179 protein-coding genes, 4 tRNA genes and 1 riboswitch are annotated in these 208,324 nt (G+C 72.6%); of the genes, 124 read left to right on the top strand and 59 right to left on the bottom strand.

Going from position 1 to position 208,324, the window contains the following annotated elements; genetic code table 11:
* Positions 1-25: 25 nt before the first annotated feature.
* Both HGB44_RS13045 and cimA read left to right on the top strand, forming a co-directional pair.
* The gene (locus HGB44_RS13045; protein ID WP_168444011.1) at positions 26-595 is read left to right on the top strand and encodes a hypothetical protein; all 570 of its coding nucleotides are present in this window, start codon (positions 26-28) and stop codon (positions 593-595) included.
* A 509-nt stretch (positions 596-1,104) separates the two neighbouring features.
* Positions 1,105-2,715: a citramalate synthase gene (gene cimA / locus HGB44_RS13040; RefSeq protein ID WP_061078221.1), complete on the top strand. Its 1,611-nt coding sequence runs from the start codon at positions 1,105-1,107 to the stop codon at positions 2,713-2,715.
* Between the two features lie 282 nt (positions 2,716-2,997).
* Here the strand turns inward: cimA and HGB44_RS13035 are convergent, their stop codons facing one another.
* Positions 2,998-3,816 carry a DUF3152 domain-containing protein gene (locus HGB44_RS13035; protein ID WP_061078220.1) on the bottom strand — a complete coding sequence of 273 codons (819 nt, stop codon included), beginning with the start codon at positions 3,814-3,816 and terminating at the stop codon, positions 2,998-3,000.
* Between the two features lie 337 nt (positions 3,817-4,153).
* On the opposite strand from HGB44_RS13035, the gene HGB44_RS13030 reads away from it, so the two are divergent.
* The 8 genes from HGB44_RS13030 to HGB44_RS12995 all read left to right on the top strand — a co-directional run bounded on the left by HGB44_RS13030 (position 4,154) and on the right by HGB44_RS12995 (position 9,803).
* On the top strand, positions 4,154-4,954 hold the full coding sequence (locus HGB44_RS13030) for a fumarylacetoacetate hydrolase family protein (RefSeq protein ID WP_061078219.1): 801 nt from the start codon (positions 4,154-4,156) through the stop codon (positions 4,952-4,954).
* A 93-nt stretch (positions 4,955-5,047) separates the two neighbouring features.
* Positions 5,048-6,100 carry a GDSL-type esterase/lipase family protein gene (locus HGB44_RS13025; RefSeq protein ID WP_061078218.1) on the top strand — a complete coding sequence of 351 codons (1,053 nt, stop codon included), beginning with the start codon at positions 5,048-5,050 and terminating at the stop codon, positions 6,098-6,100.
* A 134-nt stretch (positions 6,101-6,234) separates the two neighbouring features.
* A complete protein-coding gene (gene gltX / locus HGB44_RS13020; RefSeq protein ID WP_082768162.1) occupies positions 6,235-7,680 on the top strand; it encodes a glutamate--tRNA ligase in 1,446 nt (481 codons plus the stop codon).
* Between the two features lie 135 nt (positions 7,681-7,815).
* Positions 7,816-7,887, top strand: a tRNA-Gln gene (locus tag HGB44_RS13015).
* Positions 7,888-7,938: 51 nt separating this feature from the next.
* Positions 7,939-8,011: transfer RNA gene (locus HGB44_RS13010), tRNA-Glu, on the top strand.
* A 110-nt stretch (positions 8,012-8,121) separates the two neighbouring features.
* Positions 8,122-8,197, top strand: a tRNA-Glu gene (locus HGB44_RS13005).
* 237 nt (positions 8,198-8,434) lie between these two features.
* A complete protein-coding gene (locus HGB44_RS13000) occupies positions 8,435-8,698 on the top strand; it encodes a hypothetical protein (RefSeq protein WP_061078216.1) in 264 nt (87 codons plus the stop codon).
* 187 nt (positions 8,699-8,885) lie between these two features.
* Complete coding sequence (locus HGB44_RS12995; protein ID WP_061078215.1) at positions 8,886-9,803, top strand: helix-turn-helix transcriptional regulator; 918 nt, start codon at positions 8,886-8,888, stop codon at positions 9,801-9,803.
* Positions 9,804-9,933: 130 nt separating this feature from the next.
* On the opposite strand, the gene HGB44_RS12990 is transcribed toward HGB44_RS12995, so the two are convergent.
* Positions 9,934-10,623, bottom strand: a complete 690-nt coding sequence (locus tag HGB44_RS12990) for an IclR family transcriptional regulator (protein WP_017566299.1) — start codon at positions 10,621-10,623, stop codon at positions 9,934-9,936.
* Positions 10,624-10,776: 153 nt separating this feature from the next.
* Here HGB44_RS12990 and leuC point away from each other — a divergent pair, with 153 nt between their 5' ends.
* The 3 genes from leuC (at position 10,777) to HGB44_RS12975 (ending at position 13,436) form a co-directional block, all read left to right on the top strand.
* Complete coding sequence (gene leuC / locus HGB44_RS12985) at positions 10,777-12,183, top strand: 3-isopropylmalate dehydratase large subunit (protein WP_061078214.1); 1,407 nt, start codon at positions 10,777-10,779, stop codon at positions 12,181-12,183.
* 25 nt (positions 12,184-12,208) lie between these two features.
* Entirely contained in the window at positions 12,209-12,805 is a 597-nt protein-coding gene (leuD, locus tag HGB44_RS12980) for a 3-isopropylmalate dehydratase small subunit (RefSeq protein WP_061078213.1), read from the top strand.
* A gap of 349 nt (positions 12,806-13,154) precedes the next feature.
* Positions 13,155-13,436: an HU family DNA-binding protein gene (locus HGB44_RS12975; protein ID WP_014910144.1), complete on the top strand. Its 282-nt coding sequence runs from the start codon at positions 13,155-13,157 to the stop codon at positions 13,434-13,436.
* A gap of 144 nt (positions 13,437-13,580) precedes the next feature.
* Here the strand turns inward: HGB44_RS12975 and cofC are convergent, their stop codons facing one another.
* On the bottom strand, positions 13,581-14,273 hold the full coding sequence (gene cofC / locus HGB44_RS12970) for a 2-phospho-L-lactate guanylyltransferase (protein ID WP_061078212.1): 693 nt from the start codon (positions 14,271-14,273) through the stop codon (positions 13,581-13,583).
* A gap of 318 nt (positions 14,274-14,591) precedes the next feature.
* Here cofC and HGB44_RS12965 point away from each other — a divergent pair, with 318 nt between their 5' ends.
* From HGB44_RS12965 to HGB44_RS12950, 4 genes are read left to right on the top strand one after another with little or no spacing between them, the layout of a single operon-like run.
* Positions 14,592-15,437, top strand: coding sequence for a lysophospholipid acyltransferase family protein (locus tag HGB44_RS12965; protein WP_061078211.1), 846 nt, complete (start codon positions 14,592-14,594; stop codon positions 15,435-15,437).
* Positions 15,438-15,445: 8 nt separating this feature from the next.
* Positions 15,446-16,501 carry an NAD(P)H-dependent glycerol-3-phosphate dehydrogenase gene (locus tag HGB44_RS12960; protein ID WP_061078291.1) on the top strand — a complete coding sequence of 352 codons (1,056 nt, stop codon included), beginning with the start codon at positions 15,446-15,448 and terminating at the stop codon, positions 16,499-16,501.
* Positions 16,502-16,512: 11 nt separating this feature from the next.
* The gene (locus HGB44_RS12955; protein ID WP_061078210.1) at positions 16,513-17,742 is read left to right on the top strand and encodes a trans-sulfuration enzyme family protein; all 1,230 of its coding nucleotides are present in this window, start codon (positions 16,513-16,515) and stop codon (positions 17,740-17,742) included.
* 59 nt (positions 17,743-17,801) lie between these two features.
* Positions 17,802-18,926: a D-alanine--D-alanine ligase family protein gene (locus HGB44_RS12950; protein WP_061078209.1), complete on the top strand. Its 1,125-nt coding sequence runs from the start codon at positions 17,802-17,804 to the stop codon at positions 18,924-18,926.
* A 216-nt stretch (positions 18,927-19,142) separates the two neighbouring features.
* On the opposite strand, the gene HGB44_RS12945 is transcribed toward HGB44_RS12950, so the two are convergent.
* From HGB44_RS12945 to HGB44_RS12915, 7 genes are all read right to left on the bottom strand, one after another.
* A complete protein-coding gene (locus HGB44_RS12945; protein WP_061078208.1) occupies positions 19,143-20,009 on the bottom strand; it encodes an EI24 domain-containing protein in 867 nt (288 codons plus the stop codon).
* A 60-nt stretch (positions 20,010-20,069) separates the two neighbouring features.
* Positions 20,070-20,879 carry an RNA ligase family protein gene (locus HGB44_RS12940; RefSeq protein WP_210751549.1) on the bottom strand — a complete coding sequence of 270 codons (810 nt, stop codon included), beginning with the start codon at positions 20,877-20,879 and terminating at the stop codon, positions 20,070-20,072.
* Positions 20,880-21,167: 288 nt separating this feature from the next.
* Positions 21,168-22,934 carry a thiol reductant ABC exporter subunit CydC gene (gene cydC, locus HGB44_RS12935; protein WP_061078207.1) on the bottom strand — a complete coding sequence of 589 codons (1,767 nt, stop codon included), beginning with the start codon at positions 22,932-22,934 and terminating at the stop codon, positions 21,168-21,170.
* A complete protein-coding gene (gene cydD / locus HGB44_RS12930; RefSeq protein ID WP_061078206.1) occupies positions 22,931-24,814 on the bottom strand; it encodes a thiol reductant ABC exporter subunit CydD in 1,884 nt (627 codons plus the stop codon). The genes cydC and cydD overlap by 4 nt, the downstream gene beginning before the upstream one ends.
* Positions 24,815-25,040: 226 nt before the next feature.
* Complete coding sequence (cydB, locus tag HGB44_RS12925; RefSeq protein WP_061078205.1) at positions 25,041-26,093, bottom strand: cytochrome d ubiquinol oxidase subunit II; 1,053 nt, start codon at positions 26,091-26,093, stop codon at positions 25,041-25,043.
* Positions 26,094-26,105: 12 nt separating this feature from the next.
* The gene (locus HGB44_RS12920; protein ID WP_061078204.1) at positions 26,106-27,551 is read right to left on the bottom strand and encodes a cytochrome ubiquinol oxidase subunit I; all 1,446 of its coding nucleotides are present in this window, start codon (positions 27,549-27,551) and stop codon (positions 26,106-26,108) included.
* Between the two features lie 438 nt (positions 27,552-27,989).
* Positions 27,990-28,721 (bottom strand): DUF305 domain-containing protein, encoded by a 732-nt coding sequence (locus HGB44_RS12915; protein WP_061078203.1) that lies wholly within the window; start codon positions 28,719-28,721, stop codon positions 27,990-27,992.
* An 89-nt stretch (positions 28,722-28,810) separates the two neighbouring features.
* Between HGB44_RS12915 and HGB44_RS12910 the strand changes: the two genes are divergently transcribed.
* A complete protein-coding gene (locus tag HGB44_RS12910) occupies positions 28,811-29,617 on the top strand; it encodes a DUF3105 domain-containing protein (protein ID WP_061078202.1) in 807 nt (268 codons plus the stop codon).
* 318 nt (positions 29,618-29,935) lie between these two features.
* On the opposite strand, the gene HGB44_RS12905 is transcribed toward HGB44_RS12910, so the two are convergent.
* Together HGB44_RS12905 and HGB44_RS12900 are read right to left on the bottom strand one after the other, a co-directional pair.
* Positions 29,936-30,403 carry a DUF3515 domain-containing protein gene (locus HGB44_RS12905; protein WP_061078201.1) on the bottom strand — a complete coding sequence of 156 codons (468 nt, stop codon included), beginning with the start codon at positions 30,401-30,403 and terminating at the stop codon, positions 29,936-29,938.
* A gap of 30 nt (positions 30,404-30,433) precedes the next feature.
* On the bottom strand, positions 30,434-30,667 hold the full coding sequence (locus HGB44_RS12900) for an Lrp/AsnC family transcriptional regulator (RefSeq protein WP_013151260.1): 234 nt from the start codon (positions 30,665-30,667) through the stop codon (positions 30,434-30,436).
* A gap of 131 nt (positions 30,668-30,798) precedes the next feature.
* Here HGB44_RS12900 and HGB44_RS12895 point away from each other — a divergent pair, with 131 nt between their 5' ends.
* Positions 30,799-31,791 carry a thiamine-phosphate kinase gene (locus tag HGB44_RS12895; protein ID WP_061078289.1) on the top strand — a complete coding sequence of 331 codons (993 nt, stop codon included), beginning with the start codon at positions 30,799-30,801 and terminating at the stop codon, positions 31,789-31,791.
* A gap of 259 nt (positions 31,792-32,050) precedes the next feature.
* The gene (locus HGB44_RS12890) at positions 32,051-32,704 is read left to right on the top strand and encodes a cellulose binding domain-containing protein (RefSeq protein WP_061078200.1); all 654 of its coding nucleotides are present in this window, start codon (positions 32,051-32,053) and stop codon (positions 32,702-32,704) included.
* A 167-nt stretch (positions 32,705-32,871) separates the two neighbouring features.
* Here the strand turns inward: HGB44_RS12890 and rpmB are convergent, their stop codons facing one another.
* Complete coding sequence (gene rpmB / locus HGB44_RS12885; RefSeq protein ID WP_013151263.1) at positions 32,872-33,057, bottom strand: 50S ribosomal protein L28; 186 nt, start codon at positions 33,055-33,057, stop codon at positions 32,872-32,874.
* A gap of 495 nt (positions 33,058-33,552) precedes the next feature.
* Between rpmB and recG the strand changes: the two genes are divergently transcribed.
* From recG to HGB44_RS12830, 11 genes are all read left to right on the top strand, one after another.
* Complete coding sequence (gene recG, locus HGB44_RS12880; protein ID WP_061078199.1) at positions 33,553-35,760, top strand: ATP-dependent DNA helicase RecG; 2,208 nt, start codon at positions 33,553-33,555, stop codon at positions 35,758-35,760.
* A 222-nt stretch (positions 35,761-35,982) separates the two neighbouring features.
* A complete protein-coding gene (rsmD, locus tag HGB44_RS12875) occupies positions 35,983-36,564 on the top strand; it encodes a 16S rRNA (guanine(966)-N(2))-methyltransferase RsmD (RefSeq protein WP_061078198.1) in 582 nt (193 codons plus the stop codon).
* A gap of 303 nt (positions 36,565-36,867) precedes the next feature.
* Positions 36,868-37,362, top strand: coding sequence for a pantetheine-phosphate adenylyltransferase (gene coaD, locus HGB44_RS12870; protein WP_061078197.1), 495 nt, complete (start codon positions 36,868-36,870; stop codon positions 37,360-37,362).
* Between the two features lie 226 nt (positions 37,363-37,588).
* Positions 37,589-38,134: a YceD family protein gene (locus HGB44_RS12865; protein ID WP_061078196.1), complete on the top strand. Its 546-nt coding sequence runs from the start codon at positions 37,589-37,591 to the stop codon at positions 38,132-38,134.
* Between the two features lie 137 nt (positions 38,135-38,271).
* The gene (gene rpmF / locus HGB44_RS12860; RefSeq protein ID WP_013151268.1) at positions 38,272-38,448 is read left to right on the top strand and encodes a 50S ribosomal protein L32; all 177 of its coding nucleotides are present in this window, start codon (positions 38,272-38,274) and stop codon (positions 38,446-38,448) included.
* 527 nt (positions 38,449-38,975) lie between these two features.
* The gene (rnc, locus tag HGB44_RS12855) at positions 38,976-39,734 is read left to right on the top strand and encodes a ribonuclease III (RefSeq protein WP_061078195.1); all 759 of its coding nucleotides are present in this window, start codon (positions 38,976-38,978) and stop codon (positions 39,732-39,734) included.
* Positions 39,735-39,741: 7 nt separating this feature from the next.
* Complete coding sequence (gene mutM / locus HGB44_RS12850; RefSeq protein WP_061078194.1) at positions 39,742-40,596, top strand: bifunctional DNA-formamidopyrimidine glycosylase/DNA-(apurinic or apyrimidinic site) lyase; 855 nt, start codon at positions 39,742-39,744, stop codon at positions 40,594-40,596.
* Between the two features lie 61 nt (positions 40,597-40,657).
* Positions 40,658-40,945, top strand: a complete 288-nt coding sequence (locus HGB44_RS12845) for an acylphosphatase (RefSeq protein ID WP_061078193.1) — start codon at positions 40,658-40,660, stop codon at positions 40,943-40,945.
* Between the two features lie 365 nt (positions 40,946-41,310).
* Positions 41,311-41,502, top strand: a complete 192-nt coding sequence (locus HGB44_RS12840) for a hypothetical protein (protein WP_061078192.1) — start codon at positions 41,311-41,313, stop codon at positions 41,500-41,502.
* Between the two features lie 367 nt (positions 41,503-41,869).
* A complete protein-coding gene (smc, locus tag HGB44_RS12835; RefSeq protein WP_061078191.1) occupies positions 41,870-45,415 on the top strand; it encodes a chromosome segregation protein SMC in 3,546 nt (1,181 codons plus the stop codon).
* Positions 45,416-45,496: 81 nt separating this feature from the next.
* Positions 45,497-45,958, top strand: coding sequence for a hypothetical protein (locus tag HGB44_RS12830; RefSeq protein ID WP_061078190.1), 462 nt, complete (start codon positions 45,497-45,499; stop codon positions 45,956-45,958).
* A 158-nt stretch (positions 45,959-46,116) separates the two neighbouring features.
* Here HGB44_RS12830 and HGB44_RS12825 read toward each other — a convergent pair whose 3' ends face one another.
* On the bottom strand, positions 46,117-48,768 hold the full coding sequence (locus tag HGB44_RS12825) for a S8 family serine peptidase (RefSeq protein ID WP_061078189.1): 2,652 nt from the start codon (positions 48,766-48,768) through the stop codon (positions 46,117-46,119).
* A 637-nt stretch (positions 48,769-49,405) separates the two neighbouring features.
* Between HGB44_RS12825 and HGB44_RS12820 the strand changes: the two genes are divergently transcribed.
* The 18 genes from HGB44_RS12820 (at position 49,406) to HGB44_RS12735 (ending at position 67,179) form a co-directional block, all read left to right on the top strand.
* Positions 49,406-50,407, top strand: coding sequence for an ABC transporter substrate-binding protein (locus HGB44_RS12820; protein WP_061078188.1), 1,002 nt, complete (start codon positions 49,406-49,408; stop codon positions 50,405-50,407).
* Between the two features lies 1 nt (position 50,408).
* Complete coding sequence (locus tag HGB44_RS12815; protein ID WP_061078187.1) at positions 50,409-51,443, top strand: FecCD family ABC transporter permease; 1,035 nt, start codon at positions 50,409-50,411, stop codon at positions 51,441-51,443.
* Positions 51,444-51,572: 129 nt separating this feature from the next.
* On the top strand, positions 51,573-52,757 hold the full coding sequence (gene ftsY / locus HGB44_RS12810) for a signal recognition particle-docking protein FtsY (RefSeq protein ID WP_061078186.1): 1,185 nt from the start codon (positions 51,573-51,575) through the stop codon (positions 52,755-52,757).
* A gap of 495 nt (positions 52,758-53,252) precedes the next feature.
* Positions 53,253-54,593 (top strand): ammonium transporter, encoded by a 1,341-nt coding sequence (locus HGB44_RS12805; protein WP_061078185.1) that lies wholly within the window; start codon positions 53,253-53,255, stop codon positions 54,591-54,593.
* 399 nt (positions 54,594-54,992) lie between these two features.
* On the top strand, positions 54,993-56,207 hold the full coding sequence (locus tag HGB44_RS12800; protein ID WP_061078184.1) for a LolA-like protein: 1,215 nt from the start codon (positions 54,993-54,995) through the stop codon (positions 56,205-56,207).
* A gap of 162 nt (positions 56,208-56,369) precedes the next feature.
* Positions 56,370-57,965, top strand: coding sequence for a signal recognition particle protein (gene ffh, locus HGB44_RS12795; protein WP_061078183.1), 1,596 nt, complete (start codon positions 56,370-56,372; stop codon positions 57,963-57,965).
* A gap of 404 nt (positions 57,966-58,369) precedes the next feature.
* A complete protein-coding gene (gene rpsP / locus HGB44_RS12790; protein ID WP_061078173.1) occupies positions 58,370-58,834 on the top strand; it encodes a 30S ribosomal protein S16 in 465 nt (154 codons plus the stop codon).
* 1 nt (position 58,835) lies between these two features.
* Entirely contained in the window at positions 58,836-59,078 is a 243-nt protein-coding gene (locus HGB44_RS12785) for an RNA-binding protein (protein ID WP_013151282.1), read from the top strand.
* A gap of 138 nt (positions 59,079-59,216) precedes the next feature.
* A complete protein-coding gene (rimM, locus tag HGB44_RS12780; RefSeq protein WP_061078172.1) occupies positions 59,217-59,729 on the top strand; it encodes a ribosome maturation factor RimM in 513 nt (170 codons plus the stop codon).
* 11 nt (positions 59,730-59,740) lie between these two features.
* Positions 59,741-60,505 (top strand): tRNA (guanosine(37)-N1)-methyltransferase TrmD, encoded by a 765-nt coding sequence (gene trmD, locus HGB44_RS12775; protein WP_061078171.1) that lies wholly within the window; start codon positions 59,741-59,743, stop codon positions 60,503-60,505.
* Between the two features lie 185 nt (positions 60,506-60,690).
* Complete coding sequence (gene rplS / locus HGB44_RS12770) at positions 60,691-61,035, top strand: 50S ribosomal protein L19 (RefSeq protein ID WP_061078170.1); 345 nt, start codon at positions 60,691-60,693, stop codon at positions 61,033-61,035.
* Between the two features lie 92 nt (positions 61,036-61,127).
* Entirely contained in the window at positions 61,128-62,000 is an 873-nt protein-coding gene (gene lepB, locus HGB44_RS12765) for a signal peptidase I (protein WP_061078169.1), read from the top strand.
* Between the two features lie 205 nt (positions 62,001-62,205).
* The gene (locus HGB44_RS12760) at positions 62,206-62,535 is read left to right on the top strand and encodes a DUF2469 domain-containing protein (protein ID WP_017566259.1); all 330 of its coding nucleotides are present in this window, start codon (positions 62,206-62,208) and stop codon (positions 62,533-62,535) included.
* A gap of 167 nt (positions 62,536-62,702) precedes the next feature.
* Positions 62,703-63,068, top strand: coding sequence for a YraN family protein (locus HGB44_RS12755; protein WP_061078168.1), 366 nt, complete (start codon positions 62,703-62,705; stop codon positions 63,066-63,068).
* Positions 63,068-64,591 (top strand): YifB family Mg chelatase-like AAA ATPase, encoded by a 1,524-nt coding sequence (locus HGB44_RS12750; protein WP_061078182.1) that lies wholly within the window; start codon positions 63,068-63,070, stop codon positions 64,589-64,591. The genes HGB44_RS12755 and HGB44_RS12750 overlap by 1 nt, the downstream gene beginning before the upstream one ends.
* A gap of 32 nt (positions 64,592-64,623) precedes the next feature.
* The gene (locus HGB44_RS12745; protein ID WP_061078167.1) at positions 64,624-65,790 is read left to right on the top strand and encodes a DNA-processing protein DprA; all 1,167 of its coding nucleotides are present in this window, start codon (positions 64,624-64,626) and stop codon (positions 65,788-65,790) included.
* A 160-nt stretch (positions 65,791-65,950) separates the two neighbouring features.
* On the top strand, positions 65,951-66,307 hold the full coding sequence (locus HGB44_RS12740) for a RidA family protein (protein ID WP_061078166.1): 357 nt from the start codon (positions 65,951-65,953) through the stop codon (positions 66,305-66,307).
* Positions 66,308-66,309: 2 nt separating this feature from the next.
* A complete protein-coding gene (locus HGB44_RS12735) occupies positions 66,310-67,179 on the top strand; it encodes a tyrosine recombinase XerC (RefSeq protein ID WP_061078165.1) in 870 nt (289 codons plus the stop codon).
* Here HGB44_RS12735 and HGB44_RS12730 read toward each other — a convergent pair.
* Entirely contained in the window at positions 67,152-67,907 is a 756-nt protein-coding gene (locus HGB44_RS12730; protein WP_082768159.1) for a M23 family metallopeptidase, read from the bottom strand. The genes HGB44_RS12735 and HGB44_RS12730 overlap by 28 nt on opposite strands.
* Before the next feature lie 291 nt (positions 67,908-68,198).
* Here HGB44_RS12730 and rpsB point away from each other — a divergent pair, with 291 nt between their 5' ends.
* The 6 genes from rpsB to HGB44_RS12700 all read left to right on the top strand — a co-directional run bounded on the left by rpsB (position 68,199) and on the right by HGB44_RS12700 (position 73,879).
* Positions 68,199-69,173, top strand: a complete 975-nt coding sequence (gene rpsB, locus HGB44_RS12725) for a 30S ribosomal protein S2 (protein WP_061078181.1) — start codon at positions 68,199-68,201, stop codon at positions 69,171-69,173.
* A 124-nt stretch (positions 69,174-69,297) separates the two neighbouring features.
* Positions 69,298-70,134 carry a translation elongation factor Ts gene (gene tsf / locus HGB44_RS12720; RefSeq protein WP_017566252.1) on the top strand — a complete coding sequence of 279 codons (837 nt, stop codon included), beginning with the start codon at positions 69,298-69,300 and terminating at the stop codon, positions 70,132-70,134.
* A 198-nt stretch (positions 70,135-70,332) separates the two neighbouring features.
* Positions 70,333-71,058: a UMP kinase gene (gene pyrH / locus HGB44_RS12715; RefSeq protein WP_036552624.1), complete on the top strand. Its 726-nt coding sequence runs from the start codon at positions 70,333-70,335 to the stop codon at positions 71,056-71,058.
* A 49-nt stretch (positions 71,059-71,107) separates the two neighbouring features.
* Positions 71,108-71,665, top strand: a complete 558-nt coding sequence (gene frr, locus HGB44_RS12710) for a ribosome recycling factor (RefSeq protein WP_061078164.1) — start codon at positions 71,108-71,110, stop codon at positions 71,663-71,665.
* A 3-nt stretch (positions 71,666-71,668) separates the two neighbouring features.
* Positions 71,669-72,604, top strand: coding sequence for a phosphatidate cytidylyltransferase (locus HGB44_RS12705; protein WP_061078163.1), 936 nt, complete (start codon positions 71,669-71,671; stop codon positions 72,602-72,604).
* Between the two features lie 93 nt (positions 72,605-72,697).
* The gene (locus HGB44_RS12700; protein WP_061078162.1) at positions 72,698-73,879 is read left to right on the top strand and encodes a pyridoxal phosphate-dependent aminotransferase; all 1,182 of its coding nucleotides are present in this window, start codon (positions 72,698-72,700) and stop codon (positions 73,877-73,879) included.
* Positions 73,880-73,981: 102 nt separating this feature from the next.
* Here the strand turns inward: HGB44_RS12700 and HGB44_RS12695 are convergent, their stop codons facing one another.
* From HGB44_RS12695 to HGB44_RS12670, 6 genes are all read right to left on the bottom strand, one after another.
* The gene (locus tag HGB44_RS12695; protein ID WP_061078161.1) at positions 73,982-75,409 is read right to left on the bottom strand and encodes an APC family permease; all 1,428 of its coding nucleotides are present in this window, start codon (positions 75,407-75,409) and stop codon (positions 73,982-73,984) included.
* Positions 75,410-75,555: 146 nt separating this feature from the next.
* A complete protein-coding gene (locus HGB44_RS12690; RefSeq protein WP_061078160.1) occupies positions 75,556-76,203 on the bottom strand; it encodes a GNAT family N-acetyltransferase in 648 nt (215 codons plus the stop codon).
* 192 nt (positions 76,204-76,395) lie between these two features.
* Entirely contained in the window at positions 76,396-78,951 is a 2,556-nt protein-coding gene (gene glgB, locus HGB44_RS12685; protein ID WP_233458682.1) for a 1,4-alpha-glucan branching protein GlgB, read from the bottom strand.
* Positions 78,952-79,044: 93 nt separating this feature from the next.
* On the bottom strand, positions 79,045-80,433 hold the full coding sequence (locus tag HGB44_RS12680; RefSeq protein ID WP_061078159.1) for a maltokinase N-terminal cap-like domain-containing protein: 1,389 nt from the start codon (positions 80,431-80,433) through the stop codon (positions 79,045-79,047).
* Position 80,434: 1 nt separating this feature from the next.
* Complete coding sequence (gene treS, locus HGB44_RS12675; RefSeq protein ID WP_061078158.1) at positions 80,435-82,483, bottom strand: maltose alpha-D-glucosyltransferase; 2,049 nt, start codon at positions 82,481-82,483, stop codon at positions 80,435-80,437.
* A gap of 110 nt (positions 82,484-82,593) precedes the next feature.
* Positions 82,594-84,564, bottom strand: a complete 1,971-nt coding sequence (locus HGB44_RS12670) for an alpha-1,4-glucan--maltose-1-phosphate maltosyltransferase (protein ID WP_061078157.1) — start codon at positions 84,562-84,564, stop codon at positions 82,594-82,596.
* Between the two features lie 740 nt (positions 84,565-85,304).
* Here HGB44_RS12670 and HGB44_RS12665 point away from each other — a divergent pair.
* The 11 genes from HGB44_RS12665 to HGB44_RS12615 all read left to right on the top strand — a co-directional run bounded on the left by HGB44_RS12665 (position 85,305) and on the right by HGB44_RS12615 (position 101,097).
* Positions 85,305-88,010: a transglycosylase domain-containing protein gene (locus HGB44_RS12665; protein ID WP_061078156.1), complete on the top strand. Its 2,706-nt coding sequence runs from the start codon at positions 85,305-85,307 to the stop codon at positions 88,008-88,010.
* Between the two features lie 62 nt (positions 88,011-88,072).
* Positions 88,073-88,180: riboswitch (TPP riboswitch) on the top strand.
* Between the two features lie 108 nt (positions 88,181-88,288).
* On the top strand, positions 88,289-88,909 hold the full coding sequence (locus HGB44_RS12660; protein WP_061078155.1) for an ECF transporter S component: 621 nt from the start codon (positions 88,289-88,291) through the stop codon (positions 88,907-88,909).
* Positions 88,910-88,911: 2 nt separating this feature from the next.
* Positions 88,912-90,543: an ABC transporter ATP-binding protein gene (locus tag HGB44_RS12655; protein WP_061078154.1), complete on the top strand. Its 1,632-nt coding sequence runs from the start codon at positions 88,912-88,914 to the stop codon at positions 90,541-90,543.
* A 145-nt stretch (positions 90,544-90,688) separates the two neighbouring features.
* Positions 90,689-91,432 carry an energy-coupling factor transporter transmembrane component T family protein gene (locus HGB44_RS12650; protein ID WP_061078179.1) on the top strand — a complete coding sequence of 248 codons (744 nt, stop codon included), beginning with the start codon at positions 90,689-90,691 and terminating at the stop codon, positions 91,430-91,432.
* 58 nt (positions 91,433-91,490) lie between these two features.
* The gene (locus HGB44_RS12645) at positions 91,491-92,279 is read left to right on the top strand and encodes an enoyl-CoA hydratase/isomerase family protein (RefSeq protein ID WP_061078178.1); all 789 of its coding nucleotides are present in this window, start codon (positions 91,491-91,493) and stop codon (positions 92,277-92,279) included.
* A 383-nt stretch (positions 92,280-92,662) separates the two neighbouring features.
* On the top strand, positions 92,663-94,891 hold the full coding sequence (locus HGB44_RS12640; protein ID WP_231972193.1) for a protein kinase domain-containing protein: 2,229 nt from the start codon (positions 92,663-92,665) through the stop codon (positions 94,889-94,891).
* A gap of 443 nt (positions 94,892-95,334) precedes the next feature.
* Positions 95,335-96,114 (top strand): electron transfer flavoprotein subunit beta/FixA family protein, encoded by a 780-nt coding sequence (locus HGB44_RS12635; protein ID WP_061078152.1) that lies wholly within the window; start codon positions 95,335-95,337, stop codon positions 96,112-96,114.
* Between the two features lie 34 nt (positions 96,115-96,148).
* Positions 96,149-97,093, top strand: coding sequence for an electron transfer flavoprotein subunit alpha/FixB family protein (locus HGB44_RS12630; RefSeq protein WP_061078151.1), 945 nt, complete (start codon positions 96,149-96,151; stop codon positions 97,091-97,093).
* 136 nt (positions 97,094-97,229) lie between these two features.
* Complete coding sequence (gene ligD, locus HGB44_RS12625) at positions 97,230-98,108, top strand: non-homologous end-joining DNA ligase (protein WP_061078150.1); 879 nt, start codon at positions 97,230-97,232, stop codon at positions 98,106-98,108.
* A gap of 112 nt (positions 98,109-98,220) precedes the next feature.
* Positions 98,221-99,486, top strand: a complete 1,266-nt coding sequence (locus HGB44_RS12620; protein WP_061078149.1) for a hemolysin family protein — start codon at positions 98,221-98,223, stop codon at positions 99,484-99,486.
* 126 nt (positions 99,487-99,612) lie between these two features.
* Entirely contained in the window at positions 99,613-101,097 is a 1,485-nt protein-coding gene (locus HGB44_RS12615) for an aldehyde dehydrogenase family protein (RefSeq protein ID WP_061078148.1), read from the top strand.
* Positions 101,098-101,268: 171 nt separating this feature from the next.
* Here the strand turns inward: HGB44_RS12615 and HGB44_RS12610 are convergent, their stop codons facing one another.
* Both HGB44_RS12610 and HGB44_RS12605 read right to left on the bottom strand, forming a co-directional pair.
* Complete coding sequence (locus HGB44_RS12610) at positions 101,269-102,027, bottom strand: class I SAM-dependent methyltransferase (RefSeq protein ID WP_061078147.1); 759 nt, start codon at positions 102,025-102,027, stop codon at positions 101,269-101,271.
* Positions 102,024-102,809 carry a class I SAM-dependent methyltransferase gene (locus HGB44_RS12605; protein WP_082768156.1) on the bottom strand — a complete coding sequence of 262 codons (786 nt, stop codon included), beginning with the start codon at positions 102,807-102,809 and terminating at the stop codon, positions 102,024-102,026. Before HGB44_RS12605 ends, HGB44_RS12610 begins: the two co-directional genes overlap by 4 nt.
* A 123-nt stretch (positions 102,810-102,932) precedes the next feature.
* On the opposite strand from HGB44_RS12605, the gene HGB44_RS12600 reads away from it, so the two are divergent.
* A complete protein-coding gene (locus tag HGB44_RS12600) occupies positions 102,933-104,993 on the top strand; it encodes a hypothetical protein (RefSeq protein ID WP_061078146.1) in 2,061 nt (686 codons plus the stop codon).
* Between the two features lie 104 nt (positions 104,994-105,097).
* Here HGB44_RS12600 and HGB44_RS12595 read toward each other — a convergent pair whose 3' ends face one another.
* The gene (locus tag HGB44_RS12595) at positions 105,098-106,429 is read right to left on the bottom strand and encodes an acyltransferase family protein (protein WP_061078145.1); all 1,332 of its coding nucleotides are present in this window, start codon (positions 106,427-106,429) and stop codon (positions 105,098-105,100) included.
* Positions 106,430-106,601: 172 nt separating this feature from the next.
* Between HGB44_RS12595 and HGB44_RS12590 the strand changes: the two genes are divergently transcribed.
* The 4 genes from HGB44_RS12590 to HGB44_RS12575 all read left to right on the top strand — a co-directional run bounded on the left by HGB44_RS12590 (position 106,602) and on the right by HGB44_RS12575 (position 110,899).
* The gene (locus tag HGB44_RS12590; RefSeq protein WP_061078144.1) at positions 106,602-107,525 is read left to right on the top strand and encodes a DUF3068 domain-containing protein; all 924 of its coding nucleotides are present in this window, start codon (positions 106,602-106,604) and stop codon (positions 107,523-107,525) included.
* Between the two features lie 72 nt (positions 107,526-107,597).
* Positions 107,598-108,557: a decaprenyl-phosphate phosphoribosyltransferase gene (locus HGB44_RS12585; protein WP_061078176.1), complete on the top strand. Its 960-nt coding sequence runs from the start codon at positions 107,598-107,600 to the stop codon at positions 108,555-108,557.
* Complete coding sequence (locus HGB44_RS12580) at positions 108,554-109,924, top strand: FAD-binding oxidoreductase (protein WP_061078143.1); 1,371 nt, start codon at positions 108,554-108,556, stop codon at positions 109,922-109,924. The genes HGB44_RS12585 and HGB44_RS12580 overlap by 4 nt, the downstream gene beginning before the upstream one ends.
* Positions 109,925-110,146: 222 nt before the next feature.
* Entirely contained in the window at positions 110,147-110,899 is a 753-nt protein-coding gene (locus tag HGB44_RS12575; protein WP_061078142.1) for an SDR family NAD(P)-dependent oxidoreductase, read from the top strand.
* Positions 110,900-110,963: 64 nt separating this feature from the next.
* Here HGB44_RS12575 and HGB44_RS12570 read toward each other — a convergent pair whose 3' ends face one another.
* The 7 genes from HGB44_RS12570 to HGB44_RS12540 all read right to left on the bottom strand — a co-directional run bounded on the left by HGB44_RS12570 (position 110,964) and on the right by HGB44_RS12540 (position 119,040).
* On the bottom strand, positions 110,964-112,322 hold the full coding sequence (locus tag HGB44_RS12570; protein ID WP_061078141.1) for an MFS transporter: 1,359 nt from the start codon (positions 112,320-112,322) through the stop codon (positions 110,964-110,966).
* On the bottom strand, positions 112,319-113,383 hold the full coding sequence (locus HGB44_RS12565; protein WP_061078140.1) for an oxygenase MpaB family protein: 1,065 nt from the start codon (positions 113,381-113,383) through the stop codon (positions 112,319-112,321). The genes HGB44_RS12570 and HGB44_RS12565 overlap by 4 nt, the downstream gene beginning before the upstream one ends.
* Before the next feature lie 140 nt (positions 113,384-113,523).
* Positions 113,524-114,522 carry an oxygenase MpaB family protein gene (locus HGB44_RS12560; RefSeq protein ID WP_061078139.1) on the bottom strand — a complete coding sequence of 333 codons (999 nt, stop codon included), beginning with the start codon at positions 114,520-114,522 and terminating at the stop codon, positions 113,524-113,526.
* 463 nt (positions 114,523-114,985) lie between these two features.
* Entirely contained in the window at positions 114,986-115,567 is a 582-nt protein-coding gene (locus HGB44_RS12555) for a GTP-binding protein (RefSeq protein WP_061078138.1), read from the bottom strand.
* Positions 115,548-115,991, bottom strand: a complete 444-nt coding sequence (locus tag HGB44_RS12550; protein WP_061078137.1) for a DUF742 domain-containing protein — start codon at positions 115,989-115,991, stop codon at positions 115,548-115,550. The genes HGB44_RS12555 and HGB44_RS12550 overlap by 20 nt, the downstream gene beginning before the upstream one ends.
* An 8-nt stretch (positions 115,992-115,999) precedes the next feature.
* A complete protein-coding gene (locus tag HGB44_RS12545) occupies positions 116,000-116,455 on the bottom strand; it encodes a roadblock/LC7 domain-containing protein (protein WP_017568380.1) in 456 nt (151 codons plus the stop codon).
* 2 nt (positions 116,456-116,457) lie between these two features.
* The gene (locus HGB44_RS12540; protein ID WP_061078136.1) at positions 116,458-119,040 is read right to left on the bottom strand and encodes a sensor histidine kinase; all 2,583 of its coding nucleotides are present in this window, start codon (positions 119,038-119,040) and stop codon (positions 116,458-116,460) included.
* 474 nt (positions 119,041-119,514) lie between these two features.
* Between HGB44_RS12540 and HGB44_RS12535 the strand changes: the two genes are divergently transcribed.
* Complete coding sequence (locus HGB44_RS12535; protein ID WP_061078135.1) at positions 119,515-120,606, top strand: hypothetical protein; 1,092 nt, start codon at positions 119,515-119,517, stop codon at positions 120,604-120,606.
* Between the two features lie 175 nt (positions 120,607-120,781).
* On the opposite strand, the gene HGB44_RS12530 is transcribed toward HGB44_RS12535, so the two are convergent.
* The 4 genes from HGB44_RS12530 to HGB44_RS12515 are packed head-to-tail and all read right to left on the bottom strand — an operon-like array spanning position 120,782 to position 124,829.
* Positions 120,782-121,177 (bottom strand): DUF3592 domain-containing protein, encoded by a 396-nt coding sequence (locus tag HGB44_RS12530; protein ID WP_061078134.1) that lies wholly within the window; start codon positions 121,175-121,177, stop codon positions 120,782-120,784.
* Positions 121,178-121,193: 16 nt separating this feature from the next.
* On the bottom strand, positions 121,194-121,859 hold the full coding sequence (locus tag HGB44_RS12525; RefSeq protein WP_061078133.1) for a TetR/AcrR family transcriptional regulator: 666 nt from the start codon (positions 121,857-121,859) through the stop codon (positions 121,194-121,196).
* Between the two features lie 50 nt (positions 121,860-121,909).
* Positions 121,910-124,018, bottom strand: coding sequence for a YhgE/Pip domain-containing protein (locus HGB44_RS12520; protein ID WP_061078132.1), 2,109 nt, complete (start codon positions 124,016-124,018; stop codon positions 121,910-121,912).
* Positions 124,005-124,829, bottom strand: coding sequence for an ATP-binding cassette domain-containing protein (locus HGB44_RS12515; RefSeq protein ID WP_061078131.1), 825 nt, complete (start codon positions 124,827-124,829; stop codon positions 124,005-124,007). Before HGB44_RS12515 ends, HGB44_RS12520 begins: the two co-directional genes overlap by 14 nt.
* A gap of 199 nt (positions 124,830-125,028) precedes the next feature.
* Here HGB44_RS12515 and HGB44_RS12510 point away from each other — a divergent pair, with 199 nt between their 5' ends.
* On the top strand, positions 125,029-125,805 hold the full coding sequence (locus HGB44_RS12510) for an endonuclease V (RefSeq protein ID WP_061078130.1): 777 nt from the start codon (positions 125,029-125,031) through the stop codon (positions 125,803-125,805).
* A 51-nt stretch (positions 125,806-125,856) separates the two neighbouring features.
* Here the strand turns inward: HGB44_RS12510 and HGB44_RS12505 are convergent, their stop codons facing one another.
* Complete coding sequence (locus HGB44_RS12505) at positions 125,857-127,296, bottom strand: GuaB1 family IMP dehydrogenase-related protein (protein ID WP_061078129.1); 1,440 nt, start codon at positions 127,294-127,296, stop codon at positions 125,857-125,859.
* Positions 127,297-127,521: 225 nt separating this feature from the next.
* Between HGB44_RS12505 and HGB44_RS12500 the strand changes: the two genes are divergently transcribed.
* On the top strand, positions 127,522-128,472 hold the full coding sequence (locus HGB44_RS12500; RefSeq protein WP_061078128.1) for a CDP-alcohol phosphatidyltransferase family protein: 951 nt from the start codon (positions 127,522-127,524) through the stop codon (positions 128,470-128,472).
* Between the two features lie 104 nt (positions 128,473-128,576).
* Here the strand turns inward: HGB44_RS12500 and HGB44_RS12495 are convergent, their stop codons facing one another.
* A complete protein-coding gene (locus HGB44_RS12495) occupies positions 128,577-129,704 on the bottom strand; it encodes an acyltransferase family protein (RefSeq protein WP_061078127.1) in 1,128 nt (375 codons plus the stop codon).
* A gap of 492 nt (positions 129,705-130,196) precedes the next feature.
* On the opposite strand from HGB44_RS12495, the gene HGB44_RS12490 reads away from it, so the two are divergent.
* Together HGB44_RS12490 and HGB44_RS12485 are read left to right on the top strand one after the other, a co-directional pair.
* On the top strand, positions 130,197-131,969 hold the full coding sequence (locus HGB44_RS12490) for an amidohydrolase (RefSeq protein ID WP_061078126.1): 1,773 nt from the start codon (positions 130,197-130,199) through the stop codon (positions 131,967-131,969).
* Positions 131,970-131,975: 6 nt separating this feature from the next.
* Positions 131,976-132,746 carry a M48 family metallopeptidase gene (locus tag HGB44_RS12485; protein WP_061078125.1) on the top strand — a complete coding sequence of 257 codons (771 nt, stop codon included), beginning with the start codon at positions 131,976-131,978 and terminating at the stop codon, positions 132,744-132,746.
* A 145-nt stretch (positions 132,747-132,891) separates the two neighbouring features.
* Here the strand turns inward: HGB44_RS12485 and HGB44_RS12480 are convergent, their stop codons facing one another.
* On the bottom strand, positions 132,892-135,249 hold the full coding sequence (locus HGB44_RS12480) for an elongation factor G-like protein EF-G2 (RefSeq protein ID WP_061078124.1): 2,358 nt from the start codon (positions 135,247-135,249) through the stop codon (positions 132,892-132,894).
* 193 nt (positions 135,250-135,442) lie between these two features.
* Here HGB44_RS12480 and HGB44_RS12475 point away from each other — a divergent pair, with 193 nt between their 5' ends.
* The 3 genes from HGB44_RS12475 to HGB44_RS12465 all read left to right on the top strand — a co-directional run bounded on the left by HGB44_RS12475 (position 135,443) and on the right by HGB44_RS12465 (position 139,110).
* Positions 135,443-136,900 (top strand): CPBP family intramembrane glutamic endopeptidase, encoded by a 1,458-nt coding sequence (locus HGB44_RS12475; RefSeq protein ID WP_061078123.1) that lies wholly within the window; start codon positions 135,443-135,445, stop codon positions 136,898-136,900.
* 17 nt (positions 136,901-136,917) lie between these two features.
* Complete coding sequence (locus HGB44_RS12470) at positions 136,918-137,709, top strand: alpha/beta hydrolase (RefSeq protein WP_061078122.1); 792 nt, start codon at positions 136,918-136,920, stop codon at positions 137,707-137,709.
* A gap of 69 nt (positions 137,710-137,778) precedes the next feature.
* Complete coding sequence (locus HGB44_RS12465) at positions 137,779-139,110, top strand: MFS transporter (protein WP_210751545.1); 1,332 nt, start codon at positions 137,779-137,781, stop codon at positions 139,108-139,110.
* Between the two features lie 162 nt (positions 139,111-139,272).
* Here the strand turns inward: HGB44_RS12465 and HGB44_RS12460 are convergent, their stop codons facing one another.
* The 3 genes from HGB44_RS12460 to HGB44_RS12450 form a co-directional block, all read right to left on the bottom strand.
* Positions 139,273-140,238: a coiled-coil domain-containing protein gene (locus HGB44_RS12460; RefSeq protein WP_061078121.1), complete on the bottom strand. Its 966-nt coding sequence runs from the start codon at positions 140,236-140,238 to the stop codon at positions 139,273-139,275.
* 241 nt (positions 140,239-140,479) lie between these two features.
* Positions 140,480-141,034 (bottom strand): peptide deformylase, encoded by a 555-nt coding sequence (gene def / locus HGB44_RS12455; protein WP_061078120.1) that lies wholly within the window; start codon positions 141,032-141,034, stop codon positions 140,480-140,482.
* A 148-nt stretch (positions 141,035-141,182) separates the two neighbouring features.
* The gene (locus HGB44_RS12450; protein WP_061078119.1) at positions 141,183-141,998 is read right to left on the bottom strand and encodes a nucleotidyltransferase domain-containing protein; all 816 of its coding nucleotides are present in this window, start codon (positions 141,996-141,998) and stop codon (positions 141,183-141,185) included.
* A 901-nt stretch (positions 141,999-142,899) separates the two neighbouring features.
* Between HGB44_RS12450 and HGB44_RS12445 the strand changes: the two genes are divergently transcribed.
* Positions 142,900-143,577: a sirohydrochlorin chelatase gene (locus HGB44_RS12445; RefSeq protein WP_061078118.1), complete on the top strand. Its 678-nt coding sequence runs from the start codon at positions 142,900-142,902 to the stop codon at positions 143,575-143,577.
* A gap of 366 nt (positions 143,578-143,943) precedes the next feature.
* Entirely contained in the window at positions 143,944-144,873 is a 930-nt protein-coding gene (locus HGB44_RS12440; RefSeq protein ID WP_061078117.1) for an aminoglycoside phosphotransferase family protein, read from the top strand.
* Positions 144,874-144,981: 108 nt separating this feature from the next.
* On the opposite strand, the gene HGB44_RS12435 is transcribed toward HGB44_RS12440, so the two are convergent.
* Together HGB44_RS12435 and HGB44_RS12430 are read right to left on the bottom strand one after the other, a co-directional pair.
* Entirely contained in the window at positions 144,982-145,677 is a 696-nt protein-coding gene (locus HGB44_RS12435; protein WP_013151355.1) for a response regulator, read from the bottom strand.
* A complete protein-coding gene (locus HGB44_RS12430; RefSeq protein WP_082768155.1) occupies positions 145,658-148,210 on the bottom strand; it encodes an ATP-binding protein in 2,553 nt (850 codons plus the stop codon). The genes HGB44_RS12435 and HGB44_RS12430 overlap by 20 nt, the downstream gene beginning before the upstream one ends.
* Positions 148,211-148,636: 426 nt before the next feature.
* Between HGB44_RS12430 and HGB44_RS12425 the strand changes: the two genes are divergently transcribed.
* Positions 148,637-149,365 carry a hypothetical protein gene (locus HGB44_RS12425; RefSeq protein WP_231972192.1) on the top strand — a complete coding sequence of 243 codons (729 nt, stop codon included), beginning with the start codon at positions 148,637-148,639 and terminating at the stop codon, positions 149,363-149,365.
* 75 nt (positions 149,366-149,440) lie between these two features.
* On the opposite strand, the gene HGB44_RS12420 is transcribed toward HGB44_RS12425, so the two are convergent.
* The gene (locus tag HGB44_RS12420; RefSeq protein ID WP_210751544.1) at positions 149,441-151,051 is read right to left on the bottom strand and encodes an FAD-binding oxidoreductase; all 1,611 of its coding nucleotides are present in this window, start codon (positions 151,049-151,051) and stop codon (positions 149,441-149,443) included.
* 17 nt (positions 151,052-151,068) lie between these two features.
* Here HGB44_RS12420 and HGB44_RS12415 point away from each other — a divergent pair, with 17 nt between their 5' ends.
* The 4 genes from HGB44_RS12415 to HGB44_RS12400 all read left to right on the top strand — a co-directional run bounded on the left by HGB44_RS12415 (position 151,069) and on the right by HGB44_RS12400 (position 155,163).
* Entirely contained in the window at positions 151,069-151,674 is a 606-nt protein-coding gene (locus HGB44_RS12415) for a TetR/AcrR family transcriptional regulator (protein WP_061078113.1), read from the top strand.
* The gene (locus tag HGB44_RS12410; RefSeq protein WP_061078112.1) at positions 151,671-153,206 is read left to right on the top strand and encodes a glycerol-3-phosphate dehydrogenase/oxidase; all 1,536 of its coding nucleotides are present in this window, start codon (positions 151,671-151,673) and stop codon (positions 153,204-153,206) included. The genes HGB44_RS12415 and HGB44_RS12410 overlap by 4 nt, the downstream gene beginning before the upstream one ends.
* Positions 153,207-153,420: 214 nt before the next feature.
* Positions 153,421-153,975 carry an ATP-binding protein gene (locus tag HGB44_RS12405; protein ID WP_061078111.1) on the top strand — a complete coding sequence of 185 codons (555 nt, stop codon included), beginning with the start codon at positions 153,421-153,423 and terminating at the stop codon, positions 153,973-153,975.
* A 300-nt stretch (positions 153,976-154,275) separates the two neighbouring features.
* Positions 154,276-155,163, top strand: a complete 888-nt coding sequence (locus HGB44_RS12400) for a bile acid:sodium symporter family protein (protein ID WP_061078110.1) — start codon at positions 154,276-154,278, stop codon at positions 155,161-155,163.
* 46 nt (positions 155,164-155,209) lie between these two features.
* Here HGB44_RS12400 and HGB44_RS12395 read toward each other — a convergent pair whose 3' ends face one another.
* A complete protein-coding gene (locus tag HGB44_RS12395; RefSeq protein ID WP_061078109.1) occupies positions 155,210-155,854 on the bottom strand; it encodes a LuxR C-terminal-related transcriptional regulator in 645 nt (214 codons plus the stop codon).
* Positions 155,842-157,059: a sensor histidine kinase gene (locus HGB44_RS12390; protein WP_061078108.1), complete on the bottom strand. Its 1,218-nt coding sequence runs from the start codon at positions 157,057-157,059 to the stop codon at positions 155,842-155,844. Before HGB44_RS12390 ends, HGB44_RS12395 begins: the two co-directional genes overlap by 13 nt.
* A 182-nt stretch (positions 157,060-157,241) precedes the next feature.
* Here HGB44_RS12390 and HGB44_RS32455 point away from each other — a divergent pair, with 182 nt between their 5' ends.
* The 4 genes from HGB44_RS32455 to HGB44_RS12370 all read left to right on the top strand — a co-directional run bounded on the left by HGB44_RS32455 (position 157,242) and on the right by HGB44_RS12370 (position 161,140).
* Positions 157,242-158,438 carry a sensor histidine kinase gene (locus HGB44_RS32455; protein WP_061078107.1) on the top strand — a complete coding sequence of 399 codons (1,197 nt, stop codon included), beginning with the start codon at positions 157,242-157,244 and terminating at the stop codon, positions 158,436-158,438.
* 424 nt (positions 158,439-158,862) lie between these two features.
* Positions 158,863-159,537, top strand: coding sequence for a response regulator (locus HGB44_RS12380; RefSeq protein WP_061078106.1), 675 nt, complete (start codon positions 158,863-158,865; stop codon positions 159,535-159,537).
* A gap of 122 nt (positions 159,538-159,659) precedes the next feature.
* The gene (locus HGB44_RS12375) at positions 159,660-160,385 is read left to right on the top strand and encodes an ABC transporter ATP-binding protein (RefSeq protein WP_061078105.1); all 726 of its coding nucleotides are present in this window, start codon (positions 159,660-159,662) and stop codon (positions 160,383-160,385) included.
* Positions 160,382-161,140, top strand: a complete 759-nt coding sequence (locus tag HGB44_RS12370; RefSeq protein ID WP_061078104.1) for an ABC transporter permease — start codon at positions 160,382-160,384, stop codon at positions 161,138-161,140. Before HGB44_RS12375 ends, HGB44_RS12370 begins: the two co-directional genes overlap by 4 nt.
* A 40-nt stretch (positions 161,141-161,180) precedes the next feature.
* On the opposite strand, the gene HGB44_RS12365 is transcribed toward HGB44_RS12370, so the two are convergent.
* Positions 161,181-161,699 (bottom strand): LURP-one-related/scramblase family protein, encoded by a 519-nt coding sequence (locus tag HGB44_RS12365; protein WP_061078103.1) that lies wholly within the window; start codon positions 161,697-161,699, stop codon positions 161,181-161,183.
* Between the two features lie 224 nt (positions 161,700-161,923).
* Between HGB44_RS12365 and HGB44_RS12360 the strand changes: the two genes are divergently transcribed.
* Entirely contained in the window at positions 161,924-162,625 is a 702-nt protein-coding gene (locus HGB44_RS12360) for an exonuclease domain-containing protein (protein ID WP_082768154.1), read from the top strand.
* 260 nt (positions 162,626-162,885) lie between these two features.
* Here the strand turns inward: HGB44_RS12360 and HGB44_RS12355 are convergent.
* Positions 162,886-162,957, bottom strand: a tRNA-Arg gene (locus HGB44_RS12355).
* Positions 162,958-163,087: 130 nt separating this feature from the next.
* Between HGB44_RS12355 and HGB44_RS12350 the strand changes: the two genes are divergently transcribed.
* The 26 genes from HGB44_RS12350 (at position 163,088) to HGB44_RS12225 (ending at position 188,646) form a co-directional block, all read left to right on the top strand.
* Positions 163,088-163,474 carry a response regulator gene (locus tag HGB44_RS12350; protein ID WP_061078102.1) on the top strand — a complete coding sequence of 129 codons (387 nt, stop codon included), beginning with the start codon at positions 163,088-163,090 and terminating at the stop codon, positions 163,472-163,474.
* Positions 163,471-164,556 carry a DALR anticodon-binding domain-containing protein gene (locus HGB44_RS12345; RefSeq protein WP_061078101.1) on the top strand — a complete coding sequence of 362 codons (1,086 nt, stop codon included), beginning with the start codon at positions 163,471-163,473 and terminating at the stop codon, positions 164,554-164,556. Before HGB44_RS12350 ends, HGB44_RS12345 begins: the two co-directional genes overlap by 4 nt.
* Before the next feature lie 119 nt (positions 164,557-164,675).
* Positions 164,676-166,061 (top strand): diaminopimelate decarboxylase, encoded by a 1,386-nt coding sequence (lysA, locus tag HGB44_RS12340; protein ID WP_061078100.1) that lies wholly within the window; start codon positions 164,676-164,678, stop codon positions 166,059-166,061.
* A 67-nt stretch (positions 166,062-166,128) separates the two neighbouring features.
* Positions 166,129-167,415 carry a homoserine dehydrogenase gene (locus HGB44_RS12335; protein ID WP_061078099.1) on the top strand — a complete coding sequence of 429 codons (1,287 nt, stop codon included), beginning with the start codon at positions 166,129-166,131 and terminating at the stop codon, positions 167,413-167,415.
* Positions 167,416-167,675: 260 nt separating this feature from the next.
* On the top strand, positions 167,676-168,734 hold the full coding sequence (gene thrC, locus HGB44_RS12330) for a threonine synthase (protein ID WP_210751558.1): 1,059 nt from the start codon (positions 167,676-167,678) through the stop codon (positions 168,732-168,734).
* A 94-nt stretch (positions 168,735-168,828) separates the two neighbouring features.
* On the top strand, positions 168,829-169,767 hold the full coding sequence (gene thrB / locus HGB44_RS12325; RefSeq protein ID WP_061078097.1) for a homoserine kinase: 939 nt from the start codon (positions 168,829-168,831) through the stop codon (positions 169,765-169,767).
* 440 nt (positions 169,768-170,207) lie between these two features.
* On the top strand, positions 170,208-172,202 hold the full coding sequence (rho, locus tag HGB44_RS12320; protein WP_061078096.1) for a transcription termination factor Rho: 1,995 nt from the start codon (positions 170,208-170,210) through the stop codon (positions 172,200-172,202).
* 260 nt (positions 172,203-172,462) lie between these two features.
* The gene (locus tag HGB44_RS12315) at positions 172,463-174,295 is read left to right on the top strand and encodes an L-lactate permease (protein WP_061078095.1); all 1,833 of its coding nucleotides are present in this window, start codon (positions 172,463-172,465) and stop codon (positions 174,293-174,295) included.
* Between the two features lie 197 nt (positions 174,296-174,492).
* On the top strand, positions 174,493-174,702 hold the full coding sequence (gene rpmE / locus HGB44_RS12310) for a 50S ribosomal protein L31 (protein WP_061078094.1): 210 nt from the start codon (positions 174,493-174,495) through the stop codon (positions 174,700-174,702).
* A 111-nt stretch (positions 174,703-174,813) separates the two neighbouring features.
* The gene (gene prfA / locus HGB44_RS12305; protein ID WP_061078093.1) at positions 174,814-175,884 is read left to right on the top strand and encodes a peptide chain release factor 1; all 1,071 of its coding nucleotides are present in this window, start codon (positions 174,814-174,816) and stop codon (positions 175,882-175,884) included.
* The gene (prmC, locus tag HGB44_RS12300) at positions 175,881-176,744 is read left to right on the top strand and encodes a peptide chain release factor N(5)-glutamine methyltransferase (protein ID WP_061078092.1); all 864 of its coding nucleotides are present in this window, start codon (positions 175,881-175,883) and stop codon (positions 176,742-176,744) included. The genes prfA and prmC overlap by 4 nt, the downstream gene beginning before the upstream one ends.
* 206 nt (positions 176,745-176,950) lie before the next feature.
* Positions 176,951-177,745 (top strand): L-threonylcarbamoyladenylate synthase, encoded by a 795-nt coding sequence (locus HGB44_RS12295; protein ID WP_061078091.1) that lies wholly within the window; start codon positions 176,951-176,953, stop codon positions 177,743-177,745.
* A 13-nt stretch (positions 177,746-177,758) separates the two neighbouring features.
* On the top strand, positions 177,759-178,922 hold the full coding sequence (locus HGB44_RS12290) for an MraY family glycosyltransferase (RefSeq protein ID WP_017567495.1): 1,164 nt from the start codon (positions 177,759-177,761) through the stop codon (positions 178,920-178,922).
* A 224-nt stretch (positions 178,923-179,146) separates the two neighbouring features.
* Positions 179,147-179,572, top strand: coding sequence for a hypothetical protein (locus tag HGB44_RS12285; RefSeq protein ID WP_061078090.1), 426 nt, complete (start codon positions 179,147-179,149; stop codon positions 179,570-179,572).
* A gap of 105 nt (positions 179,573-179,677) precedes the next feature.
* On the top strand, positions 179,678-179,908 hold the full coding sequence (locus tag HGB44_RS12280) for an AtpZ/AtpI family protein (RefSeq protein WP_061078089.1): 231 nt from the start codon (positions 179,678-179,680) through the stop codon (positions 179,906-179,908).
* A 105-nt stretch (positions 179,909-180,013) separates the two neighbouring features.
* Complete coding sequence (atpB, locus tag HGB44_RS12275; protein ID WP_061078088.1) at positions 180,014-180,844, top strand: F0F1 ATP synthase subunit A; 831 nt, start codon at positions 180,014-180,016, stop codon at positions 180,842-180,844.
* A 123-nt stretch (positions 180,845-180,967) separates the two neighbouring features.
* Positions 180,968-181,198, top strand: a complete 231-nt coding sequence (gene atpE, locus HGB44_RS12270; RefSeq protein ID WP_013151386.1) for an ATP synthase F0 subunit C — start codon at positions 180,968-180,970, stop codon at positions 181,196-181,198.
* A gap of 52 nt (positions 181,199-181,250) precedes the next feature.
* Positions 181,251-181,796 (top strand): F0F1 ATP synthase subunit B, encoded by a 546-nt coding sequence (gene atpF / locus HGB44_RS12265; protein ID WP_061078087.1) that lies wholly within the window; start codon positions 181,251-181,253, stop codon positions 181,794-181,796.
* Complete coding sequence (locus HGB44_RS12260; protein ID WP_061078086.1) at positions 181,796-182,620, top strand: F0F1 ATP synthase subunit delta; 825 nt, start codon at positions 181,796-181,798, stop codon at positions 182,618-182,620. The genes atpF and HGB44_RS12260 overlap by 1 nt, the downstream gene beginning before the upstream one ends.
* A 65-nt stretch (positions 182,621-182,685) precedes the next feature.
* Entirely contained in the window at positions 182,686-184,326 is a 1,641-nt protein-coding gene (gene atpA / locus HGB44_RS12255) for a F0F1 ATP synthase subunit alpha (RefSeq protein WP_061078085.1), read from the top strand.
* Positions 184,327-184,329: 3 nt separating this feature from the next.
* On the top strand, positions 184,330-185,250 hold the full coding sequence (locus HGB44_RS12250; protein WP_061078084.1) for a F0F1 ATP synthase subunit gamma: 921 nt from the start codon (positions 184,330-184,332) through the stop codon (positions 185,248-185,250).
* A 5-nt stretch (positions 185,251-185,255) separates the two neighbouring features.
* Positions 185,256-186,698, top strand: a complete 1,443-nt coding sequence (gene atpD / locus HGB44_RS12245; RefSeq protein WP_013151391.1) for a F0F1 ATP synthase subunit beta — start codon at positions 185,256-185,258, stop codon at positions 186,696-186,698.
* Positions 186,699-186,777: 79 nt separating this feature from the next.
* Entirely contained in the window at positions 186,778-187,167 is a 390-nt protein-coding gene (locus tag HGB44_RS12240) for a F0F1 ATP synthase subunit epsilon (RefSeq protein WP_061078083.1), read from the top strand.
* A gap of 30 nt (positions 187,168-187,197) precedes the next feature.
* Positions 187,198-187,680 (top strand): DUF2550 domain-containing protein, encoded by a 483-nt coding sequence (locus HGB44_RS12235; protein ID WP_210751543.1) that lies wholly within the window; start codon positions 187,198-187,200, stop codon positions 187,678-187,680.
* A gap of 46 nt (positions 187,681-187,726) precedes the next feature.
* Positions 187,727-188,038, top strand: a complete 312-nt coding sequence (locus tag HGB44_RS12230; protein ID WP_061078081.1) for an MTH1187 family thiamine-binding protein — start codon at positions 187,727-187,729, stop codon at positions 188,036-188,038.
* Positions 188,039-188,130: 92 nt separating this feature from the next.
* Entirely contained in the window at positions 188,131-188,646 is a 516-nt protein-coding gene (locus HGB44_RS12225) for a hypothetical protein (protein WP_061078080.1), read from the top strand.
* A 267-nt stretch (positions 188,647-188,913) separates the two neighbouring features.
* Here the strand turns inward: HGB44_RS12225 and HGB44_RS12220 are convergent, their stop codons facing one another.
* The 9 genes from HGB44_RS12220 to nucS form a co-directional block, all read right to left on the bottom strand.
* The gene (locus HGB44_RS12220; protein ID WP_061078077.1) at positions 188,914-189,363 is read right to left on the bottom strand and encodes a hypothetical protein; all 450 of its coding nucleotides are present in this window, start codon (positions 189,361-189,363) and stop codon (positions 188,914-188,916) included.
* A 247-nt stretch (positions 189,364-189,610) separates the two neighbouring features.
* On the bottom strand, positions 189,611-190,207 hold the full coding sequence (locus HGB44_RS12215; RefSeq protein WP_061078076.1) for a cob(I)yrinic acid a,c-diamide adenosyltransferase: 597 nt from the start codon (positions 190,205-190,207) through the stop codon (positions 189,611-189,613).
* A gap of 305 nt (positions 190,208-190,512) precedes the next feature.
* Complete coding sequence (locus HGB44_RS12210) at positions 190,513-192,117, bottom strand: M20/M25/M40 family metallo-hydrolase (RefSeq protein WP_061078075.1); 1,605 nt, start codon at positions 192,115-192,117, stop codon at positions 190,513-190,515.
* A 242-nt stretch (positions 192,118-192,359) separates the two neighbouring features.
* Positions 192,360-193,025 carry a DUF1707 SHOCT-like domain-containing protein gene (locus HGB44_RS12205; protein WP_061078074.1) on the bottom strand — a complete coding sequence of 222 codons (666 nt, stop codon included), beginning with the start codon at positions 193,023-193,025 and terminating at the stop codon, positions 192,360-192,362.
* Positions 193,026-193,110: 85 nt separating this feature from the next.
* Positions 193,111-193,743, bottom strand: coding sequence for a response regulator (locus HGB44_RS12200; RefSeq protein ID WP_061078073.1), 633 nt, complete (start codon positions 193,741-193,743; stop codon positions 193,111-193,113).
* On the bottom strand, positions 193,740-195,050 hold the full coding sequence (locus HGB44_RS12195; RefSeq protein ID WP_082768153.1) for a sensor histidine kinase: 1,311 nt from the start codon (positions 195,048-195,050) through the stop codon (positions 193,740-193,742). Before HGB44_RS12195 ends, HGB44_RS12200 begins: the two co-directional genes overlap by 4 nt.
* Positions 195,047-195,901, bottom strand: a complete 855-nt coding sequence (locus HGB44_RS12190) for an ABC transporter permease (RefSeq protein ID WP_061078071.1) — start codon at positions 195,899-195,901, stop codon at positions 195,047-195,049. Before HGB44_RS12190 ends, HGB44_RS12195 begins: the two co-directional genes overlap by 4 nt.
* On the bottom strand, positions 195,898-196,809 hold the full coding sequence (locus HGB44_RS12185; RefSeq protein WP_061078070.1) for an ABC transporter ATP-binding protein: 912 nt from the start codon (positions 196,807-196,809) through the stop codon (positions 195,898-195,900). Before HGB44_RS12185 ends, HGB44_RS12190 begins: the two co-directional genes overlap by 4 nt.
* A 200-nt stretch (positions 196,810-197,009) precedes the next feature.
* Complete coding sequence (nucS, locus tag HGB44_RS12180; protein WP_061078069.1) at positions 197,010-197,687, bottom strand: endonuclease NucS; 678 nt, start codon at positions 197,685-197,687, stop codon at positions 197,010-197,012.
* A gap of 207 nt (positions 197,688-197,894) precedes the next feature.
* Between nucS and HGB44_RS12175 the strand changes: the two genes are divergently transcribed.
* The 4 genes from HGB44_RS12175 to HGB44_RS12160 all read left to right on the top strand — a co-directional run bounded on the left by HGB44_RS12175 (position 197,895) and on the right by HGB44_RS12160 (position 201,083).
* Complete coding sequence (locus HGB44_RS12175) at positions 197,895-198,281, top strand: SCO5389 family protein (RefSeq protein WP_061078068.1); 387 nt, start codon at positions 197,895-197,897, stop codon at positions 198,279-198,281.
* A gap of 171 nt (positions 198,282-198,452) precedes the next feature.
* On the top strand, positions 198,453-199,664 hold the full coding sequence (locus HGB44_RS12170; protein ID WP_082768152.1) for a 3-hydroxyacyl-CoA dehydrogenase: 1,212 nt from the start codon (positions 198,453-198,455) through the stop codon (positions 199,662-199,664).
* Positions 199,665-199,977: 313 nt separating this feature from the next.
* Positions 199,978-200,310, top strand: coding sequence for an ATP/GTP-binding protein (locus HGB44_RS12165; RefSeq protein ID WP_190394687.1), 333 nt, complete (start codon positions 199,978-199,980; stop codon positions 200,308-200,310).
* A gap of 32 nt (positions 200,311-200,342) precedes the next feature.
* A complete protein-coding gene (locus tag HGB44_RS12160) occupies positions 200,343-201,083 on the top strand; it encodes an alpha/beta hydrolase (RefSeq protein ID WP_061078066.1) in 741 nt (246 codons plus the stop codon).
* Between the two features lie 233 nt (positions 201,084-201,316).
* On the opposite strand, the gene HGB44_RS12155 is transcribed toward HGB44_RS12160, so the two are convergent.
* Together HGB44_RS12155 and mce are read right to left on the bottom strand one after the other, a co-directional pair.
* Positions 201,317-202,612, bottom strand: coding sequence for a DivIVA domain-containing protein (locus HGB44_RS12155; protein WP_061078065.1), 1,296 nt, complete (start codon positions 202,610-202,612; stop codon positions 201,317-201,319).
* Between the two features lie 380 nt (positions 202,613-202,992).
* A complete protein-coding gene (gene mce, locus HGB44_RS12150; RefSeq protein ID WP_061078078.1) occupies positions 202,993-203,478 on the bottom strand; it encodes a methylmalonyl-CoA epimerase in 486 nt (161 codons plus the stop codon).
* 237 nt (positions 203,479-203,715) lie between these two features.
* Here mce and HGB44_RS12145 point away from each other — a divergent pair, with 237 nt between their 5' ends.
* From HGB44_RS12145 to HGB44_RS12135, 3 genes are all read left to right on the top strand, one after another.
* Positions 203,716-204,903: an acetyl-CoA C-acetyltransferase gene (locus tag HGB44_RS12145; RefSeq protein ID WP_061078064.1), complete on the top strand. Its 1,188-nt coding sequence runs from the start codon at positions 203,716-203,718 to the stop codon at positions 204,901-204,903.
* Positions 204,904-205,172: 269 nt separating this feature from the next.
* Positions 205,173-206,162, top strand: a complete 990-nt coding sequence (gene meaB / locus HGB44_RS12140; protein ID WP_061078063.1) for a methylmalonyl Co-A mutase-associated GTPase MeaB — start codon at positions 205,173-205,175, stop codon at positions 206,160-206,162.
* Between the two features lie 609 nt (positions 206,163-206,771).
* The gene (locus HGB44_RS12135; protein WP_168444012.1) at positions 206,772-208,094 is read left to right on the top strand and encodes an HNH endonuclease signature motif containing protein; all 1,323 of its coding nucleotides are present in this window, start codon (positions 206,772-206,774) and stop codon (positions 208,092-208,094) included.
* Positions 208,095-208,324 lie beyond the last annotated feature (230 nt).

Below are 208,324 nucleotides of genomic sequence, written 5' to 3'. Positions count from 1 at the left end.
CCCACCCCGTCCCCCAGGAGCCCCTGTGCCCGCGTCCGAAGCCGCCACCGCCAACGAGACCGCCGCCGAACCCTCCACCGAGGAGACCGGGCCGGTGCGCGCCCCGAACCCCTGGCCCGCGCGCTGCGCCCTGGTCGCCGCCGCCGGTCTGGTGGTCGGCGGCCTCACCTACGGAACGGTGGCGGTCGCCGCGGCGCTGGCACCCCCGGCACCCGCCGCTTCTCCGGAGCCGGCGGGCTCCGAAGCGCGGGAGAGCGGCGACTCCGAGCGGCGGACCGTGTCCCTGCTGCCCGACCCCGCCGAGGAGGCGGAGGCGTCACAGGAGACCGCGGCCGCGGAGGACCCCGGCGGCTCGGACACGGCGGCCGGTACCGGCCCCGGGACGGCCTCGGGCGGGACCGGGGCCTCGGGCGGGACCGGCGGCGCGGCTCCGGAGGGCGGCGCCGACCCGCGCGAGGAGATCCTGGAGGGCATCCTCAACAGCCCGCAGCCGCGCCCGCCGATGGAGCCGCTGGTGGACCAGGAGGACATCGACGCCGAACGCGAGGCCGTCGAGGACGCCGTGGTCCCCGAGGCGGTCGAGCCGGGTCCGTAGGACTACGCCGAGTTCCACGACACCCCCTGCGCCGACTGGCCGGCCGTCTTCCCCGGCTCGTACGGAGAGCTCCGGACGGGTCCGGGCCGGAGGCGGACGGTCACCCCTCCTTCCCCGGTGATGTCGAACACCTCACCGCGTCGGACCCGCTCGACCCGGGGCGGCGCGCTCCCGGGCGGTTCGCGCAGGGCGACAGTGCTGATGGGCGCACTCCGCGGGGTGCCGTCGCCTGTCACGGCTTTTCGGGAAGGCCTCGACGGGACGCCGGGTATGTCCGGTGTGAGAAACAGTCGTCTCGAATATTGGGACAATCCGCCGTTGAGCACCGAGAACTCCGCCACCGTGTGGCACACTGACCTCATGCCGTCTCAGGTGCTCATTATCGTGAGGCGCGCTGGCTGACCATCGGACGCCGCCAGCGCGCTGACCTCTCGTGTCCACGAGGGGTCTTTTTTGTTGGCGGGGCCCGGTCGGCCACACCACAGCATCCACCTTCGGGAGTTCCACCCATGAGGGACGACAGTTTCCACGTCTTCGACACCACGCTGCGCGACGGGGCCCAGCGCGAGGGGATCAACCTGCGGGTCTCCGACAAGCTGGCCATCGCCAAGCTGCTGGACGACTTCGGGGTGGAGTTCATCGAGGGAGGGTGGCCGGGGGCCAACCCCAAGGACACCGAGTTCTTCCAGCGGGCTTCACGAGAGCTGACGCTGGAGCACGCGCAACTCACCGCGTTCGGCGCGACCCGCCGTGCCGGTGTGCGGGCCGCCGACGACCCACAGGTGGCCGCACTGCGCGACAGCGGCGCACCGGTCGTCACCCTTGTCGCCAAGAGTGACGACCGGCACGTCGAGCGCGCGCTGCGCACGACCCTCGACGAGAACCTCGCCATGATCGCCGACACGGTGTCCCACCTGTGCGAACACGGCCAGCGCGTGTTCGTGGACTGCGAGCACTTCTTCGACGGATACCTCCACAACCCCGACCACGCGCTCGACGTGGTCCGCGCAGCCGCCGGGGCCGGGGCCGACGTCGTCGTCCTGTGCGACACCAACGGGGGCATGCTCCCCACCGACGTCACCCGCATCGTCACCGAGGTCCGCGAGGCCACCGGCGCACGCCTGGGCATCCACGCCCAGGACGACACCGGCTGCGCCGTCGCCAACACCCTCGCCGCCGTGGACGCGGGCGCCACCCACGTGCAGTGCACCGCCAACGGCTACGGCGAGCGGGTCGGCAACGCCAACCTCTTCTCCGTGGTCGGCGCGCTCACGCTCAAGCGCGGCCGCGAGGTCCTCCCCGAGGGCTGCCTGGCCGAGATGACCCGCGTGTCCACCGCCATCGCCGAGATCGTCAACCTCACCCCCGACACGCACCAGCCCTACGTGGGGGTGTCGGCCTTCGCCCACAAGGCCGGGCTGCACGCCTCCGCGATCAAGGTCGACCCCGACCTGTACCAGCACACGGACCCCGAGCTGGTCGGCAACACCATGCGCATGCTCGTCTCCGACATGGCCGGGCGCGCCTCCATCGAGCTCAAGGCCAGGGAGCTGGGCCTGGACCTGTCCGGAGACCGCGCCCTGTCGGGGCGGGTCGTGGAGCGGGTCAAGGGCCTGGAGCTGTCGGGCTACAGCTTCGAGGCCGCCGACGCCTCCCTGGACCTGCTGCTGCGCGAGGAGCTGGGGCAGCCGGTCCGCTACTTCGACACCGAGTCCTGGCGCGTCATCACCGAACGCCGTCCCCGGGCCGGCTCCAGCCCCCTGTCCAGCGACTACGAGAGCCTCACCGAGGCCACCGTCAAACTGCTGGTCAAGGGCGAACGCGTGATCGCCACCGCGGAGGGCAACGGTCCCGTCAACGCCCTGGACCGGGCGCTGCGCAGCGCCATGGAGAGCGTGTACACCGCACTGGCCGGGCTGGAGCTGACCGACTACAAGGTCCGCATCCTGGAGGGCAGCTCCGGCACCAACGCCATCACCCGCATCCTCATCACCTTCAGCGACGGGGTGGGGGAGTGGACCACGGTGGGCGTGGGACCCAACGTCGTCGACGCGTCCTGGGTCGCCCTCGAACAGGCGGTCACCTACGGGCTCCTGCGCCAGGGCTACCCGCAGGGCTGACCGGCGGCGCCCGGGAGCCGGAGCCCTCCGGGGAGCGGACGAGGGGGCGGGGCGGCAGCCGCCCCCTCGCACCGCCCCCGTGCCGCCTCGCCGTGTCCACCCGAAGCGTGTTCGCGCCGGTCGCCGCGTGTGCCCGTCCGCGGTGTGCGCGGGCCGCGCGCGGTCGCGGCCGCTCTTCACTGCGGCCCGCCATCGCTTTTCGTATCCGAATCGATACCCAGGGTCATGAGAATTGCGTGCGCGTTCGGGCGGAGAAGCACGCACGCCCCCGGGGCGGGCGCCTCAGTCCTCGGGGTCGTTCTCGGGGTGGACCCAGCCGTTGGGCTCGCACCCCTGGAGGCCCAGGGTCTGCTGCTGCATCACCGGAGCCGGTTCGCCCCCGCCGGGGCAGTCCACGTGGCCGTGGCCCAGGGTGTGGCCCACCTCGTGGTTGATCAGGTAGATCCGGTAGGTCTCCAGGTCGTCCTCGAAGTGCGGGACGCCCGACACCCAGCGGTTCTGGTTGATGATCGCCCGGTTCCCGTTCGCGCAGGACACGTACCCGTCGGTGTTCAGCGGGGCGCACAGCCGGTCCACGGTCTCCGGCGCCGCCAACAGCACGCGGACGTCGGCGTCGTCGCCGTCCACCCGCTGCATGGCGCGCTCGCCGTCGTCGCCCCAGCTGCGCGGGTCGCCCAGGATCTCCTCCACGGCGGCCGCGAAGTCCTCGGACTCCCCGGGCAGCCCCTTCTCGACCTCCACGGCGAAGGTGGTCACCGGGCCGTCGCCCATGACGTCGCTCTCGCCCTCCAACACGGAGAACTCGCCGTCGGCGCTCTCGACCTCCTCCTCCACGGAGCGGAGCAGCGGCGGCGCCTCTTCCTCCTCGGCCCGCTCACCGGGGCCGGCGGAGGACTCCGGCCCGGGGGCGGTCCCGTCCGCCGAGTCCCGGTCCTCCGCGGAGGTGCGCCGGTCGCCGCCCTCCTCGGGAACCCCGTCGCCGACCGGTCCGGACGCGGAGGTCTCGGCGGGGTCGCCGAGGTCGGGCCCGTACCCGGGCACGCTCACCATGAGCACGGTGGAGGACCCGGAGACCAGGCACAGACCCAGCGCCAGACCCATCGGGTACCGGCGGCGCTTGCGGTGCCGGGCACGGGGACGACCCCTGGGCGAAGCGGGCGTGGGCACGGGAATCAGCCTCTCGACGGCGGACGACGGACCCAGCATGCCAGAGTTCGCCCCAAGGAAAGGCCAAGGCAGTGTCCGGGAAGACCAGGTGTGGGAGGGCATGGAGTGTCCTGTGCCCTTTCGGGGCTGTCGTGGGCATTCGTACCGTCCGGGACGTGGTCGCGGTGTGGCCTTCGACTCCCCCCGGGCGGGTCCCGTCCGCTCCCGGCCGACCGCCGCGCCGATACCCTTCAAACGCAAGCGAGACAACAGGGCTGCTGGGAGGCATCAGGTGCGCATCGCGCGGTTCGCGTCCGGTGACGAGGTCGGGTTCGGCCTGGTAGAGAAGGATTCCGACACTGGGGAGGAGTTCGTCGCCCGGCTGAGCGGCCACCCCCTCATCGGCGACATCCAGCTGACCGGCGAGCGGGCCAAGCTCTCCGACGTCCGGCTGCTGTCACCGGTGCTGCCGACCAAGGTGGTCTGCATCGGCAAGAACTACGCGGACCACGTCGCGGAGATGAAGGACGTCACGGGGGAGTCCACCGACGAGCCCGTCGTCTTCCTCAAGCCCTCCACCGCCGTGACCGGGCCCCACGACCCGATCTTCCGCCCGGCCGTCTCCGAGCGGGTGGACTACGAGGGCGAGCTGGCCATCGTCATCTCCCGCCCCTGCCGCGAGGTGCCGCGCGAGCGCGCCAAGGACGTCATCTTCGGCTACACCGTCGCCAACGACGTCACCGCCCGCGACCTCCAGAAGAAGGACAAGCAGTGGACGCGGGCCAAGGGCTTCGACTCCTTCTGCCCCATCGGTCCCTGGATCACCACCGGGATGAGCATCGAGGAGGCGCAGGACCTGGCCGTCACCACCACCGTGGACGGCCAGACCCGTCAGGACGGGCACACGTCGCAGTTCATCCACGACATCCCGGGCATCATCGCCTACGTCACCTCCTTCATGACGCTGCTCCCCGGTGACGTGGTCCTCACCGGCACCCCGGCCGGGGTGGGCCCGGTCGAGGTCGGCCAGGAGGTCGCGGTGACGGTGGAGCGGCTGGGCACCATCACCAACCGCGTGGTGGCCCGGGACTGAGGGTTCTCCGTTCCGCGCGCGGCCCCCGCGCGCGGGCCGAGGGGGTCGGCGGCGCCCGCGCCGCCGACCCGCGCACGAGTGGAAGGCAGCCCGTTGACCATCCCCCGACACCGCCGCACCGGCCCACTCGCCCTCGCCGGCGCGCTCGTCCTCGTGCTCCTGGTCGCGGGGACCGCCTACTGGACGGCCGCGCGCACCGACGGCGGCGGGGGCGGCACCGGCACACCGACAGGGGGACCCGTGAGTGAACCGCGCCGCGTCATGCTGGCGGGCGACTCGATGACCCAGGGCGCCAACGGCGACCGGACCTGGCGCTACCACCTGTGGAACCACCTCTCCCCGCACGTGGAGGGGCTGGAGTTCGTCGGCCCCTACAGCGACCCCGCGTCCCGCGACATGATCCTGCCGGTCCCCACCAACGAGGACGAGGCGACGCCGAGCCCGGACGGCGATCCCGCCGAGGACTACCAGGAGGGCGGCGCGGAGCAGGGCGGCGCCGACGGGGGCGCCCCCGAGGCGGGCCCCTCCACTCCGGGTCCCGACGAACCGCTGCCGGAGGACGGTGTCGTCTGGCCCGGCGCGGACGGCGACCCGGACACCGCCGAGTACCGGGACCCCGACTTCGACCAGGACCACAACGCCCTGTGGGGCCGCACCCTCCGCGACGCCTCCTCCTCCATCCGGGAGGACGTCCGCGTCCACCGACCGGACGTGCTGTGCGTCATGCTCGGCGTGAACGACCTGCTGTGGCCGGTCACGATGGAGGAGATGGAGTACCGGCTGCGCGGCTACGTGGAGGCGGCGCGCGAGGCGAACCCGTACCTGCGCGTCGTGCTCGCCGAGACGCTGCCCATCGCCCTGGCCGAGTCCGACGAGGGTTTCGCCCTGCGCGTGTACGCCTACAACGTCCTGGTCCGCGAGGTCGCCGCCGACATGTCCACGGAGCGTTCGCCGGTGATCAGCCTGGACGTGGCGGGCAGGGAGGACTGGGACGCGGCCGCCGACACCTACGACGGCACCCACCCCAACGCGCGCGGGGAGGTCAAGATCGCCGCGGCCTTCGCCGACGCCCTCGCGGAGGGCCACGGGATCGGCCGGGCCTACCCGCGCCCGCTGCCCACGGCCTCCGCCGGGGGTGAGGCGTAGCGGGGACGCCGGCCACCGCCCTGGTCCGCCTCCCGGCGCCCGGCCGGGGGAGGGGTCCCGCGCGCGTGACGGGGATCAACGGGGGGACCAGCGGGTTTCCCCGGACCCCGGTCCGGCGCGGATACCCTGGGCGCGTGACTGAGACTTCGATTCGTACCCGCTTCGCCCCGTCCCCCACGGGCATGTTCCACGTCGGCGGCGCGCGCTCCGCGCTGTTCAACTGGGCGCTGGCACAGCAGCGGCCCGAGGGCCGCATGGTGCTGCGCGTCGAGGACACCGACGCCGCACGCAACCGTCCCGAGTGGACCGAGGGCATCATCCGCGCGCTGGCCTGGCTCGGCATCGGCGAGGACGACCCGCACTTCGAGGGCCCCTACTTCCAGTCGGAGTACGCGGACAAGCACCGCGAGACCGCGCAGGAGCTGTACAAGAACGGCCGCGCCTACTACTGCGACTGCACCCGCGAGCAGGTGCAGGAGCGGCGCGACAACCCCAACCTGGGCTACGACGGGTTCTGCCGGGACCGGAACCTGGCGCCCGGACCGGGCCGGGCCCTGCGCTTCCGCGTGCCCGAGGGCGGCCCCACCGTCGTGGAGGACCAGATCCGCGGCCGCGTGGAGTTCGAGCACTCCGCCGTCGAGGACTTCGTGATCGCCCGCGCCGACGGCTCGCCGCTGTTCGTGCTGGCCAACGTCGTCGACGACGTCGAGATGCGCATCACCCACGTCGTGCGCGGCGAGGAGCACCTGTCCAACACCCCCAAGCAGCAGCTGCTGTGGGAGGCGCTGGGACTGACCCCGCCGGTGTGGGCGCACCTGCCGGTCATCGTCAACGAGCAGCGCAAGAAGCTCTCCAAGCGCCGCGACAAGGTCGCCCTGGAGTCCTACCAGGAGGAGGGCTACCTGCCGGAGGCGATGGTCAACTACCTCATGCTGCTGGGCTGGGCGCCGGGCGACGACCGCGAGATCATGCCGTGGTCGCAGATGCAGCCGCTGTTCCGGGTGGAGGACGTCAACAGCTCCAGCGCCTTCTTCGACGAGAAGAAGCTGCGCGCCTTCAACGGCGAGTACATCCGCGCGCTCTCCGCCGACGAGTTCGCCGAGCGCTGCCAGCCGTGGCTGACCGGCGACGCGGCCCCGTGGGACCCGGCCGACTACGACCCGGCGGTCTTCGCCGCCGTCGCCCCGCTCGCGCAGAGCCGCGTGGCGGTGCTCAGCGAGATCGTGCCGAACGTGGACTTCCTCTTCCTCCCCGAGCCCGTGGAGGACGAGAAGAGCTGGGCCAAGGCCATGAAGCCGGGCGTGGGGCGGGAGATGCTCCAGGCCTCCCTGGCGCGCTTCGCCGACCCGGAGCTGCCGTGGGCCGCCGAGGACCTCAAGACCGCCACCGAGGAGGTCGGCGCATCGCTGGGCCTGAAGCTGGGCAAGGCGCAGGCCCCCGTGCGCGTCGCGGTCACCGGCCGCACCGTCGGACTGCCGCTGTTCGAGTCGCTGGAACTGCTCGGCCGCGAGCGCGTCCAGGAGCGGCTGGCCGCGGCCCTGACGAAGCTGGGCGCACAGGAGGACCCCGCCGGGTCCTGAGGCGGACGGGGGTGGTCGGAGCCACAGCCCGGCCGCCCCGATTCCGGTTCGCGACCACTCCGAATGTCCGCTAGAGTTGTCCACGTCGCCGAGGGGGACGGGGAAGCGAAAGCGGACCGGGTCCTCCCAGAGCACTGGGGTATGGTGTAATCGGCAGCACGACTGATTCTGGTTCAGTTAGTCTAGGTTCGAGTCCTGGTACCCCAGCGCAGGTCAGCGTTGAGGCGCTGACCGCGCGGGTCGCAGACCCGAAAGCGCGCCCCCGTCGTCTAGTGGCCTAGGACGCCGCCCTCTCAAGGCGGTAACGGCGGTTCGAATCCGCTCGGGGGTACACAGAGGGAGAGGCTCCCACCATGTGGGGGCTTTCTTTCTGGCCGGTGCATGCCACCGGTGTCCGGTTGGGGCGGGTATCGTAGTACAAGGTCCGTCCGAACCAGTCCGGCCCCCGTCGTCTAGTGGCCTAGGACGCCGCCCTCTCAAGGCGGTAACGGCGGTTCGAATCCGCTCGGGGGTACCACCAGCTGAGGCTCCATCCACGAGGATGGGGCCTTTCGTGTTTCCCGGTGGCCCCTGGAGGCGCTCCCGGACCGCGAGAGTCCTCCCCCGGGCCGCGGAGGGCGGATCCGCGGCGGTGCGGCGTCCCTGGGATACTGGGTGGGCGCAGTCTCCCGGCCGCCCAACCCCTGTCGGAGCGTATGAAGAGCGACCACCCCTCCCCAGCCGTCCGGACCGGACCGGCGCCTCCGGGCGCGCCGTGACCGGCCGTGAGCTCGGTCCGGGCAGCCACCAGGACAAGGAGCTCCGGGAGATCCTCAAGGACCTGTGCGAACAGGGGTGGGTGCTGAGGCAGGAGGGACACTGGGGACGCCTGTACTGCGACTGCGGCTGTACCCGCATCCAGGTCCCCGGGACGCCGCGCAACTCCGGCCGGGCCGCGCGCCGTATCCGGCAGGAGGCGCGGCGCTGTCCGATGCCACCGGACGACCCCAGGCGGGGCGCGGGCGGCTCCCGCGAGTGAGGCCGGTCCGGACGGAGACGGTTCCGGCGACCCCCGGCCGTGGTGGGGCCCGGCCGTTCCGGGTATCCTCGTGTTGACGTTTGCCAACGGATGGGCGGCACCCGGCGGGTTCCGGGGCGCGGCGGCCGTTGACCGTGGCCGGTAGCCCGGCACACACCGGAGGACGCTCCGGAGGAAGGCGAGGCCGATGGCCGAGTACGAGTTCGTCTTCGTCGTGGACGGGTTCGACCTGGACGACCACGACACCGTCCAGGCCCTCAGCGAGAGCTTCGACGCCCTCGTCTCCTCCTGGCACGGCTCCCTGCGCCTGTCCGTGGCCGCGCTCGGCCCGGACGCGGTCACGGCGGCCAGGTCGCTGGTGGAGCGCGTCCACGTGACGGTGCCCGGCGTGCGGATCGTCCGCCTCGACCGGGAGCTGGTCGGGGTCTCCGACATCGCCGAGATCACCGGTAGGAGCAGGCAGAACGTCGACCAGTGGGTCCGAGGGCAGCGGCACGACGGCGTCCCCTTCCCCGCGCCGGAGGCGGCCGTGGGCCGCTCCCTGGTGTGGCTGTGGTCGGAGGTCAACGCGTGGCTGCGCGGGATCGGCCTGGACGACGGCCAACTGCGGCCCACGCGGACGGAGATGAGCGAGATCGACTGGCTGCTCCAGACCTCGCGCAAGGTCGAGCTCGCCCTGGTCCGCCACGCCAACAGCCCCGACGCGCGCCGGGTGGCCAGGCTGCTGGCCGCGCACGCCCGCACCACGCGCGAGTTCATCCACTACCTGGTGAAGAACCCGCGGGTGCGCGACGCCCGCGGCCGCTACACGGTGCTGGTCTGCTCGCCCCGCGACGAGGCGGTGGACGTCTTCCGCAGGCTGGAGGCTTTCGAGCACCCGGTCGTGCTCGCCACGGTGACCAACCGCATCCACGCCCTGGTCATGGTCGACGGGGAGGGCGAGCGCGGTGACGCGACCGAGCTGGTGCCCGGGATGACCGTGCGCGACTGGCTGGGGATGATCGCCCTGTCGCCCGAGAGCGAGTTCACCGTGGCGTCGGAGGGCGCGTCCACCAAGACCGCGCCCATCACCGCGCGGTCGCCGATGGACCTCGTCGGAGCCTGAACCCGGTCCCCTGGGCGGCCAGCCGTGATCTTGTGCCTATGGCGCGTCTCGACCGTCCGACCCCGCTGCAAGTACAGGCTCGCCGCAGGTCAGGACTCCTTGCGTCGCACCCGCAACGTTTCCGGCCGGTTCAGGAGTGGGCGCCCTCGTAGCTGTGCAGGGACTCGCTGATCTTCTCCGCCGCCGACAGGACCGCCTGGGAGTGGATGCGGCCGGGGGAGCGCGTCAGGCGCTCTATGGGGCCCGACACCGACACGGCGGCGATCACGCGCCCGCCGGGGCCCGACACCGGCGCGGACACCGACGCCACGCCCTGCTCGCGCTCGGCGACGCTCTGGGCCCACCGGCGGCGGCGCACCTGGGCCAGGCTGGCCGCCGTGAACCGCGCCCCCAGCAGGGAGCGGCGGATCCGGTCGGAGTCCTCCCAGGCCAGCAGTACCTGGGCGGCCGAACCGGCGTTCATGGGCAGCTCGCTGCCGACCGGCACCGTGTCGCGCAGCCCGCTGCTGCGCTCGGAGGCGGCCACGCACACCCGCAGGTCCCCCTGGCGGCGGTAGAGCTGCGCGCTCTCCCCGGTCAGGTCGCGCAGCTGCACCAGGACGGGGGAGGCCACGGCCAGCAGCCGGTCCTCGCCGGTCGCTATCGACAGCTCACCCAGGCGCGGGCCCAGCACGAAGCGCCCCTGGCTGTCGCGGGTGACCATGCGGTGGCGCTCCAGCGCCACCGCCAGCCGGTGGGCCGTCGGCCGGGCCAGACCGGTGATCTGTACCAACTGGGCCAGGGACGCCGGTCCCGACTCCAGGGCGTCGAGGACGGACATGGTCTTGTCCAGGACACCGACGCCGCTGGATGAGCTAGAGTTGTCCATGGCTTGATATTGCCGTCTCGAAATATGGAATGCAAGTCAGGCCGCAGTCCGCGCAGGGCTCCACACGAGACGCGCCCGAGACGACAACGAGAGAGGCGATCGCCCATGGCACGCACGATGGCCGAGAAGGTCTGGGAGGAGCACGTCGTCCGACGTGCCGACGGCGAGCCGGACCTGCTCTACATCGACCTCCACCTCGTCCACGAGGTGACCAGCCCGCAGGCCTTCGAGGGCCTGCGCCTGGCGGGCCGGTCCGTGCGCCGTCCGGACCTGACCATCGCCACCGAGGACCACAACGTCCCCACCCAGGACCTGTTGGCCCCCATCGCCGACCCGGTCTCCCGCAAGCAGGTCGAGACGCTGCGCAAGAACTGCTCCGACTTCGGCGTGCGGCTGCACCCCATGGGCGACATCGAGCAGGGCGTGGTGCACGTGGTCGGCCCCCAGTTGGGCCTGACCCAGCCGGGCATGACCATCGTCTGCGGTGACAGCCACACCAGCACCCACGGCGCGTTCGGCGCCCTGGCGTTCGGCATCGGCACCAGCCAGGTCGAGCACGTCCTGGCCACCCAGACCCTGCCGATGGCCCCCTTCAAGACGATGGCCGTCACCGTGAACGGCACGCTGCGGCCGGGGGTGTCCGCCAAGGACGTCATCCTCGCGGTCATCGCCAGGATCGGCACCGGCGGCGGCCAGGGCTACGTCATCGAGTACCGGGGCGAGGCCATCGAGGCCCTGTCCATGGAAGCCCGCATGACCGTGTGCAACATGTCCATCGAGGCGGGCGCACGCGCCGGGATGATCGCCCCGGACCAGACCACGTTCGACTACATCCGGGGACGGGCGCACGCGCCGCGGGGCGAGGACTTCGACGCCGCGGTCGAGCACTGGAAGAGCCTGCGCACCGACGAGGGCGCGGTCTTCGACGCCGAGGTCGTGCTGGACGCCGACGAGCTCAGCCCGTTCGTCACCTGGGGCACCAACCCCGGCCAGGGCGTGCCGCTGGACGCCTCCGTGCCCGACCCCGCCTCGTTCGAGGACCCCTCCGCCCGCGCCGCCGCCGAGAAGGCCCTGGCCTACATGGACCTCGAGGCCGGAACGCCGATGCGCGAGGTGAGGGTGGACACCGTCTTCCTGGGCTCGTGCACCAACGGTCGCATCGAGGACCTGCGCACCGCCGCCGAGATCATCCGCGGCCGCAGGGTGGCCGAGGGCGTGCGCATGCTCGTCGTCCCCGGCTCCATGCGGGTCAAGGAGCAGGCCAACGAGGAGGGCCTGGGACGGGTCTTCGAGGAGGCCGGCGCCGAGTGGCGCGAGGCGGGCTGCTCGATGTGCCTGGGCATGAACCCCGACCAGCTCAAGCCCGGCGAGCGCAGCGCCTCCACCTCCAACCGCAACTTCGAGGGCCGCCAGGGCCGCGGCGGACGCACCCACCTGGTGTCGCCGCAGGTCGCCGCCGCCACCGCGGTGCGCGGCACCCTGTCCTCGCCCGCCGACCTGGCCGCCCTCTAGCGCGCCCCGTTAGGAGAGACCTCTCATGGAGAAGTTCGACGTCCACACCGGTCGGGCCGTGCCGCTGCGCGCGAGCAACGTCGACACCGACCAGATCATCCCGGCCGTCTACCTCAAGCGGGTCAGCCGGACCGGCTTCGAGGACGGCCTGTTCGCCGAGTGGCGCAAGTCCGACCCCGACTTCGTCCTCAACCGCCCCGAGTACCAGGGCGCGTCCGTGCTGGTGGCCGGGCCGGACTTCGGCACGGGCTCCTCGCGCGAGCACGCCGTGTGGGCGCTCCAGGACTACGGCTTCAAGACCGTGCTGTCCTCGCGCTTCGCCGACATCTTCCGCGGCAACTCGCTCAAGGGCGGCCTGCTGACGGTCCTGCTGGAGCAGGAGGTCATCGACCGCGTCTGGGCGGCCGTCGAGGCCGACCCCGCCACCGAGGTGACCGTGGACCTGGTCGAGCGCGAGGTGCGTGTCCCGGCGGCGGGTGTGCGGGAGTCCTTTGAGCTGGACGACTACACCCGCTGGCGCCTCCTGGAGGGTCTGGACGACATCGCGCTGACCCTGCGCCACACGGACGCGATCGGGGAGTTCGAGGGCACCCGCAAGCCCTGGCTGCCGGTGACGCTCTAGACACTGATCGGCTTCTGGGCCGGGGATTCGTGGCCTGTGTGACGCAGGACACCCCCGGTCCAGAAATATTTTACCTTTACGTACTGTGAGCGCCTGCTTACGGGTCTTCCGTCCTTAAGCTCAGCGTGTCTCATGCCCGGAATCCGGTTATACGTAGGCATTTGAGGCTCGCAGAAGGGGTCAAAAGGGACTGAAGTCGGAGGTGGCTCCGGTCCGGACCCAAGCCCCACAGAGGCTGCCGCGCAGGTGGGGATGGACCCGACACGCCCTGCCCGCAGGCGTTTGTATTTGTGTAAGGGCCTCTGCTTCCCCTAATTTCGTGCGAGCAAGGGGGAACCGGAGGAACCTTATGAACAAGCGTGACCTGATCGACGCGATCTCCGATCGACTCGGAGACAAGAAGACCGCGACCGAAGCGGTCAACGCTGTGCTTGAGACCATTCAGGCCACCGTGGCGTCGGGCGACAAGGTCGCCATCACCGGCTTCGGCGTTTTCGAGAAGTCCGAGCGCGCGGCCCGTACGGCCCGCAACCCCGCCACCGGAGCCACCATCAACGTCCCCGCGAGCTTCGTGCCGAAGTTCCGCGCTGGCGCTGACTTCAAGGCTCTGGTCAACGGCGACAAGAAGTAACCCGCCACCACACGGCGACGGGTCCGTCCGCCCGGGTTCCCTTCGAGGGGCCCGGGCGGAACGCGTTCCCGGGGGTTCTGAGGCCTCGTGGGGCTCCTGGGGCCTAGGAGCCCAGGGGAAGGCGTGGAAGGGCCTCAGGAGGGCTCAGGGCGCGTTCTGCGGGCACAGGCCGCCGCCCACGAGCTCCCACAGCCCGCGCGTCCTGGGACCCACGCCCAGCGCCACCGCGGCGCGCAGGTCCTCGAACGTGTCCACGTCGCGCCGCACCGACGCCGCGTCCGGCACCACCAGCTCCCTGGCGCCCCCGGACAGGTGGCGGGCCCGTGAGGGACCCTCGAAGGCCGGGGTGAACGGGTGCCCGGGCGAGGCGGCGAACAGCGTCGTGCCCACGCCGGGAGCGTCCGGCAGGAAGGAGCGCCCGTGCCCGGCCGCCGCCGTCAGGACCCGCTCCAGCTCCTCGGGGCGCAGCGCGGGCAGGTCGGCGGACAGGGCGCACACCCCGAGCGCGGGCAGGCGCCGCCGTGCGACGGCCGCCCCGTGCTCCAGCGCCGGGTTCAGTCCCGTACCGGGCTCGCCGCCCACCACCACCGCGCCCAGCCGGGCCAGTTCGGCGCCCGCGCGCGCGTCCTCGGTCACCGCGAACACCGCGGCCACCACGGGGCAGGTCCGTGCCGCGGCCACCGTGTCGCAGGCGATGGCCAGCGCCAGGTCCTCGCGGCGGCCCCCCGCGGCCAGAGCCAGTCGGGACTTGGCGCGGCCGAGGTGCTTCACCGGGACGACCAGGGACCAGCGGGCCCCGGGACGCGGTGCCCCGCTCCGTTCTCCACAGCCGGTCACGGTCCCCCCGGAACGTCGGTACGGCACGACAGTGACGAGGGTAGGCGTTCGGGGATGAGCCGTCGGCGCCGCCGCCCGGCGGAGCCGCACGGAAAAACCCGATCCGGGGCCGGGGGCCGGGGGGAGGGCCCGTCGGCACCGCCCCGCGGGGCCGCGCGAGAGCCCCGCCCCGGGCCTCGCGGTCCACCGCGGCCGCGCCGCGCCAGGCGTGTCCCGTGGCCCGCGGTCCGCGGACGGCGCCCCGCCGACCACGCCCTACACTGAATCGGTTGTGCTGTGCGGCCTCGACGGGCCTGGAGCGATGGAGTGAGGAGTCCCGTGGCCAAGCAACGAGAATCCCGGTGGGTGAAGGCGGTTGTCTCCCGGATCGTCCGGTTCGTCCTGTGGTTCGTGACCAAGCCGGACTGGAGGGGCACCGAGCACGTCCCGGACAGGGGCGGCGCGATCATCGCCCTCAACCACCTGTCCCTGGCGGACCCGCTGACGGTCGCCCACTTCCTCTACATCGGCGCCCGGCGCTGGCCGACCTTCACCATGAAGGAGGGGGTCATGCGCATCCCCGTGGTGAGCGCGGTGGCCAGGAGCACCGGCCAGATCCCCGTCAAGCGCGGCAGCACCGACGCCGTCAAGGCGCTCCACGAGGCCGAGCTGGCCCTCACCCGCGACGGCGCCTCGGTGATCTTCTACCCCGAGGGCACCTGCACCCGGGACCCGAACCTGTGGCCGATGACGGCCAAGACCGGGGTGGCGCGCCTGGCCCTCACCACGGGCGTGCCCGTGATCCCGGTGGCGCACTGGGGAGAACAGCACATCATGCCCTACGGCACCAAGAAGGTCAGGCTGTTCCCGCGCAAGCGCGTGGAGTTCCGGGCCGGACCGCCGGTGGACCTGTCCCGGTTCCGGGACCGGCCGCTGACCGGAACGGTCCTGCGGGAGGCCACCGAGGCGATCATGGCCGACATCACCGGCCTCCAGGCCCGGATCCGCGGCGAGGAGCCGCCCGCGGTCCCCTACGACCCCAGGAAGGCGCGGGCCGCGGCCGCCGGCGGCGAGGAGCGGCCCCCCGTGGACGGCGGCACGACCGCCGGGGCGGACAGCACGGCGCCGACCGAAGACGAGGCCGGGGCGAAGAGCGACAACGGCAAGGACAGCGCGGGGGCATGACGGAGCCGATGGGTAGCGACGACGTGAGGATCGCCGTTCTCGGCGCGGGCTCGTGGGGCACCGTGTTCGCGAACATCATCGCGGACGCGGCCGACCTGGCCGAGGAACGCCGTCCGGGCGGCCCCGCCGCCGAGGTGGTCCTGTGGGGGCGGCGGTCCTCGGTGGTCGACGCGATCAACGACACCTCCGAGAACCCCGACTACTTCCCCGGGATCCCCCTCAACCCGCGCCTGCGCGCCACCGCCGACGCCCCCAAGGCGCTGGCGGAGGCCGACGTGGTGGTGCTGGCGGTGCCCTCCCAGACGCTGCGGGCCAACCTCGTGGACTGGCGCCCCCACCTGCGCGGGGACGCGGTGGTCGTCAGCCTCATGAAGGGTGTGGAACTGGGCACCCGCATGCGGGTGAGCCAGATCATCGCCGAGGTCCTGGAGTGCTCCGAGGAGCGCATCGCGGTGGTGTCGGGCCCCAACCTGGCCCGCGAGATCGCCGAGCGCCAGCCCGCCACCGCCGTGGTCGCCTGCTCCCACGAGCCGACGGCCGTACGGCTCCAGAGCCTGTTCAGGTCGGCCTACTTCCGCCCCTACACCAGCACCGACCTGGTCGGGGTGGAGATCGGCGGCGCGATGAAGAACGTGATCGGCCTGGCCGTCGGCGTGGCCGAGGGCATGGGCTTCGGTGACAACACCAAGGCGTCCCTCATCACCCGCGGCCTGGCCGAGACCACGCGCCTGGCGGTGGCCCTGGGCGCGGACGAGCACACCCTGTCCGGCCTGGCCGGGATGGGCGACCTGGTCGCGACATGCTCGTCGCCGCTGTCGCGGAACCGGACTTTCGGTGAGAAACTGGGCGCTGGTAAGACCCTCGAACAGGTCGTCGCGGAGACCAGGCAGACGGCCGAGGGGGTCAAGTCCTCCGAGTCCGTCCTGGAACTCGGATGGGCCCACGGGGTCGACATGCCGATCACCGAGGCCGTCGTCAAGATGATGCACCACGACCTGAGCCCGGCCGAGGCGCTCGCCGCCTTCATGGCGCGCAGCGCCAAGCCCGAGCGCTACGGGGTCTGAGAGCGAGCACGATGTCACACACACCAGGGTCCGCGGCGGGCGCCGGGGCCGAGGGCGAGTACACGCGGGCGGTCTCCCTCCCGCAGGCGCCGGTTCCCGCCGAGCGCCCGATGCGCATGCCCGTCCACCGGGCCACCACCTACGCGTTCGACACCTCCCAGGAGTACGCGGACGTGCTGGCGGGCACCCGGCCGGGCTACTCCTACGCGCGCATCGACAGCCCCACCGTGGACGCGTTCGCCGACGCCGTCGCGGCCCTGGAGGGCGCCGGGGTACCGGGGCCGGTGCGCGGACAGGCCTTCTCCTCGGGCATGGGCGCGCTCAGCACGGTGTTCATGGCGCTGACCGAGGCGGGGTCGCACGTGGTGGCCTCGCGGTCCATCTACGGCAACACCCACTCGCTGCTGGACCGGCTGCTGCGCCGGTTCGGCGTGCGCACCGACTTCGTGGACATCACCGACCCGGACGCCGTGCGCGCCGCCGTGGGCCCCGACACCCGGATGGTGTTCACCGAGACGCTGTCCAACCCCACCATGACCGTCTCCGACCTGCCCGAGCTGGCGCGGATCTCCCACGAGGTCGGCGCCGTACTGGTGGTGGACTCCACCTTCGCCTCCCCGGCCGTGTGCCGCCCGCTGGAGCACGGCGCCGACGTGGTCGTGCACTCGGCCACCAAGTACATCGGAGGCCACAGCGACACCACCGGCGGCGTGGCCGTGGCCTCGCCCGACCTGATCGGGCGCATCCGTTCCGCGCGCGTGGACCTGGGTCCCTGCCTGGCCCCCGACGAGGCCTACCTGCTGCACCGGGGGCTGGAGACGCTGCCGCTGCGTGTGCAGCGCCAGTGCGAGAGCGCGGCGACCCTCGCCGCGGCGCTGGAGGGGCACCCCCTGGTGGAGCGGGTCGACCACCCCTCGCTGGCCTCCCACCCCCAGTCGGCGCTCGCCGACAGGCTCTTCGACCAGGGGCGCCACGGCGCGGTCGTGACCGTGCACCCGCGCGGCGGACGCGAGGCCGGGATGGCCTTCGCCGACCGGCTGCGCGTGGCCACCATCGCCGCCTCGCTGGGCGGAACGCACACGCTGGCCGGACACGTCGCCTCCACGTCGCACCGCAGCATGAGCGAGCGTGAACTGGCCGCGGCGGGCATCTCACCGGGAGCGGTGCGGTTCTCCGTCGGCCTGGAGGACCCCCGTGACCTCGTCGAGGACGCCCTGGCGGCCCTCGGCGGGGACAGCTGACACACCGCGGGGTCTCACCCGCTCCGGTTCCAACCAACGGCGAGATAGGGTCAGGCAGCATGTCGTCCGAACAGCGCAAGATTCGGGTGGCCGTCGTCTTCGGCGGGCGTAGCTCCGAACACGAGATCTCCTGCGTCACCGCGGGCAGCGTGCTGTCCGTCGTCGACCACGACCGCTACGAGATCGTGCCGGTCGGTATCACCCGCACGGGCAACTGGGTGCTGACCTCGGGCGACCCCGAGAGCCTGCGCATCGACGCGGGCACCAGCGCGCTGCCGTCGGTGTCCGAGGACGGCGTCGACCTGGCGCTGCCCTTCGACTCGGCGGGCCAGCTGATGGTCGTGGACCCGGTCAAGGGCCCCGAGCGCCTGGCCGGGGTGGACGTGGTGCTGCCGCTGCTGCACGGCCCCTTCGGCGAGGACGGCACCATCCAGGGGCTGTTCGAGATGATGGGCGTGCGCTACGCCGGGGCCGGGGTGTTCTCCAGCTCCGCCTCCATGGACAAGGTCTTCATGAAGGCCATGCTGCGCGGCAACGGCATTCCCACCAGCGACTTCGTGGCCATCACCGACCGCCAGTGGCGTACCGAGCGCAAGAGGGTGCTGGACGACGTGGCCGAGCTGGGCGCCACCGTGTTCGTCAAGCCCGCCCGCGCGGGCAGCAGCGTGGGCATCAGCAAGGTGGAGGACTCCTCCGACGCCGACGCGGTGGTCGCCGCGGTCGAGGCGGCTCGGGAGCACGACCCCAAGGTGCTGGTGGAGGCCCGGGTCGTGGGCCGCGAACTGGAGTGCGGGGTGCTGGAGTCCGAGGACGGCGGCACGCCCGACGTGTCCGTCCCGGCAGAGGTGCACGTCGCCGACGGCTTCGACTTCTACGACTTCGAGGCCAAGTACCTGTCCACGAGCAGCCTGACCATCCCGGCCGAGATCCCCGAGGAGGCCACGGCGCGTCTGCGCGCGCTGGCCGCCGACGTGTTCGAGGCGATGGGTTGCGAGGGCCTGGCCCGCGTGGACTTCTTCTACACCGAGGACGGCGGCATCCTCGTCAACGAGCTCAACACCATGCCGGGCTTCACCCCGGCGTCGGCCTTCCCGCAGATGTGGGCCGCCACCGGCGTGGACTACGCGGCACTGGTGGAGCGGATGATCTCCACGGCGCTGCGCCGCGCCCCCGGCCTGCGGTAGACGGACCCTCTCCAGGCGGGCGGCCGGGCGGTCGCCCGCCTTCGGCGCTCCCGGGGACACCGGTACACGGGGGTGGGCCCCGGGTGGACGGGCCCGCGGAAGCCCCTCCGCGAGCGTACGCTCACACGACCTGGCACCGGCCCCTCCACCGCCCGGTGGACGCCCCCGGCTCCGGCGGAGCCGGGAGAGCCCTGCGCCGGGAAGGTTCGGCTCCGGTCAGTCCTGACCGCGCCCGCCGGGGAGGGGCCCGCCGGGGGGCGTTCCGCCCGGAAGCGGTCCGCCCTGAGCGCCAGGTCCCGGCAGGGGACCCGCGGGGTCCGGCCGGTGCGGCGGGGTGGGGACCAGCTCGCGGGTGAGGATCACCGCGCCCGCGGTGGCGGCGGGGAAGACCACGACGGCCAGGAACGGGACCGCCAGGAGGAAGTACGTCGGCACCGCGTAGCCCAGCACCCGCGCCCGCCGCGTGCCCATGTACCGGCGCCGCTCGCGGATGGTCATCAGCCTCCGGCGGTCGAACGCGCTCGCCAGCAGCTCGACCGCCAGCAGCCACCCGCCCAGCACGGCGGCCAGCACCGGACCGGCCACCTGGCCCACCACCGGGATGAAACCGATCGCGAACACGAACACCGTCACCACGAGGGACACCGCCACGACCGCCAGCGACTGCCGGACGGCCCGCCACATCGACGTCATCAGCGACTCGTCGAGCTCGCCGGGGTCGTTGCCCAGCTCCTTCTCGACCAGCTCGGTGACCTTGTCGTAGATCGGCCCGCCCAGGGCCAGCGTGACCGTCGTGAACCCGACCACCATCAGCAGGAGCGATCCGGCCAGGACCGCCACGGACACGGCGCCGCGCAGCAGCCCCTGCCACAGGGGGTCCCAGCCGTCGGCGAAGGGCGTCGCCCAGTCGGCCAGGTCGGTCAGGTTCACCACCAGGAGCACGAACAGCGCCAGGAAAACCAGTGATGTGATCAGGGCGGGAAGGGCGCCGAGCAGGAACAGGCGCGGCTTGCGCAACAGCAGGGTGAAGCCGCGCAGGAGGGCGCCGACGCCACCGAGGAACTCACGAACAGGATTGGCCACGGGGGAACCCTAGAGGACCCCGGCCCCGCTGTCAGATCCGGGGCCCGGCGCCCCCTGCCGTCATCCCCCGCGCTGGGCCCGGCGCTTGAGCGTGCGCCGGTAGTCCTGGAAACGGGCCTTGGCGATCACCGAGCGGTCGGTGGTGCGCAGCACGATCCCCTCCGCCCGGCCGCCCGCGTCCCCGTCCAGCGCCACGCGGGTGCCCGGCAGGTGTTCGGCGACGAACTCCGAGGTCTCGGCGACGTCCTGGGGCAGCTTGTCGGCGGGGACGGTGGCGAGCCGGGGCGTGAGCTCGATCCCCTCGCGCTCGGCGAGCCGGGAGAGCGTCGCCTCGCGGAGGAAGTCCTGGCCCCCGCCCTCGCGCCAGGCGGAGACCTCGTGGCGCTGCCGGGACAGCACCTCGGCCGGGACGGCCGCCGAGTCGAACATCCGGTAACCGACGGCGCGGTTGCCGGTGTACTCGCGGCTGGCCGCGGTGACCTTGCCCCCGTACACCTCCAGGTAGTGGACGACGACCCCGGTCCCGGGAGGGGTGATCCGCTCGGCCAGAGCGCGCAGGGCGTCGACGATGCCCAAGGCGGGGTTCCCGATCAGGTCGCCCCTGGCGTAGAGCAGCTCCTCGCGGCTGCCCAGGACGTAGTCACCAGAAGGAAAGCAGACAATACGGGCATTCACCCCGTCCACCTTCTCGGTCAACACGACGTCGCCGGTGAAGGCGGTGGCCTCCTCCAACAGGCCCCCGTTCTTGGGGTCGAGGGCGTGGTAGGTGGGGATGCTGGGGTACTTGGTGGCGGAGTTGAGGACGGACAGGTCGAGCGCGCGCAGGTCGGGTTCGGTCATGATCGGCTCCAGGGGGTTCGTCCGGCTCATCCGGCTCGTTCGGTCCGCCTGCTTGGTCCGGTGTGTCAGGGCGGCACGGTGGGACGGTACCCCAGTACGGCCCGTCACGTCCCCCCGTTTTCGGCCGGCGCCGCGGCGCGGTACGCGCCCCCGCACCGAAACCCGCCCCGCCGTCCACCGAAGCGAACACCGTCGCCCGCCCCTGTGGACAGGCGGGCCGGGGCCGGACCGCCGCGTGACCCGGGCGTTTGGCCCTCGGCGAGGGCGCTGCCGGGAACACGGGCCGCCGCACGCGTTCGGGACGCGATCCGCACGCGGTCAGCCCGTGCTGACGTCGCGGTACCAGCCCTCCCGCCGGGACAGCTCCTCGTGCGTGCCCTGCTGGATCACCCGGCCGTCGCGCACCACGTAGATCCGGTCCACGCGGTCCAGGCCCGTCAGGTCGTGCGTGACCAGCAGGGTGGAGTACCCCTCGGTCGCGACCAGCAGGTCCTCCACCACCGCGTCGCGCGTGTCCGGGTCCAGATGGGCGGTCGGCTCGTCCAGCACCAGCACCCGGGGCGCCGCCAGCAGGGCGCGGGCCAGCGCCAGCCGCTGCACCATCCCGCCGCTCAGGCCCAGGCCGTGCGCGCCCACCCGCGTGTCCAGCCCCCGGGGCATCGCCGCCACGTCGTCGGCCAACCGCGCGCGCCGCAGCGCCTCCCACAGCTCGTCGTCCTCCGAGCCGGGTCGGGCCAGCCGCAGGTTCTCCCGCAGCGTGGAGGCGAACACGTGCGGGTCCTGCGGGACACCCGACACCACCCCGCGCACCTCGTCGGCCGGGTACGACGTGACGTCCTCCCCGCCGATCTCCACCAGGCCGCCGTCCGGGTCGCGGAACCGCAGCAGCACCGACGCCAGCGTGCTCTTGCCCGCGCCGCTGGGGCCGATCACCGCCACCGTCCACCCGGCGGGGATCTCCAGGTCCACCCCGTCCAGCGCCCACGGTTCCCCGGGTCCGTAGCGCACCCGCAGGTCCCGCACCCGGACCGTCGCGTCCCCGTGCGGGTCCAGGCCCGTGCGCGTGGGCGCGGCGACCGCGGGCGGGGTGTCCAGGACCCCGAACAGTCTCGCGCCGCTCGCCCGGATCGCCCCCAGCCTGGCCGCCACGGCGGGCAGCGGCGCCACGATCTCGAACGCCGCCAGCGTCACCAGCACCAGCACCGCCAGCGACACCGCGTCCAGCGTTCCGCCCTCCACGGCGGCCACGCCCAGGAACAGCACGCCCCACACGGTCAGCCCGGTGATCAGCGCGCTCGCCCCGGCGCCCAGCCCCAGGATCGCGGAGTCCCCGCGCGCCAGCCGGGTCAGCTCCTCGTCGGCCGCGTACACCCGTTCCACCTGTCGGTCCATGGCGCCGTAGGCGACCAGGTCGGACGCCCCGTGCAGGGTGTCCACCAGGGTCGTCGACAGCTCCCCGCGCGCCCTGGCCTGGCGCCTGCCCGGCTCCCGGCCCAGCGCGGCGGCGGCCAGCGGTACCGCCAGACCGGCCAGCAGCAGGCCCGCCGCCAGCAGCAGCCCTCCCGGCGCGTACAGCGCGGTCAGGACCAGGACCGTGACGCCGCCCGTCACCACCGAGACCAGCGGCGGAGTCAGTCCGCGCACCAGCAGGTCCAGGGTGGCCTCGGTGTCGTTGACCAGCCGGGACACCAGGTCCCCGGACCGGAAGCGGCCGAACGGCTCGGTCCTGGCGAGCCTCTCGTACACCCGCACCCGGACCTCGGCCAGCGTGCGGAACGCGGCGTCGTGGGTGACCAGCCGCTCCAGGTAGCGGGCCACCCCGCGGCCCACGCCCAGCGCGCGGGTGGCGACCACGGCCACGCCCAGCGCGGTGATGGGCGGGTGGTCGGCGGCGGTGGCCAGCATCCACGCGGCCACGCCCAGCAGGGCCACGGCCGCGCCGGTCGCGGCGGCGCCCAGCAGCACGCCGAGCGCGAAGCGGCCCACGCGCGGCCGGGCCAGGGCCGTCATCCGCAGCAGCGGGTCGCGGCGGCGTTCGCGTTCGGGCACGTGGAGCGTGTCGGGGGCGGCGGTGTCGGCGCTCATCGCGACGCACTCCCTTCCTGGGTCAGCAGCGGCAGTGACGCGGTCCGCAGGGTGTCTCCGAGGACGCCGTGCGCCCAGCCGGTGTCGTGGGCGACGATGACGGCGGTCCGGCCCTCCAGGAGCCGGGCGACGGCGGTGCGCACCGCCGCGGCGTTCTCCGGGTCCAGGTGGGCGGTGGGTTCGTCCAGCAGGACGAGCGGGGCGTCCCGGCACAGCGCCCGCGCCAGCGCGATCCGCTGCCGCTGTCCGGCCGACAGGCGGGCGCCGCGCTCGCCGAGCCGGGTGCCGTAGCCGTCGGGGAGGGCCCGGACGAACGCGTCGGCCTCTGCCAGCCGGGCCGCCTCGCGCACCCGCTCCATGGAGGCGTCGGGTGCGCCCAGCCGGATGTTGTCGGCCACGGACACGTCGAACAGGTAGGGGCTCTGGGGGACCCAGGCGGTGCCGAGGCGCCAGTCGTCGGCGTTGACCCCGTCCAGGGGCTGCCACCCTCCGCCGGGCGCGCGCACGCTGACACGCCCCCGCGTGGGTTCGACCAGCCGCAGCAGGAGCGACAGCAGGGTGGACTTGCCCGCCCCGCTGGGGCCGGTGAGCAGCAGGTGCTCCCCGGCCGACACCTCCAGGTCCAGCCCGGACAGTGCGGGCACGTCCCGCCCGGGGTAGAGCAGTTCCACGTCCTCGAAGCGGATGTCGCCTCCGGCGGCGGGCGCGGGTCGGCCGGTCGCCGGGGGAGGGGCGGGGGAGCCGCCGGCTCCCGTCGCGGCGGCCGTCGCCCTGACGGCGTCCGCGGCGCGGGCGGCCCCCGGGACGTCGGAGGCCTCCCCGGTCTCTCCCGCTTCCCGGGGTCCGTCGGCCGTGCCGTCCGCGGGGCCCGGTGCGGCGGCCCCGGTCCGCGCCGTTCCGCGCCCGCGTTCCAGCTCGGTGAACACCTGCTCCGCGGCGGACACGCCCTCCATGCTCGCGTGGAACCGGGCGCCCACCTCCCGCAGCGGCAGGTAGGCCTCCGGCGCCAGGATCAGCACCAGCAGCGCCGTCTGGTAGTCCATGTGGCCGCCCAGCAGGCGCAGGCCCACCTCGACCGCGACCAGCGCCACTGCCAGGGTGGACAGGAGTTCCAGCGCGAACGCCGACAGGAAGGCGACCCGCAGCGTTCCCATCGTCGCCCGCCGGTGGTCCTCGCCCACCCGGCGCAGGATCTCGGCCTGCGCCTTGGCCCGGCGGAACACGGCCAGGGTCGGCAGCCCCTCCACCACGTCCAGGAAGTGCCCGCCCAGGCGGCTCAGCAGCTTCCACTGCCGGTCGGTGCGCTGCTGGGTGTGCATTCCGATCAGTGCCATGAACACCGGGATCAGCGGCACCGTCACCAGGATGACGATCCCCGAGATCCAGTCCGCCCAGAACACCACCGCCAGCACGGCCAGCGGCACGATCGCGGCCAGGACCAGCTGGGGCAGGTAGCGGGCGAAGTAGTCGTCGAGCGCGTCCAGGCCCCGGGTGGCCAGGGTGACCAGCTCGCCCGCCTTGGGCGAGCCCTGCTCACCGTCCTCGCCGGGTTCAGCCGCCCACACCCTGCCCGACCCGGTCACGTGCGCCACCAGCTGGCGGCGCAGCTGCGACTTGGTGCGCGCGGCGCTGTGCAGCGCGGAGGTCTCGGCCAGGTAGGACAACAGGGCACGGACCACGGCGACGGCCGCGACCGCGCCGACCACCCAGCCCAGGGTGTCCAGCCCCTCGCCCCGCCAGGCGCCGGTGACGGCGCGGGCCAGCAGCCAGGCCTGGACCAGGATCAGGCCGGTGATGAGCGCTCCGCTGGCCACGGAGACGGCCAGGTGTGCGCGTACCGCGCTGGCGGTACGCACCAGGCGCGGGTCAAGGGGCTTCATAGGCGCGGGACCTCACGACGTCGTTCGGACCGGGTGCACGTCTGACCCGGAGTGGCTGGGGCCTTCACGGTGGCACGGTGCCGCACCGGTCGGCCGGGGCGGGCGCGACGGCCCCAGTATCCACCCGGCGCGCCTCGCTGACCGGCCGCCACCGCGGCCCTCCGCCACGGGGCGGCCGGGTGCCTCCCGGGGGCGGGTGTGCCCGCGGGGAGGCACCGCGGCACCGTCAGGCAGCGGGTTCGGGATCCTTGCCTCCGCGCTCGGCCTGGGTGACGGTCTCGCCGGTCACGGTCTCGCCGGTCACCCTCCTGCGGAACACCCAGTAGCTCCACCCCTGGTAGAGGAGGACGAGCGGCAGGAACACCACCGCCACCCACGACATCACGGTCAGCGTGTACTCGGCGGAGGAGGCGCCCGCGACGGTCAGGCTGAACGCGGGGTCGGTGGTGGAGGGCAGCACGTTCGGGAACAGCGCGGTGAACAGGGCGGCGAACGCGGCGAGGATGGTCACCGCGGTGAAGGCGAACGACCACCCCTCGCGGCGCCGCCAGGCAGCCGCGACCCCGCCCGCCAGCGCCGCGGCGGAGAGGGCGACCAGCGGCAGGGTCCGCGTCCCGTCGCCGTGGGCGAGCTGGGTCCACACCAGGAAGAGCGCGCCCAGCGGGACCGCGGCGCACGCGGACCACAGGGCGGCCCGGCGCGCGCGGATCCGCACCGGCCCGTCGGTCTTGAGGGTCAGGAAGATCGCCCCGTGCAGGGTGAACAGCGACAGCGTCGTCAGCCCGCCGAGCAGGGCGTAGGGGTTGAGCAGGTCGGCCACCGAGGAGGTGACCACCTGGTCGGGGCCCATGGCCACGCCCCGGAGGACGTTGGCGAAGACCACGCCCCACAGGAAGGCGGGCGCGGTGCTGCCCGCGAAGATCGCCCGGTCCCACCAGGCGCGCCACACGGAGCTGTCGCGCTTGCCCCGGTACTCGAACGCCACACCGCGCAGGATCAGCGCGACGAGGATGAGGAACACCGGTGCGTAGAACCCGCTGAGCAGGGAGGCGTACCAGGCGGGGAAGGCGGCGAAGGTCGCGCCGACCGCGGTGATCAGCCACACCTCGTTGGCGTCCCAGACCGGCCCGATCGCGTTGATGGCGACCCGGCGGTCGACGGAGTCGCGCCTGCCCATGAAGGGCATGAGCGTGCCCACCCCGAAGTCGAACCCCTCCAGGACGAAGTACCCGATCCACAGGACCGAGATGGCGATGAACCAGATGACGGCCAGTTCCATGGTCCTTGGCTCCTAGTAGCTGAAGTGCGGGATCTTGGACTCGTCCTCGTCGTCCTCCAGATCGGGGACGAGGTGGGAGGGCCCGGCCTTGATGTACTTCAGGAGCAGGCCGACCTCGACGACGAAGAGCCCCCCGTACACCGCGGTGAACCCGGCCAGGGTCGCCGCGACGGCCCCCAGGCTCACCCCGGGGGAGACGCTGGCAGCGGTGAGCAGCTCGCCGTGCACGGTCCAGGGCTGGCGGCCCATCTCGGTGAGCACCCAGCCGAAGATGTTGGCGGCCAGCGCCGCGGGCAGCGCGAGCATGGCCGCGTAGTAGAACCACTTGCTGGTCGGTGTGCGCTCCCTGCCCCAGGTGAGGAGGAGGCCGAGCGCGGCCACCGCCACCCCGAACATCCCCAGGCCCATCATCAGGCGGAAGGACCAGTACACGACGAACACGTTGGGGGTGTAGTCGCCGGGGCCGTAGTACTCGTCGTAGGCCTCCTCCAGGTTGTTCATCCCGTGCACCTCGCCGTCGAACTGACCGGTGGCGAGGAAGCTGAGCACGTTGGGGATGGTGATGTCGATGGGGTTGTAGCGTTCCTCGGTGTCGCCGACGGCCAGGGCGGAGAAGGCCGCGCCCTCCTCGGTCTCCCACAGGGCCTCGGCGGCGGCGAGCTTCATCGGCTCGTACTCGGCGGCGAGCTTGGCCTGGTGGTCGCCGGAGAAGACCACCAGGGCCCCGGCGACCAGGGTGAAGACCAGGCCGACCTTGAGCGTGCCGCGGAACAGGGCGAAGTCCTTCCGGGGCGGGACCACCCCGGGGACGCCGGTGTCGTCGTGGTGGCTGTTGCGCCAGAGCTTGTAGGCGCTGACCGCCACGACGAACAGCCCGGCGGTGATGAACGCGGCCGAGACGGTGTGCAGGTAGGTGGACCAGGCCTGGTCGTTGCTGAGCACGGCCCAGATGTCGGTGAGCTCGGCGCGCCCGTTCTCCTCGTTGACCGTGTAGCCGACGGGGTGCCGCATCCAGGCGTTGGCGGCGAGGATGAAGTACGCCGAGAGGTTGGTGCCGACGGCGACCGCCCAGATGCAGGCCAGGTGGACGCCCCGGGACAGCCGGTGCCAGCCGAAGATCCACAGTCCGATGAAGGTGGACTCCAGGAAGAAGGCGAGCAGGGCCTCCATGGCCAGCGGGGCGCCGAAGACGTCGCCGACGAAGCGGGAGTACTCGCTCCAGTTCATGCCGAACTGGAACTCCTGCACGATCCCGGTGACCACGCCCATGGCGAAGTTGATGAGGAAGAGCTTGCCGAAGAACTGGGTGGCCTGCAGGTACTCGTGTCTGCCGGTGCGGTACCAGAGGGTCTGGAGCACGGCCACGATGAACGACAGCCCGATGGTCAGGGGTACGAACAGGAAGTGGTAGATCGTGGTGACACCGAACTGCCACCTCGCGAGTTCAAGGGCTTCCATACCCGCCTCTCCAAGTACCGACCGCCGGTAGTACTACAGATCGTAGTTCTACAGGGTGTCGTAGTTCCAGCGGGTCCTGCGGAAAACGGTGTTCCGTGCGTCTCCCCGGTGGGTGCGCGGGCTCTCTGGGGTGCTCCGGCGGAGGCTGTGGACGGGCCTCCACCGCCGCCACCTGCGGGAAAGCCGCCGGGGTGGCGCGGCCGCGGCCGCGCGGGGAGCCGCCGTGTGCGTTCGGACACACACGCTTCGGGACACGAACCGCCGCGCGCGGGACAGGCCGCGGGAGTGCCGGTCCGCGGGAGTGTCCGGATCCGTGCGGGACCGGCTCCGGGCACGCGCCGTCCCGACGCGGACGGACCCGGACGCACACGGCCCCGGACACGGCGACGGCGGCCCACCCGGAGGTGAGCCGCCGTCCTCGTGTGCCCGAACGCGGGGTCAGTCGCCGGAGGCGCCGTCCTGGCGCTGGTCGATCATGCCCTCCATCAGGTCGATCTCCTTGAGCTGGGAGTCGGCCATCCCCTGCGCGAAGTTGGTGACCAGGTCCTCCTGGCCCAGCTCCACCTCCGCCTCGGCCATCTCGATGCCGCCCCGGTGGTGGGCGATCATCAGCTCCAGGAAGAGGAGTTCGGCCTCCACGCCCTCGGCGTCCTCCAGGGACACCATCTCCTCGGAGGAGGCCAGGCCCGGCATCGTGTCGGGGACCTCGCCGCCCTCGCCGCCGTGGTCGTGGCCCTCCATCCAGGCCATCGGCTCCTGCACGCCGCGCGCGTTGAGGTCCCAGGCCATCAGCCACCCCTGCATGATCCCGATCTGGGCCTGCTGGGTGCGGGTGATGTCGGTGGCCACCGTGCGCAGCTCGGGGTCCTCGGTCTTCTCCAGGATGATCATCGACATGTCCACGGCCTGGGCGTGGTGCGCGCTCATGTCGCGCAGGAACCCGGCGTCGGCACCGGTGTCCAGGGGGTGGGACGGGCGTCCCAGCAGGTAACCCCCGCCCAGGGCCAGTACGACGAGGATCACAGTGGTCCACATCGGTACCGAACGCCAGGACACCCGCGACGGGGTCTCCTCGTCCGGTGCCCCGTCCTCCCACGGGGGCCCGTCGTCGTCCGGGACATCGCCGACGTGGTCGGCGGTCCCGGCCGCGGGACCGTTTTTCTGTTCCATAGGAACCATCCTGGTCGAATCGCCCAACTCTGGTGCCAAAGTAGAGGATAGGTAAGTCCCTAATGTCACCATCCACCCCAGGAGACCCCGTGGCCAAGAAGAAGACGGCGGAGGAGCGTCGCCGCCGCGCCGCCGAGCTGAAGGCGCAACGCGTCAAAGAGGAGCGCCGCCGCAAAATCCTTACCACCACCGGTATCACGACCGCTGTGGTCCTGGTCGTGGGGTTGATCGGTTTCCTCGTCTTCATGGAGTTCCGCAGCCGCACGATCTCGGGGGTGGAGGAGTACGAGGTCGGCTCCTACGTCCACGTCGACACCGGGCAGCGCGTGAACTACGAGCAGACCCCGCCCGTGGGCGGCGACCACTGGAACGCCTGGCAGAACTGCGGTGTCTACACCGAGCCGGTGACCCACGAGTTCGCGGTGCACTCCCTGGAGCACGGCGCGGTGTGGATCAACTACCGGCCCGACCTGCCCGAGGACCAGGTGCAGACGCTGACCGACATGTACAGCTCCGGCGACTACCTGGTGATCAGCCCCTACGCGGGTGAGCTGGACGCGCCGATCGTCGCCTCCAGCTGGGGGCGCCAGATCAGCGCCGAGAGCGCCGACGACGAGAACCTCCAGCGCTTCGTGCGGCTGTACGAGCGCGGCACCGACGTTCCCGAGCCGGGTGCCGCCTGCTCGGGCGGCGTGGCGGAGAACGCCGAGGAGGTCGAGGCCATGCTCGGCAGCGGCGGCGGCGTGGACGCCGAGACCATGGAGGGCCCCGAAGGCGGTGACGCCGGAGCCGAGGAGGGCGCTGAGGAGGGCGCTGGGGACGAGGCCTCCGACGCTCCCTCCGACGCCGCCGAGGACGAGCCGGCAGCCGAGGAGTCGGCCGGGGCGGAGAACTGACGGGACTTTCCACCGTCACCGTGATCCCGTGATGGCCGAACGTGGGGCCGCCGGCGGCCGCTGGCGGCCCCACGCGTGTGTCGCCCACAGGCTGCGAAAGCCCCTGGCGGACGGGTTCCGCGCGGGCTTGGCGTGGTAAGGGGGGAGGCCGCGCCTTCGCCCGCTTCGGCGTGCCCGCCCGCCGGGCACCGGCGTCAGCGCACGCCCAACGCGCACCGCCGCCCGGGTCCGTCCGGCGAACGCCGCCGCCCGGGCCCGCTCACCTGCCGGGAACCGCCCGTGGGCGCGCGGTCAAGACCTCCCGGCGCGAGCTCCGGGTCACAGCTCCCCTTCGGGAAGCGCCGGGACGTGTTCGACGATCAGGTCGCTGACCGTCGACAGCGCGGCGGCGGGGGCGCCGTGGGCGGCCGGGACCGACAGTTCCACGTAGGCCTCGTGGCCGATCGCCGTGTACATGGTGGGAGCGTCCTCCGGCTGCGGCAACCACGGAACACCGTTGACCTCCTGCAGGTAGGAGGTGCTGGTCAGGGTCACCGGGCGCTCCACCCCGCAGCGCAGCCCGATGGGCGGGTCGCCCCAGGCCGCGGTGAGCTCCGAGTCGGGCCGCACCCGTGCCCGCTCCGCCCCCAGCAGGGTGTCGGGGAGCGCCGCGACGAGGTCGGCGCAGACCTCGGCGGCCGCCGCGTCCGCCTCTGGCGGCTGCATCCGTACGGTCTGCGCGCCGCAGCCCGTCGCCACCAGGGCCAGGGCCGCGACCACACCGGCGTACGCGTACCGACTCAGCACAGCAGACCCCGCTCCGGATGACGCGATGCGTCAGATGTTGACGATGGGACAGGTGAGAGTCCGGGCGATGCCGTCCAACCGCTGGATCCGGGCCACCACGAGGGTGCCCAGGGAATCGATGTCTTCGGCGCTGGCCTGGACGATGACATCGTAGGGCCCGGTCACGTCGTGGGCCTTCTCGACCCCCTCGATGCCCCGGATGCGTCCGGCCACCTCGGCCGCCTGACCGACCTCGGTCTGGATCAGGATGTATGCCTGCACCATGAGTACTCCTTCGTGTCGCCGGGCGAAGCGGCGAGTGGGTTCACGGCCGAGCCAGGGTGCGGCCGATGACGGACGGATGACAAGTGTGGGTCCGGACCACCGCGCCGGAGCGTCACCGTACCCTGATCCCTGTGCGGAACACCATTGGGGGTCTTGGTGAGTTCGCTCTGATCGCACGCGTGACGAGCCAATTCCCCACCACGGACGATGTAATCCTCGGACCAGGGGACGACGCCGCTGTCGTCGCGTCCCCCGACGGCCGGACGGTCGCCACCACCGACCTGCTGGTCGAGGGCCGCCACTTCCGGCGCGAGTGGTCCACCGCCCGTGACGTGGGGCACCGGGCCGTCGCGCAGAACTTCGCCGACGTCGCGGCCATGGGCGCCCGCCCCACCGGCCTGCTCATCGGCTTCGCCGCGCCCGCCGACCTGCCGGTGTCCTGGGCGGAGGAGTTCACCGCCGGAGTACGCGACGAGTGCGCGGTCGCGGGCGGCGCCGTCGTGGGCGGGGACATGGTCGGCTCGGACACCCTCACCATCGCGGTCACCGCGCTCGGCGACCTCCAGGGACGGGCGCCGGTCCGCCGCGACGGCGCCCGGCCCGGCGACGTGGTCGCCTACACCGGCCACCTGGGGCTGTCGGCCGCCGGGCTCGCCCTGCTGGAACAGGGGATCGACGGCCCGGCCGAGTGCCTGTCCGAGCACCGCAGGCCCAGCCCGCCCTATGCCCGAGGAGCGGAGGCGTCCCGCCTCGGGGCCACGGCCATGCTCGACGTCAGCGACGGCCTCGCCCAGGACCTCGGGCACGTCTGCCGGGCCAGCGGGGTGCGCGTCGACCTGGAGGGGGAGGCGCTGCGCCCCGAGCCCGCCCTCGTCGATGCGGTCCGCGCCCTGGGCGCCGGAGCCGACACGGCCGAGCGGGCCGCGCGCGACCTCATGGTCGCCGGGGGCGAGGACCACGCCCTCGCCGCCGTGTTCCCGCCGCACACCGCTCTGCCCGCTCACTGGTACAGGGTGGGAACCGTTGTGGGAACAACAGGTGAAACCGCGGAAGAAAACACAATTCCGGTCACGGTCGATGGGCGGGTTCCGCCTCGCGGAGGATGGGATCATTTCCGGCACTGAGGCGCCCGATGGGATTTGTCCTGTTTAACTCTCACGCTAGGCTTTGCGAACGCGGCCTTTCCGGGCGCAGCACCCGCCTCATGGGACGCAGCGGCCCCAGGAAGTCCCCGGGAACGACCGACCGAGGGTTGGTAGAAGAAGCCACGGCTTCGCGGGTGTCCACCGCACCGGACGGGGACGCACACGACGGAGGGCGACGAGGGAGGGACCGGAACCGGAGCTCTCGGTGGAGGGTGATGGAAACGTCGAGGAGCGGTTTATGGGGCGGCATGGCTGGCGGAACGGCAACCGCCGGGGTGTGCACCGCAGCGAGCCGAAGGACGTCGGCGCGCTGCGGCGGCTCGGCGGCCTCATCGAGAGCACGGTCCCCAAACACGTCGAACCCCCGCGCCTGCTCAACGTGCTCGTCGTCTCCGGCGTGATCCTCGGCCTGCTCCTGTTCGGGTACAGCACCACCCAGATCTACCTCCAGTTCGGCGGCACCCCGGGCGCGACAGAGGACCCCGGGGTCCAGGACGGGGCCCAGCCCACGCACGACGCCTCACCCGGTACCGACGCCGAGGAGCCCGCGGCCGAGGGCGAGCCGCAGACCCAGGCGGGGTCGGAGCCGACCACGGTCGTCTACCGCATCACGGAGTCCACCGCGGTCGGGTTCAGCGGCCACGTCACCGTCACCAACACCTCGCGGGCCAGCCTGGACGGCTGGGAGCTGGCCCTGGCCTTCGACTCCGCCGAGGTCACGCACGTCAACGGCGCGGACTGGGCGGAGATCGAGGACGGCATCCTGGCCCGCCAGCCCGCCGACCAGGACAGCCTGGAGCCCGGCGACTCGGTGGCGCTCACCTTCGAGGCGGTCGGCGTGCCGCAGAGCCCGATCCGCTGCTCCCTGAACGGCCACGTCTGCCAGCTGTGAGCCGGGGGCGCACGCCGACCCCGGGCCCGCAGGGGTTCCGGGCCGGTGACCGGGGCGGCCGCGGTCCCCGGCGGGACCCCGACGACTCGTCAGACCCCGGCAAAGGGTGAAGGCCCCCGACCGAGATGGTCGGAGGCCTCCATGGAAGGTCCTGAGGGTTGGGAACCCTAGCGGGTCACCTTGCCGGCCTTGATGCACGAGGTGCAGGCGTTCACGCGCTTGGGCGTGCCGCCCACACGGGTGCGGACGGTCTGGATGTTGGGGTTCCAGCGGCGGCGGGTGCGACGGTGCGAGTGGGAAACACTGTTACCGAACCCTGGTCCCTTGCCGCAGACGTCGCAGACGGAAGCCACGGTAACTCCATTCAAGCGCTCGGGATCGCGCACGTCGCCGCACGCGAAGATTCATCCGACCGGGAGAGGTCGGGCGGACTGGTTGACGGTGACGCCAACCGTGGAAGGTTACACGAAGGACGTGGCCCGACGCGCAGTGCGGGCCGACGACCGGTGTCCGTACGTGTGATGGTGGATCGCGCCGTGGTCGAGAACGACCCGGTTGACCACCGAGAGCATCGAATCAGCCACGCGGGCATGGCGAAAACGCGATGAACTTCCACGAGTATACCCCGATTGGGAGGGGCGGGAGCCGCGGGCGAGGCAGTGTCAACGGGAGACAGTGCCACCGGGCTGGCCGCCGGGGTCGACCACCGGGACCCTGGGAGCCCTCCGGGCCGGGGCCCGGCCCTCTCCCCCGCGTTCGCGGGCCGACCGAGGCGGTGGGAAGGCGCGCGAGCGTCGCACCGGAGGACTACCGTGGCGGTGACCGGCGATCCGAGACGGGAAGCACACGTGAGCACCTGGGACGAACCGCTGAGCAGGGGGCCCCTCAGGGGCAAGACGGCCAAGGCCCTCTCCGAGAAGCTCGACCTGCACACCCTCGGCGACCTGCTGCGCTACTACCCGCGCCGGTACGACCGGCGCGGCGACCTGACCGACCTCGCGGCACTGCGCGAGGGCGAGGAGGTCACCGTGCAGGCCCGCGTCCTGGACGCCAAGCGGCGCACCGTGCCCGCACGGCAGGGCCGCCGCCGCATGGACATGATGGAGGCCACCGTCACCGACGGCACCGGGCGCCTGCACCTGACCTTCTTCAACCGGGGCTCCTACCACCAGGGAGCCCTCGTCCCCGGGCGCCTGGCGATGTTCTCCGGCCGGGTCTCCACCTTCAAGGGCCGCCGCCAGCTCGACCACCCCCAGTACGAACTCCTCGACGAGGACGGCCACGAGGGCGAGCGGGCGCGGGCCTACGCCGAGGAGCTCATCCCCGTCTACCCGGCGGTCAAGGGCCTGGACTCCACCACCATCGCCCGCACCGTCGACATCGTCCTCGCCGACGTCGACAGCCTGCCCGACCCGCTGCCCCCCGAACTGCGCGAACGGCGCGGGCTCCTCGGCGTCGCCGACGCCCTGCGCCGGATCCACCGGCCCGCGGAGTGGTCCGACGTCGCCTCCGCCCGCCGCCGCCTGAAGTGGGACGAGGCCTTCGTCCTGCAGCTCGCGCTCGCCCAGCGGCGCCACCGCGCCGAGGACCTGCCGGCCAAGCCCCGGCCCGGCGCGGTCGACGGCCTCCTGGACGCCTTCGACGCCCAGCTGCCGTTCACGCTCACCGAGGGGCAGCGGGAGGTCGGCGAACGCCTCGCCGAGCGGCTCGACGCTTCCCACCCCATGCACTGCCTGCTCCAGGGCGACGTCGGCGCGGGCAAGACCCTGGTGGCGCTGCGGGCCATGCTCCGGGTCGTGGACTCCGGCGGCCAGGCCGTCATGCTCGCGCCCACCGAGGTCCTGGCCCAGCAGCACTACCGGTCCATCAGCGCCATGCTTGGCGCGCTGGGCCGCGCCGGCCAGATCGACGGTGCGGAGAACGCCACCCGGGTGGCGCTGCTCACCGGTTCCATGAACGCCGCCGCCCGCCGGGAGGCCCTGCTCGACGCGGCGTCCGGCGCCGCGGGGATCGTCGTGGGCACCCACGCCCTGCTCCAGGAGCACGTGTCCTTCGCCGACCTGGGGCTGGTGGTGGTCGACGAGCAGCACCGGTTCGGCGTGGAGCAGCGCGACGCCCTGCGGGAGAAGGCCGTGGACGGGCGCCCCCACGTGCTGGTCATGACGGCCACGCCCATCCCGCGCACCGTCGCGATGACCGTCTACGGCGACCTCGACGTGGTCGCCCTCACCCAGCTGCCCACCGGTCGCGCACCCGTGTCCACGCACGTGGTGCCCGCGCGTGAGAAGCCGCACTTCCTCGCCAGGGCCTGGGAGCGCATCCGTGAGGAGGCGGGCGGCGGACACCAGGCCTTCGTGGTCTGCCCGCGGATCGGCGACGACGCCAAGGAGGAGGCCGAGGAGGAGGTCGGCGCAGGGGACGGCGAGGAGGCCGCGGGCGCACGGCCTCCGCTGGCGGTGCTCGACGTGGCGGCGCGCCTGACGGAGGGGCCGCTCTCCGGACTGCGAGTGGAGGTCCTGCACGGCCGGATGGCGCCCGACGACAAGGACGCGGTGATGCGCCGCTTCTCGGCCGGGGACACCGACGCCGTCGTCTCCACCACCGTCATCGAGGTGGGCGTGGACGTGCCCAACGCCACGGTGATGGTCATCATGGACGCGGACCGCTTCGGCGTCTCGCAGCTGCACCAGCTGCGCGGCCGGGTCGGCCGAGGCCAGCTGCCGGGGCTGTGCCTGCTGGTCACCGACGCGGAGGAGGGCTCTCCGGCCCGTGAGCGGCTGGCCGCGGTGGCCGCGACCACCGACGGCTTCGAACTCTCCCGGGTGGACCTGGAGATGCGCCGCGAGGGCGACGTGCTGGGCGACTCGCAGTCCGGCGCCCGCTCCAGCCTGCGGATGCTCACCCTGCTCAAGGACGAGGAGCTCATCGGGGACGCGCGCGAGGAGGCCACGGCGTACGTGGCGGCCGATCCCGGGCTGACCGGGCACCCGCCGCTGGCCGAGGCGCTGGAGACGCTGCTGCCCGAGGAGCGGGCGGAGTACCTGGACAAGGCCTGAGCGCGCGGGGCGGCCGGGTCGGGCGCGAGCGGGAACGGCGACCGGACGCCCGGCGGTGGGGGCGGCCGTCCACGGGCCGCGGTGTTGTCCACAGGTCGAGGCGGGCTCTGGTGCGGCCTGCGCGCCGGGGCCTAACGTGGAAAGCGGGGGGTCCCCAGGCCGCCCGCCTCGTGCTGCCCGCGTACCGGGGCGCCCGCACACCCCGGCCGCTACCGTGGGGGCATGACCCGCATCATCGCCGGCACGGCCGGTGGACGGCGCATCTCCGTCCCCGAGGGCCGTAACACCCGCCCCACCAGTGACCGGGCCCGCGAGGCGCTGTTCTCCTCGGTCCAGTCCGACCTCGGCTCCCTCGAAGGCGTCCGGGTGATGGACCTGTACGCGGGCTCGGGGGCCATCGGCCTGGAGGCCCTGTCCCGGGGCGCCGCGCACGCGCTGCTGGTGGAGGCCGATCGCAGGGCGGCACAGGTGCTCAGGGGCAACATCCAGACGCTCGGACTCCCCGGTGCGCGTCTGGCCGCCGACCGCGTGGAGCGGGTGGTCGGCACGGACAACACCGGCGACCCCTACGACCTCGTGGTCGCCGACCCGCCCTACGCCGTCACCGACGCCGAGGTCACCGGGGTGCTGACCGACCTGGTCGGCCGCGGCTGGCTGGCCGAGGACGCCGTGGTCGTCGTCGAACGCTCCAAACGCGGGGCCGAACCCTCCTGGCCCGAGGGCCTGGAGCGCGACCGCAGCCGGGGGTACGGGGAGGCGGTTCTCTGGTACGCCCGCCCGTCGCCCGCCACCACCCCCACTTGACGCCCGCACCACACAGGTTCCACTCCGCGCGGACCTCGCGCCCACCCCGCACGCCCCGGGCCCCGCCCCGGCGCGCCTCCCGGACGAAGGCGGGAAGCGGGGTAGGAAAACGGTCAGGGGCGGTTTCCGGTTCGGGAGGGGGAAGCCCGCTTCGGCCGTCATGGCAGGCCGTGCGCCGAAAGCGCGCACACGTCCCGACCACGGACGAAGACGACCGCTAAACGGGTGTTGCCCGAATCCGGGCCGAGGCCAAGCCCTACGATCGCGGTACCCGAACGTAGCTGCTGAAAGGGGCGATCCACCGTGCGCCGTGTCGTCTGCCCGGGTTCCTTCGACCCGGTGACCTACGGTCATATCGACATCATCGGCCGGGCGGCCAAGCAGTACGACGAGGTCGTCGCCGCCGTGCTCAACAACGTCAACAAGCGCGGCCTGTTCACGGTCCCGGAGAAGCTCGACATGCTCCGGGAGGGCACCGCCGAGTTCGACAACGTCCGGGTCAGCGAGTTCGACGGCCTCCTCGTCGACTTCTGCCGGGAGAACGGCATCGAGACCATCGTCCGCAGCCTGCGCTCGGTCAGCGACTTCGACTACGAGCTCCAGATCGCCCAGATGAACTACCAGCTATCCGGGGTGGAGACCGTGTTCATGACGGCGAACCCGCAGTACTCCTTCCTGTCCTCCAGCCTCGTGCGCGAGATCGCCCAGCACCGCGGGGACGTCTCCAGCCTGGTCACCCCCCACGTCCAGGAGCGCCTGCGCGAGAAGTACGCGCGGAGGGACTCCGAGGGCCGCTGAGCGCCTGGCTCCGCCGCCTCTTTCTCCGTCGGGCCGGGGCTGATTTGGGCGGCGGGGTACATGCTGGGTACAATCTCGGTTTGACCATGGGTACCGCCGGTTCTCGGTGTGCCCCGACACCGCTCGCGCCCGTCGCACGCGACGCCTCCCGCGCGTTCGGTGCTGCGCCCGCAATCCTCGTGAAAGCCCGATTACCCTGTCTCGTCTAGACCCTCGTGACCCGTTCGTGGTCGACACCCGCCAGCTGGGCCGCCAGCCGGGGTCGATGCGGACCGTCAACCGCATCGTGACCGTCCCCGAGGCGTTCGCCACGGCGATGGCGGCCGTGCCCGAGGGCAGCGAGGTCGAGTTGGACCTGCGCCTGGAGGCGGTGATGGAGGGAGTCCTCGTCACCGGCACCATCCGCGGCCAGCTCACCGCGGAGTGCTCGCGCTGCCTGGACCCGATCTCGGACGGCGTCGAGGCCGGATTCCAGGAGCTGTACCGGTACTCCGCCGACGAGGGCGAGGTGGCGGGGACGGACGAGGACGCGGGCGACGAGGATGAGGACTACTATCTAGAGGGCGATCTCCTCGACCTCGGGCCCGTGGTCCGAGACGCCGTCGTGCTCGCGCTCCCGCTCACACCGTTGTGCGGTCCGGACTGCCCCGGCCTGTGCGCCGAGTGCGGTGCCAAACTCGCCGAGGCCGGGCCCGACCACGGCCACGGCGACAACATCGACCCGCGCTGGGAGGCGCTCCGCGAGATCGCGGACGAGCCCGGCGAACGATGAGCTCGTGAACCGATCGCGGACGGCCGCCCCCGGGCGCGCCCCCGCCGACCGGGGCACACCTTCCCCGCCACAGTGCGCGGGGTGACCGAGAGAAGCGACCTCCCGCGACCGCGCGGGGGTGACCCAGGAGGATTGAAGTGGCCGTCCCGAAGCGGAAGATGTCGCGGAGCAACACCCGGACCCGCCGTTCCCAGTGGAAGGCGTCGCGCCCGGTGCTGGTCAACTGCCCGCGCTGCCGCGACCCCAAGCAGCCCCACATCGCGTGCCCGACCTGCGGCACCTACAACAACCGCCAGGTCACCAACCCGGCCTAGGCGCGCAGTGGATCACACCGCTGGTCCTGCGCACCGCGGCCGAACGCGTCTGGCGGATGACGGGCTTCGGGTCCTCGTACCCGATTCCCCAGCCATCTCGGGGCGGACTCCGTACAAGGGTCCGCCCCGAAGTGCTGTCACCGTCCGTCCCCGGCCGGAGCGACCGTGCCCGCGCACGTGCTGAGTCACGTGCCCGTGTCCGTGCCGCCCCGTGTGCGCGGCCGGTGTCCGCACGGATTCCGCCCCTTGTCCTCGTGCTCCCCGAGCGCCGCCGCACGCGGGTTTGTAGAGTGATGCCGAGGAACAAAGCGTGATACACGACGAGCACCGGCGCGCGGGAGCGTCCGCGCGCCGCACAGCGGTCCGGGCTCTCCCGGGTTCCCGAGTTCGTGGTGGCTGCCGGGGGAGCGGAGCCTCCCGCGACGGTCACCTCGTTTTCGAGCACCCTGGCGGAGCCGCGGGGGCCGCACCCGACTCCAGCCGTCCGCGCGCCGCCGCCCGGCGCGTACGAACAGGGAAGTGAACGAGTGGCCAGCCAACTCCCCGTCTCCGAAGCCAAGGCGTTCCACCAGGCCATCGGGGTCGAAGTCGACCCGAAGATCCTGCTCAGGGCGCTGACCCACCGCTCCTACGCCTATGAGAAGGGCGGCCTGCCCACCAACGAGCGCCTGGAGTTCCTCGGGGACTCCGTGCTCGGCCTGGTGGTCACCGACACCCTCTTCCGCAAGCACCCCGACCTGCCCGAGGGCCAGCTCGCCAAGCTGCGCGCCGCCGTGGTCAACATGCGCGCCCTCGCCGACGTCGCCCGCGGGCTGGGCGTCGGCGCCTACATCCGGCTCGGCCGCGGTGAGGAGGGGACCGGGGGCCGCGACAAGTCCTCGATCCTCGCCGACACCCTGGAGGCCGTCATCGGCGCCGTCTACCTGGACCGCGGTCTGGACGTGGCCTCGGAGTTCGTGCACCGGCTCTTCGACCCGCTCATCGCCACCGCCTCCGGACTGGGCGCGGGCCTGGACTGGAAGACCTCCCTCCAGGAGCTGACCGCCGCCGAGATGCTCGGCGTCCCCGAGTACCACGTGGACGAGAGCGGCCCCGACCACCAGAAGACCTTCCGCGCGACGGTCCGCGTCGCGGGGGAGAGCTACGGCCTGGGTGAGGGCCGCAGCAAGAAGGAGGCCGAGCAGCAGGCCGCCGAGTCCGCGTGGAAGGCCATCAAGGCCCGCTCCGAGGCCGCCGCCGACACGGCGGGCGCGGCCGGTGCCGTCTCCGGCGACGGGCAGGGGTGAGTCGGCGGTGCCCGAACTCCCCGAGGTCGAGGTCGTCCGACGAGGCCTGGCCGAACACGCCCTGGGCCGCACCGTCGGCGCCGTCGAGGTCCTGCACCCCCGCGCGGTGCGGCGGTACCTGCCCGGCCCCGCCGACTTCGCCGCCCGCCTGTCGGGTCGCGTGCCCACCGCCGCGCGGCGCCGCGGCAAGTACCTGTGGCTCGTCCTGGACAGCGGCGAGATGCTCCTCACCCACCTGGGTATGAGCGGGCAGATGCTGGTCCAGCCCGAGGGCAAGCCCGACGAGAAGCACCTGCGGGTGCGCCTGCCCCTGTCGGACGGCACCGAGCTGCGCTTCGTCGACCAGCGCACCTTCGGCCACCTGATGGTGGACGTGCCCGGGGTGCGCGAGGACGTGCCCTCGTCGGTGGACCACATCGCCCTGGACCCGCTGGATCCGGACTTCGCGGCGGAGGACTTCGTGCGGGCGCTGCGGGCCCGGCGCACCGAGGTCAAGCGGGCGCTGCTGGACCAGTCGCTGATCAGCGGCGTGGGCAACATCTACGCCGACGAGGCGCTGTGGCGGTCCCGGCTGCACTGGGCGCGCTCCACGCGGGGGCTGTCCGACGCCGAGGCCGTGGAGCTGCTGGGCCACGTGGGCCAGGTGATGACCGAGGCCCTGGAGGTGGGCGGCACCACCTTCGACGGCCTGTACGTCAACGTCAACGGTGAGAGCGGCTACTTCGAGCGCGGGCTCAACGCCTACGGCCGCCGCGACCGCCCGTGCGGGCGGTGCGGCGCCCTGATCGTCCGCGAGGCGTTCATGAACCGCTCCTCCTACAGCTGCCCGACCTGTCAGAGGGCGCCGCGCGGCCGGAAGTGAAAAGGGCCTTTGGCGTGTCGGAAAGCAAAGTGTGTCTGCCAGGTAAGTAAGGAGTCCGTCCGTGGGGGACGAGGTCGAGGCCGTCCGGATGACCGCGTGGGTGCGCGGGCACGTGCAGGGCGTGGGTTTCCGCTGGTGGACACGGTCCAAGGCGCTGGAACTGGGCCTGGACGGGGCGGCCACGAACCTCCGGGACGGCCGCGTCGAGGTGGTCGCCGAGGGCCCCAGGGAGGCGTGCGAGCGCCTTCTTGGCCATCTCAGGGGCGGTGCAACACCCGGTCGTGTGGACTCCGTGGTCGAACGTTGGTCCTCGTCTGGGGGGACGTTCACCGGATTCGCCGAACGGTGAGTATGCTTGTGGGGTAACGCGATTCGAGCACACCGCACGACCGCGGCGGTCCCCAGGGACTCGCGGCAGGGTCTCGCGGGGTGTGAGGCGACCATCGCGCGGCGTGTGTCACCGGTCCGCGCGTTCCGGCTGGACCCGGGGTAGCCGTGTTCGGATCGTGCGCTGTCACCTGCCCGGAATACCTGTCCGGGTTGTGGCCGTTACGGACTGTCGTAATCCAATCTTGACCAGCGGCGCGCACAGTGAGACTCTGGAAGACACATCGCGCAGATCTTCCACCCGGGCCGGACCACCATCGGTCGGCTTTCCACGGGACATCACGTGCGCGGATTATCACTGGTCACTCAGTGTGGAGGACCCACATCATGGCGAAGGCTCTGTTTGGCCACGTCGGCGTCTCCGACCCTCGGATGGTCTCGGAGGTGCGGCGGCTCCAGAACCGGGTACGCGACCTTGAGGACGAGATCAGCCGTCTCCAGGCACGGAACGACCAGCTCAGCATGGCCGTCACCGATGCCGCCTCCGGCGCGACCGACCGCGAGCCGGCGCTCGCCTGACCTGACGCCGTCGACGTTTCGGGCACAGCCAGAGCTGTTCTCTCCGATGTGGTCGACCCACTGACGGGGACGCCGAACGCGCAAGCCAGGCGTCCCTGGCCGGGGCCGTCGACGGGCCGGGTCGCTGTCCTCAAGTCCGCTTCGCCGCAGTTTTTCCTTTCCCTTGCGGCCTTTTTACCGTTGTACCCGGCGGGCCCTGTCACAACCCTCCGTGTCCGCCGGACATCCCCCTCCTCCCCGCCGGGGCGCGGGCCCCTAGGCCGTCCGATCGGGGACACCAGCCCGAACCCCACCCTCCGGTCACCGCTTCGTGGCACCCTTAGGTGGTCGCGCTGTGTATCAACGGTGACCGTCGTGGGAGGTGTGGGTGTACCTGAAGAATCTGACGCTGCGCGGCTTCAAGTCGTTCGCGTCGGCCACCACTTTGCGTTTCGAGCCCGGGATCACCTGTGTGGTCGGTCCCAACGGCTCGGGCAAGTCCAACGTGGTGGACGCCCTGTCCTGGGTGATGGGGGAGCAGGGGGCCAAGTCCCTGCGCGGCGGCAAGATGGAGGACGTCATCTTCGCGGGCACCTCCACCCGCCAGGCGCTGGGCCGCGCCGAGGTCAGCCTCACCATCGACAACACCGACGGTGCGCTGCCCATCGACTACACCGAGGTCACCATCCGGCGGACCATGTTCCGCAACGGCGGCTCGGAGTACGCCATCAACGGCGACACCTGCCGCCTCCTGGACATCCAGGACCTGCTCAGCGACTCCGGCATCGGCCGTGAGATGCACGTCATCGTCGGCCAGGGGCAGCTGGACACCGTCCTGCACGCCGGTCCCGAGGAGCGCCGCGCCCTCATCGAGGAGGCCGCGGGCATCCTCAAGCACCGCAAGCGCAAAGAGAAGGCGATCCGCAAGCTCAACGCGATGCAGGGCAACCTGGACCGGGTCACCGACCTCACCGCGGAGCTGCGCCGCCAGCTCAAGCCCCTGGGCCGCCAGGCCGAGCTGGCCCGCAGGGCCGCCGTCATCCAGGCCGACCTGCGCGACGCCCGCCTGCGCCTGCTCGCCGACGACATCGTCACCCTCACCGGCCAGCTGGCCAAGGAGGAGGCGGACGAGAAGGAGGTCCTCGCCCGCCGCGGGGCCGCCGAGGCCGCCCTCGCCCAGACCCAGGAGCGCGAGACCGAGCTGGAGGCGCAGGCCGCCGAGGCCGCGCCCGCCCTGGCCCGCGCCCTGGAGACCTACCACGCGCTGTCGCGCCTGACCGAGCGCCTGGACGCCGTGCGCGGCCTGGCCAACGAGCGCCACCGCAACCTGGTCTCCGTCTCCGACGAGCCCGTCCACCGCCGCGACCCCGAGGAACTGGAGATGGAGGCCGAGGAGGCCGCCGCCCAGGAGGAGGAGCTGCTCACCCGTCTGGAGGAGGCCCGCGAGGCCCTGGAGGCCACCGTCACCGAGCGCTCCGCCGCCGAGGACGCCCTGCACCGGGAGGAGAAGCGGCTGGAGGCCGCCAACCGCGCCTCCGCCGAGCGCCGTGAGGGCCTCGTGCGGCTGTCCGCGCGGGTGGAGAGCCTGCGCGGCCGACTGGCCTCGAACGGGGACGAGATCACCCGGCTGGAGGAGTCCGCCCGCCAGGCCGCCGAACGCGCGGAGCGGGCCCAGGCCGAGTACGAGATGGCCGCCGAGGAGGCGGCCGGTCTCGACGAGGGCGACGCCGAGCTCGACGCCGCCCAGGAGGAGGCGGCCCGCCGCCTGTCCGAGGCCGACGCCGGGATCAACCGGCTGCGCGACGCCGAGCGCACCGCCGAGGGCGAGCGGGCCGCGCTCGCCGCGCGCAAGGAGGCCCTGGAGCTGGGGCTGGCGCACAAGGACGGCGCCGACACCCTCCTGGGCGCAGGCCTGCCGGGGATGCTCGGCAGCCTGGCCGCCCTCGTCCAGGTCGAGTCCGGACAGGAGACCGCCGTGGCCGCGGCCTTCGGCACGGCCGCCGGAGCGGTCGCGGTCAGCGACCCCGACACCGCCGTGGCCGCGCTCGACCTGCTCCGGTCCGAGGACGCGGGCCGCGCCGGGATCGTCATCGCCCAGGCCGTCCCCTCGGTGCCCCGGGGGGAGTGGCCCGCGCTGCCCTCCGGGGCCCGCTACGCCCTCGACGCCGTCGTGGCCCCCGAACACCTGACCGGAGCGGTCACCGCCCTGCTGGACCGCACCGCGCTGGCGGCCGACGCCCACGCGGCCCGCGACCTGGTCCGCAAGGTCCCCGGCGTGCGCGCAGTCACCCCCGAGGGGGACGTGTTCTCCGCCGCGCTGGTGCACGGCGGCTCGGCCGCCGCGCCGAGCCTGCTGGAGGTCCAGGCGGCCGTGGACGAGGCGGCCGGGAGGCTGGAGACGGCCACCGAGGCCGCCGGGCGGATCGCCGCCGAGCTGGAGGAGCGCAGGCACGAGCGCGCCGACCTGGCCGCCCGGGTCGAGGAGCTGACCGCGCGCCGCCGCCAGGGCGACCGCAGGCGCAACGAGTCCGCGCAGCGGCTGGGCAAGCTGGGCGGGCAGGCCCGTTCCGCCGAGGCCGAGTCCGAGCGGTACGCGGCCGCCGCCGCCAAGGCCGCCGCCGCGCGCGGCGAGGAGGCCGCCAAGCTGGAGCGGCTGGAGGAGGAGCTGGCCGAGGCCGAGGAGGTGGCCGCCTCCATCGAGGAGGACGCTCCCGACCCCGAGACCCGCGACGAGCTCGCCGCCCAGGCCTCGCGGGCCCGCGCCACCGAGATGGAGCGCCGCCTGTCGGTGCGCACCGCCGAGGAGCGCGCCCGCTCGATCGCGGGCCGCGCCGAGCAGCTGCGCGCCCAGGCCTTCGAGGAGCGCCGCGCCATGGAGCGCGCCGCCGAGCGCCGGCGCACCCGCGCCGCGCAGGCCACCATCGCCGAGGCCGCCGCCGAGGGCGCCCGCCTGGCCCTGGAGCGGATCGCGGTGTCCCTGGCCGCGGCCGAGGCCGAGCGCGCCGCCGCCGAGGCGGACAAGGAGGCGCGCGACGCCGAGCTGCGGACCGTGCGCGCCCGCGTGCGCGAGCTGTCCGTCGACCTGGAGAAGCTCACCAGCTCGGCGCACAGCGGCGAGGTGGCCCGGGCCGAGCGCCGTCTGCGCCTGGAGCAGCTGGAGGTCAGGGCGAGCGAGGAGATGGGCGTCGACGTGCCCACCCTCGTCGCCGAGTACGGGCCGAACGTGCCCGTGCCCCCTCCGGGCGACGCCGAGGAGGACGCGGTCCCGCTGCCGTACGTGCGCGAGGTGCAGGCCAAGCGGGCCAAGGCCGCCGAGCGCCAGCTCAACCAGCTGGGCAAGATCAACCCGCTCGCGCTGGAGGAGTTCGCGGCGCTGGAGGAGCGGCACGCCTTCCTCAACGCCCAGCTGGAGGACCTCAAGAAGACCCGCCGGGACCTGATGGACATCGTCCAGGAGGTCGACGCCCGGGTGCAGGAGGTGTTCTCCTCCGCCTACCTGGACGTGGAGCGGGAGTTCGCGGCGATCTTCGGGCGGCTCTTCCCCGGGGGCGAGGGGCGGCTGCTGCTCACCTCGCCCGAGGACATGCTGACCACCGGGGTGGAGGTGGAGGCCCGCCCGCCCGGCAAGAAGGTCAAGCGCCTGTCGCTGCTCTCCGGCGGCGAGCGCTCCCTGACCGCGGTGGCCTTCCTGGCCGCGATCTTCAAGGCCCGGCCGTCCCCGTTCTACGTGATGGACGAGGTCGAGGCGGCCCTGGACGACACCAACCTCCAGCGCCTGCTGGTGATCTTCGAGGAGCTGCGGGCCGCCTCGCAGCTGATCGTGATCACCCACCAGAAGCGCACCATGGAGGCGGCCGACGCGCTGTACGGCGTGACGATGCAGGGAGACGGCATCTCCCAGGTGATCAGCCAGAAGCTGGAGCGCCCCGCCTGACGGCCGGATCCGGCCACTCGCGGCCACTGCAGTGACCGGTAGCATCCCTCAGCCGGTTCGTGTGGGGATGACAGGAGTGGGATGTCCGGGGAACTCGCCTTCATGCTGGCCCTGTGCCTGGTGGTCCTTCTGGGCTTCGGAGTCCTCTTCATGGTGCGGACGCACGCTCCGGAGGACCCTCTCTGGCGCTGGGCCCTCCTCTGCGGGATCTGGGGTGGCTTCGCCGCGGTCCTCCTGCTCCTGGTGACCGACGCCTCCTGGTTCGCCTGGATGCTGGACGCCGGTCCGGAAGAGGAACAGGCGTGCCCGCCCGTGCTGGGACGCGGCCTCCCGTGGAACGATCCCGGTTTCGTTCCCGACCCGGGGGCCTGCGCCCAGGACGCCACCGCCAAGCTGGGATGGGCTCTGACGGCCGCGCTGGTCGCGCTGGTCTGCCTCGTGCTGCGCACCCGGGACACGGTCCTGGAGGCGGTCGGGCAGCAGTCGGACCCGCGGGAGGGAGCGTCCGAGCACCGCGAGGGCGGGGAACCGGCGGGCAACTGACCGTGTGGGGCGAACGCCTGCCCTGACACGTGAGGGGCCGCCCTCCCGGAGGGGAGGGCGGCCCCGGCCCCGCGCCCCCACCCGCGACCCGGGTCCGGCCCCAGCAGGCGGGCGCCCGAACACGGACCGAAGCGAAGCGGAGGTCCTCGGGGGTGCTGCTAACCGCGGTCGATGGTGATGACCGGGGAGGTCCAGGTCTCCCAGTGGTCGGGGTTGTCCGGGTCGCCGAGCGCCTTGAGCGCGCGGGCCTCCAGACGGTACTGGCCGTCCCTGACCGGGGTGATCCGGTCGTGGCGGTCCAGGACGGTGCCGTCCCACGCGTAGCTGAAGAACGACGTCCCGGTCGCACTGCGGTTCACGTGGTCCACCGACACCCCGACGTTGCGGTCCGGGTGCACGGGGCGCCCGGTGCGCTCGTCGACGACGGTCATCTCCAGCAGCGTGACGTGGTGGTCGAAGTGCGCGATGACGTACGGGACGTCCGGCAGGCCGTCGACCCACTCCAGGGTGTAGGTGGCGCCGTCGGGCTGGTTCTCGAACGTGCCGCCGCCCGCGCCCACGCACTCCAGGCCGGAGAACGCGCCGCACTCGGTGATCCGGGTCAGCCACGGCAGTTCGAGCACTTCACCGCTGCCGTCGGAGATCGGGGCCATCGCCTGGATCTCCTGGTAGTCGCCGTTGTAGGCGGCGTAGGGGACCCGGTAGGTCTCGCCGTCCGACTGGGCCACGGAGACGTAGCCGCCGTAGATCATCTGCTGGAAGTCCTGGGCGGGCGGGGTGAAGGTCACCTGCACCTCGGCCGTGCCGCCCGGCGCGACGGTCACCTCGTCCCGGTCGAAGACCACCTCGGCGGAGGCGTCGTTGTAACCGGGGGCGAAGGTGTCGCCGTGGGTGCCCAGGGCGCTCTCGTGGGCCAGGGCGTAGGTGGCCTCCTCGTCGCCGTCGTTGGTGATGGTGATCGTCTCGGTCACCTCGCCCTCGGTGGCGCCCAGGGACAGCTTGCCCGGGGTCACGGCGGTGGTGGCCAGCACGGCGCCGGGCACGTCCATCATGCCCGCGCCCTGGCGGTGGACGTTGTCGGTGTAACCCGCGTCGGGGTCGCCCCACCAGGCCTTGGGGTCGGCGCTGTTCTGGAGGACGTCGCGCACCTCGTGCGCGCCGAGGTCGGGGCGGGCCTCCAGGAGCAGCGCGACGCCGCCCGCCACGTGCGGCGAGGACATCGAGGTGCCGCTGATGGTGGCGTAGCCGCCCTTGGCCACGGGGTAGGTGGAGTTGATCAGGCCGCCGGGCGCGCCGATGTCGGGCTTCAGGGCCAGGTCGGGGGACAGGCCGAAGGAACTGAAGGAGCTGATCAGCCCGCCGGTCGGGTTGGGGATGGTGGTGGTCTCACCGGTCCAGGACAGGGTGACGGGCTCGTCGCCCTCCAGGAGCTCCAGCAGGTGGGCTCCGGAGGTGTCGGAGATCCCGACGGAGAAGGCCCCCTGGTCGACGATGCCGCCGCCCGCGAACATGCCGGGGACGTTGTTGTACATCACCACGCCGGTGGCGCCCGCGGCCACGGCCGCGTCGTACTTCTCGGCGAAGGCGCACGCGCCGCGCACCATCAGGGCGGTCCTGCCCTCGGGGTCGGCCTCCAGTTCGTCGCCCAGGGACGGGCAGCCCCGTCCGACGTGGACGAGTTCGTCGGTCTCACCCGAGGTGGGCGGCGGGGAGGCCTCGCCCATCTCCATGTAGGCCAGGGTCTCGCCGCTGGGGTTGGCGGTCGCCGACGCGGACCGGATGTGGGTGTTGTCGTAGGAGGCGACGCCGATCACGTCCTCTCCCAGGCCGGGGGCGCCCGCGGAGTACAGGCCGGTGTCGCCCTCGTTGCCGATGGAGGCGACCACGACCATGCCCTCGTCGACCAGGTTGTCGGAGGCGACCGCGGTGGGGTACTGCGGCCAGGAGTGCGACGAGCCGATGCTCATGTTGAGCACGTCCATGTCGTCGGCCAGGGCCTGTTCCATGGCGGCGATCATGATGTCGGAGGTGGTGGAGCCCTCGCAGCCGAACACCTTGTAGGCGCCGAAGTCCACGCCGGGCGCCACACCGGTGACCTCGCCCCGGGCGCCGACGATCCCGGCCACGTGGGTGCCGTGGCCGTGGCAGTCCTGGGGGTCGTCGTCGGGAGCGGGCACGGTGGTGGGGTCGCCCGCGTTGAAGTCGTCGCCGACGAAGTCGTACCCGGTGACCACGCGGTCGTTGGGGAAGCCGCCGCCGCCCAGGTCGGGGTGGGTGTAGTCGACGCCGGTGTCCATGACGGCCACGCGCAGGCCCTCGCCGGTCAGGCCGAGTTCGTTCTGTGCGGCGTCGGCCCCGGTCATCGGCAGCGCGGTGTCCAGGTCGGGGACGCTGGCGTCGCCCTCGGGGATCTCGTAGGTGACGACGGGGTAGATGGCGCTGACACCGGGGATCTCCCGGGCCGTGCCCACCTGTGCGTCGTCCATCTCGACGGAGAAGCCGTTCCAGAGATCGCCGAACGAGTGCCGTTCGGTGTACTCCAGGCCCGTGTCCTCGGCCTCGGCACGGAACTGCTCGTGTTCGCTCTCGACCTGTGCCGAGGAGGTGCCGGCGGTGGTCGGGGGGCTCTCCAGTTCGATGAACCACAGGCCGTTCGCCTGATGGGTCAGTTCGCCGTTCTCGGCGGAGGGGGCGGGGTGCAGGGGGGCGAGCTCGGAGGCTTCGTCGGCGCTGGCCGGTGTGGCCGCGACCAGGCCCGCGACGAGTGTCAACCCGGCGAGCGACGCCAGGCGGGTGCGGTGGGGTACCACCTTGTCAACACATCCCTTCTCGGTGCGCGCCTCAGGACACCGGGGGAGCGGGGGTAGCCCACTGGGTACGGTTGTGGTGCTCAGGGGGATACGCCGCTTAATGTCCGTCATCGGTTAATCGGCGCGCATAGCAACGAGATCATTGCCGTGCGCCATGAAAGTGTCAATGCTCACCAAGGCTCAATCTGGACACACGGGGGCGGGAACCAGCCTTCTGTTTTACAGATATCAACAAAACGGTCATTCTTCTCTTTTTGCGCGAAAGTAATAAAGGATGCGAAAGAGGATGGCCCGTTCCCGCCCGGCGCCCCTTCGTCCCGCCCTCCGCGAAGGAGCGCGGCCCCGCCGGAGAAAGCGCAGGCCAGAGTAGCCGTCGGGGTGCCCGCAGGGGTGCGCGGCGGGCCGAGTACGCTGGAGGTTCAGGGCCGCCTGCGGGCGGCCCGACCGGTGTCGACGGAGCGAAGTCCGGTAGCGCGGCCACAACCGGCCGTCCAACCCGGCGCTGTCCCGCAACTGTGAGGCCCCTCCGGGGGACGAGCCAGGTCGCCTCCCCGACACCGACGTCCCCGTCCTCGTGGGAAGGACAGGCCGCCTCCGTCGGGACCGCGCTCCTTCCCCCCGCCCGACAAGGAGCACCGTGCGGACCGCACGCCACCTTTCCCCCGTCCTTCTCGGAGCCGTGCTCGCCCTGACCGCCTGCGGTGCACAGGACGGCGGCGAACCCGAGGCCGCGCCCACCACCGAGGCCGCCTCCGTCCCCTGCGGCCCTCCGGAGCCCGACCCCGAGCGCCCCGCCGTGGGCGACGGCACCTTCCCCGTCACCGTCACCGACGCCACCGGAGAGGCCACCGTCGAGGAGGCGCCCGAGCGCATCGTCTCCCTGTCGGCCAGCCACACCGAGATGCTCTTCGCCATCGGCGCGGGCGACCGGGTCGAGGCCGCCGACGAGTACTCCGACTACCCGGAGGAGGCCCCCACCACCTCGCTGAGCGGCTTCGAGCCCAGCGTGGAGGCCATCACCGGGTACGACCCCGACCTGGTCCTGCTCGCCCGCAGCGCCGAGGCGACCGCCGACCAGCTGGAGGCCGTCGGCATCCCGTCGCTGGTCCTGGACGCCGCCCAGGACCTGGAGGACACCTACGCCCAGATCCGCATGCTCGGCGACGTCACCGGCCACACCGAGGAGGCCGACGCCGAGGCCACCCGGGTCGAGAACGAGTTCAACGCGATCGTCGAGGGCGTGTGCGAGGAGACCGGCGACGCCGGGCTGTCCTTCTACCAGGAGCTCGACGAGACCTCCTACTCCGCCACCTCCGACACCTTCGTCGGCCAGATCTACGCGTCCTTCGGCCTGGTCAACATCGCCGACGCGGCCGACGCGGACGGGGCCGCGGGCGGTTACCCGCAGCTGTCCCAGGAGTACGTCGTGGAGCAGAACCCGGACCTGGTCTTCCTGTCCTACGGGGACGAGTCGACGGTCGCCGACGTGGCCGGGCGCCCCGCCTTCGACACCGTCACCGCGGTGCGCAACGACGCCGTCTACCTGCTCGACGCCGACATCGCCTCCCGCTGGGGACCGCGCGTGGTCGAGTTCGCCGAGCTGGTCGGCCAGGCCGTCACCGAGAACGCGGCCGACTGACGTGCGGGGCGGTGTCGGCCTCCCGCTGGGGTGGGTCGCGGGCGGGCTGGTCGCGCTGCTCGCGGCGGCCCTGCTCGGCGTCTCCGCCGGAGCGGCCTCCCTCTCCGCGGCCGACATCGCCCGGCACCTGCTCAGCCTCCTCCCGTTCGGTACGCAGTCCCCCCTCACCGAACGGGAGGCGGCCGTCCTGGTGGAGCTGCGCCTGCCGCGCGTGGTGATGGGCGCGGTCGTCGGCGCTCTCCTGGCCACCGCGGGCGGCGCCTACCAGGGCGTGTTCCGCAACCCGCTGGCCGACCCCTACCTCCTTGGCGCCGCAGCCGGAGCCGGGCTCGGCGCGACGGTGGTCATCGTCTTCGGCTCGCAGTTCAGCGACTCCCCGCGCGCCCTGGTCCCGGTCGCCGCGTTCGCGGGCGCCCTGCTCGGCGTGGCCGCCGCCTACCTGCTCGGATCCACTGCGGGCGGGGGCGGCACCGCCGCGCTCGTCCTGGCGGGCGTGGCCGTCTCCTCGTTCCTGTCCGCCGCCCAGACCCTCGTCCAGCAGATGGGAGTGGACGAGCTCCAGCGCATCTTCGCCTGGCTGCTCGGCGGACTCGGCAGGGGCGGCTGGGACGACGTGCGGCTGGTCGCCCCGTACGCGGCCGTCGGACTGGTCGTCCTGCTGGCCAGCGGTTACCTGCTGGACATGCTCGCCCTGGGCGACGACAAGGCGGTCAGCCTGGGACTGAACCCGGCCGCCGTGCGCATCGTGGTGATCAGCGCCGCGTCCCTGGCCACCGCCGCCGCCGTGTCGGTGAGCGGCCTGATCGGCTTCGTGGGGATCGTCGTCCCGCACGTCGTGCGCCGCCTGGTGGGCTCCAACTACCGGGCGATCCTGCCGGTCACCGTTCTCCTCGGCGGCGCCTTCCTGGTCCTGGTGGACATCGTCGCCCGGACCCTCATCGCCCCCGCGGAACTGCCCATCGGCGTGGTCACCGCCTTCCTCGGCGCGCCCTTCTTCGTGCTCATCCTGCGCACCACGCGCCACCGCGGCACCTGAAACCCCGCTGTCAACGGCGGTTCCGGGAAGCCCGGGAAGGGGAGGACCCGCCGGTACCGCCTTCGTTCCCGGCGCGCCACCCGGCCGTGACGCGAACGCGTCGCACACTCTGGAACACTGGAAGGTGCTATGGACATCACCTTGCTCGTCGCCATCATCATCGCCGTCGTGCTCCTGGCCGCCGGTGGGTTCTTCCTGGTCACGACCCGGCGCTCGGTCGAACCGGGCAAGGACGGGACCGAACCCGAACCCACCGGCGGCGCCGCCGGGGCCACCGCAGTGGAGGACCGGGAGCGGGACCCGGGGACCGTCAGCACGCCCCCCGCCCAGGCGCCCCCACCCGTGGCGGAGACCGTCGAGCCCGCCCCGCCGGAGCTGGAGACCCCGCCGCCCTCGGCCGGGCGCATGGTCCGCCTGCGCGCGCGGCTGGCCCGCTCGCAGAACGCCTTCGGCAAGGGCCTGCTCAACCTCCTGTCCTCCGAGTCCCTGGACGAGGACGCCTGGGAGGAGATCGAGGACACCCTCATCACCGCCGACATCGGTGTGGCCTCCGCCGCGCAGATCGTGGAGAACCTGCGCACCCGCGTCAAGGTCCTCGGCACCCGCGGCACGGAGGAGGTGCGGGGGCTGCTGCGCGAGGAGCTCCTCGCGCAGATCACCACCGAGGCCGACCGCGCGGTGCGCACCGGGCCGCACGACGGACGCCCGGGCGTGGTCATGGTCGTCGGGGTCAACGGCACCGGCAAGACCACCACCACCGGCAAGCTGGCCCGCGTCCTGGTCGGCGACGGCCGCAGCGTCGTGCTCGGCGCCGCCGACACCTTCCGCGCCGCCGCCACCGAGCAGCTGGAGACCTGGGGGAGCCGCGTGGGCGCCCCGGTCGTGCGCAAGGAGGAGGGCGCCGACCCCGCCAGCGTGGCCTTCGACGCCGTGGCGCGGGGCGTCGAGGAGGGCGCCGACACCGTCATCATCGACACGGCCGGGCGCCTGCACACCAAGACCGGCCTCATGGACGAGCTGGGCAAGGTCAAGCGGGTCGTGGAGAAGAAGTCCCAGGTGGACGAGGTCCTGCTCGTCCTGGACGCGACCACCGGGCAGAACGGCCTGCGCCAGGCCCGGGTGTTCGGCGAGGTCGTCAACGTCACCGGTATCGCCCTGACCAAGCTCGACGGCACCGCCAAGGGCGGCATCATCGTGCAGGTCCAGCGCGAGCTGGGCGTGCCGGTCAAGCTCGTCGGGCTCGGCGAGGGCCCCGACGACCTGGCGCCCTTCGACCCCGAGGTGTTCGTGGACGCGATCCTGTCCGTGGAGTGACGGGGAGAGGGACCCGACGACGCACGGCCGGACACCCGCACGGGTGTCCGGCCGTGTCGTGTCCGGGGGCGGGCCCGCCGACGAGCGCCACCGGCCCCGCCCCCGTCCGGCCTTCCCGTGTCCGGAGGCGGGAACGCTGGTGTGATCCGCGACACGCGGCGGAAACCCCGGCGCAACACGGGAGCGACAGTCCTGACAGTGCCCGCGCGGACCCCGTGAGATGTCACTCCGCGTGCCCGGAATGCCGCGCTCCGGTGGTGTGACGTGGGTCCCTCCGTGCCGGTGCACGTGCGTTCGCGCGGACTGGGGCTTCGGTTCATGGCGCCTTAACACCACCGTCTGTCCTTTTACCCGCGCGCAACACACCGGGTCCTGGCGAGAAACACCCCGGTCCGAAAGTTGCCTGCGTGGTGTTCTGCATCGGGCCCGATGATGCGCTCGCTGACCGCCGCCCTCACAGACACAATCCCCCGTCCGTCCTATGGAGGCGACGCAATGATTGACTCCGGCAACACGGCGTGGCTGCTGATCAGCGCAGCCCTCGTGATGCTCATGACCCCGGGCCTGGCCTTCTTCTACGGAGGCATGTCCCGGGCCAAGAGCGTCCTCAACATGATGCTGATGAGCTTCGCGAGCATCGCGGTCGTGAGCGTGCTCTGGGTCGTCATCGGCCACTCGCTCACCTACTCCGACGGGCCCGGGGCGCTCGACACCTTCATCGGCGGCCTCGACTACGTCGGACTGTCCAACCTGATCGGTGAGATCGAGCCCGCGGCCGAGGACGGCACCGGCGGCTACCCGCTGCTGGTCGACGCCGGGTTCCAGATGATGTTCGCGGTCATCACCGTGGCCCTCATCAGCGGTGCCATCGCCGACCGCGCCAAGTTCGGCGCCTGGCTGCTGTTCGTCCCGGTCTGGGCGCTCCTGGTCTACTTCCCCGTCGCCCACTGGGTCTGGGGCGAGGGCTGGATCGAGCAGCTGGAGATCGGCGGCTACGCGGTCATCGACTTCGCGGGCGGCACCGCGGTGCACATCAACGCCGGCGCCGCGGCGCTGGCCCTGACCTTCGTCCTGGGCCGCCGCAAGGGCTTCGGCTCCGAGTCGATGCGCCCCCACAACCTGCCGTTCGTCCTGCTGGGCACCGCGCTGCTGTGGTTCGGCTGGTTCGGCTTCAACGCGGGCTCGGCCTACGCCGCCGACGGCACCGCCGCCCTGGCCCTGGTCAACACCCAGGTCGCCACCGCCGCCGCCACCGGCGCCTGGATGCTCGTCGAGCGCTTCCGCTACGGCAAGGTCAGCGCCCTGGGCTTCGCCTCCGGCGCCGTCGCGGGCCTGGTCGCCATCACCCCCGCCGCCGCCAACGTCACGCCGCTCGGCGCGATCGCCGTCGGCCTGCTCTCCGGTGCGGTCTGCGCCTACGCCATCAGCTGGAAGTTCAAGTTCAAGTACGACGACGCGCTCGACGTGGTGGGCATCCACATGGTCGGCGGCATCGTCGGATCCCTGGCCCTCGGCCTCGTCGCCGCGGCTGCGGCGGGCGGCTCCGACGGCCTGCTCTACGGCGGCGGCGTCGGCCTGCTCGCCGTCCAGACCATCGCCGTCATCGGCGTCATGCTCTACTCCTTCGCCGTCACCTGGGTCATCGCCAAGGTCATCCACCTCGTCATCGGGTTCCGCATCCCCGAGGAGGTCGAGACCAACGGGCTGGACCACGAGCTGCACGCCGAGTCCGCCTACGCCTTCGACGAACTCGACGAGCTGGAGGACGCGACACAAGCGGTCTCCCTGCCGACGCCTCCGGGCGGGGAGACGGCCTCGCCGAGGGCCAAGGCCTAGACCTCAGCGTCGAGGCCGCGGGCCTTGCGCCACTGATCCGGCGAGGCGTCCAGGGGCTGACGGAGAGAGATCTCCGTCAGCCCCGTTCGTGTGCTCAGCCACTTTCCATGTCGTATATGGGCATTTCTGGCGCCGTATTGGCTATGGCCTGTGTATCCGTTCGGTACCCTCTGAGCGGTACGGCGGTAGAGCCCGGGCGCGCGGCGCCCGACCGACGGCTCCGCCACGCGGGCGGCCCCGTTCCCGGCTCCCCCGAAAAGGGGCACGCGGCACAACCGGGAGCCGCGCATTCGCATCCCACACCAGGAACGGGTCGGGGACCGGCGCGTCCACCCCGCCGTCCACCCGGAAACCATGCTGATTCGTACAGTGCCCCACATGTCGGGGTCAGGAGGCAAGATGGCGCCGGTTAGTCACATCACGGGTCGCAGAGGCGGGCGTGCCGCGCTCGCCGCCGCGGGCGCGGTCGTCGCCCTCGGCTTGTCCGGCTGCTCCATCGACCTCAGCCACCTGCGCCCCGGGGGCGGCGGCGAGGAGGAGCCCAGTCCGACGGCCGCCGAGCCGGTCGCCGCGGCACCGCTGATGGAGGAGGCCCTGGCCGACCTGGCCGCCTACCCGGCGCTCACCGCCACCGGCCAGGTGGCCGAGAGCGTCGGCTCCGCCGACGTGCGCGACGCCTCGCTGACCGTCGCCGACAGCGGCACGGCCAGCGGCACCATCCGTGCCAACGGCATCGAGGCCGAGCTGCTGAGCGCGGACGGCAGGATGTTCCTGCGCGCCGCGGAGGACTTCTGGCTCGACCAGGGCGTCTTCAGCCCCGACTTCGACGACTTCGACGGGAACTGGGTGCGCGCCTCCTCGGCCCAGGCCGGTTTCAACCCGAGCGCCTCCCTGGCCCCGCCGGAGCTCTCCGCCATCCTGGGCGGCATCGAGCTGGAGTCGGAGGAGGCCGTCGAGGAGAACCTGGACGGCACGCTCACCTACCGGATCGACCTGGCGGGCGAGCGCAACCAGGTCTGGATCAACGCCGAGACCAGCCAGATCCAGCGCATCGCCATCGAGGAGCTCGTTCCCGGGGAGGCCGAGACCGGCCCCCAGGTCCGCCTGGACCTGGCAGAGGCCGAGACCGCCGCCGTCGAGGAGCTCTACGACGGCGTCACCGCCGCCACCGAGGAGGAGCTGACCTCCTCCCGGGACGCCCGCATCGAGGTCGGCTGGGAGGGCAGCCCCTCCATGACGTGTGAGGACGGCCCCAACTGCACCTGGACCGGGACCGTGCGCGACGCGGGCGGCGACGGCAGCGGCGAGGTGGCCGTGCGCATGGACGTCACGTTCAGCAACGCCGACATCGGCGAGCAGAACTGTGAGGACAGCGGCACCCTGGAGGCGGCCGGCACGCTGGAGCTCTCGTGCAGCGCCGACTACAACATCGTCAGCTCCGTCCAGCAGACCTACCCGATCGACGGTGAGGCCCAGCTGTCCACCCGCGGCCTGACCGGCGGCCAGCAGGAGGAGATGCTGACGGCCCTCGCCGAGCAGCGCGAGGCCACCCTGTCGGGCGGTGCCTCCCCCTCAGAGGAGGCGTCCGAGACGGCCGAGGACGAGGGTAACTAGAGGTACTCGTGGGGCACGGCCCCCGAGCGCACGGCGGTGGAGGGCGGGGGCGGCGTCCCCGCCCTCCGCCGTGTCCGGGTCCGCCCGCCGGGCGATACTGCAAGGTGATCCCAGGCCGGTAGGCTGGGAGACCAACTCCGAGACGAAGGACTGGCCAAACTCGTGTTCGAGACGCTTTCCGACCGGCTGACATCGGTCTTCTCCTCGCTGCGCGGTAAAGGGCGGCTGTCCGAGGAGGACATCAACGCGACCGCGCGGGAGATCCGTCTCGCGCTGCTGGAGGCGGACGTCGCGCTGCCGGTGGTCCGCGAGTTCATCGCGCGGATCAAGGAGCGCGCCCGGGGCGAGGAGGTCTCCAAGGCCCTCAACCCGGCCCAGCAGGTCATCAAGATCGTGAACGAGGAACTCGTCGGGATCCTCGGCGGCGAGACCCGGCAGATCCGCTTCGCCAAGAACCCGCCGACCGTGATCATGCTCGCGGGCCTCCAGGGCGCCGGTAAGACCACCCTGGCGGGCAAGCTCGCCCGGTGGCTGGCGGCCGACCGCAACACGCCGCTGCTGGTCGCCGCCGACCTCCAGCGCCCCAACGCCGTCACGCAGCTCCAGGTGGTCGGTGAGCGCGCCGGGACCCCCGTGTTCGCACCCGAGCCCGGCAACGGCGTCGGCGACCCCGTCCAGGTCGCCCGCGAGTCCGTCGAGCACGCCCGCCGCAACAACCACAACGTGGTGATCATCGACACCGCGGGCCGTCTCGGTGTGGACAGCGAGATGATGCAGCAGGCCGCGGACATCCGCGACGCGGTCAGCCCGGACGAGATCCTCTTCGTCGTCGACGCGATGATCGGCCAGGACGCGGTCAACACCGCGCAGGCCTTCCTCGACGGGGTCGGCTACGACGCGGTCGCGCTCACCAAGCTCGACGGCGACGCGCGCGGCGGTGCGGCCCTGTCCATCCGCCACATCACCGGCCGTCCCATCATGTTCGCGTCCACCGGCGAGAAGCTGGAGGACTTCGACCTCTTCCACCCGGACCGGATGGCCTCGCGCATCCTGGACATGGGTGACGTCCTCACGCTCATCGAACAGGCGCAGCGCACGTTCGACGAGGCCGAGGTCGAGAAGATGGCCTCGACCATGGCGTCGGACGAGGACTTCACGCTCGACGACTTCCTCCAGCAGATGCAGATGGTCCGCAAGCTCGGCCCGATCGGCAACCTGCTGGGCATGATGCCCGGCATGGGCCAGATGCGTGAGCAGATCGACAGCATCGACGACAAGGACCTGGACCGCATCCAGGCCGTCATCCAGTCGATGACCCCGGGCGAGCGCGCCAACCCGAAGATGATCAACGGGTCGCGTCGCCTGCGCATCGCCAACGGTTCGGGCACCCAGGTCAGCGACGTCAACGGCCTGGTCACCCGCTTCTTCGAGGCGCAGAAGATGATGCGCAAGATGAAGGGCGGCGGCATGCCGGGTATGCCCGGGATGCCGGGCATGGGCGGCGGTGCCAACCGCAAGAAGGCCAAGGCCCAGGCCAAGAAGGCCAAGAAGGGCAAGCAGCGCAGCGGCAACCCGATGAAGGCCCGCCAGCAGGAGGCCGAGCGCGCGGCCGAGCGCCAGCGCCGCCAGGACGAGGGCGGCCAGCAGCCGCCGCAGCTGCCCCCGGGCCTGGGCGGCGGCGGTCAGCCCACGCTCCCGCCCGGCTTCGGCGGCCCCAACATGCCCGACCTGTCGAACTTCAAGCTGCCCAAGAAGTAGGCGCGGCCGGTACCGGCCCGCGCGCCCGTCGGCCGGCGGGCGGAGCGCTACCATGCGTGTGGCGCAGCCGACCGCCCCGCACCGCGGACGGCCGGGCCGTCGGCCCGGCCGCGTGCCCGCCTCCTTCGGGGCGGGCAGTCGGCACCGCCCGGGAGACCGGGCGGGGCGGCCCGTCCACGTTCCGGGGACGGGCCGCCTCCGCGTTCTCCCCCCATCCGTGCGGCCGTGTTCCGGTGTCGTGTGCGGGGAACACGTCCGCGTCTGGCACAATGAGTAGTCGACTAACGGTGCCGGGCCAGCCCTCTAACTAGCCCGCCACCCACGTCTGTCCCGTCGGGTGCCGCAACCCCACGTGGTTTCGCCGCCGGGCGCCTTACACCGTTAATCGGGAGAAGACCACTCCAGTGGCTGTCAAACTGAAGCTCAAGCGTATGGGCAAGATCCGTACGCCCCAGTACCGCATCATCGTCGCCGACGCCCGCACCAAGCGGGACGGCAAGGCGATCGAGGAGATCGGCAAGTACCACCCCAAGGAGCACCCGAGCCTCATCGAGGTCGACTCCGAGCGGGCCCAGTACTGGCTGTCCGTGGGCGCCCAGCCCTCCGACGCGGTCAAGGTCCTCCTGCGCAAGACCGGTGACTGGCAGAAGTTCAAGGGCCTGCCCGCCCCGGCTCCGCTCCAGGTCGCCGAGGCCAAGGACCCCGAGGCCAAGGAAGCGGCCTTCCAGGCCGCGCTGAAGGAGCTCGTGCTCCCCGGCGCCGAGGGCAAGGGCAAGGGCCGCAAGTCCGAGAAGAAGGCGGAGAAGGCGGACAAGCCCGCCGAGACCGCTGAGACCACCGAGGCTGAGAAGTCCGAGGGCGAGGCCTGACGTGCTGGAAGAGGCGCTTGAGCACCTCGTGAAGGGGATCGTTGCGAACTCCGACGACGTCCAGGTGAGAGCCAAGCGGCTCCGCAAGGGCAAAGTCCTGGAGGTCCGGGTCCATCCCGACGACCTCGGCAAGGTGATCGGCCGCAACGGCCGCACCGCCAAGTCCCTGCGGACCGTCATCGGCGCCCTGGCCGGGGGCCGTTACGTCCGCGTGGACCTGCTGGACCTGCACGAAGTGCGCTGACGCGCCTCTCGGGGCGCCGACCGCTCGCGGTCGGCGCCCCGCAGCCGTGCCCGGGACCCCGGGGCCCGTGCCCACCGCACGCGCCCGGACCCGGGCACAGTTTTCTCACCCCCCGAGGGGGCGGAAGGAAGAATCCCCATGCGACTCGTTGTCGGCCGGATCGGCCGCGCGCACGGAGTCCGCGGCGACGTCGCCGTCGACGTGCGCACGGACGACCCCGCGGCCCGGTTCGCCGACGGCTCCGTGCTGGCCACCGACCCGGCCGGAACCGGTCCGCTCACCGTCGTCTCCACGCGCCGCCACAGCGGCCGCCTGCTCGTGCGCTTCGAGGGCGTGGCCGACCGCGACGCCGCGGAGGGGCTGCGCGGCACCGCCCTGCTCGTGGACTCCGAGGACATCCCGCCGCTGGACGACCCGGACGAGTTCCACGACCACGAACTCATCGGCCTGGCCGCGGTGACCACCGGGGCGGAGCCGGTCGGCACGGTGGCGGACGTGCTCCACCACGCGCAGGACCTCCTGGTGGTGACCACCCCGGACGGCGGAGAGGTGTTCGTGCCCTTCGTGGCGGCCCTGGTCCCCGAGGTCGACGTGGCCGGGGGCCGGATCGTCATCGACCCCCCGCCCGGCCTGCTCGACCTCGCCGACTGAAGGGGCGCGCCGTGCGCATCGACATCATCAGCATCTTCCCCGAGTACTTCGGCCCCCTGGACCTGTCCCTGATCGGCAGGGCCCGCGTGTCCGGGCTGCTCGACGTGCGCGTGCACGACCTGCGCTCCTGGACCCACGACCGCCACAACACCGTGGACGACACCCCCTACGGCGGCGGCCCCGGCATGGTGATGAAGCCCGAGCCGTGGGGCGAGGCACTGGACGAGGTCGTGGGGGAGGGTCCCGCGCGGCTGATCCTGCCCACTCCCAGCGGTCGGCCCTTCCGGCAGGCCGACGCCGAGCGCCTGGCCAAGGAGGAGCGCCTGGTCTTCGGCTGCGGCCGCTACGAGGGCATCGACTCGCGGGTCGCGGCGGACGCCGCGGAGCGGATGCCCGTCGAGGAGGTCAGCATCGGCGACTACGTGCTCAACGGAGGCGAGTCCGCGACGCTGGTGATGGTCGAGGCGATCACCCGGCTGCTGCCGGGTGTCCTCGGCAACACCGAGTCCGCGGTGCAGGACTCCTTCGCCTCCGGCGGCATGGAGAACCTCGTGGAGGGGGCGGTCTACACCAAGCCCGCCTCCTGGCGCGGCCGGGAGGTGCCGCCGGTGCTGCTGTCGGGCAACCACGGCGCCGTGGACCGCTGGCGCCGCGACCAGGCGCTGCGCAAGACCGCGCGCAACCGCCCCGACCTGGTGGAGGCCCTGCCCGAGGAGGCGCTGGACCGGCGGGACCGGGAGGTCCTGGCGGAGGAGACCGTTCGAGACGCCACCTGAGATGTGGCAAACTGGGTGGGTTCCCCCTCGGTGACCGGCGGCATCCGCATGCCGGCGGTACGACGTCGGCCTCTGTGACGGTCACCCGGGCGGTTCGACAGTACAGACCCATTCGGGCCCTCGCTCGCGTACCCCTCCCCCAGCGGGGAGCAGGACGCGGAGCGCTATCGATGAGGATTCGCGAGATGCACACCGCCATTCAGGAGCTGGAGAAGGCCCAGCTTCGTTCCGACGTCCCGGAGTTCCGCCCGGGTGACACCCTCAACGTCCACGTCCGCGTGACCGAGGGCACCCGTACCCGTGTCCAGGTCTTCAAGGGCGTCGTCATCCGCCGCCAGGGCTCGGGCAACCGCGAGACCTTCACCATCCGCAAGGTGAGCTACGGCGTGGGCGTGGAGCGTACCTTCCCGATCCACACCCCGGCCATCGAGAAGTACGAGGTCGCCGCCCGCGGCCGCGTGCGTCGCGCCAAGCTGTACTACCTGCGCGACCTGCGCGGCAAGGCCGCCCGCATCCGCGAGCGCCGCTAGTCCGTCACCGGGTGACCCAGGGTCTCTCCCCGGCGTTTTTCCGTGTCGAATCTCTCCGCTCCCGCCAGGGAGGCAGGATAGGCTTCGGCTCGATGAGCAAAGACGAGAAGGACCTCGGCTCGGACGGGGTCCAGGACGAGGAATCCGCCCAGCCCGGTCCGGAGGAGCACGGCTCCGCCACTGGCTCCCGAGCTCACGAGAGCTCGGGAGCCAGTGCTGTCTCCGGTACCGACGGCGAGGAGCCGGAGGAGGGGGCGGACGACGAGATGAGCAAGTCCCAGAGCACCGAGAAGAAGGGGTCGTTCTGGAAGGAACTCCCCATCCTGGTCGTGATCGCCGTGGTCCTGGCGTTCGTGATCAGGACCTGGCTGGTGCAGGCCTTCTACATCCCCTCCACCTCGATGGAGAACACGCTCCTCGTCGGGGACCGCGTACTCGTCAACAAGGTCGTCTACGAGCTCCGCGACATCGAGCGCGGCGAGGTGGTCGTCTTCGACGGCAACGGGTCCTGGGACGACCCGAACACCGTGTCGGTCCCCGAGCCCACCAACCCGGTCTCGGCCGCGTTCACGTGGGTGCAGCAGCAGCTGGGCGCGGCTCCCACGGGCAAGGAGTACATCAAGCGGGTCATCGGCCTGCCCGGTGACACCGTGGAGTGCTGCGACGAGCAGAACCGCGTCCTGGTCAACGGAGTCCCCCTCGACGAGACGTACCTCTACCCGGGCAGCGTGGCCACGCACACCGAGTTCGGCCCGATCGAGGTGCCCGAGGGGCATCTGTGGCTGATGGGGGACCACCGGGCGATCTCCTCCGACTCGCGGCTCAACCAGAACAACCCCGGCGGCGGCGCGGTCCCGATCGACCACGTGGTGGGCCGGGCCTTCGTCATCATCTGGCCGGTCGGGCAGATCGGCCCGCTGAGCGTTCCGGAGTCCTTCGAGGAACTCAACGCCGCGGACGGGTGACGTGCCGCGCGGGGCGGTCCGCCGAGAAAATCCGCACGGCGGAGTACACGGGGCCCTTCCGTGACGCATGATGGAGGCTGGACGGTATCGGCGTCCCCGACGCGCGGGGCCGCCCTCGACCGGGAACACCCCGGCCGTCGGCGGTGTCCGGGCGGAGGGGACCGGCACACCACGACCGGAGAGTGCGACGAAAGCGAGCGCGTGGATGAGTTCTGAGGACCTGGAGAAGTACGAGGCCGAGATGGAGCTCCAGCTCTATCGCGAGTACCGCGACGTCGTCGGTCTGTTCAGCTACGTGGTGGAGACCGAGCGGCGGTTCTACCTCACCAACCACGTCGACCTCCAGCCGCGTTCGACCGAGAACGGGGAGATGTACTTCGAGGTCGTGATGGAGGACGCCTGGGTCTGGGACATGTACCGCCCGGCCAGGTTCGTCCGCAACGTCCGCGTGGTGACGTTCAAGGACGTCAACGTCGAGGAGATCACCAAGGCCGACCTGGAGATGCCGCCCGCCGAGGGGGGCGCACAGGACTGACCCGGCGCCGGACGGCCGGATCCCGGGTGCGGTTCCCGGCCCCAGGGACCCGGCCGCCCGGGATCCCGCCTCCCCGTCCGGGCACGGCCGGGGTTTTCCACAGGAGGGAACCGGCCCTGGCGCCGTGAGCGGCGATCACCGACCGTGGTTACGGGAGGTGGTTGACCTTGGACCGGTGGGCCGAGTACCGAAGGATGCTGGGCGGCCGTGGCGAGGACCTCGCCGTGGCCTTCCTCCGACGCGCGGGGATGCGGGTGGTCGCCCGCAACTGGCGCATCCCCGACGGGGAGATCGACATCGTGGCCCGGGACGGTCCCGTCCTGGTCGTCGCCGAGGTCAAGACCCGTACCTCCGTCCGGCACGGGCATCCGGTGGAGGCCATCACCCCGGACAAGCGGCGCCGTCTGCGCCGCCTCGGACACGCCTGGGCGGTCCGGCACCGGGTGCCCGCCCACCCCCTGCGCGTGGACGGCGTCTGCGTCCTGATCAGGGGCGGGCGCGTGTTCGTCTCCCATGAGCGGGGGATGGCATGATGACGCTCGCCCGCACCCGCTGCATCGCCCTGCTCGGGGTCCGGGGGCACATCGTCGAGGTGGAGGTGCACCTGGGCGGCGGCGACTTCGGGGTGACCCTGGTGGGGCTTCCCGACGCCGCGCTCCGCGAGGCCAGGGACCGCATCCGCGCCGCCGTCGTCAACAGCGGCGAGGAGTGGCCCAGCGGCCAGATCGTCATCAGCCTGTCCCCGGCCAGCCTGCCCAAGTCGGGAAGCCTGTTCGACCTGGCCATCGCCGCCGCCGTCCTCGCCGCGGCGGGCTCGGTGCCGGTGGAGCGGCTGGAGGACAGCGTCCTCATCGCCGAACTGGGCCTGGACGGCCGGGCGCGGCCGGTGCTGGGGGTGCTCCCGGCGGTCGTGTCGGCCGCTGAGCAGGGTTATCGCAGGTTCGTCGTCGCACGGGGCAACGCCGCCGAGGCCCGGCTGGTGCCAGGGGTCGAGGTGACGGCGGTGGACAGCCTGATGGACCTGTGCCAGTGGCTGCGCGGGGAGCGCCTTCCCGAGGCGCACGCGGAGGAGGCCGTGCCCAGGCCCCGCGAGCCGCGCGGCCAGGGACCCGACCTGTCCGACGTCCTGGGGCAGCCGGTGGCCCGCCGCGCGGTGGAGATCGCCGCGGCCGGCGGCCACAACCTCATGATGCTGGGGCCTCCCGGCACCGGCAAGAGCCTGCTCGCCGAACGCCTGCCCACCGTGCTGCCCCCGCTCGGCCCCGCCGAGGCGTTGGAGGCCACCGCCATCCACTCGGTGGCGGGCATGCTGCCGCCCGGCGCGCCCCTGGTCACCGTGCCTCCCTTCGCGGCTCCGCACCATACCTCCACCCGGGCCTCGATCATCGGCGGCGGCAGCGGTTACCCCACGCCCGGCTGGGTGTCCAAGGCCCATCGCGGCGTGCTCTTCGTCGACGAGGCCCCGCAGTTCGGGCGCGGGGTGCTGGACTCCCTGCGCGAACCCCTGGAGCGCGGCGAGGTGGTCCTGGCCCGCGCCTCCTCGACGGTGACCTTCCCCGCGCGCTTCCAGCTGATACTGGCCGCCAACCCCTGCCCCTGCGCCAAACCCGGAGCCCTGTGCACCTGCCCCGCCGGCGAGCGGCGCCGCTACTTCTCCCGCCTGTCCGGGCCCCTGCTGGACCGGATCGACCTCAAGGTGGAGCTGCAACCGGTGTCGAGGGCCGAACTGCTCGCCGACCGCGCCTTCGCCGAGTCCTCCGAGGTGGTGGCCGCACGGGTGGAGAGGGCCCGAGCCCGTGCCGCCGAGCGGCTGGCGCGCACGCCCTGGACCACCAACGCGGCCATCCCCGGGGCGCGGCTGCGCAGGGAGTTCCCGGTGGAGCCCGCCGCGCTGCGGGTGCTGGGCAGAGCGATGGACCTCGGACAGATCAGCGCCCGGGGGGTGGACCGCGCACTGCGGGTCGCCTGGACCCTGGCCGACCTCGCCGACCGGGACCGCCCCGGCGAGGAGGAGGCGGCCTACGCCTTCGCGCTCTGGGCGGGGCACGCGTGGTGAGCACGGACGGGACGGAGAGGAGCGGTGGGACGGTGCGGGACGCGGAGGGTGAGGCGGACGCGCGGGCGCGGGCCTGTCTGACGGCGGTGGCCCCGCCGGGGGACCTGTGGTTGGGGGCGATGCTCGCCGAGCACGGGGCGGACCGGGTGTGGGCGCTGCTGGTGGCGGGGGCGCCCCCGCCACCGGTGCCCGCCAGCGCCGAGGAGGATAGCCCGGGGCCGGAGGCCGGGGCGCTCCTGGAGCGCAGGTGGGCGCGGTGGTGCGCCGCGGCCCGGGGGGTGGATCCCGACGGGCTGCTCGGCGACTCGGCGGCGGCCGGGATCCGCTTCGTGGCCCCGGCGGACCCCGAGTGGCCGGGGCGCCTCGACGAGCTGGGCCTGCCCGGAGGACGGCGCTCGCACGGACTGTGGGTACGCGGCGCGGGGGACCTGCGCCACCTGTGCCTGCGTTCGGTGGCCGTGGTGGGCGCGCGCTCGGCCACCCCCTACGGGGAGCACGTGGCGGCGGAGATGGCCTACGAGCTGGCCGAGCGCGCGGTCGTGGTGGTCTCCGGCGGCGCGTACGGGATCGACGGGGCCGCGCACCGGGCGGCCCAGACCCACGGCGGCACGGTCGTGGTGCTGGCCTGCGGACTGGACGTGGACTACCCGCGCGGGCACGCGGGCCTGTTCGCCGACGTCGCCCGCACCGGGGTGCTGGTGAGCGAGCGGCCGGTGGGCGCCACCCCGCGCGCACCGGACTTCCTCGTCCGCAACCGGCTGATCGCCGCACTCACCCCGGGCACGGTGGTGGTCGAGGCCGGGCGGCGCAGCGGGGCGCTCAACACCGCCTCGCACGCCGCCGAGCTCAACCGGGTGCTCATGGCGGTCCCCGGTCCGGTCACCTCGGCGATGTCGGTGGGCTGCCACCTGCTGCTCCGCGACTGGCACGCGGGCTGCGTCACCTGCGCGGACGACGTCGTTGCCCAGGTGAGCACGCTGGGGGAGCTGCCGCCGGAGGCCGGGCCGCTGCGGGTGACGGCCGAGCTCGACCAGGACAGCGCCCGGGTCCTTGCGGCGGTGCCCCGGTCCGGCGCCGGACCGGCGGTGATCGCGGGAGCCAGCGGGACCCGCCTGGAGAGGACCCTGCGCTCCCTGGGGATGCTCGCCGCGGCCGGGCTGGTGGAGCGCTGTCCGGCGGGCTGGCGGCTGCCGCAGTGAGCGGGCGCAGGCGGCCGGGCCGGTGACCGGCTCAGGGGGTTCGCCGCCGGGCCCCGCGCGGTACGTACGCCCCGCGGCGGGCCCCCGGCGCATCGGGTTCCGGGCCGGGAGGCCGCGGCGGCGACGGTAACGCACCCCGCCGGACGGGTACGGTGACGCCATGGCTAAACCCTACAGTGACGCCCTGGTGGCGGACGGGCCGCTGTTGTTCGTCTCCGGACAGACCCCCGAGGGGCCCGGGGGAGAGGTCGCCGGGGACGTCGGAGGGCAGACGCGCCAGGTCTTCCGCAACCTGGAGGCCATCCTGGCCCGCCACGGCGCGGACCTCGGCCACCTGGTCAAGCTCACCTACTACCTGCGCCACATCTCCGACCTGGAGGAGTTCCGCTCCGCCCTGGTCGAGTGCCTTCCCGAGGGGCGCCTGCCCGCCGCGTCCCTGGTGGAGGTGAGCGGCCTGGTCGACCCCACCCACCTCGTGGAGGTCGAGGGGGTCGCCTGCCTGCCCTCCGGGAGGTAGGCGTGCTGGAGCGCTTCGCCGCGCACCTGTCGGGCGAGCTGGGACGCTCACCCCACACCGTGCGCGGCTACCTGGCCGACCTGCGCTCCCTCCTGGCCCACCTGGAGGAGCGGGGGCGGGGCGTGGAGGACCTGGACGTGGACCTGGTGCGCGGGTGGCTGTCCCGGGCCCGTGACGCGGGCGCGAGCCGCGCCACCGTGGCCCGCCGGGTGGCCGCCGTGCGCGCGCTCACCCGGTTCCTGCACCGCGAGGGTGTGCTGGCGGCCGACCCCGGCCCGCGCCTGGCCAGCCCGGCGCAGCAGCGCTCCCTGCCCACGGTGCTCGACGAACGCCAGGCCGCCGCGGCGCTCGCGGGGGAGACCGACGAGACCCCGGCCGGTCTGCGCCGCCGCGCGGTGGTGGAGACGCTCTACGCCACCGGTGTGCGCGTCGCCGAACTGTGCGCCCTGGACCTGACCGACGTGGACCGCGAACGCGACACCGTGCGCGTCCTGGGCAAGGGGGCCAAGGAGCGCACGGTTCCCGTGGGCGGTCCGGCCCTGGACGCCCTCGACGCCTGGCTGTCCGGCGGCCGACCGGAGATGGCGGGCGCCACCAGCGGCGCCGCGCTGTTCCTGGGAGCCCGGGGTGGCCGTCTGGGCGTCCGCCAGGCCCGCGAGGACGTGCACGCCCACCTGCGTGCCGCCGGCGCGGACAGCGCGCCGCACGGCCTGCGGCACAGCGCGGCCACCCACCTGCTCAACGGTGGCGCCGACCTGCGCAGCGTGCAGGAGTTCCTGGGCCACGCCAGCCCGCGCAGTACGCAGATCTACACCCACGTGTCCGTGGAGCGCCTGCGCGACACCTACCGCCGCGCCCACCCCCGCGCCTGACCGCTCCGGAGCCGTCGGCGGGAGGGGCGCGGCGCGGTCCTCCCGTGTCGGTGTGAGGCGGTCCTCACACGCGGGCCGGTCGGGGGTCGGCGCGCGGACCCGTGTGGCGACGGCGGGCCGACCCCGTCCGGGAGAGGCGGGCGGGGTCCGTGCACGTCCTTCGGGGCGGGTGCCGGGTGCCGCTCCCACGCGCGGGGCGAGCGTGCGCGACTGTGCGTGCTCGCCCCGCGGCGGGCCGACCTCTCACGTTCGGGCGTGAGCGGCAGCAGGCGGAACTCGCCCAGGCCGAGCAGGGAGAGCGGGTCGAGGTGGTCGTCGCCGCGGAGCAGGCCCCAGTGCAGGCAGGGGCGGTCGCGGCAGTGCGGCGGCGCGGCGGCGAGCGTGCCCAGCAGGTCTCCCGCGGCGACCGGATCGCCCCGGGCCAGGTCGGACTCCACCGGCAGGTAGGTGGTGCGCAGGTCGCCGTGGACCACGCTCACCAGCGGCGTGCCCGCCACCTCGCCCGCGAAGTGCACCCGCCCGGTGCCGGCCGCGCGGACCTCCTGGCCGGGCTCCGCTGCCAGGTCCACGCCCAGGTGTCCTGGCAACCAGCGCAGCTCGGGCGGGTCGAAGCGGCGCAGCACCCCGACCGGAGGGTCCACCGGCCAGCGCCAGCCGGCCTCGGCGGGGTGGTGCGGGGACAGGAGGGAGAACGCCAGGGACAGGGTCAGGAGCAGCGAGGGGGCCATACCTCCAGGGTCCGGACACGGGGGGCGGACCGCCAGGGGGCGCCCGAACCTGTGGACAACCCGGCCGCGGAGGAACCGGAACGCGGCGCAGGTCCCGACGTATTCCCGATGGAGGATAGAATCATCTGTGGCCCGTCGGGCCGATCACAATACGCACGTCCACGAGCCTCCTCAGCGAGGGGCCGTACCCGCGGTCCGCGCCGCCTTCCACGGCGGTACGGCGGTACGTCCGGGGCGTCAGGAACAACCGTGAGCGGGGACCCTCCCCGCCACCTCAAGGAGGATCAGGTCATGGCCACAGTCGTGACGATTCGCCAGCTCCTGGAGAGCGGCGTCCACTTCGGGCACCAGACCCGCCGCTGGAACCCCAAGATGAAGCGCTTCATCTTCACTGAGCGCAACGGCATCTACATCATCGACCTCCAGAAGTCGCTGGCCTACATCGACCGCGCCTACGAGTTCGTCAAGCAGACGGTCGCCCACGGCGGCACCGTCCTGTTCGTCGGCACCAAGAAGCAGGCGCAGGAGGCCATCGACGAGCAGGCCCGCCGCGTCGGCATGCCCTACGTCAACCAGCGTTGGCTGGGCGGCATGCTCACCAACTTCTCCACCGTGCACAAGCGGCTCCAGCGCCTCAAGGAGCTGGAGGAGATCGACTTCGACGACGTCGCCGGCTCCACGCTCACCAAGAAGGAGCTCCTCAACCTCCGCCGTGAGAAGGAGAAGCTGGAGCGCACCCTCGGCGGTATCCGCGACATGTCCCGCGTGCCCAGCGCGGTCTGGATCGTGGACACCAAGAAGGAGCACATCGCGATCAGCGAGGCTCGCAAGCTGAACATCCCGGTCGTGGCCATCCTGGACACGAACTGCGACCCTGACGAGGTCGACTACCCGATCCCGGGTAACGACGACGCCATCCGCAGTGTCAGCCTGCTCACCCGCGTGGTCGCCGACGCCGTCGCCGACGGCCTCATGGCCCGCTCCGGCGCCTCCGAGGGCACCGGCGAGCGCAAGGCCGCCGAGGAGCCCCTGGCCGAGTGGGAGCGCGAGCTCCTGGAGGGCAAGGCCGACTCGGGCGAGGCCGCCGCCGAGGAGGCCCCCGCCGAGCAGGCTCCCGTCGAGGCCGCCGAGGCCGCCGCCGAGCAGGCTCCGGCCGAGACCGCCGCCGTCGCACCGGCCGACGAGGTCGCCGCCGAGGCCCCGGCCGAGGTCACCTCCGAGGACTCCCCGGTCGACGCGCCGGTGAAGGCCCCCGACGCCGAGTAGTCCCGTGCCCCAGCGCACCGCCGCCGCCCCGCCGCTCCCGGCGGGGCGGCCGCTCGGTGCCCGGGGCCGGATCCGCTCCACTTTCCGTACAGACTCTCCACTCCAAGGGAATCCGAGAACAGTCATGGCGAACTTCACCGCCGCGGACGTCAAGAAGCTGCGCGACATGACCGGCGCCGGCATGATGGCCTGCAAGAAGGCCCTGACCGAGGCCGACGGCGACTTCGACAAGGCCGTCGAGGCCCTGCGCGTCAAGGGTGCCAAGGACGTCGGCAAGCGCGCCGAGCGCACCGCCGCCCAGGGCATGGTCGTCCTCAAGCAGGAGTCCGAAGGCAAGGCCACCCTCGTCGAGCTCAACTGCGAGACCGACTTCGTCGCCAAGAACGACCAGTTCATCGCGCTCGTCAACCAGGTCGCCGACTTCGTCGCCGCCCAGGACAGCGACGACCTCGCCACCGTCGCCGCCGCCGAGATCGAGCCGGGCAAGACCCTCCAGGCCTTCATCGAGGCCAAGAGCGCGGTCATCGGCGAGAAGCTGGAGTTCCGCCGCTTCGCCAAGTTCGAGGGCGCCTACGTCGCCAGCTACCTCCACAAGTCCGACCCGGACCTGCCCCCCACCATGGGCGTCCTGGTCGAGCTGGACAAGGCTGACGAGGAGGTCGGCAAGGACCTCGCCCAGCAGATCGCCGCGCTGGCCCCGCAGTACATCGGCCGGGACGACGTCCCCGCCGAGGTCGTGGAGAACGAGCGCCGCATCGCCGAGCAGACCACCCGCGAGGAGGGCAAGCCCGAGCAGGCCATCCCCAAGATCGTGGAGGGCCGCCTCAACGGTTACTTCAAGGACGTGACGCTGCTCGGCCAGCCGTTCGTCAAGGAGAACAAGAAGACGGTCCAGAAGGTCGTCGACGAGGCGGGCGTGACCGTCAAGCGCTTCGTCCGCTTCAAGGTCGGCCAGGCCTGAGGGTCTTGAGATGATGGAGGTGCCGGGGAGACTGCTCCCCGGCACCTTCGGTGGATATGGGCGGGTGGCGGGGCGCGTGAGTCCGGTCGGCCGCTGCGAGGAACACTCGGGGGACCCTGTGCCGCTCGGGGACGACAAGGGAGGCCACAGGCTGTGAACGAAGCGACGAGCACCGAACCGGCGGGTACCGGACCCGCGATGCACGGTTCCGGCTGGAAGCGCGTGATGCTCAAACTCTCGGGAGAGGCGTTCGCGGGCGGCGGCGGCCTGGGCATCGACCCCGAGGTCGTCCAGTACGTGGCCGAGTCCATCGCCGAGGCGGTCTCCGAGGGCATCCAGGTCGCGGTGGTCGTCGGCGGCGGCAACATGTTCCGCGGCGCCCAGCTCACCGAGGGCGGCATCGAGCGCGGCCGCGCCGACTACATGGGCATGCTCGGCACCGTCATCAACTGCCTCGCCCTCCAGGACTTCCTGGAGCGGCTCGGTGTGGACACCCGCGTGCAGACCGCGATCCACATGAGCCAGGTCGCCGAGGCCTACATCCCGCGCCGCGCCGTCCGCCACCTGGAGAAGGGCCGCGTGGTCATCTTCGGTGCCGGTCTGGGCGCACCGTTCTTCTCGACCGACACCACCGCCGCCCAGCGCGCGCTGGAGATCGGCGCGCAGGCGGTCCTCAAGGGCACCCAGGTCGACGGGGTCTACGACTCCGACCCCCAGCGCAACCCCGACGCGGTCAAGTTCGACAAGCTCAACTACAACGAGGTCCTCACCCGCGGCCTCAAGGTCATGGACGCCACCGCGGTCAGCCTGTGCATGGACAACGGGCTGCCCATCGTCGTCTTCGACCTGATGAGCCAGGGCAACATCCTGCGCGCGGTACGCGGTGAGAAGATCGGCACCATCGTCGGGCCGACCCCGGTCTGAGACAGAGCCTCCGCGACCACAGCAAGTCACGACACCAGGGAGCGCCCACATGATCGAAGAGACCCTCCTCGAAGCCGAGGAGAAGATGGAGAAGGCCGTGACCGTGGCGAAGGAGGACTTCGCCACGATCCGCACCGGCCGCCCCACCCCGGCGACCTTCAACAAGATCACCGTCGACTACTACGGTGCCCGGACGCCGATCAACCAGCTGGCCTCCTTCTCGGTTCCCGAGCCGCGCATGGTGGTCATCTCGCCGTTCGACGTCAACTCGCGCACCGAGATCATCAACGCCATCCGCAACAGCGACCTGGGCGTGAACCCCTCCGACGACGGCCAGGTCATCCGCGTGGTGTTCCCCGACCTGTCCGAGGAGCGCCGCAAGGAGTACGTCAAGGTCGCGCGGACCAAGGCCGAGGACAGCAAGGTCTCGATCCGCAACGTCCGCCGCCGTGCCAAGGACACCTTCGAGAAGGCCGTCAAGTCCGGCGACGTCGGCGAGGACGAGGCGCACCGCGCCCAGGCCGAGCTGGACGAGCTGTCTTCGAAGTACGTCGCGTCCGTCGACGAGCTGCTGAAGCACAAGGAATCGGAACTGCTCGAGGTTTAGCCGGTGACCCTTCCTTCCTCCAGCGACTCGGGAGGCGATGACCGCTCGCCCGAGCACAGACCCGGCGGCGGGCCGCAGGACGGTCCCGATCCGGACGGGCAGCGCTTCGTGCTGCACAAACCGGGGGGTGAACCGGTCCGGACGGGCCGCAACCTCCCGGTGGCCATCGCCAGCGGGTGCGCCCTGGGCGCCCTCGTGTTCTTCTCGATCTTCCCCTGGCCCCAGCTGTTCACGATCATCACCTCCCTGGGGGTGCTGATCGGCCTGCGCGAGGTCAACCGGGCGTTCGCGGGCAAGGGCATGGGCCTGGCACTGGCACCGCTCGCCGTCGGCGGCGTGGCCATGCAGGTCGCCGCCTACTTCGGGGGAACCGACTGGCTGGTGGGCATGACCGCGCTGACCGCCATCATCGCCCTGGTGTGGCGGCTGCGCGGAGGTACGGAAGGGTTCGTGGCCGACGTCGCGGCGAACCTGTTCACCCTGGTGTACCTGCCGTTCCTGCTGGGCACGTGGCTGCTGCTCATCTCGCACCCCGAGGACGGCCAGTACCGCCTGGTCACGTTCATCGTGGTGACGATCTCCAGCGACATCGGCGGGTACTTCGCCGGGATCCTGCTGGGCCGGCACAAGATGGCGCCGGTGATCAGCCCCAACAAGACCTGGGAGGGCTTCGGCGGTTCGGTCGTGGGCTGCGCTGTCGCGGGCGCGCTGTGCGTGACGCTCATGCTGGACGGCCCGTGGTGGGTCGGCGTGGTCCTCGGACTGGCGGTCGTGCTGGCCGCCACCGTCGGGGACCTCATCGAGTCGCTGTTCAAGCGCGACCTCGGCGTCAAGGACATGGGCGGGTTCATGCCCGGACACGGCGGCCTGATGGACCGCCTGGACTCGCTGCTGATCGCCGGTCCCGTGACGTGGATGGTGCTGAGCCTGCTGCTTTAGGCGGTCGGCGGACGGGGCGGGTTCCCACGGGACCCGCCCCGTCGGCGTCCCCGCGCCTGGCCCGCCGACCGGGAGGGTGGATACGCTCGACGGGTGGAAGAACCGCTGATCGAACGAATGCGCGTGTACGGCGAGACGGTCTTCGCCGAGATGACGCGGCTGGCCGTGGAGACCGGGTCGGTCAACCTGGGGCAGGGGTTCCCCGACACCGACGGCCCCCACTCCCTGCTGGAGGCCGCCTCCGGACACATCCTGGAGGGGGTGAACCAGTACCCGCCCGGGCCGGGCCGCCCCGAACTGCGGCGGGCGGTGAGCCGGTACCGGGCCCGCCACTACGGCATCGAGCTGGACCCGGACACCGAGGTCTACGTCACCGTCGGCGCCACCGCCGGGATCGCGGCCGCGATGCTCGCCCTGGTGGAGCGCGGCGACGAGGTGGTCGTCTTCGAGCCGATGTACGACTCCTACGCCGCCATGATCACGCTGGCGGGCGGGGTGCGCAGGCCGGTGACGCTGCGGCCGGACCCCGTGACCGGCCGGTTCACCTTCGACCCCGCGGAGCTGCGCGCGGCCGTGGGCCCCCGTACCCGGATGGTCCTGGTGAACACGCCGCACAACCCCACGGGGACCGTGTTCACCGCCGAGGAGCTGGAGGCGGTCGCGCAGGTGTGCCGCGAGCACGACCTGATCGCGTTCACCGACGAGGTGTACGAGTTCCTCACCTTCGACGGGCGGCCGCACGTGCCGCTGGCCACCCTGCCGGGCATGCGCGAGCGGACGCTGTCGGTGTCCTCGGTCGGCAAGATGTTCGCCGTGACCGGGTGGAAGACCGGCTGGGTGATGGGGCCCGAGCCGCTGGTCAGCGCGGTGCGCACGGTCAACCAGTTCCTCACCTTCTCCGCGAACGGCGCGCTCCAGCTGGCCACGGCCGACGCCATCGACCACGAGGAGGAGTGGGTCGCCGCCCAGCGCACCGCCCTCCAGGGCAAGCGCGACCGGTTGGTGGAGGGGCTGACCGGCGCCGGCTTCGACGTGGACGCGTGCGAGGGCACCTACTTCGTCATGGCCGACATCCGCCCGCTCGGGTACGCCGACGGGGTGGAGGTGGCCCGCGCGCTGCCCCGGGAGGCGGGGGTGGCCGCGGTGCCCGCGCAGGTGTTCTACGACCGGCAGGAGGAGGGCGCGCACCTGCTCCGGTTCGCGTTCTGCAAGAGGGACGAGGTGCTGGACGAGGCGGTCGCCCGCCTCGTCGGCTGGCACGCGCGCGGGCGGTAGGGAAGGCTGGTTGGGCGCCGGCCGGCGTGTACCGGGTCGGCCCGCGCGAGAGGTAGGGACCCGCCGCCGTGCGCCCCCGCGGGAGCGCACGGCGGCGGGGCGTCAGGTCCGCGGACTCCGGCGGGAGCGCGCGTCCATCGCCTCGACCAGGCGCCGCTCCGCGTCGGGGCCCGCGGCGGTCCGGGGCAGGCGCCACATCAGGGCGGCCCCGGCCACCCACCACACGAGCACCATCAGCCACTCGTTGGGCCAGCTCAGCGCCGCGGGCATGCCGGGCAGGTAGAGCAGGAGCAGCCCCAGGCCCAGCACGAGGGCCACCACGCCGACGGGGACGCCCGCCGGAACGGTGAAGGGCCGTTCCATCCCGGGTTCGCGGCGGCGCAGCACGAGGAAGCTGACCACGACCGTGACGAAGCCGACCACGATGTTCAGGCCGCCCGCGTTGACCAGCCAACCCAGCATCGGCTCTCCGAAGAACGGGGACACCAGCGAGAGCGCGCCGACGAACAGGACGGCGTTGGACGGGGTGCGAAAGCGCGGGTGCAGGCGGCCGAACCAGGCCGGGAGCATCCGGGAGGCGGCCATGGCGTAGATGAGGCGGCTGCCGCCGATGAGGAAGGCGTTCCAGCTGGTGAGCAGGCCCGCGACACCGCCGAGGACGAGCAGGTTGCCCATGGCCGCGCTGTCCCACATGGCGGCGACGGAGTCGGCGGAGGCCAGTTCGGAGGCCGCCAGCTCGTTCGGACCCAGGCCCGATCCGGCCGTCAGCACGACCATCACGTACCAGGCGGTCGCGCAGAACACCGACAGGACCAGCAGGGTGCCGACCATGCGGTACGGGAGCCTGATCTCGGAGGCCGACTGCGGGATGACGTCGAAGCCGACGAAGAGGAACGGGACCGCCACCAGGACCACGAACACGCCCGAGACGCCGCCGGTGAACAGCGGCCGCATGTTCTCCACGGATCCGCCGGCGAACGCGCCGGTGACCATGGCGGCCCCGGCTGCCAGCAGGAACAGCACCGCGATGGTCTGGAAGACGCTCGCGGGCTTGATGCCGACGTAGTTGAGCACGGTCATCAGCACGGCCGCGGCCACGCCGACGGCAACCAGGCTGGCGTGGACGTCGTACCCGGCGACGGTCCACAGGCGGCCGACCGCCATGTCGGGGAAGAGGTAGACGAGGGTCTGGGGGACGGCGACGGCCTCGAAGGCGGCGACGGAGACGTAGCCCAAGGCCATGGCCCAGGAGGCGGTGAAGGCCCCCTTGGGGCCGATGGCGCGCATGGCGTAGTGGTGCTCTCCGCCCGCGTGCGGCATCGCGGCGACGAGCTCGGCGTAGGCGAGGCCGACGAAGGCCATGATGACGCCGCCGACCACGAAGGCCAGGGCGGCGCCCACGCTGCCCGCCGCGCTGACGAAGTCGCCGACCAGCACGATCCAGCCGAAGCCGATCATCGCGCCGAAGCCGAGGGCGAGGACGTCACCCCTTCCCAACACCCGGACGAAGCTCTGGTTGTTGTCGGACACGGGGGCCTCCCAACGGTCGTGCCTGTGGTGCAGGACACACAAGCACGTGGCGGCGGTGAGCGGAAGAGCCCGTCGTGGACGTGTTCGCTTCCGTCCCGCCCCGCGGTGGAGCGGCGCCCGGTGGTCCGATCCCGCCGCCTACCGGTTCACGGGCTCCACACCATGGTCCGCTGGTGCACGCGCTTTCCCCTGAAGCGCACGCCCGGCACCACCGGCGCCGGACCGTGGGGCTCGAACCCGGCCCGTGCGAAGAAGCGCACGGCGCCGGTGTTCTCCACGAGGGTCTGCAGGTGGCAGCCGCGGGATCCCCGCGAGCGCAACCGGTCCTGCCACTCGCGCACCAGGGCGGCGCCCACGCCGGTGCCGCGTGCCCGGGACTCGACGTTGACGTGCAGGTGGGCGGGCCAGCGCGGGTCCGAGAGTTCGCCCGCGGTGGGTCTGCGCCGGAGGGCGGACACCCCCGTGTCCAGCAGGGCCCGGGCGAAGAAGGCCGCCGGTCCGCGTCGCAGCGTGAGCCGGTGCTCCCGGATCGCGCGGTCCATGAGCTCGCTCTCCCCGGGCATCGCGGAGGGGTCGGGGCAGCCGGTCAGGTAGCCCGCCATCCGTCCGTCGACGAGGGCGACGAGGAGCGAGTCGGGCACGTGGTCCATGTAGGGGTCCAGGTAGATCGCGGCCTCGGAGGGCAGGTGCCCCCAGAGCGTCCCGGACGGCGACCCCTCGCCCGCACGGGCGAACAGCGCCCGCAGCTCGGCGCGGTCGTCCTCGCGGAAGGTCCGGATCTCGGTACTGGCCACGGCGTCGCCCCTCAACTGTGTATCAAATACAGTATGTACGATACACAGTTCGGCGCCCGGGCTGGCAAGGGCCCGGGCGCCGCACCGGCGACCTCGCTCGGAATGTGCCTTCGAACCGGCCTCAGCTCGCGGGGGGCGCTTCGGGTGCCCGAACACGGACCGAAGCGAAGCGGAGGTCCGAAGAAGACACTGCTAGGCCTCGGGCTCGAACCAGACCGCGCCGAGCGGGGGCAGGACGACCTCCGCCGAGAACGGCTGCCCGTCCCAGGGCACGGGCTCGGCCTCCACACGGGCGGGCACCGGGTGGTCCGAGCCGCCGAAGCGCGCCTCGTCGGTGTTGAGCAGCGCGGTCCACCGGCCTCCGGAGGGCAGGCCCATCCGCCGTTCCGTGCGGGGCACCGGCGAGAAGTTCACCGCGCAGGCGAGCACCGAGCCGTCGTCGCCGTGGCGCAGGTACGACAGCGTGTTCCCCCCGCGGTCACCGCCGTCCAGCCAGGTGAAGCCCGCCGGTTCGGTGTCCTGCGACCACAGCGCGGCACGCGGCCGGTAGGCCTCGTTGAGCGCCCGCACCAGGCGCTGCACTCCCGCGTGGTGCTCGAACTGGAGCAGCCACCACGGCACGCCCTCCTGGTGCGACCACTCGTCGCCCTGGGCGATCTCCCCGCCCATGAACAGCAGCTGCTTGCCCGGGTGGGACCACATGAACGCCAGGAGCGCGCGCAGGGTCGCCGACCGCTGCCACTCGTCGCCGGGCGGCTTGTTGAACAGCGACTGCTTGCCGTGCACCACCTCGTCGTGCGACAGCGGCAGCACGTAGTTCTCGCTGTAGGCGTAGACCATCGAGAACGTGACGTCGTCGTGGTGGTACTGGCGGTGGATCGGCTCCTTCTTGACGTACTCCAGGGTGTCGTGCATCCACCCCATGTTCCACTTGAACCCGAAGCCGAGCCCGCCGTGGTCGACCGGCGTGGTCACGCCCGTGTAGGCGGTGGACTCCTCGGCGATCATCGCCACGTGCGGGTTGCGCCGGTAGACGGTGGTGTTGAGCTCCTTGAGGAAGTCGATCGCCTCCAGGTTCTCCCTGCCGCCGAACGCGTTCGGCTCCCAGGCCCCGGAGTCGCGCGAGTAGTCCAGGTAGATCATCGAGGCCACCGCGTCCACCCGCAGGCCGTCGACGTGGAACTCCTCCAACCAGTACAGGGCGTTGGCCACGAGGAAGTTGCGCACCTCGGTCCGCCCGTAGTTGAAGATCAGCGTCCCCCAGTCCGGGTGCTCGCCCCGGCGCGGGTCGGGGTGCTCGTACAGCGCGCTCCCGTCGAAGCGGGCCAGCGCCCACTCGTCCTTCGGGAAGTGCGCGGGCACCCAGTCCAGCAGCACGCCGACCCCCGCGCGGTGCAGGGAGTCCACCAGGTGGCGGAACTCGTCCGGCGTCCCGAAGCGGGGCGTGGGCGCGTAGTACGAGGTCACCTGGTAGCCCCAGGAGCCGTCGTAGGGGTGCCCCGCCACGGGCAGGAACTCCACGTGCGTGAACCCCATGTCGGTCACGTACGCGACGAGCTCCTCGGCCAGCTCGGCGTAGCCCAGCCCGGGCCGCCAGGAGCCCAGGTGCACCTCGTACACGCTCATCGGCGCCCGGTGCTGCTCCACTCCCTTGCGCTCGGTCATCCACTCCTGGTCGGACCACACGTGCGCGGAGGAGGTGACCACGGAGGCGGTCGCGGGCGGCATCTGCGTGCACCGCGCCATCGGGTCGGCCTTGTCGCGCCAGTGCCCGTCGGCGCCCAGGACCTGGAACTTGTACAGGCCGCCCTCGCCGACCCCGGGCAGGAACAGCTCCCACACGCCGCTGGAGCCCAGGCTCCGCATCGGGTGCCCGACGCCGTTCCAGTGGTTGAAGTCGCCGATCATGCGCACGCCGCGCGCGTCCGGCGCCCACACCGCGAACCGGGTTCCGGCCACCTCGCCCATGGCGGTGTCCTCGACCCGCACGTGCGCCCCGAGAGCGTTCCACAGCTCCTCGTGGCGGCCCTCGCCGATCAGGTGCAGGTCCAGCTCGCCCAGGGTCGGCGCGAACCGGTACGGGTCGGCGGCCACGTGTTCGGCGCCGTCCTCGTAGCGGGCGCTGATCCGGTAGTCGGGCACGGAGCCGAGCCTGCTCCGGGACACCTTCGCGGAGAACACGCCCCGGTGCAGGTGGTCCAGGCGCAGCCGCGAGCCGTCGGCCAGGACGGCGTGCACCTCCACCGCGCCCGGCCGCAGGGCCCGCACGACGGTGCCCCGGCCCTCGGCGTGCACGCCCAGCAGCGCGTGCGGGTCGTGGTGGTGGCCGTCCACCAATCGGTCCAGGGCGGCGACCAGCTCGGGGTCGGGGCCCTTGCGCCGGGAGGCGGCCGGGGTCCGCTTCGGGGCCCCGCCGTTCTCCGCGGCCTTCTCCTTCGCCGCGGGTCCGCCGCCAGCGGAGGCCTTCGCTCTGGCGGCGCCCTTGGCCTCGGCCCCGCCGTTCGCGGAGGCCGGGGCCCGCTTGGCGGCCTGGGCCTTCTTTCCCGCCTTCGCGGCCGGGGCCTTCTTCCCCGCCTTGACCGCCGCGGGCCCGTCAGCGGCGGGTTCCATCGCGGCCGCCGTCTCGGCGACCGACACCTCCTCCACGACCGGGATGCTCTCCACGGCCTTCTTCTTCGGGCTCTTCCCGTTCGACGCAGTCTTGGCTGCGCTGGCACGCGGGCGTTGTTCGCTGCGGGGCGAGGTCAATACGGACTCCGTGGTAGTCGTGCGGACGGATCGGGGGGTGCGTGGTGGTCGAAGGGGCGGCCGTCCCCGCTCGGGAGGCGGCCGCCGACGTGCTCAGCCGGGCACGGGAGGCGCGGCGGCGGTGGCGATGGACTCCAGCGGGACCCGCAGCCAGTTCGGCCGGTTCCGGGCCTCGTACAGCACCTCGTACACGGCCTTGTCGAACTCGAAGGCCCGCAGGACCACCAGGTGCTTCTCCGGGTCGGCCCCGCCGCCGTCGGCGTAGCCCCGGCAGAACGCCTCCCGGTTGTGCCGGGCCCAGGAGCGGGCCGCCCACTCCAGCCCGGGGTCGCCCGGGTGCCCGATCAGCAGGTGTCCGGCCGCGTAGTCGAAGGAGCGCAGCATCCCCGCCACGTCCCGCAGCGGGCTGGACAGGCGCTGGCGGTCGCGCACCGGCACGGTGGGCTCGCCCTCGAAGTCCAGCAGCACCCACCCGGACCCGGTCCGGATCGCCTGCCCCAGGTGGTAGTCGCCGTGGATGCGCTGTATCGGCAGCGGCTCGTCCACCTCGGAGAAGTCGGCGTAGGCCTCCATCACCCGGGGCGCGTGCTCGGCCAGCTCCGGCACCTCGGCGCTGGCCATCGCCAGGCGTTCCACCATGGCGTCGGCCATCTCGGCCGCGCCCGTCGGGGTGAGCACGTCCGTGGGCAGGGCCCTGGCCAGCGACCGGTGCACCTCGGCGGTGGTGCGGCCCAGACGGGCCGCCTCCCCGGTGAACGCGGACTCGCGCCCGCCCCCCGTCCCCTCCAGCAGGGCGCGCACGTTGGCGGTGGCGAGCACCCACCCGTCCGTGGCCTGAGGGATGAAGGTCTGGAGCATGGCCAGCGTCGTGGGCGTGGAGTGCCCGGCCAGGTCGGCCTCGATCCACCCGCACGGCCGGGCCACGTACGGGGTCCCCGACAGGGCCATGTTCAGCTCCAGGTCCGGGTTGGGCCCGGGCCAGAGTCTGCGGAAGGTCTTGAGGATGTAGTCCTCGCCGAAGACCAGCGACGTGTTGGACTGCTCGCCGGTGAGTATCCGCCCGGCCGACCCGGTGCGGATGCCCTCGCCCGGAAGGCTGCGGAAGCGCACCTTGCCGGAGGGCTCGGCCCCGGTGGGGGCGGCGAACCGCTCCAGGAGCATCCGGGTCAGCTCCTCGTCGTGGGCGGCGTCGTAGACCACCCTGGGTCTGCCGCCCGCCACCTGGCACACGCCGATGGCCACGCGTGCCAGGTCCGGCGGCAGGGAGCGCGGCGGCCGCGAGCCCAGCAGCACCTGGTAGCGGGAGCTGCGGCCCCGCTGCCCGGCCTGGAGGACCAGGACGTTCAGGTCCGGCCCCTCGGGGCCGGACGTCACCAGCGTGTGCCTGCTCTCGACCCGGATCTGGCGGATGGGGATCCCCTTGCCGGAGAACCAGCGCTGTCTCGGTAGCCAGACGGCCAGGAGTTCTTCGAGTTGGGACATGTCAGAGCGGCCCGTTTCCCTTCTCGCCCCCACCCCGGTCCGTGCGCTCCGCGGCCGGACCGGGAGGGCCCGCTGCGCGCACCGCGCTCCCCTGGGAGGGGGCGGAGGCGCCGTCGCCGAACGCGGGGGAGACCCCGGCCGGGATGCTGGACGTCGTGCTCACTGGGTGGTTCGGCGCGTGCGGTCGGGTCGCGGCCGCCGACACCGGGGAGGTCTCGAAGGTGGCGTGCACCCGGGCCCCGGCCTCGGGCAGTCCGTAGGACGGCATGCCGTCCCGGCTCCCGCGCGCGGACCCCTGCTCGGCAGTCGCGGGCAGCTGGAACCAGTAGAAGCCGTGCCCGGGCAGGGTGAGCAGGTAGGGCAGCTCCCCGATCTCGGGGAAGCGCACACCGCCCACGCACTCCACCGGGGCGACACCGGCGTAGCGCCCCAGGTCCAGTTCCACGGGCTGCGGGTACCGCGACAGGTTGTTGACGCAGAGCATGCGGTCGTCGCCGTGCTCGCGGATGAAGGCCAACACGCTCGGGTTGGTGGCGTTGAGCTCGGTGAAGGCTCCGGTGCCGAACACGGGGTGGCGCTTGCGGATCTGGATCATTCGCCGCGTCCAGTGCAGCAGTGAGCCGGGGTTGTCGCGCTGGGACTCCACGTTGAGCGCCTGGTAGCCGTAGACCGGGTCCATGATCAGCGGCAGGTACAGGCGGGCCGGGTCGCCCTTGGAGAACCCGGCGTTGCGGTCCGAGCTCCACTGCATGGGCGTGCGCACGGCGTCGCGGTCGCCCAGCCAGATGTTGTCGCCCATGCCGATCTCGTCGCCGTAGTACAGGACGGGCGAGCCCGGCAGGGACAGCAGCAGGGCCGTGAACAGCTCGATCTGGTTGCGGTCGTTGTCCAGCAGGGGCGCGAGCCGCCTGCGGATCCCCACGTTGGCGCGCATGCGGGGTTCCTTGGCGTACTCGGAGTACATGTAGTCGCGCTCCTCGTCGGTGACCATCTCCAGGGTCAGCTCGTCGTGGTTGCGCAGGAAGATCGCCCACTGGCAGTTGCGGGGGATCGGCGGTGTCTGGGCGAGGATCTCCGAGATCGGGAAGCGCTGCTCCTGCCGGACCGCCATGAACATGCGCGGCATCAGCGGGAAGTGGAAGTTCATGTGGCACTCGTCGCCGCCGGACTCGAAGTCGCCGAAGTAGTCGACGACGTCGGACGGCCACTGGTTGGCCTCGCTCAGCAGCACGCGGTCGGGGTAGAGCCGGTCCACCTCGGCGCGCACGCGCTTGAGGAACTCGTGCGTCTCCTTGAGGTTCTCGCAGTTGGTGCCCTCGCGCTCGTACAGGTAGGGCACGGCGTCCAGGCGGAACCCGTCGATGCCCAGGTCCAGCCAGTAGCGCAGGACCTCCAGGATCGCCTCCTGGACGGCCGGGTTCTCGAAGTTGAGGTCGGGCTGGTGGGAGAAGAACCGGTGCCAGTAGTACTGGCCGCGGACCTCGTCGTAGGTCCAGTTGGACGTCTCGGTGTCGACGAAGATGATGCGGGCATCGTCGTAGCGGTCGTCGGTGTCCGACCACACGTAGAAGTCCCCGTAGGGCCCGTCCGGGTCCTCGCGGGAGGCCTTGAACCACGGGTGCTGGTCGCTGGTGTGGTTCATGACGAGGTCGGTGATGACCCGGATGCCGCGCCGGTGCGCCTCGTCCAGGAGCTCCACGAAGTCGGCGGTGCGGCCGAACTCCGGGAGGATCTTGAAGTAGTCCGAGATGTCGTAGCCGCCGTCGCGCAGGGGCGACTCGTACATCGGCAGCAGCCACACGCAGTCGATGCCCAGCCACTGGAGGTAGTCCAGCTTCTGCACCAGCCCGGCGAGGTCGCCGGTGCCGTCGCCGTTGGAGTCGAAGAAGCCCCGGGCGAGCACCTCGTAGAAGACGGCGTGTTTGTACCAGTGGGGATCACTGGTGCCGCCGGAGGACATCAGCGGGCCGGTGGCGGCCCCGGTGGCCGGGGCGAGCGGACCGTGTTCGGCGTGACCGTGTCCGCCGGGGCCGGGCTCGTCTTTGCTCATCTACTGCTCCCCACCAAGAATGTTCGACGTCGGTTCAACAGGCGTTCCGGACACGGAGGGGCGCCGGCGGAGGCGTTCCGCCGGGGCCCCGTGCACCGGTTCCGGGGCCGCTATCTGCCGCTGACGGTGAACACGTGCGCGGGACCGGCCGCGGGGTCGAGCCGGACGTAGTTGTCCGCGCCCCAGGTGTAGGAACGGCCGGTCAGCTCGTCGGTCACCCTGAGCTCCTCCTCCCTTGTGAGGCCGATGGACGGCAGATCCAGGTGCACCGTCGCCTCGCGTGCGTGGTGCGGGTCGAGATTGACGACGGCGATCACGGTGTCGTCGGGGTCCTTGGGTCCGGTACCGGGCCGGTGCTTGGAGAAGCAGACGATCTCGGGCCGGTCCACGTGGTGGAAGCGCAGGTTGCGCAGCTCCCGCAGGGCCGGGTGCTCCCGGCGCAGCCGGTTGAGCAGCGTGAGCAGCCCGGTGAGGGTCTCGCCGGAGGCCTCGGCCGCGGCCCAGTCGCGGGGGCGGTACTGGTACTTCTCCGAGTCGAGGTACTCCTCGCTGCCCGGCCCGGCGGGGGTGTTCTCGCACAGCTCGAAGCCGGAGTAGACGCCCCAGGTGGGGGATAGCAGGGCCGCCAGCACCGCGCGGACGGCGAACGCGGGCCGACCGCCGTGCTGGAGGTAGGCGTGCAGGATGTCCGGGGTGTTGGCGAAGAGGTTGGGGCGCAGGTAGTGGGCGCTCTCCCGGCTCAGCTCGGTGAGGTAGTCGGTCAGCTCGTCCTTGCCGTTGCGCCAGGTGAAGTAGGTGTAGGACTGGTGGAAGCCGACCTTGGCCAGGGTGCGCATCATGGCGGGGCGGGTGAAGGCCTCGGCGAGGAACAGCACGTCGGGGTGCCTGCGGGCGACGTCGGCGAGCAGCTTCTGCCAGAACGCGACCGGTTTGGTGTGCGGGTTGTCGACGCGGAAGATCCGCACGCCGTGCCCGATCCAGTGCTCGACCACCCGCAGGATCTCCGCGTACAGGCCCTCGAAGTCGCGGTCGAAGTTGAGCGGGTAGATGTCCTGGTACTTCTTGGGCGGGTTCTCGGCGTGGGCGATGGAGCCGTCGGCCCGGGCGGTGAACCACTCGGGGTGCTCGGTGACCCAGGGGTGGTCGGGGGAGCACTGGAGGGCCAGGTCCAGCGCGATCTCCATGCCGTGCTCGCGGGCCTCGGCGACGAAGGCGTCGAAGTCGGCGAGGGTGCCCAGGTCGGGGTGGACCGCGTCGTGGCCGCCGTCGGCCGACCCGATGGCCCACACCGACCCGGGGTCGCCGGGCCCGGCGGTCAGGGTGTTGTTGGCGCCCTTGCGGTGGGTGGTGCCGATGGGGTGGATCGGCGGGAGGTAGACCACGTCGAAGCCCATGTCGGCGACGGCGGGCAGGCGCTTGGCCGCGGTGGCGAGGGTGCCCGAGCGCTCCTGGCCGGGCACGGTGTCGACCTGGGCGCCCTCCGAACGCGGGAAGAACTCGTACCAGGAGCCGAACAGCGCGCGCTCGCGGTGGACGACGACGCTGGTGCGCTTGGACCGGGTGACCAGCTCACGCAGGGGCGCGCGCTCCATCTCGGCCAGGACCTCGGGGGTGAGCGCCGCCTCGAAGCGCTCCGTCGGGGTCATCGAGGTGTCGCGCAGCGCCTTGGCTGCGGCGTTCAGGAAGGGGCGGCGCGGGACCCGTCGCCCGGCGCGGGCGAGCAGGCGGGCGCCCTCCTCCAGGACGAGGTCGGTGTCCTGGCCCAGCGGGAGCTTGACGCCCGCGACGTGGTGCCAGGTGGCGAAGGGGTCGGTCCACGACTCGACGGCGAACGACCACGTCCCCTCCGCGGGGAGGCTGACGCAGGCCTCGTACCGGTCGGTGCCGGGCGCGTGCTCGCGCATGGGGACGAGTTGTTCTCGGCTTCCCTTGGGGGAGTAGACGACGACGCCCGCGGCGAGGGAGTCGTGGCCTTCGCGGATCACCGTCGCTCCCACGGTGAAGCGTTCGCCCGGAACGGCTTTCACCGGTCCGAGGTCGTTCTCTGGAGAGATATCGAGGATGGGCAGGCGTCCGATCACTGGCTACACCGTAATTGTCGTGGTTCGGCGTTGCGGAACCGTGCTGTTTTTCGGCAGGCGGAAATAACCGGGAGTTAATCCAGGGCAAGGCGGAGTTCATGAAGTGTCCGGAACAGAAACTGTCCGGATTAAGACTTCGGTGCCCTCCGCTGTCTATCGTCTGCCCTCTTGTGGTGTTTGGCGGAGTGCCAGGGCCGAATAATTTATGTGATCCTCGTCACACTGGCTGTGTGTGCTAAGAGCTGGTATTTGCCGGGTTTCTGCTGAGTAAACCTCTCAAAGCGGTCATAAGGCCACACCAGATGCAGGTGTCTCTGTGGTTGTTTTCCGATGTATTCTGCGGAAATGACGGAAAACTGATCGGTCATGTTGGGCGGTGTGCCGCGCTGGGTAGGGATGATCGAATGCACTCGCGAGTTGTCTGGCCGTATTCCGGACATCCGCGTGTGACCGAATAGTCTTCTAAGGATCTTTTGTTCCGGATTCGGGCGCTCGCGATCGGCGCTGTCTTCTCCGCGGTCCCGTCCTACCCATCCCGTGCCGGGTGTGTGACGTGCCTGTTTCGTGGTGATTGACGAATTATGTTCGTTCTGCGGTGCTTTGCTTGGCATTGGGGAAGTTTTTCGGCGACGCACCCGTTCACCCGGTCTGCCCTTTGCGTCCGCCCTGAGACCGTGGTCGATGGAGTTGCCCGCCCGCGCGTCCCGCGGGCGGGGCGGCACACGGACGTAGGGGGCGACGTGACGGAGTCCAACCAGCGTCCGCCGCGCGGGCGGCGGCACGAGGCCTCGCGCCGGGGCTGGCGCGGCGCCCTGTCGCGTGCGGGGGCCGCGCTACCGGCCGCCGCGGGCCCGGGAGCCCGGAGGCGGGCCGAGGCCCTGCGCAGGAAGCTGTCGGAGCCGACCCCTGCGGGAGACCGCAGGGAGACGATCCAGCGCCTGGCGGGTACCAGCGCGGTCGCCGGGCTGCTCACGGCGGCGCTGGTCATGCCCTGGGCGGGCGCTCTCGGACTGGTGGCCAAGGACTCCGCCGCTGCCTTCATGGCCCTGCCCAGCGACCTGGCCGTGCCGCGCCCGTCCGAGCGCGTGCTGCTGACCGGCGTCGACGGCGAGCCGATCGCCGAGGTCGCCGAGCGCGAGCGCGACGTGGTGCCGCTGGACGAGATCAGCCCCTGGGTGCCCGCCGCCCTCATGGCGATCGAGGACGACCGCTTCTACGAGCACGCCGGGCTGGACCTGCGCGGCACGCTGCGCGCCGCGGTCCGCACCGCCCTGGGCAACACCCAGGGCGGGTCCACCATCACCCAGCAGTACGTGAAGAACCTCCTCATGGAACAGGCCGACACCGAGGAGGAGCTGGCGAGCGCCAACGCGCGCACCCTGACCCGCAAGGTGCTGGAGCTGCGCTACGCCATCGAGCTGGAGGAGAAGCTCACCAAGGACGAGATCATGGAGGGCTACCTCAACCTCGCCTACTTCGGCCAGAACGCGTACGGCATCGAGGTCGCCGCAGAGCGCTACTTCTCCGTCCCGGCCTCCGAGCTCAACCCCGCGCAGGCCGCCACGATCGTGGCGCTGGTGCGCGCGCCCTCGTACTACGACCCGCTCACCAACCCCGAGGCCGCCACCGAGCGCCGCAACCTGGTGCTGGACCGGATGGTCGCCACCGGATACCTGGAGAGCGCGGAGGCGGAGGAGTACAAGGGGCGGGGCCTGGAGGTGGACGAGACCGCGCGCGGGGGCAGCTGCTTCAGCAGCGAGCAGCCGTTCTTCTGCGACTACGTCATGCGGTGGCTGAGCGGATCCGACGTGCTCGCCGACACCCAGGAGGAGCGCGACCGGATGCTGGAGCGGGGCGGCATGACCGTGCGCACCACCCTGGACCTGGACATGCAGGAGTCCGCCGAGCAGGCGATCGAGCGCTACGTCCCCGCGGACGACTCCAACAAGTTCGCCGCCGAGGTCCTCGTGGAGCCCGGTACCGGCCGGGTCCGGGCGATGGCCCAGAACATGCGCTACGGCTTCGGCGACGAGCCGGGCACCACCTCGATCAACCTGTCCGTGGACCACGACGACGGCGGGTCGCTGGGCTACCAGGCGGGGTCGACGTTCAAGCCGTTCACCCTGGCCGCCGCCCTGGACTCCGGGCTCAAGTACGACACCAGCTTCTCCTCGCCCAAGTCCACGACGGTGAGCGGCCTGGAGAACTGCGAGGGCGGGAGGATGGCGCCCTGGCCCGTGGGCAACGCCGGGGAGAGCGACGGGGGCAGGCACAACATGATCAGCGGGACGAAGGGTTCGGTGAACACCTACTTCGCCCAGCTCCAGGAGCGCGTCGGCCTGTGCGAGACGGCGGAGATGGCCCGGAGCCTGGGCGTCCACCGCGCGGACGGCGAGGACCTGGAGGTGTGGAGCTCCTTCACCCTGGGCGACCAGGAGGTCTCCCCGCTGACCATGGCCAGCGCCTACGCCGTCTTCGCCTCCCGGGGCACCTACTGCGAACCGGTCCCCGTGACCTCGATCCTCGTCGAGGGCGAGGACGGCGAGGAGATCGAGGTGGGCACCGAGTGCGAGGAGGGCGTGCTGGACACCGAGGTCGCCGACGGCGTCAACCACCTGCTCCAGCAGACCTTCGAGGGCGGCACCGCCAACGGCCTGGAGATCGGGCGCCCGGTGGCGGGCAAGACCGGCACCACCGACAGCGCGGCCTACGCGTGGTTCGCGGGCTACACCCCGAACCTGGCCGGGACCGTGGTGGTCGGCGACATCCGGGGCGGGGAACAGCACACGCTCCAGGGCGTGACCATCGGCGACCGCTACTACGGCATCGTCTACGGAGCCACGCTGCCCGGCCCGATCTGGCAGGCCACCATGCGCGAGGCCGTGGCGGACCTCCCGGAGGAGGAGTTCGCCCCCTCGCCGAAGGTCTACGGCAAGGCCTCGGACAAGCCGTCGGGAGGCGGTGGCGACGATGACACCGGTGGCGGTGGCGGTGATGGTGACACTGGCGGCGGTGGCACCGGTGACGGCGGCGTCGCGGCCGGTGGCGGTGGTGGAGCGACTGGCGGTGATGGCGGTGCAGGGGGTGATGGCGGCGCGGCCGGTGGCGGCACCGGCGACGGTGGTGAAGGCGCTACCGGCGGCGGTGGGGGCTCGACCGGCGGCACCGGCGGTGGCGACAGCGGTGAGGGTTCGACCGGTGGTGGCGGTGGCGGCGGCGCCGGAGGCGGTGAGGGTTCGACCGGAGGCGGCACCGGCGGTGGTGGCGGTGGCGGCGGTGGTGAAGGCGGCGGCACCGGTGGCGGTGGAGGCGGCGGAGGTACCGGCGGTGACGGGGGCGGAGGTACCGGCGGTGACGAGTCCCCGGGCGGGGACAGCGGTGCGCCCTGGAACGGCACACCCCCGCAACCGCAGGTGCCCGAGGGCGGTGCCAGCCCCGGGGGCTGAGACCCCGACGTGCGCTGACGCGACCCGGGAACACCCCGGCGTTCCCCCTTGTTCATAATGGACGAAACCGACAGGGGAGCGCGCGAGCGCTGAGAGTGCGGCACCAGGCCGCAGACCCTTACACACCTGATCTGGGTCATGCCAGCGAAGGAAGTCGTAGGAACCGTCACCGGTGACGTGTCTCCCGCGCACCGGGGACGTCCCGGCGCACGCGGAACGCGTCCCGGAGCCGCTCTCGGCCGCCCGGCCCCTCGCATCCCCCGGCGAAGGGACACCGCATGAAGAGGAACACCACCACCCCCCAGGGCACCGGCTTCCGGCGCGACGTCCTCGGCCGGCTGGGGAGCTGGCGCACCGTCGACATCGTCGTGGCCGCCGTCATCGGCGTCGCGGTCGGCGTCATCTTCTGGCTGTGGTACCCCTTCTGGGAGGCCACGACCCCGCTGTTCGTGGCCTTCCCGCCCGCGCAGGCCGTCCTCTACGGCGTGTGGCTGCTCCCCGGCGTCCTCGGTGGACTGGTCATCCGAAGGCCCGGCGCGGCCCTGCTCACCTCCATCGCCGCGGCCTCGGTCTCGGCCCTCCTGGGCACCGGGTGGGGGATCCTCGTGGTCCTCGACGGAGCCCTCCAGGGCATCCTGCCCGAGCTGGTCTTCCTCGCCTTCGGCTACCGCCGCTGGGGCATGGGAGTGGCCGTGCTCGCGGCGGCGGTCGCGGGGATCTCCCCCGCCGTCCGCGACAACATCACCTACTACGCGACCTGGCCGCTGTCCCATCAGGTCACCTTCGGCGTCATCGTGGTGGTCAGCGCCGCCCTCATCGCGGGCGTGGGCGGCCGTCTGCTCACCACCGCCCTGGCCCGCTCCGGGGCGCTGGCCCCCTTCCCGTCCGCGAGGGGCTGACCGTGGCCTTCGCTAACGGGCGACGGACGGCTGCCGGGGGCCCCGGCGCGCGCGTGGAGCTCTCCGGCTGGGGCTGGCGGCACTCGGGCCGCGAGTCCCACGCGCTGCGCGGCGTGGACCTGGTGATCGAGCCGGGCGAGCGCGTGCTGCTGCTGGGCGCCTCCGGCGCGGGCAAGTCCACCCTGCTGCACTCCCTGGCCGGTCTGACCGGGGAGGACGGCGCCATCAGCGGCGACCGCGAGGGCACTCTGCTCCTGGACGGCGAGCCCGCCGACCGGAGCCGGGGCGCGGTCGGCCTGGTCAGCCAGGACCCCGAGACACAGCTGGTGATGGCGCGCGCGGGCGACGACGTCGCCTTCGGCCCGGAGAACCTGGGCGTGGCCCCCGAGCTCATCTGGCCCCGGGTCCACGAGGCGCTGGAGGCCGTCGGCTTCCCGTACGGACCGCGCCACCCCACCGGCGCGCTGTCGGGCGGCGAGAAGCAGCGCCTGGTGATCGCCGGGGCCCTGGCGATGCGCCCCCGCCTGCTGCTGCTGGACGAGCCCACCGCCAACCTCGACCCGGCCGGGGCCGCGCTGGTGCGCGGCGTGCTGGCCCGTCTGCTCGCCGAGACCGAGGCGACCCTGGTACTGGTCGAGCACCGGGTGGCCGACGTCGTGGACCTGGTGGACCGGGTCGTGGTCGTGGCGCCCGGCGGAGGTGTCGTCGCCGACGGGCCCCAGGGGGCCGTGTTCGCCGAGCACGGGCGCTCGCTGGCCGCACAGGGCGTGTGGGTGCCCGGGCACGAGCCCGCGCCCGTCCTGGCGCCCGCGCCGGGCGGGGAGGCCCTGCTGGAGGCCGTGGGCGTCGCGGCGCGCACCCCGCTCCAGCTCGGCGTGCGCGCCGCGCCCCGGCGCACGGTGCTCGAGGGGGTGGACGCCGCCGTCCGCGCCGGGACCGCGACCGCCCTGACCGGCCCCAACGGCGCGGGCAAGTCCACGCTGCTGACCATGCTCGCCGGACTGTCCAAGCCCCACCGGGGGGCGGTGCTGCCGCGCGGGCCGCTGGCCGGGGCCGACCCGCGCCCGCTGGTGCGCTGGCCCGCCCGCAGGCTGGCCCGGCACGTGGGCACGGTCTTCCAGCACGCCGAGGACCAGTTCGTCACCGCCACGGTCCGCGACGAGCTGCGCTTCGCCCCGCTGCGCGCCGGAACGGGCGAGGCCGAGACGGAGGCCTGGGTGGGCGAGCTGATGGAGCGGCTGCGCCTGTCCGCGCTGGCCGACGTGCACCCCTACACGCTCTCGGGCGGGGAGAAGCGGCGGCTGTCGGTGGCCACGGCGCTCAGCTCCGGCCCCGCGCACGCGCCCGACGCGCTCGTCCTCGACGAGCCCACCTTCGGCCAGGACACCCGTACCTGGACCGAACTCGTGGAACTGCTCGCCACCCTGCGGTCAGCGGGCCGCGCGGTGGTCATGGCCACCCACGACGACCTGCTGCTGCGCCACCTGGCCGACGCGCGGGTGCGCGTGGCCGGGGGCCGCGCCGTGTACGGGGCCGCCGCACCGGACGCGGGCGCCGGGGCGGATCCGCCCGATCCGTTCGACCCGCCCGGGACCGCGGGGCATGCGGCGGCGGGAGGGGGGAGCCGTGGCTGACCGGAGGTTCCCGGACACACCCGTGGACGGCGGCTCCGCCGTCGCCTCCACCCCACCGGAACCGGACACGGGCGGCGCGGGGGACACGACGCGCACGGCCCGGGCCGGGGACGGGACCCGCGCGCCGGGCGGGGACGCGCTCACCCTGGAGGCGCCCGCGGACGGCGGGGCGCGCTTCTGGCTGGTCGGGCTCAACCCGGCGGCCAAACTGCTCGCCGCCCTGCTGCTGGGCGTCGGCCTGATCCCGGCCGTGGACGCCGTCACCGGCGGCGTGGTGCTGGCGGGCGTCCTGCTGCTCCTGCCGTTCAGCGGGATCGACCGGCGCACCCTGTTCGTCCTGGGCGGGCCCTTCCTGCTCATGGGGCTCTCCAGCGGACTGGTCAACTACCTGTACGGGGAGCACGGCGCGGAGGGCGCGCTGGGCGCCGCGGTGCGCCTGCTGGCCATCGCCCTGCCCGGTCTGCTCGCGGCCGTGAGCAGCGACCCCACGGAGACCGCCGACGGCCTGGTGCAGCGGCTGCGGGTGCCCGAACGTCCCGCCATGGGTGTGCTGGCGGCGCTGCGGCTCGTCCCGCTGCTCGCCGACCAGTGGCGCACGATCACACTGGCGCGGAGGGCGCGCGGGCTGGAGGCCGGACGCAACCCCGTCCGGGCGGTCGCGCTGTTCTTCGGCCGCCTGTTCGCCCTGCTGGTGCGCTCCATCCGCACCGGGACGCTGCTGGCCGCCGCGATGGACGCGCGCGCCTTCGGGACCGGGCCGCGCACCCGCGCCCGGGAGAGCCGCTGGCGGACCGCGGACACGCTGCTGATGGCGGGGGCCGCCCTGCTCCTGGCGGCGGCCTACGCCCTGTCCTCGCGGCTGGGCACCCTGGTGCTGCTGTTCTCCTGAACCGGGTGGTAAGCAGTTCGAAGACAGTGACGACCAAGTGAGTGAGGGGCAGCAGACCGTGGGCGAGTTCGTGCGAGTGGAGACCGATCCGGACCACCCGGCCGTGGCCGTGATCCGGCTGGACAGGCCGAAGGTGAACGCGCTCAACGCCGCGCTCACCGCGGAGATCGCCGAGGCCGCGACCCGGGTCTCCAAGGACCCGGCCGTGCGTGCCGTGGTCGTCTACGGCGGCGAGCGGGTGTTCGTCGCGGGCGCCGACATCAAGGAGATGGCCGACCGCACCGCCGCCCAGATGCTGGGCTACGCGCGCGACCTCCAGGGCGCCCTGAACCTGGTGGCCCGCATCCCCAAGCCGGTCGTGGCGGCGGTCACCGGGTACGCGCTCGGCGGCGGCCTGGAGCTGGCCCTGGCGGCGGACTTCCGCGTCGCGGGGGCCGGGGCCAGGCTGGGCGTGCCCGAGATCCAGCTCGGAGTCATCCCCGGCGCGGGCGGGACCCAGCGCCTGCCCCGCCTGATCGGCGCACCCCGGGCCAAGGAGCTGATCTTCAGCGGCCGCCACGTGAAGGCGGACGAGGCCCGGGAGATCGGCCTGGTGGACCAGGTCGTCCCGGACGAGGAGGTCTACCGGGCCGCCGTGGCGCTGGTCGCGCGGTACGCCGAGGGCCCGGCCGTCGCGCTGGCCGCGGCCAAGGAGGCGGTGGACCGCGGTCTGGAGACGGACCTGGACACCGGTCTGGAGATCGAGCGCCTGCACTTCGCGGGGCTCTTCGCGACCGAGGACCAGAAGGACGGTATGCGCAGCTTCGTCGAGCAGGGACCCGGCAAGGCCGTTTTCCAGGGGCGCTGAAGGGCGCTGGCCGGAGCTGACCCGGCTCCGAAACAGCAGGTCGGGGCGGCGGCACACGGTACTGTGCCGTCCGCCCCGTCGCCGTTCCGGCGGATTCGAGAACTTTTCGCCCCGCTCGTTGGATCGAACGGTGTCACGGGGGGTTCGGCCGAACGTCCGCATCCGGCCAGTCGGGACGGGAGGGAGGGAACCGCCCACGCCAGTTTTCCGTCATACTCGTGAGGGTCGCCCCCGGACGGACGCGCCGCCTGAACCCCGGACGCCCGGCGGTGCGGAAGCGACCACACGGGCCCGAGACGGGACGAACAAGCCAATGGTGACCCATCCCCCGGCCGATAAGCTGGACGCGGTGGTATGTGGTCTTTTGAGGGGATGAGTTCTCGATGGCAATGTCGGCAGGTTTCCCCATGGGTGAGGAGCTGCCGGAGCGCATCGGCCACTACGTCATCCGCCGCCGCATCGGGCAGGGCGGCATGGGCGTGGTGTACCAGGCCGAGGACCCCCGGACCGAGCAGTTCGTCGCGGTGAAGGTCCTCAAGCCGGAGGTCGCGGGCGACCACATCGCCCGGGCCCGCCTGGCCCGCGAGGTCGAGACCATGCGCCGCGTGCAGAGCCCCAACGTGGCCGAGGTCATCGAAGCCGACACCCAGGCCGAGCTGCCGTGGGTGGTCACCGAGCACATCCCCGGCCCGACCCTGGACGCCACGGTCACCAACCACGGCCCGCTGCGCGGCCGCGCTCTCACCCGCTTCGTCACCGGCATGGCCCGCGCGATCCGGGACATCCACGCGGTGGACGTGATCCACCGCGACCTCAAGCCCGGCAACGTGATCATCTCCAACGGCGAGCCGATCGTCATCGACTTCGGCATCGCGCACGCGGTGGACGGCGCCAAGCTGACCCAGACCGGCACGTTCGTCGGCACGCCCAGCTACCTGTCCCCGGAGGTCATCGAGGGCACCGACCTGGGCCCGGCCACCGACATCCACGCCTGGGGCGGCACCGTCGCCTTCGCCTCCACCGGTCGCCCGCCCTACGGCGCGGGCACCTTCGAGGTCATCTTCTTCCGCATCCTCAACGGCGAGATCGACATGGACGGGATGCACGAGGCGCTGCGGCCGCTGGTCAACCGCGCCGTCTCCCGCGACATGCGCAGCCGTCCCACGGCGGAGGAACTGCTGGAGGAGGCCAGCCGCCTCAACCTCGACCTGCCCTGGACCGAGGACACGGGAGGCCGTCCCAGCGGGCTCACCGGCAGTCACACCGTGTACCACCCGACCACGGCCGGGGGCACGCGGGACGAACCCGACAGCGGCGGCCCGGGCGGCGCCGCGGCGGCGGGCGCGGCCGGTGCCGTGCTCGGCGGAGCGGCGGGCTACCTGGCCGGTCGCGCGGGCCGGGGCGACGAGGGCTGGGGCCCCTCGCACACCAGCAGCGGCCCCGTCTCCAGCGCCTGGTCCCCGTCCGGGGACCCCGTGCGCCCGGCCTCCGCCGCGCACTCCGGCGGTCTGGCCGACGACCCGGAGTCCACCGACGACCTGTCGGGCGCCCGGCGCGGCTGGGACGACGAGGACGACGGGCTCCCGGGCACCGAGCGCATCGCCCCGCGCGACGCCGACGACCCGGACGACCCGCAGGGGACGATGCGGATCAGCCCGGTCCGCGACGAGCCGGACGACATGCTGGGCACGCGGCGCATCCAGCCCGACGAGTTCTCCCGAGAGGACCCGCAGGGCACCATGATGATGGACCCGGTGGACCGGGACGGGTACGGCCGGCGCCCCGTCGACGAGCGCGAGGGCGAGGGCTACCAGGCGCCGCACACGCAGTTCTTCAACACCCCGCTGCACAAGGGCGACTTCGCCGACATCCTCACCCCGGTGGACGACGGCCGGGGCAGCAACCAGACGCAGGAGTTCGACGGGGACGAGTACGAGGACCGGCGCGGCGGCCTGCTGGGCCGGTTCCGGCGCGGCGGCGGCGACCGGGTGAGCGACTACTTCCCGAACGACTCCGACGAGGAGGGCGAGGAGTACGAGGAGCGGTCGTGGCGGATGCACCCGCTGACGATCCTGCCCATGCTGGTCTCCGTGGCCGGTGTGTCCCTGCTCTTCCCCTGGTTCGGCCTGATCCTGGGCGTCGTGCTCATCGCGGCGCTGGGCGCCCTGGACGTGGTCAAGGCCGAGCACGCCCGCCGCCTCCAGACGCGCGGCCCGCGCAACTCCGACAACATGGTGGTGGCGCTCAGCTTCCCGTGGGCCTTCGGGCGCATGGCGCTGCGCACGCTCGGCTTCGGCCTGATCTACCTGCTGGCGGGCATCCTGGTCGGCATGATCTACGCGCGGATCGCGGACGTGCCGGGGCAGGGCGCCAACTACACCGGCGCCTTCGCGATCTTCGTGATGATCCTGCTCAGCTACGTCATGCCGAGCGGCCGCGAGGCGCGGCACCAGGCGGTGTGGCTGGTGCGCCGGGTCCACTACCGCAACCTGTACGTCTACGTCGGCGTGTGCATCGGCCTCGTGCTGCTGACCATGCTCATCCTGTCGTTCGGTCTGTCCGCGGCTCCGGACTGGGTGCCGCTGGGCGGCCCCTCGGACTGGTTCAGCTGAGGGGAGCAGACCCCCGTCCGGCTCACCGGGCACCGCGAAGGCCCCGGGCTCCGGCCCGGGGCCTTCGGCGTCCCCGGGGCGGGGGAGACTCTGCCCTGTTACCGGTGGTGTGACCGGTTCCGGCGGGATCCGCGGCGACTAGGGTGGGGAGCGGGAGGCGGGCACCCGCGGCCGGTGTCCGGCGCCGGTGGACCGCCCGGGGCGGACCGGCGGCACGGCGGTGGTTAGGGTTGCCTCAGTCACACCGGGGGCCAGGGGTTGGCCTCCAAGCTACTAGCCAGTAACATCTGGGCTATGAGCACATCGCGGGACCTGTCTGGACATGAAGACGGCCCCGCCGTCGGATGACCGAACGGCATTCGGCATTGTTGGCAGTAGGGGGCGCGCCAGCGTCCGGCCGCCGCACGGCGGATCATGGAGTGCAGGGAGGTCGGCCACCGGCCATGAATATTGTCGTTTTGGTCAAGCAGGTCCCGGACACGGCGACCGAACGGAAGCTCAACGCCGATGACAAGACGCTGGACCGCGCCGCGTCCGACGGCGTCATCAACGAGCTCGACGAGTACGCGATCGAAGAGGCGCTCCAGCTCAAGGAGAAGCACGGCGGCGAGGTCACCATCCTGACGATGGGACCGGACCAGGCCACGGACTCCATCCGCAAGGCCCTGTCGATGGGCGCGGACAAGGCCGTCTTCGTCAACGACGACGCGCTCCACGGCTCGGACTCGCTCCAGACCGCCTACGCCCTCGCGCAGGCCCTGGGCACCATCGAGTTCGACGTGGTCGTCCTGGGCTCGGAGTCCACCGACGCGCGCACCGGTGTCGTCGGGGCCGCGCTCGCCGAGTACCTCGGCCTGCCGCAGCTCACGTTCGCCCGCAAGGTCGACATCGACGGCAGCACCATCAGGATCCAGCGCCAGACCGACTACGGCTACGACCTCGTCGAGGCCCAGCTCCCGGCGGTCGTCTCCGTGGTCGAGAAGATCAACGAGCCGCGCTACCCGTCCTTCAAGCTCATCATGCAGGCGAAGAAGAAGCCGGTCGACAAGAAGTCCGCCGCCGACGCGGGCATCGACACGGCCAGGGTGGGTCTGGCCAACGCCACCACCGAGACCGTCGACTTCGACGCCGCGCCGCCGCGCGCCGCGGGCACGGTGGTCAAGGACGAGGGCGACGGCGCCGCGAAGATCGCCGAGTTCCTCGTCGAGAAGAAGTTCGTCTAGGTCAGACGAGAGACTCAGGGAAGGTTCAAGGGATATGGCTGAGGTCCTCGTCCTCGTCGACCACGTCGACGGACAGGTCAAGAAGGTCACCACCGAGCTGCTGACCGCCGCCCGCCGCATCGGCGAGCCCGCGGCCGTGTGGATCGGTGACGGAGCCGAGTCGGGCAGGGGCACCCTGGCCGAGTACGGCGCCGAGAAGGTCTACGTGGCTTCGGCCGAGCTGAACGACCACGTCGTGGCTCCCAAGGCCGAGCTGCTCGCCAAGCTCGCCCAGGACAAGGGCGCCGCCGCGATCCTGGTCTCGGCCACCGCCGAGAACAAGGAGATCGCGGGCCGCACCGCGGTCAAGCTGGGCTCCGGCGTGCTCACCGACGTCGTGGACGTCAACGCCGAGGTCGTCGCCGAGCACAGCATCTTCGGCGGTGCCACCATCACCCACGCCCGCGTGCGCACCGGCGTGCCGGTCGTCGCGGTCCGCCCGAACTCCGTCCCGGCCGAGGCCGCCTCCGGCGCCGCCGCCGAGGAGCAGGTGTCGGTGGAGGTCTCCGACGCCGCGAAGACGGCCAAGGTCGTCGAGCGCGTCAACGAGGAGCAGGGCGAGCGCCCCGAGCTCACCGAGGCCGCCATCGTGGTCTCCGGCGGACGCGGCGTGGGCTCCGACGACTTCTCGGTCGTGGAGAACCTGGCCGACTCGCTGGGCGCGGCCGTGGGCGCCTCCCGCGCCGCCGTCGACTCCGGCTGGTACCCGAACCAGTTCCAGGTCGGCCAGACCGGTAAGACGGTCAGCCCGAACCTGTACGTGGCCCTGGGCATCTCCGGCGCGATCCAGCACCGCGCGGGCATGCAGACCGCCAAGAACATCGTGGCGGTCAACAAGGACCCCGAGGCCCCGATCTTCGAGCTGGCCGACTTCGGCGTCGTGGGGGACCTGCACGCGGTCACCCCGCAGCTGACCGAGGAGATCAACAAGCGCAAGTAGTCGAGAGGCGCAGGCGCGCCGACCCCGAACGCCCGGCCAGGGGCCTCCCCGGCCGGGCGTTCGCGTCGTCTGGGGGGCCGTTTCCGGGCCCGCCGCCCGGGTAGGCGGGCCGCACGGCGGCGAACGGGGGAAGGCCATGGCGACGGAGACCGCGGGGGTGCGCGCGGGACGGCGCGTGGTGCGGGTGCGCAGGCCCGGCAAGCCGCTGTTCGGCGAGGACGGGGCGACCAAGGAGGACCTGGCGCGGTACCACGCCCGGGTCGCCCCCCTGATGCTGCCGCACCTGCGCGACCGGCCGGTGGCCCTGGCGCGCTTCCCCGACGGGATCGACGCGCAGGGGTTCTTCGTCAAGCACCCGTCGGTTCCGGACTGGGTGGGGACCGTGGAGACCAGCGGCGGACGGATGATGCTGTGCCAGGACGCGGCGGCGCTGGTCTGGTGCGCCGACCAGGCGGCGATCACCGTGCACGCCTGGCAGTCCCGGCAGCCGAACCTGGGTCTGCCCGACCGGATGGTGATCGACCTCGACCCCGCCGGCGAGGGCCCCGAGGCCTTCGCCGCCTGCCGCGCCGCGGCGCGGGACGTACGGGAGGTGCTCGACGACCTGGGCCTGGCCGCCTACGTGATGACCAGCGGGTCCCGGGGGCTGCACGTGCGCTCGCCGCTGCGGCCCGAGGCGGACGACCAGGAGGTCCGCGTGCTGGCGGAGGCGGTCGCGGACCGGGTGGCGGCCCGGCGGCCGGGCGAGCTGACCACCGAGGTGCGCAGGGCCGCGCGCGGGGACCGGTTGTTCGTGGACTACCTGCGCAACGGCCGCGAACAGCTCGCGGTGGTGCCGTACTCGGTGCGGGCCAGGCCGGGTGCGCCGGTCGCGGCCCCCCTGACCTGGGAGGAGCTGGAGAAGGTGGAGACGGCCCGGGATTTCACGATCTCCCTGGAGCGCGAGGAGTGCCCGTTCGCGGGGATGGGCAGGCACGCCCGCTCCCCGCGCAGGGCCCTGGAGCGCCTGGGCTGAGACGAAAGAGGCGGGTCAGGGCTGCGGGGAGCCGCTGAGCGGTGTGTGGCCTGCGGGTTTCGGGGAAGGAATCCCAGCTCCGGAGACCGACAGTCGACCGCGGGGGAGTCCCATGGAGGGCTACGGGGCCCAGATCGGCCTCGTGCTGGTTCTGGTCGTGGTGAACGCCGTGTTCGCGGGCAGCGAGATCGCCCTGATCACGCTGCGGGAGGGACAGATCAGGCGGCTGGAGGAACGCGGTCCGGGCGGCCGCGCGGTGGCCCGGCTCGCCCGCGACCCCAACCGCTTCCTGGCCACCATCCAGATCGGCATCACCCTCGCGGGCTTCCTCGCCTCCGCCGCCGCGGCCGTCTCGCTGGCCCGACCCCTGGTCGGGCCGCTGGGCTTCCTGGGCTCCTACGCGGCCCCGGTGTCGGTCGTGCTGGTCACCGTCGTGCTCGCCTTCGTCACCCTGGTCCTGGGCGAACTCGCCCCCAAGCGCGTCGCCATGCAGCGCGCCGAGCCCTGGGCGCTGCTCGTGGCCCGCCCGCTCAACGCGCTGGCGCTGCTCTCCCGCCCCGCGGTGTGGCTGCTCAGCGTCTCCACCGACCTGGTGGTCCGGCTCAGCGGGGTGGACCCGAAGGGCACGCGGGACGAGGCCACCGAGGAGGAGCTGCGCGACATGATCGCGGCCCAGGGCCAGATGACCCCCGAGCAGCGCACCATCCTCTCCGGGGCCTTCGACATCACCGGGCGGACGCTGCGCCAGGTCCTGGTCCCGCGCCCCGACGTGGACACCGTCCCCGCCGACCTGCCCGCGCGCGAGGCCGCCCTGCTCCTGGCCGAGCACGGCCACTCGCGCGCCCCGGTGGTCTCCCGGGGCGACATGGACGACATCGTCGGCGTGGTGCACTGGTCCGACCTCCTGCGGGGCGAGGGCACGGCCGAGGACCTGGCCCGCGAGCCGCTGCTGCTCCCCGGCTCGCTCACGGTGTCCGCGGCTCTGCACCGGCTCACCGTCGAACGCCAGCAGCTGGCCGTCGTGATCGGCGAGAGCGGCGAGGTCAGCGGCATCGTCAGCCTGGAGGACCTGCTGGAGGAGGTCGTCGGCGAGATCTACGACGAGACCGACACCGACGAGCGCACCCCCGCCCGGCTGGACGACGGCGCCCTGCGCCTGCCCGGCGCCTATCCGGTCCACGAGCTGGAGGACCTCGGGGTCGTCCTCACCGCCCGGCCTCAGGGCAGCTACGTGACCGTGGCCGGGATGGTCCTGGTCCTGCTCGGCCACATCCCGGAGGAGCCCGGGGAAAGTGTGGACCTGGGCGGCTGGACGGCCACGGTCACCGGGGCCGACGGCCGCGTCGTCAGCGAACTCCTGCTCACCCCCGCCCGCTGAGGGCGACGGGCGACAAGGGCGGTCGCGGAGTCGCTGAACAGTTGGCCAAGAGGCGGCAAGTCCCGTTGCCCGCGCTCCGGGCAGGGGTGACCGTGGCATCAGTGACGCCGAGACAGGGGAGGGCCGATGCACGCGGACCGCAGGCCGGACGCCTACACGGGGCTGGACCGGATGCCCATCGGGGACCAGTGGCGGCACGGATCGTCCGGGAGCGTCGTCCAGGACGTGGACCCCTACGACGACACGGTCCTGACCGAGTTCCGCCTGGCCGACGAGGGCGACGTGGATCTGGCCTACCGCGAGGCGCAGCGGGCGTGGCCGGGCTGGGCCGCGACCCCCGCCGCCGAGCGCGCCGAGGTCTTCGTGCGGGCCCTGCGCGTCCTGGACGCGCGTCGCGAGGAGATCGTCGACTGGCTGGTCCACGAGGCCGGAGCGGTCCGCGAGCGCGCCGAGTTCGAGTGGCGGCTGGTGCGCAGCGGCATGGTCGAGGTGACCTCCTACCCCACGCGGGTCCTGGGCAGGATCCTGCCCGGCATCACCCCGGGCAAGGAGAACCGCGTCTACCGCGAACCCCTCGGCGTGGTCACGGTGATCAGCCCGTGGAACTTCCCGTTCCAGCTCTCCCACCGCTCCGTCGCGCCCGCCGTCGCCCTCGGCAACACCGTGGTGCTCAAGCCCGCCGAGAACACCCCGGTCACGGGCGGGCTGCTGCTCGCCCGGATCTACGAGGAGGCCGGGCTGCCGCCCGGGGTGATCAACGTGGTCGTCGGCAGGGGCGGCGAGATCGGCGACGCCCTGGCCACCCACGAGCTGGCCCGGATGATCTCGTTCACCGGCTCCACCGAGGTCGGCCGCCACATCGCCCGGCAGATCCCGCTCAAGAGGCGCGCGCTCGAACTCGGCGGGAACGGGCCGCTGGTGGTGCTGGAGGACGCCGATCTCGACCTGGCCGCGGACGCCGCCGTGTTCGGCTCCTACTACCACCAGGGCCAGATCTGCATGGCCACGAACCGGGTCGTGGCCGACGCCGCCGTCCACGACGAGCTGGTCGAGCGGATGCTCGTGCGAGCCCGGGCGCTGCGGGTGGGCGACCCCGCCGACCCCGCCACCCAGATCGGCCCCGTCATCGACGACGAGCAGCGCGACGGCGTGCGGGACGTGGTGGCTCGCTCCGTCGAGCAGGGCGCGCGGCTCCTGCTGTCCGGCGACCCGACCGGTCCGGCGGGCAGGGTCCTGCCGCCCCACCTGCTGCTGGCCGGCAACGACATGCCGAGCGCGTCCGAGGAGGTGTTCGGCCCGGTGGCCACGGTCGTCCGCGCCGAGGGCGAGGAGGACGCGCTGCGCATCGCCAACGACACCGAGTACGGGCTGTCCAGCGCGGTGTACACCCGCGACGCCGAGCGGGGGGTGCGCTTCGCCCGCCGACTGGGGGCGGGCATGACGCACGTCAACGACTCCACGCTCAACGACGAGGCCAACACCGCCTTCGGCGGGGAGAACCACTCCGGGCTCGGCCGGTTCGGCGGTGAGTGGGCGATGGAGGAGTTCACCGCCGACCACTGGGTCAGTGTCCAGCACACGCGCCGCAGGCTGCCGTTCGACCTGGAGTGAGCAGTGCGGCGGCCGGTCCTGTGCCAGAAAGGGTCCGCTGCGGTGCGCCCGCCTGCGATGATCTTGCTCCTAGCGCCAGTGTCGACGGCCCACAGTGCCTCTGGGAGCAAGATCACCGCGGGTCAGATCAGAATCCCATCTGCCCCGCCAGTGACACCTCGGGCTTGTTGGTCAGCGCCTGCGCAGGACCAGCAGCAGGTTCCAGGTGACGACCTCGCGCAGCAGCGGCACCCGCACGACCGGCTTGGCCCATCCGGGCAGGTAGCGGGGGCGCACGTCCACCACGTCCACGTCGGTGCGCCCGCGCGTCCAGCGCAGCATCTCCCCGGCGTGCGCGGCGTACATGGTGCGGCCGAAGTCGTTCTTGGGCCGCCGACCGTGGCGCCGCGCGAACCGCTCCGCCGCGTACGCGCCGCCCAGGTAGTGCCACGGCGAGGTCTCGTGCCCGCCCCACGGGGACAGCCACAGCGTGTACGACAGGTACACCAGCCCTCCCGGCCGGGTCACCCGCACCATCTCGTCGGCCATCCGGGTCCGGTCCGGCACGTGCTCCAGCACGTTGGAGGAGAAGCACACGTCCACCGACCCGCTGCGCAGCGGCAGGTCCAGGGCACTGCCCTGGACGCCGTACGCGTCGGCGTCGCGCCCGTGCAGCGTCATCTCGTGGGCGTCGGCGTCCACGCACAGGCAGCGGGCCCCGGCCGACCTCAGCTCGTCGGCGAAGTAGCCCGGGCCGCCGCCCACGTCCACCACGAGCCTGCCGTCCAGGGGAGTGTAGGAGCGCAGCTGGGCGACGGTGTCGCGGGCGAGCGTGCCGTAGAAGGACGCCGGGTCGGTCTGCTCCCCGCGGAAGGCGGTGAACAGCCGCACCGACCGGCCCAGGGTGGCGCGGAAGGGGACGGTGCCCCCGCCGGTGGCGTTCGCGGTCACGTGCTCTCCTCCAGCACCACGAAGTGGCGCAGGTGGCGCCAGTGGTCGCCGCCCCAGTACTCGTCGGAGGCGGCGATCCGGCCGCCCGGGACCAGTTCGGCGATCCGCTCGGTGCGCAGGGTGTGCATCCGCATCGGCGCCGGGTAGCGCAGCAGCACCCGCTGGGCGAGGGCCACCAGCGGCCACGGCGCGTACCGGAACACCAGCCCCTTGAAGGTGCGCCGCTCGGACTCGGGCACGCCCAGCACCATGACACCGCCGGGGCGCAGCACCCGCGCGAACTCGCGCACGTAGCCCTCGGCCAGGGCGGGCGGCAGGTGCTGGAGGACCAGGTCGGTGTAGACCAGGTCGAAGGAGGCGTCCCCGAACACCGACAGGTCCGGGCGCTCGTTCAGCACGAACCCGATCCGTCCCCCGGAGCGGTCCAGACGGCGGGCCTCCTCCAGCATCGGCGCGGAGATGTCCACTCCCACGACCTCGGGGAAGTGCGCGGCCAGGGCGTTGGACAGCCGTCCCGCGCCGCACCCGAAGTCCAGCACCCGGCCTCCCCCGGGGCGGATGCCCAGCTCCTCCAGGCGGGCGACGGACGGGTCGATGTCGGCCCGTCCGGAGGCGAGGAACTCGTCGTCGTCCCAGCCGCCTCCCCTCTTGCCGGGGTCCACGCACACCGCCCACAGGGGTTCGGCGGAACCCAGCCGCGTCCAGTCGCGGCGGACCTGTTCGAGCCCCACCCGCATCACCTCCACGGTGTTCGCGACCCCGCCGGAACACGGCATCTGCATCGTGTTCCTGTTCCGGGTATCCAGACCGGGATGGCCTGCGACAAGGGTCGAGGGAAAAAGTGGAACGTGTTGTATTCTGGCACCCCTTCTCCGGATCGGCCAACTACGGCGGGAGAGATGCCGATGCCGCCTGTTCCCCCCACGGCGAGTGGGCACGACGGTCCGGGCGCCGAAGCCGCGCGGCCCGGCCCGGTCGGGGCGCCCAGGGTACGCCGCCCCGCCGGGGAGCCCGGCGGGAGGAACCCCGAGCCGGGCGGGGCGGCCCGCGCCGCGTGGGCCGCCGCGCGCCGCCTGGCCCGCGACCGGCTGGTCCTGGTGGGGCTGTTGGTGGTATTGGGCGCCGTGGGACTGCGGGCCTACGTGCTGGGCGAGTCCTACTTCGTGGAGGACGACTACCTCTTCTTCGCCAACGCCCACGCCAGTGACCTGGGGCCGGACTACCTGCTCACCCTGCACAAGGGCCACCTGATGCCGGGGGCGCTGTTCCTGGTCTACCTCCAGACCGCGCTGTGGCCCTACGAGTGGTGGGTCAGCGCGGGCACCATGCTCGCCCTCCAGGCCGCCGCGCTGGTGGGGTTCCTGCGCCTGGTGTGGGAGCTGTTCGGCCGCCGCTGGGCGCTGCTGGTCCCGCTGACCGTGTACGCGCTGGCCCCGCTGACCGTGCCCGTGCTGGGCTGGTGGTCGGCGGCGCTCAACGCGGTCCCCCTCCAGCTGGCCCTGGTGCTCGCCGTGCTGTGGACCGTGCGCTACCTGCGCACGGACGACCACCGCCTGGCCTGGCGGGCGGGCGGCGCCGTCGTGTTCGGCATGCTGTTCACGGTCAAGGCGATGTTCCTGCCGCTGGTGCTGTTCGCCGTGGCCGTCGCCCACCTCTACCCCGGCGGCCCGGTCGCCGGGGCCCGGCGCGCGTGGGCCCTGCACCGGCCGTTCTGGACGGCGATGGGCGCGCTGTTCGCCGCCTACGCGGTGTTCTACCTGGCGCGGATGCGCGCGTCGGGGGGCGGCGAGGGCGCGGGTGTGCCCCAGGGCGAGCCCGCCCTGACCATGCTGCGCGGACTGCTCACCGAGGTGTTCCCGGTCGGTGCCCTGGGCGGTCCCCTGGAGTGGGGCCCGGTCACCCCGACCGGCGGCCTGGTCGACGTACCGGGTGTGACCGTGCTGGCCGCCTGGGCGGTCTTCGCCGTGATCGTGCTGGTCAGCTTGCGGATGCGGCGCGGGGCGTGGCGGGCCTGGGTGCTGCTGTCGGCCTACCTGGTGGTCGTGGACGTCATCCCGACGATCATCGCGCGCGGCCGGTTCCAGGACGTGGCCGCCGCCGACCCCCGGTACGTGGCGGACGCGGCGCCGGTGTTCGCCCTGTGCCTGGCCCTGGCCTACCTCCCCACCAGGGAGGAGCGGGCGCGCGCCCTGGTCGGCGGAGCCTCGGCGGCCCCTGCGGGCAGGGAGCCCTACCGCGTGCGGCCCCGGCGGGCCGCCCGGGCCGCGGCCGCGCTGGCGACGGCGGTGTACGCGGTGGCGGCGGGCTACTCCATCCACGCCTACGCCCAGACCCTGAGCGGCGACCGCCTCCAGTGGTACCTGGACACGGTGCGCACGGCGCTGGAGGACGTCCCGGAGGAGGGCGGCCTGTACGCGCGTCCGGTCCCCGAGGACGTGGTCCTGGAGTGGAACGGCCAGCGCCGCCTGAGCTCGTGGGTGCTACCGCCGCTGGCGTCGGACGACGTGGCCGCGCGGATGGCCGTTCCCGAGGAGGCCGCCACCGCGTACGTGTTCAACGACGCCGGGTTCCTGGTCCCGGCGCGGCCCTCCGACGACAGCGACATGTTCGCCCCCGGCCCGGCGGACGAGTGCCTGGAGCCGTGGGAGGGGCTGGTGTCCTGGCCGGTGGAGGCGCACGGCGGCGTCGCCCAGATCGTCACGCTCGGCTACACGGCCGAGGAGGACGTCGGCGTGGTGGTGGCGCTGGGCGACGACTGGATCGAGGTCGAACTGCCCGCCGCGGAGGAGAACGGCACCCGGTACGTGCCCGTGGGCGCTCCCGGCGAGCAGCTGTCGGTGTTCGTGCCCGAGGATCCGGAGGACCGGGGCGGGCTGTGCCTGAACTGGGTGTCGGTGGGCGGCATGGCGCCGACGGTGGAGGGCAACCCGTGGGCGCCCGAGGAGGACGAGCGCGCGGAGGGATAGTGGGCTGGCCGGAAGAGTTGCGGATGTGATGCGTGGGGCCTGACCTGGGATGATCCTGTGTTTATAGCGAGGTTGGGCGGCCGAGACCCGCTATGAGTACGAGATCACCGCGGGTGGGGCGGGCTCTGCCGCCCGCGGGCGAGGCGGTGGGACCACCGGCGGCTGGGCTCCTCCACCCACCGGTGGCTCGCCGCGGCCAGCAGCACGGTCCCGATCGTCACCGGCACCGCGTCCAGCCAGAACGATCCGGTGAAGATCTCCTGGCCGGTGAAGTCGCGCCACAGGTAGAGCACCATGAACTGCCACAGGAACACGCCGTAGGAGATCCGTCCCAGGAACTGGCACACCCGGTGCCGCAGCAGCGAGTCCAGCCACCGGCCGCCGCGCCAGGCCCGCGCCTCCCGCAGCGGCAGCGGCGCCCCGACCGGGCGCGGCGCCAGCGCGCACGGGGCGATCAGGAAGAACGCGAACCCGATCCCGGCCAGCGAGTCCACGGCCGAGGTCCAGATGTCGCCGGAGCCGATGAAGCGGCCGCCGGAGGCCTCGGTGGCCTTCAGCGCGAAGAACCCGCCCGCGACCAGCCAGCACACCCCGGGGGAGGAGCCGACGGTCCGGCACAGGCGGCGGACCGGGCCGTCCGTGCCGGGTTCGCGCCAGGCCCACTCCGAGAGCACGGCCAGCGCCATGCCGGCGGCGAACAGGCCCGCGGTCCGGGGCAGCCAGGCGTGCATGTACTCGCGGGGTTCGGGATAGAACTGCGGGACCAGCGCGGCCAGGCCCAGCAGCGCCATGACCCCCAGACCCACGAGCAGCCGCCGCCCCCGGGCGTCCACGCTCCGGCCGCCGCGCGCCCACAGGGCCAGGAGCAGCCCGAACAGCGGGAGCAGCAGGTAGAAGCTGACCTCCACCGACAGGCTCCACATCTGGCCGAGGCCGTAGGGGCCGGTGCCCACCCACGGCGGGTCGGTGTTGAAGGGAAAGGTGAGGGTGAGGACCTCCCACCAGTACCGCGGCGAGCCGAGCTCGTCCCGGGAGTAGACCAGCAGCGCCGTCACGGCCACCAGCCAGTAGGCGGGCAGGACGCGCACGGCGCGGCGCCACAGGTAGGGGCGGGCGCGCGGCCCGCGCACCCCGTCCAGGGCCGCGCGGGCCCAGGGCCGGTACAGCAGCACGCCCGAGAGCGCGAAGAACAGCGGCACGGCCACGTCGAAGGCGGACAGCAGACCGCCCAGCACCCCCGGCGCGAGGGAGTCGCCGGTCTCGGTGGCCACGTGGAACACCAGGATCATCAGGGCGGCCACCGCGCGGACGCCGTCGAGGGCCTCGTGGCGTCCGTCGACCTGCGGCAGCAGCAGCGAGGGGTCGGGGGTGCGCGCGCTGGCGAGGTGGGCACCGGCGGCGGGGTCCCCGGGCGCGGAGGAGGAGGTGGGCGCCATGGGCCTTCCAGGGCTGGGTAGAGGGCGGAACGAGTTTCACTAGAACGCGTTATAAAAATTTCGACACGCCCTGGTGACGTCGTTCGCTACTGGGCAGTACTCTACCCGGAACTGAACCTAGTTCCACTAGACCCAGTTCCAGATCTGGACTCTCATACGCCCAGGAGGGCACATGCGCCGTACCGTTGCGGTCGTTCTCGTCGCGTTTGGGGTCTTCTTCCTCGCCTTTGCCCCCATGATGCGCACGTGGCTGTCGAGCTCCCTGATGAAGACCCCCCTGGACTACTACAGCGAAACAGTCCTCGAAGCAGACGGGGCCACCTACTTCAACATCGAGGACGTCGAGCTCGTCGAGAACGCCACCCTGGAGGCGCGTTCGACCATCCGGGCCGACGTGGCCTCCAGCACCGACGAGACGGTGGTGTGGGACCAGTTCACCTGGGTCAGGGACGCCGAGACCGACTTCGGCATCACCTCCAGCAGCCGCCGCGCCGGGCACGACCGCGTCACCGGGGAGACGGTCGACTGCTGCGACGCCATGGTCAACGACGAGTCCGTCGCCCAGAGCGGCCAGGCCTGGAAGTTCCCCTTCTTCACCGAGCAGCGCGACTACGACTTCTTCGAGACCACCGCGCGGGAGGTCGTCCCCATGGAGTTCCAGGGGACCGAGGAGGTCGGAGGGGTCGAGACCTACAAGTTCGTCCAGGAGGTCGAGGGCGAGGTCATCGGCGAGCGCACCCTGCCCCGCTCGGTGGCCGGGATGGAGGGCGAGGGCGACGTCACCGGCGACGAGGTCTTCTCCATCACCCGCACCTACTGGATCGAGCCCGTCACAGGCTCCCCCCTCAAGATCAGCGAGGACCAGAACCGCGTCGTCGTCGTGGACGGCGAGGAGGTCCTGACGCTGTTCGACGCCGAACTCGTCTCCAACGACGAGTCCGTGCAGAACGCGGTCGCCAACTCCGAGCAGGGGCGCACCGTGCTCCCCCTCCTCCAGACCACCCTGCCCATCGCCTGCCTCGTCGTCGGTGTCGGATTCATCGGCGTCGCGGTCGTCCTGTTCGCCACGGGCCGCCGTCGTGACCACCACAGCTGACCCCCGCACCCGTCCCTCGCCGACGCGTCCGACCCGGCGCGCCGGCGTACGGCCTCCCGCCCCCCGGCCGTGGTGACGGAGAGGACGCGGGCCACGGGACCGGCGGGGGCCGGGGCGCCGCGCGGAGACGGGGGGACGGTCGGCGCGCTCGTCCGCGCGTGCCGCCCCCGGCAGTGGCTCAAGAACCTCCTGGTCCTGGCCGCGCCCGCCGCGGCCGGGGCCCTGACGCAGCCCGGGGCGCTGCTGACCAGCGCCGCGGTGTTCGCCCTGTTCTGCGCGGCCGCCAGCGGCACCTACCTGCTCAACGACGTCCACGACGCGCACCGCGACCGCGCGCACCCGCGCAAGCGCCACCGCCCGGTGGCCTCCGGCGCGCTCCCCGTTCCGGTGGCCGTCGCGGCCGGGATCGCGCTCAGCGCCGCCGCGCCGCTGGCCTCCCTGGCACTGGGCGTCCCCGTGCTGTCCGCCCTGGTCGCCGGGTACGTGCTGCTCACACTCGTCTACACCCGCTACCTGCGGGACCTGGTGGTGTGCGACCTGGTCGCGGTCGCCGCCTGCCACGTGCTGCGCGCGGTGGCGGGCGGGGTGGCCGTCGGCGTGCCGCTGACCTCGTGGTTCGTGATCGTGGTGTCGCTGGCCGCGCTGCTGGTGGTGGTCGGCAAGCGCGAGGCCGAACTGCGCGCGGCCGGCGCCGCGACCGCCGCGACCGGTGACGGCCCCGGGGAACCGGCGGCCGCCGTCCGGCCCGCCCTGCGCGGCTACAGCACCGCCTACCTCTCCCAGACCCGCACCATGGCCTCGGGCGCCATGATCGTCACCTACTGCCTGTGGGCTCTGGAACCGGGCGACGGGGCCAGGACGCTCTTCCACGCGCTGAGTATCGTGCCGTTCATCATGTTCGTCCTGCGCTACAACCTGCTCGTGGACCGGGGCGTGGGGGAGGAGCCCGAGGAGATCGCCCTGCGCGACCGGCCCCTCCAGCTCATCCTCTGCGGACTCGCGGTCCTGGTCGCAGCGGGGATCCACCTGTGAACCAGCCGACGCCGGGCCGGCCGGTCCTCCTGCGGGGGTGGGGGCGCACCGCGCCCACGGCCGCCCGCGTCGTGCGCCCCCGCACACCCGCTCAGGTCGCCGAGGCGCTTGCCCTGGCGGGGGAGCGCGGGGCGCTGCCGCGCGGGCTCGGGCGCTCCTACGGCGACGCCGCCCAGGACGCCGGGGGACTGGTGCTGGACTGCACCGGGCTCGCCGGGCCCGTGCGCGTGGACGCCGAACACGGCGAGGTCACCGCCCCCGCGGGCACCAGCGTGGACGTCCTGATCGCCCACCTGCTGCCCCGCGGCCTCTTCCTCCCCGTCACCCCCGGGACCCGCCGCGTCACCCTGGGCGGGGCGGTCGCCGCCGACGTCCACGGCAAGAACCACCACGCCGACTCCTCCCTGGGCGCGCACCTGCGCGCCCTCACCCTGGTCACCCCGGACGGGCGCACGCGCCGCCTGGGGCCGGAACCCGGCGGCGACCCCGACCTGTTCTGGGCGACCGTCGGCGGCATGGGCCTGACCGGGGTGGTCACCGAGGCCACCCTGGGCGTGCTCCCGGTCCGGACCGCGTACATGCGGGTGGACACCGACCGGACGCGGGACCTGGAGGCCACCCTGGAGCTGATGGCGCGTCCAGGCCACCGGTACTCAGTGGCCTGGCTGGACCTGTTCGCCCGCGGGAGCGACCTGGGCCGGGGCGTGGTCACCCGCGCCCACCACGCCGAGCCCGGCGACCTCCCGAGGCCGCTCCGTCGCGACCCGCTGCGGTACCGGAGCACGAGCCTGCCGGTGCCGCCCCTGACCCCGCCGACGGCGACCCTGAACCGGTGGACCGTCGGCGCGTTCAACGCCCTCGAACACGGCCGGGCGCCCAGGAGGCGGCGCGGCCGGGTCCGGCCGGTGGGCGGCTACTTCCACCCGCTGGACGCCCTCGACGGGTGGAACCGGCTGTACGGGAGGCACGGGGCCGTGCAGTACCAGTTCGTGGTGCCCTTCGGCGCGGAGGACACCCTGGCGTGGGTCGCCGGTGAGCTGTCGCGCACGCGCGCGCCGTCGTTCCTGGCGGTCCTCAAGAGGATGGGGCGGCCGACGCCCGGACCGCTGTCCTTCCCCCGGCCGGGGTGGTCGCTGGCCGTGGACCTGCCAGCCGGACTGCCCGGGCTCGGCCCCCTGCTGCACCGCTTCGACGAGCGCGTGGTCGACGCGGGGGGCCGCCTGTACCTGGCCAAGGACAGCCGGGCCAGCCCCGGGGCCGTGCACGCCATGTACCCCGGCCTGCCCGCGTGGCGCCGGGTGCGCGAGCGGGCCGACCCGGACGGGGTCCTGGTCTCGGACCTGGCCCGCCGACTGCGGCTGCTGTGACAGCGGGGCCGTTCGGTGGCACGATGACGGCCGTCCCAGGACCTCTTCCCCGAACGAGCCCCAACGCGAGAGGGGTGGTCCGGGCGCCCGCGCAAGGCAGGCGCTGCGCGTAGCGTCGGTCGAGGGCGGTAGCCCGCCTCGGCGCGGAGCTCCCCGGCGGGCGGGCCGAAGCGAAGCGGAGGCCCAGAAGAAACACGAACTTCCGGAAAGGCGGGGACAGCCGTGCGCGACTCGGTGGGAGCGGTGCGGAGCGTGCTGCTGCTCGGCGGCCGCAGCGAGATCGGCCTGGCCATCGTCGAGCGGCTGGTCCGCGAGGGAGCCCGCGAGGTGGTCCTGGCCGCCCGGGGCGGGGTGTCCTCCCCTCCGGACGCGCTCACCGCGCTCGGGGCGCGGGTGCGCTCGGTGGACTTCGACGCCGGTCTGCCCGACACCCACACCGGCACCGTGGCGGCCGCGGTGGCGCTGGTGGGCGACCTCGACGTGGTGGTGGACGCGTTCGGGGTGCTGGGCGAGCAGTCCGAGTACGAGGCCGACCCGGCCGCCGCAGCCCGCGCCGCCGCCGTCAACTACAGCGGGCACGTGTCCGCCGACCTGGCCGTGGCCGCCCGCCTGCGCGAGCAGGGGCACGGGACGCTCGTGGTGCTCTCCTCCGTGGCGGGGGTGCGGGTACGGAGGTTCAACTTCGTGTACGGGTCGGCCAAGGCGGGTCTGGACGGCTTCGCGCAGGGACTGGCCGACTCCCTGCACGGGTCCGGCGCGCGGGTGCTGGTGGTGCGGCCGGGCTACGTGCCGACGCGGATGTCGGCGCACGTGGCACCCGCGCCCTTCCCGGCCACCCCGGGCCGGGTCGCGGACGCGGTGTCGGCAGGGCTGCGCTCGGGGGCCACCACGGTGTGGGCACCGCGCGTGCTCCAACCCCTCTTCGCGGGGATGCGGCTGCTCCCGCGCCCGTTGTGGCGCCGCCTGGGCCGCTGAGGCCGGACACCGGGAGCGGACCAGTGGCGGAGGGGGCCGGGTGCCGCGCCAGCGGCGCCTCCGGTCAGCGCGCACCCGCCTCCTCGGCGGTCAGCCGGTAGAACGCCAGCGGCACCAGGCAGCACAGCATCACCGCGGCGGGCACCAACGTGCTGCCGACCAGCATGCCGCGCAGCGCCTCGTCGCTCTGCCGGACCACATCCCCTGCCCCGGACTCCACGTAGCCGCTCACCGCCAGGGCCAACGACAGCAGCCCGGTTCCCACCGACTGCGCCATGGCCTCCCCGGCGGTCCACACGCCCGAGAGCACGCCGCCCTGCCGCCGCCCGGACGCGTCGGTGGTGGCCAGGCAGTCGGCCAGCATCGACCACGGCAGCAGCGTCGTCCCGGACAGGCCCACACCCACCAGTACGGAGGACAGCACGGCGCCGGGGAAGCCCCAGAGCGGGATGAGCAGCAGGCCCAGGCCGCCCAGGGCGAACACCGCCGCCGCGTACCCGGCGGCGCGGCGCTTGTCCACGCGCAGGGACAGCCGCCGCCACAGCGGGGCCGAAGCGATCAGCGGCACCAGCACGCACACCATGAGGACGCTCGTGTAGCCCGGGTTCCCCATGACGTTGGCCGTCACATACGGCACGCCCGCGACCATGGTGCCGCTCGCCGTGGCCATCAGGAGGTTGGCGGGGAAGAGCACCCGGAAGTGCCGGTGGGCGAAGGCCACCCGCAACTGGGCCGCCAGACCCTCCGTGCGGTGCGCGAACACCGGGCGCGGCGCCCGGCGCGTCCCCACCACCGCGCCCAGCATCGACACCAGCACCACGCAGCCCATGAGCAGGCCCATCAGCCGGTACCCGGTCACGGGGTCCGCGGGGGCCGACTGGAGGACCGGGGCCAGGGCGCCGCCCAGCATCAGGGCGAGCCCCACGAACGCGGTCCGCCACGTGTTGAACGTGGACCGCTCGTGGTAGTCGGAGGTGATCTCCCCGGGCATGGCCGTGTGCGGCACCTGGAACACCGACGAGGCCAGCGCGGCGGCCACGAACACGGCCGCCACGTACACCGCGGCGGAGCCCCCCTCCAGCGGCGGCCCGGCGAACATCGCGGCGAACAGCACCGGCAGGGTCAGCGCCCCGGCCAGCATCCACGGGCGTCGCGGGCCCCAGGGTGAACGCGTCCTATCCGACCAGATTCCGATATACGGACTGACCAGAAGATCGACCACCTTGGGCAGGAGCACCACCGCCCCGGCCAGGGCGGGGCTCACCGCGAGCGTGTCGGTCAGGTAGATCAGGAGCAGCAGCCCGGGCACCGTGTTGAAGATGCCCGTGGCCACCGCGCCGCTGCCGTACCAGGCGTGCACGGAACGGGGCAGCGGAGCGCCGGGCCCGCTGACCGTGCCCCGGGCGGTGGGCGCGGCGGTCACGCGCGTCCGTCCGCGGAGGTCTCGGCCGGAGCCGTCGGAGCCTCCCGTGACTCCGGAGCCGCGGCGGCCTCCACGGCTTCCGAGGCCGCGGCGGACCGCGCCGCCTCCGGGGCCCGACCGGCCTCGGAAGCACCGGTCTTCCCACCGCCGTCACCGTCGCCGTACAGCTCCTCGTGACCCACCGGGTCCACGTCGTGCGCCACGGGGCAGCCCGCCGGGAAGGTGCCGATCCGGTTGACGTCGTATCCCTGCGGGTAGCTGCGGATGTTCGGGTTGCCCTCCGCCCACAGCGGCTCCTCGCGCGGCTTCATCCGGCGCACCACCAGGGCCCGCAGCCTCAGCGCCAGGTCCGCCGCCCGGCGCCAGGCCCTGCTGGGCGGCTCGTAGCGGAAGGTCTCGATGAGCGACTCGTCCAGGATCGCCATGGAGAACTTCCGGGCCAGCCCGGACACGCGCCGCGGGTAGAAGGACACCATCAGGTCGAGGGTGGCGTCGGAGACGGCCCGGCCGCCCTCGGTGTAGGCGAAGTGCTCGCGTTCGTAGGAGTCGAGGAGGTCCCGGAACTGCTCGTAGGTCTCGGGGATGTCCTTGATCCCCATGTACCGGCCGAGCCTGCGGTAGTAGTGCGTGATCGCGGAGATCTCGTGCCCGCTCAGCCTGCGCCAGCCGTAGCCGCGGTCGTTGATCCAGCGCACCGGCATGACCACGAACGTGCTGAGCACGTACCGGTAGTCGTCGTTGCTGATGTCGTAGGAGCGGTGCATCTGGTTCATCCGGCGCAGCGCGTCGCGGCCCTGACCCGGCTCGAACCCGTACCGCATCATGTTGTTGAGGATCAGCGCGGTGTCGTCGTAGCGCTTCTGGGTGCTGCCGGTGAACTCGTTGGTCCGGCCCAGGAGTTCGCCGATGCTGGGCACGGCGTAGGTGCGGTACAGGGCGATGCCCAGCGCCCGGCCCATGTCCCAGGGGAACTCCTGGGAGTTGAGGATCTGCATGATCCGTACGCAGTCGGCCTCGTGGTCCAGGTGGTGGATCTCGTCTCTGAGGTCGAAACGCTTCATCTGCGGTTCCTTCGGGGAGAGGGGATCGTTCGGACGGGGGACGGAGGACGGGGCGCGGAGGGCGCGCGTGAGGCGGGGACGCAGGGGAGTGCGGGGCCTGTGAGGCGGGGCGCGGGGAACGTACAGGGGTTCCGGGGGCGCTACCTCCCCGCGTCATCCTCGGAGAGCGGTGCGGACGCCTCGCCGGGGGCCTCCCCGGAGGCCGGTGCGACCGCCTGGTCCGGCGCGGGCACGCGGGCCCCCGTGGCGGGGACCTCGCGGGTCGCCATGCCGTGCGGGACCGGGCAGCCCTGGGGGAAGGTGCCGATCCGGGACGGGTCGTAGCCCCGGGGGTAGCTGCGGATGTTGGGGCTCATCCTGGCCCAGCGCGGCTCCCGGCGCGGCGGCATCAGGCGCACCACCCGGGCGCGCAGCCTCAGCGCGCCCTCGCTCAGCCGCCGCCAGGCGGCCGAGGGCTCGGGGTAGCCGAAGGCGCGGATGAGCCGTTCGTCGAGCAGGGCCCTGGTGAAGGGGCGCACCAGCGGCCGCTGCCAGGCCGGGTAGAAGTCCACCATCAGCCCCAGGGTGGCGTCGGAGACGGCCCGGCCGCCCTCGGTGTAGGCGAAGTGCTCGCGTTCGTAGGAGTCGAAGAGTTCGAGGAACCCGGCGTAGGTCTCGGGGACGTCCTTGATCCCCATGTGCCTGCCGAGCTTGCGGTAGTAGTTGGTGCTGGCGGCGATCTCGTGGTCGCTCAGCCTGCGCCAGCCGTAGCCGTGGTCGTTGATCCAGCGCACCGGCATGACCACGAAGGTGCTCAGGACGTACCGGTAGTCGTCGTTGCTGATGTCGTAGGAGCGGTGCATCTGGTTCATCCGGCGCAGCGCGTCGCGGCCGCGGCCCGGACCGAATCCGTGCTCCAGGATGTCGTTGAGGATCAGCGCGGTGTCGTCGTAGCGGTGCTGCGTGCGCTCGGTGAACTCGCGCGTGTGCGCCAGCAGTTCGCCGACGCTGGGCACGGCGTAGGTGCGGTACAGGGCCAGGCCCAGGGCCTGTTCGATGTCCCACGGGAACTCGTGGCTGCTGAGGATGCGCACGATCTGCTCGCAGTCGTCCTCGGCGTCCAGGGCATGGATCCGGTCGCGCCACTCGAACCGCTTCATGGGTAACTCCAGTCACCTTCGTGCGGGCCCGCTCAGACGGGGCCGTGGTCTGCGGGGTGTGGCGCGCCTCGCGGCGCTCCACGGGGCGCACTTTACCTGGAAGCTCCTTGTGTACAGCGGTTCCGGGGTACCGAACGTGTCCGCAACCTGGCAGAGCGTCCGAAACCCTCGGGTCCCTCCCCGACGGGCGACACGAAGGGCGGGGGACAGGCCCCCGCCCCTTCCGTGGAGCAGCCCTGGGCCTGTTCCTGAACCGGCCTCGGCTTGTGTGCGGGGGCCACGGGGTTCTGGAGGCGGCGGAGGTGAGGCTGAGGGCAGGACTGCGCCGTAGGCGCCGGTCGGGGGTGGTGGCCCGCCTCGTCGCGCAGTGCCTCCGGGGGCGGTGGCGGGCGACGGGCGGGCCGAAGCGAAGGGGAGGTCACGGAGAAGACCGCCCCGACCGCCCCGACCGCCCGGGGGCCGTCTAGGCGGCCATCCGCTCGGCCACCCGGTTCACCAGCGTCACCAGCACCCTCTTGGCCGACTCGCGCTCACGCGCGTCGCACAGCACGACCGGGATCGCGGGGTCCAGGCTCAGCGCGTCGCGGACCTCCTCGGGCTCGTACCGGTGGGCGCCCTCGAAGCAGTTCACCGCCACCACGAACGGCACGCCGCGCCGTTCGAAGAAGTCCACCGCCGCGAAGCACGTCTCCAGGCGGCGGGTGTCGGCGATGACCACCGCTCCCAGCGCACCCTCGGACAGCTCCTCCCACATGAACCAGAACCGCTCCTGGCCGGGGGTGCCGAACAGGTACAGCACCAGGTGCTCGTTGATGGTGATGCGGCCGAAGTCCAGTGCCACGGTCGTGGTCGTCTTGGCCTCCACTCCCGACAGGTCGTCGATCCCGTAGCTGGCCTCGGTCATCACCTCCTCGGTACTCAGCGGCGCGATCTCGCTGACCGATCCGACCATCGTGGTCTTACCGGCCCCGAAGCCCCCCGCCACGAGGATCTTGAGCGCCGCCGGAAAGGGCGCCTGGGTGTCGTCAGAGTCGCTGGATGCCATCGAGAACCGCCTGGAGTACGTCCCGGCTCACCGGGCTCTTCGCTGTGTAGGGGGCGCGGGCCAACGCGAGGCCGCGGTTGAGCAGGTCGCTGAGCAGGACCTTGACGACGGCCACCGGGATGTCCAGGTGCGCGGACACCTCGGCGACCGACTGGGGCCGTCGGCACAGCTCCAGGATGCGTATCTGCTCCGGCTCCAGCGCCATCTCGTCGACCTCGACCCGCTTGGCCGCGATCACGACGCTGATCATGTCCAGCTGCACGGTGTCGGCGTGGTCGCGACCCTGCGCGATCACGTACGGCCGTACCAGCGGCCCGGCGTCCTGCTGTCCGGCCGCCGCGCCCTCGTCGTACCCGCCGACCGCGTCCCTCTGGGGCAGGCCGTGCGGATCCTCCTCGGGCGGCAACTCGTTGTGCGCTTGCATGGCGTCCCCTATCGCGTGGCTTCCCCGGAACCGCCCTCGCGTCTGGGCGCGGCGTCCAGATAACGGCCGACCTGCTCGACCAGCACGTTCATCTCGTAGGCGATGAGGCCGACGTCGGCGCTCTCCTCGGCCAGCACCGCCAGGCACGCCCCCCGTCCGGCCCCGGTGACGAACAGGTACGCGCTCTCCATCTCCACGACGGTCTGGAGCACCTCGCCCCCGCCGAAGTGGCGGCCGGTGCCCCGGGCCAGGCTCTGGAACGCGGACGCCACCGCGGACAGGTGCTCGGCGTCCTCCTTGACCAGCTCGCGGGAGCGGCCGATCAGCAGCCCGTCGGCGGAGAGCACGATCGCGTGGCGGGAGCCCACCGCGCGGTCGAGCAGCTCGTCCAGCAGCCAGTCGATGTCCTTCTTGCCCGCGCCGCTTCCACTGTCACGCTGGGCGCTTTCGGGAGTACTCGTCACGGTTACGCGTCCTTGTCGGTGTCGTTGGTCTGCTGCTTGCCTTCGCGCCGTCCGCGGTCCGTACCCTTCTGGAACGCGGACATGTTCCGGCGCAGGCGCGCCAGACGCTCCTGGCCGTCCGGGGTCGCGTTCGCGGAGAACGCGCCGCCCGTCGCGGGACCGCTCCGGGTGTCGGCCACGGGGTCGGCGGCCAGCTGCGGAGCCAGGTTCTCCTGGGGGCGCCGCTTGGGCAGCGGCGGCCGTCCCCCGCCCGCCTCGACCATGGCGGGCGGCTCGGCCTCGGAGGGGGCGTCGGGGTCGGGGACCGCGCTGACGGCCGGGGTCCGGGTGGGCAGCGGCGTCCGGGTGGGCAGCGGGGGGTGGTCGCCGCCCGCGTCGAGGAGGTCCGTGCCGCCCTCCGGCGCGTTCCCGGCCACCGGGGCGTCATCCCCCTCGCCCCCGGCGGAGTCAGCGGAGTCCTCGTCCTCCCGGGCGGGAACCTCCTCCTTCGGAGCGGACACCGAGGTCAGCACGGGCTTGACGCGCCTGCCGGACGACAGTTCGCCGCCTGGCGTGCGGTCGAGGATCTCGCGCACGTCCCACGTGCGCTCGCCGCTCTCGTCGGAGGGCAGCGGGGAGCGGTCGCCGGAGATCAGCTCGTGCGGCAGCAGGACGATGGCCTGCACGCCCCCGTACGGCGACGGGCGCAGGTGCACGCGGATGCCGTGGCGGTGGGCCAGGTGCGAGACCACGAACAGGCCGAGGCGCATCTTCTCGTTGAGGCGCATCACGTCGAACTCGGGCGGGTCGGCCAGCAGCGCGTTCGCCGAGGCGAACTCGCTCTCGGTCATGCCCAGGCCCCGGTCCTCGATCTCGACCGTCACGCCGTTGGGCACGTCCTCGCTGCTCAGGCGCACGTGCGTGTGCGGCGGCGAGAACATCGCGGCGTTGTCGACCAGCTCGGCTACCAGGTGGATGACGTCGGCCACGGCCGGGCCGTTGAGGTGCACGCGGGCGATCCGCTCCCGCTTGACGCGGGTGTAGTCGCCCGACTCGGAGATGGCGCCGCGCAGCACGTCGATCAGCGGCATGGGGCGGTGCCAGGTGCGGCCCGGCGCCTCGCCGCCCAGGATGAGCAGGTTCTCGGCGTTGCGGCGGGAACGGGTGGCCAGGTGGTCGAGCTTGAACAGCTGGGCCAGCTGCTCGGGGTCCTCCTGCTCGCGCTCCATCCGGTCCAGCAGCCGCAGCTGGCGGTGGACCAGCGTCTGGCTGCGGTGCGCGATGTTGAGGAACACGCGGTTGACGCCCTGGCGCAGCTCGGCCTGCTGCACCGCCTCGTCGATGGCGGCGCGCTGGGCGGTGTTGAACGCCCTGGCGACGTCGCCGAGCTCGTCGTCGCTGGCGACCAGTTGGGGGACGGTCGTGCAGGTGTCCACCTGTTCACCCGCGTGCAGGCGGCGCATGAGGTCGGGCAGGCGGTGCTCGGCCATGTCGTTGGAGTCGTCGCGCAGGCGCAGCAGGCGCTCGGTGAGCAGGGTGGAGGAGCGTCGGGCCAGCAGGAACGCGAACCCGATGACGGCGGCGACGCCGAGGCTGCCCGCCACGGCGACGACCAGGGCCTGGTTGGTCTCGGAGCGGGTGACGTCCGCGGCGTACAGGGCCTCGTCGGCGCCGATCGCGGTGAGCTCGGACAGGACGTGGTCGTAGGCCTCGTCCCACGCGGCGTAGTCCACCGGCATGGACAGGTCCTGGACCTCGCTGGGCACCAGGGTCACCGGGTCGGTGACCGTCTCGGTGGTCGCCTGGCGGTCGATGATCTCGTCCTGCATGCGCTGGAGGTCGGCGTACTCCTGGCTCGCCAGCAGGTTCTCCAGCCGGGCCTCCTGCCCCTCGCCCTCCAGGTAGTGGCCGTTGGCCGCGAGCATGCTCTCGTAGGAGCCGACCAGCTCCGTGAACCGGCGCTGGTCCTCCAGGGTCAGCTCGTCGGTGGCGAAGGCGCGGGCGACCTGGGCGTCGGACTGCGCGAACAGGTCGACCGCGCGGAACATGTAGGTCGCGGTGAAGCTCGGGCTGACCGCGTCGTTGCCGTCGCCGCCCGCGCGGGTCTGGCTGTCGAAGCTGTCGGCGCCGTGCAGGATCAGCTCGTTGTAGTAGTCCAGGACGTCGGCGCGGGAGGCCTCGCCCGCGTCGACCGCCGAGCGGATCGCGTCGATCTCGCCGTACTGCATGTGCAGCATCTCGATGTGGTGGCCGCTCTCGCCGGGGGCGATGTCGGCGAAGCCGATGAGCTCGCCCACGACCGCGCCCAGGGAGCCGTCGGTGCTCTCGCGGGCCTCGGTCAGCTGGCCCTCGATCTCCGCGTTCCCCGGGTTCTCGATGTGGGCGATCGTGTGCGACCGCTCCTGCATCACGTCCACGAGGCCGATCGCCGCAGGGGCGACCAGCTCGCCGGTGGCGTTGGCGCGGAGGCGCTTGATGACCGCGTCTCCGGCGAGGACCACGGTGAGGGCCAGCCAGAGCACCACCAGGGCGGTGGTGGGGATCATGACCATTGCGCGGATGCGGGAGGTGATGCTCCGACCGCGTCGCTTGGGTACTGCCTGCACGGTTCTCCTGTCGATCCGCGTCCGGGGTCTTCTGGGGGTGGGGCCGCGGCCGCCGGGGGAGACGGCGCGTCCCGGCCCGCCTGTGCGCGGTCTCGTGTCCCGCGGGCTGCGTCCGTGGGGGTCTCGACACGGGACGTACCGCAGGGTAACCACAAACGCGGCGTTTCGGCGTGGGGGATCGTATCTCGCCGTTGAAACGCTGAAATATCGGGTGGTGGGGGCAGTCTGCCATGGGAGGCGAGAATGTCCACTTCTCGGGTGACTGGTAGGGGTGTTTCCTCCTGTGAAGCATTGTGACAATAGGGCAAAGGTCACATATGGCGGAGAGTATGGCAAGTCCTGCTCCGGGTGACCGGCATCTCCCTCCCCGGAGCCGGTCGCCGTCGCGCGATGTCCGCGTTCGGCACGCGCGTCGGCGCCGCGCGTACTAGCGTTGCGTGCCGGATGGAGAGCACTGCGTGACGGGGGATGTGCATGGGCCAGCCGCTGGACGGGAGACCGGTCGCCGTGGAGGCCGCGGTCGCGGGGGTCCCGCTGCTGGTGGTCTGCGCGGCGGCACTCTACCTGGGCCTACAGTACCGCCGCTACGGCCGTCCGCACGGCTGGCCGGGCCTGTGCACCGCGGCCGCCCTGGCCACCGCCGCCGGTCTGGCGGCGTACGCGGTCTGGCCGCTGCCCGCCTCCGTCGACGGCCTGTGCGTGGATCCCTCCGGCGACGGCTGGTCCGGCCCGGGGACCCTCCCCGCGTCAGGGGCCGAGGCGGGGCCCCTCGCCCTGTTCCTGGCGGTCGGCCTGCTGGCCCGGCACCGCTTCCGCCGCGGCGCCGCGGTCACCGTGCTGACGGGGGCGGCCCTGGCGGCTGCCGTGGTCGCCGTCCGCGCCACCGGCCTCCTGGGCCTGTACCCGTGCGCCTACGCCGGGGCTCCGTCCGGGCTCGTGGCATGGGGCGCGGCCGCGACCCTGCTCGGCTGGCTGCTCGCCCGGTGGGCGCTCCCGCCCGGGTACGCCCGGGGCTGGCCCGCGGCCGTCGCGGACCGCGCCGTGCCCGGGCCGGTGCGCAGGCTCACCGGCGCCCTGCTCGACCTGGGCCTGTGGTGGTTCGGCGCGGCGGCCCTCGCCGTCCTCGCGCACGCGCTCGGCGTCGCGGGACCGGGAACCGGGACGCGTACGGCCGCCCTGTCGTGCCTGGTCGCGGTCCTGCTCGCGATCCCCGCGCTGGCGCGCCGCGATCGCGCCACCCCGGGGGCCGCCTCGGTGCGGTTGGCGCTGCGCGAACGCGGGCACCCGGCTCCGGCGGCCCGCTGGCGGGTCCTGACGCGCATCTGCCTGCTCCAGGGGCCCGTCGCCGTCCTCCTCGCCCTGGGCCTGCCCTGGTACGCGCTCGCCGTGGCCGCGGTGCACGTCAGCAGCGTTCTGGTCCGGCCCGACGGCGCGGGCGTGGCCGACCTGCTGTGCGGCGTGCGCGTGTGCACCCGCGCCACCCTGGACGGCGCCCTGCCCTCACGCCTGGTCCGCTACTCCGCCCCGCCCGGGGAGCCCGCGGCCGCGGGCCGGAGCGGTGGGTGAGGAGCGAAGCCGGGTCCCGAAGCACCTGTGGCCCGGTGGACCGACCGGAAACGTTGCCCGTGTGACCAGAGGGCCCCTGAACTGGATGATCTTGTACTTGTAGCGAGGCTCGACGGCCGAGGCGCGCTACAAGTACAAGATCACGGTGCGTGGGGCGGGTTTCCGGTCGACGCGGTCAGCGCCAGGCCAGGTAGCCCAGCAGCAGCCCCGTGAGCACCAGGACCGCGCCCAGACCGCCGAACAGCACCCGCACGTAGTGCGACAGCCAGGGCGCGGACACGATCCGGGCCCGCTCGGGCGTGTCGGGATCGTAGGCGACGGTCACGATCTCCCCGGCGCGGGAGGCCGTCCACCCGGTGTTCTCGTGCTCGGCGTGCACCTCGTGCCCGTCCTCGGTGCGGAACTGCACGATCATCCGGGAGGCCGTGGAGGTCTCGTGGTAGCCGATCACGCGTCCCTTGGCGCGCATCCCGTGGCGGCGCAGCCGCAGTTCCAGACGTGTGTCACGCGTCACCGCCCAGAGCATGACCACCCCGGCCAGGAGCGGGATCAGGGGATAGAGGGTGGCCATGGCGCAGTACGTCCTCTCAGGTGTCCGGGGTGCTCGCCCGGTCGGGGGAGACAGCGGGGCCGACCAGGCCGCCGACCATGCGGGCCAGCGCCGTGTGGACCTCCTCGACGGGGCGCTCGGGCTGGAGCGTGCGCCAGTCCAGGGCCACCGTCACCACCATGCCGAACAGGGCGGACCCCGCGAGGCCGGTGTCCAGGTCCGGTCGCAGCGCCCCCTCCGCGGCCAGGTCGTCCAGCAGGCCGGTGATGACCCCGATCGCCTCGGTGCGGATCTGGAGGACCGTGGCGTACCAGGCCCGGTTGGTCCGCCAGGCCTCCGCCATGAGCAGGCGGGCCAGGGACTCGTGCTCGCCGATGAACACCACTCCGGCGCGCAGCACGGCGGCGAGCGCCTCGCGGGGGGCGGTGGCGGCCCCGGGAGGGGGCGCCGCGTCCTTGAGCGTGTCGGCCAGCCGGGTCACGCCCCACTCCATCAGGGCCGCGTACAGCTCGCCCTTGCCGCCGAAGTTGTAGTAGACGGTGCCCTTGGCCACCCCGGCGCGCTCGGCGATCTCGTCCACGGTCGTGGCGCCGTACCCCTGCTCGGAGATCAGCGTGACCGCGGCCTCGAACAGGCGCCGCCGGGTGGCCTCGCGGCGGCCGCTCACGGGGTGGTCGGGCGTGCTCGCACTCATCCGGTCCATTCTCGCCCATACTCGTACAGGTCGCGCCATGTCCGCAGCCCCGGCGCACGTCACAGCTTCAGCGTCGGATGGAGCGCGCCCATCGTCCACACGCGCTTGCGTTCCACGGTCCACCACGTGAGCAGGAGCGGAACCACCAGCCACAGCGCCATCACCCCGAACGCGGCCCGGACCAGGTCCGGATCTCCGCCGCCGATCATGTGGCGCAGCGCGGTCACGCCCCAGTGCAGCGGCAGGAACGGCCCCACGGCCTGGAAGAAGGCCGGGCTGGTCTCGATCGGGTAGGTTCCGCCCGCCGAGGTCAGCTGGAGCACCAACAGCGCGAGCGCCACCACCCGGCCCGCCGCACCGAAGGCCACGTTGAGGTACTGCACCGTCGCGGCGAACGCGGCGGCGGTCAGCACGAGGAACGCGATCAGCAGCGGCCAGTTCCCCGCCTCCAGCCCCAGCAGCAGGTGCAGGGCGACCATCATGACCAGTACCTGGCCGACGCCGAGCACGAGCGGGGTGATCCGCCCGGCGAGCGCCACCCGCCAGGAGGGGGCTGAGGAGGCCAGGGCCCGCGAGGACAGCGCGGGCAGCACCATGAACACCACCATCGCGCCCACCCACAGTGACAACGGCACGAAGAACGGCGTGAACCCGGTCCCGTAGTCGGGCGCCTCGTTGGAGACGGCGCTGTCCAGCCGCACCGGACGGCTCATCGTCGAGGAAGCGTCGTCGCGTCCCTGCTCGGAGTAGGTGGGGACCTGCTCCGTGCCCTCGTCGAGCCCCTCGGCGAGCTCGTCGGAGCCCGAGGCCAGCTCCTCCAGGCCCGAGTGCAGCTCGTCGGCGCCGCCGCTGAGCTCGCCCAACCCCTCGTCGAGGTCCCCGGCGCCGTCGGCGGACTCCGCCAGCCCGTCGCGCAGCTGCGCGGACCCCTCGGCCAGCTCGGCCAGGCCCTCGTCGAGTTCGTCGGCCCGGTCCCGTGCGTCCTCCGCCCTCTCCACCATGGCGGGCAGGTCCTCCGAGAGCGCGGCGGCCTCCGCGCTCAGCGCTGCGGCGTCCTCGGCGGTCCCGGTGATCGCGTCGCGGTTGTCCTGGACGAACCCGGCCGCCGACCGGGCGGTGCCGACGGCCTCCTGGAGGTCGCACAGCAGGGTGTACAGGTCGGGGTCCGAGGTCTCCAGCTCGGGGTGTTCCTCCAGGTAGGACGCCAGGCGCCCGTCCACCTCCTCCAGTGCCGCGGTGTCGACCTCCGGCAGCTCCTCCAGGGCCGCGGACAGGGCTCCGGTGACCTCGGCGGCGTTCTGGGCGTGCTCCTGGAGGGAGGGGATGTCCTCCTCCAGCTGGGGGAGCCACTCGTCGGCCAGCGCGTCGAGCTTCTCCACCTGGGCCGAGACCTCCTCGGAGGCGGTCGCGGCGCCGCTGGCCAGCTCCTGCGAACCGGCGTACAGCTGGTCGAGGCCGCCGCTGAGCTCCCCGGCGCCGGCGTGCGCCTCGCCGACGCCCCCGGACAGTTCGGAGGAGCCCCCCTCGGCCTCGTCCGCGCCGCCGGAGAGCTCGTCGGCCCCTTCGGCGGCCTCCTCGGTCCTGTCGTGGATCTCGTTGAACCCGAGGAAGATCTGGTCCAGGTAGCCGTTGATCGCCGACGCCGCGGCGGCCTCCTGGATCTCCCGGAACGCGCTTCCGGCCAGCTGGCGGACGATGAAGCTGTTGGAGTCGTTGTAGTGCGCCTCCAGGGTCGCGGGGGAGGGGGACTCCCGGTCGCGGGAGGGCGAGGTCAGGTCGGCGCTGAAGTCGGAGGGGATGGTCAGGGAGACGTAGTAGGTGCCGTCGGCGACACCGCGCGCGGCCTCCCGGGCGTCCACCGGGTGCCAGTCCAGGTCCCCCCGCTCCAGGAGGGTGTCGGTGAGCTCGCCCCCGGCGTCGACCTCGCGGCCCGCGACCTCGACCGGCTCGTCCTCGTTGACGAGGGCGACCGGCAGGCGCTCCATCCTGCCGAAGGGGTCCCAGAACGACCACAGGTACATCCCCGAGTAGAGCAGGGGGATGAGCAGGAGCGCGGCCAGCGCGGCCGCGGGCAGCGGCGAGCGCAGGAAGGAGCGCACGGTCAGCAGCCCGAGCCGGGGCACCGCGAGGGGGCGCACGAGCGGGCGCGAACGCCTACGCCCGGCCACGGTTGCCGCCCTCCTCCCGGCCGCCGCGCAGGATGTCCAGGCCGACGTGGCGGCGGTGCCGCCCGCTGCGACCCCCGGTCCCCGGGTCCGCGGCGGTCGCGCCCGCGCTTCCGGCGGCGGTGCCGGTTCCGGAGTCGGCCGGGTCCCCCGCGTCCTGGCGCAGCGGGATGGGCCCCTGGGTGTCCGGCCCGGCGACCTCGGACAGCTCGTCGGAGTCGGCGCAGGTGGCGACCACCGTCAGCCCGTCGTCCGACAGCCCCTTGAGGGTGCGCCACAGGTCGGCCTGGTGCCCGGGTTCCAGGCCGCCGTCGACGTCGTCGACGGCCAGCAGCCGGGGTTCGGCCAGCAGGGCCAGGGCCAGCCCGAGGCGGCGCCGTTCGAGCATGGACAGCTCCCGCACCAGCGACCGGCGGTCGAGCCCGCCCAGCCCCGCGGCGTCCATGGCCTCGTCGGCCAGGCTCCGCGCGGCGGGGCGCATGCGCAGCAGCAGCCCCTCGGACAGGTGCTCGCGGACCCGGAGCCGCTCGTCCAGGGGGTTGACCTCGTCCATCAGCCCGAGCGAGCTGATCCGGCGGACCCGGCGCGCGTGCCGGGGCAGGGCGTGGCCGTCCACGTACAGCGTCCCCTCCGAAGGGCGCATCCGGCCGGTCAGGGTGAGCAGCAGGGCGCTGCGCCCGCCCCCCGAATCGGCACGGAAGACGGTGAGCGTGCCCGGCCGGGCAGTGAACCCCACCCCCGTGTACACGGGGCCCTCCCGGGTGGCGAGCCCGACGCCCTCGGCCTGTACACGAGCTCCGGTTGCCCGACGCATCCCTCGTCTCCTCCGGTTTTTGAACTGACCAGTCAGTGCAAAACTGCGAAAACCACCGTACAGCGCCCATACGCCTCCTCCGGGCACCGGAAGCTGTGGAGTGTCGCACAGCGCTGCCGCCAGCTTCCGGGCACCGCGCTCGACCGGGTAATGGGATTGGATGGAGGGCGCGTACCACCGAACGAACGGGAGGATCGGGATGTCGGAGATCTCCGAGCGGGTCGCGAGGGCCCTGGACGATCCGGAGAACTGGCCCCGCGACCCCAAGGAGGCCGTCGCGCTCCAGCGCAGGCTCGCCGACCGGGTCCGCGTGGAGCCGCTGGACGTGGACGCGGTGCGGCTGGTGGCCGGGCTGGACGTCAGCTACGCCACGGACAACACGGCGCTCTCAGCGGCGGCCGTGGTGATGGACGTGCGCACCCTGGAGGTGGTCGAGTCCGTCGCCATCTCCTCCGAGCCGTCCTTCCCCTACATCTCGGGGCTGTTCGGGTTCCGCGAGTCCCCGCCGGTCCTGGAGGCGCTGGGGCAGCTCAAGGTGACCCCGGACGTGTACCTGTGCGACGGCTTCGGCCTGGCGCACCCCCGCCGCTTCGGGGTCGCCTGCCACCTGGGGGTGCTCCTGGACCTGCCGGTGGTGGGATCGGCCAAGTCGGTGCTGTTCGGCAGGCACAGCGTGCCCGGTGAGGAGCGGGGGTCGTGGACGCCGATGGTGGCCGGGCGCTCGGAGGTGGTCCCCGACTCCTTCGCGCTGGCCGACCAGGGCAAGGAGGTCCTGGGGCGCGTGCTGCGCACCCGCGCGGGGGTCAAGCCCGTCTACGTGTCCGTCGGCCACCGGGTGGACCTGGACGGTGCGGCCGACCTGGTGCTGCGGCTCTCACCCAAGTACCGCGTGCCCGAGCCGGTCCGGCACGCCGACAAGCTCTGCGGCGAGCACCGCAAGGCGGTGCTCGCCGCGAAGGAGGGCCGGACCGACTGACCCTGGCGGGGAGTCCCCGGCGCCCGGAGCCCCGGCCGAGCCCGGGGGCGTTCACCAGCTGGTGGGAACCGGGCGCCCCTCGTTGTACCCGGCGGCGCTCTGCACGCCCACCACGGCGCGCTCGTGGAACTCCGCCAGCGAGGAGGCGCCCGCGTAGGTCATCGAGCTGCGCACACCGGCGACGATCTGGTCGATCAGGTCCTCCACGCCGGGGCGCTCCCGGTCCAGGTACATGCGGCCCGTGGAGATGCCCTCCTCGAACAACGCCTTGCGGGCCCGCTCGAACGGGGAGTCCTCGGCGGTGCGCAGCCGGACCGCGCGGGCCGACGCCATGCCGAAGCTCTCCTTGTACTGCCTGCCCTCGGCGTCGCGCATGACGTCGCCCGGCGACTCGTAGGTGCCCGCGAACCACGAGCCCACCATCACGTTGGACGCGCCCGCGGCCAGGGCGAGGGCCACGTCGCGCGGGTGGCGCACGCCGCCGTCCGCCCACACGTGCCCGCCCAGCTCGCGCGCGGCCCCGGCGCACTCCAGCACGGCGGAGAACTGGGGGCGGCCCACGGCGGTCATCATGCGGGTCGTGCACATCGCGCCCGGGCCCACACCGACCTTGACGATGTCGGCGCCCGCCTCGATCAGCTCGCGCGTGCCCCGGGCGGTGACGACGTTGCCCGCCACGACCGGCACCCGCGGCGACAGCGCGCGCACCTTGGAGACCGCGGTCAGCATCTTCTCCTGGTGGCCGTGCGCGGTGTCGATGACCAGGGTGTCCACCCCGGCCTCCAGCAGCTCGGCGGCCTTGCCCGTCACGTCGCCGTTGATGCCGACGGCGGCGGCCACGCGCAGGCGGTCGTCCGCGTCCACGGCGGGCGTGTACAGGGTGGAGCGCAGCGCGCCCGTGCGGGTCAGCACGCCCACCAGCGCGCCGTCCCCGTCCACGACCGGGGCCAGGCGGTGCCGGAAGTCGTGCAGCATCCCGAACGCCTCGCGCGGCTCGGTGCCCGCGGGGATGGTCATCAGCTCGGCGGACATCACGTCGCGCAGCTGCGCGAAGCGGTCCGTGCCGACGCAGTCGGCCTCGGTGACCACACCGACGGGCCTGCGGTCCCCGTCCACCACGATCACGGCGTTGTGCGCGCGCTTGGGCAGCAGGTTGAGCGCCTCGCCCACGGTGCTGGACGGGTTGAGCGTGATGGCGGTGTCGTAGACCAGGTGCCGCCTCTTGGTCCAGGAGACGACGTCGGAGACCACCTCGAAGGGGATGTCCTGCGGGATGACCGCGACACCGCCGCGCCTGGCGACGGTCTCGGCCATCCTGCGCCCGGCGACCGCGGTCATGTTCGCCACGACCAGCGGGATCGTGGTGCCGGTGCCGTCCGGCGACGACAGGTCCACGCTGAGCCGGGAGCCCACGGAGCTCCGGTTGGGGACCATGAACACGTCGCTGTAGGTCAGGTCCTGCTGGGGTGCCTGGTCGTTCAGAAAACGCAATGCCTCTACCTCGGTCGAGACCGAAGGGGGTGGACCATCCGCCGCATGCCGCGCGCGGCCGCCTGTTGATCCCCCTCTTACCGGTCAAGTATGCCGTCACGAATTAGGTCGGTCGACCCCCGATCTGGCATGATGACCCGGATTCCCGCCGACACAGCCTCTCCCCGCCCCTGTCAGCGCGTCGTCGAGCGCCGGGGCCCGGGTGGGCGTTCCTGGAGAGCCCGCATGCCGCGTTTCACTTTCGCGCAAGTCAAGGAAGAGACCTACAAGGCGAAGGACGCCTGGTGGACGGTCTTCCTGGTGGACCCTTTGGCCGGGCGCCTCGTCGTCTGGACCGCGAACCGCACCAACGTCACGCCCAACCAGCTGACGCTGGGAGCGGGGGTCTTCGGCCTGCTCTCCATGCTGTGCTTCGTCGCGCCGGTCCTCGTACCGGGCGCGGAGGGAGCCGGCTGGGCCTGGCTGCTGGCGGGCGGACTGCTCTTCCACCTCAGCTTCGTGCTGGACTGCATGGACGGCAAGATCGCCCGGCTCAAGGGCACCGGCACGGTCTTCGGCGGCTGGGTGGACTTCGTCTTCGACCGCATCCGCTTCTTCGGCTGCGTGATGGCGCTGCTGATCGGCCAGTGGCTGCTCACCGGACACGAGGTCTACCTGATCGCGGCGCCGGTGGTGGTCTTCTTCGACCTGCTGCGCTACCTCAACGGCCCCCAGGTCGCCAAGACCCGCCGGACCATGAACGCGACCCTCGCCGAGCTGACCGGTGACACCGACCGGCTGGCCGCCGCCCAGCGCGAAGCCGACCCCGAGGACGAGGACATGGGTGAGGCCCCCGCCCGGCCGGGCGCCCCGGCCCCGGCCGGCCTCTACCCGCGCGTGCGCGACCGGCTCCTGCGCCACCGGGTGCGCCCGCACCTGTTCAGCGGCATCGAGTTCGAGATGTTCCTGTGCGTGGTGGCTCCGGTGACCGCGCTGGTCTCCCTCTTCACCCCGCTGAACAGCCTGATCATCCCGGTCGCGGTGTTCTCCGTCCTGGCGCTGGCCTTCTTCGAGCTGGTCCTGGTGCTGCGGCTGTGGAAGGACACGAGCAGATTCGAGGTGCGCCGCCGTCAGCTGCTGGCCTCGGGCGCCGTCCCCGGTGCCGCCGCGGCCCCGAACACGACCGGCGGGAGCTGAGCCCCGCCCTCCGGCCGCGGGGACGACACGGGAGGGGCGGGTCAGCGCCGATGCGCCGACCCGCCCCTCCCGTGTCCGTTGCCGCCCCCCGCGGGGGATCCGGGTCAGACCCCGGCCTTCTCCTTCTCCCGCGCGCCGCCGTCGCCGTTCCCGGCGCCGTTCGGCGCGCGCAGCGCGGAGTCCTCGCGCAGGAACCACGTCAGCTGCGGTTCCACCGCCCAGCGCATGCCCGCGCGCACCCACGGGGTGCACAGCAGCAGGGTCACGCCCAGGGCCGCGAGGATCACGACGGTCATCTCCATGACACCGGACAGGTGGCCGTACCAGGGCAGTGCCTGGAAGAGGACGATCACCACCGAGTGCCCCAGGTACACGTACAGGGTGTAGGCCCCCAGGGGCGTGAACCAGGTGCGCTGCTTGGGCATCAGGGCCAGGACCGCGAAGGTCATCACCAACGCGAGGACCATGAACCCCATCCGGAGACCCAGGCTGGGCAGGATCGGGTCGATGTCCCGGTCTGTGAGGCTGCTGCTCCAGAAGAGCCAGGAGCGGCTCATGTGTTCGGAGATGGGCACGGCCAGCACCGCCGTCACGCCCAGCACCAGGACGGAAGCAATCCGCACCCACAGCCTGTCCAGGTAGGCGAAGTGCTCGCGCCGCAGGCAGAGACCGAGGACGAAGAACGGGAGGAAGCTCACGACGCGGCCCAGTGAGAGCGTGCCGCCGAGACTGGCCGTGGCACCGAACACCGAGATGGCCACGGCGATGAGTACGGGCCAGCGCAGCCGCTTCCAGATGGGCACGCTCAGGCGCCACAGGAACAGGGCGACCAGGAACCACAGGGCGTAGGTGGGCTGGAGCACCGACATGGAGTCGGGCAGGCCGCCCCGCTCCACGGCGTAGATGGACTGGTGGATGGTCCAGAAGACCAGGTAGGGGACCAACAGTGACAGGACCAGCTTCTCCACCCGCTTCGACGAGGCGTCGAAGGAGCGTGACAGGTACCCGCTGATCATGATGAACGCGGGCATGTGGAAGAAGTAGATCCAGTAGTACAGCGTGCTGGCTGGCCCGTAGTCGAGTGAGCCGATCGCGTGGCCGACGACGACCAGGGCGATCAGGACGAACTTGGCATTGTCCAGACGGGCGTCACGGCCTGGACCCGGGGCCGCCGTGGTGGGGGCGACCGCGCCGTGCCCCGGTTGCTGACGCTGGGATGCCGGACTGGTCATGGATGAGGCCACGAGTGGACTCCGAGATCATCTGCTTCTGGGACGTGTGTGCTCTCTTCCGGCCGTGCACGCGGCCCGTGGGCCGACCGTGGGGCCGGAACGCGGGTGGCGCGGTGCCGCGTGGGGCGCGAGGGGGACACCGTAAGGTCGGATGAATGAACATGTGCTGCGTTACCTTACTGTGATGTAGCAAAGTATGCCAGCGGTTCTTCGGAGATCGGTGGAAAGCCGCCGGAACCCTGCCTCGGTTGAGGTGAGGTTGGGGCTCGTGAAACATATGTGACACGAACGGGGCTCGGTGGGGGGTAGCTTTCCGTGTGCAGACACTAACCCATCCGCGCCACCGCCTTCCACAGAGGGTGACGGGTCCGGTCTGCTCCGGACCCGACCGGTGGAGGTCGCGCGGCTGACTGTGTGGCCGCGGCGGGCGCGCCGCTAGGCTGCTCTCGTCAGACGGGCGGTTCCGACCCGGTCGAGATACGGAAGAAGGCGGTGGAAGCCGTGCCGCACGCGGTGGACCCCAATCGTGCCGCTCAGCACGGGAACGTGGTCATGCGACTCCTCGACGAGCTCTTCCCGCTCGTGGAGGGGTTCTACGTCGACCTGCACAAGAACCCCGAGCTCTCCCACGCCGAGCACCGCACCGCCAGCGGTGTCGCCGAGTGGCTCACCCGGACCGGTTACGAGGTCCACAAGGGTGTCGGGGGGACCGGCGTGGTCGGCATCCTGCGCAACGGGCCGGGCCCCACGGTGATGCTGCGCGCCGACATGGACGCGCTCCCGCTGGAGGAGAGGACCGGGCTTCCCTACGCCAGCACCGCCCGCGCCGCCAACGACGAGGGCGCCGAGGTCCCCGTCATGCACGCCTGCGGGCACGACGCCCACACCGCCTGCCTGGTGGGGGCCGCCGACCTGCTCTCGGAGACCCGCGACGAGTGGGCCGGGACCGTGATGGTCGTCGCCCAGCCGGGAGAGGAGACCCTCGACGGGGCGCAGGCCATGCTGGAGGACGGACTGTTCGACCGGTTCGGCCGTCCCGACGTCATCCTCGGCCAGCACCTGGGTCCGCAGCCCGCCGGACTGATCTCCCACCGCGCAGGGGTCATCCTCGGCGCCTCCAACTCCTACCGCGTGCGCGTGTACGGGGAGGGGGGCCACGCCTCCCAGCCGAACACGACCGTGGACCCGGTGCTCATCGCCGCGAGCATCGTCACCCGCCTCCAGGGCGTGGTCTCCCGCGAGGTCAGCCCGAGCGAGATGGCGGTGCTCACCGTCGGCAGGATCCAGGCGGGGACGAAGGCCAACATCATCCCCGACGAGGCCTACCTGGAGATCAACACCCGGGCCCTCAACGACAACGTGTCCGCCCAGTTGGAAGAGGCCATCGGGCGGATCGTGCGCGCCGAGGCCGCCGCCTCCGGAGCCGCCCGCGAACCCGAGATCGAGCGCTTCCAGGGCGCGGGGGTCACCCGCAACGACCCCCAGAGCACCGCCGACGTGGCCGCCGCGCACCACGCCTACTTCGGCGACGAGTACGTCATCCACCTGCCCGACCCGTTCCCGGCGACCGAGGACTTCAGCTACTTCGGCCTGCCCGGTGACCCGCAGCCGATCCCGTACGTGTTCTGGTTCGTCGGCGCCACCCCCCACGACGTGTGGGAGGCCGCTCCCGGCGACACCCCGTACGAGAAGATGGGCAACGTCCCCAGCACCCACTCACCGTTCTTCGCGCCCGCACGGGAGCCCACCCTGCGCGCCGGGCTCGCCGCGATCACCGTGGCCGCGCTGTCCTACCTGGGCGACGACAGCCCGAAGGCGGCGGCCGAGGACACGCCCAACGACGCCTACGACAGCGCCTACCTCGCCTCCTCCTGGCCCGCTCCGGACGAGGAGCCGGCCCAGTCCTCCTGGCCCGCTCCGGACGAGGGCCGGGCCCAGACCTCCTGGCCCGCCCCGGACGGGGACCCGGCGCAGTCCTCCTGGCCCGCCCCGGGCGAGGAACGGGTGCAGTCCTCCTGGCCGGCTCCGGGCGAGGACCGGGCCAAGTCCACCTACGACGCCGACATGGACGCCGTGATGGAGGCCCAGGACGAGGAGCACCGGCAGGAGTGGCGCGACGGCAAGACCGAGGAGTCCACGCTGTCCGCGGACATGGCCGCGCTGCTGGAGGACGACGACCGGCCGCGCCCGCCGTCGGGCCCCTCCTACGGGGGTCCGCCCCCGCCCCCCGACGACGACCGGCCCGGCTCCGAGTACCGCCTCTGACCACGGATGGGGGAACGCCGGCTACGCCATCCCCGGGAGATCCCCCTTCTGGTCGTGTGCGTGGGGGTGACCGTGCTCGCCGTCGTGGGCGCGGTCAGCCGCGCCTACTCGGGGGAGCCCAACGAGCCGCTGCTCCTGTTGAGCATCCCCGCGCTCGTGTACTTCGTGCGCGGCCAGCTGTACGCGCGCCAGCGGGTCAACGGGGTGCGCATCACCGAGCACCAGTTCCCCGAGGCGTACCGGATGGTCGCCGAGGCCGCCGCCGCGTTCCGCATGCGGCAGGTGCCCGAGGCCTACGTCGTGCTGGGCAACGGCGAGCTCAACGCGTTCGCCTCCGGGCACGGCTTCCGGCGCTACGTGGCCGTCACCAGCGACCTGTTCGAGGTGGGCGACCGGTTGGCCGACGCCGACACGCTGCGGTTCGTGATCGGCCACGAGGTCGGCCACATCGCCGCCGGTCACACGTCGTTCTGGCGTCAGTTCGGGATCTCGGTGGCCAACGTGATCCCCGGCGTGGGCACCAGCCTGAGCCGCGCGCAGGAGTACACCGCGGACAACCACGCCCACGCGTTCTGCCCCGAGGGCATGCAGGGGCTGCGGGTACTCGCGGCGGGCAAGTACCTGTACCCGGCCGTGGACTTCCACGACATCGCCGACCGCGCCCGCACCGACACGGGCTTCTTCGTGCTGCTGGTCAACCTCCTGTCCAGCCACCCCGTGAACACGTTCCGCTTCGCCGCCCTGGCCGACCGGACCAGACCGGGAAGGGTCTTCTAGCGGACTGGCCGAAACTGTTGCTGGTGCGACACGAGGGTTCTGATCTGCGACGATCTTGTACTTGTAGCGAGGTTGGGTGGTCGAGACCCGCTACAAGTACAAGATCACAGGGGAGGGGCCGGGAGAGTTCCCCCTTCCCCCGGCCCTATCCCCCCTTGCCCCGACCCGCCAGCCGCGCCGCGACCTGCGCGGGCAGCGGCTCGTGGCGCACGTACTCCCGGCTGAACACCCCCGTGCCGTGCGAGACCGAACGCAGTTCCACCGCGTACCGGGTGATCTCCAGCTCCGGCACCTCCGCGCGCACCACCGCCCGGCCGCCTTCCGCCGCCTCGGTCCCCACCACCCGTCCGCGCCTGGCCGACAGGTCGCTCAACACCGCGCCCAGATAGGCGTCGTCCACCTCCACGGACACCTCGTCCACCGGTTCCAGCACCGCCAACCGCGCCGCGGCCGCCGCGTCCCTGAGCGCCAGGCGCCCCGCCTTCTGGAAGGCCATGTCCGAGGAGTCCACCGAGTGCGCCTTGCCGTCGTAGAGCGTCACCCGGATGTCCACCAGCGGGTATCCCGCTCCCGCCCCCGACCCGGGCCCCGCGCCGTCTCCCGACCCCGGCCCCGCGCCACCCCTCACACCGGTCCCCGCCCCGACACCGTCCGCCATCTGCGCACGCACGCCCTTCTCCACGGACGGCACGAACTGGCGGGGCACCACCCCGCCCACGATCTCGTCCACGAACTCCAGACCCGCGCCCGACTCCAGCGGCTCCACGCGGATCCGGCAGACACCGAACTCCCCGTGCCCGCCGCTCTGCTTCACGTTCCTCCCCGTGCCCTGTGCCGGAACGGCGAAGGTCTCCCGCAGCGGCACGCGCACCTCCCCGGTTTCGACCCGCACCCCGTGCCGGTGCTCCAACCGGTCCAACGCGGCGTCCAGGTGCGCCTCGCCCAGGCTCCACAGCACCATCTGGTGGGTCTCGGCGTTCACCTCCACCCGCAGCGACGGGTCCTCCGCCACCAGCCGGGCCACCGCCTGCGACAGCTTGTCCTCGTCCCCCGAGGACGCGGCGCCCACCGCCACCGGCAGCAGCGGCCGGGGGAAGCGCCACGGCGCCACGCGCAGCGGGCGCTCCGGCTCGGAGAGGGTGTCGCCGGTACGGGCGTCGGGCAGCTTCGCCACCAGGCACAGGTCCCCGGCGACCACCTGGCCCACCGGCCGGTTCTCGCGGCCGAGCGGCACGGACAGCGCCCCGGTGCGCTCGTCGTTGCCGGTCCGGTCCAGCTCGTCCTGTCCGTTGAGTCCGCACGGGACCCCGTGGCCGTGCAGGTGGACACGGGTGTCGGGGCCCAGGGTCCCCGAGAAGACGCGCACCAGGCTCACCCGCCCCACGTACGGGTCCCCGGCGGTGCTGAGGACCTCCGCGACGAGAGGACCGTCCGGATCACAGGACAGCCCCGCCACCGGCTCGCCCTCCGGGGTGAACACCTCGGGAAACGGGCGCCGGGTCGGATCCGGGCACGACAGCGGCAGCTCACGCAGCAGCTCGCGCACGCCCACCCCGGTCGTGGTGCTGATCGCCAGGACGGGATGGAAGCCGCCCGCGGCGACCGCCTTCTTGAGGTCGTCGATGAGCAGGTCGGGGTCGAGTTCGCCGCCCTCCATGTAGCGCTCCATGAGGGCCTCGTCCTCGCTCTCGGTGATGACCTCCTCGATGAGGGTCTCCCGGAGCGGGCCCGCCGCCTCGCGCAGCCAGTCCGGCACCGGGCGCGCTGAGGGGACGGACGCGGGCCCGTCCCCTCCGGCGCGGTCGGAGCGCTCGGGGCGCCCGGGGCGCCCCGAGCGCTTGGAACCGCCGGCGCCGGCGGACCGGTCAGAGCCGTCGGGGCACCCGGAGTAGTCGTAGTACCGCTCGGAGACCAGCCCCCACACACCGACCACCCGGCGGTCGTCGCCCGTGCCCTCCACCGCGGGGACGTAGGCGGGGTGGACTCCCGGACCGAAGGCCTCCCGGCACTGGGCGACCACCTCGTCGTAGTCCGCGCGCGGGTGGTCGATCCTGGTGACGGCCACCGCCCGGGGCATGCCGACGGCGGCGCACTCCTCCCACAGCACGCGGGTTCGGCCGTCCACGCCCTCCAGGGCGGACACGACGAACAGGGCCGCGTCGGCCCCGCGCAGCCCGGCGCGCATCGCCCCGATGAAGTCCGCGTACCCGGGCGTGTCCAACAGGTTGACCTTGACGTCGCCGACCATGAGCGGGTTGACGGTGAGGTTGACCGACCGCCCCTGCCGGATCTCGACCCCGTCGTGGTCGCTGACGGTCGTGCCCTCCTCGACGCTGCCGGGGCGGCCGATCTCCCCGGCGGCGGTGAGCAGTGCCTCGACCAGGCTCGTCTTACCGGCGCCGGACGGTCCGACCAGCGCGACGTTGCGGATGTTCCGGGGCCCGTCGGCCCTCGGTACGGCTCCGGCTGAGGCTCCGGTTCCGTTGACGTTGCGATCTGCCATCCCTGCTACCCAGCCCTTCGGGGTCCGAGCGGTGGCCGCACCGAACGGGCAGTCCGTCCACGATGTGACCTGTGCCACTTCTACGGTCGCCCTTCTCGGGCCGCACGGCAAGAGGTGGTCAGGGGGCGGAACAGCCTGTGGATGAAATACGGCATGTGCACTATGACTTGTTTCGGACCCCTACTATTGCCCCGTGCCATGGTCGGAGTCTCTCCCTCAGTTCAGCCTCGCCGGGACCGTTCTGACGGTCCTGCTGCTCCTCTTCGCGGCGCTCGGCGAACCCCTCCTCGGCAGGAGGGCGTTCACGTGGCTGTCCCGTAGACGCGACGGCGACGCGCGGGCCCTCACGCTCCTGCACGCCGTCACCATGGGGGTCCACGTGTTGTGGGGCCTGGTGGTCTTCGGGGTGCTGCTGCTCTCGCCGAACCTGGTCGCCGCGGACCTGGGTCTGCGCCTGCCCGACGCGTGGGGGCCGATCGCGGGCGGCGCCGTCGGCGGCCTGCTCGCCCTCACGGTGTTCTGGCTGCTGGTCAACGGACTCCCGAAGGGGCCGCGGCGCTCCAGCCGCGGCCGCGACCGCGGCGGGAGAGGACAGGGCGCCCGGGGCAGGGGCGCCCGCGGGCGACGCTCCGCCGCACCGCTCCACCTTCCCGAACCCGAACGCGACCGGGGGCTGCTCGCACCGCGCACCACCGCCGAACGGGCGATGGCCGCCGGGGTGGCCGTCACCGGGGGCGTGTTCGGGGAACTGCTCTACCGGGGCCTGTTCATCCTCCTGGTCGCCAGCATGGGCGTGCCGCTGTGGATCGCCGCCGTGCTGTCGGTGCTGCTGTTCTCCGTCGCGCACCTCTACCAGGGCTGGTGGGGCCTGGTCAGCGCCGGCGCGTCCGGCACCCTCTTCACCGTTCTGTACCTGGGGACCGGAAGCGTCTGGGTGCCGGTCCTGGTCCACGTGGCGCTCAACCTGCGCTCCCTGGTCTTCCCGCCCGCCGACGTCCGCGAGGCGGGGGAGCGGGAGTACCGCGAGGAGGAGGACCCCGACGCCTACGACGAGTACGACGACCACGAGTACGGCTACGCGGACGACCACGAGGACGGACCCGCCACCGGGGAACCGCCGTTGACCGAGGCCGAGGTGGCCGGGGACACGGCCGGGGGCACGGACACGGCACCGCCGCCCGCGCACCTGGGCCCGGGGACTCCCGCCCACGGGACCCCGTCCCACAGAGCCCCGTCAGGCTACGGCGACACCTCCGGTCACAGCGGTGCCTACGTCTACGGGGACCTCCCGGACCGGGGCGGGAGTTTCGGCCACGGAACCCCCTCCGCCCACGGCGGTGCCCCCCAGCAGGACCGGCAGGACCTGTACAGCGGCCTGTCCACGGGGGGACCCTCCTCCGAACACGGCGACCACCTCGGTGGCGGAGGTTCTCCCGGCTACGGTGACCACTTCCGCGGCGACGGCCCGGCCGGTTACGGCGGCCCGTTCCCTCCCCACCAAGCTCCGGGAGACCTCTCCCACGACGTCCTGGGCGGCGAGCGCCGCGACGAGGGGCACGCGCAACGCCGCATGTACCCGGACGAGTGGATCGACCGCCGTTACGGTGACGGAAACACCACACCGGGGTCCGCCCCCGACCGCTGGAGCTGATCGGGCACGATGGTGGGGTGTCCGACGCTATCGACCACCCTCGCGCCCAACCCCGTGAGCACCGCTACCGGCTGACCACCTCCGACGGGGTCGGCATCGACGCCGTGCTCCTGCGCGGCACCGGGTCCCGCACCACCGCCGTGATCCTCGCCAACGGGTTCACCGGTACCCACCGCAACCCGAGCACGCGGGCCGTCGCCGACGCGCTGCTTCCCTTCGGTGACGTGATGACCTTCGACTTCCGCGGCCACCACGGCTCCGGCGGGCTCAGCACCGTCGGCAACGCGGAGATCCACGACCTGGAGGCCGTCGCCGTCCGCCTCCGGGAACTCGGCTACACCTCCCTCTCCTCCGTGGGGTTCTCGATGGGCGCGGCCGTCGCGATCCGGCACGCCGCCATCTACGGCGGAATGGACGCGGTGGTCTCGGTCAGCGGCCCCAGCCGCTGGTACTACAGGGGGACGCGCGCCATGCGGCTGCTCCACCTGGGCATCGGCCACAGAGCGGGACGCCTGTTCCTGCGCAGCTTCCGCAAGGTCAGGGTCATCAACCGCGAGTGGGACCCCATGCCCGCCGAACCCCGGGAGGTCGCCGGGGAGATCTCCCCGACGCCCCTGCTGGTCGTGCACGGGGACTCCGACGCCTACTTCCCCGTCTCCCACGCCACCGCCATCCACGACGCCGCCCGGGAACCGCGCGACCTGTGGATCATCCCGGGGATGGGGCACGCCGAACGCGCCGTGACCCCGGAGCTGACCGCGCGCATCCGCGACTGGCTCGTCGGGAGGGTCGGCGGCGAGAACGGCTGAGAGGGGCGGCTGAACAGGGCGGAACGGCGCCGCGTCGACAGGTGCGCGCGTGTCGACTAGAAAGGACGGATGATCCGATCTCGTTCGTCCTCATCCGGGAACGGAACACCGTCGGACGCGGCCTCGGCCGGGGCCGCGTCCGACGACAGCACCACCCCGCCCGCCCTCCCCGGCCTGCGCGGACGGGGTTTCGCCCTGCTCATCGCGGCGACCGCGATCGGTCTCTGCGGCTTCGCGGCCGTCCTGCCCCTGGTCCCCCTGTGGGCCACCCGCGGCGGCGCGGGCGAGTTCGGCGCCGGAAGCACCACCGCCGCCTTCATGCTCACCACCGTGCTCACCCAGCTCGCCATGCCCTGGCTGCTGGAGAGGGGCGGCTACCGCTGGGCGTTCCCGGTCGGCGCCCTGGTGATGGGACTTCCCACCCCGCTGTTCGCCCTGACCGCCGACCTCGGCCCGCTGGTGGCCGTCTCGGCGGTGCGCGGCGTCGGCTTCGGCATGGTCAGCGTCGCCGGGACCGTGCTCGCCGCCCGCCTGGTCCCGCACCACCAGGTCGGCCGGGCCACCGGCTACTACGGGCTGGCGGTCGGCCTGCCGCAGGTGCTCATCCTGCCCGGCGGCGTGGCGCTGGCCCTCAACATCGGCTTCGACACCGCGTTCTGGCTCACCGGTCTGTGCTCGGTCCTGGGCGGGGCCCTGGCCTGGGGCATCTGGTACGCCGACGGCGGCCGCAACCGGTCGGCGCTGCGGAGCACGGTCCGGCCCGCCGTCCCGGGTTCCAGCCCGGCCCCGGGCGCCGACCCCGGCCCGGAGCGCCCGCTGCTGCGGGCGCTGGCGGCGCCGCTGGTGCTCATGCTGCTGACCGCCTCGTCGGCCAGCGCGGTCATCACCTTCCTGGCCATTCCCCTGGCCCAGGCGGCGTGGCTGGTGGGCGGAGCCCTGGCCGCCTACGCGCTGGCGGTGGTGGTCGGCAGATGGACCGCCGGGATGCTGCACGACCGCCACCGGCGCACCCTCCTGCTGCTGCCGGGCATGGTCGGCGCGGTCGCGGGGATGGCCCTGGTCACCGCCGCGCTGTGGTCGGTCGGGGACACCCCGGGAGCCGGGACTGCACTGCTGGTGCTCCTGGGAGCGGCCGTGTTCGGCCTCGGCTTCGGCGCGGTCCAGAACGAGACCGTCACCCTCATGCTGAACCGCGCAGGCCCGGCCGGGTACGGACGGGCCAGCGCGGTGTGGAACATCGGCTACGACGCGGGTTCGGGAGCGGGGGCGATGGTCCTGGGGCTGCTGATCCAGCTGACGGGCTACGGGCCCGCGTTCGCGGTCACGGCCGCGGCGCTGCTGGCCTCGGTGCCGCTCGCCCTCGGCGGGCGTGCGACGCGCGGAGCCCGCTCCCGCAGCTGAGCCCGGCCGCCCGGCAGCGCCTCGGACGGCCGGTGCCGTGACCGCGAGGGACCGCCGCGGCCGGGCCCCTCCGCCGTGGTCCTGTACCCGTAGCGCGCCTCGACCGTCCAACCTCGCCGCAAGTACGGGACCATCGCGGTTCAGGCCCGTTTCCGGCGTCCACTAGTACGACGAGATGTGCACGTGGTCGTAGTGGTTCTGGGTGTTGTCGCCGCGGTCCTCCATCCACTTCCACTGACGCGACGCGGAGTGCCAGATCTGCTGCTCCCAGATGATGTACTTGATGCCCAGCCGGTCGGCGTTGTCGATCCCGAACTGGGAGATCTGCGAGCCCAGGGACTGGTTCTCCGCCGAGGGCACCGCACCGCCCGCGCTCATCATGAAGTCGCAGGCCTGTCCCGAGCCGTGGTCGTCGGCGCTGGAGCGCAGGCAGCCGACCGGGTAGGGGGCGCCGAAGGTCTGCACGATCTCGTCGCGGATCGCCGCCATGCGCGGCGTGGCCCCGTCCCAGCCCCAGCCCTTCGCGCTGGCCGGGATGGTGCCGTTGCCCGGGGTCTCGGGGATCTGCTCCGCCTCGTACTCCTCGATCCTGGCCTCGACCTCGTCGCGCTCCTCCTCCAGCGTCTCGATGAGCTCCTCGGCCTCGGTCAGCTCGGTCTGGAGCTCCTCGTTGACCAGGGCGGCCTCGTCCCGCGTCTGGATGAGGTCGGAGATCTGCTCGGACTGGCTCTGCCCGAGGTAGCTCAGGGTCGCGGCGTCGGCGAACATGCTCTCCGGGTCGCTGGAGAAGATCACCTGGAAGGCCGGATCGATGCCGCCGCTCTTGTACTGGGTGGAGGCGATGGTGGACACGCCGCTCCGGGAGGCCGCCAGGCGCTCCTCGACCTCCTCCAGGTCCTCCTCGGCCTTGTCCACACGCTCCTTGATCTCGTTGAACTGGAGGAGCTCTCCGTCGTAGCTCTCCTCCAGCTCCTCGGCCCGCCGGTTCAGTTCGTCGATGTCCACCTCGTCGTTGTCCGGCTCCGCCAGCGCCGTTCCGGGCAGCGCGACCAGCAGGGTCGCCGCCAGGGCGGTGAGGGACAGAGCGGCACGCCTGCCGCGCGTGAATGAGGGAGAAGTGGGTGTCATGTCTGCTCCGAGGATGGTCCGAGCGCATCCGGTTGGCCTGCGGCATGTGACGGGGGCGCCGCGGCGACGGGAGATGCTCAGCAGACCATACGAGATCTTGGCGTTACGTGCCTAGTGCGTTACTCACGTGACTTGGGAGACTGCGCGGGGATGTGTCCGAAGATACCCGCAGCCGGGGACCGGACCGGACCCCGGCCGACCGTCCCGGAGCCTGCCCACCGGACCGGAGCCGGGAGGGGCGTCAGCTCGCGCCGCCGAAGGCGCTGGGCAGCCGCACGCCCGCGGGCTCGGGAGACTCGGCCGGCATGAACCAGTCCGAGCGGCGGATGTCGCGCAGGGCCCGCTTGCGGGTCTGCGGGGCCAGGCGCTCGATGTAGACCATGCCGTCGAGGTGGTCGGTCTCGTGCTGGAGGCAGCGGGCCATCAGCCCGGTCCCCTCCACGGTGACCGGTTCGTTGCGCAGGTCCACGCCGGTGACGACGGCGCGCTCGGCCCGTGCGGCGGGGTACCACAGCTGGGGGACCGACAGGCAGCCCTCGTCGCCCTCCTGGACCTCCTCCGACAGTTCGGCGATCCGCGGGTTGATCACGTAGCCGAGCCGGCCCTCGACGTTGTAGCTGAACACGCGCAGGCCCACGCCGATCTGGTTGGCGGCCAGGCCCGCCCGCCCAGGGGCCTCGACCGTCTCCAGGAGGTCGTCCACCAGCGCCTGGGTGTGCTTGTCGAACCGGGTGACGGGGGTGGTGGGCGTGACGAGGACGGGGTCGCCGAAACGGACGATGGGGCGCATGGTCATGTGCCCCAGGGTAGTCGGGAGCGTGCTCCTGGCGGTACGCAAGCGGAGGATCCGGACCCCGGCGACCGCGGGGAGAACTCCTCCGGCCCGTCCACGGGCGGTTCGGGCCGCGGCGGCCCCGGTGGTCCCGGCGGTGGCTCCGAACGGCTCAGGCCGCGGCCAGGCCGGGGCGCAGGGAGTCGTCCAGCACCATCTCGATGTAGTCCAGGGCGGCCCTGCGCCGGGCCAGCGCGCTCTCGTACAGGGAGGGCGCGCTGACGTTGCGGCGCACGCGCAGGCACTCGTTGACGATGCGCTGCCACCGGTCGGGGAAGGCGTGCAGGGCGTAGGCGCCCGCGCCGGTCTTGGAGGTGATCTCCCCGGTCTTGAGCGTGAAGTGCAGGCGGCTGACGCTCAGCACGCTCCAGGAGGGCGCCAGGGAGCCCAGGACGGCCAGGCCGCGGGGCGTGACCAGACGGCCCGCCTTCTCGCGCCAGCGCCGCCACTGCTCGTCCAGGGAGCCCAGCGACCAGGCGCGCAGGCTCTCGGGCTCGTCCCACACGTCCAGTTCGAGCGGGTGCGGGCCGCGCACGGTCACGCCGTGTTCGGCGAGGATGTGCCACGTGACGGGGTTGACGTCGGCGCTGGCCCGGCTGCGGAACCGGCCGCCGATCACCGAGGCGACCGGGCCGCAGGCCGAGGGGTCGCGGGTGAGGTCGTCCCAGGTGACGTGGACGCCGTTGAACTGGGGTCCGGTGGCGGCGGCGCGGGTGCGCGCGTGGACGCGCCGCAGCAGCTCCAGCTCGTGCCTGCCGGGCGTGTGACCGGTGACGATGACGAAGTCGACGTCGCTGGTGTGGGGGCGGAAGTCGCCGAGGGCGACCGAACCGGTCAGGTAGAGGCCTTCGACCAGGCCGGGGGCCTCCTGGTCGGCGTGCGCGAGAAAGGTCTGGGCCAGCGTCTGCACCCGAGGGTGGACGGCCATGCTCACTCCAGTCTGGATGGTTCGGTGCGGATCTGGGGGCGCGGCCCGTCCGGAGGTGGGGAGTCCGGTCGGGCGGCGGCCCGGAGCGTTCCCGCGGCGGGTGCCGCCTGCGGGTACGCGCTCCATCTGTACCAAGTGTGAGCGGGCCGAGGGGGTCATGGCAAGTGATCACGCCGGACCCGCATCCTGTCCCCCCACGTCAGGTGGTGTGCGGTTATGGAGGCTTGGAGGAGTGCACACCCTTGACGACAAGGGGTGAGATGTGCAAAGAGTCTGCTCGCGCGCGTGCGGGGCGGTCGGAACGGCCGGAACCGGGACGGCGCCGCACCGGACCGGACGGGGACCGGGCGGCGGCCGAACAGCGGCCGGACGGCGGCCGGACGGCGGTCGGAAACGGTGCGCTCCGAGGAGAAGCGAAAATCCGCGTCCTCTCAGGCAGGGCGGCTGCCGCACATTCCGCAGCACGTGCATCCGCACCCGGCGAATGCATGAGAAAAGCTTTGCCGGGTATTTCTCTAGAGAGGTCCGGACGAAAGCGGATATTCGCCCGTCTGGGAATGGGATGTGGTGTCCGCCATGTCCTGCCGGGGGCCGGCGCCGGGGTGAGGAGGGAGAGGCGGATCGTCGGGGCAGGTGGGGGATGTCGGCCCTCTCGGGGACAAGGATAGTCCCCTTCGCCCTCCGGGCCCCGTGAGTCGTACGCCACTCTCCCCGGAAGTGGACACGCCCCGTTTTTTAGGCGATTGTTATGGTTCACGGAGACTCTCGGTGGTCATAACCACCACAGCCATTGTTCGCTTTTTTCCTCCGCGTAACACGGCAGAACCCCCGTGAAACTGAGCCGCTTTACGCTCGGCGGGCAAGGGCAGTTCTCCCCCCAGATGTACCGAAGGAGCCGTGCATGGTCCCGACGATGGTCCTCGTAGCCGACGACTCACGTGACACCCACCGCCGGGAAGCCCTGTGGGGCCTGGCCGAGGCTGTGGCCAGCAGGGGAGAGGTGCCGGTGACCCCGGCCTTCGGCAGCCCCGACGACGTCGCCGCCACCGTCCACTCCGTCCGGGGGCCCAAGGTGGTCGTCCCCGCGTTCGTCGCGGGCGGCGACGTCGCCAGCGCCCACCTGCTCTCCCGGCTCGACCTCGGCCGTGTGCGCGACTCCTGCCAGACCCCGCCGCTGGGCGCGGTCCCGTCCATCGTCGCCGACCTCGCCGGACGGCTGGCCGACTCCGGCTGGGGCTCGTCCGACGGCGTGGTCCTGGCCGCCGACGGCACCACCGGGACCGAGGAGCGCCAGGTCGTCATGGACGTGGCTCGCATGCTCAGCCGCCGCCTCGACTCCCCCGTCCAGGTGGGCTACCTGCGCACCTGGGCGCCGTCGGTGCTGGACGCCGTCGACCGGCTGCGCCGCCACGGCCAGGACAACGTCGCCGTCGCCGCGTGGAGACTCGTCGACGGCCCCGACTTCGACCTGCTGCGGGGTCTGGACGTCACCGCGATCACCGAGCCCCTGTGGCCCTCCGAACTGGTCGTGGACACCCTCCTCGCCCAGCACCGGGCGGCCAGGAGGCGCCTGGCCTGAGGCCGCGGGTCCCGACGGACCGACACCGAAGGTGACACCGCCGACCGCACGGGTGATCGGAGGAGTTCGGGACGCCGCGGTGCCGTTACCGGGAGCGCGCCGGTGGGTATGGGGCAAGCGGGCGGGAACTCCCCGCACCCACAAACGCGGCACCCGTACCGCGCCGCCTCCCGTACGGCGCGGAGGCGACCGGACGCGACTCCTCCGGCGGTCCCCTGCTCCCCCCGCCGGCGCGGAGGACCCCCGCGACCGGTCCGGGACCCGAACAGCGCCCGTGCGCCGCGGACCGTGCGGTCCGCGGCTCCGCCGACCCGTGAGGGGCCCGACCCGAACCGTCATCGACGCGAGCGAACCTAAGGTGGATGTATGAAAGACGTCACAGCGCAGTTCGTCGATGACCGGCAGCGTCGGCGTCTGGAACGGCGCTTCGGCAGCCACGTCGGCGAGTGGCTGACCGAACTCCCGGGGATCGTCGCCGAGATCGCCTCGGAGTGGGGGCTGACCGTCGAGGGACCGGCTTCCCACGGCCGGACCTCCGTCGTCGTCTACGTCGTCCGCCCGGACGGCGACCGCGCGGTTCTCAAGCTCTCCCCGGACACCGGCCTGGCCGCGTCCGAGGCGCGTGTGCTGCGGATGTGGGAGGCCTCCGGGCGCGTGCCCCGCGTGTGGGAGGTCGACGACGCGCGGGGGGCCATCCTCATGGAGCGGATCGACGGCGACACCGTCGCGGAGGGCGGGCGGGTACCGCCGATGGAGACCGTCGGCGCGCTCATCTCCGAGCTGCACTCCGTCGAGGTGCCCCGGCGGGAACTGCTCGAACTGCGTCCGCTGACCTCGCGGGTGCAGTTCATCTTCGACCTGTGGAACCGGGAGCGCGCCGAGGGGCCCGCCGCCGAGGTGGTGTCCGCGTCCGCCATGCACCAGGGGTTCTGCCGGGCCCGCGACCTGGCCAACGGCACGGTGGACGTCGTACCCGTCCACGGCGACCTGCACCCGGGCAACGTCATCGACGGCGGTCGGCGCGGCCTGGTGGCCGTCGACCCGCGCGCCTGCCTGGGCGACGCGGCGGTCGACGCCGTGGACTGGGCCCTGTGGAGGGCCACCAGCCTGCCCGAGGTGGTGCAGCGCGTGGACGCGCTCTCCGGCGCCCTCGGCGTGGACGGCGACCGGATGATGGCGTGGGTGCGCGCGTTCGCGCCCTGCCTGGCGGTGGCCAGGGCCAACCGCGGCCACGGTGGCACCGACGAGTTCGACATGCTCATCGAGCTCTCGGAGGGGGAGGCCTTCGTCCTGTGACCCGCGCCGGGCACCTGCGCCGATGACCTCCACCCCGGCCGCCGCCGGTCCGGACACGTGCCGGGACGGCCCGGGCGTCGCGGACCGCACCGGCACGTGTCGACGGGTTCAGTCCCCGGGCTGCGCCGAGCCGGCCCTCTCGAAGCGGTAGCCCCGGCCCGCCTCGGTGATCAGGTACCGCGGGCACGCCGGGTCGGGCTCCAGCTTGCGGCGCAGCTGCGCCATGTACACCCGCAGGTAGTTGGTCTCGCTCTGGTAGGCCGGGCCCCACACGTCGTGCAGCAGCTGGCGCTGGCTGACCAGCTGACCCGCGTGCCGGGCCAGGATCTCCAGGATGTGCCACTCCGTCGGGGTGAGCCTGACCTCCTCGCCCTCCCGCAGCACCCGCTTGGCGCCCAGGTCCACGGTGAAGGAGGGCGTGCGCACCACCGGGGCCTCGTCGACGCGCACCGACCGCCGCTCCGCCGCGCGCATGCGGGCCAGCAGCTCGTCCATCCCGAACGGCTTGGTGACGTAGTCGTCGGCGCCCGAGTCCAGGCAGCGCACCTTCTCACCGGCCGAGTGCCGCGCCGACAGCACGATGATCGGCACCTGCGACCACCCGCGCAGCCGCTGTATGACCTCCATGCCCTCCATGTCGGGCAGCCCCAGGTCGAGCAGGACCACGTCGGGGTGGTTGTCCGCGGCCAGCCGCAGCGCGGACGCCCCGTCGGCCGCGGTGTCCACGTCGTGCCCCCGCGCCCGCAGGTTGATCCGCATCGCCCGGATGATCTGCATGTCGTCGTCAACGACCAGGACCCGCATCGGTCCCCTTCCCGTCTCCGGCGTCCGTCTCGCTCTTCTCCACAGCACGGAGCGTGAAGACCATGGTCAGACCGCCCCCGGGGGTGTCCTCGGGGTCGAGTCTGCCGTGCATCGCCTCAACGAAACCACGCGCGACCGCCAGCCCCAGCCCCACCCCCGTGCCCTGGGGGGCGTCGCCCAGGCGCTGGAAGGCCTCGAACATGCGCTGTTTGCCCTCGTCGGAGACCCCGGGACCGCGGTCCACCACGCGCAGCTGGACGCTGCCGCCGTGCGCGCTCGCCGAGACCAGCACCGGCAGGCGCGGGTCCGGGTTGTACCGGACCGCGTTGGAGATCACGTTGGCCACCGCCCGCTCCAGCAGCCCTGCGTCGACACGGACGCGGGGGAGGCGGTCGGGCACGTCCACCACGACCGCCTCGTGCGGCAGGCCCAGCAGGGTGACGGGCACGACCTCCTCCAGGCCCACCGCGCGCAGCTTGGGGCGCACGTTGTCGGTGTGCACCCGGCTCATGTCCAGCAGGTTGTCGATCAGCCGGTTGAGCCGGTCGGTGGACTCCTCCACCGTCTCCAGCAGGTCCTCGCGGTCCTCCTCGGTGAGGGTGATGTCGGTGGCGCGCAGGCTGGACAGGCTCGCCTTGATCGAGGTCAGCGGGGTGCGCAGGTCGTGCGAGACCGCGGCCAGCAGCGCCGTGCGGATGCGGTTGCCCGCCACCTGGCCGCGCGCCTCGGCCGCGTCCCACTCCAGCCTCTGGTGCTCCAGGGCGATGCCGATGTGCGCGGCGAAGGCCCGCAGCACGCCCCGGTCGGCGGCGGGCAGCACCCGGCCGCGCAGCGCCAGCGCCAGGTTGTCGGAGATCGAGACCAGGACGTCCGACTCCTCGGGGGACTCGCACGCCGGGGCGCCGACGCTGTGCGCCGCCCGCCAGCGCTCGTCGTCCAGCCGCTCCAGCAGGGTCGCCGACCGCTGCCCGAAGGTCTCCCGGATCCGCCGCAGCAGCGCCTGGAGGGGTTCCTTGCCCGCCAGGACGCTGCTGGCCAGCAGCGTCACCGCGTCCGCCTCGGCCCGGGCGCGGGCGGCCTGCGCCGACCGGCGCGCCGCCATCTCCACCACGATCGCCACCAGCGCTCCCACCAGGGCGAACGCGGTCAGCGCCAGCATGTTGTCCAGCGACACCGGCGGCCGCCCGTGCAGCGGGGACAGCAGCACGGTGAGCAGCACCGCGCTCCACAGCGCAGACACCAGGGCGGGGCGCAGGCCGCCCACCGCCGCGGTGGCCACGGTGGCCAGCAGCAGGAGCATCGCGTCCGAGGCCGCTCCCACGTCCTCGAACAGGGGCAGCGCCATCACCAGCGACAGCAGGGTGGGCGCCAGCAGTGCCAGCGACCAGCCGGTCACCCGGCGGTGCTCGCCCAGCCCCCGGCCGGGCGGCGGCAGCGGCCACCGCCCGCTGCCCACCCGCTCGTGGGTGACGATGTGCACGTCGATGTCCCCGGAGTCGCGCGCCACGATCGCCCCGACCCCGGGGCCGAACACGTACTGCCAGGTGCGGCGGCGCGAGGAGCCCAGCACGATCTGGGTGGCCTGCACGCCACGCGCGAACTCCAGCAGCCCGGTCGGCACGTCGTTGCCGACCACCTGGTGGTAGGTGCCGCCCAGCTCCATGAGCAGCCTGCGCTGCCGCAGCAGGTCGTCGGTGGGCGCCTGCGCCATGCCGTTGGGCGGTACCACGTGCACCGCCAGCAGGTGGCTGGGCTGGGGGTGCCCGCCCCGTGAGCGTGCGGCCACGCGTGCGGCCCGCCGGATCAGCGTCTCGCCCTCGGGGCCGCCGGTGAGCGCCACCACGACCCGCTCCCGGGACTCCCAGGTCCGCCGGATCTCGTGCTCGCCGCGGTAGCGTGCCAGGCTCTCCTCCACCCGGTCGGCGGTCCACAGCAGCGCCAGCTCGCGCAGCGCCGCCAGGTTGCCCTCCCGGTAGTAGTCGGCCAGGGCCGCGTCCACGCTCTCGGCCGGGTGGATGTCGCCGCGCGCCATCCTGCGGCGCAGCTCCTGGGGGGTGACGTCCACGAGTTCGACCTCCGCGGCGCGGCGCACCACGTGGTCGGGGACGGTCTGCCGGGGGCGCACGCCGGTGATCTGGTGGACCACGTCGTTGAGGGACTCCAGGTGGTGGATGCCCACGGTGGACAGCACGTCCACGCCGGCCTCCAGCAGCTCCTCCACGTCCTGCCAGCGGGTGGCGCTGGGCGAGCCGGGCGGGTTGGCGCGGGCGAGGTCGTCGACCAGCGCCGTCGCCGGGGCGCGCGCGATCACGGTCGCGGTGTCCACGGAGCCGGACGGCAGCGGTGGAACCCGCTCCAGCCCCTCCAGGAGCGCGGAGGTCCGTGCGCGGCGGTGGGTGTGGGCGGCCGCGACCACGACGTCGGTGCCGCGTTCGGCCCGGCGGCGGGCCTCGGCCAGGGCGTTGTGCGTGGTGCCGACACCGGGGGCCGATCCCAGGTAGATGCGGAGCTTTCCTCGTGCCACGGCATCCATTGTCGGGGCAGCGGAGGGCCGCCGCGGCCGGTTCGGGGCACGGCGCGGGCCGGTTGTGGCCTCGGGTATGACGCGACGGCCCGGGTTGGGAATACTTGGGGTGACATACCGACGCACACGCCCGGGCCTCCCACACGGGACGGGGCGGTGCCCGGCCGCCGCGCGCGGCCGACGAGCATTGGTGAGGAGGCGCGGCGTCCGTCCGTCGGACGGGTCGACGCCGCAGAGCCGATGACCTATCCCCCGAACGACGGTTCGTTCCCCGGTCCCCCCGGAGGGCAGCCCTTCCCCGGCCAGCCGGGTCAGCCCCATCCGGGATCGCGGCCCCAGCCGGGTTTCCCCGGCCAGTCAGGGCAGCCGCCGGGCGGTCGTCCGCCCCTCCCGCCCGGCCACTCCCAGGTCCCACCCGCCCAGCCCGGGTACGGCGTGCCCGGGGGCACGCCGCCGCGGCAGCCGCCCGTTCCCGGCCACCCGGCACAGCCCGGTCCGCCCCGGCGCCCCCGCGGGGGCCTGGTCATCGGCGGCGCCGCCGCGGCGGTCCTGCTGGCGGTCTCCCTCGGCGTCGTGGTGTGGAACATCGCCGACGGCCGCCCCTACGCAGAACTGCCCGGCTGCGGACGGCTGCTGCCCGCCGAGGTGGTGGACGCCGTGCCCGGCACAGACAACCCACGGGCCGAGGGCGAGTTCACCTCCGTCGAGGAGGGCGATTCGGGGTACCTGGCCGAGGAGGGCGTACTCGGCTACCTCAGCTGCAGCGTCGGGAACGTCGACGGCTACCCCCTGCACGTCATCGTCTCCCTCTTCGAGTACGAGGACGGCGGGGAGGTCGTCGAGGAGCTCCACGGGGAGCTGGAGGACGAGCTCCGGGACCGCGAGGAGGGACACCACGAGGAGGAACAGGGGGAGGGGGCGGCGGTCCTGGACTGGCGCCCCGTGTCCGCGGGCGACAACGGGTACGCGGTCCTCTTCGAGGACGGCGAGTACACCGACGGCAGCGTCTACGGTGCGCTGTTCTTCGCCACCGTCAACGTGACGGTCCTGGTCTCCTACACGGTCGGGGACGACGGCGTCGGCGAGGCCGAGGCGCTGGACTTCCTCGCCGACTTCGCCGGGCGGGTGGAGCGCCAGCTCTCCCGCGAGAGCGAACGGGCCTGACGTCCGCCCGGGAACGGGCGTCAGGCCCCGGGCCCCGGCCGGACGGCGTCCCGCGGGTCCTGACCGGACGGCGCCCTACGGGGCGGGGATGAGCTTGCCCGGGTTCAGGACGCCCACCGGGTCCAGCGCGGCCTTGACCGCGCGCAGCACCTCCCCGCCCAGGGGGCCGATCTCCGCCGCCATCCACGGCAGGTGGTCGGTTCCCACCGCGTGGTGGTGGGTGATCGTCCCGCCGTTGGCCGCGATCGCCTCCGAGGCGGCACGCTTGGCCCGGCCCCAGCGCTCCAGCGGCGCCGCCCCGGCCGCCGTCACCACCGTGAAGTACAGAGAGGCTCCCGTGGGGTAGGTGTGCGACACGTGGCACATCACCACGGCGCCGCCCTCCTCGCCCTCCAGCGCCCCGGTGAGCGCGCCGGAGACCGCCGCGTACAGCGGGAGCAGGCCGCTCCAGGGGGCCGCGGTCTCCAGGGTCTCGGCCAGGACCCCGGCCGAGAGCAGGGAGTCGCGCAGGTAGGGGGCGGAGAACCGGTTGTCCCGCCAGTGCGCCACCGGTTCGGGGCCCAGCGGGGTGCCGCCCGCCCCGGCCATGGCCTCCCGAGCCGCGGCCGCGCGCACGTCCACCTCGGCGCCGGTGCCCTCGAAGCCCAGGACCGCCTGGCAGCCGGGAGCGGCCTCGCGCCCTCCCACGGCCGCTCCCACGAAGGTCTCCGCCTCGTCCAGGACCCGCGCCATGGTCGGCCGGATCCCGGACTGGGCCAGGACCCGCAGCGCGTCCACCCCCGTCGCGAAGTCGGGGAAGGACCACGCCTCGTCCAGCACGTGCTCGGGGCGGCGGCGGATCCGCAGGCCCACCTCGGTGATCACGCCCAGCGTCCCCTCCGAGCCCAGCAGCAGGCGGCCCAGGTCCGGCCCGGCCGCCGAGGCGGGCGGACCACCCGTGTCCAGGGTGCCGCGCGGGGTGGCCGCGCGCAGCGAGACCACCATGTCCTCGAAGCGGCCGTACCCGGAGGAGGCCTGCCCGCTGGAACGGGTGGCCGCGTAGCCGCCGACGCTCGCGTACTCGTAGCTCTGCGGCAGGTGCCCGAGCGTGCACCCGTGCTCGGCCAGCAGCGCCTCGGCGCGCGGGGTGCGCACGCCCGCGCCCAGGACGGCGGTCATGGAGGCGGTGTCCACCGACACCAGCCGGTCCAGGCGGCGCAGGTCCAGGCAGACCACGGCGCGCAGGCCTCCGCGCAGGGGTGCGACCCCGCCCACCACGCTGGTGCCGCCGCCGAAGGGCACCACGGCCACGCGCTCGGCCGAGCACACCTCCAGGACGCGCTGCACCTGGTCGTGGTCGGCGGGGTACAGGACGGCGTCCGGGGCGGGGTCGGCCCTGCCCGCGCGGCGCAGCAGCAGGTCGGGGGTGCTCTTGCCGCCGCTGCGGCGCAGCCGGGCGGCGTCCCCGTCGTCCACGTGGCCGGGCCCGACCACACCGGCGAGCAGCCCGCGCAGCCGCTCGTCCAGCCGGGAGGGGGCCAGCTCCACCCGCTCCTCGGGCACCGGCGGCAGGTCCGCGAGCGGGGCCCGCAGCACCTGGGAGACCAGGTCGCGCAGGCCGGGGTCCAGCGCGCGCGCCCGGGCGGGGTCGCCCCACGCGAACCAGCTCATCTCGGGGGCGGTCCCGGGGGAAGTGTCGTCAGTCATGCTCTACAGTTTTACACATGGCGTCAATACGTAACGTTGAAGACCGCATCCTGGACGCCGCCCGCGCCTGCGTCGAGGCCTTCGGGGTGCGCCGCACCACCCTGACCGACGTGGCGCGCCGCGCCGGGGTCAGCCGGCCCACCGTGTACCGGCGCTGGCCCGACGCGACCGCGCTCGTCGCCGACCTGCTCACGCGGGAACTGCGGCGGATCCTCGCGGAGGAGGGGGACGGCCCCGGCGGCGGGTCCGCGGAGGAGAACGTGCGCGCCCGGCTGGTCCGGCACGCGGCCGGGGTAGCCCGCGCGCTGCTCGCCCACCCGCTGTTCGTCCGGATCGTGGACACCGAACCCGAACTCCTGGCCACCTACACCTTCCAGCGGCTGGGCACCAGCCACCGCGCGGCACTCGAATTGGTGGAGCCGGTCGTGGCCGAGGGCCAGCGCGACGGGTCGGTGCGCGCGGGCGACCCTGCGGTGCTGGCCCGCCTCGTGCTGGTCACGGTCCAGGGCACGGTCACCTCCCGCCGACTGTTCGCCGACGTCACCGACGAGTCCGGCCTCGTCGACGAGCTCGCCGCCCTCCTGGACGGCTACCTCCGCCCGCCGAACCGGGAGAACCCATGAGCCCCGCGGTCCACACGTCCTCCTCCCTCAACACCGCCCGACGCGCGGCGGACCTCGCCGCGCTGGAGCAGGACCCCCGGATCGACCTTTTGGTGGTCGGCGGGGGAGTGACGGGCGCCGGCGTCGCGCTCGACGCCGCCTCGCGCGGCCTGTCCACCGTCCTGGTCGAACGCCACGACCTGGCCTTCGGCACCAGCCGCTGGAGCTCCAAGCTGGTCCACGGCGGCCTGCGCTACCTGGCCAGGGGACAGGTCGCCATCGCCTACGAGAGCGCCCGCGAGCGCGACGTCCTCATGCGGGTCACCGCGCCCCACCTGGTGCGGCCCCTGCCCATGGTCGTCCCGGTCCACCGGGGGACCGGGCTCTCCCGCGCCCTGCTCGTCCGCGCCGGGGCGGGGATGGGCGACCTGTTGCGGGTCCTGGCCGGGACCCCCGGCGGAGTGCTGCCCCGGCCCCGCGTGGTCGGCCCGCGCCAGACCCTGCGCCTGGTCCCCGGCGTCGCGCGGCGGGGGCTGCTCGGCGGCGTCGTGACCTTCGACGGCCAGCTCGTGGACGACGCCCGTCTCGTGGTGGCCCTGGCGCGCACCGCCGCCCGAGAGGGGGCGCGAGTCCTCACCCGCTGCTCGGCCGAGAGCCTGGCCGCCGACGGCGCCGTGCTGCGCGACGGGGTGGCGGGCAGGATCGTCCCCGTGCGCCCGCGCGCGGTCGTCAACGCCACCGGGGTCCACGCCGACCGGCTCGACCCCCACGTGCGGCTGAGCCCCAGCAGGGGCAGCCACCTGGTGCTCGACGGTGCCTCCCTGGGCAGTCCCCGGGCCGCGCTCACCGTGCCGGTCGACGGCAGCGCCAGCCGCTTCGTGTTCGCCCTGCCCCAGCCGGACGGCCGGGTCCTGGCCGGGCTCACCGACGAGCCCGTGGACGGCCCCGTCCCGAACGTGCCCGAGGTGCCCGACGGCGACGTGGACTTCCTGCTGGGCCAGTTCAACCGGGCCCTGGAGACCCGCCTGGACCGCGGCGACGTCCTCGGCGCCTTCGCCGGGCTGCGCCCGCTGGTGCGCGGGGCCGGGGACAGCGCCGACCTGTCCCGCGAGCACTCCGTCACGGTCGCCCCGAACGGCACCGTCACCGTGGTCGGCGGCAAGCTCACCACCTACCGCGCCATGGCCGAGCAGGCCGTCGACACCGCGGTGCGCACCCGCGGGTTGTCCGCGAGCCCCTGCCGGACCCGCACGCTGCCCCTCGTCGGCGCCGCCCCGCACGAGGAGCTCGACGCGGTGGCCGCCCCGCGCCGCCTGGTGGCCAGGTACGGCACCGAGGCGGTCGACGTGCTGGCCGAGGCCGACGCCGACCCGGCGCTGCTCACCCCCCTCGTCCGCGGGGTCACCGGGGCCGAGCTCCGGTTCGGGGTGCGCCACGAGGGGGCCATGGACGCCGCTGACCTGCTGGACCGCCGCACCCGGGTCGGGCTCGTACCCGCCGAGCGGTCCGCGGCCGAGGCCGCCGCCGAGGAGGCGCTCGGGGCCGTGGGCTGAGCGGCGGGCCGGGCCGGGGGGCGGCGGACCGGAGAACGCGCGGGATTTCGGGTACTCACCACACCCGCATCCCCTGTCCCACAGGGGTCTGATCGCGTAAGGTCGTAGCCGTTCCCGCCGCCCCTCCCCCGAAGGCGGTCCCAGGACGCTCCCGCAGCCGCCCCCTCCCACGGTTCGCCTGCCCACTGAGCCGCCCCGCCGAAGGAGTCCTCCCATGCCCACGCTCGTCTCCGTGCCGGCTCTGGCCAAGGCCGAGGACACCGTCCTCAGGGATGTCCCGGACGAGTACCGGCACTACTTCAACGGACGGCCGCCGGTCCCCTTCACCAAACGCCACTGGGAGTTCCCCGGAGAGCCCGCGGGCGTGCCTCTGGCCCGCGCCTTCCTGGACACCTGCGCGGCCACCAGGGACAGCGACTACCGGTACGTCTTCTCGCTGCTGGGCACCGAGCTGGCGACCAACGCCATCCGGCACAGCCGCTCCGGCGAGAAGGGCCAGACCTTCGTGCTGCGGGTGACCCGGGCGCCCAACGGGCTCACGCTGGTCTGCCGGGACAACGGCAGGCCCACGCGCTCCCAGCCGGGAGAGGACGGCCCGCTGAGCGCCGGACCGCTGGAGGGCGACCGGCTCACCGCGGAGAACGGCCGGGGCCTGGCCCTGGTCGACAGCTTCGCCACCGCCTGGGGCGACAACGGCCATCCCAGCATCCGCAAGGTGTGGTTCCACCTGGCCTACGACCTCACCGGCAGCTCCTGGCCCGCGGCCTGACCCCGCCGGGCGGGACGGGGGGACGCGGGCGGGGCGTGCGGGTGTCTGAGTCCCGCCGGGGCGGGCCGGGCGTCCGCTCTTGCCACCCGGGCGCGGGCGTGCCAGCATACTGGCCAGTAGTCACATGTGGCGCAGATCACGGGACGGCGCGATCCCCGATCCGCACGGGACCGCGGGCCCCGTAACACCACACGCGGCGCCTCAGGCCGACGCCCTCACCTCCGCGGTCCGCGACGGTCGGCCACTCCCCCCGACCGCCCGATCGCGCCCCCCGCGCGGCCCGCCCCGAGGTGTCCGCCCATGGATTCCACCATCGCCACGATCGCGCTCCCGGCGGCACTCGCCGTCATCATGCTCGGCCTCGGCCTGAGCCTGACCGTCGGGGACTTCGTCCGACTGACCGGGATGCCCGGCACGGTCGCGCTCGTCCTGGGCTGCCAGATCCTCGTCCTGCCCCTGGTCTGCCTCGCCCTCGTCCTGCTCTTCGACCCGCCGCCCGCCCTGGCGGTGGGCATGATGCTGCTCGCCGCCTCGCCCGGCGGCACCACCGCCAGCCTGTACAGCTACCTGTTCCGCGGCAACGTCGCGCTCAACATCTCCCTGACGGCGCTCAACTCCCTCACCGCCATGGTGACCCTGCCGCTGATCACCAACCTGGCCATCGCCCGCTTCATGGGCGACGGCGACACCCTCGGCCTCCAGGTCGGCAAGGTCCTCCAGGTGTTCGCGGTCATCCTGGTCCCCGTCGCGGTCGGCATGCTCGTCAGGGCGAGGGCGGACGCCTTCGCCCGGCGCATGGAGAGGCCGGTCAAGGTCGCCTCCGTCGCGGTGCTGTTCGGCGTCATCGCCGTCGCGCTCTACCAGGAACTCGACAACATCGGCGACTACATCGTGTCCGTGGGGCTGATGGTGCTGCTGTTCAACATCGCCAGCCTCACCATCGGCTACTGGGCGCCGCGGGTCCTGGGCACCGGCCGCCCCGAGGCGATCGCCTCCTGTATGGAGATCGGACTGCACAACACCACGCTCTCCCTGGCCATCGCGCTCAGCCCGGCCCTGCTCGGCAGCACCGAGATGGCCGTCCCGTCCGCGGTGTACGGCGTGCTGATGTTCTTCACCGCGGCCGCCACCGGCCTGCTGGTCACGCGCGGGGGAACCCGTGAGGAGGCCCCGGCGCCCGGCCGCTAACCCGCTCCCCGCCGGGCGCCGCCCCGCCGGAACCGGCCGGGGCCGCTCACCTGCCGTCGAGGTAGGCGAGCACCGCGCGCACCCGGCGGTGCCCGCTGTCGGAGGGCGAGAGCCCCAGCTTCGCGAAGATGTTGCCGACGTGCTTGTGCACCGCGTTCTCGGTGACCACGATCCGCTCGGCGATCTCCCCGTTGTCGAGCCCTTCCGCCATCAGCGCCAGGACCTCGTTCTCCCGCCGGGTGAGCGACTCCAGGGGGTCGCGGACCCGGCGGGCCAGCAGCTGCTGCACCACCGACGGATCCATCACCGTGCCGCCGCCGGCCACCCGCCGCAGCGCGTCCACGAACTCGCTCACCCGGCCCACCCGGTCCTTGAGCAGGTAGCCCACCCCGCCGCGGCCGTCGGCCAGCAGCTCCCCGGCGTAGTCCCTCTCCACGTACTGCGAGAGCACCAGCACCGGCAGCGCCTCGTGCCTGCGGCGGGCCCCGATCGCCGCGTGGATGCCCTCGTCGCGGAAGTTCGGCGGCAGCCGCACGTCCACGATGGCCAGGTCGGGCCGGTGGCGGTCGACGGCGTCGGCGAAGGCCGCCGCGTCCGCGGCCACCTCGGCCACCTCGAAGCCCCTGGTGGAGAGCAGTAGCTCCAGTCCCGCCGACAGCAGCACGTTGTCCTCGGCGATCACGATCCGCACGGCATCTCCACGTCGATCACGGTCGGCCCGCCCGCCGGGCTGTCCACGCGTACCGTACCGTCCAGGGCGGCCACCCGGCGGCGCAGCCCCCGCACCCCGCTGCCGCGCTCCTCGTCCACCCCGCCCGAGCCGTCGTCGCGCACCGTCACCCGCAGCACGCCGCCCGCCCGCTCCAGGCGCACGGAGATCTCCTCGGCCCCGCTGTGCTTGACCGCGTTGGTGACCGACTCGGTGACCACGAAGTAGGCCGCGGTCTCCGCCGCCACCGGCAGCGTGCCCAGCTCGCCCACGTCCAGGCGGGTGGGGACGGTGGTGCGGGCGGCCAGCGCGGCCAGCGCCCCGGCCAGGCCCCGGTCGGCGAGGATCGGCGGGTAGATGCCCTGGATCACCTCGCGCAGCTCGGCCATCGCCTCCTCGGCGCCCTCGTGGGCGTTCTGGAGCAGAGCGGCCACGGCCGGGTTCTCCACCGCCTCCCGCGCCACCCCCAGCTGCATCGCGATCGCCACCAGCCGCGCCTGGGTGCCGTCGTGCAGGTCGCGCTCGATCCGGCGCAGCTCCGCGCCGTGCGCGTCCACCACGTCGGCGCGCGTGCGGCTCAGCTCGTCGACCCGGGCCGCCAGCAGTTCCGCCTCGGTGGGGGCCAGCAGTGCCAGGGTCATGCGGGCGTGGGCCCGGGCCGCCGGAACGGCCGCGCCCAGACCCAGCGCGCACCCGACCACCGCGTACCCGATCCCGGTGGCCAGCGCCGTGCCCCAGTCCAGCACCGGAAGCCACAGGAGCTGCAGCGGCTCCTCCTCGGGGATCGCCCACCAGAACAGGTACTGCGGCGCGCTCAGCGGCATCGCGAGTGCCAGCAGCCCCACGAGCCCCAGCACGGTGCTGGCCGGCGCGAACGCGGGCAACCACAGCAGGATCCGGCGGGTGGACGGCCGGCCCCACAGCTCCCGGAAGCCGGACGCCTCCCGCCCGCGGACGCGCGGGACCGGCACGCCCAGGAAGCGGGAGGCCCACCCCTGGTGCCAGGAGGCCCACCGGCCGAGGAGCCCCATCCAGTGCGGGAGCAGCACGAACCCCAGGCCGCCGACCGGGATGGTCAGCACCACGGCCAGGGTCAGCGGCAGCATCGCCAGCGTCACCAGACCCGAACCCAGGACCACCAGCAGGTATGTGCTGGCCCGCAGCGCCCGCCTCCAGACCGCACCCATGCCCGCCGTCCCTTCCTCTCGCCCGTCAACCAACGACAGTCTGGCCCATCCCGGACACCCCGGGCACTACAGCCAGCCACCGTCCCCAGCGGGGGGAGAGAACCCGGGGCGGTTGCCGGGGAGCCTGGCACTGACATCGTGGGCGGGGAGCCCCCGCCCGCCTCCGGAACGGAGTACGACCGGTGACCGAAGCGACCGACCCCCCGCCGAGCGGAGCGTCCGCCCCCGGGCCGTCCCGCCACTGGACGGCGTTGGACGCCAGGCCCGGTCCCACACGCCGCAGGTTCACGGTCGACACCGCCGTGGCCCTCCTCCACCTGCTGCTCTCCGGAGGCCTACCCGACCCGCACACCCTGGGCGCCCAGCCGCTGGACTGGGTGCGTCCGGCCCTGTGCGCCGTCGTCGCGGCCGGGATCGTGCTGCGCTGGAGGTGGCCCGCCGCCTCCTTCGGCGCGGTGCTCGCCGCCGGTCTCGCGGCCACCGTCGCGGGGTGGGGCCAGATGCCGCTGGCCGCCGCCGCGTGGGCGCTGTACCCGCTCGCGCTGACCGCCGAACGCGGACCCACCCGGCCGCGGCACGGGCTCTACCTGCTGGCAGGCGTCCTGGTCGTCGTGGCCGTCGGATCCAACGGAGCGGCACTGGACGGACTGGTTCGCGGCCTCGGCGTCGGCTCGGTGCTCCTCGGCCTGTCCTGGCTGCTGGGCCGCTCGGTCCGGGAGCGCAGCGTCCAGGAAGCGCGCGCGGTCGCCGCGGTGGCGCGCGAGGCCCGGGTCCGGGAACGGCTGCGGGTGGCCCGCGAGGTGCACGACGTGGTGTCCCACACCCTGGGCGCGGTCGGCATGCGCGCCGGGGTGGCCCGTTACACGGGAGGGGACGCCGAGGAGCTGCGGGCGGCCCTGGCCGACATCGAGGCCGCCAGCCGCCAGGCCTCGGACGAACTCCGCCGGGTCCTGGTGTCCCTGCGCGGCGACCACGACGCGCCCCTGGGACCGCAGCCGGGACCGGCCGACCTGGAGGCCCTTGTCGCCACCGCGGGGAGCACGGGGATCACCTGCCGCCTGCGGACGGAAGGGACCGGGGCGCTGCCCCCGGCCGTGGCGGTCAGCGTCCACCGCGTGGTCCAGGAGGCGCTCACCAACGCCATCCGGCACGCGCCCGGCTCCGTCTGCGAGGTCACCGTCCTGGGCGGCGCCGCCGCCGTGGAGGTGGAGGTCACCGACACCGGGCCCGCGCCCGGCCGCGTTCCCGTACCGGGCAGCGGAACCGGTCTGGCCGGGATGGCGGAGCGCGTCGCCGCGCACGGCGGCACCCTCTCCGCCGGGCCCCTACCCGGCGGCGGCCACCGCCTCCGCGCGCGCATCCCCTTCGGACCCGGGTGAGGCCGTGCGGCGACCGCTGGCGCCCCCGCCGGACATGGCGCGCCGCGTGCCGAGACCCGTCCATCGGAACGCGCGACGCGCCCGTGTGCCGGACGGTGCCCGTGCGCTTCGCAGAACCTGTGTGCCGGAGGATCCGCGTGTGCCTGATGACTCTTGGGCGCCGGATGACATGCGTGTGCTGAACGGTCTTTGAGCGACGGGCAGCGCCCGCGTGCCAGAGGAGGGCCACAGGTTGGGTGGTGTCCGTGCGTCAGAGGGCGCCTAAGGGGTGTGAGTTGAGTGAGCGCCGGGTGGCGCCCGTGCGCCGACAGGCGGCGGAACACGGGAACCCACCCGCGAGCGGAGTCCGCCAGACTGTGTCCCGGGGCCCGCACGCCGCCGCGGCGACGCGCCCCGGTATCCGTCCGAGGACAGGGGGACAGGCATGGGTGAGGCGGCGCCGGTGCGGATCGTGGTCGCCGACGACCAGGACCTCCTGCGCGGTTCGCTGCGCATGCTCATGGACGGCGACCCCGGCCTCACCGTCGTCGGCGAGGCGCGCACCGGGCACGAGGCGGTCGACCTGGTCGTGCGCACCCGGCCCGACCTCGTCCTCATGGACGTGCGCATGCCCGGGCTCGACGGGCTGGCCGCCACCCGCCAGATCTGCGCGCGGACCACCGCCACCCGCGTGGTCGTCCTGACCATGTTCGACCTCGACGAGTACGTGTACGGGGCGCTGCGCGCCGGGGCCAGCGGGTTCCTGCTCAAGAACACCGCCCCCGAGGAACTGCTGCGCGCCGTCCGCGTGGTCGCCGACGGCCAGGCGCTCCTGGCCCCCGAGGTCACCGGGCGCCTGATCGCCGAGGTGGTCCGGTCCAGGGAACCCGAGCCGGACGGGTGGGCCGACGTCCCGCTGACCCCGCGCGAGCGCGAGGTCGCCGCCCTGGTCGGCAGGGGGCTGTCCAACGCCGAGATCGCCGACCGCCTCGTCCTGAGCCGCGCCACCGTCAAGACCTACGTGAGCCGCCTGCTCACCAAACTCGACGCCCGCGACCGCGCGCAACTGGTGGTCTTCGCCTACGAGACCGGCCTGGTCCGGGCCGCACGCCGCGACTGACCCGGCCGGTCGGGCCCGCCGGGAACACGTGCGTCCGCCCCGGACGTCCCCCGGAGTTGACGGTGCGACTGTCCACTCCGGGCCGACGCGCCGGTCCGCCCCCGGGCCCGACGATGGGCGCCATGATCGAGATACACGGACTCACCAGGCGCTTCGGCGCCCACACGGCGGTGGACGGGCTCACCTTCACCGCCCGCCCCGGACAGGTCACCGGCTTTCTGGGGCCCAACGGGGCCGGAAAGTCCACCACGCTGCGGACACTGCTCGGGCTGGAACGGCCCGACGGGGGCCGCGCCCTCGTGAACGGGGTGCCCTACACCTCGCTGCGCAGGCCCGCCGCCACCGTCGGCGCCCAGCTCGACGTCGGCGGCGCCCACCCCTCCCGCACGGCCCGCGCCCACCTGGGGTGGATCGCCCGGGCCAACGGCCTGCCCGCCTCCCGGGCGGAGGAGGTCCTGGAGTGGGTCGGCCTGGCGCACGCCGCCCGCTCGCGGGTGCGCACGTTCTCGCTGGGCATGGGACAGCGGCTCAACCTGGCCGCGGCCCTGCTCGGCGACCCGGAGGTGCTCGTGCTGGACGAACCGGTCAACGGGCTCGACCCCGAGGGCATCCGGTGGATCCGCGGGTTCACCCGCGAGCTCGCCGACCGCGGGCGCACCGTCCTGCTCTCCAGCCACCTCATGGGGGAGGTGGCCAGGATCGCCGACCACCTGGTGGTCATCGACAGGGGACGGCTGGTCGCCGAGGGCGGCCCCGCGGAGCTGACCGCCGGACACGACTCACTGGAGGAGGCCTTCTTCGCCCTCGTCGGCCGGGGCCACGGGGAGTGGACCGGGGGCCAGCGGTGAACGGCGTCCTGCGCGCCGAGGCTGACAAGCTGCGCACTCTCGTCTCGGTCTGGATCACCTGCCTGGCGACCCCGGTCCTGACGGTCGGGCTGGCCTGGCTGTCGGGCTGGTCGGTCGGCCAGGCCCTGGAGAACGACCCCGGGATGCTGGTGCGCGAGGTCGTCCCCGAACAGAGCGGCTTCGACGCGATCATGTACGGGCAGGCCGGAATGGTGGTGCTGGGCGTGCTCGCGGTCAGCGGCGAGTACACCGGCGGACAACTACGCACCTCGCTGCTGGCGGTGCCCGACCGGCCCCGACTCCTCCTCGCGAAGGCGACGGCGGTGGCCCTGGCCGCGCTGCCCGTCGCGGCGGTCACCGTGACCGCCGCCTTCGCCGCCACCCAGTTGGGGCTGGGGGAGCACGGCTACCCGCTGGCGGACGTCGTCGGCGGCCCGGTGCCGGGCGCCCTGGCGGGCGCCGTCCTGTACTGGGTCCTGCTGGCCCTGCTCGCGGCCGGGCTGACCGTCGTCGCGCGCAACGCGATCGTGCCGCTGACCGTGCTGATCAGCACGGTGCTGGCGCTGTCCTTCTTCCTCTCGATGCTCACCGACGCGGCCGACTACCTGCCCGACCGCGCGGGGGCCCAGATGTTCCTGCTCGGCGGGCCCAACAGGACCGACCTGTCCGCCCTCCAGGGAGGCGCGGTCATGGCGGCCTGGGTGGTGCTGGTGTGGGCGGCGGCGGTGTGGCTGTTCCGCCGGCGCGACGCCTGACCCGGGGGAGGGGCCGGGGCGCCGCCGCGCGCGTCCCGGCTCAGTCCCCCGGCCCCTCCCCCTCGTCATCGTCGCGGGTGAGGGTGTCCACGGCCACCGCCACGCCGATCACCAGGGCGGGGTCCCCGGCGAGGTCGGCGCGGTGGGTGTTCACGTCCACCGCGTAGGTGTCCAGGACGCGGAACCACTTGCGGGACACGTGCGCGACGGTGCCGTGCTCGTCGCTGATCACGTACTCCTTGCCGAGGAAGTCCCCGGTCACCTCCCAGTCCGGTGCGTCCTCCACCTCCACCACGAGCTTGTCGCGCAGCGGGTTGACCAGGCGCTTGCGCACGGTGGCGGTGGCGCCGCCCTCCCGCTCGACCCTCATCTGGTCGCGCAGTCTGAACAGCTTCTTGCGGATGACGGCCAGGACGGTGCCGTCGGTGTCCTTGAGCTCGAAGGTCGTGCGCAGCCGCAGCGCTTTGCCGTCCACGAGGAAGACCTTCTCACCCGCCTCGTCGGTCACCCAGTAGTCGTCACCGATGTCGAAAACGCGTTCGCGTACCAGGAACTTCATGCCTCGAAGTTAGGGCACGCGCGTCCGCCGCACCAGAGGCCGCCCCCGCCTGTGGACAACGCCCGCCGGGCAGCGGGCCGCGCCGGGCGGGTGCCGGCCGGGAGGCGCCCGGGAAACCCCGCACCGGCGCCGGACGGTGCCGTGCCCGCGAAAGTTCACCCGCTTCCGGCACAACACGCGCCGGAGCGGGTACCTACGGCACATCCCGACCCGGAAAGGTCCCCATGACCTGGCACACCCGGCCCATGGCCGCGTTCGACACCGAGTCCACCGGCCTGGACCTGGCCAACGACCGGATCGTCACCGCCGCCCTGTGGCGCATCGACCCCGCGGCCCGCACCAAGGACGTCACCACCTGGCTCATCGACCCCGGGATCGACATCCCCCAGGAGGCCACCGACATCCACCACATCACCACCGAGCACGCCCGCTCCCACGGCCGCCCCGCCGCCGAGGCGGTGCCCGAGATCGGCGCCGCGCTGGAGAAGGCGGCGGCGGACGGGCTGCCGGTGGTGGTCTACAACGCCCCCTACGACCTGGGGCTCCTCACGGCCGAGACGCGGCGCCACGACGCCGGGACGCGCCTGGACGGGACGCTGCGCGTCCTGGACCCGCTGGTGATCGACAAGCGCTTCGACACCTTCCGGCGCGGCTCGCGCAAGCTGGTCGACGTGTGCGCCCACCACGGCGTGCGCCTGGACGCGGACCAGGCGCACGGGGCCGCCGCGGACGCGCTGGCCGCCGCCCGGCTGGCCTGGAAGCTCGCCGCCGCCCACCCGGAGCTGGCGGCCATGGGCATCGACGACCTGCACGCCGCACAGGTCGGCTGGAAGGCCGAACAGGCCGCCAGTTTCCAGGACTACCTGCGACGCCGGGACCCCGGGGCGGTCGTGGACGGCTCCTGGCCGCTGCCCGGCCGTGCCTGACCGGGCACCGACCACCACGCCGGAACGAGCGGACGGGCGATTGCCGGTGACCTGGATCACGGGCGGCTGGAAGGCGCGGGGCGGGGGCGCCGGGTGCTCCCGGCGCCCCCGCCCTCGCGCGCTGCGCGCCCCGTCCGCAGTGTGCCCGGGAAGGTCCGGGAAACGCGGAGTCAGGTGGCGGAAAACGAAGAACGCCGACCGTGGCGGTCGGCGTTGTTCAGGCTGGCCAGCTGGGCGATCCCGCTGGTCCGCGGTGGGTGTGCCCCCTGCAGGATTCGAACCTGCGCACCCGGCTCCGGAGGCCGATGCTCTATCCCCTGAGCTAAGGGGGCTGGCTTGCGTGAACAACTCTAGCAGGATCGCGCCGTCCTTCGTCCACCCGTTGCCGCCGCGCCCGGCCCGGACCGGCGATCACCGCGATCCGGTGGTGCCGTGTCACCCGGCGGCGGTAGTGTCGCGCCCGTGAACGCCCTACCCACACGGGTTCTCGTCGTCGAGGACGACGACGTGATCCGCGAGCTCATCCGCCTGAACCTCGAACTGGAGGGGTTCGAGGTGTTCACCGCGGTGGACGGCCAGGACTGCCTCGACCGCGCCGCGCACATCGACCCGCACGTGGTCACCATGGACGTCATGATGCCCCGCGTGGACGGGTGGACGGCCGTCGAGCGCCTGCGCGCCGACGCCCGCACCCGCGACCGCCCCATCATCATGGTCACCGCGCGCACCCAGGAGGCGGACCACCAGCGCGGCAGGCGCCTCGCCGTGGACGCCTACGTCACCAAGCCCTTCGACCCCGACGAGCTCATCGACATCATCCGGAGCCTGGTCGACAGGGGACGGGAGTGACCCCCAGGCACCTGGAGGCCGCCGTCCGCGAGGCCGCCGCGCGGGCCCTGGGCCTGGACCCCGGCGCGATCCCCCTCGTGTGGCCCCGCAACGACCACGCGGACGGGGGCGCCGACGCCGCCACCGCCCTGCCGCCCCGCCTGTCGGGCGGCGCGGGCGGCCGTGAGCCCGAGCGCAGGGGGGACCGCCGCGCCGAGGTCCGCGACCGCGTCGCCGCCGAGCTCTCGGCCATGCGCGACGAGGGCCTGGTGGACTTCGACCGCGTCACCGGCGACGGCCGCGGCTTCCTCAACATCACCTTCACCGGACGCCAGCGCGGAGCCCTGCTCGCCGCGGCGGCCGACGGGCCCCGCTTCCTCACCGGCAGGGACTGGGACGGCGAGGGGGAGTGGCCCGCCTCCGCCCTGCACGAGGCCGGGCCGGTCGCCCAGGCCCGCAGGCTCGCCCGCGCCGACGCCCGCGCCCGCATCGCCCTGGCCGTCGGTCCCCAGGCCCCTCCGCCCGCCCCCGGCGGGGCCTCCTGGCGCGACCCCTACCTCGACGGCGGACACCGGGAACTGCTCACCCCCGCCGCACGCGCCCTCGGCGCGGTCGGCGAGGACAGCGCACGCGTCGCCTTCTGCCGGTCGGTGCCCGAACGCCCACGCGGCACCGAGACCACCGGACGCGACCTGCCGGTGCTGCCCTCCGCCGAGTACCCCGGGGCCTGGGCCCGCCTGACCGACGCCAACCCCGCCTTCCGGATGCGCTACGCCCACGCCCACGCGACCAGCCTCGTGCGCTGGAGCGCCGAGGGCGCGCCGCCCCCCGCGACCTGCCCCGACCGCACCGCCGCCGTACGCGGCCTCCTCTTCGACGGCCCCAGCGCCCTGGACACGGCCGCCCGCCGAGAGGAACCCCATATCCTGGTCCGATACCTGGAGGCGCTGACCAGTGCCTACGATGAGTGGCGGACGTGTTCCGCCGCGATCCCCGGAACCGCCGAGCGGACCGCCGCGGACCCGGCCCTGCCGGCAGCCGTCGCCGGGGTCCTCCACACCGGACTCCTCCTGCTCGGGGTGTCAGCGCCCACAAGGCTGTAGACGCTCCGTGCCCCCAGTGGGCCGCACCCGTCCCCGGTGTTCCGATCGGTTCGGTGGACAATGGGGGTAGAAGGTACCGCCGACCCGCACAGCCGTACAGTCCCAGTCGAAAGCCCATCATGAGCCGCTACGCCCACCCCGCCGGTTCCCGCCACGCGGAGATCCTGCCGGAGGACAACCCGCCTCTGCCCCCCGAGGACCTCAACGCCCTCGACCCGCGCGTGTGGCCCGCCACCGCGCGCCGCGCGGACGGTGAGCTCACCGTCGGCGGCGTCGGCGTGCGCGAACTCGCCACCACCCACGGCACGCCGCTCTTCGTCATGGACGAGGAGGACTTCCGCGGCCGCGCACGCGACTACCGCACCGCCTTCTCCGACGCCGACGTCTACTACGCGGGCAAGGCGCTGCTGACCAAGGCCGTCGCGCGCTGGGTGAACGAGGAGGGGCTCAAGCTCGACGTGTGCTCGGGCGGCGAGCTCACCGTCGCCCTGGCCGCCGGGGTCCCCGCCGAGCGCATCGGCATGCACGGCAACAACAAGTCCGCCGCCGAGCTGCGCCGCGCCGTCGAGGCCGGGGTGGGCCGCGTCATCATCGACTCCCTCGACGAGATCGAGCGCCTCGGAGCGATCGCCGCCGAGCTCGGCGCCCGGCCCAGGGTCCTCATCCGCGTCACCACCGGCGTGGAGGCGCACACCCACGAGTTCGTCGCCACCGCCCACGACGACCAGAAGTTCGGCTTCGCGATGAGCACCGGCGCCGCCGCCGAGGCCGTCCGCCGCGTCCTGGCCGCCCCGCACCTGGAACTCGTCGGCCTGCACTCGCACATCGGCTCGCAGATCTTCGACACCTCCGGTTTCGAGGTCGCCGCCCGCCGCGTGACCCGGTTTCTCACCGGCATCCACGAGGAACTGGGCGTCACCCTCGCCGAACTCGACCTCGGAGGAGGCCTGGGCATCGCCTACACCTCCGGCGACGACCCCCTGGACCCCAAGACCATCGCGGGGAGCCTCACCTCCATCGTGCGCCGCGAGTGCGAGGAGGCCGGACTGCCGGTGCCGCGCATCGCGGTCGAGCCCGGCCGCGCCATCGCGGGCCCGGCCGGGATCACCGTGTACGAGGTCGGTACGGTCAAGGACGTCGAGGGCATCCGCACCTACGTCAGCGTCGACGGCGGCATGAGCGACAACATCCGCACCGCCCTGTACGGCTCGGAGTACACCAGCCAGCTCGTCTCCCGCGAGAGCGACGCCGAACCCATGCTGTCCCGCCTGGTCGGCAAGCACTGCGAGAGCGGTGACATCATCGTCCACGACCTCTACCTGCCCTCCGACCTGCGCCCGGGCGACCTGGTGGCCGTCGCCGCCACCGGGGCCTACTGCTACTCCATGGCGAGCAACTACAACCACCTGCCCCGGCCGGCCATGGTCGCGGTCCGCGGCGGGAGCTCCCGCGTCATCGTGCGCAGGGAGAGCGAGGAGGACCTCCTCCGCCTCGACGTCGGCTGAACGGTCCCGACGGCGGCAGGACCGCCCCGAGACGAGGATTCACGAGAGAAGTGGGAGTCACGCCCAAATGGCGATGAAGGTGGCGCTGCTCGGATGCGGCGTGGTGGGATCGGAAGTCGTCCGCCTGGTCAACGAGCAGTCCGAGGAACTGGCCGCGAGGGTGGGCACGCCCATCGAGGTCGGGGGCATCGCGGTGCGCCGCCTCGGCCGCGACCGCGGCGTCGACCCGGCGCTGCTGACCACCGACGCCACGGCCCTGGCCACGCGTCCCGACATCGACCTCGTGGTGGAGGTCATCGGCGGCATCGAACCGGCCCGCTCCCTGATCCTCGCCGCGCTCAAGGCGGGCAAGTCCGTGGTCACGGCCAACAAGGCCCTGCTCGCCGAGGACGGCCAGACCCTGCACGCCGCCGCCCGCGACGCCGGGGTGGACCTGTACTACGAGGCCTCCGTGGCGGGCGCGATCCCGCTGCTGCGGCCCCTGCGCGACTCCCTCGCGGGGGACAGGGTCAACCGCGTGCTGGGCATTGTCAACGGCACCACCAACTACATCCTCGACCGGATGGACTCCCAGGGCGCCGGGTTCACCGAGTCCCTGGAACAGGCGCAGGCCCTCGGGTACGCCGAGGCCGACCCCACCGCGGACGTCGAGGGCTTCGACGCGGCAGCCAAGGCCGCCATCCTGGCCCGGCTGGCCTTCCACACCCAGCGGGTGACCGCCGCCGACGTGCACCGCGAGGGCATCACCGCCGTGTCCGCGGGCGACATCGCCAGCGCCCGCGCGATGGGCTGCGTGGTCAAACTCCTGGCCATCTGCCAGCGCTCGCAGGACGGGGAGTCGGTGGGCGTGCGCGTCCACCCGGTCATGCTCCCGGTCGAGCACCCGCTGGCCAGCGTCAAGGAGGCCTACAACGCGGTGTTCGTGGAGGCCGAGTCCGCGGGGCGCCTGATGTTCTACGGGGCAGGGGCGGGGGGCACCCCCACCGCCAGCGCGGTCCTGGGCGACCTGGTCGCGGTGGCGCGCAACCGCCTCGCCGACACCTCGGTGGCCGAGGGCGGGCACGACACCGGGCTGCCGGTGCACGACATGGGCCAGACCATCACCAGCTACCACGTGGCGCTGGACGTGGCGGACCGCCCCGGTGTGCTGTCCAAGGTCGCGGAGATCTTCGCCGACCACGGTGTGTCCATCAAGAACGTGCGCCAGGAGGGCAGCGGGGACGACGCCCAACTGGTGCTGGTCAGCCACCCCGCCCCCGACGCCGCGCTCAGCGCCACGGTCGAGGACCTGCGCGTCCACGAGATGGTGCGCGAGGTGGCCAGCGTGATGCGCGTGGAGACCTTCGCCGACTGAGCCCCGCGCGGCGCGGACGAGGCGCGGCGCGGACGACGAGAACCCCTGGCGGGCCGCACGGGATCCGTGCGGCCCGCGCCGCGCAACCCCGGATGTCCGCATGGTGAGACATCCGACCGCGATTCGAGATAGTGCGGGCGGGGTCATAGACTCGTAGCTGGTGGGGACCACGGACGCGCCGCCGGGCCGTCCGGGCGCCCCACCTCTTCCACCGCGCGTCAAGCGAAGCCGCATCCACCCGAAAGGGACAAGTCGTGAGCATGGCACGGGCGTGGCGAGGCATCGTCGAGGAGTACCGCGACCGCCTCCCCGTCAACGAGAGCACCCCCGTTGTCACCCTCCAGGAGGGCGGCACGCCCCTGCTGCCCGCCGCGCGCGTGTCCGAACTCACGGGCTGCGAGGTCTTCCTCAAGGTGGAGGGGCTCAACCCCACCGGGTCCTTCAAGGACCGCGGCATGACCATGGCCATCACCAAGGCCGCCGAGGACGGCGCCAAGGCCGTCATCTGCGCCTCCACCGGCAACACCAGCGCCAGCGCCGCCGCCTACGCCATCCGCGCGGGCATGACCTGCGCCGTGCTGGTGCCCCAGGGCAAGATCGCCATGGGCAAGCTGGCCCAGGCCCTCGTCCACGGCGCCCGCCTGCTCCAGGTCGACGGCAACTTCGACGACTGCCTCGAACTGGCCCGCAAGCTCAGCGTGGACTACCCGGTCGCCCTGGTGAACTCGGTCAACCCCTACCGCCTCCAGGGACAGAAGACCGCCGCCTTCGAGATCGTCGACGCCCTCGGCGACGCCCCCGACATCCACTGCATCCCCGTGGGCAACGCGGGCAACATCACCGCCTACTGGATGGGCTACACCGAGTACTCCAGGGACGGGATCTCCACCCGCAACCCGCGCATGCTCGGCTTCCAGGCCAGCGGCTCCGCGCCCATCGTCAACGGCGCGCCCGTCACCAGCCCGAGCACCATCGCCACCGCCATCCGCATCGGCAACCCGGCCTCCTGGAAACTCGCCGAGCAGGCCCGCGACGAGTCCGGCGGCCTCATCGACAAGGTCACCGACCGCCAGATCATGGCCGCCTACAAGCTCCTCGCCGCAGAGGAGGGCGTGTTCGTGGAACTGGCCTCCGCCGCCAGCGTGGCCGGTCTGCTCCAGTCCGTGCAGGCGGGTCTGGTCGAGCCCGGCAGCCGCGTGGTGTGCACCGTGACCGGCAACGGTCTCAAGGACCCCGACTGGGCGCTGGCCGGAGCCTCCTCCGCCACCACCGTCCCGGTCGACGCCCTCGCCGCGGCCCGGGCCCTCGACCTGGCCTGAGCCCTCTCCCGGACCGCGTCGGCCCGCCGGGACGGAGCGGGGTCCCAGAGAAGAAACGAAAGAGCCCCACGTGAGCCCATCACGCCCCACCCGGGTGTCCGTCCAGGCCCCCGCCACCAGCGCCAACCTCGGGCCGGGCTTCGACGCCCTGGGCCTGGCACTGCGCCTGTACAACACGTTCGAGGCGTCCCCGCGCGAGGACGGCGAGCTGCGCGTGCGCGTCGAGGGGGAGGGCGCCGACGAGGTCCCCCTCGACGAACGCCACCTCGTGGTGCGCGCCATGCGCGAGACCTTCGCGCGGGCAGGGGAGGAACTGCCCGGGATCGACCTGACCTGCGTCAACGGCGTCCCGCACGCCCGCGGGCTCGGCTCCTCCTCCTCGGCGATCGTCGGCGGCGTGGCCGCCGCGAGCGCCCTGCTGGGGCGCACCGGACCCGACGGCGGGCCGGACCGCGACGGCATCTACCAGATCGCCGCGGACATCGAGGGCCACCCCGACAACGTGGCCCCCTGCGTCTACGGCGGATACACGGTCGCCTACCGCGACGGCGACCGCTGGGGCGCGGTGTCCCTGGCCCCGGACGCCCGCGTCCTGCCGGTGCTGTGCGTGCCCGGGTGGCGGCTGTCCACCGAGCGGGCCCGCGGGCTGCTGCCCGAGCGGGTGCCCCACGGCGACGCCGCGTTCAACGCCGGGCGCGCCGCGCTGATGACCGCGGCCGTTTGTGGCCATCCCGAAGCCCTGTACGCGGCCACGCGGGATCGGCTACACGAGTCCTACCGCGCCCCCGCCATGCCGGAGACCCTCGACCTCATCCGTGACCTGCGCCGACACGAGGGACTGCCCGCGGTGGTCTCCGGCGCGGGGCCGACGGTCCTGGTCCTGTGCTCGACGGGGGAGGGGGAGGCGTCCGCGGATTCGCCGGAAATCGCGAACCAGGTTGATTCGATCCGCCGGAGGGCGGGTAAGAATTGGGACATACGCCCCCTGCTCGTGGAGCTGGCGGGGGTGCGGTCCCCATCTCCCCATTCGTAGCACCTGTGTCGAGGAATAGCCGTGGCCTCTGGTGGTGTTAGGCTAGGTGAAGCACCAGATGCCCCGTTGCGGGGCGAGTGCTCATCCGCCACAACGGCCTTCGCGTCCCATACTCCGGTGGTCCGATCCCACGACCAACCGGAAGCGGCGGCCGACGTGTCGAGTCCGCGGTTCTTCCGCGGCTGTCGCCAACGTCATCGCAGCCCGCTCCTCCTCGGATGAGCGTGTCTTCACGATGGACGGGCAACACCACCGAGCCATCCGCCCCGACGTCTGGCTGTACCCAGAGCCCGTCGCGATTGGGTACGGGACCGCCTTCACGCCGGTTTCCGAACATCCACGTGGGGCACGCCCTACCCGGCCCTGCCGGTTCGCACCACCGGGCCGGCCGCTCCAGCACCCGCTGACGGCCGACGCCCGCTCCTTGGGAAGGACCCTTAGTGAGCGACACCACCGAACTCCGAACGGACGCGGCGGTCGAAGACAAAGCCACCACCGGCGTTTCCGTGACGGAGGCTGGCGATGGCGCGCCGACAGGTACGCCCTCGCGCTCCCGCACGGCGTCGCGCGGTACCGGTCTCGCGGCCCTGAAGCTCCCCGAGCTCCAGAAGCTCGCGTCCAGCCTGGGTATCACCGGTACGGGGCGCATGCGCAAGAGCGACGTCATCGCCGCGATCGAGGCCAAGCAGGGCGGCCCCGTCGGCGGCCCGACGAAGGCCAAAACAGCAAAGAGCGCCGAGACGGCGTCCAAGGCCGGTAAGGTCGAGGCAACCGACGGCCGGGCCGAGGCTCCCGAGACGCCGGGCACGGACGAGGCCCCGCGCAAGCGCGCGGACAAGCAGCCGTCGGACCAGGCCGTGACCGACCCCCAGGGCGGGCGGGGCGAGAAGCCCTCCCGCGGTCGCCGTTCGTCCCGCCGACGCGGTGACGAGCCCGGCGACCAGCCCCGGGCGGTGGACGGCGCCGAATCCTCTACCTCCGCGAGCAGCGTGACCAAGACATCCAGCACCCCCCAGAAGAACGGCCCCGACTCCGCCGAGGACCGTGACAACAGGTCCGGGCAGGGTCGCGAGCGCCAGCGCAACCGCCGCAACCGCAACCGCGGCGGTGACGACCAGAACGCGAACAGCAACGCCCAGCAGGGTGGTGGCGGCCAGAACCAGGGCCGCGGCTCCGGTGGTGGTGGCGGTGGTGGCGACGACGACGACTTCGGCGGACGCCGCCGCGGGCGCCGCCGGGACCGCAGGGACCGCCGCGGACGCAGCGGGGGCCAGGAACCGGAACCGGTGATCGGCGAGGACGACGTCCTGCTGCCGGTCGCGGGCATCCTCGACATCCTGGACAACTACGCCTTCGTGCGCACCACCGGCTACCTGCCCGGCCAGAGCGACGTCTACGTCTCCCTGGCCCAGGTGCGCAAGCACGGCCTGCGCAAGGGCGACCACATCATCGGCGCGGTCCGCCAGCCCAAGGACGGCGAGCGCAGGGAGAAGTTCAACGCCCTGGTGCGCCTGGACTCGGTCAACGGCATGTCGCCCGACCAGGCCAGGGGCCGCCAGGAGTTCTCCAAGCTGGTCCCCCTGTACCCGCAGGAGCGCCTGCGCCTGGAGACCGAGCCGCAGATCCTCACCACGCGCATCATCGACCTGGTCGCCCCCATCGGCAAGGGCCAGCGCGGGTTGATCGTCTCCCCGCCCAAGGCGGGCAAGACGATGGTGGTGCAGGCGATCGCCAACGCCATCACCGAGAACAACCCCGAGTGCTACCTGATGGTGATCCTGGTCGACGAGCGGCCCGAGGAAGTCACCGACATGCAGCGCACGGTCAAGGGCGAGGTCATCCACTCGACCTTCGACCGGCCCGCCGAGGACCACACGGTCGTCGCCGACCTGGCCATCGAGCGTGCCAAGCGGCTCGTGGAGATGGGCATGGACGTCGTCGTCCTGCTGGACTCCATCACCCGCCTGGGCCGTGCCTACAACCTGGCCGCCCCCGCCAGCGGGCGCATCATGTCCGGCGGTGTGGACTCCACGGCGCTCTACCCGCCCAAGCGCTTCTTCGGCGCTGCCCGCAACATCGAGGGCGGCGGCTCGCTGACCATCCTGGCCACGGCGCTGGTCGAGACCGGCTCGCGCGCCGACGAGGTGATCTTCGAGGAGTTCAAGGGCACCGGCAACATGGAGCTCAAGCTCAACCGGAGCCTGGCGGACAGGCGCATCTTCCCGGCGGTGGACGTGGACGCGTCCAGCACCCGCAAGGAGGAGATCCTCATGTCGCCGGAGGAGCTCGGCGTGGTCTGGAAGCTGCGCCGGGTGCTGCACGCGCTCGACGCCCAGCAGGCCATCGAGCTGCTCCTGGACAAGATGAAGGAGTCCAAGAGCAACGCGGAGTTCCTGCTCCAGATCCAGAAGACCACCGTGGGTCCCGAGCGCTGACCCGCGTCATCTCCCGGTCGAACCAGGCCCCCCTCCCGCTCCGGGAGGGGGGCCTCGTCGTGTCCGCCGGACCGCGCCCGACGGGCCCGCCTTCACCGGCCCGCGCGTTTCACCGCTTTCCTTTCGAATCGCGGAAGAAGTAGCCCGTGAGGCGAAAAAGATCACTACTGTGTTGCGGATCACACAAGGGTGTATCCCCTGACGGGAAAACGATTTAGGGTCGCGCCGTCGAGTAGTCCCCGCACCAGGGAGCCGTCCGGATGGACAACCTCGCCCTACTCAGCCTCCTCGCGCTCGTCCCGATCGTCCTCGTCGGCGTCCTGCTCGTCGGGTTCCGCCTCCCGGCCATGTACGCGATGCCCGCCGGATACGTCGTCGTGGTCGGTATCGCCGTCCTCTTCTGGCAGACCGACTGGGTCGCGATCGCGGCCTCCACCGTCCAGGGCCTCATCCTCGCGATCGGCCTGCTCTACATCATCTTCGGCGCGCTCCTGCTGCTCTCCACCCTCACCAAGAGCGGCGCCATCGCCACCATCCGCGCCACCTTCACCGACATCAGCCCCGACCGCCGCGTCCAGGCGATCATCATCGGCTGGCTGTTCGGCAGCTTCATCGAGGGCGCCTCCGGATTCGGCACCCCCGCCGCCGTGGTCGCGCCGCTCCTGCTCGCCCTGGGCTTCCCCGCGATGGCCGCCGTCATGGTCGGCCTGGTCATCCAGAGCACGCCGGTCAGCTTCGGCGCGGTGGGCACGCCCATCCTCGTCGGCGTCTCCGGAGGGCTGGAGGGGTCGTCCGCGGTCGCCGCGCGCGCCGCCGAGCTCGGCCTGGACATGCCCGGGTTCGTCAGCCTCATCGGGTTCCAGACCGTCCTGCTGCACGCCGTCTCCGGCACCCTCGTCCCGCTCTTCATCTGCTGCATGCTCTGCGGCTTCTACGGCGGCAACCGGCGCTTCTCCGACGGCCTCGGCGTGTGGAGGTTCGCGCTGTTCGCCGCCTTCGCCATGACCGTCCCCTCGGTCCTCTACAACCACTTCCTCGGCGTGGAGTTCACCAGCCTCCTCGGCGGCCTCACCGGTCTGGTCATCGTCGTCCTCGCCGCGCGCAGGGGCTTCCTCATGCCCAAGCGGACCTGGGACTTCCCGCCCCGAGAGGACTGGCTGGCCCGCTGGAGCGGCAGGATCTCCCCCGGCGTCGGCGAGACCGTGCCCGCCGACGGCAGGCGGGTCGGCTTCCTCGCCGCCTGGGCGCCCTACCTCATGGTCGCCGCGCTGCTGGTGGCCACCCGCACCATCACGCCCCTGGAGAACTGGCTGACCGGCGTCTCGGTCGGGGCCACCGACATCTTCGGCACCCCCGTCTCCCAGCTCGTCGAACCCCTCTACTCGCCCGGCGCGACCTTCATCCTCGTCTGCCTGGTCACCTACGGCCTGCACCGCATGACGCGCCGCCAGATCGCCGACTCCTGGAAGATGGCCGGATCGCAGCTGGCCGGGGCGGCCGTCGCCCTGCTCTTCGCCGTCCCGCTCGTCCGCGTCTTCATCAACACCGGAAGCGACTTCGGCGACACCGCCATGGAGAGCATGCCGCTCACCCTCGCCGCCGGAGCCGCCGAACTGGGCGGGGCCACCTGGCCGCTCTACGCCCCCTGGATCGGCGCCCTGGGCGCCTTCGTCGCGGGCTCCAACACCGTCTCCAACCTGATGTTCTCCCTCTTCCAGTTCTCCACCGCCGAACGCATCGGGATCCCGCCCGAGACCGTCGTGGCCACCCAGGCCGTGGGCGGCGCCGCGGGCAACATGATCACCGTGCACAACGTGGTCGCCGCCTCCGCGGTGGTCGGGCTGGCCGGACGCGAGGGCGACCTCATCCGCCAGAGCCTCCTGCCCCTGACCTACTACGTGCTGCTGGCGGGGTCGGTGAGCTACGTCCTCGTCTACGGGTTCGGTCCCAACACCGGCACCGCGGTGCTCCTCCTGGTCCTGGCCGTGCTCGCCGCGCTCGTCCTCCTCATGCGCAGGGCCGACACGAACAAGCCCCCCTCCCACACCGCCGGAGCCGCCCCCAGGGGAGGCGGCCGAGAGGGGGAGGAATAGGTACTGGTCCCGGCAACGTTGTGGGTCTGGCAAACTGGTAGCGGGGAGTGGCCCGCCCCTGCTTCGGCGGGGCCCGCCACCCCGTTACCCGGATCGCCGCGGCACCGGTTCGCGCATGGCCCACGACGACCGACCCGCCCCCTGGCGGCTCGGCCCGTCATGCGTCCGGCGGTCGCGCCCCTGATGAGGAGACACACATGAAGGCCGACATCCACCCCGAGTACGTCGCTACCGAGGTGACCTGCACCTGCGGTGCCCACTTCATCACCCGCAGCACCGTCAACGAGGGCAAGATCCGCGCCGAGGTGTGCTCCGAGTGCCACCCGTTCTACACGGGCAAGCAGAAGATCCTGGACACCGGTGGCCGCGTCGCCCGCTTCGAGAAGCGCTTCGGCAAGCGCAAGTAGCGCCGCCCGCTGTCCCGCGGCGGCCGGTTCCCCGGCCCCGCGGGACCAGGTTGGCCCCTGAGGGGGAGACGGACAGGCGAGGCAAGCACAACACGACGGGGACGGGCGAACGTGAAGCTGGACGACCTACTGGGGGAGTACTACGAGCTGGAACAGCAGCTCGCCGACCCCGAGGTGCACGCCGACCAGGCCAGGGCGCGCACGCTGGGCAAACGCTACGCACAGCTCACCCCCATCATCGAGACCTACCGCGCGCTCAAGGAGGTCGAGAGCGACATCGACGCCGCGCGCGAGCTCGCCGCCGAGGACTCCTCCTTCGCCGAGGAGGCCGACCGCCTGACCGAGGACGCCGAGCGGCTCACCGAGCGCCTGCGCGTCCTGCTCGTCCCCCGCGACCCCGCCGACGACAAGAACCTCATCATGGAGGTCAAGGCGGGCGAGGGCGGTGAGGAGTCCGCCCTCTTCGCCGGTGACCTGGTGCGCATGTACCTGCGCTACGCCGAGCGCCAGGGCTGGAAGACCGAGGTCATCGACTCCACCCACTCCGACCTCGGCGGGTACAAGGACATCACGATCGCCTTCAAGAACAAGGGCACCCCCGAGCCGGGGGCGGGCGTGTGGCCGATGCTCAAGTTCGAGGGCGGCGTGCACCGCGTGCAGCGCGTCCCCGTGACCGAGTCCCAGGGCCGCATCCACACCTCCGCGGCCGGTGTGCTGGTCGTCCCCGAGGCCGAGGACATCGAGGTCGAGATCCACGAGAAGGACCTTCGCGTGGACGTCTACCGCTCCTCCGGACCCGGCGGCCAGAGCGTCAACACCACCGACTCCGCGGTGCGCATCACCCACCTGCCGACCGGCATCGTCGCCTCGTGCCAGAACGAGAAGAGCCAGCTCCAGAACAAGGAGCAGGCCATGCGCATCCTGCGCGCCCGCATCTACGCCGAGGCCCAGGCCAGCGCGGACGCCGAGGCCGCCGCCGAGCGCAAGAGCCAGGTCCGCACGGTGGACAGGTCCGAGCGCGTCCGCACCTACAACTTCCCCGAGAACCGCATCTCCGACCACCGGGTCGGCTACAAGGCCTACAACCTCGACCAGGTCCTCGACGGGGAACTCGGCGGGGTCGTCAAGGCCCTCGTGGACGCGGACACCAAGGAAAGGCTCGAAGCGGCTCAGGCCTCATGAACGTCCTGCTCGACGAGGTCGCCCGCGCGACGCGCAGACTCGCGGAGGCGGGCGTGGCCTCACCCCGCACCGACGCCGAGGAACTCGCGGCGTTCGTGCACGGTGTCCGTCGGGGGGAACTGCACACGGTCGCCGACTCCGACTTCGACGCCCGCTACTGGGAGTGCGTGTCCCGGCGCGAGGCCCGCGAACCCCTCCAGCACATCACCGGCCGCGCCTACTTCCGCTACCTCGAACTCCGCGTCGGGCCCGGGGTCTTCGTGCCCCGCCCCGAGACCGAGATCATGGTGGACTGGGCGATCCAGACCCTGCGCGCCATGGACGTCGCCGACCCCCTGGTGGTCGACCTCGGCACCGGCTCGGGCGCCATCGCCATCTCCATCGCGCAGGAGGTGCCGCGCTCGCGCGTGCACACGGTGGAGATCGACCCCGACGCACTGGCCTGGGCCCGGCGCAATATCGACGCCAGCGGCCACGCCGACCGGGTCACCTCCCACCACGGCGACATGCGCACCGCCCTTCCCCAGCTCAACGGGCGCGTCGACCTGCTCATCAGCAACCCCCCCTACGTCCCCACCCGTGAGGCCGGGGCCATCTCGCCCGAGGTGCGCGACTACGACCCCGCCCCCGCGCTGTGGTCGGGCGAGGACGGCCTGGACATGATCCGCGCGCTGGAGGCCGTCGGCCGCAGGCTGCTGCGGCCCGGCGGCGCGATGGCCGTGGAGCACCACGACGGCCAGGGCATCGACATCCCCTGGCTCTTTCCCGAGGACAGGGGCTGGCGCGACGTCCTCAACCGCAAGGACCTGGCCCGGCGCGACCGCTTCGTGGTCATGCGCCGCGCCGACGAGGACGGCTGATCGCGTTGTCTGGTTCGCTTCGCTCACGCGCTCGGGCGCCCGAAGGGCGGGAACCTTCGGCGTCTCCCGTGCCTGGCTCCTTCGTCGCTGGCGGCACGTCCGACGCCTCCAGAACCCCGCCGGCGCCCGAGCGTCGCTGGTGCCCCCCCGTATCCCGGTCCGACCGTGAACCCGGTGGACTCCGTTCGAGAATGAGGTGAACGCAGGTGAGCCGCATCTACGACTGCGCGGACGAGACCGCCCGCAAGGACGGCATCGCCGACGCCGCGTCCGCGGTACGCCGAGGCGACCTTGTGGTGCTGCCCACGGATACCGTGTACGGCATCGGTACCGACGCCTTCAGCCCGACGGCGGTGGCCAGGCTGCTCGCCACCAAGGGCCGGGGCCGTGAGATGCCCCCGCCGGTGCTGGTCGGCTCGATGCGCGCCGCCAACGCCCTCGTCGACGACCTGGGCAACCACGGCCGCGACCTCATGGAGGAGTTCTGGCCCGGCCCGCTCACCCTCGTGTGCACCGCCACCCCCAGCCTGTCCTGGGACCTGGGCGACACCAAGGGCACCGTGGGCGTGCGCATGCCGATGGACCCGGTCGCCCTGGACCTGCTCAAGGAGGTCGGGCCGATGGCGGTGAGCAGCGCCAACAAGTCCGGCCAGCCCTCCGCGACCCGAGTGGAGGAGGCCATCGGGCAGCTCGGTGACGAGGACGTCGCCGTCTACCTGGACGGCGGCGAGACCGAGTCCCGCGTCTCCTCCACCATCGTCGACCTGACCTACGCGGTCCCGCGCGTGCTGCGCGCGGGCGCCATCTCCATCGAACAGCTGCGCGCGGTGTGCGGCACCGTGATCGGCGAGCTGCGCAAGGGGCCCCGCAAGCCCGCGGCGCCGGAGGGCGGCGAGGCCGGGGACGGGGACGCGCGGGAGGCCCCGTCCCCGGAGCCGGAAACCTCGCGGGACGCGGACGAGAGCGCTCCCGGGACCGCCCCCGACGGCGACAAGAACTAGAGGGGCCAAGGACGTGCGGGAGTACGCGCTCACCTTCGTCATCGCCGCCGCGGTGACCTACCTGCTCGTTCCGCTGGTGCGCCGGTTCGCCATCGCCTTCGGCGCCACGCCGCCGGTGCGCGACCGCGACGTGCACACCGAGCCCATCCCGCGACTGGGAGGGCTGGCCATCTACGGCGGGTTCGCCGCCGCACTGCTGATCTCCGCCCAGCTGCCGCACCTCCAGGACGTCTTCCTCGCCGACACCTGGATGGGCCTGCTCCTCGCGGGCGGGCTCATCACCATCGTCGGCGTCATCGACGACCGCTGGGGCATGGACGCGCTCAGCAAGCTCGCCGGGCAGACCGCCGCCGCGGGCATCCTCGTCTGGCAGGGCGTACAGCTGCTGTGGCTGCCGCTGCCCGGCACCCAGCTCTCCCTGGGGCCGTGGCTGGGCGCGATGATCTCGATCCTGCTGATCGTGGTGACCATCAACGCGGTCAACTTCGCCGACGGCCTCGACGGTCTCGCGGCGGGCATCGTCGCCATCTCCTCCATGGCCTTCTTCGCCTACTACTACGTCGTCGCGGTGGAGCAGGGCTTCGTGCGCCAGTCCTATCCGGCGATGATCGCGATCATCCTCGCGGGCACGTGCGCGGGGTTCCTCTGCCACAACTTCCACCCGGCCAAGGTGTTCATGGGCGACACCGGGGCCATGCTGCTGGGCCTGCTGCTGACCTCGATCACCATCACGGTGACCGGGCAGTTCGACGCCAACACCGCGCGCGAGGGGTTCAACTCCGGTCTGGTGGTGTTCCTGCCGATCGCGCTGCCGCTGCTGGTGATCGCCCTCCCGCTGGCCGACCTGGTGCTGGCCGTCGTGCGCAGGACGCTGGCGGGCAAGTCCCCGTTCGCACCGGACCGGGGCCACCTGCACCACCGCCTGCTGGACATGGGCCACAGCCACGTGCGCGCGGTGCTGCTGATGTACCTGTGGGCGGGGATCGTGGCCTTCGCGGCGGTCGCCCTGTCGGTGTTCGACTCCTGGGTCATCGTGCTGGCGGTGACCGCGCTGGTGGCCACGTGTGCGGTTGGCCTCATCGCGCTGCCCCGCCTGCGGCGGCGCGGACTGCTGTTCCCGCGGCGCAAGGAAAGCGTCAAGACGGCCCCAGATCACGATTCGCCAACTGATGGCTGAGCGGGCTCTCGCGGGGCGTACCCGGGGGCTGGCCGAAGGTGCTTCTGACCTGCGGATACGGTGGTGCAGCAGGTGTGGCGAAGGTGACACGGGCGCTGGAAACCGCCTGGATCGGGCACTTTGTGGACCGTTAAGGTCGCGTTAAGGAACCCCCGGATTCAGCACCAAAAACCTTGTGATAGCTTTCACGAGCAGGCAACCACGACCCCAGACGGAGCTTCGCCATGCAGGAAAACGACGCCTGGAGGGCCTTCCGCGGCGCCGCGCTTCCCGGTGTGGCGTGCGCTCTTCTGGCCTTGGCAGTATCAGCGCTCCTCGCCGGTACGGCGGGCCTGGCCGGTTCCGCGCTGGCCTCGGTGATCATCCTCGCCTGCTTCGGTTTGGGGCAGGCGGGAGTCATCATCGTCACCCGCCGCAACAAGGACCTCTTCCTCGCGGCGAACCTCGTGGGCTTCGTCCTCAAGATGGCGGTGCTCGGCGTCGTCCTGGTCACCCTGGGCCGCAGCTCCTTCGTGGCCGGCCTGGACAGCGCGGCCTTCGTCTACAGTGCGCTGGCCGTCGTCCTGGCCTGGCTGGGCGGTCAGACGTGGACGATCGCCAGGACGAAGACACTCCACGTCGACCCGGTCGAGAGCTCGGGGACCGGGTGATGGAGTCCCCCGGCCGAGCCCCTCGAAACGGGCGTAATACGATGCTTTCCGACGGCTGGGGCCGAGAGTCCCCGTCCGAGCTCACATGCTATATTCCGGAGCGAGATGAGCAGCGAACCCACCAGGAAGACACACGCGCACGAGGATTCGGTGCCGCGTCAGTCCGACGGGTGGGCCCTCTTCTCCACTCTGCTCTCGGGTGTGCTCGTCTGGAGCGCGATCGGCTGGGCCGCGGACAAGCTGTTGGGCTTCCAGGCACTGTTCCTGCCCATCGGAGCGGTTCTGGGAATGGTGGGCGCGATCTACCTGATCGTCTCCAAGTCCCGCCACTCCTGACCCCTCCAACCAGTCCGGCGTCGCGGTTCGCGCGACAACGCTCCGCAACAACCATCAACGAGGCTTTCTTGCGTCACGACGAAAGGATTCGCCGTGAGTGCTGACGTGCGCATTCTCGCGGCCGAACCGAATTGCCACTTGTTCGGTGACAACGGGTGCGGGTTCACACCGCCCACGATCGGGATGTTCTTCCCCGAACCGTGGTACACCAACATCCCCGGCAGCGCGGGTATCGACCTCTACCTGGTCCTGCTGCTCGTCGCGGTCGGTGCCGTCCTGCTTCTGTGGTCGTGGTTCAGCCGCAAGCTGAGCCTCGTCCCCGGGCGCAGGCAGAGCGTCGGAGAGATGCTGGTCCTCTTCGTGCGCGACCAGATCACCCGTCCCACGATGGGCGTCAAGGGCGACCGGTTCCTGCCGTTCATGACGGCGGTGTTCACGCTCATCCTGGCGATGAACTTCACCGGTCTGATCCCCGGTATGTTGCCGGTCAACAGCAACCTGGCCTTCACGGCCATGCTGGCGCTGGTCATCTACGTCATGACCATCGTGATCGGAATCCGTAACCAGGGCGGCTGGGGCTACTTCCGAAACCAGATCTTCCCCCCCGGGATGCCCAAGGTGATCTACATCCTGGTCACCCCCATCGAAATCCTCTCGGTGTTCCTCATCCGGCCGGTGACGCACGCCCTCCGTCTCTTCGCGACCATGTTCGCGGGCAGCCTGCTGCTCGCCGTGTTCGCCTACGGCGGCTGGTACATGCTGAACCTGACGGCCGGACCGGTCCTGAGTACGGTTTCGGTGCTCTTCTCCGGTGCCGCTCTGCTCGGCTACCTGGCCTTCTTCCTCTTCGAGATCCTGATCATGGCCGTCCAGGCGTTCATCTTCACGCTGCTGGCCAGCCTGTACATCAACCAGTCCCTCGAAGCGGCCCACTGAACCCCGCACACCCCTCGGTCCCCCCGGGCCGGGAAGGGGTGTGGGAAGCCACAGATCCGTCCACACCGGCGAACTGACCCATTGCGAAGCGCAACGCCGGACGTCGAGTAAAAGGAAACATCAATGGACATCGCTGCGATCACCGGCAACATCAACACCATCGGTTACGGCATCAGCGTCATCGGCGCCGGTATTGGTGTCGGTATCGTCTTCGGTCTGGGCATGCAGGCCATCGCCCGCCAGCCCGAGGCGCGCGGTCCGCTCCAGACCAACATCTACCTGGGCTTCGCCCTGATCGAGGCCCTGGCCATCCTGGGCTTCGTTCTCGCCTTCGCCGCCCCCACCGGTTCCTGACCACGGTTTGCCGGCGGAATCTGATGGCAACTGACGCGAAGGAGGGCTGACCATGTTGGTGGAGTTGGCAGCCGATTACAACATTCTGCGGATCGACTGGGTGAAGTTCACCTTCGGTGCGATCGCGCTCGCCGTGGTCTACTTCTTTGTCGCCCGCAAGGCGGTGCCGAAGGTCATGGCGGTCCTCGACGAGCGTCACGACGCCATCGAGGGCGGCATCGAGCGCGCCAAGAGGGCCGAGGCCGAGGCCGAGGAGATCCGCCAGCAGTACCGCGAGAAGCTCGAAGAGTCGCACCGCGAGTACGCCCAAGAGCTGGAGAAGGCCAAGGAGCAGCGGGCGGCGATCATCGCCGAGGCGCGCGAGGAGGCCCAGGTCGAGGCGCGTCGCATCGTCGAGGCGGCCCACGCCCAGATCGAGGCCGACCGCCAGCAGGCCCTGGTGCAGCTGCGCAACGAGGTCGGTGCGCTCTCCACCGAGCTGGCGAGCCGCATCGTCGGTGAGACCCTCAGCGACGGCGCCGCCCAGAACCGCGTCATCGACCGGTTCCTGGACGAGCTGGAGCAGAGCGACAGCACGCAGCAGGCAGAGGTGCGCTGATGCGTGGTATCAGCCGCACGTCGCTGGCCGAGGTGACCCGGCGCCTGGACGAGAACGTCCTGGCGTCGGCGGGCACCCCGCAGAGCGGCGTCTCCCTGGGCAGCGAGCTCTTCGAGGTCGTCGCCCTGCTGGGGAGCGAGCACTCGCTGCGCCGCTGGCTCGCCGACCAGGCGAACCCGGCCGAGGCCAAGACCGGTCTGATCGGGCAGCTCCTGGAGACCCGGGTGTCGCCGTCCGCGGTCCTCGTGGCCGGTGACGTGGTCTCGGCCAAGTGGTCGGGTCCCCGTGACCTGGTGGACGCGATGGAGCGGATGGCGGTCTACGCGACAGTCGCCCACCTCCAGAGCGCCTCGGGGCTCGACGAGCTGGAGGACGAGCTGTTCCGCTTCCAGCGGATCGTCATCGCCCAGCCCGAGCTGCGCGACGCCCTCACCCGCGAGGGGGTCGCCCCCGAGAAGCGCCTCTCCCTCGTGGAGGGCCTGCTCTCGGGCAGGGTGAACCCCGCGACGCTGGTCCTGGTGGGAGAAGCGGTCACCCGGCCCAGGGGTCGTACCCTGGAGCAGGCGCTGGACAACTTCGGACAGCTCGTCGCCGAGCGCGCCAAGCGCTACGTCGCCGTCGTCCGCAGCGCCGTCGCCCTGAGCGAACAACAGCAGTCCCGGCTCGGAGCCGCGCTCTCGCGCGCCTACGGCCGCGACATCCACCTCAACATCGAGGTCGCCCCCGAGATCGTGGGTGGCCTGTCCATCCAGGTGGGTGACGAGGTCATCGACGGGACCATCGCCGGGCGTATCGCCGAGGCCCAACGCCGCCTGGCCGGCTGACAGAACGCAAGGCAAGCACGCACGGCGCCAGCCCGGCGCCATTTGAGAGCAAGGACAACGTAGAGATGGCGGAGCTGACGATCCGGCCGGACGAGATCCGGGACGCGCTACAGCGCTTCGTCCAGTCGTACGAGCCTGAAGCCACCCGCGCGGAAGAGGTCGGTACCGTCACCTACTCCGGTGACGGCATCGCCCGCGTCGGTGGCCTTCCCTCGGCGATGGCGAACGAGCTGCTCCAGTTCGAGGACGGCACCCTGGGCCTGGCCCAGAACCTCGAGATCGGTGAGATCGGTGTCGTCGTGCTGGGTGACTTCACCAGCATCGAGGAGGGCCAGAAGGTGCGCCGCACCGGCCAGCTCCTCTCGGTGCCGGTGGGTGACAACTTCCTCGGCCGCGTGGTGGACCCCCTGGGCGCCCCCATCGACGGCAAGGGCGAGATCGAGTCGACCGAGCGCCGCGAGCTGGAGCTCCAGGCTGCTTCCGTGATGGAGCGCAAGCCCGTCCACGAGCCGCTCCAGACCGGTATCAAGGCGATCGACTCGATGACCCCGATCGGCCGCGGCCAGCGCCAGCTGGTCATCGGCGACCGGCAGACCGGCAAGACCGCGGTCTGCATCGACGCGATCATCAACCAGAAGGCCAACTGGGAGTCGGGCGACCCCGACAAGCAGGTGCGCTGCATCTACGTCGCGATCGGCCAGAAGGGCTCGACCATCGCCGGTGTGCGTGGCGCCCTCGAAGAGGCCGGCGCGATGGAGTACACCACCATCGTCGCCGCCCCGGCGTCCGAGGCGGCCGGCTTCAAGTACCTGGCCCCCTACACCGGCTCGGCCCTGGGCCAGCACTGGATGTACGAGGGCAAGCACGTCCTCGTCGTCTTCGACGACCTCACCAAGCAGGCCGAGGCCTACCGCGCGGTGTCGCTGCTGCTGCGCCGCCCGCCGGGCCGCGAGGCCTACCCCGGTGACGTCTTCTACCTGCACTCCAGGCTCCTGGAGCGCTGCGCCAAGCTCTCCGACGAGATGGGCAAGGGGTCGATGACCGCCCTGCCGATCATCGAGACCAAGGCGGGCGACGTCTCGGCGTACATCCCCACCAACGTCATCTCCATCACCGACGGCCAGGTCTTCCTGGAGTCGGACCTGTTCAACCAGGGGCAGCGCCCGGCGATCAACGTCGGTGTGTCGGTCTCCCGTGTCGGTGGCGCCGCGCAGACCAAGGCGATGAAGAAGGTCTCCGGCACCCTGCGTCTGGGCCTGGCCCAGTACCGCGAGCTGGAGGCGTTCTCCGCCTTCGGCTCGGACCTGGACGCCGTCTCCAAGCAGCAGCTGGAGCGCGGTGCCCGTCTGATGGAGCTCCTCAAGCAGGGCCAGTACTCGCCGTTCTCCATGGAGAAGCAGGTCGTCTCGATCTGGGCCGGCACCACCGGCCGCGTCGACGACGTCCCGGTCGAGGACGTGCGCCGCTTCGAGGAGGACTTCCTGGACTACCTGGACCGCGAGCACTCGGGCATCCTCGACAACATCCGCGAGAGCGGCAAGTTCGAGGACGAGACCCAGAAGTCCCTCGACTCCGCGCTGGAGAAGTTCAAGCAGGGCTTCCAGACCTCCGCCGGGACCCTCCTGGGCACCGAGGCCGAGGCCGAGGCGCTGGACCAGGAGAAGGTCGGCCAGGAGACCATCAAGGTCGCCAAGGGCGGGAAGTAACCCATGGGTGCACAGCTTCGCGTCTATCGCCGGAGGATCCGCTCGACGAAGTCGATGGCGAAGATCACCCGCGCGATGGAGCTCATCGCCACGACGCGCATCACCAAGGCGCAGCGTGCGGCGGAGGCTGCTGGGCCCTACGCGCGGGAGATCACCCGGGCGGTCTCGGCCCTGGCCAGCCGGGTGACCGATCACCCGCTGCTGACCGAGTCCGAGAACCCCACCCGCGCCGCCGTCCTGGTCATCACCAGCGACAAGGGCCTGGCGGGCGCCTTCTCGACCAACGTGCTCAAGGAGGCGGACTCCCTCACCCAGCTCCTGCGGGAGCAGGGCAAGGAGGTCCTCACCTACATGGTGGGCCGCAAGGGCGTGGGCTTCTACAAGTTCCGCGACCGCCCCCTGGAGGCGCAGTGGGAGGGCTTCACCGAACGCCCCACCTACGCGCACGCCCAGGAGATCGGCTCCGCCCTCATGGAGAAGTTCTCCGCCGACGCCGCCGAGGGCGGTGTCGACGAGATCCACGTGGTCTCCACGGAGTTCGTCTCGATGCTGACCCAGCGCGCCGGGACCGTCAGGGCCCTGCCGCTGGAGGTGGAGGAGGTCGACAGCTCCGAGCTCGAGGCCGCGCACGGAGGCGAGCCGCTTCCGCTGTACGAGTTCGAGCCCTCGGCGGAGGAGGTCCTGGACCAGCTGCTGCCGCAGTACGTCGTCAACAGGATCTACTTCTCGCTCCTGGAGTCGTCCGCCTCCCAGCAGGCCTCCCGTCGCGCCGCCATGAAGGCGGCCACGGACAACGCCGAGGAACTCGCCAAGAACCTGACCCGTCTGGCCAACCAGGCACGTCAGGCTGAGATCACCAATGAGCTCAGTGAGATTGTCGGCGGTGCCGACGCGCTCGCTGCTGCCAGCGCGGGAAGTGAGTAACAAAAGTGACTGCGACAGTTGAAGGGACGGCTGGGGCTGGCACCGCCACCGGCCGGATCTCCCGGGTCACCGGCCCGGTCGTCGACGTGGAGTTCCCCGTCGGCTCCCTGCCTGCCATCTACAACGCCCTGCACACCGACGTGACCATCGGCGGCAAGGCCAAGACCATCACGATGGAGGTCGCCCAGCACCTGGGTGACAACCTCGTGCGCACGGTCTCCCTGGCCCCGCAGGACGGCCTCGTCCGCGGCGCCGAGGTGCGCGACACCGGCGCGCCCATCAGCGTGCCCGTCGGCGACGTCGTCAAGGGCCACGTGTTCAACACCCTGGGCGAGTCCCTGGACGTGCCGACCGCGGAGCTGGGCGTCACCGAGCGGTGGCCGATCCACCGCAAGGCCCCGGCCTTCGACCAGCTTGAGTCCAAGACCGAGATGATGGTCACGGGCATCAAGGTCATCGACCTGCTCACCCCGTACGTGCGGGGCGGCAAGATCGGCCTGTTCGGCGGCGCCGGTGTGGGCAAGACCGTGCTCATCCAGGAGATGATCACGCGTATCGCCCGCAACTTCGGTGGTGTGTCCGTGTTCGCCGGTGTCGGCGAGCGCACCCGTGAGGGTACGGACCTCTTCCTGGAGATGGACGAGATGGAGGTCCTCCAGGACACCGCCCTCGTCTTCGGCCAGATGGACGAGCCCCCGGGCACCCGTCTGCGGGTGGCCCTGTCCGCTCTGACGATGGCGGAGTACTTCCGCGACGTCCAGAAGCAGGACGTGCTGCTGTTCATCGACAACATCTTCCGTTTCACCCAGGCGGGTTCGGAGGTCTCCACGCTGCTGGGCCGCATGCCCTCGGCCGTGGGCTACCAGCCCAACCTGGCGGACGAGATGGGCCAGCTCCAGGAGCGGATCACCTCGACCCGCGGCCACTCGATCACCTCGATGCAGGCGATCTACGTGCCCGCGGACGACTACACCGACCCGGCTCCGGCGACCACCTTCGCCCACCTGGACGCGACGACCGAGCTCTCCCGCCCGATCTCGCAGAAGGGCATCTACCCGGCGGTCGACCCGCTGACCTCCACCTCCCGCATCCTCGACCCGCAGTACGTGGGCGAGGAGCACTACCAGGTGGCCCAGCGCGTCAAGGAGATCCTCCAGCGCAACAACGACCTCCAGGACCAGATCGCCATCCTCGGTATGGACGAGCTGTCCGAGGAGGACAAGATCGTCGTCAACCGGGCGCGCCGGATCGAGCGCTTCCTGTCGCAGAACATGTTCGTGGCGGAGAAGTTCACCGGTACCCCGGGCGTGTTCGTGCCCCTGGAGGAGACCATCGCCTCCTTCAAGGGCCTGTGCGACGGTGAGTACGACCACCTGCCCGAGCAGGCGTTCCTCGACGTCGGCAACATCGACATGGCCGTCGAGAAGGCCAAGAAGCTGCAGGGTTAGTTCTCTGGCCGGGCCGGTCCCCGACATCGGTCGGGGACCGGCCCGGCCGAATCACCCGCTAGCCGAGGAGTTTGTGGCAGTGTCGAAGAAGCTTTTCGTCGAGATCGTCTCGCCCGAACGTGAGATTTGGGCGGGCGAGGGCGACATGGTCATCGCGAAGACCGTCGAGGGTGAGATGGGCGTCATGCCGGGGCACGTCCCGGTGCTGTCCCTGCTCGCCCACGACGCGGTCGTCCGCGTGCTGGGCGCGCGGGAGACCGGCGAGGTCCGGGCCGCCGCGCACGGCGGGTTCGTCTCGGTGTCGGGTGAGGGACGCGTCTCCATCCTCGCCGAGACCGCCGAGCTCGCCGAGGACATCGATGTGGACCGTGCGCGCACGGCGCTGAAGAACGCGGCCGAGGCCGGCGACACCGACGCCCTGGGCCGCGCCAACAGCCGCCTGCGGGCTGCGGGCGAGGAAGTCGCCTAGCGTACCGGGACGGCGGAACGAGTGGTGGGCATGCAACGGCTCCGGCCCGGAGCACCCTGGTGGGAGTCCGCGCTGTGGGTGTTGCTCGCCCTGCTCGTCGTCCTCCTGGTGCTGGCACTCGCCGTCACCCTGCGCCGCTGGGTCCTGGTACGGCGCGGCGGCGCGGTGGAGTGTTACCTGCGCGCGGTCGGGGTGCCTGGCCGCCGGGGGTCCTGGCGCATCGGCTTCGGCCGGTACGGCACGGAGAACCTGGGCTGGTTCCCGATCTTCTCACTCAGACCGCGGCCGACAGCCAAGCTGTCGCGCCGCGGTCTCGTCGTCGTGGGGCGGCGCGCCCCCGCCGAGGGCGAGGACCTGCCGGTGGACCTCACCGTGCTCCGGGTGGGATGGCTGCTCGCCGACGGCTCCGACCCCCGCGAGGCGGCGTACGAGATCGCCATGAGCGAGGGCACGCAGACCGGCTTCCTGTCGTGGCTGGAGTCGATGCCCCCGGGAACCCACTGGGAGAGCTGAGGCCCCGCGCGTGGGTGGTTCCCCCGTGCGCCCCTGTGTGCCTAGCATGGCTGGCATGAGTACGATCGTCGCTTTCTCCGTAGCCCCTCTCGGAACCGGTGAGTCCGTCGCCCCCGCCGTCGCCCGCGCGGTGAGGGTGGTCCGGGAGAGCGGACTGCCCAACGAGACCTCCGCCATGTTCACCAGCGTCGAGGGTGAGTGGGACGAGGTCATGGACGTCGTCAAGCGCGCCGTGCAGGCCGCGGGGGAGGGCTCCTCCCGGGTCAGCCTCACCCTCAAGGCCGATGTCCGCGAGGGCGTCACCGACGGCCTGCGCAGCAAGGTCGAGGCCGTCGAGCGCGAACTCGGCGGGGCCTGAACCCGGGCCCGGCGGAACCTCCACGGGGCGCGGCGGCGCCGTGCCCCGTGTCCCCTTCCCCTGGGTGGCCGGACACGGCAGGATGCGGTTCCATGCTCGCCTCGCGACTTCACCGGTTCCTGGGCCCCGCCCTCCTCGTCCCCCTGCTCGCCGCCTGCCAGCCCGCGGGCGGCCACGTCGGCGCCGTGGCCACGGGCCACTTCTCCGCCGCGCACCAGTTCCCCGTGCTGGTCGTGGCCTGGTGCGGTGACGCCGCCCCCCGCCAGATCGACCTGTCCGGCGGCGGACAGCGGATCCACCTGATCGCCACCCGTGACTTCGAGGGCGACCGGACCGAGGTGGACCTGGCCGCCCCCGGTGACGCCTGGCGGATCACCGACGGCGACGGACGGCAGGTCTACCGCCTGGTCCCGGAGTCGGAGCGGGAGGAGTACGTCGTCGGGATCGGCTCGCGGGAGGCCCCTCCGGGCGAGGAGACCGAGCACGACATCGGCACGGTCGCGTTCACGACCGGTGTGCTGGCCGAGGACCAGGGCGTGTACGCCACCGCCGGGGGGTCGGCCGAGGCGGAGTTCGTCCCGGAGGAGGAGTTCCCGCCCGGATGCTGAGGGCCCGGTCCTCCGAGGCCGGGAACCTCCCCGTCCCCGTGTCGCGGGGCGTACCGCCGTCCTCCCGGCCGTCGGCCCCGATCACGCCGGGGGCCGGGCGGGGTGTCTCCCTCCCCGCACCCGGTGTGCCGCCCGAGGTGCCGTCCGGGCCGCGCGTGGTGTGCCCACGGCCGGAGGGCCCCGCGCCGACCGGGCGGAGCCGAGGGCGGGGACGGGGGCGCGCCCGGCCCGTGGGAGGGTGACGGGCCGGGCGCGGTCAGGGGGCGGTCAGCCGACCTGCGGGTGGGCGTGTCCGGCCGGGGCCGCGACGCCGGAGAAGTACTCCTTGGCGGTCGCGGTGTTGGCCAGGACCGCCACCGTGACGGCGAAGAGCGCCGCGACGATCTCGGGGACCCCGCTGACAGGGGTCAACAGCAGCGCCAGGATCACGGCGGCGTAGACCGCGTTGACCGCGGTCACCGAGGTGCGGACGCCGTCGCGGTTCCGGTTGACCATGGCGGCCAGAACGGCCGACAGCGCGCCGTAGACCAGTCCGATGGCCGCGCCGGTCAGCACGGCCCAGGCGGGCACCTGCGCGCTCTCGGCGACCATCGGGACGGTGGCCATGGCGGTGGCGCCGGCGAGGGCCAGCAGGCTCATGACGATCTGGTAGGCCGCGATCAGGACCAGCAGGACGAAGACCGCCGTGACGGTCGCCGGTCTGGCTCTGGTGGTCATCTGGGTTCCTTCCTTCGTCCGTTCCTGTGTCAGGAACCCATAACCCCAGCCCCGCGGAGGACACGCGTCCCACCGGACGATTTCCGTCCGCGCAGGTCGCGAACGCCTATTGGGACGGGGTTCCGGGGCGGGGAGGCCCCGGGGCGGCCGGGGAACGCGAGGGGGTCCCGCGCGGACGGAGCGGGACCCCCTCGGGTGCGGACGGGCGGCCGGACGCGGCCCGGAGACCGCGACGGGCACCGGGGCGCTAGCGTTCGCCGCCGGGCTTCCACAGGACCTCGTCGCCCTCCCGGGCGACGTACCGGCCGAGGATGAACAGCAGGTCGGAGAGCCGGTTGAGGTACTGGGCGGTGAGCGGGTTGACGGTCTCGCCGTGCTCCTCGACGGCCGCCCACACACTGCGCTCGGCCCGCCGGACGACGATCCGGGCGGTGTGCATGAGTGCCACGGTGGGGGACCCCCCGGGCAGGATGAAGCTGCGCAGGGTGGGCAGGCCGGCGTTGTAGGTGTCGCAGGCCTCCTCCAGCCGGGTGACGTACTCGGGCAGGACCCGCAGCGGCGGGTACTCCGGGTCGGGCACGATCGGCGTGGACAGGTCGGCGCCCAGGTCGAACAGCTCGTTCTGGACCCGTCCGAGCAGGGCCCGGACGTCGTCGGGCAGGTCGCCCAGCGCCAGGGCGGTGCCGAGGGCGGCGTTGGCCTCCTCGGTGTCGGCGTAGCCCACCAGGCGCGTGTCGTTCTTGCCGGTCCGGCTCATGTCGCCGAGCGCGGTCGTCCCGGCGTCGCCGGTGCGCGTGTAGATCTTCGACAGCACGACCGGCTTGTCGGTGTCCCGTTTGGTCATGCCCCCACCCTAGGGTTCGGCGGTGCTCCGGCGGGTGCGGCGGTGGGGTCGGAACACCCCGTGTGACGGAGGATAACTGTTCAGTATCAGCGTGTGAAGGTGATGCAGCTCACTGATACATTGGGGAAGCAAGGGGCTACCGAAAGTAGTTTCCGGCGGTGTCCGTGTGCGGCGCCCGGGTGCCAGAGGGGGTCACCCGGGAGCCGCGGAGGGGGAGGCACCGCGGCGGGCGGCGTGGAACCGGGGGGTTCACGCCGCCCGCCCCGCTGCGTGGGGACAAGCCCCTCACACGGGCCGTGCGGGGACTACATCAGCCAGCCGTCGCCCAGGCGCGGGAAGCTGGGCGCGGCCGTCGTGCGCAGCACCCCGTTCACGGGCAGGGTGCTCTGGGCGAAGAACTCCACGCCGTGCGCACCGGCCGCGGACAGTTCGGCCACCGAGTCCCAGTTGATGTTCTCCATGGTGTCGTCGGCGGTGTGGTAGTACGGGTCGAACTGCTCGCCCGCAGTGCCGCCGTACCACTCGACCTGCTCCTCGCTCTTGACACCGTCGGCGCCGCTGAACAGGCCGCCCGAGGGGATGCCCGCGGTCATGAACGCCTGGTAGTCGCTGCGTCCGCTCAGCACGCCGGGCTCACTGACCTGGTCCTGGGCGGCGAAGTAGTCCTCGAAGACCTTCGAGATCGCGCCGGAGCCCGACGGGGCGGCCACGGACCCGGGCAGCTCCATCCGGCCGTCCAGGACGAACCGGCCGTAGTTGTGCGAGCCGATCATGTCGAAGTTGAGGTAGAGGGCGATGTCCTCGACCTCCTGCGCGGTCAGGTCCTCCACGTACCGGGTGGAACCGACCAGGCCCTCCTCCTCGGTGCCCCAGAAGGCGAACCGCACCTTGTTGTTGGGCTCCTCCTGCTCGGCCAGCTGGATGGCGGTCTCCAGCAGGAAGGCCGTGCCGCTGCCGTTGTCGTTGATGCCGGGGCCGTCCGCGACGCTGTCGAGGTGGCCGCCCACGACCACCACGTTGTCGTCCCGGCCGCCCGGGGTCTCGGCCAGCACGCTGTAGGAGGTCTCGTTGCTGACCTCGGCGTCCACGCTCACCCGCAGCTCCAGGCCCTCGGCGGCCAGCAGCTCGGCGCCCAGCGTCCCGGACACGCCCAGGGCGGGGATGGCGGAGTGCTCGCCCACGGTGCCCAGGAAGACCTCGTCCTCGTTGTTGACCACCAGGGCGGCCGCGGCCCCCGCGGCGGCGGCGTTGTCCACCTTGTCCGAGAACGGGCAGGTGCCGCGCACGGTGATCGCGATCGCGCCCTCGGGGAAGCCGGCGAAGTCGTCGGGGGAGCAGCCGCTCGCGGCGCTGTCGGCGTTGACGGCCACCGCCGGGGCGGTGACGTCGCCCGAGCCGGAGTAGCTCATGGTCGCGTAGTCGGTGTCGACCTCGTAGTCGGCCTGCTCCGGCGCGGTCTGGGCCAGGACGGCCGGGGAGTTCTCCCGCCACAGCTCGTAGTCGTACTCGTGCCGGTAGGGCTCGTACCCCGCGCGCTCCAGCTGGTCCTCGACGTAGAGGGCGGCGACGTCGTAGCCGGGGGTGCTCGTGGCCCGGTTGCCGCCGTTGTACTCGGCGATGGTGTCGAGGTTCTCCAGGTGTTCGCGGATGGCGTCCGCGCTCACCCGCTCCGACAGCGGCGGGTCCTCGCTCGGCCTGCCCGCGTGCGCGGGCGGCCCCGCGTGCTCGGGGGCGCGGGAGTGGTCCGGGGGCCCGGCGTGCCCGGGCGGTCCGGGCTCGGCGTGGGCGGGGGAGGACGCCAGGGCGGCGACGGTCATCAGGACGGCCGCGGCACCGGCCGTGGCGGCACGGCGCCGGGATGCGGGGACGGCCGCTCCGCGCGGCGGCCTGCCTTCGGAACTGGGGCGCAAGGATCTTCCTCCGGAGTGCGGGGGTCCACCGCTCCTTGGAGTCGGGGGATGGACACCTTGGGTAGGCGAAGTACCGGTGCAGCCTGACACCGCGGAGGTGGTCTCGGCAAGGACCGATGGCCACAATTGCCACAATCAGCCACAGACCTTACGCATGGGGTGGCAGTGTGGTTCCATGGACGGCTCCGGGCGAGCAGAACGTCTTGTCCGGGGGTGCGCGTTCCCCGGAGGGGGAGGCGCCCCTACTCCTCGATCCCGTCCTGGTGTTTGCGCGGCTTGTACTCGATGCCCACCCCGCCCATCACGACGATGCCCCGGACGTGCACGATCGGGGCGTCCGGGTCCACCACGCTGGGGGTGTTCTCGGAGATGCCGAAGCCGCCCATGAGCGGCAGGCCGTGCACCCGCACCTGCACGTCGTCGGGCACGGTGATGCCCACCCCGCCCATGACGGCGCAGACCCAGATGGTGGTCTCGCGCTGGGTGAACCGGGCCTCGCGCAGGTCCAGGTCGACCCCGCCCAGCACCGCGAAGGCGGTGAAGGCGCCTGGCAGGACCCAGTTGCCCGACCGGCTCGCGCCGCCCAGGACGACGACCGCGGCCCGGCTGGTGGGTTCCTGGTCCACGATCCGGCCGCCGCCGTAGAGCGGCCGGGGCGAACGGAAGTCGGTGGGGGCGACGGAGGCGCCGGGACCGTTCGGCGCCGGGAGGTCCTCGGTGAGTGGGACCAGCTCGCCGACGGTCTTGGCCCGGTACACCGCGTCCAGCCGCTCGCTGTGCTCGTCCGGGTCCAGGCGCCCCTCGGCGAGGGCTTCACGCAGGCGGTGCGCGACGGAGTCACGGTCGGCGTCGGAGGCGCGCATCCGGCCGTGCTCGGGGGGAGTGGCTTCGCTCATCGTTTCCACCATAGGACCATTCTTCCGGCGCCGCGCGGCGCGCCGCATCGGGGAGGTCCCCCGAGACGACCCTGAGACCCGGGACCGCGGGCCCGGATCAGTCCTCGGGGAGCAGCCCGCGGCGGATCGCCTGGCTCACCGCGGCCGTCCGGTCGCTCACGCCGAGCTTGTCGTAGACCCGCATCAGATGGGTCTTCACCGTGGTCGCGCTGATGTGCAGGGCGCGTCCGATCGCCGCGTTCGTGCGCCCCTCGGCCGCCAGGCGCAGCACCTCCACCTCGCGGGGCGACAGGACGGCGGCGGGCTCGCCGCGCTGGCGCATGCCGGTGAACAGCTTGCCCGCCAGCCGCCCGGTCAGGACGGTCTCCCCGCGCGCCGCGGCGCGCACGGCCTCGGCCAGTTCCGCGCGCGGGGTGTCCTTGAGCAGGTAGCCGGTGGCGCCCGCCTCCACCGCGCGCAGGATGTCGCCGTCGGTGTCGTAGGTGGTGAGCACCAGCACGTGCGTGCCGGGCCGCTCGGCGCTGATGCGCTCGGTGGCCTCCACCCCGTCGCCGCCGGGCATGCGCAGGTCCATGAGCACCACGTCCGGCTCCAGTTCGGCCGCCCGCACGACCGCCTCGGGGCCGGAGGCGGCCTCGCCCACGACGGTGAGGTCGGCCTCGGCGGCGAGCATGCCGCGGATGCCCTCGCGGACCACCGGGTGGTCGTCGACCAGCAGGACACGGATCACGGTGCGTACTCCTCGTCACCTCGTGGAACGTTCGGGGGCAGGGGCAGCGACATCCGGACGCGGGTGCCGCGCCCGGGGGCGCTGTCCACCTCCAGGACGCCGCCGGCGTCGCCCGCCCGGTGCCGCATGTTCGCCAGCCCGTTCCCGGGAGAGGGCCTCCCGGGGTCGAAGCCGACGCCGTCGTCGGTGACGGACAGCTCCACCGGGCCGGGGCTTCCGTCGGCGGCCCGCGTGTACTCCAGGGTCACCCGCACGTGCCCGGCCCCGGCGTGCCTGCGGACGTTGGCCAGGGCCTCCTGCGCGGTGCGCAGCAGGCAGATCTGGAGGTCGTTGGACAGGGTGGCCGGGGTGCCGAGCACCGCGGTGTCCACGGGGACGCCGAGTTCGCCGCCCAGGCGGGAGGCGACCCTGTCCAGGGCGGCCTCCAGGGTCTGGCTGTCCAGGCCCACCGGCTGGCGGGCGGCCACCATGGCCCGCGCCTCGGCGAGGTTCTCGGCGGCGGTCTCGCGCATCAGGGCGAGGTGGCGCCGGGCCAGCGCGGGGTCGGCGTCCATCTCCGTCTCCACGGCCTGGGTCAGCGCGACGATGCTGGTGAAGCCCTGTGCGAGGGTGTCGTGCATCTCGCGCGCCAGGCGCTCGCGCTCGACCATGGCCCCGGTCTCCTCCGACAGCCGCGCGACCTCCAGACGGCTCTCGCGCAGCTCCCTGATCAGCTCGGACCGCTCGTAGCTCTGGTCGATGATCCGCCCCAGCCAGCTGCCGAACCACAGCGTGTAACCCACCATCACGCCGTTGATCAGGACGTTGATGGTGACGTCGTCCCACTCGCTCAGTCCGAGCAGGCCGCGCAGCGGCATCGGGACCAGCAGGATCGCGCCCACCGTCGAGATGGCGGTCGGGATCGAGGCGGTCATGAAGCACAGCGGGGCCACGGCCACGACCAGGAAGGTCAGGGTGGGGTTGACCGTCACCGCGGGCAGGCACAGCACGAGCAGGACGGCCATGAGGACCGTCGGGCGGACGCGCTCCTCGCGCAGCATCAGCCGCCTGCCGAACAGGTGGTACACGGCCGTCACCGCGGCCATGAGGCCCACGAGCGGCCACCGCCAGAAGGGGTCGCTGGTGATCAGCGCGATGACCGCCATGGCCGCCATCACGGAGGTGAAGTACACGTCCCACCACACGCCCAGGTCCCAGGCGTGCCGTTCGTCGCGCTCCTCCTCTCCGGACGGGGCCCCGCAGGACTCGGGGGACGGCGCGGTCGGGGCGGGGCCGTCCCCCGGAGCCCGTGCGGCCACGGTGATCATCCGTCCTTCCGCGTCTTCCACCGGAACGTCAGCAGTACCAGCACCAAGCCCACCACACACCACACGCCCAGCGCGAGGGCGACCGAGGACAGGTCCCACGCCCCGCCGGGTTCGAGGGCGGCCATCTCGGCGGGGAAGAACGCCGCGCGCAGGCCCTGCGCCATCCACATCAGCGGGAAGAGCGCGGCGGCGTCGAGCACCCAGTCGGGCAGGGCGACGACCGGCACGAAGATACCCGAGATGAACTGGAGGATGAGGAAGGGCACGACCACGATGCCCGAGGCGGAACGGACGTTGCGCGCCAGGGAGCTGATCGCGATGCCCAGCAGGGAGCAGGAGACGGTGCCCAGCACGAACACCCACGCCAGCGTCGCCCAGGCGGCGGGGTCGTCGGGCATGCGCGCGCCGAAGGCCAGGACGGCCACGCCCAGCAGCAGGACCAGCTGGCCCAGGGCCAGGAACAGCACCACCACGGTCTTGCCGACGAAGTAGGCGGTCGGCGGCATCGGGGTGCCGCGCAGGCGGCGCAGGCCGCCCTGCTCGCGCTCGTTGGCGATGCTCAGGCCCAGCTGCTGGAAGCTGACCGACATCAGGCCCATTGCCACCAGGCCCGGCAGGTAGTAGTCCACGGCGGGCATGCCCATGTCGAACATGCCGTCGAAGATCGACGAGAACATCACCAGGATCAGCGCGGGCAGGGAGAAGGTGAAGATCACGCTCTCCCACTCGTGCACGAACTCGCGGGTCTCCAGCCACCCCCGGGACAGGCCGACGCGCAGCGCGCCGGGCAGGCGGCCGGCGGAGGCCGGGACGGCGGGGTCGGCGGGGGTGCGTTCGGTCGCGGTGCTCACGCGGACACCTTCCTCTCGGCGGGGCGGTCGCGGCCGTCCCTGTCGTCGCTTCCGTCGCCGTCCTCGCCGCCATCGCTGATCAGGCCGAGGTAGACGTCCTCCAGGGTGGGGCGGTGCACGCTCAGCCCCGGGACCTCGCCGGAGAACAGGGCGGACAGCTCACCCACCACCCGGGCGGGCTCGTCGGTGAGGGTCTCGCGGCGCTGCCCGTCGACCGTCCAGCCGACGGTGGCCTGGGCCGAGGCGCGCCCTCCCAGGGTGGAGGGGGAGCCCTGCGCGCGTATCCTGCCGCGCGCGATCACGCACACGCGGTCGGCGAGCGCCTCGGCCTCCTCCAGGTAGTGCGTGGTCAGGACGATGGTGGTGCCGCCCCGGGCCAGGTCGCCGATCAGCGTCCAGAAGTCGCGCCGGGCCCTGGGGTCGAACCCGGTGGTGGGTTCGTCCAGGAACAGCAGCTCCGGCCTGCCGACGATGCCCAGGGCCACGTCCAGGCGGCGGCGCTGCCCGCCGGACAGGGACGTCACCCGCGCCCGGGACTTCTCGCCGAGGCCGACCAGGTCGACCACCGCGTCGGGGTCGCGGGGGTCGGGGTAGTAGCCCGCGAAGTGGCGGACCACCTCGCGCACGGACAGTTGGGGAATCATGGCCTCCCCCTGCCAGACCACGCCGATGCGCGAGCGCCACCGGCGCCCCGCGGTGCCGGGGTCCTCGCCCAGAACGCGGACGGTGCCCTCGTCGCGCCGCCGGAACCCCTCCAGGATCTCGACGGTGGTGGACTTGCCCGCGCCGTTGGGGCCCAGGAGGGAGAAGACCTCGCCGCGCGGGACGCTCAGGTCGATTCCGGCGACGGCCTCGTCGTCGCCGTACTTCTTGCGGAGGCCGTGGACCTCGATCGCTGTCTCGCTCATGCCACCGACTCTCCCCCGGGCGGGGCCTCCGGGGTATCGGCCGCCGGGCCGTACCCGTGTCCTCCGTATGGAGGACGGCACCCCGACCAAGGCAGGGGGGAGCAGCGGAACCGCACCGGAATCCGGTGGGCCCCAGCGCCGACGGGCCCCGTACACGCGGCGCGCGTACGGGGCCCGTCGGGAGGCGGAGAGGGGGTCGCTCAGAACAGGCGGAGCACGTCCGGCTCGATACCCCGCAGCTCGTCGTAGTCCAGCACCACGCAGGAGATGCCGCGGTCCTCGGCGAGCACACGGGCCTGCGGCTTGATCTCCTGGGCGGCGAACACGCCGCGCACCGGCGCGAGCTGCGGGTCCCGGTTGAGCAGCTCCAGGTAGCGGGTGAGCTGCTCGACGCCGTCGATGTCGCCGCGGCGCTTGAGCTCCACGGCGACGGTGGCGTTGCCGCCGTCACGGCACAGGATGTCCACCGGGCCGATCGCCGTCGGGTACTCGCGGCGGATGAGGGTGTAGCCGTCGCCGAGGGTGGTGATGTGCTCGGCCAGCAGTTCCTGGAGGTGGGCCTCGACGCCGTCCTTCTGGAGGCCGGGGTCCTTGCCCAGTTCGTGCGAGGAGTCGTGCATGACCTCCTCGACGGTCAGCACCAGTTTCTCGCCGGACTTGCCGTGCGTGACCGTCCACACGTCGGGTCCGTCGGCGACGGTCTCCTCGCGCAGTTTGCAGGGCGGGTTCATCCAGTTCAGCGGTTTGAACGCCCGGTCGTCGGCGTGGATGGACACACTCCCGTCGGCCTTGATGAGAATCAGGCGGGGAGCCATGGGCAGGTGGGCGGTGAGGCGGCCGACGTAGTCGACACTGCACCGAGCGATGACGAGACGCACGAAACGTCACGTTACCGCCTCCGCGGGACGCGCGGAGCGGAACCGCGTATCGGCTGCCCGCCTCGTCCGGCGATGCCGACGTGTCCACAGGGGTGTGCCTCCGGGGAAAGACAGGTGTGTCCCCCCGGCCCCATGACGGGGCGCGGCCGGGCCTCTAACGTCGCCAGGGGCGCGGATCCGCGCGCCCGCGACGACGAAGGGACTTCCATGTCGCTGACGGTCTCTCCCGACCTGCTGGAGAAGGCGAAGCGCGGCCCGGTCGAGGACGCCGACTTCATCGCCTGCATCAAGGACTCCCTGCCCTACGCCTGGGAGGTGGTCAGCGGTCTGGCCGAGGGCGCCCGGACCGCCGAGTCCGGCTTCGAGGCGAACGAGACGCCCCCTCCCGGGGAACGGGAGAGGGGCCAGCTGCTGCGCCTGCTCGCCAGCGACGCCATGCGCGGCGCGGTGGAGCGGCACTTCGGCCTGCGCCTGGCCTTCCAGAACTGCCACCGCGTGGCCCTCTTCGCACCCGGGGCCGAGGAGGCCCACGCCGTGTTCACCTCCCCGCGCGCCCAGCTGCTCAACCAGTCGCCCGAGCTCGTCGACTGCTAGGGGCGGCCTGCCGGAGGTGGTTCCGCCCCCCGGAAGGGAGCGGGGCCGCCGCACCACGGCCGGGGCGCGGCGGCCCCGCCATCCGTTGCACGGCCGCACCGGGTGGCACCGAGTGCCCGACTCGGGCATCCCGTGCGCGGGGCGGTTCGGTCGGGCCCGTAGTCTGGGCGTATGGTGCAGGAATTTGACAAGGTCGGTGTCGTCGGACTCGGCGCGATGGGCGCGGGTATCGCCGAGGTGTTCGCCCGCGCGGGGTTCAACGTCACCGGGGTCGAGATCGACCAGGCCGCCGTCGACCGCGGCCGCGCCCATGTGGACAGGTCCCTCTCGAAGGCGGTGGACAGGGGCAAGCTCACCGAGGACGAACGCACCGGGATCGACACCCGGCTGACGTTCACCACCTCGCGCGAGGACCTCGCCGACGCGGACTTCGTCGTCGAGGCCGTCCCCGAACGGATGGACGTCAAGAGGGACGTCTTCGCGGACCTGGACCGGATCTGCCCGCCCGGCACGATCCTGGCCACCAACACGTCCTCGCTGTCGGTCACCGAGATCGCCGCGCTCACCGGCCGACCGGACAAAGTCGTGGGGCTGCACTTCTTCAACCCCGCCCCGGTCATGAAGCTGGTCGAGGTCATCACCACGGTCTCCACCAGCGCCGAGACCGTCGACGTGGTCTCCGAGGTCGCCAAGCGCATCGGCAAGACACCCGTGGCGGTCGGCGACCGCGCCGGGTTCGTGGCCAACGCCCTGCTCGTGCCCTACATCAACGACGCGATCCGCCTGTACGAGCGCAAGGTGGCCACCCGCGAGGAGATCGACGCCTCGGTGCAGAAGGCCGCGGGCCTGCCCATGGGACCGCTGACCCTCGCCGACATGGTCGGCCTCGACGTCTGCCTGGCCGTCATGGACGTCCTGTGGGAGGAGTACCGCGACCAGCGCTACGCGGCCTCGCCGCTGCTGCGCCGCATGGTGGCCGCCGGCCGCCTGGGCCGCAAGTCCGGCCAGGGCTTCTACACGGGCACCGACGAGGCCCCCGAGCCCCGCCCCACCGGTCGCTACGCGCAGATGGTCCGGGAGGAGGAGACCCTGGACCTGGGCGAGGTCCTCCTCGCTCCGCAGATCGACGACGCCCTGCGCATGATCGGCGAGGGCTACGCCTCCGCCAGGGACGTCGACACCGCCATGCGCTTCGGCTGCGGCTACCCCAAGGGTCCGACCGAACTGCTGGAGGAGCGCGGCGCCGAGTCCGTGGTCACCACCCTGGTCGCGATGGGCGAGTACGGCCTCACCAACATCGCGGTGCCCGCCCCGCTGCTGATGGACCAGCTGCCCGACGCGCCGGAGGGCGAGGGCCACGGCGGCTGCGCCTGCCACGCCTAGCGCGCTGACCGGCTGACCGGCTGCCGGAAGTGTTGCCGGTGTGATGCGTGAGGTCCTGGACTGCGGTGATCTTGTGCTTGTAGCCGATGTCGGCGGTCGAGGCTAGCTACGGGTACGGGATGGTCGCTGGTGCGGAGGTCAGGCGGCAGGCCGAAGAGGTTCATCGGCCTGCCGCCTGACATCGAAGCGTCACGGCGGACGAGACGGTCTCGGTCGCCGTGCCGGGCCGCTCGCCGTGCCGGGCCGCGAAGCGGGCCGTCGCCGATGCGCCTGTGGCGGCGGCCACTGCCGGTTCTCTTCTAACCTGGACGGTGTGAGCCCGCGCCGTAACTCTCCCCGCCGCACATCCGCCCGCGGCCGCAAGGCCCCCGGCGGCGCCCCCGACGACGAGGACGCCCTCATGCTGCGCGTCACCGGCGGACAGCGCCGCGAGACCGGCCCCGACGGGGAGTGGGTGACGCGCCGCATCCCCGGCGCCGCCGCCACCAAGGTCTACCGCTGCCCCGGCTGCGCCCAGGAGATCCCGACCGGCATGGCGCACGTGGTGGCCTGGCGTCCCTACGGCGACGGCGGCGACCGGCGCCACTGGCACTCCTCCTGCTGGGACCGGCGCTCCCACCGCGCGCCGCGCGCCCCCCGCTACTGAGCCCCGGCCACCTACCCCGGACACGAGGAGCCATGGAGATCCGAGCCACCACGGTGCTGCCCGCCGTGAGACGACCCGTCACCCTGCACACCGCCGACGGCCTGGAACTGGTCGGCGAGCTGGCCCTGCCCGAGGGCCGCGACCCCAAGGCCACCCTGGTGTGCCTGCACCCCCTGCCCACCGCCGAGGGCATGATGGACAGCCACGTCCTGCGCAAGGCGTCGTTCCGGCTCCCCGCGCTGGCCGACATCGCGGTGCTGCGGTTCAACACCCGCGGCACCAGCTCGCGGCACGGCACCAGCCAGGGCGAGTTCGGCGAGGGCGAGACCGAGAAGCACGACGTGCTCGCCGCCATCGAGTTCACCGAGTTCGAGGGCCTGCCCGACCCCTGGCTGCTGGGCTGGTCGTTCGGCACCGAACTGGCCCTCAAGTGGGGCGCCGACCCGCAGATCAAGGGCGCGATCCTGCTGTCGCCGCCGCTGCACCGCGCCGACGAGGCCGACATGGCGGTGTGGGCGCGGACGGGCAAGACGGTGGTCGCCCTGGTCCCCGAGCACGACGACTACCTGCGCCCCGACGAGGCCAGGGAGCGCTTCAAGCCGCTCTCCCAGTGCGAGGTCGTCGGGGTGGAGGGCGCCAAGCACCTGTGGGTGGGCGAGCCCTACGTGCGCCGAGTGCTGGACGAGATCGTCAAGCGGGTCAACCCCGAGGCCCACCCGCTTCCCGTGGAGTGGGACGGCCCGTACGAGAAGGACGTCCAGACCCTCGGTTAGGCCCGCGCGGGCAGCCCATCCGTCGCTGCTCCCACCGCCGTCGATCCGGTGCCGCCGGGCCCGGCCCTCCCCGCCGCTCACCCGGTCCGCGGGCCCGCCGCGCAGAGCACCCGCCCCGTATCCGGCACGACTCCCGTATCCGACACGGCGAAGGACCCGCCCTCCCCGGCGACAGCCGGGGGAGGCGGGTCCTCTCGTGTGGGGGGAGCGTCAGCCCGGAGCGGGCCGGAACCCTACTCCTGCCACCAGTCCTCGTCGTCGGCGCCCTTGCCGGAGTGCACCGGCTGCCGGGTCTCCTCAGCGGCCGGGGCCGGCTCCTGCGGGATCGCGGCCGGGGCCGGGGCGGGGGCGACCGGCGCGGCGGGAGCCGGGGCCGGGGCGGCCGGGCCGCCACCGCCGAGCAGCTGGCGCAGCTGCTGGAGGTGCGACTGGATGCTGTCGCGCTGGCGGTTGAGCTCGTCGACCTCCTTCTTGGCGGCCGTCATGATCCGGTTGGCCTCGGACTTGGCGTCCCCGAGCTGGTGCTCGGCCTTGGCCTTGGCCTCGGCGTCGATCTGGGCGGCGTTCTTCTTGGCGTTGCCGACCAGCTGCTTGGCGTGGTTCTCGGCGTCGCGGCGGGTCTGCTCGGCCTGCTGGCTCGCCTTGGTGGCGCGCTGCTCGGCGCTGGCGGCCCGCTCCTCGGCCTCGTTGACCATCTTCTGCGTGGCGGCCTGTGCGGCGGCGAGGCGCTCGGCGTCCTGGCGCTCGGCCTCGGCACGGCGGTCGGCCAGCTGGAGCTCGAACTGGTCCTCGGCCTCGGTGCGACGGGCCTCGGACTCGGCGTAGGCGCGCTCGGCGTTCTTGCGCAGCTCCTCGGCCTGGCTCTTGGCGGACTGGATGGTCTCGTCGCGCTCGCGCTTGGCGGCGGCGCGGGCCTGGGCGCACTCGCGCTCGGTGGTGGTGCGCAGCTTGGCGATCTCGCCCTCGAAGGTCGCCCGCTTCTCGGCGATCTCGTGGTCGACCGCGGAGCGCTTCTTCTGCACCTCGCGCTCGGTGGTCGAGGTGAGCTCGTCGGCCTCGCGACGGGCGGTGGTGGAGATCTCCTCCGCCTCGGACTCGGCGGTCTGGCGGGTCTCGTCGGCCTCGCGCTGGGCGAGGGTGCGCACCTCGGTGGCCTCGGACTCGGCGGCCGCGCGCATGTCGGCGGCCTCGATCTTGGCGGCCGAGCGGATGTCGTTGGCGTCGATCTGCGCGCTCTGGACCAGCTCGTTGGCCTGCTCCTCGGCCAGGCGCAGCAGTTCCTCGATACGCGAGCCCAGGCCGGAGTAGGAGGGGCGCTCGCGCTCCTGGAGCTGGCGGTTCTTGGCGTTGAGCTCGCTCTTGAGCTTCTCGGTCTGCTTCGAGTACTGCTTCAGGTCGTTGCGCAGGCTGGCCGCGTACTCATCCACCTGGGTGCGGTCATACCCACGCAGCACCACGTCGAATTCGTGCGGGGTGTTGTCATCGTCGAAGATGTTGTTGAGCTGGGTGTCGATGTTGTTTGACGGCATGTGGCGGAATCCTGAACGGGTGCGAGACGGCTACTTGCAAGGGGCCGGGGACGGCGGGGAGGGCGGCTGCGCTGTCCCCGGGGACGGGTCCGGTGGCGCGAGCCGGGGGTGGGGCGGGTGACGACGGGCTGATGAGCCCCTGACCGCCTCCGAGGTCGTCCGTGTGCGCCCCGTCACCTGACACGGCGGTACGGCCGACCCGGCTCGGCTACCGGACTGCAAGACATGGACCAAAGCCGGAATAGCGCATCCGGCAGCTAGCCGACTTTATCAAGCGCGGAACACCTGGGAAGGGGGTTTCGGGTAACTTCCGGTGGGCTCTGAGGCTAACCATGCCACTGGCGTTCAACCTGTGACTTGTCCGGAACGCCCCCGTGACGCTATCCGGAAATTCCGGGACGGTCGTCGTCTCTTTCCCCGTGGGCCCCATCCAGTTCCCCATGTGCCCCATCCGGGCTCTGGACCAGCTCGGTGAGCACGCCGCCGCAGTCCTTGGGGTGCAGGAAGACGATCCTCGACCCGGCCGTCCCCCGCCGCGGCTCGGCGTCCAGCACGCGCACGCCGCTCCCGCCGACGCCCGCCGCGGTGGCGGCCACGTCCGCGGTCCCGAAGGCGACGTGGTGGACGCCCTCGCCGTTGCGCTCCAGGAACTTCGCCACCGGTGAGTCCGCGCGGGTGGGCTCCAGCAGCTGGAGGTAGGTGGCGCCGCCGTCGTCGGTGCCGTTGACCCGGAGCATGGCCTCGCGCACGCCCTGTTCCTCGTTCACCTCCTCGTGCTCCACCTCGAACCCGTACGTGGACCTGTAGAAGGCCACCGAGGCGTCGAGGTCGCGGCAGGCGATGCCCACGTGATCGAGCCGGGTCAGGCCCGAGAACGGGACGGGAGGTGCGGACGGGGTCTCGGGTGCGGGCGGAGCCGCAGGAGCGGAGGGAGAAGAAGGGGCGTGGGAGGAAGGGGTGGATGGGGAGGAAGGCGGGGTGGTGAACTCGCTGGCCGAGTGCGGTGCGTCACTCATGGGGTGAACCTCCCTGGGATCGCTGACAGCGGTGTGGGTATCGTTGCAGACCAGGTGCGTCACCCATGCATTTGGAGGCCAGTTACGATGCCCGGTTCCGTCATCGTCGGTGGGGCACGGACCCCCACCGGCAGACTCCTCGGCTCCCTCGCCGGGTTCTCCGCCGCCGACCTCGGGGGCTTCGCGATCAAGGCCGCGCTGGAACGCGCGGGCATCTCCGGCGAACAGGTCGGATACGTGGTCATGGGACAGGTGCTCCAGGCGGGCGCGGGCCAGATCCCGTCCCGCCAGGCCGCCGTCAAGGCGGGCATCCCCATGAACGTGCCGTCGGTGACGATCAACAAGGTCTGTCTGTCGGGCCTGGACGCGATCGCCCTCGCCGACCAGCTCATCGCCGCGGGCGAGTTCGACGTGGTGGTGGCCGGGGGCATGGAGTCCATGACCAACGCGCCGCACCTGCTGCCCAAGTCGCGCAAGGGCTACAAGTACGGGTCGGTCGAGGTCCTGGACGCGACCGCGCACGACGGCCTGACCGACGCCTTCGAGGGCGACTCCATGGGCGCCTCCACCGAGCGCCACAACGGCAAGCTCGGCATCGGGCGCGAGGAGCAGGACGCCTTCTCGGCCCGCTCCCACCAGCGCGCGGCAGCCGCGGCAGCCGCCGGGTACTTCGACGCCGAGATCGTCCCCGTCCAGATTCCGCAGCGCAAGGGCGACCCCGTCGTCTTCTCCGCGGACGAGGGCGTGCGGGCCGACACCACCGCCGAGAGCCTGGCCCGGCTGCGCCCCGCCTTCGACGGCGAGGGCACGATCACCGCGGGCTCCTCCTCGCAGATCTCCGACGGCGCCGCCGCGGTGGTCGTGATGAGCCGCGCCAAGGCGGAGGAGCTGGGCGCCCCGGTCCTGGCCGAGATCGGCGCGCACGGCAACGTCGCCGGTCCGGACAACTCGCTGCACTCCCAGCCCTCCAACGCCATCCGGCACGCGCTGGGCAAGGCGGGCCGCTCGGTCGAGGACCTGGACCTGATCGAGATCAACGAGGCCTTCGCCGCGGTGGGCCTGCAGTCCACCCGGGACCTGGGCGTCTCGGAGGACATCGTCAACGTCAACGGCGGCGCCATCGCGCTCGGCCACCCGATCGGCGCCTCCGGCGCCCGCATCGCCCTGCACCTGGTCCACGAGCTGCGCCGCCGCGGCGGCGGGTTCGGCGCGGCAGCCCTGTGCGGCGGCGGCGGCCAGGGCGACGCCCTGCTGTTCACGGTTCCCGCCGAGTAACACCGAGCCGGGCCGCGGGCCCGGACGCCCCGGCCGCCGGACGGTGGACGAACCCCTCACGGCCGCCGGACGACAGCCGGCCCTCTCGCGGACGCCGCCCGCGGGCACCGGGAGATCCCCGAACGCCCGCGTGGCGGACCGCGCGGGGGACCCGACCCGAAGACACTGTGTACCCGGGAGAGCCCCGGGGACACGACGCACCTGACAGCCGGCGGGGCGGGGGCCACGAGCCCTCGCCCCGTCCTGCTCCGCCCACACCGAGGAGTTTCATGGACGCCCCCCAACTGGTCGAACGGGTCCGAGAGGGTGACCGCCGGGCGCTGGCCCGCGCGATCACCCTGGTCGAGAACGGTTCCGCGGCCCTGCGCGAGATCATGGCGGGCCTGGCCCCGCACACCGGCCGGGCCCGGGTGGTGGGGTTCACCGGCTCCCCGGGGGTGGGCAAGTCCACCACCACCAACGCCGTCGTGCGCGCGGCCAGGGCGAAGGGGTTGACCGTCGCGGTGCTGGCCGTGGACCCGTCCTCGCCGTTCACCGGCGGCGCCCTGCTCGGCGACCGCGTGCGGATGCAGGAGCACGCCACCGACCCGGGGGTGTTCATCCGCTCCATGGCCAACCGCGGGCACCTGGGCGGGCTGTCCTGGGCCACGCCGCACGCCCTGCGGGTGCTCGACGCGGCCGGGTTCGACGTGATCCTGGTGGAGACGGTGGGCGTGGGCCAGGCCGAGGTGGAGGTCGCCGGGCAGGCCGACACCACGGTGGTGCTGTGCGCTCCGGGCATGGGCGACTCGGTGCAGGCCGCCAAGGCGGGCGTGCTGGAGGTCGCCGACGTCTTCGCGATCAACAAGGCCGACCGGGAGGGCGCCAAGTCCACCCTGCGCGAACTGCGCCAGATGATCGCCATGAAGGACCGCACCGACCAGGAGTGGAAGCCGCCGATCGTCATGACCGTCGCCTCCAGGGACGAGGGTGTCGACGAGCTGTGGGAGCGGATGGACCAGCACTTCGCTCACCTGGAGGCCAGCGGGGACCTGACCCGGCGCCGCCGCACCCGCGCCCGGGACGAGGTGCAGGCGATCGTGCTGGACCTGCTGCGCTCACGGATGGGCGGGGCGGGCGACGACACCGGTCTGGACGGGTTGGCCGAGGAGGTGGCGGAGGGGCGCAGGGACCCCTATGCCGCAGCCGACGCGGTGCTGAAGGAACTCGGCACCGACCTGGGTGAGGGTGGTATCGGCGTCGGCGGGGTGCTGCCGTGATGCCGGGGGAGCCCGGCGCTGATTTGGGTTAGCCCGGTGTTGTTGTCGGTGTCGGTGTCGGCCGGGTTTTCCACAGGTGGTGGTTGGGGGTGTCCCGGGGTGGGGCGGGGATGGTTTCCTGGGAATAGGGGGGATCCCACCCACGCGTATTTTGGTGTGCCCTCAAACACCCGACACCTCAAGGGGAGTAATGGATTGAGGGGCAGGGAGGGGCCGCCATCGGGTCTCTCCCCTGCGCTGCTCTTGACGGGGGTTGTTGGCGGCAACGAAAGCGCACCTGCTGCCGCGAAGTGGAACGGACTCCGAGAAACGGTGGGCGTCCGGCGGTGGCGAGGGTCCCCGGCGAAAAGCGGCACCAAAGGCGGGAGCGACTGGCGGAGGGCGACCAACGCCGGGGTTCGGGGACGGCCGGGGTGGGCGACGGTGGCACCCACGGCGAGTGATCATTTCTCCCGCGCCCTTTCTGGCGCCTTTCGGTTTGTCCCAATTGTGGCTTATCAGTGAAGGACAATCCTCCCGTGGGGGGAAATCCGGAAGGGTGGGTGAATTCGGTGCTGTGAATTCTGGCGCAATGGCTGTTGTTGGTTTATAATAAGAGGTATGGAGATGATGCTTGCGGCGCCCGACGCGGCCCCCGGGGTTTGTTCCCCGGGTGTGGCCGCGCTGGCCGGTGCGCGCGAGATCATCGACCAAGCGTGGGATGCCGAGGTGCCGCCCGGGGCCGATGAGGTCGCCGCCGAGGAAGTCGCGGCCCTGTGGGACCAGTTGGAGAAGATCCGCTACCAGGCGCTGGCGCGGATGGCGCGTTTGTACGCGCGCGGTGAGGTGGCCCGCTACAGCGGCTATTCGACCCTGGACAAGTGGATCACTCACCAGTGCAAGGTGCCGACTGGTCAGGCCAAGGATTTGGCCCGTCTGGCCCAGCACGTGCACGAGGAGACCCTGCCCGCCACCGCCGAGGCGGTAGGGGAGGGCACTCTGGCGCTGGGTGAGGCGGTGGCGATCGCCAAGGTCACCGACAAAGCCGTCCAGACCCGGGATGAGGACCACTTCCCCGATGAGGGGGAGTATCGGCAGGGGTTCGAGTCGGCTCTGGTGGCGGCCAAGGCAGAGCGGCCCGCGTTGTCGGTCAACCAGCTCCAGTCGGTGGCCCGCCAGGTCGCCTACCGTTTGGACCCCCACCGCCTGGACCGCGACCACGAGGCCGCCCACGCCGCCCGTGGTCTGGTCGTGCATGACACGTTCCAGGGCAGCTACCAACTCCAGGCCTGGGGCGGGGCCGGAGACGCGCTGATCGTGCGCGCCGCCATCGACACCTTCACCACCCCACCCGGGGAAGACGACACCCGTTCGCGGTCTCAGCGTGAGCATGACGCGCTCATCGCGGCACTGCGCTTCGCCACCACCCACACCGGATGCACCCACACCCCTGCCCCGTTGGCGCAGATCCGCATCGTGGTACCGGTGCAGACGTACCTGGACGCCGAAGGCCAGGAAGCCCCCGCTCTGGACGAGAACGGCCGGGTAATCCCCGTCGGGCTGGTACACGAACTGGCTGGGGACTCCGAGGTGGTGCGGATGCTCACCGCACCCCCGACAGGGCGGGTGGTGGACGTGGCTCCCAGTCGCCGCCTGGCCTCAGCCCGGCAGCGCGCGGCGGCCTTTCACGGGCACGCCACGTGTGCGCACCCGGGCGGGTGCGAGGTGCCGATCACCTGGTGCCAGGCCGACCACATCACCTCCTTCTCCCGGGGAGGACGCACCGAGGTCGCGAACCTGCAACCGTTGTGCGGCCCCCACAACCGGGCCAAATACCAACGCGAACTCCGCACACACCAGCAACACCACCGGGCACGCAACGGAAGGGAAGCCCGCCCGGGACACCACGACCGGGGACACCCGCCCGAACCCCACCCACTACCCCGGGAATGACCCCCGGCCAGGCCGGGCCCCGGCATGCCCGCACCCGACGGGCGGCCCGGGCCCCGCGCCCACCGCTGCCGTCGTCGCCCGCCCCCACCACCGGGGCCGGTACCGCTGTCCGAGGCCGGAGGGCCCGCTCGCCTTTGGTGCCGACGCAGCAGAGCCCCATCACCCCCGAACCCCCACCGTTGGACGCCCTCCTCCACCACTACGCGGCAGCCGGTGCCGCCGCCTCCGGC

The organism is Nocardiopsis alborubida (assembly GCF_012396365.1).
GTDB lineage: Bacteria > Actinomycetota > Actinomycetes > Streptosporangiales > Streptosporangiaceae > Nocardiopsis > Nocardiopsis alborubida.
The sequence above is the reverse complement of the archived record's forward strand: the minus strand, read 5'-3'. Positions and strand labels throughout refer to the sequence as shown.

Excerpts from the sequence above, each read along its gene's own strand:
- HGB44_RS12220 (WP_061078077.1), bottom strand. The coding sequence starts at position 189,363 with ATGACCACCAGAGCCAGACCGGCGACCGTCACGGCGGTCTTCGTCCTG.
- HGB44_RS12485 (WP_061078125.1), top strand. The coding sequence starts at position 131,976 with ATGGGGGAACGCCGGCTACGCCATCCCCGGGAGATCCCCCTTCTGGTC.
- rpmE (WP_061078094.1), top strand. The coding sequence starts at position 174,493 with ATGAAGGCCGACATCCACCCCGAGTACGTCGCTACCGAGGTGACCTGC.
- HGB44_RS12550 (WP_061078137.1), bottom strand. The coding sequence starts at position 115,991 with ATGCAAGCGCACAACGAGTTGCCGCCCGAGGAGGATCCGCACGGCCTG.
- cydB (WP_061078205.1), bottom strand. The coding sequence starts at position 26,093 with ATGGAACTGGCCGTCATCTGGTTCATCGCCATCTCGGTCCTGTGGATC.
- HGB44_RS12960 (WP_061078291.1), top strand. The coding sequence starts at position 15,446 with ATGGGTAGCGACGACGTGAGGATCGCCGTTCTCGGCGCGGGCTCGTGG.
- HGB44_RS12195 (WP_082768153.1), bottom strand. The coding sequence starts at position 195,050 with ATGATCACCGTGGCCGCACGGGCTCCGGGGGACGGCCCCGCCCCGACC.
- HGB44_RS12595 (WP_061078145.1), bottom strand. The coding sequence starts at position 106,429 with ATGGCGCCCACCTCCTCCTCCGCGCCCGGGGACCCCGCCGCCGGTGCC.
- HGB44_RS12630 (WP_061078151.1), top strand. The coding sequence starts at position 96,149 with ATGGCTGAGGTCCTCGTCCTCGTCGACCACGTCGACGGACAGGTCAAG.
- HGB44_RS12940 (WP_210751549.1), bottom strand. The coding sequence starts at position 20,879 with ATGAGCCGGACGAACCCCCTGGAGCCGATCATGACCGAACCCGACCTG.
- rplS (WP_061078170.1), top strand. The coding sequence starts at position 60,691 with ATGCACACCGCCATTCAGGAGCTGGAGAAGGCCCAGCTTCGTTCCGAC.
- tsf (WP_017566252.1), top strand. The coding sequence starts at position 69,298 with ATGGCGAACTTCACCGCCGCGGACGTCAAGAAGCTGCGCGACATGACC.
- rsmD (WP_061078198.1), top strand. The coding sequence starts at position 35,983 with ATGACCCGCATCATCGCCGGCACGGCCGGTGGACGGCGCATCTCCGTC.
- HGB44_RS12400 (WP_061078110.1), top strand. The coding sequence starts at position 154,276 with ATGGATTCCACCATCGCCACGATCGCGCTCCCGGCGGCACTCGCCGTC.
- HGB44_RS12530 (WP_061078134.1), bottom strand. The coding sequence starts at position 121,177 with ATGGCCACCCTCTATCCCCTGATCCCGCTCCTGGCCGGGGTGGTCATG.
- lepB (WP_061078169.1), top strand. The coding sequence starts at position 61,128 with ATGAGCAAAGACGAGAAGGACCTCGGCTCGGACGGGGTCCAGGACGAG.
- HGB44_RS12660 (WP_061078155.1), top strand. The coding sequence starts at position 88,289 with ATGAAGAGGAACACCACCACCCCCCAGGGCACCGGCTTCCGGCGCGAC.
- atpE (WP_013151386.1), top strand. The coding sequence starts at position 180,968 with ATGGACATCGCTGCGATCACCGGCAACATCAACACCATCGGTTACGGC.
- HGB44_RS12235 (WP_210751543.1), top strand. The coding sequence starts at position 187,198 with ATGCAACGGCTCCGGCCCGGAGCACCCTGGTGGGAGTCCGCGCTGTGG.
- def (WP_061078120.1), bottom strand. The coding sequence starts at position 141,034 with ATGACCATGCGCCCCATCGTCCGTTTCGGCGACCCCGTCCTCGTCACG.
- lysA (WP_061078100.1), top strand. The coding sequence starts at position 164,676 with ATGAGCCGCTACGCCCACCCCGCCGGTTCCCGCCACGCGGAGATCCTG.
- leuD (WP_061078213.1), top strand. The coding sequence starts at position 12,209 with ATGGAGAAGTTCGACGTCCACACCGGTCGGGCCGTGCCGCTGCGCGCG.
- HGB44_RS12525 (WP_061078133.1), bottom strand. The coding sequence starts at position 121,859 with ATGGACCGGATGAGTGCGAGCACGCCCGACCACCCCGTGAGCGGCCGC.
- HGB44_RS12135 (WP_168444012.1), top strand. The coding sequence starts at position 206,772 with ATGCTTGCGGCGCCCGACGCGGCCCCCGGGGTTTGTTCCCCGGGTGTG.
- HGB44_RS12560 (WP_061078139.1), bottom strand. The coding sequence starts at position 114,522 with ATGAAGCGGTTCGAGTGGCGCGACCGGATCCATGCCCTGGACGCCGAG.
- HGB44_RS12160 (WP_061078066.1), top strand. The coding sequence starts at position 200,343 with ATGGAGATCCGAGCCACCACGGTGCTGCCCGCCGTGAGACGACCCGTC.
- HGB44_RS12480 (WP_061078124.1), bottom strand. The coding sequence starts at position 135,249 with ATGGCAGATCGCAACGTCAACGGAACCGGAGCCTCAGCCGGAGCCGTA.
- HGB44_RS12230 (WP_061078081.1), top strand. The coding sequence starts at position 187,727 with ATGGCTGGCATGAGTACGATCGTCGCTTTCTCCGTAGCCCCTCTCGGA.
- HGB44_RS12225 (WP_061078080.1), top strand. The coding sequence starts at position 188,131 with ATGCTCGCCTCGCGACTTCACCGGTTCCTGGGCCCCGCCCTCCTCGTC.
- HGB44_RS12335 (WP_061078099.1), top strand. The coding sequence starts at position 166,129 with ATGGCGATGAAGGTGGCGCTGCTCGGATGCGGCGTGGTGGGATCGGAA.
- HGB44_RS12995 (WP_061078215.1), top strand. The coding sequence starts at position 8,886 with ATGGCCGAGTACGAGTTCGTCTTCGTCGTGGACGGGTTCGACCTGGAC.
- HGB44_RS12410 (WP_061078112.1), top strand. The coding sequence starts at position 151,671 with ATGAGCCCCGCGGTCCACACGTCCTCCTCCCTCAACACCGCCCGACGC.
- HGB44_RS12450 (WP_061078119.1), bottom strand. The coding sequence starts at position 141,998 with ATGGCCGTCCACCCTCGGGTGCAGACGCTGGCCCAGACCTTTCTCGCG.
- HGB44_RS12915 (WP_061078203.1), bottom strand. The coding sequence starts at position 28,721 with ATGGAACAGAAAAACGGTCCCGCGGCCGGGACCGCCGACCACGTCGGC.
- HGB44_RS12375 (WP_061078105.1), top strand. The coding sequence starts at position 159,660 with ATGATCGAGATACACGGACTCACCAGGCGCTTCGGCGCCCACACGGCG.
- HGB44_RS12440 (WP_061078117.1), top strand. The coding sequence starts at position 143,944 with ATGAAAGACGTCACAGCGCAGTTCGTCGATGACCGGCAGCGTCGGCGT.
- prmC (WP_061078092.1), top strand. The coding sequence starts at position 175,881 with ATGAACGTCCTGCTCGACGAGGTCGCCCGCGCGACGCGCAGACTCGCG.
- HGB44_RS12495 (WP_061078127.1), bottom strand. The coding sequence starts at position 129,704 with ATGACCAGTCCGGCATCCCAGCGTCAGCAACCGGGGCACGGCGCGGTC.
- HGB44_RS12975 (WP_014910144.1), top strand. The coding sequence starts at position 13,155 with ATGAACAAGCGTGACCTGATCGACGCGATCTCCGATCGACTCGGAGAC.
- HGB44_RS12390 (WP_061078108.1), bottom strand. The coding sequence starts at position 157,059 with ATGGGTGCGGTCTGGAGGCGGGCGCTGCGGGCCAGCACATACCTGCTG.
- HGB44_RS12515 (WP_061078131.1), bottom strand. The coding sequence starts at position 124,829 with ATGCGTCGGGCAACCGGAGCTCGTGTACAGGCCGAGGGCGTCGGGCTC.
- HGB44_RS12170 (WP_082768152.1), top strand. The coding sequence starts at position 198,453 with ATGGTGCAGGAATTTGACAAGGTCGGTGTCGTCGGACTCGGCGCGATG.
- cydD (WP_061078206.1), bottom strand. The coding sequence starts at position 24,814 with ATGAAGCCCCTTGACCCGCGCCTGGTGCGTACCGCCAGCGCGGTACGC.
- atpA (WP_061078085.1), top strand. The coding sequence starts at position 182,686 with ATGGCGGAGCTGACGATCCGGCCGGACGAGATCCGGGACGCGCTACAG.
- HGB44_RS12280 (WP_061078089.1), top strand. The coding sequence starts at position 179,678 with ATGAGCAGCGAACCCACCAGGAAGACACACGCGCACGAGGATTCGGTG.
- cimA (WP_061078221.1), top strand. The coding sequence starts at position 1,105 with ATGAGGGACGACAGTTTCCACGTCTTCGACACCACGCTGCGCGACGGG.
- HGB44_RS12155 (WP_061078065.1), bottom strand. The coding sequence starts at position 202,612 with ATGCCGTCAAACAACATCGACACCCAGCTCAACAACATCTTCGACGAT.
- leuC (WP_061078214.1), top strand. The coding sequence starts at position 10,777 with ATGGCACGCACGATGGCCGAGAAGGTCTGGGAGGAGCACGTCGTCCGA.
- HGB44_RS12680 (WP_061078159.1), bottom strand. The coding sequence starts at position 80,433 with ATGTCCCAACTCGAAGAACTCCTGGCCGTCTGGCTACCGAGACAGCGC.
- HGB44_RS12460 (WP_061078121.1), bottom strand. The coding sequence starts at position 140,238 with ATGACACCCACTTCTCCCTCATTCACGCGCGGCAGGCGTGCCGCTCTG.
- HGB44_RS12145 (WP_061078064.1), top strand. The coding sequence starts at position 203,716 with ATGCCCGGTTCCGTCATCGTCGGTGGGGCACGGACCCCCACCGGCAGA.
- HGB44_RS12360 (WP_082768154.1), top strand. The coding sequence starts at position 161,924 with ATGACCTGGCACACCCGGCCCATGGCCGCGTTCGACACCGAGTCCACC.
- HGB44_RS12600 (WP_061078146.1), top strand. The coding sequence starts at position 102,933 with ATGCCGCCTGTTCCCCCCACGGCGAGTGGGCACGACGGTCCGGGCGCC.
- HGB44_RS12900 (WP_013151260.1), bottom strand. The coding sequence starts at position 30,667 with ATGGTGCAGGCATACATCCTGATCCAGACCGAGGTCGGTCAGGCGGCC.
- HGB44_RS12620 (WP_061078149.1), top strand. The coding sequence starts at position 98,221 with ATGGAGGGCTACGGGGCCCAGATCGGCCTCGTGCTGGTTCTGGTCGTG.
- HGB44_RS12555 (WP_061078138.1), bottom strand. The coding sequence starts at position 115,567 with ATGGCATCCAGCGACTCTGACGACACCCAGGCGCCCTTTCCGGCGGCG.
- HGB44_RS12405 (WP_061078111.1), top strand. The coding sequence starts at position 153,421 with ATGCCCACGCTCGTCTCCGTGCCGGCTCTGGCCAAGGCCGAGGACACC.
- HGB44_RS12590 (WP_061078144.1), top strand. The coding sequence starts at position 106,602 with ATGCGCCGTACCGTTGCGGTCGTTCTCGTCGCGTTTGGGGTCTTCTTC.
- atpF (WP_061078087.1), top strand. The coding sequence starts at position 181,251 with ATGTTGGTGGAGTTGGCAGCCGATTACAACATTCTGCGGATCGACTGG.
- HGB44_RS12615 (WP_061078148.1), top strand. The coding sequence starts at position 99,613 with ATGCACGCGGACCGCAGGCCGGACGCCTACACGGGGCTGGACCGGATG.
- HGB44_RS12510 (WP_061078130.1), top strand. The coding sequence starts at position 125,029 with ATGTCGGAGATCTCCGAGCGGGTCGCGAGGGCCCTGGACGATCCGGAG.
- HGB44_RS13035 (WP_061078220.1), bottom strand. The coding sequence starts at position 3,816 with ATGGGTCTGGCGCTGGGTCTGTGCCTGGTCTCCGGGTCCTCCACCGTG.
- HGB44_RS12205 (WP_061078074.1), bottom strand. The coding sequence starts at position 193,025 with ATGGTGGAAACGATGAGCGAAGCCACTCCCCCCGAGCACGGCCGGATG.
- rpsB (WP_061078181.1), top strand. The coding sequence starts at position 68,199 with ATGGCCACAGTCGTGACGATTCGCCAGCTCCTGGAGAGCGGCGTCCAC.
- HGB44_RS12955 (WP_061078210.1), top strand. The coding sequence starts at position 16,513 with ATGTCACACACACCAGGGTCCGCGGCGGGCGCCGGGGCCGAGGGCGAG.
- HGB44_RS12565 (WP_061078140.1), bottom strand. The coding sequence starts at position 113,383 with ATGAAGCGTTTCGACCTCAGAGACGAGATCCACCACCTGGACCACGAG.
- HGB44_RS12990 (WP_017566299.1), bottom strand. The coding sequence starts at position 10,623 with ATGTCCGTCCTCGACGCCCTGGAGTCGGGACCGGCGTCCCTGGCCCAG.
- meaB (WP_061078063.1), top strand. The coding sequence starts at position 205,173 with ATGGACGCCCCCCAACTGGTCGAACGGGTCCGAGAGGGTGACCGCCGG.
- treS (WP_061078158.1), bottom strand. The coding sequence starts at position 82,483 with ATGAGCAAAGACGAGCCCGGCCCCGGCGGACACGGTCACGCCGAACAC.
- HGB44_RS12420 (WP_210751544.1), bottom strand. The coding sequence starts at position 151,051 with ATGACTGACGACACTTCCCCCGGGACCGCCCCCGAGATGAGCTGGTTC.
- HGB44_RS12890 (WP_061078200.1), top strand. The coding sequence starts at position 32,051 with ATGGGGCGGCATGGCTGGCGGAACGGCAACCGCCGGGGTGTGCACCGC.
- HGB44_RS12215 (WP_061078076.1), bottom strand. The coding sequence starts at position 190,207 with ATGACCAAACGGGACACCGACAAGCCGGTCGTGCTGTCGAAGATCTAC.
- HGB44_RS12285 (WP_061078090.1), top strand. The coding sequence starts at position 179,147 with ATGCAGGAAAACGACGCCTGGAGGGCCTTCCGCGGCGCCGCGCTTCCC.
- HGB44_RS12465 (WP_210751545.1), top strand. The coding sequence starts at position 137,779 with ATGATCCGATCTCGTTCGTCCTCATCCGGGAACGGAACACCGTCGGAC.
- HGB44_RS12750 (WP_061078182.1), top strand. The coding sequence starts at position 63,068 with ATGACGCTCGCCCGCACCCGCTGCATCGCCCTGCTCGGGGTCCGGGGG.
- HGB44_RS12635 (WP_061078152.1), top strand. The coding sequence starts at position 95,335 with ATGAATATTGTCGTTTTGGTCAAGCAGGTCCCGGACACGGCGACCGAA.
- cydC (WP_061078207.1), bottom strand. The coding sequence starts at position 22,934 with ATGAGCGCCGACACCGCCGCCCCCGACACGCTCCACGTGCCCGAACGC.
- HGB44_RS12250 (WP_061078084.1), top strand. The coding sequence starts at position 184,330 with ATGGGTGCACAGCTTCGCGTCTATCGCCGGAGGATCCGCTCGACGAAG.
- HGB44_RS12315 (WP_061078095.1), top strand. The coding sequence starts at position 172,463 with ATGGACAACCTCGCCCTACTCAGCCTCCTCGCGCTCGTCCCGATCGTC.
- HGB44_RS12840 (WP_061078192.1), top strand. The coding sequence starts at position 41,311 with ATGGCGAAGGCTCTGTTTGGCCACGTCGGCGTCTCCGACCCTCGGATG.
- HGB44_RS12740 (WP_061078166.1), top strand. The coding sequence starts at position 65,951 with ATGGCTAAACCCTACAGTGACGCCCTGGTGGCGGACGGGCCGCTGTTG.
- HGB44_RS12535 (WP_061078135.1), top strand. The coding sequence starts at position 119,515 with ATGGGCCAGCCGCTGGACGGGAGACCGGTCGCCGTGGAGGCCGCGGTC.
- ligD (WP_061078150.1), top strand. The coding sequence starts at position 97,230 with ATGGCGACGGAGACCGCGGGGGTGCGCGCGGGACGGCGCGTGGTGCGG.
- HGB44_RS12640 (WP_231972193.1), top strand. The coding sequence starts at position 92,663 with ATGGCAATGTCGGCAGGTTTCCCCATGGGTGAGGAGCTGCCGGAGCGC.
- HGB44_RS12430 (WP_082768155.1), bottom strand. The coding sequence starts at position 148,210 with ATGGATGCCGTGGCACGAGGAAAGCTCCGCATCTACCTGGGATCGGCC.
- HGB44_RS12920 (WP_061078204.1), bottom strand. The coding sequence starts at position 27,551 with ATGGAAGCCCTTGAACTCGCGAGGTGGCAGTTCGGTGTCACCACGATC.
- ftsY (WP_061078186.1), top strand. The coding sequence starts at position 51,573 with ATGGACATCACCTTGCTCGTCGCCATCATCATCGCCGTCGTGCTCCTG.
- HGB44_RS12605 (WP_082768156.1), bottom strand. The coding sequence starts at position 102,809 with ATGCAGATGCCGTGTTCCGGCGGGGTCGCGAACACCGTGGAGGTGATG.
- frr (WP_061078164.1), top strand. The coding sequence starts at position 71,108 with ATGATCGAAGAGACCCTCCTCGAAGCCGAGGAGAAGATGGAGAAGGCC.
- HGB44_RS12500 (WP_061078128.1), top strand. The coding sequence starts at position 127,522 with ATGCCGCGTTTCACTTTCGCGCAAGTCAAGGAAGAGACCTACAAGGCG.
- thrC (WP_210751558.1), top strand. The coding sequence starts at position 167,676 with ATGGCACGGGCGTGGCGAGGCATCGTCGAGGAGTACCGCGACCGCCTC.
- HGB44_RS12950 (WP_061078209.1), top strand. The coding sequence starts at position 17,802 with ATGTCGTCCGAACAGCGCAAGATTCGGGTGGCCGTCGTCTTCGGCGGG.
- HGB44_RS12760 (WP_017566259.1), top strand. The coding sequence starts at position 62,206 with ATGAGTTCTGAGGACCTGGAGAAGTACGAGGCCGAGATGGAGCTCCAG.
- HGB44_RS12260 (WP_061078086.1), top strand. The coding sequence starts at position 181,796 with ATGCGTGGTATCAGCCGCACGTCGCTGGCCGAGGTGACCCGGCGCCTG.
- HGB44_RS12800 (WP_061078184.1), top strand. The coding sequence starts at position 54,993 with ATGGCGCCGGTTAGTCACATCACGGGTCGCAGAGGCGGGCGTGCCGCG.
- HGB44_RS12185 (WP_061078070.1), bottom strand. The coding sequence starts at position 196,809 with ATGAGCGAGACAGCGATCGAGGTCCACGGCCTCCGCAAGAAGTACGGC.
- HGB44_RS12805 (WP_061078185.1), top strand. The coding sequence starts at position 53,253 with ATGATTGACTCCGGCAACACGGCGTGGCTGCTGATCAGCGCAGCCCTC.
- HGB44_RS12445 (WP_061078118.1), top strand. The coding sequence starts at position 142,900 with ATGGTCCCGACGATGGTCCTCGTAGCCGACGACTCACGTGACACCCAC.
- HGB44_RS12730 (WP_082768159.1), bottom strand. The coding sequence starts at position 67,907 with ATGGCCCCCTCGCTGCTCCTGACCCTGTCCCTGGCGTTCTCCCTCCTG.
- HGB44_RS12365 (WP_061078103.1), bottom strand. The coding sequence starts at position 161,699 with ATGAAGTTCCTGGTACGCGAACGCGTTTTCGACATCGGTGACGACTAC.
- HGB44_RS12435 (WP_013151355.1), bottom strand. The coding sequence starts at position 145,677 with ATGCGGGTCCTGGTCGTTGACGACGACATGCAGATCATCCGGGCGATG.
- HGB44_RS12380 (WP_061078106.1), top strand. The coding sequence starts at position 158,863 with ATGGGTGAGGCGGCGCCGGTGCGGATCGTGGTCGCCGACGACCAGGAC.
- HGB44_RS12830 (WP_061078190.1), top strand. The coding sequence starts at position 45,497 with ATGTCCGGGGAACTCGCCTTCATGCTGGCCCTGTGCCTGGTGGTCCTT.
- rimM (WP_061078172.1), top strand. The coding sequence starts at position 59,217 with ATGCGACTCGTTGTCGGCCGGATCGGCCGCGCGCACGGAGTCCGCGGC.
- pyrH (WP_036552624.1), top strand. The coding sequence starts at position 70,333 with ATGCACGGTTCCGGCTGGAAGCGCGTGATGCTCAAACTCTCGGGAGAG.
- HGB44_RS12175 (WP_061078068.1), top strand. The coding sequence starts at position 197,895 with ATGTCGCTGACGGTCTCTCCCGACCTGCTGGAGAAGGCGAAGCGCGGC.
- HGB44_RS12415 (WP_061078113.1), top strand. The coding sequence starts at position 151,069 with ATGGCGTCAATACGTAACGTTGAAGACCGCATCCTGGACGCCGCCCGC.